This is a genomic window from Paenibacillus sp. FSL M7-0420, assembly GCF_038002345.1.
GTDB lineage: Bacteria > Bacillota > Bacilli > Paenibacillales > Paenibacillaceae > Paenibacillus_AQ.
On record NZ_JBBOCJ010000001.1, the window covers coordinates 2,248,802 to 2,479,487 of the forward strand.

The following is a 230,686-nucleotide window of genomic DNA, read 5'->3' on the forward strand; positions in this document are numbered from 1 at the left end:
GGAGAGATTGTGCTGGTGACGCTTGGACGGCTCACTAACCTGTCGCTGGCCCTGGATCTGGACCCGGAGCTGACCTCAAAGCTGAAGAAGGTGGTGGTGATGGGAGGCACGGTCTTTAAGCCGGGCAACGTCACGCCGGTGGCCGAAGCCAATCTGTGGGGCGACCCGGAAGCGGCAGACCGCGTGTTCACTTCTGGGCTGCCTGTAATGATGATCGGGCTGGATGTCACCCTGCAGACGCGGATTACATCTGAGCATGTGGAGCTGCTGAAGCTGCATGGACGGGAAGAGAATAAGGCGGTCATCGACTTCATGGAAGAGTCGCTGGCGTATTATTTTAAATTTTACCGCGAGGCGAACTATCTGATTAACAGCGCTCCGCTGCATGATCCGCTGGCCCTGATGGCTGCCTTGCAGCCGGATCTGGTAACCTGCCGCCGGATGAAGGTCCGTGTGGAGCATCAGGGGGCGTTCACCTCCGGTATGGTCGTAGCCGACTTGCGGGCACAACCCAAAGAAGGCGAGTTCATCGAAGTGGCTGTAGAGGTGGATGCTGAGCGGGCGGTTGGTGTCTTTTTGAGCGTGTTCATATAGGTGTTAAGGGAACCCCGGACGGGTGAATCTGCAATGGTTACAATACCTTCATTTGCTATATTTATCTAGTTTGCTAGAATAGTAGGGGATGTAAGGTTGAGAGATTCACAATCTATTTAAGAGGATGGGGAACCTACTTATATGAAGCATTTGGCCAAAATAGTATTATGCGCAGCGATCTCACTCGGCAGCCTCTCGGCACTTCCGGCAAGCGCGGTCCATGCGGCACCTGCGGGTGTCAGTATCATGCTGGACGGATATCCGCTGCCGTTCCCGGTGGAGCCGGTGATGATGAACGGAACGACCATGGTGCCCTTCCGCGCCATCTCTGAAGCCTTGGGAATTCAGGTGGAATGGAATCAGAAGGCCCGCAAAATCACGGCCACCCGGAAGGACGCAGCTGGCACCGCTCCAACCGTAGTGGTCCTGACCCTCGGCAGCAAAAATGCCGTCGTGAACGGGACGGTAGTGAAGCTTGCGGCAGCGCCGCAGGATATCCGCGGAACGACGATGCTGCCGCTCAAATTCTTCAGCCAGCAGTTCGGGGCGGCTGCCTCCTGGGATCAGGCGTCCAAGACCGTATCCATTACCTCCCCGAAACGGGACATGTACACCTTGGGCTTCTACGCACAGAAGGCCTACAGTGAGGTCTCGCTTATTCCAAGCTTCGATGCGGTTGCTTTTGGCTGGGCGCGGATTGACAAGGACGGCCAGTTCACCACCACCGGCAAGGATTTCTGGTGGCCGGAGGCGGCAGGCGAGGTTACGCCGGAATCGATTGTGCAGAATGCGGCGGCGGGAGGGACCTCTCCCTACCTGATGGTCTATTCCAGTGACTCGTCACTGGAGCTGAGCAAGAATTTGGAGGACCCGCAGCTCCAGCAGCAGACGATCGCCAGTATTGTTGATTTGGCCTCGCAGAAGGGCTTCAAGGGCATCGGACTGGATCTGGAAGGACTGGGACTGACGGGGGATAAGACGCTGGTGCAGAGCCAATATAACGCTTTTGTCCAAAAGCTCTCCACAGCCGCCCGCGCTGCCAGCCTCAAGCTGACCGTCATTCTGCATCCGCTGAACAGCTCCTACAAGGGGTATGATTACAAGACGCTGGGGACACTTGCAGATGATCTGGTCATTATGGCTTACGCCTATGAAGGAGAGACCGGGCCGGAGCCGATGAATAAGGTCGATGAGAGCATCCGGCTGGCGCTTGATCAGGTCAGCAAGGAGAAGCTGATTCTCGGGATATCGGTCTACAGTGAGAACGAAGCCTCCGTCAATGCCAAGATCGGCCTGGCTAAGCGGTACGGCCTGAAGGGGATTGCGATCTGGCGTCTGGGGATCATCGGCCAGCCGGTGCTGAACCGGATGGGAGAAGCTATCGAGCTGTAGCAGGATATCTATTATAATGAAGACTGCCGTATGGTGAGCCTATAACCGTGCGGCAGTTTTTTTGCACATATTAAATGTCACATTAACCTCGCGGGCTAACCTGTATAATTCTATAGTTAACTTTATTGCGAATGTACGCACATTGAAGGAGGACTATAGATTATGAGTACGAAATATAAAGCGCTGGAACTGGATAAGCCGATGACTTACGAGCTGGAAGGGCTGGAAGTCGGCGTGACCTCGAACTGCAATTTCCGCTGTGATTACTGCTGCGCTTATAATAGAAATGACGGCCAGACCCTTGACGGCAAGGAGGTTATCCGCATTCTGGAGGAGCTGCCTAATCTTAAGCGGGTGCGTCTGTCCGGCGGAGAGGTTACACTGAAGTTTCAGGATTGTGTGGAGATTGTGGCATACTGCTCTTCGCGCGGCATTCAGACCCAGCTGAACTCGAACGGCAGCCTGCTGAATGAGCAGCGGATCGGGCAGCTGGTGGACGCAGGTCTGACGACGATTCATATTTCTTTTAATTTCACCACGGCTGAAGGCTTCTCGCGTTATTATAATATTCATCCGAGTGTCTATCACAAGATCAGAGAGAACATCACCATGTTCGCCAAGACCAATGTCAATGTGGTGCTGGAGACCCTGCTGTTCAATGAAACACAGGATCATATGCAGGAGATCAGCGAGCATGTCTATTCGATGGGCGTAAGAACGCATGAAATCCAGAACAGTATTATCATGGGACATACCGGCTGGAAGGCGATTGCCGCCCGGGAACAGCTGAAGAATGCCGTCAATGAGCTGATTGCGCGGAAGCCGGAGGATACGACGCTCTACTTCACCTGTATGGACCGTTTCATGGAGGCGATGGGCTTCCAGGAGCAGCCGGGCGTCTATTTCCCGCATTGCATTGAAGGCATGAAGCAGCTTCATCTGCACGGCAACGGCGACATTCTGATCTCCGAGCTGTGCCACCCGGTCATTATCGGCAATATCTATAACGGAACATCACTTAAGGACTTGTACAGTAATATGCCGGCACCGCTGTCGGACTATCTGGAGAAACGGCCTTGCCCGGCGCTGGACGCCTTGTTCCCGCAAGGAGTATAGCTCCCTTACCGGACCTTGCAGCAGAGACAGTCAGTGCAGCAGAGTATAATGGCATAGTTCACATAGGGGGATGAAATACATGCTTGGTGCAGTAAGACGCGGATTAGTATCTTCCAATACGGTGCTGGAGCGGATCATGCCGCTGCTAACACCCGCAGCCATCGTAGTTGGCGTGGTCAATGAGGCGTCCCTGCTTCCGTTAACGTGGCTGGTGCCCTGGATTTTTGCGGGTATGACGCTGATCGGCAGTCTGAAATCCAATTTCCGGGATCTGCTTGCCGTGCTGGTCAAGCCGCAGAAGCTGATTCTTCTGCTGGTGATCCTGCATGTGGTAATGCCGCTGATCGGCTGGCTGGCCGCGATGCTGTTTTTCCCGGGCGATCCTTATACGGTTACAGGGTATGTGCTGCTGTTTGCGATTCCAACCGGGGTGGTCAGTGTAGTCTGGGTATCCATGCATGGCGGGAATATTGCGCTTACGCTGGCCCTGATTCTGATCGATACGTTGTTATCGCCGTTGATTGTACCCGCTACCCTATATGTGCTGATGGGCGCAAGCGTCCAGATGGATGCCGGTGAGATGATGCGGGGTCTGCTCTGGATGGTGGTGCTGCCCTCCGTAGCGGGAATGCTGCTGAATCAATTCAGCAAAGGCAAGATCAGCACGGTCTGCGGCCCGCCGCTGGCCCCGTTTGTCAAGGTGGGCTTGTTCACCGTGGTCTCGATCAATGGGGCCAGCATTGCCCGGTATCTGAAGCATCCGGACGGCAAGCTCGTGCTGATTATCGCGGTGACCTTCGTTACGGTTGCCCTCGGCTACGTTATTGGAGCATTCGTCTCGCGCCGCCTGCACTATGATCATGAGAGCTCTGTGGCCGTACAGTTCAATTCCGGTATGCGTAATCTCAGTGCAGGTGCAGTGTTGGCTGTGCGCTATTTCCCGCCCGCCGTAGCGCTGCCCGTGATCTCCGGTATGCTGTTCCAGCAGATTCTGGCTGCCTGCTCCGGCATGTTCATCCGCAGCAGGGTGAGACGGCGGCAGCAGACTGAGCTGCTGGCCGACCGGCTGGCAGCCCCAGCTTCATCTGACATTCGCAGCACGCTTACTAAATAGAACCTGTCTGTGTATCTGTGTATATGAACCCGCTTTTTCTGTTGATGCCGTAGTCTGCGGCGGCAGGGAAGAGCGGGTTTTGCAGTGTTTGGAATGAAATGTATATTTCATACTACCATTCGACAAAAAACGATAATATTTCTGAAAATTCTACATGGAATATTCATTATTTTCGAGGAAAATCCGATAATTATTGTAATAAAGTTAGCATTTTGGCTGATTAGAAGCGAGTGGATAAGAAAAGGGCGGAAGGAAGTAGAAAATCATGAAGATTCGTATGAAGCTATCGGTTATGATGATTGTCGTCACACTTATTTCTACAGCATTAATGGGGATTTTTACGTATACCAAATCCACAGGCACCATCATGAATCTGACCGAATCTTCCATGGAACAGGTGGGCACCAATAAAGCGCAGACCATTGCCGCCATGATTGATAAAGAGAAGCGGAGTATACAGCTGGTTGCCGGGGACAGCGAGATTGTGCAGCTGTTGACGCAGGCTGGTAATAACGGATGGAGCGGCGGGAATCCCCTGCAGAATCAAGTGAATGTGAAGCTTCAGAGGCTGGTGAAGGATGCAGGCAACCTGGAGCATATGTTCGTGGTTGATCTGAAGGGAACGGCGGTGGCGGATAGCGATACCAAGCTGGTCGGCGCCAACTTCAGCGATAGAAATTATACGAAGAATGTTTTGAAGACCGGGATGCCTGTAATCAGCGAGACGCTGAAGTCCAAGTCAACAGGGGCATATATTGTGGCTTTTGTCCATCCGGTGACAAGCGGGGAGAAGATGATCGGGTTCGTCGCTTCGGCAGTCCGGGCGGACAGTCTGGTGACCTATCTGGCCGATGCCAAGGTGGCGGGTGCACCTTCCTCTTATGCCTACCTGGTGGATGAAACGGGGAATACGCTGTACCACCCCGACGAGAAGAAGATAGGTTCACTGGTGGAGAACGAATCCATCAAAGCCGTGGTCGAGCAGGTGAAGGCGGGGCAGACGGTACCGGACGGGAATGTCGAATACACTTTCAACGGGGCCAAGAAAAAAGCGGCCTTCACCGTGCTCCCCGAGACGAAGTGGACTCTGGTGCTGACCGGAGATGTGGACGAGGTGCTGCAGCCGGTGAGCGAAATGACGAACTTCATTCTGCTGCTGGGCCTGGGAAGCCTGCTGCTCACACTGCTGATCGGGACTACGGTGGCAACCCGGATCTCCTCGCCAATCATCAAGCTCACGGAGCTGGTGAACCGCACGGCAGAGCTGGACCTCAAGTATGATCATCAATATGAATATTTGACTAAAAATAAAGACGAGACAGGAACCATTGCCAAGGCTATGTTCCGTACCCGCGCGGCGCTGCGTGAGATGGCGGGCAGTCTGATTGCGATCTCCTCCAAGGTGCTGGACAATGCCGAGACGCTGGAGAAGCTGTCGAACGAGGTTAGAGAGAATGCGCATGATAATTCAGCCACGACAGAGGAGCTGTCCGCTGGGATGGAGGAGACGGCGGCTTCTACCGAGGAGATGACGGCGGCTATTCACGAGACCCTGAGCAATGTCAGAATGATCAGTGCTAAGGTAAAAGAAGGCGCGGATGTATCAGGCCTGATTACGCAGCGGGCCCTGGAGCTTCAGCATGATGCAGTGACATCCACAGAGAATGCGAAGCAGATCTACAGCTCGGTCCGCAGTGAGATGCAGCAGGCTATTGAGCAATCAGGAGCGATCCACGAGATCAATATATTGGCCGATACGATCCTCTCCATTACAAGCCAGACCAACCTTCTGGCGCTGAATGCGGCGATTGAAGCCGCGCGGGCCGGCGAGGCGGGCCGGGGCTTCGCCGTAGTGGCCGGGGAGATCCGCAAGCTCGCGGAGAAGTCCTCCGAGACGGCGTCAGGCATTCAAGAGGTGGTCAAAAATGTCTATGCCTCCGTGGAGCAGATGACCCGGCATTCCGAGGCCGTACTGAGCTTCATCGACCGCAATGTGCTGGGCGATTATGAGCGCCTGACCGAGGTCAGCCAGCAGTATAATGAGGATGCTTCCACGATTAACGGGCTGATGAACCAGTTCGAGGAAGCGGCCGATCATCTGAACGAGACCGTCTCCAGCATCGCCATCGCCGTCAATGAAGTAGCAGCTACCGTGAACGAGGGGGCCATCGGGGTGCAGGATATCGCCGAGAAGACGGCGGACATTGTGGAGAAGACCTTCCATGAAGCCACAATGGCTGACGAGAATACGCAGAGCGCTAAGGAAATGCAGCAGCTGGTTGAGAAATTCAAAATCTGAGCGGGTTTCAGCAGATCTTTACCTGGGCTTCATCTGTTTTTAAGCTTGAGGGGGTATAGTACTCACATACCCCCCTTTAATATAACTTTTGACCCCGCCGGACGCTGGCGGGGTCCTTTTTTTTGTGTATTGATATTTGCGCTGAAGCCGGGGTTTCCGGTATGCTATATGTAAGTATAATACTGGAAGGAGGACACTTCATGAGCAGATTAATGCTCAGCTCTGCGCAGAGTCTACGGACCCACACACAGCGGTTAATGTGCAGAGCGGACAGCTATACTCCGCTGTAATAATGTAATGCTTCACCTGTGAACGTCAGTCCGATAGACTCTGCTGCCTTGATAAGTTGAAATAACTTAAGAGGAGCGGAGCGAGCAATGAAATATGTAAATGCAGATCTGGTATTACCGCAGCAGCTGCTGCAGGAGGTTCAGAAATATATGCAGGGCGGGATGCTCTATATCCCGAAGCCCGAGGGACAGCGCAAGCGGTGGGGGGAGAATTCAGGCGGCAGATCCTATCTGAGCGCCCGAAACGAGTCCATTCGTGAGCATTATGCCAGCGGATTGAGCGTAACCGAGCTGGCGGAGCAATTCTGCCTGTCGGCCGACAGCATCAAGAAGATTGTATATGGAAGCAAGCAGAGAGGGTAGAGGGCTAAAGGCGCGTAACGTAGCCATTTCTGCTTGTGAGATTCAGCTCGAGCTGGCTCCGATTGCACTATGTACACTAGATTCCTCCAAAACCTCCCGAAAAATAGCATCTGCTGCACTCTGTACAGTAGAATTTTGCGTTGGCGGCCTTTTGGAGCATATTTGCAGAAATCTAGTGTATGAAATACAGCAGAATGAGTTACTGGGCCGGTTAAAGTGAAATCTATTGTATGAAATACAATCGCAGCGTTCTTACAGAAGCGTCCGCAAACAAGCGTTCACTCACCAGTCTTCATTCACAAGCGCCCGCGCCTGGCACTCAAGCTGATCCTCAACCTAATCCACCCTAAATAGAGGCTGTTCCAAGAAGTCGCGTCTTGACTCTTGGAGCAGCCTCTTTGTTTTGTGCAAAAGTCAGGTTATACCTGTCTATTATCTATGTCCGCCGCCACCGCCAACCCTATAATGAATGCAGACATCCATATGAGGGAGGCAGGAAGATGAAACTAGAAACAGCAGCAAGGGATATAGTACTGCGGGCGCTCAAGGCGTACGAATTAGATTGGACGAAGATTGAATATATTGGACAATCCGATAGCGTCACCTTCAAGATAGAGACGGAAACAGCGGGCAAGCTGCTGCTGCGGATTCATGGCGAACGGTGCAGCCGGGCAGAAATTCTGTCGGAGCTGGAATGGCTCAGGCATCTCAGCGGGGCAGCGGAGCTGGTTGTCCCTGTGGGGCTGCCCGATTCAAGCGGCAGTTATATCCTGGAGACTTGCGGTGAAGCTGGCGGTGGAGAGCAGCTTAACTATGTTACCCTGATGCGCTGGGTGGAAGGGGAGCATGCAGAGTCTAGTCTGCCGGATGAGCAGCTATACGCTGTAGGCGTTATGCTGGCCGGGATGCATGAAGCGGGCGAACAGTTTGTACCCTCAGCAGAGTTCACCCGTCCGGCTTGGGGAGCGGACAGCTTCCGCAAGGAATGGGACAAGCTGGAGAAGTATCATACGGCTATGGTGTCACAAGCTTCATGGGCGCTCTATCAGGCGGCTGCTATAAGAATCCTTGGTGAACTCGATGCTATGACGCCGGACCCCGGCAGCTATGGCCTGATCCACGGTGATTTGCACGGCGGGAATGTGGTGTTTGCTGAGGGCCAGCCCCGGGCGATTGATTTCGGCCTCTGCGGCTACGGCTTCTACCTCCATGATCTGGCCGCTGCTCTGCTGGAGCTCTCCACGGAGCAGCGCAGGAGCCTGATTCGAGGCTATAGCAGCGTCCGTGTGCTGGAGCCGGATTATGAACGGAAGCTGGAATGCTTCTTTGTCAAAATCATGATCGGGAACTACAGCCACCACATCTCAAATCCGGACGAACTCCCCGGCTTGCGGGAAGAGCAGCCGTATGCTTTAGCCTATCTTAAAGAGTACTTGGCAGGCTCCCGTTTTTTGTTCAAGAGAATTGAACCTGCCCAAGTAGGATGAATTGTGCAAGATGAACTGTGCAATCTGTAAATATGTCCACTGAACCTAGCCTGAGGACATTTATTGCCCTCCCCTGCGGCGGTAACATAAAGACATCAAAGAGCAGTCAGCTTTGAATCACCGATTAAAGGGGAGTATACAGATGAAGCGATCCATGCAAAAGGGAGCATCACTATTACTGATGGTCATGTCGCTGGCATTGGTTGTAACCGCTTGCGGCGGCAACAATGCGAAGAATAACGGCGTGAACGGCGGAGAGGCCACACAGGGCGCGGACGGGGGCAGCGGCAACGGCAAGAAGACAGAGCTGCTGTTCTGGTCTCCCTTCTCCGGCTCGGACGGACCGTTCATGAAGAAAATCGTCGATAAATACAACAGCTCCCAGGATCAATACAAAGTGAAATTCGTCATTCAGCCCAACGGCGAGTATTACAAGCAGCTGGATGTGGCGCTCAGCACGGGGAAGGAGCGGCCGGACCTGATGATTATGCATGTCGATCAGGTGCCGACCTACCAGAGCAAGGATCAGCTGCAGCCTGTGGATGAGCTGGCAGCGGGAGCGGGCATTAATCCGGCTGATTTTGCCGAAGCCCCGGTGAAGTACGCCACCATCGACAGCAAGCTGTACACGATTCCGCTCGATATTCACCCGGTCGTGATGTATTACAACAAGGATCTGTTCGAGCAGGCGGGCATCACTGCACCTCCAGCGAACCGTGCCGAGTTCGACGACGCTGTACAGAAGCTGACGGACAAAGGCAAAGGGGTCTACGGCTATGTCGTGCCTACCCTCTGGCCGCAGCAGTTCATCTTCCCGTCACTCGTCTGGCAGAACGGCGGAGAGCTCTGGAACGGCAAGGATGTAGCCTATAATTCTCCTGAAGCGGTAGAGATGGTACAGTGGCTGCGTGATATGGTAGACAAGGGCATCTCCCCGGCCAATGTGCAGCAGGACGGTGAGAATACCCTGTTCCTGCAAGGCAAGAACGCGATCCAGTTCAACGGGCCGTGGATGAAATCCCAGTTCGATGAAGCCGGGCTGAATTACGGCGTAGCCGTTATGCCGCAGATCGGCAAGGCGAAGCAGGCGATATACGGAGGCTCACACGGCTTCGTGGTTCCGAAGGCAGTGACCGACAGCAGCGCGCTGGCCGGCATCGGCGACTTCCTGAAATATGTCTCCGGCAATTCCCTGGACTGGGCGGAATCGGGCCAGGCGGTAGCCTCCAAGACGGTGATGGACAGTGCGGAATTCCAGGCGATGGAATTCCAGAGCACCGTATCCAAGAGCTTCCCGTCCGTACAATTTGCACCGAATGTCCTGAACTGGGGTACCATCATTGAACCGGTATGGGGAGAGCTGAGCAATGCGATTCTCGGCAAAAAATCACCACAGCAGGCGATGGATGATGCGGTAGCCAAATCCCGTCAGGCGATGAAGTAGCCTCAGGTGAAGCGGAGCATTTCGGCAGAACGGGGCGGGGGGCGGTGATACGCTCCCCGCTTTACCCTGTACGAAGAAATGGAGGAATCCTTTTGAATAGCACATGGACTTCACGGTTAACCTCATTCCTGTTCATCCTGCCCTATCTTGCAGCCTTCGGCCTGTTTCTGCTCTTTCCGATTCTGTACGGCTTGGTGATCAGTCTGCAGGACTTTGAATTGCTGTCAGCCGAACATCCCTTTGTTGGACTGCGCAATTATATTACAATTCTTACGCCGGGAACGTATGAGAACAGCCTCTTCTTCAGCGGCCTGTGGACCACCCTCCACTTCGTCCTGTATTCTGTTCCTCTGCTGATCGTTGCGGGCTTAGGGATGGCGCTGCTGGTGAATGCGCTCCCGCAGAAGCTGCGCGGGCTGTTCCGTACCTTCTATTTCCTGCCTTACGCGATGTCAGCTTCCGTGATGGCTGTCATCTGGCTGATGATGTTCGATACGAATGCCGGATTCATCAACAGTCTGCTGCAGAAGCTGGGGCTGAGCGGGATTCCATGGCTGACTGCTACACCGTGGGTCTGGATTGCGCTGGTCCTCACGACGCTCTGGTGGACGATCGGCTTCAATATGATTATTTTTGTGAATGCGCTCAATGAGGTGCCTGAGGATTACTATGAGGCGGCTTCGATTGATGGAGCAGGGGCCTGGAACCGGTTCGTGTCCATTACGCTGCCGTCGATCCGGCCGGTGATGCTGTTCGTGCTGATTACCTCGACCATCGCGTCCTTCAATGTGTATGCCCAGCCGTTCCTGCTGACGCGCGGCGGGCCGGGAGATACGACCAGGGTGCTGCTGATTAATGTACTGGACCAGGCATTCGCGCGCAAGGATATCGGCTCCGCTTCGGCGATGGCGATCATGATGGCGCTGCTGATTATGATCATATCGATCGTGCAGTTCCGTCTTACGAACCGGAAGGAGAAGGTCTAAATGGGAAAAATCAAAAGAACGGGCCTGCTGCTGCTGGCCATCCTGATCGCCCTGTTCGTGCTGCTGCCGCTGGTGTGGATGCTGTCCACGGCCTTCAAGAATGACTTCGAAGCCCTCTCCGGGCGGATGAACTTCCTGCCGCAGAAGCCTACGCTTGATAATTTCATCCAGGGGCTGAGCGGCGAGCTGATGAATACGCCGATTCTGCGCTGGATTATCAACTCCCTGTCGGTTGGGATCACGGGGACGGCGATCGTGCTGCTGATTGATTCCATGGCGGCCTTCGCCCTGGCCCGGCTGCCGGATCTGCCGCTGCGCCGTACGCTGCTGGCAATGTTCATCGCCTCGCTGATGATTCCCGGCGTGCTGACGTTCCTGCCGATGTATATTGAGTTCAATACCCTGGGGCTGATCAACACCTACCAGGCGCTGATTCTGCCCGCTACCGCCGGTGCGTTCGGGGTGTTCCTGCTGTACCAGTTCTTTGTCTCCTTCCCCAAAGAGATTGAAGAGGCGGCCCGCATCGACGGGGTGAACAAATGGAACCTGTACGCCCGGATTCTGCTGCCGTCGGCGGTGTCCATCATGATGACGCTGGGCATTTTCACCTTCATGGGGATCTATAATGACTTTGTGTGGCCGCTCTATGCGACTACCTCGCCGGAGATGCGGACGATCACCGCAGGAATTGCGATAATGGCTACCGGAAGCTATACCCAGAGCTACGGCAAATTAATGGCTATGACCACCATTGCCGCGCTCCCGGTGCTGATTATCTTCATTATCGGCCAGAAGTCGTTCGTGAAGGCGATTACCAGCTCGGGTGTGAAATAGCAGGTGAGGGGAGGATGCAGATGGAAAAGAGTTCAGCGGGACCCCGGAAGGCGTGGGTAGGAGGTGAGAGATCACGTAAACGAATCTACTCCCTTGCGGCAGTACTGTTACTTATTCTGGCGGGAGGTGCTTATCTGTTGCTGCAGCAGAATCAGGACGGAGGGCAACAGGTCTACAAGGGCCACGGCGGGACGTTCAAGAATACGCTGGCCGAGATCGATACGCCTGATCCGAGTGTCATCTACAAGGATGGGTATTATTACATGACCTTCACCCATAACGGAACGGATATTATGGTGATGAAGTCACGAACGCTGGACTTCCGGCAGGCAGAGCGGAAGGTAGTCTGGTACCCGCCGGCGGAGACCGCATATTCGGCGAATCTCTGGGCTCCCGAGCTGCAATATATCCGGGGCCAGTGGTACATCTATTTCGCCGCAGACGACGGACATAACGAGAATCACCGGATGTATGTGCTCCAGGGCGACAGCGGTGATCCGCTGGGCGGCTATACGTTCAAGGGGCAGGTAACCGACAGCACCAACAAGTGGGCCATCGACGGGCTGGCTATGGAGGTGGACGACGCGCTGTATTTCGTCTGGTCCGGCTGGGAAGGGGATATGAACGCTGCGCAGAACACCTATATCGCCCCGATGAGTGATCCGCTGACGATCAGCGGGCCGAGAGTACTACTCAGTGAGCCGCTGCTTGCGTGGGAGCAGGCTGGAGGCCCGCCGTATATTAATGAGGGCCAGTCCATACTTTATCATGACGGCCGTGTCTTCATCGTCTATTCCGGGGCGGGCAGTTGGACGCCGTATTACAGTCTGGGGCTGCTGGCCCTGAAGCCGGGCTCAGACCCGCTGGAGGCGGCAAGCTGGACCAAGGCGGAGCTGCCGCTGCTGACCATGGATGAAGCCGCCGGAGTATACGGACCGGGGCATAATTCCTTCACCGTATCGCCGGACGGGAGCGAGCAGTGGATCATCTATCATGCTACGGCAGGGGCGGAGGACGGCTGGAACAACCGCAAGGCGCGGGCACAGCGCGTTAGCTGGGACAAGGACGGCCTGCCGGTCTTCGGCAAGCCGAAGCCTTTGAGCGCGGCGCTTCATGTGCCTGCGGGAATGGGCTTATTCCTGGCGGAGCACGCTGTGCAGAACGGGCACCGGCTGGAATTCCCCTCTCTGCCGTCCGCAGTGGACAGCGATACCCCGCTGCTGGTGCATTATGTGAATCCGGGTGAAGCACCGGTGGAGGCGGCGGTGTCGGTGAATGGCGGGCAGCCGATGCCCCTTCAGCTTCCGCCATCCGCCGAAGGACAGACCGGCTACACCTATCTGCTACTGCCCTTTGCAGCAGGGGAGAATACGGTATCGCTGGAGCTGGCTGCGGGAACCTCTGCTAAGCTGAGCGCAATCGAAATTCCGCGTTATGAGGCGGAAGCCCAAGCGTTGATGGGGGAAGCGGCAGCGGAGGATCATCCGTATGCCTCAGGCGGAGGCGCTGTAAGCATGGGTACCCGCGGGGCGTCGCTGCGCTTCGGCAACCTTCGTGTGCCGTGCGGCGGAACCTACACCGCCACAGTGGCGGTCATGAATGCTTCCCCGGACGCGAAGCTGGAGGTATCCGTGAACGGCGGCCGGAAGGCCGGATATCCCCTCAAGACACAGGGGCGTAACGAGGCCGCCTTTCTGGAACTGGAGCTGACATTGCAGAGCGGCGCGAATGAAATCATTCTTTTTGACAGTCAGGGCAGCTTCGGTATAGATTATATGGATATATGGCAGAAGAGTGAATGAAATGCTAGATTCATAGCTTGCAAGTTAGACGGGGGCTTGATCAGATGAGAGATTCGGAAGGCTGGCGATTCGCAGAGCGTCATAAATTGGTTGCGCTCTCATTATGGCTGCCGGTGCTGCTTCTGGCTCTGGTGCTGAGCGGCTGCGGCGCAGGGCAGAAGGAGGAGCCGGTGCCGCCTGCCGCTCCGCCGGTAACGCTGGAGTACTGGACGCCGTTCAGCGGAGGGGACAATATATTCATGACGGAGTTGGTGGAGCAGTTCAATGCCGAGCATCAGGAGATCCGGGTGGATCAGATCAACTCCCGGCTGGATGATTATTATTCCCGGCTGCGTACAGCCATTCTGTCCGGCAATGCGCCGGATCTGGCGATTATCCATGCCACCAACCTGCCGCAGTTCGTGCAGAACGGCTATATCGAATCTCTGGACGGGCTTGCTGCAGATGCCGGGCTGGACTGGGAGCAGTTCAATGCCAGAATCGCCGGATCTACCGTCTACGCCGGTGCCCATTATGCCGTCCCGCTGGATACGCATACCCTGGTGCTCTATTACAACAAGAAGTATCTGCGGGAGGCGGGATTGCTGGATGCCGCGGACAAACCGCTGATCGGGCGGGGGGAGCAGGGGTTCACCGCTTTCCTGCAGAAGCTGAAGGATGCCGCTCCGCCCGGAGTTGCGCCGCTGGCCCTGCCCAGCACACGGATTGATTCGGTGTGGCTGTGGTGGAGCCTGTACAATCAGATGCAGGGCGGCGGTGCCTTTTACAATTCCGAGGGGACGCAGGCGGTCTTCAACAATAAGCATTCTCTTCAGGCGCTGGAGTTCGTGAACAGCCTGTATCAGCAGAAGCTGATTCCGCCGCATATCAACGATGCCTTCAAGCTGTTCTATGACGGTGAGGCGGCTACCCTGATTACGGGGGTGTGGGGCACCGGTGCATTCGAGAAGGATGAGCAGCTGGAGCTGGGCGTCGTGCCGGTTCCGGTTATCTACGATCATCCGGGGGTCTGGGGGGATTCGCATACGCTGGCTGTTCCGGCAAAAAGCGGGCTGAGCGCGGAGAAACGCAGAGCGGCGATGATCTTCGCCCGCTGGGCGGTGGAGCATGGGGTGATGTGGGCGGAAGCCGGGCATGTGCCAAGCTCTCTCAAGGTCGTCCAGAGCGAAGCTTATACGGCGCTGAAATTCCGCAGCGACTATGCCGCCGCCGCGAGCTCCGTAGCCTATTGGCCGAGAAATGTGAAGCAGTGGAGTATTAATGAAGAGATTATCCGCCAGTTCGAGAAGATGATCTACAAGGAACAGACTCCGCAGCAGGCGCTTGCGCGGGCGGTGGACAGCATTAACCTTCAGCTAAAGAAATAACGCTGCGGGTGCAAAGGGGGAATAGCGGGTGAGATCCGTTCACAGCTGGTTCAGGAATCTGGCGCTTGCGCGCAAGCTCATTCTGATTAATGTGGTGTTCATTGTGCTTCCGTTGGGACTGATGGGCTATTTCGCCTTCGCCCGCTTCACCGCAACGACGGAGCGTAAGGTGGGCGATTATCAGCTTCAGACGCTGAAGCAGCTTACGCTGAATATCGATACCTATATGAATGAGCTGAACCGGCTGACGGTGATGCCCTATCAGTATCCCAAGGTGACCGATTATCTTGCAACAAAGCGTGCCCCGGGCGAACCCCTTACGCTGGATGAGATCAGCGGACTCAACAGCTTCGTCACCCAGGTGTTTCTGAACGGCCGGGTCGATATTCTGGGCGTCTCCCTGTATGGTACGGGCGGAGCTTCCTATGTGGTCATGCCGGAGAGCCAGTATGTCACGACCTACAAGCTGGATGAGAATGTGAGCTGGCTGAATAAGTTCAAGGGGCATTACGGGAAGCCGGTCTATGTGGCGACGCATGACTTAAGCGCAAGCAGCGGTACTGTCTATGAGGCCTTCTCCATTGTCCGGGAGCTGCGCAGCTTCGATGACGGCGTGACGATTGGATACATTGTCATTGATGTGGACCCGAAGTTCATCAGCGAGATTCTGTCGAAAGTTAAGCTGGATGCCAAGGAACTGCTGTATATTACGGATGAATCCGGCAACCGGGTCACCGGCAAGGATTATGGATACCCGCAGACGGTGTCTGCCGTAGCTCCGGGGCGAACCGGTGAGGGGGTCAGCCATGTGAAGTCGGAGGGGGAAGGGCTGCTGGTCGCCCATGTGACCTCTGAGGTTACAGGCTGGACGACGGTAGGCGTTGTTCCGGTGGCCAGTCTAATGAAGGAGACCGAGATTCTGCGTACGTATATTATTCTTACGGGCATTATCTGCGTAGGACTGGCCCTGCTGCTCTATGTGTTCATCGCCTACCGGATCACGCAGCCGCTGCGCAAGCTGAGCCGGCTCATGCGCAGTGTGGAGCGCGGAGACCTCAGCATGGCTTTTCCGGTGAGCGGCAGGGATGAAGTGGGTATGCTCGGCCATTCGTTCAACGGCATGCTTGCCAAGCTCAGCGAACTCGGTTACCTGCTCTATGAGACGGAGATCCGGGAGAAGGATGCGCAGATTGCCGCGCTGCAGAGCAAGATCAATCCGCATTTTCTGTACAATACTCTCGGGTCTATCAGCATGTATGCCGAGCTGGAGGGCAGCCCGGAGATCATCGCCATGTCCAACAATCTCAGCAAGCTGCTGCGTTACAGTCTGAGCGGGCGCAAGGAGCAGGTGACGCTGCAGGATGAGCTGGACCATGTAGGCGGCTATATGACAATCCAGCAGATGCGCTACGAGGAACGGATTCAGTTCAGCATGGCGGTTGAACCGTCTCTGCTGGGCTGTGAGGTCATTCCGCTGATGATTCAGCCGCTGGTCGAGAATGCCATTAACCATGCGCTGGATAAGGGCGTTGGCCGCGGCCGGATCTCGCTGAGTGCAGAACGCCGCGGGCAGGTGCTGAGAATCGCCGTCGAAGATGACGGGATCGGCATGAATGCAGAGGCGCTTGAGGCACTCCGGCTGCACCTGCAGGATACGCAGGAGCTTGGCGGGCGCTCCGGCAACGGGCTGCTGAATGTCCACCGCCGGATTGTGCTGCATTATGGCGAGGCCTATGGCCTATCCCTGGAGAGTATGCCCTATCAGGGCTTCAAGGCAGTGCTTAAGCTGCCGGTGCTGAGCCGGGAAGGCAGAGGAAGGGAGGGTGACGGGGTTGCCTAGAATACTGATTGTTGACGATGAATCGGTCTTCCGTAAAGGCCTGCGCAAGATGATCGCCGCCGTGGGTGGGGGCTGGGAGGTAGTTGGTGAAGCCATCGACGGCTACGATGCCCTCGACAAGCTGGCCGAGCTGACCCCTGAGGTGCTGCTCACCGATATCCGTATGCCGCGGATGGACGGCATCCAGCTTCAACAAGTGGCCGGGGAGCGCTTCAAGGATCTGATGACCGTTGTGGTCAGCGGCTATGATGAATTCGCTTATGTGCAGCAGTCCATGCGGGAGGGGGCGAAGGACTATCTGATGAAGCCGGTCGAACGCGAGGAGCTGGGCCGCGTACTGGAGCGGCTGGGCCGGGAGCTGGCTGAACGCCAGGCGCTGCCTGCGCGCAAGGAGGAACCGTGGCAGGTCCAGCCGGTGCTGAAGCGGCATGTGGCCGGCCACCTGATTGAGAGTCTGCTGAAGGGCCGGACGCAAGGCAGCGACCTCCAGCTGCTGCGCGAGCTGGGCTTTGCCTTCGGGCACCGCTATTTCATCTGCATGGTGATCAAGCTGGATAAGCATTCGGTGGAGAAGGAGCGTTATCTGCGGGGCGACCCGTCCCTGTTCCTCCTGTATATCCAGCAGGTGGTTCAGGAGATGATTGACCGCCATGCTACAGGACTAAGCTTTGTGCTGTCGGATACCGAGGTGGTGGCGCTGCTGAATACAGCAGATCCGCAGCACCCCCTGTCCGCGCCGGGCACCCTGGGGGATATGATCCGCAGGCAGATCCGTTCGCTGTCCAATCTGACCGTGACGATTGGGGTCAGCAATCCCGCCGAAGGCCTGCCGGGAATCCCGAAGGCCTACAATGAGGCCGGAATTGCCCTCTTGTACCGGTTGATTGAGGGCGGCGACAAGCTGCTGGAGTATGCCAGCATGACGCAGCGTCCGCATTCCGGCGGCCCGCTGAAATGGTCCTGGGAGCTGCTGGAGAAGTCGATTACCGCCGGCAGAGTGGCGGGGATCGGCCCGATTGTCGAACATATGATTGAAGAGCTGTGCAGCACGGCGGAATCACCGGAGAGCATCCATCAGCAGCTCTGCAAGCTGCTGCTGTACTACTACGAATTGTCCGAGGAGCTTGAGGTGACCGAAGCGTGGCTGGGGTCGAAGGATATCCGCAAGGTGCTGTTCGATGTCTGCAGCCTCTCCTCGCGGCAGGAGCTGGCTGAGAGCTGCCGGGAGCTGCTGCTCACCCTGACCCGCTGCATTGCGGAGTCCAGGGCCGCGAAGGATATCGATCCGGTCGCTGCCGCCCAGCGTTACATTTCGCAGCATTACGATCGTCCGCTGAGCCTCAAGGAGGTAGCGGATGAAGTGTATCTGAATCCGGCGTATTTCAGCAATCTGTTCAAGCAGAAGACCGGCATCACCTTTATTGGGTTCCTTACGCGTATCCGCCTGGAAGAGGCCTGCAAAAAGCTGGCCTTCACGGATGACAAGATCAGCAGAATCGCGGAGGATACCGGCTTCGGCAATGTACGGCACTTCAACCGCGTGTTCAAGAACAGCAGCGGTTTATCGCCCAAAGAATACAGGGACAGCACCCGCATGGTGCAGGCGGCTTCTATGGGTGGCCGGAAGTGGCCAGCTGACGGACGTAGAGCAGGAGATTAAGAGCCTGCCGGCCTGCGACTGCACAGCGGAGCTGCCGATTGCGCTGATCCGCGCGATTGTGGAGTTAATGAAAATGGTGCATAAATTGCAACAATGTGTGTAAACCTGGGGCCTGGCTGACAGAAATCCTGCACAATTTACAACAATGTGCGCTCAGCAGGAGCTAATTTGAGGGGAATCCTGCAATAAATGCAACAATCCGCGTTATCTGGGAGCCGGACTGACGGGAATCCTGCAATTAATACAACAATCAGCTATCGGCATCCGTAATCCGAAACTGGCGAGGGAGCATGCATGACCACACTCGCCTGTCCGGTGAGAAGCCGGGCCTGGAGCCAGTGTGTTAACCCGGGGCTGTCTCATCCAGAATCACAACGCAATCGAACGAACCGCCTCCTCCGTTGTAACCAGCTGCTCGCTTCCCAGCTCCATATCCTTCAGCCGCAGCTTACCCTCCGCCGCCTCGCTCTCACCGACCATAATGACATACCGGATGCCTTTGGCGCTGGCTGTTGCCAGCGTTTTTTTGAGCTTGCGCGTGCCCGTGTCCACCGTGGTCCGGATACCTGCAGACCGCAGGCTAGCTGCGGCAACCAGAGCCTGAGGCAAATACCCGCCAATGGGAATGATCAGCACGCCGGAACGCTCCGCCGCTGCCTGCTCCCGGCGCTCACCCAGCAGGGCCATGATCGATTCCATCCCGAAGGATATGCCGACGGTTGGATACTCTATATCGTCGCGCCCCACGAGCTTGCCGATGATCGCGTCATATCGCCCTCCGCCGCCGAGACTTGAGGGATAGCCGCCGGAAGCATCGAAGATTTCATAGACTGTCCCCGTGTAGAACGACAGCCCGCGTGACAGAAATGGATCGAAGACGCACATGTCCGCAAGTCCAACCGCATCAATCAGCTGCTGCAAGGCCTGCACTTCGAGCGTCCCCGGCAGCCCTTCAAGCTTATAGCGCTCCACCAGTTCCTCGAATCCCGGGTTCGTCAGCTCCAGGAGCTCCGAGATCAGTGTAACCGTCTGAGCGGTTAGCTGCTTGTCCGTCAGCTCGGCCAGCACCCCGCCGCTGCCGATCTTAGCCAGCTTGTCGAGGGTCAGCATGACCGAGAGCTGTTCCTCCGGCGGAACAAAGGCCGCCCCCAGAATCTCGCCCAGGAAGCGGCGGTTGTTCCACTTCAGCACCACCGGAATATCCAGTCGGCGGAAGGCTTCCGCTGCCAGCTGCATCAGCTCCGCTTCTGCCTGCGGTCCGGCAATGCCGGCGACATCGGCGTCACATTGCAGGAATTCGCGCAGGCGGCCTTTTTTGACCGGACCATCGCGGAACACCTTGCCGATCTCATACCGCCGGTAGGGGAATTCAATTCCCGGATTTAAGGCAATCACCTTGGCAAAAGGGATCGTCAGATCGTAACGCAGCCCCAGCCTGCGCCCGCCCTGATCGGCCAGCTGGTACATCTCGCGCAGAATCTCATCGCCCCCGGCGTATTTGGAGGTCAGCAGCTCCAGCTCATTCAGCAGGGTCGTATCCATTGGCTCGAAGCCGTACAGCTCAAACAGCTCCTGAAGCGTAGTCCGCACCTTCTGGCGGATGGCCTGCTCCCGGCCGAAATAATCATAAGTTCCTTTAATATTCTGCATGATTAGCGCTCCTTTGTAAGTGAATTCGGTGAAAATAAAAAACGCGCCGGACCCCATGGTCCCGCGCGCTTATCTATGGCGCAGGGAGGTCAAACGCGAAATGCGTTAGCCCTCCCTGAATGAATTCAGGAGTGTGCTAACGCTGCTTGTGATGATGAAGTTGATTCGTTATGATGGACAAGCGGTTCATATGAATCAATTCCCTTCCGGCTGGATTACAGCACATTATAGCGGATCAGGAGCAACCGCGCAAGACCTGCATTATTTTCCATAAAGGAGAAATCATAATGATTCATACAGAGCTGATTACAGCAGCAGAGAACTTCGCGAAGGAGCAACTCGGCCAGGATACCACCGGCCATGACTGGTTCCATACTAACCGGGTGCGGAATACTGCGGCGCTGATCGCAAGAATGGAAGGGGCGAGTGTGGTCATCTGCACGGTCGCTGCCCTGCTGCATGATGTAGCAGACGAGAAGCTGAATCCCTCCAAGGAGGCGGGACTGCTCAAAGTACAAACTTGGCTCACCGCACATCTGCCGGATGAAGCTGCGTGCAGGCATATTATGGAGATCATCGGGACAATGTCGTTCAGCGGCGGCGGGGGGGAGCCCATGTCAACGCTGGAAGGGCAGGTGGTCCAGGATGCGGACCGTCTGGATGCGCTGGGGGCCATCGGCATTACGCGGACCATGGTCTTTTCGGGAGCCAAGGGCCGTCCGGTCTATGATCCGGAGATTCCACCGCGTGACGAATCGCTGCAGAAGGAATACCGGGACTATTCCAAGGGCACGGCGGTCAATCATTTTTATGAGAAGCTGCTGAAGCTGAAGGACCTGATGAACACCCCGTATGGCAAGCAGCTCGCGGAGGAGCGGCATCAGTTTATGCTGATTTTTCTGGAGCAATTCGATAAGGAATGGAATCAGGGGGCAGAGTAGGTGTTATAATGGAATAATGCGCAAGATGGATGGAACGCGGGAGACCCCGCCTGAACCGGAACAATCAGCATAGAAGAGGTTGAGTATATAATGAGTGAAGAACAAGTGAAGTTTAGTGATTATGGTCTGGATGAAGAGATTATCCGCGCGCTGGAGGTTCTGAAGTATGTGGACCCCACCGAGGTGCAGCGGAAGGTGATTCCTGTGGCGCTGAAGGCGCAGGATCTGATCGTCAAGTCGCAGACCGGCAGCGGTAAGACCGCAGCCTTCGCCATCCCGCTCTGCGAGCTGGCCGATTGGGCGGAGAACAAACCCCAGGCGCTGGTGCTGACCCCCACCCGGGAGCTGGCCCAGCAGGTGAGAGAGGATATTACGAACATCGGGCGCTTCAAGCGGATCAAGGCGGTAGCGCTGTTCGGCAAGCAGTCTTTTGCCCCGCAGAAGCTGGAGCTGACCCAGAAGACGCATGTGGTCGTAGGCACGCCGGGCCGTGTATTTGACCATATTGAGCGCGGAACGCTGAATCTCAGCCGGATACAATATCTGGTGATCGACGAAGCGGACGAAATGCTCAGCATGGGCTTCATCGAGCAGATCGAGAAGATCATTAAGCAGCTGCCTAAGGAACGTGTAACGATGCTGTTCTCAGCGACGCTGCCTGAGGTCATTAAGAATCTGTGCCGCAAGTATATGACGGAGCCGGTGGATATCGAGATTGAAGCCAGCGGAATTACTACGGCGTCGATTGAACATGCCCTGATTGAAGTCGTACAAGCTGCCAAGTTCGGGCTGCTCAGTGACCTGCTGACGGTGGAGAACCCGGATAGCTGCATTATTTTCTGCCGGACCCAGGAGCAGGTGAATGCCCTCTTCCGCGGGATGGCCGACCTCGAATATCCGGTGGACAAGATTCACGGCGGCATGGAGCAGGACGAGCGGTTTGAGGTGATGAATGCTTTTAAGCGGGGCCAGTTCCGTTATCTGATTGCCACCGATGTTGCTGCCAGAGGGATTGATATCGAGAACATTACCCATGTCATCAACTACGATATCCCGCTCGAAAAAGAGAGCTACGTCCACCGCACCGGCCGCACCGCCCGCGCAGGCAAAAGCGGCAAAGCCATCACCTTCGTGACGCCGAATGAACACAAATGGGTCAGGGAAATCGAGAGCTACATCGGCTTCAGCCTGCCGGAGATGAAGGCTCCTTCGGACGATGCCGTGGCCTATGCCAAACCTGCCTTCGATCTGAAGCTGGGCAAGCAGCAGGTCCGCAAAGCCGGCAAAACCGAGGTCATGAACCAGGACATCATGAAGCTGTACTTTAACGGCGGGAAGAAAAAGAAGCTTCGAGCGGTCGATTTCGTCGGCACCATTGCCAAGCTTGAGGGCATTTCGGCTGAGGACATCGGGATCATCACGATTCAGGATAACGTGACCTACGTCGATATTCTGAACGGTAAGGGCTCGCTTGTACTGCAGGCGATGAAAGAGACTACCGTGAAGGGCAAGCTGCTGAAGTGCCATATCGCGAAGAAATAAACTACAATAACAGGAACTCTTTTTAAAGGATGGGCTTCTAATGAAGAAAGCAGACAAGTCAGCCTCCTAAATTCAGTTTACACAACCATTTAGGAGGCATAGCCAATGATTTTTAATCCGATTGATATGGAGAACTGGAAAAGACAAGAGATCTTTAATCATTATCTGAACCAGGGTACGACCTTCAGCATGACGGCAGAAATTGAGATTAGCGGTTTATACCGGAAGATAAAGCAACAAGAATATAAGCTGTATCCTGCCCTTCTATTCTTAATGACCCGTGTGGTCAACTCCAATACAGCGTTCAGAATGGGGTACAATAGTGCGGGGGAACTAGGGTATTGGGACAAGGTAGACCCGCTGTATACGATTGCTGACAGTGTCTCGGAATCCTTCTCTGCAATTTGGACGGCTGGCACGGGTGATTTCAGAGCGTTCCATGATTCTTATCTGTCTGATGTTGAGAATTATAAGGATTCCGGGAGATTGTTCCCCAAGACGCCGATTCCTGAGCATACCTTTTCTGTATCTATGATTCCGTGGACGTCCTTTACCGGATTTAACCTGAATATCAGCAATAATGGGAATTACCTTCTGCCCATTATTACCGCAGGGAAATTTATGACTAAAGGCGATTCCATATACCTGCCGCTGTCGTTGCAAGTCCATCATGCGGTCTGTGACGGTTATCATGCAGGATGGTTCATGAACGAGGTTCAGGCCATAGCAGATCGTGCTGAGGAATGGATTAATTATGCACCACATTTTGATTCAAAATAAAGAAACCTTCCGGTATACGGCTTAAGCCGTATACCGGAAGGTTTTTCTGGGTCCAATAGTCTTGTCCGCTCCGCATCAATAGAAGCCCCTAAGCATTATACTGCGCCTGATACAGGCGGCTGTAAGTGCCTCCGGCGTTCACCAGCTCCTCGTGGCGGCCTTCCTCGGAGATGCCGTCCTCGCTTACAACAACGATCCGGTCGGCGTTCTTGATCGTCGTCAGGCGGTGGGCAATGACCAGCGTGGTGCGGCCCACCGACAGGTCGGCCAGTGACTGCTGGATCGCTGCTTCTGTCTCGGTGTCGAGCGCAGAGGTCGCTTCATCCAGGATCAGAATCGGCGGATTCTTCAGGAACATCCGGGCGATGGCCAGGCGCTGCTTCTGTCCGCCGGACAGCTTGACGCCGCGTTCGCCGATCACAGTGTCCATGCCATCCGGCAGGCTGTTAATCAGCTCCTCCAGGCGGGCCTGACGGGCAGCCTGCCAAATTTCCGGCAGTCCTGCATCAAGCTTGCCGTAGGCAATATTCTCACGGATCGTGCCGGAGAAGAGGAACACATCCTGCTGCACGATTCCGATCTGCTTGCGCAGCGAGCTGAGCTTCAACTCACGGATGTCGATCCCGTCGATGGAGATCGAGCCGCCGGTCACATCGTAGAACCGGGGGAGCAGGCTGCAGATGGTTGTTTTACCTGCACCGGAGGGTCCCACGAAGGCGATAGTTTCACCGGCGTTAACCTCCAGGCTAATATCCTCCAGCACCTTCCGGTCCGCTTCGTAGCCGAAGCTGACATGGCTGAAAGAGATATCTCCGCGAAGCGGGCCTGCCTCTACGGCATCCGGTTTGTCGGCAATGTCCGGTTCAGTGTCGATGACCTCCAGATAACGCTTGAATCCGGCAATCCCCTTCGGGTAGCTCTCGATAACGGCATTGATCTTCTCAATCGGCCGGAAGAAGACGTTAGACAGCAGAATGAAAGCGACGAATTCCCCGATTTCCAGCTCTCCCTGAATGAAGAACCACGCCCCGCAGACCATCACGACAATGGTGATCAGACGGGTCATCATATAGCTGACCGAGGAGCTTTTGGCCATCAGCTTGTACGCCATCAGCTTGGTCTCGCGGAACTTCTGGTTGTCCACCGCGAACAGCTCTTTCTCGAATTCTTCATTGGCAAAAGACTGGACCACACGGATGCCGCCGACATTATCCTCAATCCGGGCATTGAAGTTCCCTACGTTGCCGAATAGACGGTGATAGGTTTCAGTCATGCTGCGTCCGAAATGGATAATGACCCAGGCCATAATCGGCACGATGATGAACGTAATCACAGCCAGCTGGAGATTGATATCGGCCATCAGCACAAATGCGCCGACCAGCGTCATGACCGCAATGAACACATCCTCCGGCCCGTGATGCGCGACTTCCCCGATATCGTTCAGGTCATTGGTTATTCTGCCGAGCAGGTGACCTGTTTTGTTGTTGTCGAAGAACCGGAAGCTGAGCTTCTGGATATGATCGAACATTTTTTTACGCATATTGGTTTCAATATTAATGCCCAGCATATGCCCCCAATAGGTAACGACATAGTTCATTGCTGTATTGAGCGCATAAATCCCGAGCAGGGCAACGCAGGCAATCAGAATCAGCGGCCAATCCTGACCCGGCAGCAGATCATCAATGAATTTATTGACAGCCACCGGAAAAGCAAGCTCCAGCAGACCGGCACCCACCGCACAGGTGAAATCAAGGATAAACAGCTTCTTGTAAGGACGGTAATAGGAGAAAAAACGACGCAGCATCTCTTGTTCACTCTTTTCTGTAATATGTTATGTATCTGGTTATTGAGATTGATTCTCAACTGAACCTTATGTTTAGGATACTAAAGCGGGTTACACGTTTTGTCAACGGTGAGAACATTTAAATTAGAAATATACTGCGGAATTCATTGCCGTTTAACCCATACCGAAAGGCGGTTTCATACATATTTTAACAGCATCCAGGCATAAAGGAGGAGTTAACATGAGCGAAAATATTGGGGGATACGGCGGAGCTTTCACTTCGACTGGAGCGATTCTGGTTCTGTTCATCCTGCTCGTAATTATCTCTAAATCCCTCTGGGTGTAATTCGGGTTCACCTGCTCTGCTGCCGCTGGTCACTTGACCGGCGGTTGTCTTCTGTCCAGGAGGCTGCTCCATCAAGCGATATGGTATAATGAAATAATGCGCCTTGGTTGAAGGGCGTAATACATATAGCGGCTGTATTCCCTGACAAGCTCCGGGCTTGACGGGTGCTTTGCTGCGACCTGGAGGTACAACATGAAGCTCGGCCGTGAAAATCACAAGAGGACAAGCCCGGCCTTGTCCTCATCTGCTGCGGATATCCGCAGGAGATGGATGCTCGTCACCGGAATCATCTGTGTGGCCGCTGCCCTGCGCGCTCCGTTCACTTCCGTCGGACCTCTGCTGGAGATGATCCGGGATGACCTGGGGTTATCTAATACTCTGGCGGGAGCGATTACGACTTTGCCTTTACTGGCGTTTGCCCTGCTGTCACCGTTTGCACCCCGGCTTGCCCGCAAGCTGGGACTGCCCAATATCCTGGTGCTGGCCATGCTTACCCTGTCCATGGGAATTCTGGTCCGTTCGGCTTCCGGCACGTTAACCTTCTTCGCAGGTACGGCGATGATCGGTCTGTCGATTGCCGTCTGTAATGTGCTGCTGCCGGGACTGATCAAGGGTAAATTTCCGCACCGCATCGGTCTGATGACCGGAATCTATACCGTGTCCATGAACATATGTGCAGCGGCGGCTTCGGGGCTGAGTGTTCCCTTGGCCACCCGTGCGGGGCTGGGGTGGAGAGGGACGCTGGCGCTCTGGTTCATGATTGCTGCACTGGCTACGATCTTCTGGATTCCGCAGCTGAAGAGTCTGGGCGCGGGACAGGCAGACACTGCCTCCTCTTCAGCGGCACGGGTCTGGCGCTCCCCGCTAGCCTGGCAGGTTACGCTGTTCATGGGGCTGCAATCCCTGCTCTATTATGTGCTGATCGCCTGGTTCTCGGTGATCCTAGGTGAGCGGGGGATGTCTGCCGGCCATGCCGGCTGGATTCTCTCGCTGATGCAGCTGGCCCAACTGCCGTTCACCTTCTTCGTGCCGCTCTGGGTGGGAAGGATGAAGAACCAGCGGCTGCCGGTGGTGATCACTTCGGTTCTGTTTATCGCTGGCATCCTTGGCGTCTGGCTGGGCAGTACCGCACTGATGGCATTATGGGCTATCTGCATAGGGATTGCCGGAGGCTTCGCCTTCGGTCTGGCGATGATGTTCTTCAGCCTGCGCACCCGGACCACACAGGAGGCCAGCGAGCTGTCAGGGATGGCCCAGTCTGCAGGATATTTGCTGGCGGCGGCGGGACCTGCACTGTTTGGCCTGCTGCATGATGCTGCGGGGAGCTGGAATGTACCGCTTGCGCTGCTTGTCTTAGCAAGCGTACTGCTGTTCGCAGCCGGTATGGGGGCCGGACGCGACAGATATGTGGGAGACCGGTTATAAACGATGGGCCCGTCAGCTTGGCGGGGTCAAACGATAAGTTTGTATAAGATTTTCGCTGAGAAAGTGCATTGTAAGCTGATCACGGCATGCTACTATTGTGTTTAAGATCATCTGAGAATGATTATCAATGAAATTAGACACAGGAGTGAAGAGAGACATGAACAATTGGGGCCGGAAAATCATTTGGACCGCTGTACTTATCCTGGCAATGTCCGCTATCGCGGCGTGCGGAAATAAGAATAAGGCTGCGGACAGCAAGGATGTGCAGACAGGCAATGCGGTTGCTGCCACCGCAGCTCCTGCGGAGACTGGCGGAGCGGCAGCTTCAGAAGGGGCGACACGGACGGTTACCGGAGAATTCGGGGAGGTGGAGATTCCGGCGAACCCTAAGCGGATCGCGGGAATCTATGTTGAGGATTACCTGAAGGCGCTCGGCGTTACCCCGGTGGTGCAGTGGTATCATCCCAGCTGGGGCAAGCAGGATTATCTGAATTTGGCTGTGCCGGAATACGATATTACCGGAAGCATGGAAGCCCTGCTTGAGAAAAATCCGGATCTGATCATCGCCGACGGCGGGGCGGATGAGGCAAGATACGAGCAATATTCCAAGGTTGCACCTACCTACCGCCTGCCGGAGAGCGTATTGCAGGATTCAAGGCTAATCCTTACAGCGGTCGCAGACGCGCTCGGTATTCCAGAGAAGGGGAAGGCTGTGCTGGCCGGATATGACCAGAAGGTAGCAGACGGCAAAGCTGCGTTGCAGCAGGCCTTGGGACAAGAGAAGGTGGCTGTGATCCGGCTTAATGTGGCAGACAAAACCGTTGCTCTTTTTGGAGTCAACAATCGCTATACCGGTGTGCTCTATAATCAATTCGGTCTGACACCTGTTCCTATGGCCGCTGAGATGACGGAATTCCAGTCGATCATCTCCGAGGAAGTGATCCCGGAGCTTGGGGCGGACCATATCATTATCTTCCCTGACAACGGCGGATGGGACAGTGAAGCCAATCAAGAAGCCATCAAGATGCTGGATGGACCCCTCTGGAAGAACCTGCCTGCGGTCAAGAACGGCAATATCTACCGGATGGAGCGTTCCCACTGGCAATCCGGGGGGATTACCGCCAACCAGATGAAGCTGGATGATCTGCTTAAGGCAATGGTGAAGTAATTCAGCGTTAAGAGGCCGTGAGTCTATGAGTGAGAAGAAGGTCTATCCGCAAGGTTGATAGATCTTCTTTTTTGTTTTACACTGGAGTCTATGATAATGATTCTCAGTCAGGAGGGGCGGCAGAATGACCGAACAGTTGCAGGAACACACCAGGAGAAGGCTGCTCCACAGCCTGATAAATATAGAAGCGGTTACACGCTCCCCGTCCGGGAAGGATCAGACCGAAGTCTATCAGGAGCATACTCTAATCATTGTGTCCGAAGGGCAGGGGTGGCTGAAGGCAGAGGACAGAAGGTACTTTTTGGACAAAGGGGCCGGGTTCCTGATCGAAGCCGGATCACTGAACCGGATTCAGGCCGGCGAGCAGGGGATCAGCTGGTACCGGATGGAGTTCGCGCTGATTCCCGCAGGGCATGTTAAGCTTGGCACCGGAGATAAGGGGCAGGAGGAACATGCAGAATATTTGCTCTGCCCGGGATATCTGGACTGCCGGCCGTTCTCACAGTGTGCTCTGCTGCTGGATTCCATCTATTATAGCTTCCGGCGCCCGGAGGATATTGAATGGTTCACGGCTCAGACCCGGTTCCAGGAGCTGCTGCTGTTGATTATGCGGGCGAATACTCCGGTACTGAAGGCTAAGGATGACCGTGAGGCCGTGGAAGCCTCGATCCGCTATATGGAAGAGCATTGCAGTGAACCGTTATCTGTCGATCAGCTGGCTGAGATTGCAGGGATCGGGCGTGCGCGTTATACGCAGATGTTCAAAGAAATTACCGGCCGGATGCCCTTGGAGCACCTGAACGGGCTGCGTATTGAACGGGCACAGCAGCAGCTTCTGCTGACCCGGGACCGGCTGCACGAGGTTGCCCTGGCTGCAGGCTACAGCAATGAGTATTATTTCAACCGGCGCTTCAAAAGAACAGTAGGGGTGACTCCCGGACAATACAGAAGCCTCCATCAGGAGGGCGTCCGGGTATTTGCCCCTTTTCTGGAGGATTATCTGCTGGCGCTCGGCATTACTCCGGTCGTGCAGTATTGCCATGCCAAGTGGGGCAAGCAGGAATACCTCGGGCTGGATCAGGTTCCGGCGTTCGATATCTCCAGCGGAGACTGGCAAGGACTCATCCGTTACAGTCCTGAGCTGATTATGCTGGATGACGGCTTCCAGCGCTGGCAGCTTGGAGAGTGCCGCCAGGTGGCTCCATTATTCCGGCTCCCGTTCCATCAGGAAGACTGGAGGGCCACGCTCCGCAGCGCAGGTGCAGTCTTCGGGAGAACGGGTCGGGTGCAGGAGGTCATCAGCGAATATGAACAACAAGCCCGTCAGGCCAGGCGGCTGCTCAGCCGCAGCGTCCAGGGGCAGACAGTGGCATTGCTGCGGATTTCTGCCCATGGCGTTGCCCTGTATGGCAGTGAGAATCTGGGGTACTCAGCCCATGTTCTGCATGAAGATCTGGGGATGCAGCGGCATCCTGCTGTCCAGCGTCTTACCCGGGGACAGAAGCGTGTCAATCTGACCAATGAAGAGCTGTCAGGGGTGACCGCAGATCATTTGTTCATCACGTTTGACCTTCAGGAAGGGGAGAGCCGGGAGCTGCTGGAGACACAGCTCTGGAGAAGTCTGCCTGCTGTACGCAACCGCTGTGTGTACGAGGTGGATTTCATGGCCTGGATGAATTACGGTGTCCTGTCGCATCAGCGGAAGATCGCGGATGTGCTGAAGGTATTGGCTTGAAGAAGACCTCTGTGCAGTAAAATAAAAAATGCTTGCAATTCCGCTCCAAAGAGAGTATATTCTTAATTACGGTGATTGAATCACTGCAATACATAATATGCGGTCATGGCGGAATTGGCAGACGCGCTGGCTTCAGGTGCCAGTGATAGCAATATCGTGGAGGTTCGAGTCCTCTTGACCGCATCATAGCTTACAATACAGGTTCTTGCTTGGCATTTATGCCGGCAGGGACCTGTTTTTGTTTGTCTATTTTTTAAGATCCTTTTTAGGTTGAACTTGAAAATAGAAAGACAGGGAAAAGTGGCGGAGGGGAATTTTGGAACTGTAGGAGCGATAGCGTCCGCCTTTGTCTGCGGATTTCCACCGCGAACAGCGGTATACAATCAAGAAATCTGCAGACAACAGCGGCCGGAGGGCCAAACATTCTCTGGAGTCACGGCAATCCCATACTAGTAAAACTACAAGTTTAATCTATATAGTTCTTTTCCCACTGTAATCATTCCAATAAAAATCCTATACATATCATAAAAATGTGAGTTAGATGCCGGAACCCTGAGGCTGTATCATAACTAGTAAGCAATTCGTTTATTTAAAATTCATGATGCGAGGAGAACGGTGATATGCAGGATACCATTGTGCGGATCTTGAGTGAAATTAAGAACAATCCAGAGCTGTTACTCACGGCCACTGAAGCCACCGATATTGTGAATGAGGTAGGTCTGGATTCCCTGCAGATGATTAATTTCATTCTCCGGATTGAAGACGAATTTGAAATTGAGTTTGATTTTGATCATTTTGCCTATGAGGATTTCCAGTCGATCGGGGATTTCATGGGGTTCATCACAGCCACGCAAACTGCTTCTTAAGGGGGCTTCATTATGAAGCCAACCGTGGTTCTGGGCACCTTTGATTCCGAGGCGTGGTGGCGGAGTCCGAATAGATCTATGCTTCCTTCTATGAGCAGCAGCCAAGCTGTGACGATGGGTATGGATGAATTGTTGTTTCCGTTATGCAAGGAGCAGGACATTCTGTTCACCCGGCAGCCCATGGACGAGCAGCTTAGAAGCTATTTATCGCAGCTCGGCTATACCTTCACCCATGTTCATTGCAGAAATCCCGTTCATGCGGATGACTACAGGCTGCATGTATTTGATCTTCTAATGGCTGATGCAAGCTACTACCAGCAGCTCCTTCCTACAGAGGCTCTGATCTCTCCCTATTCTATACTGTCCGATACCAGTGAGTTAGTGCGCAGGTTCAATTTCGGTAATCAGTTTCCCTCCTTAGATACAGTTCGAGCAGTGAATTCAAAGATTTATTCTCATGAACTAAGACAACGATTGGGCACTCGCAATAGTTCCTCTATAGCTGACAGTTCGGAGGAACTGCTGACCCTGGGCTCGGAGCTGCTACAGACCGGACAAGTGCTGGTGAAGGACCCCCTGGGTGTCTCAGGCCGGGGCAATATGTTGATTTCGAGCGAGCGAATGCTGAAGAGAATTGCGGCCTATCTGCAAGAGCAAGAGAATCGAGGCAAACAAACACAGTTCATTATCGAACCCCTGCTTGATAAAACGGAGGATTTCTCCTGTCAGCTGTTCATTACAGCGCAGGGGGAAGTGCAATACCTCTCTGTTCAAAAGATGGTAAACGACGCCTTCTCTTATTCAGGCTCCTATCCTGCCGATGCCGGGTTTATCGAGGCGCTCTGGAACAACCATTATTTCAGCATCATGGAAGAAGCCTGCAAGGATTTATTTAAGACAGGCTATCACGGAGATGTATGTATAGATTCCATGCTGCTGGCAAGCGGTGAGCTGGTGCCCATCGTTGAGATTAACGCCAGAAAGTCCATGGGGCTGATTAATCATCATGTCAATCAATATGTCCGGCAGTATTCCATGTTCAGCTTTTTGACCTTTATCTCGGCAGGCTGCTCTACGGAAGTGACCATGCTGCAGATTCTCGAGGCTCTAGGTTCCAACAAATTGTTGTTTACGCAAGAAAACAGGCAAGGAATTATACCGCTGGGTGCAAGCACGCTTATAGGCTCAGGACATACAGCATTCGCTGAGGCGGAGTCTGAATGGCGGAAGGGGAAGCTTTATGTAGCTGCTCCCTATACCTCAGATGTGAGTGAAGCATTAACTCTAGTTCAGCGGGTGAAGGATGTCTTGAAGTCTCTGTCGATGAAGATTTATAACTAACCAGTCTTTATTGTACAACGAGGGAGCTGACAAATGATTACCATTTTATGCTCATCTGTCGCATTGGGGGTATATACGCCCGCGGTCCTGTTACGTGAAGAGCTAAGCGGGTACTATGAGGCCGATCTTGAAGTGCTGGAAAGCCTGTATTCGCCCGGGACAAGACTGAAATTAACCGAAAACAAAAAGGTTTTCTCTAAGAGGTTTGAAGTAGCCAAGCTGGGTCACAGAATGATCAGGGATATTACACCGAATCTGGACCCGGATCGGGTAACCCGGATTTTAGGCAAGTGGGCTGAAGAGAACCGGAGGGTGTTTATGGTTTTCTCGGGGTTCTGGATGCCCATTCTAGAAGAGTACGCGAAGAGTTACCGCAAGGATGTCCATGTGGAGCTGATTCATATGGATGCGGTCATATCCCCTTCGTGGAAGCTGTATTCCAACAATATCCGGAATGATCTATTTACGGTGAATGATGTCTGGTTTTTTGACGGGGCGGCTGAGCGGGTGAATTATACTATTTCCATGGGTCTTGCTGCCCCTAAGGATTATAAGGAACGTGACAACCGGCTCGTTATCCATGGCGGCGGCTGGGGAATGGGGACCTACAAGGAAACGGCAGCAGAGCTGAATCACTTCCTGGACTTGAACATCGTCATTCATGAGCTGGCGGATGATCAGGCTTATGGAGCCGGCCACCGTTACTACATGGTGAAGCCGGGCTGGTCGCCCTGGATGAAGAACGAAGAGAATGAATATACCCTGCCGCCGTTCGGTGAAGTGATCCGTCAGTGCTTCAACGAGGATACGGGGGTGAAGCATAGCTTCTATCAGCTGATCTGTAACTCGAAGGCTATTATCAGCAAGCCGGGGGGAGGAACCCTGCTGGATTCGCTGGAATCCTTCACCCCGGTTATTTTCCTGGAGCCGCTGGGTGAGCATGAAGCCTGCAACGCTGAGCTATGGGAGCGGCTGGGTTTTGGCATAAGGTATGAGCAATGGATGAGTATGGGTTGTCCGCTTGAGATTTTGGAGGCATGCAGTGAGAACTTAAGAAGCTATAAGGCTCAGGTGTTAAATTATGGGAGGTGCTTTCATGAGACAGCCGCAAACATCCGTAGTGCTGGACCGGGATTCCTTTGAACGGTTAAAGAAAACCATTAAGCATATGTCGGTCACGCACAAACAGGTTCACCTTAACCCTACGTATTCTACGAATCTTCCGGTCGAGGTCGGGCTTAAATTAACCAATGGCTGCAATCTGCGCTGCAAGCATTGCTTTGAATGGAACGCTGAGGGGTATCACCGGGATTTGGGCAGAGCCGAGCAGAGAGAAGAGCTGGATTTCGCTGTGATTGAGAAAGTATTCCGGCAGACCAAAGAAACGAACGCCAATATGTTCCTGTGGGGAGGAGAGCCTCTGTACTACAGCCGCTTCAATGAACTGGCCGATCTGCTGGAGCAGGACCCCCGATGGACAGTGTTATGCACCAACGGAATTCAAATCATCGAGAAGCTGGATTCTATCCTCAAAATGTCTAATAGTCTGGTCTGTCTGATCAGTCTGGAAGGCTTCGAAGCGGAGAATGATGCGATCCGGGGAAAAGGCACCTTCAAGAAGGTGATGGCAGGTATTGATAAGCTGCTGGAGCTGGAGAAGGAGGGCATCTACCAGGGGAAAATCTCTATCCATCTGACCATCAGTGATGTCATGATTGATAAGCTGTATGATTTTGTGGAGTTTTTTGAGAATAAGGGAATTGACTCGGTATATATTACCTTCCCGTGGTATTTGCCGGATGAGGTCTCGAGTAATATGGACCGCTATTTCAACGAGCATTTCAAGTGGCTGGCGGACGATCTGGAGGAAGGGCACCGCAACAGCTGGCATTCGTTCAAATATCGAATCTCACCCGATAGGATTGATTCGCTGCTTGCACAGATGGAGAGGATTAACCAGCGAACCTGGAATTTAAGAACACGTTATCAGCCCGCGCTCGAACTGGATGAAGTACGGGACTTTGTATTGGGTTCAGAGAAGCCTGCCCAGAACAAAACGCAATGCCTGTCGATCCGCACCAGACTGGATGTGCTGGCTGACGGCGAAGTCAGCGCCTGCAAATTATTTCCGGAGTTCTCCTTGGGGAATCTGGCGGACCAGGATCTCAAAGACATATGGGATGGCGACAATTTTGAAAGGGTCCGGGAAACCCTGCGATGCGGCCTGATGCCGGTATGCTCCAAATGCATTCTGCTGTATCTTCACGGAAAATAAGCATGAAGGCTACAACGAAGAATTACGCGGTGAGCCGCAAGCTGACGGATTGGGCGGTTCCCTTTGGCCCCTATGATTGTTTGTTGAATGCGGTTACATTGTGGCTGTCTGTTCATCATGCCGATCCGAAGCCGCTGTACAGGTATAATTTCTCCATTAATTATTATGCAGGCTATGACTGGTTCGACAGTACGGTGCCGGTGAATGAGCTGTTTAGCTTCATCCGGCGTGCTTATGGGGTTGAAGGGAAGCCTTGCCGTTTAGACTCGTTGGATCGCGGAGAGATGTATCTGCTGCCGGTGGACGCCTATTATGTGCCCTACATGAAGGAATTTTACGGGAAGGGCCATATGCTGCATTATGTGCTGGCTGAAGCGGCAGACGATCAGAGCTTGAGAATTACAGATCCTTATTTTGCAACAAGCCTATTGGCAGAACGGACTTGCGTGGAGCAGGCCTGGCGCACCTTCAGTGAACCGGTTATGGAAATCAGCCCGCCTCTCAGCCTGAATCCTGACCTGAACGCTATCCGGCCTTACTTAACTACACAGCCCTATGAAGAGTTACTCACCAGTACCTTTGCCCAAATTGCGGAACGGATCATGGATGTTGGAGCTTATAGGGAGTCGGAGAATTTAATGGATAACCCTGTGTTCAAACAACGGTTTGGCTGCATCCGTACGATTGCTCTATCGCGGTTCAGGCATTTCGGTACCTGCAGTACCATGGATGTTGCTCCCCTCGGCTCAGCCTGGAGGAAGCTTGAAGTGAGCTTTATGAAGATGACTATAAGCGTGGACAGAGGGGTAACGGCTACCGTGAAGCAGCTGAAGCAGCTTGCGGAGGATGAGCTGGCTTATTTACATTCCTATGCAACAGGAGGCCGATGATGCCGGACGAAACCAGATATGAGCAAATCCAGCGGATGTTTTGGGAGAAGAGGGTCGAGGCTGTCCAATTGCTTAGACGGGCGCTGAAAGAGCAGGTGGAGCAGATTGAGATTCATAAGGATGAGACCCGGATCAGGCTTACAGATGGCAGACGGTTTCATTGGGATCTCGGGCACTTGAACAGTCTAGGTTTTCTCATGCGGGATGGATTTGTGGAGCGCGAGGAGAGCCGGTTGTTGTCCATACTGATCCGTGAAGGATTTGAAGTGTTTGATATCGGGGCGAATTATGGATGGTATTCCACGTTATTCGCACAAGCGGTGGGGCAGAAGGGTAGAGTTCATAGCTTTGAGCCGGTAAGCCCCACCTTCTCTGAACTGGCAAGAAACATCCAATTAAATAACCTGCAGAACGTCGTTCTTAATCAGCTTGCGCTGTCTGACTATAACGGGGAAGCGGAGATCTATCTGCCTGTAGTAAGCGGGTCGGAGGATGCTGCGTTAATTATTGACCCGGCCTTGCAGCATGAAACCTACCGTTGCCGGGTGCAGACGCTGGATACGTACATTCAGCAGCAGCATATCAGCCATATTGACCTGATCAAAATCGATATTGAAGGCGGCGAATTAAAAGCATTACAGGGATTGGAGCAGTATTTGCAGCAGCATCATGAGAAGCCCATGCTCATGCTGGAAGCGACGGAGGTTTTGGCTTTGCGGTTCGGTAATTCGATAAGTGATGTATTCCGGTTTTTGAAGCAGTATCAGTATCAGCTCTTTCAACTGTCCGCAGAGGAGCTTGTTGAGCTGGATAGCGCTGCGGAAGTGCAGGCACAGAATATATTTGGTCTGCAGCCGGAGCATATCCGGAGGTACAGCCCGTTCATCAGATTGATAACCATTGCAAAGTAGGGATGCCGGTATGGTCATTCATGTGGATCAATTGAGCAAGTCCTTTGACTACTACAAAAAAGAAACGGGAATCCGAAACTCGGTCAAGAATTTGTTCCACCGGGAGAAATTAACCAAGGCTGCCGTGAACAAGGTCTCGTTTGATATTAACGAAGGCGAGATGGTTGCGTTTCTGGGTCCGAACGGAGCAGGCAAAACCACCACTCTGAAAATGCTCTCCGGTATTCTTTATCCGACTGATGGCAGTGCGGAGGTGCTGGGCTACACGCCCTGGGAGAGAAAAAATGACTTCAAGAAGCAATTTTCCATTGTCATGGGCCAAAAAAACCAGCTGTGGCTGGATCTGCCGGCAAGCGATTCCCTGTACTTAAACAAATGCATTTATGAAATCAGCGATCAGAAGTATAAGGATACCCTTGACGAGTTAGTGACGCTGATGGATGTAGGGCACCTGCTGCATGTACAGGTCCGAAGACTGTCCCTGGGTGAACGGATGAAGATGGAGCTGATCGCAGCTTTGCTGCACCGGCCCCGGATTATTTTTCTGGATGAGCCGACGATTGGCCTGGATCTGGTGTCACAGAAGAACATCCGCGAGTTCCTCAAGGCGTACAATCATGAATTCCGCACGACCCTGCTGCTTACGAGCCACTATATGAAGGATATTGAAGACCTGTGTAAGCGGACCATCGTGATCAATCAGGGCAAGCTGGTGTATGACGGGGAGATCCGCAAAATCAACGAGGTCATGAATGAGAAAAAACGAATGAAGCTGACCTTCTCGGCCATCGTCGAGCGGAAGGATCTGGCCGTTATGGGTTCGATTAAAGAATATAACGGACATGATGTCATTCTCGAAGTGGAGCGTGCGAAGTTCAAGGAGTATTCCAGAATGGCCATGGATCACTTTCCCGTCATTGATCTGAATCTGGAGGATATTCCCCTGGAAGAAGCCATTGCACGTTTATATGAACAGCCGGAGCCGCGCAGATGAACAATAAATTTGCAGTCAGCTTTTCGCTGGGAATCCAGAACTCCATGGAATACCGCTTTAACTTTTTTATGGGTTTCGCCAGTCTCTTCTTCCCTATCTTCATCCAGCTCTTCCTGTGGAAGGCGGTATACAGCCATGCCTCCAATATGAACTTATATGGCTATACCTACCAGCAGATGATCGTCTACACCATCGTAGCTGCCCTGATCTCGCGGCTGGTGGCTACGGGTCTGGAATATGACATTAACCATGATATCAAGAGCGGGGGGCTCAATAAATATCTGGTGCGGCCGGTCGGTTATTTTCCTTATAAAATATGTGTCTACCTTGGCGGGAAGGTCCTCTCGTTTGCCATTACGTTAATCATGCTGCTGGGCGTGGTGCTGTTCATGGTGTATTACTTCAAGGCACCAATCAGCGTATCGCGCATACTGGTTTTTGGTATCGTGCTTATACTGGCGGTTGTGCTTAATTTCATGATCTCCTTCTCGGTCAGTGCGATTGCGTTCTGGTTAAACGATGTCTCTTATTTTTTTCATGTTACAGCGTTATTGATTCAGATCTTTAGCGGCGGGATTTTCCCGCTTGATATTTTTGGGGCGACATGGCTGGCTGTCTTCGATTACCTGCCGTTCAAGTATACGATCTACATGCCGGTGAATGTAATCAATGGCAAGCTGACCCTGCTTCAGGCGCTGCATGTGATAGAGCTTCAACTATTATGGATTGGACTCCTTCTGTTGCTTACGCGCTATATCTGGAAAGTGGCGATCAAGAAATATATTGCCGTAGGGGGTTAAGGGGACCCGATGCTTAGATCACTCCGGAAGTACGGTTTCATATACACCTTGTTCATCAAAAATTCCCTGATGTCCCAAATGGAGTATCGGGTGAATTTCCTGATGGGTCTGCTGGTGGAGACCTCTTACCTGTTCGCCAAATTCCTGTATGTGATTATTGTTTATGAGGCCGGCTTAACGCTGGATGGCGTGCCCATTGATGCGATATTGCTGTTTATTGGTACCTACACCTTGATGACGGGGCTGTATTGGGGACTGTTTGCCATCAACTTCGTGCAGATCCCGGAGCATGTAAGAACGGGGTCACTCGATCTTTTGTTAACGAAGCCGATATCCCTGCAATTTATGATGACGTTACGGAATGTGGACTTTGGCCTGGCGATTCCGAATGTGCTGGGCGGCGTGACCATGATTGTGGTGGGCTGGAGAAGACTGGGGCTTCCGGCCGATGCTGCTTCAATAGGCGGGTTCATCTTCTTCCTTGTGCTGGGGCTGTTCGTGACCTACACCCTGTTCCTGATCCCGCAATTATTATCGTTCTGGTTCATTCAGATTGCTGCTGTCAATGACATCTCCAACGGCCTGTTCGAGCTGAATAACATGCCAATGATGATTTACTCCAAATGGATACAGCGTATAGGGGTATTTGTTATCCCTGTTCTATTGATTACTAACTTTTCACCCTTATTCGTGCTGGACCGGTTACATCCGGGCCTCTTCCTCTGGGCCATTCTGTCTCCCATCCTGCTGCTGGGAATCACGAGATGGATCTGGTCCACAGCGATTCGTAATTACAACAGCTCAGGCGGCTAGATATCCGGAATCACAGGAGGTAAGGATATGAATACTCAGAAGCAGTATAAGATTGGAATTTTGGGCTGCTCCACGATAGCGCCGTTCTCGATTATTAACCCGGTCAGGGAGCTTGATCAATTTGTAACGTATGGTGTGGCTTCGCGTGATGTGGACCGGTCTGCAGCCTATGCGCTGAAGCATCAGATTCCGCATGTTTTTGAGAGCTACGATAAGCTGCTGGCATCGCCGGACATTGATGTGGTCTATATACCATTATCCAATTTCCTGCATAAGGAATGGACGCTGAAGGCGATTGAGGCGGGCAAGCATGTCTTGATTGAAAAACCGATAGCCTTACATGCCGATGAGGTGCTGTTCATCAATGAACGGGCCAGGCAGCAGGGTGTGCATGTCCTTGAAGCGCTAATGGTCCAGCATCATTCGTGGCAGCAGGATATAACAGATATGATTAGAGCTGAAACCTACGGCAAACTGAAAAAAATCAAAACCCGCATCTCCTTTGAAATTCTGCAAAGCAACTATAGCGCGGATAATTACCGGTTCAAGCCGGAGTACGGCGGCGGCTGTTTCATCGACGAATGCTCGTACTGGCTGCAGTTTATCCAAAAGGTTATCGGCCTAACGCCGCAGACACTGGACGGATTCTCGACATTCTCAGGCATTAATCAATGCGACTGGACCTTTCATGCGGCGCTGCAATATGAGGGGGGCGTCGAGGCAGAGTTCCTGGGTTCGTTTGAAATGCCGAACAATGCCACCCACTGGCTGGAGTTTGAGCGGGCCAAGGTAAGGATCAGCGGCTTTTTTAAGCCTTGCTATGGGGATTATAAGATCATTATTCAGGTTGAACATACGGAAGAGGGAACAACAGACAAGCTTGTATACTCTCCGCAAAATTACTATGTGAACCAGCTCAGGTTCTTGGCTGAGGTTCTTGGGGGCACCAGAGAGAACATTCCCTTATCTGAATCCTATGAACGGGTGGCAACCATGAACACCATCTATGAGATTGCCAGGAAGAAGCATGCCGGGCAGCCTCCCCTGGAAGATAGAGCGGACGGGGAGGCTGTGAATGTTGGATAACCGAGAACAGGAGCTGCGTAAGCTGCTCGCTCAATTGCCCGGCGGTTCTCCCCGTCTGAAGAATGCAGGTATGGACGCGGATTTGCGAGGTTATGGCATGGATTCTTTGCTGTTTATTCATTTTGCGGTGGTCCTGGAAGAGCATTTCTCAATAGAGGTGAGCCCGGAATTTCTCGATATAGATAAACTATACAGTCTTCAGAAGTGGAGAGAATATATTGATTCACAGGATCTCGTATGTTAGTAGCCCTGGAGATGGACTATTACAGCGAGGGCTACCGGACCATGCACTCCAATTGTGTGGATTTGCCTATGGCGGGTGCCGCAGGCTTTCATCAGTATGAGAATTATTTCTACTATACCTTTTTGTATGCAGTCATGATGAATTGGGGAGAGGCAGCGGGCGGGGACTGGGTGGCCTCCAGGTGCACTATTCTTAACAAGCTGGGACTAACCCTTAAGGTAACTGAGGTCTCGGATGCTGCTGAGCTTCTGCCGGCGATTCGCATGAACATTGATCAGCAGTGCCCGGTCGTGATGATTGCCAACTACAACTACCTGTTTTTTTTGAGCCAATACGGGACGGTCATTGATGATCATGCCTTTCTAATCACGGAATATGATTCTGCCAGAAGGCTGTTTGTGATCCGGGAGAATCAGCTGAACAAGGAGGTCACCTTGAATGTGATGAAGGGGGAGCCTTTCTTCAAGCTGCAGCTGACCGAGGAATTGATAGCGGATATCTGGAGTAAATCCAATGCTTCTTTTAAGGAAATCAGGAATTATTGTTATAACAAGCTGTTCAGCGTAGCGAAAATAGGCGAACCGGAGGTTCACAGCTATCTGGAGCTGGTTGAGGATTTCGCACAGTGCTGCTATGAGAACTGTTCTAATCATTTGATCGAAGCGGTGGATCGTTTCAATGACAATGTCTCTCTTATGGAGGGGCTTAATGACGCAAGTGCCATTGCGGTTGAATTTGAAACCATGCGCAGGAGCTTTCATGGCTCGGCGATCATTATGTTCGATATCTTTGAGAAGGCGCTGCCCTGGTTATCCTCTCATGAAGAATGGCGGCAGATCTTCGGCGGGTTCCGGGATCGATATATCAAATTCAGATACCAGCTCATCTCTGGCTGGCATGCGGATACGCTGAGACGGAAGCTGATGCCGCCGGGTAGAGTGCTTCAGCTTAAAGAGGAGATTAGACAACTGGATACGGAGCTGTTCTCTCTGCTGGGCAAGCTGCTCGCCTATCACCATAAGGAGCAAGAGGCGCACCATGCCGCACAGGCTTGGACGAATTATGCGGCTTGTGCTGCGGTGTCGGCGGATAGTGAGTACAGCCTTGACCCGGCGACCGTCTGTCAAGCCAGCCAGGCGGTGAACGGCAAATGGGAGAATTGGGTCACGGATTCCTGGCATTCGGACACCGCCCAGCCCGTCCATTGGCTGCTGCTGGATCTGCTTAAGCCCAGAGAGATTAGGAAAGTTGTGATCAGGCATTCGCCTGCCCCCGGTTATATCACGATGGATTATGAGCTTCAGGGAAGCAACGACACAGAGCAGTGGGAGCAGATAGCGGCTGTACGGAATAATGAGTCTGTCTTAACCGTGCATGAGGCTGACGGCTGTTCGTTCAGATATATCAGACTATATATTACTTATCCGGCCCAGAATGATTTTCAGGCGCGGATCTTTGAGCTTGAAGTGTGGGGGCTGCCTGTATAACCCAACCCTCAAGAATCTGATATGTTTCAAAAAAAAGTAGGATATCCTTCCATTTGGCCTGCTGGATATAATGGAAATGTGAAAAATAAAATGCCATATTGATTGGAGAATCAAGCATGAACAACAAGAAGAAATGGACGATTTATGTGATTCATCATTCCCATACGGATATTGGCTACACCGAGCGGCAAGAGAAGATTGAGCAATATCACGTGGACTTTATCAGGCAGGCCATTGCGATCTGTGAGGCGGCTCAGACGGAGGACCGTAAGGAATGGGCGGGCTTTAAATGGACCTGCGAAACCTTCTGGGCCGTGGAGAAATTCTTGGAGGAAGCCACGGAAGAGGAGAAGGAACAATTTGCAGCCGCGCTCAGACGCGGGGATATTGAGCTATCGGGCACCTACTTGAATATGACGGAACTGATTAATTTCGAGCTGCTGGGCAGTATGCTTGCACGGGCTGGGCAATTCGCCCGGCCGCTGGGGCTTCAAGTGAAGTCGGCCATGACTGCGGATGTTAACGGATACAGCTGGGGCTATGCACAGGCTTTGGCAGACGCAGGAGTCGAGAATTTGCTGTCCAGTATCCACACGCATCATGGAATGTTTGCCATCGGGCGCAAGCAATTCCCCTTTTATTGGGAGACGCCCAAAGGCAACCGCCTGCTGGTGTGGAGCGGTGAGCATTACATGATGGGGAATGATCTGGGGATCAATCCGGATGGGGCATTATCTTATACCATCAAAGACGAAGACCCGGTATGGGGGATCTCTAAAGATCACTGGAAGCTGGCCGAGACCCGCATTGCCCGCTATCTGGATCAGCTGGAGAAGGAGCAGTATCCCTACGATTTCGTATTGGTGAACGTCATGGGGCTGCTGCGGGATAACTCGGCGCCGAATCCCGGAATCATGACCTTCATCAAGGAATGGAATCAGAAGCACGGGGACCGTGTTGAGCTTGAAATGACAACGCTTAACCGGTACTTCGACCTGTTGCGGCAGCAGGAGGCCGAGATTCCTGTCTATAGCGGTGACTGGCCGGACTGGTGGTCCGATGGTGTGGCTTCAACCGCGATGCACACCCAGATCTTCAGGAATGCCCAGCGAACCCTTGACGTCGTCAAGCGGCTGGACCCGGAGCGCAAGCTGGCGGCGTCAAGCGATATTGCCCAGGCAGAGCAGCAATTAATGATGTATGCCGAGCATACCTGGGGATATCATTCCTCCATCTCGGAGCCCTGGCACATCATGGTGCAGGAGCTTGCCGTCCGCAAAGAGGCGTATGCCGCCAATGCCAGCAGACTCGTTCATGCCTCGCTGGATACGGTACTGAAGGCGCGGGGCGATGTGCTGCTGCGGGCAGACCGGGCATTCACCTATAAAGTAATCAATTCCTTCGATTACCCCGTAGAGGATCTGGCTCATTTCTATCTGGAGGAGCAGTGGGAAGCGGATTATTTCCGGCAGGGGCTTGAGGTGGTCGATGAGCAGAGCGGAGAAGTGGTCCACCATCAGCAGGAGAAGGTAAGCAGGGGATACCAGATTGCGGTCATGGTCAAGCTGGGCGCGAAGGAAGAGAAGCGGTTCAGTATCCGGGAAGCTTCGAAGACCGTCCCGGTGACGACGAGCAGCACCCGCTTGCGGGGAGCCGACCGGATTCATGATATCCGCGATATCTTCCCTCCTGTGCAGGAGGAGACTCCGCGGCTGTTCATCACGGAAAACCACATAGAATCGCCTTACGTACGAATTGCGTGGAGAGCCGGAGAAGGCATCGTCTCCTGGATGGATACACAAACAGGCCAGGAATTCATTGATCCCCGTCAGGCTCACGGAGCCTTCACTCCGGTGTATGAAGTGACCCCCGGCGGCGGTGACGACCAGATGACCGTTCGGAGAATCATGGGCAGGAACCGCAAAGGCATGAATGTGGAGCGTTCGGAGGGTGTCCTCTCAGGCGTGAAGGAAATAACGAACGGTCCGGTGTACGGCATCATTGAATTGAAATATCAGGTTCAAGGGATGAGCCACTATTCGTTATTCCTGAAGGTGTTCAAGGACCGGAAGCGAGTCGATGTCTCCGTCCGCATCCACAAGGATAGCGTGTGGGACCCGGAGAATGTGTACGTCGCCCTCCCCTTTAGTGCAGGCGGCAGCAGTGAGCTGTGGTTCGAGAAGGCCGGGGCTGTCCTAAGGCCGGGAGTAGATCAGATCCCGGGCACCTGTACAGATTTCTATTGTATTCAGGAAGGGCTTGCGGTGATATCCCCTCAAGGCGGGCTGTCCATTGCCACCCCGGATACGCCGCTGATGCAGACCGGACCTCTGGAATACGGCCCAAGACTCGTGCAGGGCCAGCAGGAAGAGGGCGCTCACAAGTCGTTATATGCCTGGGTACTGACCAATTACTGGGAGACGAACTTCAAGGCCACCCTCGGGGGCTTCTACGAATTTCGCTATATGCTGCAATGGGGAAGCGAAGCGGGTACGGCAGAGCAAGCTATTCAGTTGTGCCACAGCGCCAATGCAGGCACGGTTGCATTCAGAACCACATAAATTCCGGCGGACATTAGAAGGGCTGAATCTTTTATAGAGAAGCCCTTTTTTTGTCTAATTTATAGGCTTCAAGCTATGTAAGAAGCACTAAAAGAAATTAACAAAAAGCAAAAGAAGCGAAGGGGAAATTTGGAACTGTAGGAGCGGTAGCGACCGCCTTTGTCACCGGATTTCCACCGCGAAGAGCGGAATAAATCAAGAAATCTGGGGACAACAGCGGCCGGAAGTCCAAATGTTCACCGCAGTGACGATGAAGCTTCAAGTTCATATCTTAAGGGCGTTTTATTTATAGATTGAACTTGAAAATATACGGACAGGGAAAAGTGACGGAGGAGAATTTGGCACCACACTCTATATAGAAATGAGCCTTGTGTAAAAAGGGGAGGCGTGCGCTGTGTACCGTATTCTGATTGTGGACGACGAACGCATTGAGAGAGAGGGCATTCAGCAATTAATACAGGAACACTATCCGGAAGTGGAGACCATCCTGGCGGCGAATGGCGAGATTGCGCTGGAGATCATCGGGAAGCACAGGATTGATATTCTGATTACGGATATCAAGATGCCCTTTATGGATGGGCTGGAGTTGTCGGAGAAGGTTAGCAGCCTGGGTCTGGATATTGAAATGATCATCTTCAGCGCTTACCATGAGTTTGAATATGCGAGAAGAGCCTTGCGGACCAACATATCGAATTATTTGCTCAAGCCGGTTCATATCCCGGAGTTTCTCAGTGTGGTGAATGAGGCGGTTCAGGCCTGCGAAGACAAAGCGGCAGAGAAATTGCGGAACGAACAACTGGTGGAGGGATATAACCGGGGACTTCTGTATGAGAAGGAAAAAATGCTGCTGGACTCCCTAAACGGAGTGAAAATAAATACGGAGGCATGGATGTCCCCCGAACTGCTGGAATATGTCCAACACAAGCATTGGCTGCATATGATTCTGGTGGATTGCCGCCGGAAGTTTTTTGATATTCACAACGATGAATTCATTAGGCTGTTACACGATAACCTCAGCTACGCCTTCGATTATGTCAACTTGAGCGAGCACCAGAGTATGCTGTTCGTCAAGCACCCCTGTCCTCTCCCCAAAGAGACGCTGCGGCTGCTTGGAGATCAGCTTATCCGCGCCGCCGCCGGGAGCCTGGAGCTGAATGTGGGTCTGGTGATCGGCAGAGCGGTGAATCAGCCGCAGCAGTTATATGATGCCTATACCGAGATGGAGCAGATGCTGGAATTCAAGTTTTTCATGGATGAGTATACCCTTCTATTTGCCGATGAACCCTTTGAGCAAGCGGGCTTTGACGAGATCGAATTGAATCCGATTCTGGATAAGGTCTACCAGTGTCTGGAGTATAACGATTTTACCGGTACGAAATACAGTATAGAGCTGCTGTTCACCTACCTGAGAACCAAGGGGCAATTCTCGTCTCTGTACACCAAGTTCATCTGTTCGGAAATTATGAAAAAGGTGGTGACGAGAGAGAAAAACCATGAGCCTGCGGAAATGAATCATTACTTGGACCAAATTCATAAGACCGTATCTCTTCAGGATCTGAAGGATCATATGTTTGCGATCCTGTCCCTCATGGAAACCGGCAGCGGAGCCAGCCCAAAGAGGTCCGCCAATCTCAAGCTGATCCGGACCATTACAGATTTAATCGACAAGGAGTACGATCAGGATCTCTCTTTGGAGGGCATTGCGGAGAGGGTCTATTTGACACCCAGTTACCTCAGTTATTTGTTCAAGAAGGAGACAGGTCAAAGTCTCATCCGGTACATCACGCAGGTGAGAATGGACAAAGCCGTCGAGCTGCTGAATACAACGAATATGAAGATTGTTGATATTTATAAGAAGCTGGGCTACAGAAGCTCTACCTATTTTATCCAGACGTTTCGTAATTACCATGGAGTCACTCCGGCCAGGTTCAGGGAAGGCTCTCCTTAGGGTTCACTCCGTCAGCTTCATCAATCATTAGCGGTTGCCGGAAAAGCTCCAACTATTTCTGTTTGTAACGGATACGGGGAATAGTTGGAGTATGTACATTATTGTAGTATCAGATGTAATTCTGTGAATACGGGCAAATCTCTGTGGTTTCATATAACGAAGCTGCACCGGCCGTTTGAGGTTGCTCCTAACGGACCTGAGAGACCCTATTCCCGGGAAAAGGCCACCTTTTACGGGTTAGCGGACTGAGGAGCCTTTATCGTCTCTCGATGAGAGGTCTAGGAGTAGAAATTCCATGAATAAGACCCATGGGGTCCGTTACTTTCAACAAGTGGTGCCTTCATCCGGAATAAGCGCGCCTCAGTCCGTTACGCTGGGTTAAATGCCCTTAAGGAACAACTTCCGTCTTCATCTGGGAATGGTGGAGGAGCTGGCCGCCTGGGAATGGCAGAAAAAGTCACCTGAAGGGGTTGGCTCCACTCCTGTGTCCTTCAGGCAGCATAGCGCCTCGTCCATCAGTTTAAATCTGACGCGCTACCAGGGTGCATTAACGAAACGTGATGATGCCCCCGCCTATCCCTCGCCGAACATCCGCGCAATGCCCCGGAAGGTATAGGCGAGAACATGCTCTGCCGTGCGGACGGTCAAGGCGGGGGAGGAAGGCCTCCGCAGGCGGTCCAGCAGAGCAGGCCCGAACAGGTCATGGCTTCGGGAGATTTGCCCGCCCAGCATGATGAAGTCCGGCCGGTAGCCGTCTACGTAAGGCTGGAGCAGCTCCCCGAGCCGGGCTCCGAATTCGGTGAATACCCCGCGCGCGGCAGCATTCCCCTCTCTGGCTTCATGGGCAAGCTCCTTCACATCCATGTCTGCTCCCGGAAGCCCCGCCTCCCCAATCCCGGCTTCACGGGCCAGCTTCAGGATGCCTCTTCTGGAGAACCAATCATCCGCCCTGCCGTCAAGATAAGGCTGGTCATACAGCCAGCCGTCCGGCGGGATGCCCGGTCCGGATTCCATGATCCGGGAGCTGTCGATGAAGGCGGAACCGAGGCCGGTTCCTAGCGTCAAGGCCATGAACCGCTCACGCGGGAATTCGGCGCTGACTCCCAGCGCAAACAGGCGTGCGTCATTCTCGAAGCGGATATCCATGTCCGGCAGCGGGCCGGCCTCACCGGAGGTGCCAGTGTGCCAGCGTGCGCGTAAGGCTTGGCCCAGATTCAGCCCGTAGATCGCCTCGAATTTGGCAAGCCCCCGGATCAGGCAGATCCCCTGCCTGTAATCGAACGGGCCGGGAAAAGCCATCCCGATATGATAGCGGCACTCCGTTACAGTGTCCCGGCGTTGGTGCTGATACAGGTCGTACTGGGCCTGAAAGATAGATCTGAAATGGTCAAGGATCGTTTCCCGGTCCCGGTCAGCCAGGGCGGGGAATTCCATGTCACTGCCTTGCAGCGGAAGGCCGTCCTCCAGCACGCAGGTCTTAATAAAAGTTCCGCCCACATCCAGCGCGAGTACGATATTACGGCTCAAGGAGACTCACATCCCATGCTGCGGAGACACCGGCCTTGATTAGCTTGCAGGGGCCGGAACCGGTATTGACGATGGTGTATTCCCCTAGTACAGCCGGGAGAATATACGATTCCGCATAATGCAGCTCCACATACACCGCCTCGTCCTCAGCAGACACAATCCGCACGCCCTCTCCTTCAACGAGGTTATACATGGTCATTTCGCCGCGTGTATCGTCTTTCCAGGTATCCTTCAGGTGAACACGGTGGACATAGAACAGCAGATCATCGCGCTGTCCCAGCACATACTCTTCATTCTCCCCTTGCTGCTGCAGAAGCACCGGCGAAGGCATAAGCTGATCTTCAACCCGGGCGGTCTTCTGAGTGAAGTCAATATTGTCGAAGGCGAAGTCGATGTTGATCGGCCGGGGTTTGCCGTCCAGATCCTTGCGCAGAAAATCATAGATTTTGAAGGTGAACCACCAGGTGGTCGAGGAAATCTCCAGCACCAGATTATCTTTGCCTGCGGAATGAACGGTTCCGGGCGGGATCAGGAACAGCTCGCCCTTCCGGGACGCATAACGGTTGACATAATCAGTCAGCGGCAGCGGGATGCCTGTCTCCTGAGCCTTCTGAACCTCATGGCGGAACTGCTCAGGTGTGCAGTCTTCAGTCAGTCCCAGATAGACCCTGGAATCCCCCTGCTGCTCCATGATGTAATAGGATTCCTGCTGGGCCATGAATTCATTGAACCGGCTGCGGATATAGTCCTGGGTAGGGTGGACCTGGCAGGACAGATTGTCTCCGTCCATCGTGTCCAGATAGTTGAAGCGGATCGGGAAATAATCTCCGAATAAGCCGGTCAGACGTTCCCCCAGAATCGCTGGATGCTCCTGCTGCATGACCAGCAGAAAAGGAATTTCCATCTCTTTGCCTTCATACCCTACAAGAATGGAATTCTCGGGGGCAATCGGCTCGAAGCTCCAGGCGCAGTTCACCCAATCCTCCGGCAGATCGGCCAGCTGTTTGAGGAATTGCCCGCCCCACACCCCCGGTGCATAAAAAGGCTTCACCCGCAGCGGTGACCCGGCAATATCCGAGATCATCCGGCGCAGGGACGGCACGGCAGTCATGACTGGCTGCTTGGGCTGATTCAGGTCGATGTAGTAGTCCATTTGATCCAGGATGTGTTTGCGGTAGGTTTCGAGAATAGGCCATTCCACGAACAGGGCGATTTTATATTTCTCCACCGCATCCCGGTTCCAGTTAAGGCCGAAACTCAGCAGCTCCTGCCGGTGGCCGGCCTGCTGGTATTCACGCGAGACATCCAGATAGCAGGCAAGATCGAACCGTCCCTCTCCAAGCCAGTAAGCTCCCGGGCCAAAAACTATACAGAATGCAGCCGAATCCGCGCCCTGCTCTGCCTCATCCAGCCTGCGGGCAGCGTCTGCCCTGGCCCCGGCCCGGAAATAATCCTCTATGCTACCATCAGTGAAATAGCCGAAGGCGCGGTTATCCGTAATATTGGCGGCAAAAAACTCCCGCAGCTCTTCGCCTGACTTGAGATAGCTGCCCGAGCCTATGAGGGACACGGAATGACCCGCTTGCTCAAGCGCTTCCACTGCCCGCTGCAGAACGGCTTGAAACGGGGCGCCGTGGGTTCCGTCAAAAGCAACATACAGCGTGCCGCTTCCCTTCACACTGGCGAGCTGAAGCAGGGAAGCGGTAATCGCAGAATAGCCTTCCCGGAGCACTGCGGGAGGAGCAGCCAAGGGTATGCCGTTCTGAGGAACAGAAATGGGGCTGCGTACAAGGTTGACCGGTCGTTTAACAAACATGGGGAAACTCACTCCTTCTAAGGGTCTACCACCATTGTAAGGAGTCCGTGCGGGATTATCTTTGAATACGGTGTCTGATTTTTTGTACAATCCGGACATTTGGTGATGATTAGCTCAGGTTCTGTCTTCCGTCTGCAAACTGCGACCTGCGGAACCGGGCGGGGGAGACACCAAGCTGCTTGGTGAATACGCGGGTGAAATAGTGCACAGACTCGAAGCCGCAGCGCTCGGCGATGTCTTTGATGGGCAAGTCGGTGTGCAGCAGCCAATCCTTGGCTTGTTGGATTCTTCGTTCCTGAATATAATGGACGAAAGTCTGGCCCAGGCAGGCCTGGAAAATCCTCGACAGATGACGCGGAGAGATATCCAGTTCCAGGGCCACTTGGGCCATGTGCAGCGGGGAGGACAAATTGTCGCGGATATAGCGCCTCGCCCGCTCCAAATGGCGGTGCTCCCCGCTGTCCTCCTTGATCGCCCCGGCCTGCAGATGGGGTTCGGGGGAGAACGCCTGCGGGAAGGAATGCAGCAGGGCAAGCGCCAGATGGTTCATCGGCAGCCGGGACACCGCCGCTTCGCTCTCTGCAAGGCTGAAGAGAGTCCGCCAGATTCGGGCAGAGAGTGCGGCGGCCTCATGCGGGGCTATGGCCTGCCCTCCGGCGGCGAGATCCTGAAACGGCTTGCGGCCGGCCGCAGAGCTTAGAGCTTCGTCGATTTCAAAGGCAATGAAGAACAGGACCAGCCCCTGCTCACTGCGGATCTGGTGCCAGATGCCCGGACGCGAGCAGAACAGGGTTCCCGGCTCCAGGGGGAAGAGCGCATCGTCATCCTGGTAAGAGCCGGTGCCTTGCTGGACATAACAGACTTCAAAAAAAGAATGGCGGTGCAGGGAATTATTATAATGATTCGGCATGAAGCCCCAGTAATGAATATGAAATGAGGTTTGTCCGTCACTGACATTTGAGATATGCTGATTCAAAAGTGCATTGGCTTTACGGTACGCAAGGCGCATGGCGGGACCTCCTCATGGTGTAGGCTTCAATGAATGGATAACGTTTGCTTATGATTCTATCAGACATCAGGAGGGAACTCTATGTTTACCATATTGATCGTGGATGATGAGAAAATTGAACGGGACGGCATCCGGGGGCTGATCGCTGACATGAACTACGAGCTGCATGTTATCGAAGCGGAGAACGGGGAGAAGGCGCTGGAGTCTCTTCGTCTGAACCCGGTGGACATCCTGCTCACAGATATCAAGATGCCCTTCATGGGCGGACTGGAGCTGGCGGAGCAGGCCAGCCTGGCGCAGCCCTCTCTGGAAATTATTATCTACAGTGCTTACGGGGAATTTGACTATGCCCGCCGGGCGCTCTATACCAATGCTTCCAGTTATCTGCTGAAGCCGATTGATATCGAGGAGTTCGCCGGGGTGATGTCAGGCGTGATACAGAAATGCGCAGATAAGGCCACCCAGCAGCGCCGCACTGCCGAGATGATGCAGGGGTATCACAAGGGCCTGGAGTATGAGAGGGAGAAGTGGCTGACCGATGTGCTGAACGGGGTTCAGGTGATCGCGGATGATGCTGCTCTGCCGTTCGGAGGGCAGCCGGCCGCTCTGCTGCTGATTGATTTCAAGGAGCGTTTCTTTGACCGCAGCTACGAGGCATTTGAGCAAGCGGCAGAGCAGCTTGCAGCCGGTGAATATGAGCTGCTGAACCTGAATGAATATCAAAGTGTGCTTATGGTCCCTTGCCCAGGCAGCGGCGGACAGAAGAGGATCAGGGAGATGGGGGAAGCGCTGGCGGATCGGATCGCGGAACGCTTTTACCGGCATTGCTGCATCGTATACAGCCCCGTGATCTCCGATTGGCAGGGGATTTCAGCGTGTTATGAGCAGATGGAGCAGACGCTGGACTACAAATTCTTTTTTGAGGATACGGTGGTGCTGTTTGCCGGAGATGATCTGGCAGGCCGTGTCCCGGAGCTTGTCAGCACCGAGACGCTGATGGCCGATATCAACCAATTCATTCACCATGGGGAATATGCAGGCGCTGCCAAAAGCATTGAGCTTCTGTTCAGCCACTTGAGCCGGAACGGCGGATCTTCTGCAATCTATGTCAAGTATCTCTGTTCGGACCTGGTGCGGAATGCGTTTGAACAATCGTCACGCAGGCAGAAGGCGGATTTCCAGCGAACGGTAGAGCGTATCTTCAAAAGCGATTCGATTCTCGGGGTGAAGCAAGTGCTGCTGCAGGCGCTCTCGGAAATAGAACCGGACAACAGCCCTCCCGATGAGAGCAAACGTCATATTGTCCAGCAGGTCATCCGGATTGTGGAGAAGGATTTCAGGGAGGATATCAGTCTGGAGGTTATCGCCGGACGCGTATCGCTCAATCCCAGCTACCTGAGCCATTTGTTCAAGAAAGAAACCGGGCAGAGCCTGATCAAATTCATCACTCAGCAGCGTCTGGAACGGGCACGGCATCTACTGGACAGCACCAATATGAAAATCGTCGATATCGCTGAACATGCCGGCTACTGGAGCTCCTCCTACTTCTGCCAGACCTTTAAAAAATATTACGGCATCAGTCCGCAGAAATATCGTGAAATACTGAACGGATAATAGTACGACTTCTTGGAGAGCACCTGCGGGTGCTTTTTACTTCCAAATTAATTGACGCGTATCCAAAGAATTTGGGATTTCGCTCCCTTCCACGCTAATCTACAATTTAACTGTAAGCATGAAAGCGTTTTATAACAAAGTTTGGGAGGGGCATCTATGAGATTGAAGAAAATTCGTGTTATGGCAGTGCTGCTGTCCATGGTGATGATGCTGGGAGTGCTGGCAGCCTGCGGCAGCAGTTCTAAGGAGGAGAAGGTTGCTGCGCCCGCCGGCAGTGAATCCACGAATGCCGGAGGCAATGAACCATCCGCCGCCGCCAAGGAGGATGATGGACCCTTCAGCAAATATGAAGAACCCGTTACCGTGTCTCTGGGGAGACAGGGGGTATCGGGGAACAACCTGCCGGCAGGAGATACGCTGGAGAATAACAAGTATCTGAAATATGTTGAGGACCGCCTGAATGTAAAGGTGAAATACGATTTCTCGGTGGAAGACCAGGATGCGTATAACCAGAAGGTTACCCTGGCGATCTCAAGCAATTCCCTGCCTGACATTCTGGTGGTGGATGAACAGCAGTTCAAGAGAATGGCCAAAGCGGGTATGCTGGCCGATCTGACCGAAGTATTCGATCAATATGCCTCGCCGCTGATTAAGGATTATTACAACTCCTACACGGGAGACCGGGTGCTGAATACCGGAAGAATCGACGGCAAGCTGATGGCGCTGCCCAATACCAACATCGACGGCAATTATCAGCTCCTGTGGATACGCCAGGACTGGTTGAACAAGCTGAAGCTTGAGACCCCCCGTACCATGGATGAAGTGAAGACTGTGATTAAGGCGTTCAAGGAGCAGGACCCTGACGGTAACGGGAAAGCGGATACCGTTGGTCTGCTGGGCGACAAAAGTGTGGTCGCAGACGGCGGCTTCTTCACCTTCGATCCGATCTTTAATGCCAATCATGCCTATCCGAAGAACTGGTTCAAGGATGAGGGAGGAAACATCTTCTACGGCTCCACGACTCCAGAGACCAAGCAGGCGCTCTCTGAGCTGAGAGCGATGTACGCGGACGGATTGATTGACAAAGAGTTCTTGACCCGGAAATACGAGGATAATGCCGGGCTGGTGTCAAGCGGCCGGGCCGGTATCCTGTTTGCCCCCTGGTTCGGAGGCTGGGCGTTGTCTGATGCGGTGAAGGCCAACCCGGAAGCGGATTGGGTGCCGCTGGCTGTGCCGCTGGACGGAGACGGCAAACGGAATATCGTACCATCCACGCCGTCGGGAACCTTCATGGTGGTGAACAAGAAGGCGGAGCATCCCGAAGCCGCCTTGAAAATGCTCAGCGTGGAGTATGAAGGCATCCGCCTGATTGACCCGGCAGCACAGGAGCTGTACAAGGATCTGGGTGTAGGCTGGCTCAATTATCCGATTAATGTACAGCTGGATTATCAGGATTCCCTGGCACGCGATGTGCCGATCTATGAGAAGGCGATTAAGGACAAGAAGCTGGACGATCTGCCGGCCCGCATCCTGCCGAGAGTCAAGGCGGTCTTGAAGAATAATGAAAATCCGAAAAAGGATATTCCCGCCTATGCCGATTCACTGGCCTTCTATACTGCCGCCTCCATCACCGGAGCAAAAGAAATTGTGAAGGTGGAGCCTGTGTTCTACGGCAAGACAGAAGCGATGCTTAAAAAGGGAGCCAATCTGGAAAAACTCGAAAACGAGACCTTTTTGAAAATCATTACCGGCACTTCTCCCCTTGAAGAATTCGACAAGTTCGTGGAGACCTGGAAGAGCATCGGAGGGGAAGAAATCACCAAAGAGGTTGCTGAGGCAGTTGAGTCACCATGAGAAGCAGAGCTTCCATCTGGAATTACCACCTGATGCTGCTCCCCGGCATATTGCTGCTTATAGCATTCAGTGTAGTTCCGATGTTCGGAATTGTGATTGCCTTTCAGGACTTTCAGCCTACGCTGGGCATCTTCCACTCTGAATGGGTGGGCTGGGAGAATTTCGAGTATATGTTCAGCCTGCCGGACAGCAGGCTGATTCTCGGCAACACCCTGAGCATTGCACTGATGAAGATCATTGCCGGACTGACCGTTCCCTTTGTATTTGCACTGCTGTTCCATGAAGTGGCGAATATTAAATTCAAGCGCACCATCCAAACGATTGTGTACCTGCCCCATTTCATGTCCTGGGTCATTCTCTCAGGAGTGCTGATTAACCTGCTTAGTCTGGACGGCATTATCAATCAGATGATCCAGTGGTTCGGCGGCGATCCGGTTATGTTCCTCCAGAGCAATCACTGGTTCCGCTTTGTGATCGTATCGAGTGATGTATGGAAGGAATTCGGCTTCAATACGATCATCTATATCGCTGCCCTGACTTCCATCAACACCAATCTGTACGAAGCTGCCGCCATTGATGGAGCGAACCGGTTCCAGCGGTTAACCAATATTACGATTCCGGGCCTGATGACCACGGTGATTCTGCTGGCGACCTTAAGCCTCGGCAATGTGCTGAATGCGGGCTTCGAGCAGATTCTCAACCTGTATAATCCGATTGTCTATGAGTCGGGGGATATCATTGATACTTATGTATACCGTTCAGGATTGCTTGAAATCCAGTATGGACTGGCAACAGCGGTAGGCCTGCTCAAATCGGTCGTAAGCTTTGTGCTGATTGCCGCTTCCTATGGTCTGGCTGCCCGGTTTGCCAACTACCGTATTTTCTGACAGAGGTGATTTGCTGTGATCCGAGGAACCAGCCGGACTGTTGATATTGTGATTTATTCTATTCTAACCGTGATTGCTTTTCTCTCCTTGGCCCCCGTACTGAATACCCTGGCTATTTCGTTCAGCGGCAAGGTGGCGGCCATGTCGGGGCAGGTCTTCTTCTGGCCGGTTGATTTCAATCTGGAGGCCTATAAGTCGGTCATCAGTGACCGGAGCTTCTTCACTTCCTTTGGCGTATCTGTACAAAGGGTACTGCTCGGAGGAGCCATCAATCTGCTGGTTACGGTGCTGATGGCCTATCCTTTATCGAAATCGAACAAACATTTTCCGGGCAGAAATATCTATATGTGGTTCGTGATCTTCTGCATGCTGTTCAACGGCGGGCTGATCCCGTGGTATATGACGATCAATACGTACGGGCTGCTCGATTCCATCTGGGCGCTTGTGCTGCCTACCGCCGTTCCGGTATTTAATGTGATTCTGCTGATGAACTTCTTCAAGGGCGTTCCGAAGGAGCTGGAGGAGGCTGCCGGGATGGATGGGGCGGGGGCGTGGAGAACGCTGGTGACGATTTATATCCCCATCTCCCTGCCCTCACTGGCGACAGTCACCCTGTTCTCGGTCGTCGGCCACTGGAATGCGTTTTTTGACGGGATGATCCTGATGAACCACAAGGAGAATTGGCCGCTGCAAACGTATATCCAGCAATTGATTATCAGCGTGAATTCGATCATGAACACTACCGACCCGGAAGAGATCAAGCGTCTGTCGAATATGTCGAGCCAGCTGCTCAATGCGGCCAAGGTGATGGTCTCGATGATCCCGATCATGCTGATTTATCCGTTTCTGCAGCGGTATTTCGTCAGCGGAATCGTGCTCGGCGCCGTCAAAGAGTAAGCGTAAACTGCATGGAAGCGGGTGTCCCGTAAGCCGGAAACGGCTGGGGACACCCCTTTGCTATTTGGGGGCAGAACTCATGCGGCGGACCGCTGCTTTTACCGATTGTTATTTGCCGGGGGCAATGCTACGTTATAAGGACAAGAGGCTTAAGACAGGAGGGGTAGATCTGGAGCGCCCAGGCCGGTTCATCAGGAATTTAAGAATTAAGCATAAGCTGTTTGTCTCTTATTTGCTCGTTATCATTATTCCGCTCAGTGTGCTTGGCTGGTATTCGTATGATCAATCCAGGAGTCTGCTCGTTCAGCAGGCCCGGCTGACCTTAACCGACAATGTGTCGGAGATCGCCGCCAATCTGGATTATAAGTTCGGCAAGCTCAATGCCGCGCTGGACTCGTTCACCTTCAACTCCAGTGTAGTGTCCGTCTTCAACAATGATTACTCGGACAATTATTACTATATGTACAATGATCTGAACACCATCGTGGAGCCGCTGTTCAATACGCTTCTGTTCCTGAACGAAGAGATCCGCCAGCTGACGGTGTATACAGGGAACAACATCACGGAGCGGAAGAATACGATTCTGCCGATTAGCAGCGTATCCGGGAAGCCATGGTATGAAGCGGCGATGGCCAGCGGCCAGACGCATTGGATCAAGGAGGGAACGGCCTTATCCGCGGTGCGGAGAATGGTGGGCGGCTCGGGAACGCAATATGACAACCTGATCTACTTAGGCTTTGACAGCAAGGATATGTTTGCGGGTCTGACCAATGTGGTCTCCGGTGAGTACGGCGTTCTGGTCGAGAATGGGGCGGGGGAGCCTGTGTATGACTATCACAACAGGCTGCCGTCCTTCGAATCAGCTAAGGAAGCGGAAGAGCACGCGAGCGATTTCATCGTGATCTCCCAGACGCTTGGCGTGACGGGGTGGAAGCTTGTCTTTTATATGCCCAAGAACTCGATCGGTGTTGATGCCAAGACGATTCTCCGCGCCACCATGCTCACGGTCGGGATTTGCCTGCTGATTCTGGTGCCTGCGGTCTGGCTGTTGTCGAATGCATTCGTGAGAAGAATCTACCGTCTGAACCGCACGATGAAAAGGGTGACCCGAGGGGACCTGCATGTGGATATTGTGGTCGATTCCAATGACGAGATCGGCGAGCTGACCTCACGGTTCAAGGATATGCTGCAAAGTCTGAATGAGCTGTTCAATGAAGTCTACCGCAGCAAGGTTGTGCAGAAGGACGCGGAGCTGAAGGCGCTTCAGGCCCAGATCAATCCGCATTTTCTCTATAACTCTCTGTCGCTGATCAACTGGAAGGCTATAAGCATTAAAGCGTATGACATCAGTAAAATCACCACAACCCTCTCGAAATTCTACCGGACAACCCTGAACAGGGGGCAGGATGTCATCAGCGTCCAGGATGAACTGGAGAATACGAAATCTTATATTGATCTGCAGCTGATTATGCATGACCACAGCTTCGATGTAGTGTACGAGGTGGACCCGGAGGTGCTGGGCTATCACATGATCAAGCTGATTATGCAGCCTATTGTAGAGAATGCGATTGAGCACGGCGTGGACAACAAGCGGGAGGGGCGCGGCAGGATCAGCCTGCGGGCGGGCTTCGAGGAAGATACGATTGTATTCAGCATTGAAGACAACGGTCCGGGAATGACCCAGGAGACGATGGATACGGTATTAAGCAGGCAATCCAAATCGTATGGACTGTTCAACGCCCAGGAGAGAATCCGGATTTATTTTGGCGAGGCGTACGGGATCACGATCCACAGCGAAATCGGCCAGGGTACAACAGTGGCGGTGAGAATCCCCAAGCGGACCACGTGAAGGATGCTAGGGCAAAATCTCAAAGACTGTAACCTTTTACCCGGCTTGGACGAATAAATAGCAGACGGCTGGCAGGAGAGGAGGCGTGTGAGACGAACGGGAGCGAAAGTGAGCGAGGAGAAGGTTTTGTGGCAGCAGACCAGATGACGGCGGATGAGGCGGCGGCTTCTCAGCCGGATGAAGAGGCGGTGCTAATCAGGTTCAGGGAAGGGAGCCGGGAGGCGTTTGAATGGCTGGTCCGGCAATACCGGGAGCCTGCTGTGCGGTTTGCGTACCACTTGACCGGGGATTATCATACCGCTGAGGATCTGGCGCAGGACTGCTTCGCCTATCTGCTGGTGTACCCGGAGAAATATGATTACCGGGCATCCTTTAAAACCTATCTGTTTACCATTCTCCGCAACAAGAGCATAGACTCGGTCCGTAAGCGTGCAAGGCAGCAGAGCTTGCCCTATACGGCGGAGAGCAGCAGCGTACATAACCCGGATGAGGGGAATCCTGAACGGCTGGCCATCATCCGGGAAGAGGATGTGGAATGGCGCAGAAGATTGCATCAGATGAAGAAGGACTACGGGCAGGCGGTCTATCTGGTGGATGTGGGACAGATGTCTTATGAACAGGCGGCCGCAGTGATGGGCCGGAATCAAGTGAGCTTCAAGGTGCTGCTGCACCGGGCGCGCAAGAAGCTGAGGCAGATCTACGAGAAGGAGGAGTGGGATTGTGAAGTCAACGGAACAGGAGCAGCTATTTCTGGATGAGGTCTACCGCAAGGCCCGGCTGCTGGAATACGACAAGCGTGAAGCGCAGAAAGTGCTGTATAACCGCAGGGTGCTGGCCAGACGCAAGATTCTGACAGTCTCAGGCATCACAATCGTTACAGCAGTATTCGCCCTGATGATTTGGATCGGCAAGGTGGATCGGGGGCTATGTGTTGCGCTGTCGCTCCTTCTGATTACAGCAGGTCTGATGATCGAGAAGCTTGAGTTGATGTGGAGTCTGGAGAACGACGGTTGAACGGGAGTTGCAGGAAAGGGAGAGAGATGAAATGGAGCTAATCATTAACCATTTAACTAAGACCTATGGGAGCAAGCAGGCACTGCAGGATATCAGCTTCCGGGTGGGTGAAGGGATTCACGGCCTGCTGGGGCCGAACGGGGCAGGCAAAACTACGCTGATGCGTCTGCTCGCCACCCTGCTGACGCCAAGCTCAGGAACGGTAGAGATAGGCGGGGTTCCCTTAAGGGATAAAGCCCGGGTGCGCGAGCTGGTTGGCTATCTGCCGCAGGAGTTCGCCTTCTATCCCGGAATGAGTGTCTATGAGGCCATGGATTATCTTGCGCTGTTATCCGGGATAGCCGGCCGCTCCGAGCGGAAGCGGAGAATAGACGATCTGCTGGAGCAAGTGAACCTTACGGAGCAGCGCCGGACCAAGGTCAAGGCGCTGTCCGGCGGGATGAAGCGGCGGCTGGGCGTAGCCCAGGCCATGGTGCATGAGCCGAAGCTGCTGATTGTCGATGAGCCGACAGCGGGGCTGGACCCCGAGGAGCGAATCAGGTTCCGGCGGCTGCTGGGACGGTTCGCCGAGGGCAGGATTGTCCTGCTGTCGACACATGTCGTTGAAGATGTGGAGTCCACCTGTGAGCAGATGACTGTACTGCAGAAGGGGAGTCTGCGGTATCACGGCAGAATAGGTGATCTTACCGCCGCTGCGGCCGGCCGTGTCTGGATTGCTGAGCTGGACCGGGCGCAGTGGGAGCGGGACCGCGACCGCTTCCCGGTACTGTCTGCCGTGCCGGAAGGCGCAGGCATGCGGGTCCGGGTGCTCGCTGAGGAGCAGCCCTACGCAGGGGCACAGCAAGCCGCGCCATCGATTGAAGATGCGTACCTCCACCTGATGCGCAGGGAGGAATCCTACGTATGATGGCATTGATCGGCAAGGAGATGCGCATGACGCTGCGCAGTCTGGTATTCTATCTGTTTGTAATTGCCAGCGTATTCTTCTATTTCACTTCTTATGCTACGGAGGAGACCTGGGGAGAGCTCAGTCCCCCGGTAATAAGTACGCCGCAGAATATGGGGACTGCGGAACAGCCATATTACGGCTGGGCCACTCCGGGGGATGCCCGCAGCTTGGCTGAACAGATGAAGATTCATATGCAGTGGGATCTGAATGATGGAGCCGGTGAGAAGCTGAGGCTGGGATTCCCGATGGAGGTGGAACTGGATGCCGGAGAGAAGGCCGCCTTAACTGCTGCCATCTCGCAACTGGATAAGATCCTGAAGGACCCCGGCCAATATACTGTGGATGAGGTGTACCAGATCGCTGAGGCATTGAACAGTAAATTGGGCGGAAGCAGTATGTATCAGCAAGGGTTGAGTAACTACGGTTATGCTACAACGTCTGTGGACGAAGCAATGAAGGCACAGGAAGCGCAGCTTGCGGAGTATAATGTGAAGGTAGACGCAGGGGAGCTGCTGCCCGGAGCCGCTCGCTATTTCAGTGATTATCTGTCGTTGCCGGCAGGGATCTTCCCGGTCTTTCTGTCCGCCTTCCTGCTGCTGCGGGACCGCTCCAGCCGGATGAATGAATTGATCTACAGCCGCAGGGTCTCCCCGTGGGTGTATGTCGGGTCAAAGTTTATCGCCCAAGGGATTATGCTCTCTGTGGTCTACCTCATTCTGGCTGTCATCGGGGGCTGGCAGACGGTGGATACGCTTGGGCTTACAGGTCAGACGGGACAGGCTATATCAGTCTTTCTCAGCTATACGGCCTGGTGGCTGCTGCCCACCTTGTGGATCTCGGTCGCCTTCGGGATGTTCGGCTCCATGCTGTTCCGCCGGGGCATTGTGCCGATCGCCCTGCAGATCGTCTGGTGGTTCGTATCCGTATTGCCGCTTATGGGCTCCTATGGGCTGAACCGGCTGTTCATCCGCTTCAATTCACCTAATGATTATAATCTGTACCAAGGCTGGGCAGGTGAGATTGCCCTTAACCGCAGCTTTTACTTGCTGCTGGCCGTTCTTCTGACCGCCGGGGCAGCCTGGCTCTGGGAGCGGAACCGCAGCCGTCTGGATTCGGCACAGCCACTTGGCAGGAAGAAGACGAAGCGGACTCCGGCGGTGCCTGCATCGGGGGCGTTGAGATGAGCCGTCAGATCCTCGCTCCGCTCGCCCGTTACAATCTTAAGCTGACAGTGCATTATTCCTGGTTGTTGTCAGCGGCACTTTTGGCAGCCGTACCGATATTCATAGACCCTGTGTTCATGGACAGGCTACAGGTTGCGAAGCTGGGAGAACTGCTCCTCAGCCTGCTGGGACTGATCGTCTACCCTCATCTGGGTCTGTTGGAGGATGGCGGCATCCAGGAGGTGCTCTATGCCAAGCGGGTGCGTCATCTTCCGTTGTTTCTGTTCCGCTGGCTGCTTACTGCTCTATATATCTTCCTTGCAGTTGCTGCTTTGATCGCCTGGATACATGTAAGCGGCGCAGATTTTGAACTATGGCCGATGGTGGGAGGGACGGCAATCTCCGCCATTGTGATCGGGTCAGCCGGTCTGACGGCCACTCTTCTGGCCGGTAATCTCTCAGCCGGATATATTGCCGGATTCTCCTGGTATCTGCTGGATTTCACCACCAAGGGCAAACTGACCGGGCCCTTTTACCTGTTCGGCCTGCTTGAGGAGCCATGGGATAACGGCAAGTGGCTGCTTGCCGGTCTTTCGCTGACGCTGGTACTTTTCTGTGCCTTCTGGCTGCCGCGCAGGAGACTGGACTAACCTATAACCACCGCCTTGACGTCATGAAAGTGACCAGGGCGGTTTTTTTTGTACTTCTGTATCTTCATTAGCGGGACTTTAGGTCTGGAGCATAAATTCCGAAAAAAAGGTATAATGTTACTAAATTATGTCCCCCATTTTCTCAGAGGAGGCTCTAGCTTTGTCCGACACACTATTTAAGCACTTGTACATGCGGTCCTCAATAGGATATGCGGCAGTATCCATTACGGATGGAACTATGCTCATGGCCAACCCTGCGCTTTGCGGGATGTTTGGATACACCGAGACCGAACTCAAGGAGCTGCGTTACCAGGATATCGTCTTTCCGGATGAAGGGTCTACCCTGGATCACGGGCAGATTGTGAACTATTTAATAAGCAGCCCGGATATGGCTGTAGATACCGAAAAGCGGTTCGTACATAAGAATGGCGAGATGCTCTGGGTTGCCCTGCATCTTTTTCTGATCATTGATGAACAGACCGGCCCTCCCTCCCATCTGGTTGCGGAGATGACTGATATTACCGCGCGCAAGATGGCGGAGAAGAAGATAGAGGAGGACCACCAGCTCTTCGAGCTGATTACGGAGCACACCCCGGATATGATTTCATTCGCCGATCCCGATGGAACGCTGCGCTACGTCTCCCCGTCAGTCGAAACGCTGCTCGGTTATACGGCAAGCGAAATGATCGGCCGCAACAAAACGGATTATTACCATGAAGCAGATGCGCTGGAAATGACCGAACCGGGGAAGCTCTACTCCGACAGTGACACCTTTATACGCCGGGTCAGGCATAAGGACGGCCATTATCTTTGGACCCAGAGCTCCTTCCAGGTGGTGCGGAATCGTGAAGGCGAAGTGCGGCAGATCCTGACGATTGCCCATGACATCACCGAGCGGAAGAAGGTTGAAGATATGCTGGCTGCCGCGCAGGAGCTGGGGCAAATGGGCTCCTGGGAGTGGAATTCCGTACATGAGCAGCTGATCGTCTCCAGCCAGCTGATGGCCATCTTTGAATTAGGCGGGAACTGCGGAAATCATACCGTGATTCATTATGCTCAATTGCTTGACTGTGTAGTGCCGGAGGACCTGGACAGATTGCGCGAAGAGCTGCGTTATACGCTGAAGTCCGGGGCTAAGGGCGAGGCGATTTTCAGAGTGAAGGGCAGCGAGGAACGTAAGTCTATCTATGCACACTGGGAGGTGATCCTGGATGCCTCCGGCAAGGTTCAGCTGATCCGCGGGATGGTGCAGGATGTGACCGAGCGCGAGCGGATGGAGGAGCAGCTGCGTGAGAGCGAGAACCGGTACAAGTCGCTTTTCGAATATAACCCGTCTGCCATCAGTGCCATGGATCTGCAGGGGTACATACAGTCAATGAACGCCAGTCTGGAGCAGCTGACAGGATACAGCAGGGAGACCCTGATGCATTCAAGTTACTGCGAGATTATTGAAGAGGATGAGCTGGAGCATGTGAATATGCGGTTTCTGGCGGCAGCCGGAGGCATGGCTCAGACCTTCGACACCCGGGTGATCCGTCACGACGGGGAGAGGGTGGAGGTAGGGATGATTTATGTCCCTATGCTCATTGATTCTGAAGTGGTCGGCGTATTCGCCATTACCAGTGATATTACAGAGCCTAAGCGGTATCTGGAGCAGATTGAGAAGCTTAGCTATGAGCATGCGCTAATCCTGAACTCTGTATCTGAGGGGATATTTGGCATGAATCTGGAGGGGGAGACGGTATTTATCAATCCCGCTGCGTCTGTCATGCTCGGATATAACCCTGGGGAGCTGGCTGGCAATATCAAGCTGCATACGATAGCGCAGACCTGGATGGACGGCGAGCTGTATCCCGGAGGACACCGGACGCTGGCGGAGCTGCTGAAGACCAACCTCTCTTATGAGCAGGAGCAGGAAGGGATCTTCTGGCGTCAGGACGGCTCCAGCTTCCTGGTCAAATACCGGATGACGGCATTATATGATAACGGAGAGCACAAGGGGGCGGTGGTTGTTTTCCGGGATATCACCGAGGAGAAGGCCGTGGAGCGTGCCAAGGAATCTGCGGAGAAGGCTGACCGGGCCAAGTCGGAGTTCCTGGCGATTATGAGCCACGAGCTGCGTACGCCGATGAATGGAATTATCGGGATGGCCGATCTCCTGTCGGGAACAGAGCTTACGGAGGAACAGCAGTATTACACCCAGATTATCAATAAAAGCGGTGCCGCGCTGGTACATATTCTCAACGAGGTGCTGGATTTCAGCAAGATTGAATCCGGCATGATGACGCTGGATCTGCAGCCGGTGGATATCCGGCAGGTCGTTCAGAACGTCTGTGAGCTGTTCTATCCGCGTATCCAGGAGAAAGGGCTGGTTCTGCGCAGCCATATTGAGCCCGATATTCCGGCTGTTGTCATCACCGACGAAACCAGGCTGAGGCAGGTGCTGGTGAATCTCGTCGGCAATGCGGTCAAGTTCACGGAAGAAGGCGAGGTCGGCGTCTCAGTGAAGCTGGAGGCTGCCGGGGAGCCGGGCTCGCTGATTCTGAGGTTCTCGGTAACCGATACCGGTATAGGCATTCCGCAGGGCAGCCAGAACCTGTTATTCCAGTCCTTTTCCCAGCTGGACCCTTCGATCAACCGCAAGTACGGCGGGACGGGACTGGGTCTGGCGATCAGCAAGAAGCTGGTGGAGCTGCTGGATGGCGCGATCGGTGTGAACAGCGTCGAAGGAGAAGGCTCGGAGTTCTACTTCACCATCGGTGTGATGTATTCGGTGGAGGAGCCGGGCCAGGCGCAGCTGGCAGGAGCTGCTGCCACTCAGGAGTATAAGGGCGGAATCTTCAATCTGGATTATCCCGAGGGTCAATACGGGCCGTTGTCTATTCTTGTTGCGGAGGACCATCCGGTGAATCAGCAGATCCTGCAGACTTTTCTCAAAAAGCGCGGCTACACCTCTGACCTGGCAGTGAACGGCGAGCAGGCGGTAGAAGCTGTACGGTCCCGGCATTATGATCTGGTGTTCATGGATATTCAGATGCCGGGCATGGACGGGATTGAAGCCACCCGGCAGATCCGCGAGGCGATGGGGCTGTCTCCGGTGATTATTGCCGCCACTGCCTTTGCCCGCAAGGAAGATGAAGAGATGTGCCTCCGGGCAGGGATGCAGGACTTTATTCCCAAGCCGATCCGTGGAGATGAGCTGGACAGAGTGCTGAGGGAATGGTCCGGCAGCATCCGCAGATAGTCTAGTAATATAAAAGGCCGGATAGCTGGCAGGCAAAGCAAGCGCTATTCACGTTGACAGCTTTCCCTTGTCTGCATTACTATTATATAAATCGTAAGAATTACGAATATATAACGGTAAGCGAAAGGGTCAATAGAGTGAAAACGATGAAGCGCGGAGATTTCCTGCTGATTCTCATTGTATTGCTGGCTGCCGGTTCCATCTACGGCTACAAGTGGTTCTCTAACCACAATCATCCGTATAAGCAAGGGGAGCTGGAGGCCGTAATCACCGTGAACGGCAAAGCCTACAAGACTGTACAGCTGACCAAGGAAGAGCAGATTATTGATATCCGCACCAGATATGGTCATAACACGCTGAAGGTATTCGATTATGGTATTCAGATGACCTATTCGGATGCTCCCCTGACCATTGCGCTGGACATGGGATTCATCTCCCGGCCGAAGCAGCAGATTATCTGTATTCCGGCTCGTCTCCTGGTGGAAATCTCGAACCCGGAGTCTTCGCTGGAGGATGACGACGCGCTGGATGCGGTCATCTAGTCAAGGCTGCAGCTCTGTCCATGCCGCTGCGGCATCGGCGTTCGTGTACACATAAGGTGTGGACGGTGCTGCCACTGCGGTTATGCTCTGCGGAGCGATCTGCAGAGTCTCTACGCCCTCATGGGACGTCACATGAAGCTTGCCCCGAACCTCAATCCAGGTATCGGCGGGCAGGCTTATTTGTGTACCCGGCTCTAGGAGAATGCCAAAAGGAGTGGCATCTGCCGTACAGCACTGGACCAGGAAGCGGCTGACTGCGTAGCCGGATTGGCCGGACCCTTGCGGCTCACGGTACAGGAAGCCTGATACAGAGATCTCCTTACCCTCGAATTGCGATTTGTACAGGTTAAGGGCGCCCAGCGTTTCCGAGAAAATCTCAGGGAACACAGGGATGACGGGCTGCCTGTAGAGCTGGCCGGCCAGCTCTGCAAATTCAGCCTCATAAGGGTTGGCCGGTGTGAAGCTAGCCCTGGTGCCGGGCTCAACGGCAGTGTAAGACAGGGCAAGGCCCTTCTTGGCCGCTGCGGCACTGCCGAGTGCCCGGTCGGGCAGCAGGAACCCGAGCAACAACGGGAGCAGGAACAGGCTGTACAGCGCGGAGCTGCCCAGGAATGAACGGGGCAGGCGGTGCTCGCAATCGCACAGGGCAGAGCTTCTGCCAAGCACAGCTTGGAGCCCGAGGCTGAGCGCCATCAGGGAGAGCGGAACCGGGCATAATCTGATCCAGCGGGCCAGCTTAGGAGCAACATAATAATGGAGGGCATCCAGCTGGACCAGATGTCCGATATAGAGGGCGAAGGCGAGCAGAATAACCGCCCTGAGTATATAGTGAAACCGGATGCTTCCAGAGCTATTCATGCAGATCCTCCTCCAGATATTCGGAATTTCAGGGCAGCTACAGCCAGAATGAAGCGAGCACGGAGCCGGTGAAGACGGCCGCGGCAATGAGGAAGAACAGGTACAGGGCGAATCGGGTTTTGAACAGCGCGAGCAGCATCAGGGCGTTCTTGAAATCGAGCATCGGTCCCAGCACCATGAAGGCGAGCAGCGCCCCGGCCGGGAAGGTATGCAGGAAGGTGGACGCAACGAAGGCGTCGGAGGTAGAGCAGAGCGAGAGTGCGAAGGCCAGTCCCATCATGAACACGTAGGAGCCGAGCGGACGGTCACCAATGGCGGACAGGCTGCTCTGATTCATGAAGGTCTGGATTCCCGCAGTCAGCAGACAGCCGATGATCAGGAATTTGCCCATCTCAAAAAATTCATCCGACGTATGCACCAGGACCGCCGCCGCCCGTCCCCCGCGTAGTGTGCCATGCTGCTCTTCGCTTCCCTCCCGGCGGATGGACAGGCGCAGCGGCGATCTGCGGACGGTCCCGTAGATGATCAGGCCAATGCATGCCGCTACGGCAAAAGCCAGTCCCATCCGGGTGTAGGCCAGCTCCGGATGGGAGCGGAAGGCTGTCAGGGTTGCTCCGTAGACGACCGGATTGAGGATCGGACCGGACAGAATGAAGACGATGGCAACGTAGAGCGGCATCCCTTTGTGCATGAGGCGGCGGACCAGCGGAATCATCCCGCATTCACAGACGGGGAAGAGTATCCCGAGCAGGCAGCCGAAGAGAATTGCCGGAAGCGCGCGGCGCGGAATCCAGCGTGAGATCAGCTCGTCCGGCACGAAGACGCGGAGCAGGGAAGAGAGCAGCGCGCCCAGCAGGACAAACGGCAAAGCCTCCAGCAGAATGCCGAGGAATGCGGTTTTGAACGTGTCAACATAGCCGTTGTCCAGCAGGCTTAGATGCCCGGGCAGCCACAGACTGCCCGCTGTGAGCAGAAAAGCGGCGGAAAAGAGCAGCGGCAATATTTTAAACGGCGTAAGGGTTGTCAAGGGTTCATCGGCTCCTTCCCGCACAGGGTTCTTAGCTGAATAACGACGCCCAGCTGCGGCTGATTGCCTTCTCGTCCAGATTCAGACCGATGCAGACGATATAAGGCTGGCCCGGGTAGCTTGATACCTCCCAGGAAATACGGTTACCCGCCAGCTGCACCAATTGCACGGACTCCCGGCCTGCCAGCCGTACATGGCCCTTGGCCCGGAGCAGACTGTAGCCCCATTGCCGCAAAAATTGCTCCAGCTCCTCCTGACGGAGGCTCCCGGTCCATGCCGGGGGAACGGTTAACGTCACTGCTGCCACTTGGGCGAAAGAGCCGTCCGTTTCGGATTCAGGCTCATGTACTGCCGCCATGCTGCCGCCGCTCCTACTGCCCGTGTTCATCCGCTGGAGGGTGGCGCCGCTGATATTGCCGGGACCGCGCCGGGGAGCAGAGCCCTTAAATCCGCGTACAGCGATGCCTGTCAGCAGCGGGGCGAGATTAATCTGGCTGTAGTGGGTGAATACAATCTCGGATTCCGAATTTTGCTTGTAGACCATCTTCTCAATCTTCCACAGAGTCTCCGGTTCTACCAGATCGCTTTTGTTGACGATGATGAGATCAGCGGTGGTGATCTGCTTGCGCAGGGTGCGGACGAGCTGCTTGTCGGACGAGAAGCGGCTGCTGTACTCCAGTGCATTCTCGGCATCCAGCAGTGTAATGGCGTGGTGCAGCTGCAGCCGGTCTGCCAGCGCCGGTGCCAGCAGCGACTTCGCGATCTCGTCCGGGTCAGCTACCCCTGTAAGCTCGATGTAGATGATATCCGGGCGGCGCATAAGCAGGGCGGTCAGGCTGCGCGGCAGCTCCTCCTTGCGGCTGCAGCAGATACAGCCGTCCAGCAGCTTTTCCACACTTGTGCCGGTACTCTCCTGCAGGATATAGCCGTCCACATCCTTTGCGCCCAGCTCATTCATGATAACCCCCGGGTTCAGCCCTCTCCGTTGGCTCTCCTTCAGCAGACTCAGCAGCAGGGTTGTCTTTCCGCTCCCCAGAAATCCGCTCAGTATAATCACAGGTATCTTCATGGCTCACTCTCCCGCTCCAATAGTACCGTCCCCATAAGAAGGCGGCCAAGCCGCTTCCGCTTGTAATTCCATCTATACGTCAAGCTTATTCAGGAAAGAACACTAATCTAAGAGAGTCCAAATGTTCCTGGACAGCTGTTGACAGCGGAGGGCGGGAGCGTGTAGAATGTGTAAATCGTAATAATTACGATTAAATAGAAGGGAGCTTGATTGAAATGAGAGTAATCGTTACCTTAGCCTGTACAGAGACGGGCGACCGCAACTACACCACTACGAAGAATAAGAGAACGACACCGGAACGCCTGGAGATGAGAAAATATTGCCCGCGCCTGAAGCGCATCACGCTGCACCGGGAGACCCGCTAAGCTGCGGAGTGTTTCTAGCATGAAAATATAAAGTACAAGGAGAATACAATGGACAAAATTCCTGTAACAGTGCTAAGCGGATATCTTGGCTCCGGCAAGACTACACTGCTCAATCATATTTTGCATAACCGTGAGGGCCTGAAGGTCGCTGTTATCGTCAATGATATGAGTGAAGTGAATGTGGATGCGAATCTGGTGAAATCCGGCAGCAGCCTCTCCCGCACCGAGGAGAAGCTGGTGGAGATGTCCAATGGCTGCATCTGCTGCACCCTGCGCGATGACCTGCTGCGCGAAGTGAATCATCTCGCCTCGGAGGGGCGCTTCGATTACATTCTGATCGAATCCTCCGGGATCAGCGAGCCGGTCCCGGTGGCTCAGACCTTCACTTACCCGAACCCGGAGCTGGATATCGACCTGACAGAGCTGGCCCGGCTGGACACGATGGTTACGGTGGTCGATGCCAACCGCTTCTGGCATGATTTCGCCTCGGGCGACAGTCTGCTGGACCGCAATATGATGGCGGGCGAAGGCGACTTCCGGGATATCGTCGATCTGCTGATTGATCAGATCGAGACCTGTGATGTGCTGCTGCTCAACAAGTGTGATCTCGTGGAGGAGGCAGAGCTGAACAAGCTGGAGGCCGTTCTGCGCAGTCTTCAGCCGCGCGCGAAGATCATCCGTACGGTGAACGCACAAGTGGAGCTATCCGAGATTCTGAATACGGGATTATTCGATTTCGAACAGACCAGCCAGTCGTCCGGCTGGATCGCAGAGCTTGCCAAAGAGGAACACACACCGGAGACTGAGGAATACGGCATCACCTCCTTCGTCTACCGCCGGAGAGTACCGTTCCACCCGCAGCGGCTGAGCTTCTTCTTCAGTAACTGGCCCTCTGAGGTTGTCCGGGCAAAAGGGTTAGTCTGGCTGGCAGCCAGCGGTGATCTGGCAGCGACCATCAGCCAGGCAGGGCCGTCGATCCAGTTCGGTCCCGCCGGTTATTGGCTGGCTACCCTGCCGGAGCAGCAGCAGCAGGAAGTGCTGGCTGCGGAACCGGATGTGCTGGCGAAGTGGGACGGGCAGTGGGGAGACCGGCTGAATGAGATCGTCTTCATCGGAGTTCAGATGAACCGTGAGGATATCGAAGCCCGCCTGGACCGCTGCCTGCTGACCGCAGAGGAGATGAAGCAGGACTGGACGGCATTCAACAACCCGCTTCCTTGGCCTGTCGAGGAGCTGCTTGCTGCCGGACAGGAATAGCTGCTTCTGTAAATGATAGTCTGCAAAGCCGGAATCCTTTGTGCGGATTCCGGCTTTGTGCTGAATAGGGATTACGCGCAACGAAGGCGCGTGGGCAAAGGCGAATGTATGCGAAAAACTCGGATCGAATAAGGTTAATCAGTGCGATTACGATTAATTTATGGTTTTGGGTTTACAAATAGTAATGATTACGATAATATCAATGAAGTTGAAACATAATCGTAAAAATTACGAATAATAATTAATACTTCATTTGTTTAATCCGTGGAACAGGGTTGGGCCGAATTACAAGTGTCTAACAATAGACGCAGCAGTAACTACGCCAGCAGCCGTAGGACCAAGCACGGAATCAGGTACGGGAGCGTGATGGCAGCGCCACGGCGTGCTGGAAAGAGAGGGGGAGGAACGATGATTTTGTCATCCATCAGGGATGTGGTATTCGGTTACGGGGATGAGCCGGTCATTGACCGCTTGTCGCTGGATCTGGAGGCCGGACAGTTCATTGGGATTACCGGACCGAACGGGGCAGCGAAGACCACGCTGCTGAAGCTGATGCTGGGCCTGCTGAAGCCTTGGAGCGGAACGGTTACGCTGAACCGGGAAATTACCGGAGGGGGCAGGCTTACAATCGGGTATGTGCCGCAGCAGGTAGCCTCCTTCAATGCCGGATTTCCGAGCAAGGTGATTGAGCTGGTCCGTTCCGGCTGCTATTCGGGGCTGGGATTGTTCCGCCGCTTCACTAAGGAACAGGAGGCGCTCGTCGAGAGCAGCCTGCGGCAGGTGGAGATGTGGGAGTACCGTAACCGGAGAATCGGCGAGCTGTCAGGCGGACAGAAGCAGCGGATCTGCATCGCCCGCGCGCTGGCCCAGCAGCCGCAGGTGCTGGTACTGGATGAGCCGGTAACCGGGATGGATGCTGCCAGCCGCACCGGATTCTATGAGCTGATGCGGCATTATGTCAGCCGCCACGGCCGGACCGTCATTATGGTTACACACGGCCTGGAAGAGACAAGTTCCTATCTGGATACCGTGATTACGCTGGAACGCAAGGAGCAGGAGGGCTGGACATGCTTGGTTACGAATTCATGCAACGCGCATTTTGGGCAGGAGGCCTGATCGGGCTGATTGGACCCTTGCTGGGAGTCTACCTGATGCTGCGCAGGCAGGTACTGATGGCCGATACGCTGTCGCATGTCTCCCTTGCCGGAGTAGCACTGGGTTCCGTACTGGGATGGAATCCTGCTCTGAGCGGATTCGCTGTAGCTGTAGCAGGAGGGCTGATTATTGAACAGCTGCGCCGCTCTTACCGTACATACAGCGAGCTTCCGGTTGCTATTATTATGACCTCCGGTCTGGCGCTGGCCGTCGTGCTGATGAGCCTGAAGCAGAATCTGACCAAGAGCTTCAGCTCCTATCTGTTCGGCTCCATCGTTGCCGTAAGTGATACTCAGCTTAAGCTGATCGCCGTGGTGGCCGCAGCCGGTCTTCTCTACTTCATCATTCTGCGCCGCCCATTGTACAGCCTGACCTTCGACGAAGAGACGGCCGCTATCAGCGGTGTCCGTACCGGGTGGTTGTCCTTCTCGTTCGCCGTCCTAACCGGCATGACCGTTGCCGCAGCTATGCCGGTGGTGGGTGTGCTGCTCGTATCCGCTCTGATTGTGCTGCCCGCTTCTATAGCGCTGCGGATTGCATCGGGCTTCACGGCAGCCATAATGATCTCCGTCGGCGTGGGATTGACCGGTGTGTTCAGCGGGCTTACAGCTTCCTACTATATTAACACGCCTCCAGGAGGCACGATTGCACTCATTCTGCTGGTATTTCTGCTAGCTGCCATTACCGTACAGAAGCTGATCCGGTTGCAAAGCCGCCGGAGCCTGTATTCCTCCAAAGCCAATGAAGAAAAGGGGTCTCACAACATATGTTAAAATTCAAGACCAATGCAAAATCCACTTCGGCTGCACAGTCCACATTCAGAATCCGTAATCTTGCCGCCTTGTCCCTGACTGCCATGCTGGTGATCTCCGGCTGCGGCAACAACACTGCGACGAAAGCTGCGTCTACCAGTAGTCCGGCGGCTTCACCATCGGCTGCAGTTGAAGCCTCACCAGTACCGGCAGCAGATAAATTGAACATTAAGGTTAGCTTTTATCCGATGTATGAATTTACGAAAAGCATTACCGGTGACCTCGCCAATGTGGAGGTGCTGGTCCCGCCCGGAGTCGAGCCGCATGACTGGGAGCCAACGGCGAAGGATATGGCCGATATTACAGATGCAGATGTGCTTGTCTATAATGGCGCAGGCATGGAAGGCTGGGCGCAGCAGATTGTGGACGGTGCTGCCGGAAGTGATCTGATTACGATAGAGGCGAGTAAAGGACTCCAGATTATCGAAGGAACAGAGCATGAACATGAGCACGAGCATGAGCACAGCCATGAAGAGGGAGCTGCGGGAGAAGCTGACCACGACCATGATCATGAGCACCATCATGATGAATCCGCAACAGAAGGAAGCGGCCATGACCATTCCCATAATGATTCCTCTGCCGGTGAAGCAGACCATGACCATGACCACGACCATGGCGGTCTCGATCCGCATGTCTGGCTGGACCCAGTGATGGCTATCAAGGAGGTCCGCACCATTGAAGCAGCACTCTCCGCAGCTTTTCCAGGGAATGCAGCCGCCTTCCACGCTAACAGCGATGCTTACATCGCCAAGCTGGAGAAGCTGGATCAGGATTTCAGAGCCGGGCTTCAAAATACAAAGCGTAAGGACTTTATTACCCAGCATGCCGCCTTTGGTTATCTGGCACAGCAATATGGCTTGACTCAGGTGCCGATTGCCGGGTTGTCGCCCGAGCAGGAGCCGTCTGCTGCACAGATGGCCAAGATCGTGGAGTTCGCCAAGGCGAATAAGGTGACTACGATCTTTTTCGAGACCTTGGTCTCCTCCAGTGTCGCCGATACTATTGCCCAGGAAATAGGAGCCAAGACCGCCGTGCTGAACCCAATCGAAGGATTATCAGAGGAAGACGCTGCCCGTAATCTCGATTATCTGAGTCTGATGCGGCAGAATCTTGAAGCGCTAATTCAGGCGTTGAACGAATAAGAACGAAGGAGCTGATCTATAGTGGCTAAGAAGTCAAAGGTTGTAAAGGAACAGAAGCGGCAGGAGCTGGTGGCGAAGTACGCTGACAAACGCAGAGAGCTGAAGGCGGCGGGCGATGTGATGGCACTGCAGAAGCTGCCCCGGGATTCCTCAGCCACCCGTCAAAAAAACAGATGCAGCGTGTCCGGCAGACCGCGCGGCTATCTGAGTACATTCAAGATATCCCGGATCGTCTTCCGGGAGCTGGCACATAAAGGGCAAATTCCGGGCGTTACCAAGTCCAGCTGGTAGGCTGTTAACTTCATAGATGCTATAACGTTAAGACGGCTGATCTCTCTGGTCTACAGGAGCCAGCCGTTTTGCTGTGTTCATAGACTTTGCCGGATCTGGCAGAGTGGACTATGATAGAGAAGAGGGAACAGCTATATAGATATATAATCTGAACAGGAAAGAAGGAGCTGCATGACCGGGTATTGGAGTAAGAGATTTGCGCAGGAGGGAATGATCTGGGGCAGTGAGCCAAGCCCGTCGGCAGAATGGGCGAAGCGGAAATTCCAGGAGGCAGGAGTATCCACTGTACTCGTTCCGGGTGCCGGGTATGGGCGGAATACCAAGGTATTCTCTGCTGATTTTAATGTATACGGGATAGAATTAAGTGAACCGGCGCTTGAGCTGGCCGCAGCATGGGACCCGGGAACTAGCTTTATTGCAGGCTCGGCACTGGAGCCGCAGCTGGGGCAGCCTGTAGATGCCGTCTACTGCTACGATGTTCTGCATTTATTCCTCGCCGGGGAACGCCGCAGGCTGATTGAGGCCAGTCTCAGTCAGGTCAGGACGGGAGGACTGCTCTATTTCACCAGCTTCTCCGATGAAGACCCCCATAACGGCTGCGGACGAGAGCTGGAGCCGGGCACTTTTGAATATAAAGAGAATAAATATGCCCACTTCTTCAGCGATGCCGATTTGCGGGAGCATTTTGCCGGGACGGAGATTGTGGAGACGGGTTCATTTACCGAGTCTTTGCAGAGCCCGCAGAGCGGGACTCATGAATACATACTAAGAACGATCCTTGCGATCAAACGGTAGCTGCCTTCTGTGAAAGAAACGCCAACATGGCCCCTCCCTGCGGCGAGAAGGACCTTACTGTGAACCTGATGCGTGCGTGTTCCCGCTTCTTCCTGCGGCTTCCTATTAATGAAGGTTAATGCAGCTCGCAGTCGGCGAACAGGATATGCCGCGGAATGCGGAAGAAATTCTCGGCCTTCTCCTGCAGGGCCAGGGTAGGCAGATGGCAGTGGTGCAGCCACTTGCGGAAGGTGCCGGGATGGACGCCGATCCAGATGCTGACATCGGTTACCGAGAAATCATATACCATGCAGAGTCCGGTCAGAATCGCGTTGTGCTGCGGTGAATGGGCGAGCGTTCTTTTCATGAAACGGGATGGGGTCGGCTGGCACACAATCGGACTTTGCCGCAGAAGAGCTTCATTGAACAGGATATGGGGCGGATAGCCTAAATGGCGGCAGACCTTGTCCAGATTGGTTCTGGAGGGAATGCGTCCTTCATATACCCATGCGCTTACGCTGCGTGAGGAGACGGAGAGCTCTTCTGCGAGCCGGGAGAGCTTCATGTCCTTGGCCATCAGGATGGCCAGCAGAACGCGGTTGCGGATCTGGCTGCGTTTGGGGCGGCGAAATCTTTTGACCCGTACGCCTTGTCCAAGATATTTGCGGTTGATCAGAGACCAGGCCTGAATTTTATGTGTTTCTTGCTGATTTTTAGCCATAATACCTCCGGGTGTACTGATTTAATGAAGTGACGGATCATCTAGTTTAGCTGTTATGACTTTACCATTTCATCACGGCATTCGTCCAGAGTGCAAAGCTCCTGTTTTGGCCATGAACCAAGATTGTTTCAGTAATGCTGCAGTTTATGATATATTTTGAGTAATCAATTTCACATTAATCAGGCTGGGAGCGGGATAGATGATCAAGCATATTGTTTTCTTCAAATTAAAGGACCGGTCCCCGGACAAGGTCGCAGAGACTGTTGCAGTCCTCCGTAATATGGAAGGAAGAATTCCGCAGCTGCTGTCCATTGAAGTCGGGGCCGATCTGATTCACTCGGAGCGTTCGTTCGATATCGCCCTGGTCACGGTTGTGGCCTCGATGGAGGATCTGCAGGCGTATCAGGTGCATCCGGCCCACAAGGAAGTCATTGCCCATATCAACGAGGTCAAGGAGTTGTCGGTAGCGGTCGATTACGAGATCTGAGACTGTACGTACTTGCAAGGCTGGAACCCATTAAGCACGGAAAGCGGTGAGCGGAATGCGTGAGCTTGAGTATCCGATGGAAGCATTGACGTATCTGATTGTTTTTATGGCGGCGTGTGTCGTGATGGTGTTCTGGCTGAAGCGCCGGGGCAGGCGGGGGAAATAACGGCAGTTCATGTTAAGGAAGATCACTAAATACCGCAGGGTGGAGGGTCAGCTGTGTATTATGTCAACCGGAAGCAAATAGAAGTTATTCTTGAACAGATCCCTGATCTTAAGCGAGGTCTAGCACATGCTGCTTCTGCCTGGGACGGCAGTACGCTCTTGGGTCTGGTGCAGGAACGGTGCTTACATCTGGCCGTTGAAGTCGTGACGGATGTAGGCAGCTGTCTGATTGACGGGTTCATTATGCGTGATGCCGGAAGCTACGAGGATATTATATCTATTATCCATGAGGAAAAGGTGCTGGGAGACAGCGGGATCTATGAGGATCTGACCTCGCTGGTCGCCTTGCGCAAGCCGCTGGTTCAGGATTATTTCGTGTGGGAACGCAAAGAGCTGCACCCCATGACCCGGACGCTGCCGGATATTCTGGAGAAGTTCGCCTGCGAGGTGCGCAGGTATCTGGATCAGGAGCTGGGCAGCGGGGTCACGGGCTAGCTGAGCCGGGGCTGTGTGCATACAGACAGAAAGGAGGTCCTTTATGGCGAAGAAAAGTCAGGAGAGCGGTTCAACCCGGCGGATGATTATGACGCTACTGAAGATGAGAGGTCCGCTGACGATCAGCGCTCTTGCTGAGGAATTGGGAATTACCGAGATGGGAGTCCGCCGCCATGTGCTTCAGCTGGAGCAGGAGTCGCTTGTAAGGACCAAGGTTGTGCGCCAGGCCATGGGACGTCCGATGCATGTATATTCGCTTACCGAGCGGGCGGAGGATCATTTTCCCAAAAGCTATCACAATCTGGCGCTGGAGCTGCTGCGGGAGCTGGACCTCGGAAGCGGAGTGGATGCGGTCAATATGCTGTTCGAAGGCCGCAAGCGGCGGATGCTTGCCCAGTACAGCAAGGTGATGCAGAGCCGTGAGCTGGAGGAGCGGGTTGCGGAGCTGACAACCATTCAGAATGCCGGGGGCTACATGGCGGAGTGGGGCAGGGAAGAGGACGGCTCTTACACACTGCGGGAGTATAATTGTCCCATCCGTCAGGTGGCTACCCAGTACCGCAAGGCTTGCCAGTGCGAGCAGCATTTGTTCGAGGAGCTGCTGGAGGCGAAGGTGACGCGCAGTGAGTGTATGGCGGAAGGCGGCCAATGCTGCCGGTATGCAATCACGCCGATTCCCAAGCAGAAAACTTCCGAAATCAAGGGCTGAACAGTCACAGGACATCCTCTCTATGCTTATGATATAGCAGAAATAGGCGATCGCCCGGGTGGCCGGGCAGAGGCACAATAGAATCCAAAGGAGAGATTGATGATGAAAAAAGATAACAAAAACTTGCTCTGGGGCGTACTTGCCGGCAGTATTGTAGGATCGGTGACAGCGCTGCTGTTCGCCCCTAAACCGGGTAAGGAGCTGCGTAAGGATATTGCCGAAGGCACAACGGATGCGGTGGATAAGGTTCAGGTTATTGCCGGCCAGGCCAGCGAGAAAACTACAGAGATCTACGGTAAGGCCAAAGAAGCAGTAGTCTCCGTAGTAAGCGAAGTTAAGGATTGGAGCAAATCCGTCAAGGATGCGGTGGAAGAAGCAGATGTAGCTACTGTTAGCGGCATTGCGGAGCAGGCTGTGGAAGTTACCGATGCAGTGGAAGCTGTACGCGACGAGGTGGCTGCATATGAGGCTGCTGAGGAAGCGGCAGTGGTGGAGGCTGAGATTGAAGCTGTGACCGGTACAGATGCAGCTGTAGCGGAAGCTATCGAGGACGGCAAGACCGCAGGAAAGCTGTCCTAAGCTTGAGGTAAAAGGTATGGAGCCGTTTTCCGCTGCACAGGCGGGAGGCGGCTTTTGCGTGTGGTTAGGGCTCCGCTTATCTTCCCTACTTGAACTGAACCGGCAAATGGGGTAATATCTGCAATTGGGGCTGAAATCCTGGTACACATTATTCCAGCCTTACATAAGCTACACAAAACGAGTTAAAGGATGCGGTGTGTTCGTGCAGCAGGCAATAGCAATATTAGACTCAGGCGTAGGAGGATTGACCGTAGTCAAGGAAGTGATGCGACAGCTCCCCCGGGAGAAAATCATCTATTTCGGCGATACGGCAAGAGCCCCGTACGGACCCCGTTCCACTGAGGAAGTGAAATTGTTCACTGAACAAATCGTGGACTATTTAATTCAATTTAATCCTAAAATGATCGTCATTGCTTGCAACACAGCAACAGCAGCAGCGCTTGATTATATCTCCGCCAAGGTAGCCATTCCTGTGATCGGAGTCATTCACCCCGGTGCCCGCGCCGCCATCAGCGCATCCAAGACCGGACAGGTCGGCGTGATCGGGACCATCGGCACGATTACAAGCGGTGCCTATACGGCGGCGCTGAAGCAGCTGTCTCCCTTTGTTCAGGTGGTCAGCCAAGCCTGCCCGGCGCTTGTGCCCTACGTGGAGCAGGGGTTATTCCGCTCGGAGGAGAGCCATCTGGCAGTGGCCAAATCACTGAACGGGATCAAGTATGAGCCGATCGATACGCTGATTCTCGGCTGCACCCATTATCCGTTCCTGGTCGAGCCGATCAGCAAGGTGATGGGACCCGGCGTCAAGCTGATCAGCTCGGCGGATGAGACGGCCCGGGAGATCAGCACCATCCTCTACGATAAAGGCCAGCTGGCGCGCGGGGATGAGAGTCCGATTCACCAGTTCTTCTGCAGTGGAGATGCGGAGATCTTCCAGCGGATCGCCCGGGACTGGCTGGGCGAGCAGATCAGCCGGACGCCAGTAGTCTGGCAAGTATCTACTATGTAGGCTTGGGAGCATTACAGCGGCGAACTGAATAGGGACAAACCCTTTGCGGGAATGTCCGGAGGATGAGACCGGGAGGGCTTCCCGGTCTTTTGCTGCCGGATTCTTCGTGGACAGCTCTGCACAGATCAGATCCGGGTTCCGGGTTGCTACATTTCCACATGACGCGCTGCTGCTGCTCATATACTAGGCATGAGGGCCGGGTCCCGCATGTCATCACGGAGGATGTTAGGGACGCCGGCACAAGAGGGCCGGGAGGATGAGACCTATGCAGCAATACATTGCCCGCAGGGGAGATACCGTAAGCCGTATCGCCGCAAGACACGGATTGACACCGGAGCATGTCATACAGGGGAATCCATGGGCTGGCAGCCAGCCGTATTTATATCCGGGGCAGGTGCTGTTCCTGCCGTCTGCCCCGCGCAAGCGGTATGCGGTGCAGGCAGGGGACGATGCGCAGAGCATCGCGTCCTTGTTCGGGGTTGGCATAGATGAGCTGGAGATGCTGAATCCCGGGGTAAGCTCGGGACGTATCTGCCTGCCGGGCAAGGTGCTGGTGATTCCGGCGGCCACCCGGGGGACAGAGGTTTATCTGCACGGGGAATACGGGCCGGCTGAGGTGGAGGCGGATGCTGCAAGACTTGCAGACCGCTATTCTTGTGTCAGCAGCGAAGTAATAGGCCACAGTGTGCTCGGCAAGCCGCTCCGTCTGCTGCGGATCGGCAGCGGCCCGCGCCACCTGCATGTGAATGCCGCGCTGCATGCCAACGAGTGGCTGACGTCCCCGTGTCTGATGCGCTTCCTTGAAGAATATGCGGCTGCCTATGCGTCAGGTGCGGACTGGCACGGGCGTGAGCCAGCGGACTGGCACCGGGACTGGACGCTCTGGGCTGTGCCGATGGCGAATCCCGACGGCGTCGAGCTGGTGCAGGAAGGGGCGATGGCGGACCATCCCCATTATGCGGAGCTGATGAGGTGGAACTGCGGCAGGCGCAGCTTCCGGCACTGGAAGGCGAATATCCGCGGTGTCGATCTTGGAGACCAGTTCCCCGCACACTGGGAGGAGGAACGCGACAGGAGGCAGGTGCCCGGCCCGGCGCCGCGCGATTACAGCGGTCCTGCGCCGCTCAGTGAGCCGGAGGCGGCGGCACTGGCGGCGCTGGCCGAGCGGGTTCCGGGCGATGCCGCCGTATCCCTGCACAGCCAGGGGGCTGAGATCTACTGGAACTACCGGGGCTATGAGCCGCCGGAGAGTAAGGAATGGTCGGCCCGGCTGGCAGCGGCCAGCGGCTACCGGGCGGTGGAGCTGACCGGCAGCGATGCCGGCTACAAGGACTGGTTCATCGAGCGCTTCCGCAAGCCGGGCTTCACCGTAGAGCTGGGAGTGGGGAAGAATCCGTTGCCTGTGGCTGATTTTGAGGATATGGCCCTGGACACAGGCCTGATTCTCAGTGCTATTCTGTCAAATTTGAAATAAAAATGAAACAATGTCTGCAAATTTGCGTAAGATAACAGCAAAGGGTACGGCCGCAATCCTGACCAAATGATGCTTTGCGGCTGTATCCTTTTTTGTGCGTGGGATAAAGGATAAATCCCTCAAAATCCCTCAAAAGTCGGCTGGGAGAGTACATGAAGTGTATAAATCCCTTTAAATTCCTCAAAAGTCGGCTTGGAGAGTAAATGAAGTGTATAAATCCCATTAAATACCTCAAAAGTTGGCTGGGAGAGTAAATGAAGTGTATAAATCCCTTTAAATTCCTCAAAAGTCGGTGGGAGGGTAAATGAAGTGTATAAATCCCTTTAAATTCCTCAAAAGTCGGCTTGGAGAGTAAATGAAGTGTATAAATCCCATTAAATTCCTCAAAAGTCGGCTGGGAGAGTAAATGAAGTGTATAAATCCCATTAAATCCCTCAAAAGTCGGCTGGCAGAGTAAATGAAGTGTATAAATCCCATTAAACTCCTCAAAAGTCGGCTGAGAGAGTAAATAAAGTGTATAAATGCCATTAAACTCCTCAAAAGTCGGCTTGGAGAGTAAATGAAGTGTATAAATCCCATTAAATTCCTCAAAAGTCGGCTTAGTGAGCAAATAAGATGCAGAGGTGAACCTGATCCTGCTGCTTCACCTGCCCCAGCCTAACCCTAACCCCAGCCAACCAGCATCCCCCGCCCCCGAGCCACCCGCCATCCCCCAAGGGTCAAAATAATACACATCAACCCGTATGAAAGCTATACCGTACTCCTCCGGGTCTCTTGCTAAAATTAGCGTATAGATGAGCGGCGGACGGCTTCACGGAAAGAGGACTATCCGCCGGGAAAGTGAGAGCCAAATGGAGAACGATACGTATATGCTGAAAAGTAAACCCATCCCGCTGAACGCCTCCTACGACGTAATTGTAGTCGGAGGCGGGCCCGCGGGCTGCACCGCCGCAGCGGCGGCGGCCAGGGAAGGGGCGCGGACACTGCTGGTCGAAGCGACCGGGAGCCTTGGCGGAATGGGAACCTCCGGCCTGGTACCGGCCTGGTGCCCATTCTCGGACAAAGAGAAGATGGTCTACCGTGGTCTCGCGGCCAAGGTGTTCAATACCTTAAAGGCTCAAATGCCGCATGTGCCGGAGGATGCGATGGACTGGGTGCCGATCGAACCGGAGAAGCTCAAGCGGGTCTATGACGATCTCGTAACGGAGTCGGGTGCCCACATCCTGTTCCTGACCGCGCTTGCGGATGTGGACAGGGACGATCACGGCAACATCACCACACTCCTCCTTCTCAATAAAAGCGGCCTGCAGGCCTTCCGGGCAGCCGTATATATCGATTGCACAGGAGATGGCGATGTTGCTGCATGGGCAGGTGCCGAGTACCAAATGGGAGACGAAGAGACCGGCGATCTTCAACCCGCCACCCATTGCTTCATCCTTGGCAACGTGGATGATTATGCTTATGTGAACGGGCCGAAGCTCCATGCGGAGAACCCGCACAGCCCGATCCATGAGGTGGTCCGCTCAGGAGAATATCCGGGCATTCCGGATACGCATCTGTGCAACAATATGGTTGCTCCGCGTGCCGTAGGCTTCAATGCCGGACATCTCTGGGGAATTGACAACACGAATGCCTTCTCCGTATCCGGGGCGCTGGTAGAGGGACGCAAGATGGCGGCCGCCTACCGGGACATGCTTGCCGCTGTTCACCCCGCAGCCTTCGGCAATGCGGTAGTGATGAGCACTGGTACACTGATCGGCACGCGGGAATCCCGGCGGATTACCGGCGATTATATCCTGACGGCGGAGGATTACATCTCCCGCAGAAGCTTCGATGATGAGATCTGCCGCAACAGCTACTTCATTGATGTGCATGGCACACAGAAGGAGCAGCAGAGCGGCGCCGGATCCAGTCAAGCTATCACGCTGTACGGGCCGGGTGAATCGCACGGCATTCCGTACCGCTGCCTTACGCCGCGCGGACTGCGCAACGTTCTGGTCGCCGGTCGGTCCATCTCCTGTGACCGCAGGGTGCTCGGCAGCGTGCGAGTGATGCCGGTCTGCCTGGCGATGGGCGAAGCTGCCGGACTTGCTGCGGCACTGGCTGCCGCTCATACCGGCGGAGATGTTCATGCCGTGGATGTCCCCCGCCTTCGCGCCCGTCTCCGGGAAGAAGGCGGCTATCTGCCGGACAACCAAGCTGAAACTGTAGGGGAGAGAATGCAATGAGTCAATCTGCCGTTACCCGCAAGACCGTTAAGCCAACTGCCCGAACCTACTGGACGCGCAAGAGACGGGAGCAGCTCGCCGGATGGCTGTTCATTGCGCCGGAGGTCATCGGGATGCTCGTCATCGCCGTGTTCCCGCTGCTGTTCAGCCTGTTCCTCAGTCTGACGGAGTGGAACCTGGTCGGCGGCTTGTCGGCGATTAACTTTGTCGGTCTGGATAACTTTATTGAACTGTTCAGGGACAACCGCTTCCTGCTGGCCCTGAAGAATAATGTGTTGTTTACGGTCGGCACGGTGCCGGTCACGATGCTGCTGGGGGTGGTGCTCTCGGCGCTGATCCATAAGAAGCTGTACGCGAAGACGTTCTTCAAGGTTGCCTTCTTTGTACCTTATATCTGTTCCACGGTAGCCATCGCCGCAGTCTGGCAAGCGCTCTACCATCCGTCCAAGGGGCCGGTCAATCAGATCCTGATGCAGCTTGGAGTATCCGAACCGCCGCGCTGGCTGGTCGATACCAGCTTCTCGCTGATTGCCATTATGATTATCTACGTCTGGCAGCTGCTGGGCTATCAGATGATTATTTTCCTGGCGGGGATGACGAATATTCCCGAGGAGCTGTATGAGGCGGCGACGATTGACGGGGCCAGCGGGATCGGACAATTCCGGCGGATTACGCTGCCGCTGCTGGGGCCGACCACCTTTTTCCTGGCGATAACGAGCACGATCTCTTCCTTCAAAATCTTCGATATGATCAAGTTCCTGACCGGCGGCGGGCCTAACTATTCCAGTACCGTTATCGTGTACCAGATCTACGAAGAAGGATTCGAGCGTTTCAAAATGGGCTATGCCTCGGCGATGTCCTGGGTGCTGTTCCTGATTATTATGCTGGTGACCTCCATTACCTGGATAACCCAGAACCGCAAGGTCCATTACTAGTCCAAGGCGAAAGGAACGAAAGGCAATGACAATGAAAAAACTTAAGCCCGGCAATCTGATCTTCACGGTCCTGTTCGCCCTGTGCTCGGTATTCTTCCTGATGCCGCTGGTCTGGATGCTGTCGGCGGCCTCGAAGACGGAGAAGGAGGTCTGGACCTTCCCGATTCAGTGGATTCCCACCGACTGGAATCTGATCGCTAACTTCAAGGCGGTATGGATGGGTGATGTGGCATTCGGATTATTCTATATGAACTCGCTCAAAATCGCCCTGATCTCCACCCTGGCGACAATCGTAATCTCGGCCATGGCCGGGTATGCGCTCGCCAAGCTGGATTTCAAAGGCCGGGCGCTGATCTTCACCCTGATGCTGGCGTTCATGATGATCCCGGAGCAGGCAACACTCGTTCCGCGCTATATTATGATTAAGGAGCTGGGTCTCTATGACTCCCATGCCGCGCTGATCCTGATGGGGATGTTCTCCAGCTACTTCACCTTCCTGCTGCGCCAGTTCATGATCGGGATTCATAATGATATGCTGGAAGCGGCGGAGCTGGACGGCGCCGGGTTCTTACGGATTTTCTGGAGCGTGGTGCTGCCGCTGAGCCGCCCGATTCTGGCAACAGTGGGGATTATCAAGTTCATCTGGACCTGGAATGATTACCAGGGGCCGCTGATTATGCTGAATTCGACCAAGCTGTATACGATTCCGCTCGGGATGCAATTTTTCAAGGAGGAATTCGGTACACAGATCTCCGTCATGATGATGGCCTCCGTCGCCGCGATTCTGCCGCTGCTGGTGCTGTTCCTGATCCTCCAGAAGCAGGTCATTAACGGGATTGCTATCGGAGGCGTGAAAGGGTAAAGGTCAAAAAAGTGTACGCGCACACCGCATAGCTGTACACGGTGTGCGCAAAGCTTAGATTGTATAATGAGCCTGCAGACAACAAATCAAGGGGGAATTGCTTTGAAAAAACTACCATTAATGCTTGCCAGTATGCTCCTCATGCTCTCCGTCACCGCTTGCGGCGGGAATGGGGGCAACACCTCAGCAGCAACCGATGCACCAGCCTCGGCTGATCCGTCTGCCGGAACCGCCGGCACAGCCCAGCCCGCAGGCAAAGCCAAGATCAAATTCTACACCTTCAAGGCCGATAAGCCGGAAGAGCCGATCTACCAGGCCGTGCAGGCTTACAATGAAGCTCAGGATAAAGTGGAAGTGGAGTATGAATCTCTGGTCCAGAACAGCGACAGCACAGATTTCATGAAGAAGCTGGATATTCTGGTCGCAGGCGGCGAAGTGGTCGATGTGTTCATGACCGGGAACGAGGATGAGCTGCTGGAGCGCGCTTCGCGGGGAGTTGTGGAACCGCTTAACTCCTTTTTTGAACAGGAGAGTATTAAAGCCGAGGATGAATATTCCAAGCTGCTGAAGCTGGACGACAAGGTCTACGGCATTCTGCCCAGCTCCACGCAGTGGCTGACGGTCTTCAATAAGGATCATCTGGAAGCCGCCGGGCTGACCCTGCCTGAGATGGGCTGGACCTGGGATGATTTCCGTGACTATGCCAAGAAGCTGACGACACCCGAGCACTTCGGAACCTACTTCCACACCTGGGGCGAATATCCGAACATTATCGCATACACCGAGAAGCCGCATCCGCAGCTTAGCGCAGACTTGAAGCCGATTTTTGACGATCCGTCCTTCGAATACTTCTTCAACCTCCGCCGCACGATGGAGAAGGAAGATAAGAGCGCTGAGCCGTATGCCGATGTGCTGGCCTCGAACTACCATGTGCTGCAGCAGTTTTTTGCCGGAAATGCCAGTATGCTGGCCGTGCCAAGCTATGCTGTCCGGGCGGCGCTGAACCTGGAGAAATTCCCGCATGAGTTCCAGAGCATGTACGCTCCGCTGCCGCGTTCGGTGGACAGTAAGGAACTGGGCATGACGAATATCTCCGGCGGCGGCCTGGCCATGGGCGCGAAATCAGCGAATAAGGAAGCCTCGTATGACTTCATCCGCTGGATGTCCAAGGAAGCCTACAAGTTCACCAAGGAGATTCCTTCGTTCAAGGGCGTGGACGGGGCGGAGCTGATTAACGGCTTTTTCGGGGAAAATACAGATCTGATCGATACCGCCTCCCTCTCCAAGACGCTGTTCGATCCAAATATTAAAATGCCGGACACCTTCAGTGTACCCTATGGCAGCGAGCTGAAAGCGATTGTGGAGAACGGCTTCGCCAGCTTCATCCTGGATAACCGCAGCTTCGATGAGGTCAAGAGTGAGATGACAGCGGAAGTCGAGAAGGTAGTTTCTGCCAATCAGAAATAACGGATGAAGTGCAAAGGCAGCAGGGATTTTGGATTATAATAGGGACGTTGAAGCTTTCATTACAGTGCGGGGTGGAATTCTTATGAAATGGTTAAGCCGTTTTTCCTTCCATCGCAGACTGCAATACACGTTCCTGATCCTGATCCTGCTGCCTTTTGTTGTCGTTACGTTCTGGTCGTATACCTCTGTGCGGGAGAATGTGAGTGAGAAGATCGCCCGTTCGAATGAGGAGACCCTGAAGGTCATCGGCAGTCAAATGGAAAAAACGGTGGACAGCATCTCGTTTGTCTCGGTGTATTTCTCTGAGGCTTATGATCCGGCCGTGCTGGAGAGTCTGCGTTATCTCAAAAATACGGGAAGCTTCGGAAATTACGGAGTGTATACCCATTACAACAAGCTCAAGACTACGGCCAATATCCTGTCGGTGCAGTCGCTCGATGCTGATCTTCAGATCATGCTGGTCAACCGGGAGAACCGGATACTGATCGGCAACCAGAATATTCCGGTGTTCTCGGTGCTGCCTGAGAAGCTTCTTAAGGAGAGCAGCAGGCTGGATGAGCGGGAAAAAGTGTCGCTGCAATGGTTCCCCTACGGCGGCACCCCCGCTGCACCGGATTATTATTATGCGGTACGGTTCATTTCCGATCCGCTGAACCAGGACAAGCTGGCCACGCTGTACGTGGGCATTCCGAGCCACTACTTCCGCAGCCTGCTCGATACGGGCAATGCGGTAAGCAGGCTTGCGCTTGTTGACCAGAAGGGGAGAAGTATTGCAGTCACCGGAGAAGCCGCTCCTGCGGATGAAGGCCCGCTGCTGGCCAGTGAGGTCCGTATTCCCAAGGTCGGCTGGCTGCTTACCAGCAAGACGCCCCGCAGCTCCATCGACAGTCATATCAACCGGGAGTTTCTGGTCTCCATCTCGCTGATCGGACTGTTCTTCCTGGCGTTCCTGGTCCTGTCCATGCTGTGGGCCGGATATATGAACAAGCCGATCAGCCTGCTGCGGGCCAGCGTCAAGCAGTATGTCGGCGGCAACCGCGCGGTGCGGATACCCGTCAGGGGCAAGGATGAGGTGGCGGTGCTGTCGGCGGCTTTCAATCAGATGCTGGAGGATATGAACGGGCTGCTGCAGCAGGTCGAGAGTGAACAGGAGGAGAAAAGGCGGCTGGAGCTTCAGGCGCTGGCGGCGCAGATCCGGCCTCATTTTCTGCTGAATACGCTCAATTCCATCAAGGTGGATCTGCTGCTCAGCGGTGACCCGGCGCATGGCGCCATGATCGATGCACTTATGAAGCTGCTGCGTGTGTATGTGCATGTGGATAAGCCGCTGGAGCTGGCGGAGGAGTGCAGGGTGCTGGGCAGCTATGTGCAGGTGATGCAGATCCGCAACCGTCTGGATATCGTCTGGGAATGCGAGGTGGGCGAGGAAGAAGGTGCGGTGATGCTGCCCCGGCTTCTGCTTCAGCCCATTGTCGAGAATGCCATCAGCCACGGCTTCTCCACCCGTCCGGACCATCCGGCGATCCGGCTCGAAGCAGCGTTCGAGTCCGATCTGCTGCGGATCAGCATCAGCGATAACGGCCGCGGGATGCCGGAGGATAAGCTCCAGCGCCTGAACCGGCGTCTGCAAGGAAGTGAAGACACTGCGCTCTGGCCGGAAAAAGGGGTCGGGCTGGTCAACACAGCACGCCGTCTGCAGGTATTGTACGGATATCGCGCACGGCTGAGCGCGCAGGCAAGAGAAGACGAGGAAGGCATGACGTTCACCCTATATATCCCCGTGACCCGGGAGAAGGAGGCGGTTCCCCTTGATGACCCTGATGCTGATTGACGATGATGTCCCGATGCTGGAATACGTGGAATATCTGCTCGGGTCCTTGGGGCTGGACCTGCAGCTGGTGGCTTCGGCGTATAGCAGCGAGGATGCGCTGGAGCAGTTCCATACCGCACTGCCCGATATTGTGATTGTGGACATCGGCCTGCCGGGGATGGACGGGCTGGAGCTGGCGGATGCCTTCCGGATCACGAAGCCGGAGGTCCGCCTGATTTTCCTGACCTGCTATGAGGATTTCCACTACTCGAAGCGTGCGATCCAGCTGGAGGCGGATGATTATCTGATTAAGGATGAGCTGTCGCCCGAGCAGCTTAAGAGCAGTCTCGCCAAAGCGATGAGCCGCTTCAAGAGCCGCGAGGAACTGCTGGAGCGCTACTCCTTCCGCCAGGCGATTGAGCGCAATAAGGAAGTACTGAAGCAGAGCTTCCTGAAGCAGCTGTTGTCGGGTGCGGCGGGCCAGGAGAACACCCTGGAGTTCGGTGAACGGCTGGGCATCTCCTGGAAGCACCCCTTTCTGCGTCATGGATTCCTTCATATGGATGCCGCATCTGTCACCGAGCGTTACCGCTACAAGGATATTCCGCTGATCCATTCAGCCGTGAACAATATTGCGCTGGAGCTGTCTGCGGCAGAGGCTTCCATTACACCGATTATGAGCAGGGACGCCGATATTTATCTGGTCTGGAATGTGGCGGACCCCGGCGTTACAGAGAACAAGCTGGCTGAATTCATGCAGGCGGTACAGGATAAGGTGGAGCAGTATCTGAAGATTAGCCTGCGGGGGTTCTATTCGGAGTCCTGTGCACCGGTCCGCAGCTTCGATGTGTTATACAAGACTCTCACCGATTGCCGGGAAAATAACTTCTACCAGTCCGTGAAGCCTGTGTCTCTGCTTGAGAAGCACGCGGATTTCGGGGGGGCGTTGGAACGGCGCGGGGAAAAGGAACGCGGGATGCTGTCGTTGGCGCTTGCAGACCAGCATGCCGCCTGGATTGATCTGGCCGTGAATCAGTGGACGCAGCTGGCAGCGGCGGAGCGGCTGCTGCCCCGGCTGGTGAAGGAGACCTGCGGGAATCTTGTGCGCCAGCTGGCCTTCGAAGCCGGCGGGCTGGCTGAGGAGGACTTCTTCACGCAACTCGAGCAGACGGTTCATATCGAGGAAGCGGCCAGCCTGACCAAGCGGGAGCTGAGGCATCTGTGGCGGCAGTTTGCACTAGCCCCCGCAGCCGCTGAGGAGAAGGATGTCCGGCTTCAGGCGGTGGATGAGTTTCTGGAGGAGCATGTGGACCGGATGGTCACCTCTACCGACATGGCGGAGCATCTGCATCTGAACGCCAGCTACTTCTCCCGCTATTTCAAGAAGCTGTCCGGCGTGAACTTCACCGATTACGTCAACCAGTACAAGATGAATATGGCCATCACGATGCTGGCCCGCCCGCACGAGACCGTGGAGAATGTCGCCTACACGCTCGGCTTCTCCGACCGGGCCTACTTCTCCAAGGTGTTCAAGAAATACAGCGGCCGGAATCCCAGCGAATTCAAGGCAGGTCCGGTGGAAGAGCAGGGTAGAGAGCCATCCACGGATGACCCGAAGCCATAAAGGTCAAAACTGTCCACTGCAACAGGCAATCAGTCTGCACGCTGTTGCAGCCTCCGCCTTCTTATAATGGTGAGGAGTACTAAGTATAGCTTCAAGGAGGAAGAACGATGAACAGAACTGTATTTACCTTGCCAGCGGAGGAGATTGAGGTATCCCGTGAGGTGGATGTGCTGGTTGCAGGCGGCGGGCCTGCCGGTGTGGCAGCGGCGATAGCTGCGGCCCGCAGCGGGGCGCGGACGCTGCTGATTGAGCAGCGCGGCTTCCTGGGCGGCATGGGCACCGTTGCCCTGGTGCCAGCCTTCTGTCCTTACAGCGACGGGGAGAAGGCCGTCGTGCGCGGTATTGGCTTAGAGCTGCTTGACCGGATGAAGGCCGGATGTGAGCCGGAGTTCCGCGAGCGATTCGGGGCGGAGCTGGATTGGGTGCCCATCGACCCGGAGGTGCTGAAGCGTGTATACGACGAGGCTGCCACCGAGAGCGGAGCGGAAGTTCTGCTCCATACCGTGGCGAGCCAGACGGTGATGGATGAGACCGGCCGAAGCATTGAGGGCGTGGTGATCGTCAACAAGTCAGGCCGGAGTCTGGTCCGCGCCCGGACCGTTATTGATACGACCGGAGACGCCGATCTGGCCGCCCTGGCGGGAGCGCCGTTCCATAAGGGCGGAGAGTCCGGCGAGCTTCAAGCCGCGACGATGTGCTACCTGCTGGCGAATGTGGACCGGCAGCGTTTTGAAGAATACCGGAATGAAAGCGGTGACACGGATCAGATCCATCAGGCCGTCCAGCAGGCGCAGGTTGACGGGAAGCTGCCGCAGGGCCGGGACTCTGTTTCAGGCCTGGCTTGGATTGCCGATTATCTGGTCGGTGTGAATTTCGGCCATGTGTTCGGCATTGACGGCTCCCGTGCAGAGGATCTGACCCGGGGCGCCATAGAGGGACGCCAGCTGGTTCACCGCCAGCTGGAATTCTTCAGGGCGTATGTACCCGGATTTGAACAGGCCCATCTGGTGTCCACCGGGGAGCAGATCGGTATCCGCGAGACGCGGCGGATTGTGGGCGATTACGTGCTGACCCAGGAGGATTTCATGAATATGGCTTCCTTCCCGGATGATATTGCCCGCAACAGCTACTTCATCGATATTCATATGGCCCGCAGCAGCGGGGCGATGCATATTCACCATCTTCCGCCCGGGAAGTCGCATGGTGTCCCTTACCGCTGCATGCTGCCGGTGGGACTGGACAATGTATGGGTGGCGGGGCGCGCCGCCTCCTCGGACCGTGTCGTGCAAGGATCACTGCGGGTGATGCCGAACTGCTTCGCCATGGGGCAGGCGGCGGGTATGGCGGCGGCGATGGCGGCCGAAGCGGAGGGACAGAGCCGGAAGGTGGATCTCGCCAAGCTTCAGAACGGGCTGGTGCAGCAGGGAGCCTGGCTGGGTGAGGCCTTGGCTGCTTTATAACTAATCTGCGGGAGCGTGATCAGAATGACAAGGTATCGTATGAAGCATAGATCAAGACAAGGCAGGCCGGGCAGGCTGACCTTGCTCGGTGTCGTCGGCTTTCTGCTGTTCAGTCTTATCTCAGGAATATCGGGTCCGGTTGCAGAGGCGGCAGGCACCACGTATTACGTCGATGCTGCCCAGGGCAGTGACAATAGCTCCGGCACCAGTGAAGCGGCAGCCTGGAAGACGCTGGGCAAAGTCAACAGCGTGACCTTCAGCCCGGGGGACCGGATTTTGCTCAAGGCAGGCAGTATATGGAAGGACCAGTATCTGGATCTCAAGGGCTCAGGCGCAGAGGGGAATCCGATTACGGTAGACCGCTACGGGAGCGGAGCCAAGCCGCTGATTGATTTCGGCAACACAGCCGTGGGCGGGGAGGGCTTCGGCGTCCGGCTACGTAATGTCTCCTACTGGGAGATCAACAATCTGGAGATTACAAGCGGACAGCAGCCTACAGATATGCGCAGAAACGGCGTGCTGGTCGTAGGTGAAGGAGCAGGGGCTGGGAACTTCCGGCATATGTATATCCGCAATCTCGACATCCACGATATCTTCGGCACAGACCGCCGCACAGGCGGCATCAACTTTCATGCCCGGGGAGCCAATACAGCACTTGAGAGCACCTGGGAAGATATTTTGATCGAGAATAATACGGTCATTAACGTGGCGGACACGGGGATACAGACGATGACGGATGCTTTTTTCAACAATGCTTGGACACATAAGTTCGACGCCTTCCGGGGTGTGGTCATCCGGGGCAATGTGGTGGAGAAGATCCACCGGGACGGCATCCTGGTCAGAGCCAGCGCCTCGCCGCTGATCGAATACAACAAGACCAGATCCATCGGGGAAGCCTGCGAGGTGAATACATCCATCGTCAATTATCTTGAGGATATCACTGTCGTTGCGGCGCAGTGGGCCTATTACACCAAAGGTGCTATTTTTCAATATAATGAAGCTTCCGATACCCGGATGCTGGGTGGAGACGGCCAGCCCTGGGACTTCGACATCGAGGTGCACGACAGCATCTACCAGTACAATTTCAGCTATGACAATGAGGGCGGCACCCTGCTGGTGATGAACAACACGAACAATAATATTTTCCGCTATAATATCAGCCAGAACGATAAGGACGCTAACGGGGTGTTCCATCTGGTGAACGGCGGCGGCAATCTCTATGTCTACAACAACATTATCTACCGTTCGGGAACGCAGAATAAGGCGCTGACCCATGCGAGCAACACAGGAATGGCCTATTACACTAACAACATCTTTTATAATGCAGCCAGCGGACAATATACGAACAGCCCCAGAATGACGTATGATCACAACAGCTTCTACGGGCTGAATTCAAGTGTTCCGAACGATCCCAATAAAATCACAGGCAACCCCGGATTCGTAAGTCCCGGCACGGCCACAGGACGCGATTCGGCAGACGGCTATAAGCTGGCGCTCTCCTCTCCGCTGCTGGGTGCCGGGGCGGTGGTTGCAGGCAACGGAGGACAGGACTTCTTCGGGAATCCGCTGTATAACGGAGTGCCGGATATCGGTGTATTTGAGTTCCAGGGTACGATTACACCGCCGGTTACGCTGTTTCAGGATGATTTCGAGGATGGTAATTCCAGCGGCTGGACAACCTCGGGCGGGTCATGGAGTGTGACGGATGACGGGACGAAAGCTTTGACGCAGACATCAATGTCAGGGGAAGCACTGGCCTATACAGGCGATGCCACTTGGAGAAACTACACGTATTCGGCCAAAATAAAGCTGCTGAACGCCTTCGGCAACGCCGGGCTGCTGTTCCGTTATGCAGACGCTTCCAATTATTATATGTTCCGGCTGAATGATTCAGGCGACAAGGCGGAGCTGTTCAAAAAAACCGCCGGCACGCTCACGATGGTGAGCAGCGCAAGCTTTGCGGTTACGCCCGGCCAGTGGACGGAGCTGAAGGTCACTGTCAGCGGCAGTACGGTTACCGCCTACGCCGGCGGTGTCCAGCTGCTTCAGTGGACGGATACGGCGGCACAGCCGGCCGGAGGGAAGATCGGTCTGCGGATGCATTCCAGCACCGCACAGATCGACGATGTTAAGGTGACGGAGTGAACGTTGGTCCGCTTCGGGAGGATTCGATAAAATTCTACTTAAAAGCGAAACGAATCCTGCGCGTTCGCGTAAGATAACAGCAAAGGGCACAGCCGCAATCCTTTTACAGGTGCTTAGCGGCGGTGCCCTTTGCTGCTTACACAGATTACACAGGGAGGCATAACTCATGAAATTCAGAAAACTGTTGTCGCTCAAACAATGGTCTCATATATTCCGCAGCTCCTGGCATTATATCGTTTCGCCTAATGTGGCTATGGCCGACAAGCTGTTGTTCACTATTCCGGCGCTGCTGTACTGGGTGCTGCCCGACTTCATGCCGTTTATACCGATTGACGATATAGGCGTAACGATGCTGCTGATGGGCTGGTTCGTTACACGGATGGACCGTAAATACGCGGCGCTGCACAGCGGAAGATGACATTTTAGCGACGATTGCACCTTTAAGTGTGGATGTCCATCTCCTAATGGTTGCTTTATCCTCCCATATTCCTTAAAATGAATTATTGAGTATTTAAAATATAGAGGCTTGGGAGATGGAATCGAATGAACGTCAAAATTACCCGCAACGCGGCTAAAGTGATAAAGAAAACCATGGAACTTGAAGGCAACAGCGAGCTTAAGCTTCGTGTAGCGATTACACATGCCCATGGCGACCATGCCCACTACGGACTGGATCTGGACACGCCTAAGGAGAACGATGTAGTGGTTTCCACCGATAAGGATATCGATGTCATTCTTGATCCGAACCAGCCGCTGCTGGACGGGGTGAAGATTGATTATCTCTACTTGCCGGAAGAAGGCTTTGTGATTACTAATCCGTCTAAAGGAAATCATGGCGATCACTAGTTGATCCGCCCGTATTTTACGGACATAAAGAAGGGTTGCTTCATGGCTAACGATATAAGATTATGTGACGAGTGCAATCATATTAAAATGAAAAGCATCGTGCCCAAGCTGCTAAAGATGGCACCGGATGCCGAGATCAAGACAGGCTGCATCTCCTACTGCGGACCGTGCGGCAAACGCCCGTTTGTCTACATCAACGGCCGCTACATCAGCGGACCGACGGAAGACGAGGTGCTGGCCAAAGCGGAAGCCTTCGTTAAACGGCCGGTGGAGAAGAAGTAATTCAGATCTGCTGCGCCAGCAGCATCGTACAGCCCCTGCGTTATTTGCGGGGGTTGTTTTGGTGTGCGCGGGTGTGTGCGAAAAACCGAAAACAATGGGCGGGTGAGAGGGTGCGTGGGGCGGATGTATGCCGAAAACAACATACAATGTGCATCTGCTTGGGTGGACGGAGCAAATGTATGTGGAAAACAATATACAATGTGCAGCTTCGGGGGTGAGCGGAGCAAATGTATGTGGAAAACAATATACAATGTGCATCTACGAGGGTGAGCGGGGCAATGTATGCCAAAAACAACATACAATTTGCATCTACAAGGTGAGCGGTGGGAATTGCAACTCTATATTACTACCTTTATATTGCATTCGTTGCCCAAAAGTGGGACACTAATTTTAGGTACAAATTAACGCGGCAAAGAATGCCCCGCTCCCTTTCATTCAGAAGGAGGCGGGGTTTTATGCGTTCTGAGATTAAATTCGATGCTAAGTGGGGGGACTGAAATGGGCTTTGCTGGAGAGCATGATCAATGGTTAAGCAATCATCTCAAACGAAGAAAGGGGGAGCGGCTAGATGCGCTTAAGCGGGGGCATGGCTACGGGAACCGCTTATTCGTCGAAAGTGTTTGGTGGCCACTTGCTGGACATTTTCACGGACTGCATCCGGAATACGAAGTAAAGGACTGGCGCGGCAGATCCTATTTTGTCGATTTACTATGGAAGGTTGGATCTTCGCGAATTGCGTTTGAGATTATGGATTTTGGGTCGCATGGCACGGACCGTAGCAAATACCGGATGGACCTGAATCGGGGTCTCTTCCTGCAATCACAAGATTGCGTGGTGCTCTACATCTCTCTAGACGAGATGAAAGATAATCCATCTTTCATTCTCTCCGCACTGAGGAACCTTTTGTTTCCTTATTTGTCGGCTGAAACTACAAATCGAAGTACCGAGAGAGCGTATTCCAGAATTGAACGAGATTTAATGCGATTAGCTATCCGTTACAATCGTGTTCTTCGTCCGGGGAATGCTGCGAGAGAGCTTGAACTGCAAACCGCGACAGTCATTAAGTACAGTCGCATGTTGGTGGATAAAGGTAAATTTCGCCCTGTAGCTCGAGGAGTATCGCAACGGATTACTCACTATGAGTATTTAGGTTCGCTGCAAAGCCCAGATTTGGTTTAAGGTCTGATTCCACCCGCAAATGTATGCCGAAAACAACATACAATGTGCAACTGCGGGGGTAAGCGGGGCAAATGTATGTGGAAAACAACATACAAAGTGCAATGCGAGGGTGAGCGGGGCAAATGTATGCGGAAAACAACATACAATGTGTAGGTATGAGGGTGAGCGGAGCAACTGTGTTCGAAATTGATGCAGCATCAGCAGCTTATTGAGAACAAAAAGCCTTAAGTCCATAGCACAGAGTGCTTCTTGGGACTTAAGGCGCTTTAGTGATTAAGGCTTATTAGGGATAGTTACTTAACTGCAAAACTGCTTACCCCTCGCCGCTCGTCCTATTTCCGTGGAGGCAGCGGCCCCAGGTATTGATAGTATTGGCATTCGATCCGGCCGTTGTAGAGCTTGCGGCGCTTGTCCGCCTTGCGTCCGTAGTATTGCTCGAACTCCTTGTACGGGCTGATGGCGAAGAAGGACCAGGTGGGCAGATAGAGCATCATCTCGCCGAACTGGCGGGTCAGCTTCTCCACTTCCTTGTCATTACTGATCCGCTCGCCGTAAGGCGGGTTGGTGATGATGCAGCCGTATTCGCCTTCCGGCCGGGCCTTCGCAGCGGCCATATGCTTGAACGTAATCTCACCGGAGAGTCCGGCGCTCTTCGCCGCCGCTTCGGCGATCTCAATTGCTGCCGGATCGATATCCGTTCCGGTCAGCTGCAGCGGGTAATCGTCACGCACCGCATCGAAGGCTTCCTCGCGGGCTTCTTCCCACAGACGCTGCGGAATCTCCGGCCAGTGCTCGGACGGGAAGGAGCGGCGCAGGCCTGGCGCGATATTCCAGGCGATCATCGCTGCTTCGATCAGAATCGTGCCTGATCCGCAGCAAGGATCATAGAGCGGACGATGGCCGTTCCAGCGGCTGAGCTGGATCAGAGCCGCAGCCATCGTCTCCTTCAGCGGCGCTTCCGTAGCCTGGCGGCGGTAGCCTCGCTTGTGCAGGGCCGGGCCGGTGGTATCCAGGGTGATCAGCGCGATATCATTCAGCAGGATCACTTCTACCACGTACCGGGGTCCGTTCTCCGGGAACCATTCGGTGTGGTACGACAGCTTCAGCTTCTCGACAATGGCCTTCTTCACAATCCCTTGACAGGCAGGTACGCTGGTCAGCTGAGATTTATGCGAACGTCCCTCTACCGGGAATTCGCCGTTCTCGGGAATCCAGTCCTCCCAATTTATCGCCTTCACTCCTTCGAACAGCTCATCGAAGGTCCGGGCCGGGAACTGGCCCATCTTAACCAGTACACGGTCCGAGGTACGCAGCCACAGATTACAGCGGCAGATGTCGATGTAATCCCCGCTGAACAGGACCCGTCCGTTCTCGACCGTGGTCTCATAACCCAGCTCGTTTAATTCGCGTGCTACTACAGCCTCCAGCCCCATGGGGGCGGTGGCGATCAATTGTAATTTGCCCAAGTGCGCTCAACTCCGTTTAACTTGTGGATAAATACGTGTAGCCAGTACAATAAGAGTAACTGGTTTGTTAGCTGAACCTGCAGAACGTTCAGCTTACAGTATAGGGTAAGGAAGAGTTCTGCACAATGCCTGTCCGCAGGCACACACACCCATTCAAGAGGAGAATACATATGCAGAATCAGGAAGAGTACAGCGAACAGCTATATACAGAAGACGAATTATTGCTCCAAGTCAAAGCAGCCATCGCAGCCAAAGGCATGCCGGAGGTGTCCATTGCCCCGGGCTACGGCAGACTGCTGACGATGCTGGTGACCCTCTCCCGCTCGGCAAACCTGCTGGAGATCGGGGCGCTTGGCGGCTACAGCGGAATCTGTCTGTGCCGGGGACTCACGCAGGAAGGCCGTCTCACCTCTTTGGAGCTTAAGGCTGAATATGCAGAGCTGGCACAGAGCCATCTGCAGCAGGCGGGCTTCGGAGACCGGGTGGAATACCGGACGGGCCCTGCACTGGACAGCCTGAAGCTGCTCGAAGCACAGGGAAACAGGTATGATTTCTTCTTCATCGATGCCGATAAGGAGAACTATCCGAATTATCTGGAATATGCGATCCGGCTTGCTTCACCGGGGGCGATTATTGCTGGGGATAATATTTTCCTGCGCGGCCGTACGCTTAATACCGAGAAAAACGGACCGGCCGTCCAGGCTATGCGCCGCTTCAATGAGATGATCGCAGGCGATCCCCGCCTGACCAGCACACTGCTGCCTGCCTATGACGGCCTGGCGCTGGCGATGGTGAAATAGCCTGGACCGCACCGGCCATACCGTTCATGCCACTCATACCGCTCGTACCGCACACACCAGTTATACCGCCCATAAGAGAAGCAGCCTGTTAACGGAATAGTCGGGGTTCAGTCTTCTTGTACAGCTTGATCCGCACCCAGACCGTATTGATCAGCAGGAATGCACCGGAGACAATGAACAGGCCTTCAATCCCGATATAACCGGACAGGAATCCGCCGATCACCGCACCGAGCATATTGCCGAGCGCGAGCGTACTGCTGTTGAAGCCAAACGCCCGGCTCTCCTTGCCGTCAGGCGTATAGGAGCGGATCAGGGCGTTGACGCTAGGCAGCAGGCCGCCCATGAAGACGCCCATCAGGAAGCGGACGAGAATCAGCTGCCAGACACTGGTCACGAACGCCTGCGGGATCAGGAACAGAGCGGCGCCGATCAGCGCAAAGGTCAGTATCCGGTGCGCCCCTACCTTGTCGCTGAGCTTGCCGAGCAGCGGCGAAGCGAGCATATTCGAGATACCGGTGACTGCGCTGACCATACCTGCCCAGAAGGCAAGGTCCACGGTGGTGCCGTGCAGCTTTTCTACATAGAGCGGCAGCAGCGACATGGGGCTGACCATGGCGAACTGCAGCAGGAAGGTCACGCCGAACAGGGCGGGAAGCTGCGGCACCTTCGCCAGTTCCTTTAAGCCTTCCAGCACGGATACCTGAGGCACCTGTGCTGCTTCTGCCCGGTCGAATTTCTCTTTGACGAGGAATAACGCCAGCAATGAAGCAACGAACAGCAGCGCGCCGACCACATAGAAGATCGGGCGGAACCCGATCCAGTCGGCCAGTAAGCCGCCCATCAGCGGCCCCAGAATCGTTCCGGCTACCGCGCCGGATTGCATCAGGCCCATCGCGAAGCCCATCTTCGGTTTCGGTGTGGTGCCTGAGACCAGCGCGACAGAGGCGGGGTTGAAGCCGGAGATGGTTCCGTTCAGCAGCCGGAGCAGCAGCAGCTGCATCGGGGACTGGGCGAAGCCCATCAGCACAATAACAATCGCCATGCCGAAGCTGGAGCGCAGGAGCATAATTTTGCGTCCGTATTTGTCGGCAAGCTTGCCCCAGAGCGGCTGGAAGATGAACGAGGTCAAGAAGTTGGCGGCAAAAATAAGCCCGGCCCACATCCCGATCGCGCGGTCGCCGGTCACCCCCAGATCTTTGGCGAGATAAAGCGACAGAAACGGGGTAATCATAGTCATGCCTGCATTCACCAGAAACTGGCCGAACCAAAGCACCATGAGGTTGACTTTCCAGGTCTCCCAATTCTTCAAAGTGCTTTCACTTCCTTTCAGGGGATTCATTGATACAGAGTTCACGAAAAATTGACATTATATCAGTATATCATAGATTTTCAGCCGGACAATGCAACACATGTCATAGTAATGTCATGGGATTGTCATTCCCTTTCGGGTGAGGCGGTTGTTAGCCGCTTACAAAAGGGGCATAATAATGATATGTGTTTTTTCACAGTATTCTATCAAATCTAATGGAGATCTTATCATGACCTACAACGACACTTTTATCCGTGCCTGCAGACAGCAGAACACGGAGTACACCCCCGTATGGTACATGCGGCAGGCCGGCCGGTATGATCCCGACTACCGTACGATCAAGGAGAAATATTCGCTGCTTGAGATCTGCAAGCAGCCTGAGCTTGCGGCTGAGGTAACTCTGATGCCTGTGCGCAAGCTGGGCGTGGACGCAGCGATTCTGTATTCCGACATCATGAATCCGGTGGCCTCCCTCGGTGTGGATTTTGACATTGTGAAGAACATCGGGCCGGTTATCGAGAATCCGATCCGCTCTGCAAGCGATGTGGAGCGGCTGAAGCCGATCGATGTGGAGGGCGATCTGGGCCATATTCTGGAGACCATCGCCATTCTGGACAAGGAGCTGGACGTTCCGCTGATTACCTTCGCCGGAGCTCCGTTCACCATCGCCAGTTATCTCATCGAAGGCAGACCGTCCAAGACGTATCACCGCACCAAGGAGCTGATGTTCAGCCAGCCTCAGGTATGGGAGAAGCTGATGGAGAAGCTGGGCGATATGGTTATTACCTATCTGCGCGCCCATGTCGCCAGCGGCGGGAAGGCGTTCCAGCTGTTCGACAGCTGGGTCGGGGCGCTGGCTCCGCGTGATTTCGAGCGGTATGTGCTGCCGACGATCACCCGGATTTTTGCCGAATTGTCCGATCTGGAGGTTCCAAAAATCTACTTCCCGGGTGTCAGCTCAGGGGAGCTGCTCCCCAGCTTGACCAAGCTGCAGGCCGATGTGATCGGACTGGACTGGCGGGTAAGCATCACCGAAGGACGGCGCAGACTGGGCGGAGGCTATGCGGTTCAAGGCAATCTGGATCCATACCTGCTGACCGCGCCGATGGAGTTGCTCAAAGCCCGGGCCAAGGAACTGATTGATGAAGGCATCATGCAGCCGGGGTATATTTTTAACCTGGGACATGGATTATTCCCTGAAGCTTCACTCGATACGCTCAAGGAATTAACGGATTATGTGCATGAGTATTCAGCAGCGGCAATGAAACAGGCGGCACCGCCGCTGGCATAGTTGAAGAAATAGCATCTGATGGCAGCAGCCTTTGCTGCTCTCTTTGCTGTATAGGACGTTAATTATTGTAAAAGGGGATGGAATCCGTGGCCAACAAAATTGGAGTACTCGTGATGTCGTACGGCACGCCTGAGAGTCTTGAGGATGTAGAGGCTTATTATACGCATATCCGCCGGGGGAACGCTCCTTCAGCTGAGCAGCTCAAAGAGCTGACTGACCGCTATAAGGCGATTGTCGGCGGGGTTTTTCCGCTTAGAGAGAATACGGACCGTCAGGTGGAAGCCTTGCAGGCCAAGCTGAACAGCGGGCAGATCCAGTATGTCTGCTACCAGGGTCTCAAGCATGCCAGACCGTTCATCGAGGATGGTGTCGAGGCTATGGTCCGGGACGGTATTACCCAGGCGATTGGCATCGTGCTGGCTCCGCATTACTCTGTGATGAGTGTAGGAACCTATATCAAGCGCGCCAAGGAAAAAGCCGAAGCCTGCGGTATTCATATGGAGTTCGTAGAGAGCTACCATATGCATCCCGAGCTGATCGATGTGCTTAGCCGGAGAGTGACTGCCAAGCTGGACGAGTTCGAAGAGACCGGCGCGTCGCGCGAGGAAGTGCGCGTGCTGTTCAGTGCACATAGTCTTCCTGAACGTATTCTGGCTATGGGCGATCCGTACCGTGACCAGCTGCTGGAGACCTCTCAGGCGATTGCCGCTCAGGCGGGGGTGGAATCCTGGCAGTTCACCTGGCAGAGTGCGGGCCGGACTGCGGAGCCTTGGCTGGGCCCGGATATTCTCGATACGCTGCGTGAGCTGGCCGAGAGTCAGGTGAAATACGTGCTGTCAGCCCCGATCGGCTTCGTCTCCGACCATTTGGAGGTGCTGTACGATCTGGATATTGAAGCACAGCAGCTTGCCTCCGAGCTGGATATGCGTCTCTTGCGGATTGACTCGCTGAACAGTGATCCGGCCTATATGTCGGTGCTCAGCGATGTGGTGCGGACGAAGGCGAACCAGTTGAAGGTGAATCTGCCATGACGGCATCACCCCGCAAGGTAGTTATTATCGGCGGAGGCCTCAGCGGGCTCAGCGCCGCGTTCTATATCCGCAAGTTCTACCGTGAGGCGGCAGTACAGCCGGAGATTACCTTAATTGAGAAGGACAAGGTCCTTGGCGGCAAAATCGAGACACTGCACCGTGACGGCTTCGTGATTGAGAAGGGCCCGGATTCCTTCCTGGCCCGTAAGACGGCGATGGTCGATCTGGCCAGGGAGCTGGAGCTGGACCACGAGCTGGTAAGCACGAATCCGAATGCCAAGAAGACCTACATCCTGCAGCGGGGCAAGCTTCATCCGATGCCTGCCGGTCTTGTGCTAGGGATTCCGACAGAGCTGAAGCCCTTCCTGAAGAGCGGTCTGGTCTCCTTCGGCGGCAAAATGCGGGCGATGATGGATTTCGTACTCCCGCCCCGCCGCAGTACTGAGGATGAGTCGCTAGGCGATCTGATTGAGCGCCGTCTGGGTACAGAGGTGCTGGAGAATATGACGGAGCCGCTGCTGGCAGGGATCTATGCCGGGGATATGCGCAAGATCAGCCTTCAGGCGACCTTTCCGCAGTTCGGTGAGGTCGAGCGCCAGTACGGCAGCCTGATCCGGGGAATGACGACCGGCAGGAAGCCGGTGGAGACCCATACCGGGACGAAGAAAAGTGCTTTTCTCACCTTCCGGCAAGGATTGCAGAGTCTTGTGCATGCGCTCATCCATGAGCTGCAGGATGTCCGGCAAATCACGGGGACAGGAGCGAAGTCCATCCGGGTGCTGGGAGGCGCCGGTTCTTCCGGCGCTGCCCGTTACGAGGTGGAGCTTGAGACAGGTGAGTTGCTGGAAGCAGACGACATCTATGTTACGGTGCAGAACTTCGCAGCCGCAGAGCTGCTGCGTCCCCATGTGGATGTATCGGCGCTGGATGCAGTGAACTATGTATCAGTAGCTAATGTGGTTCTGGCGTTCACCCGGCAAGATATCGTTACCGAATACGACGGATCAGGCTTCCTTGTTCCGCGTAAGGAAGGGCGGAACATCACAGCCTGCACCTGGACCTCTACGAAATGGCTGCATACCAGCCCTGACGATAAGGTGCTGCTGCGCTGCTACGTGGGACGCTCGGGGGATGAACAGAATGTGGAGCTGCCGGATGACGCCCTGGCAGAGCTGGTCCGCAAGGACCTGCGGGAGATTATGGGGATCACCGCAGCGCCGCTGTTCACAGAGATCACCCGTCTGAGGTCATCCATGCCGCAGTATCCGGTCGGCCATCCCGGCCGGATTGCCGGCCTGCGCAGCGAGCTGGCGCAGAAGCTGCCCGGCGTCTATGCCTTCGGCGCAGGCTATGACGGCATCGGGATGCCGGACTGCATCAAGCAGGCGAAGCTTACGGCAGAGACTGCCGCAGCCAGCCTCACGAAGCTGCCGGAGCCGGCGGGAGCTACAGTCTAAAAGGAACGGTGGAGCGGAGCAGTGGCGCTCCACCTTTTTTTAGAAAGATAAGAATTTATATGTGTTGGGGCCCCCGCAAAGTAACTGAGTCATCATCGAAGCTAAAGCCTCACTTTGTGGGGTGATTTAATAACAGCCTCCGTTCCCGGCTTGGAGCGGCAGCTGATAGATATGCTATAATAGAAACACTTTAAGGGTAAAGGAGATTACTTGGACTCATGTATCCGCCGAGATCAGGCAATAGACAAGGCAAGAGACAACATAGCAGGCGGCGGCGCAGAAGGGTCTGGGCGTGGGTCAATGTGGCGTTGCTGCTGATGATTACCGCTGCGCTCGCTTATTCATTCATGGACGGCAAGGACCCGCAGGGCTCTGCTGCTCCGCCAGCGGCGCTCGTTACCACCCCTTCGCCGGAAGCTGCTGCAACGGCGGCAGCCCCTACGGAAGCCGTCCCTGCAGAAGAAGACCCCGGGGCAGAGGCTACAGCCACTGCTAAGCCTGCTCCGGAGGAGACACCGGAGGCTTCTTCAGAACCTACGGCTACGGCGGCAACCATTACGGCAGCTCCTACCCCTAGACCAGCGGATCAGGCAACCCCTACGGATGCGCCGCAGGCAACAACAGGAAGTAGCAGCGGACTGGTCGCAGGCTTACCGGAGAACACCACCGGCAAGACGGTGAAGCTGAGCTTTGCCGGAGATATCATCTTCAGCGGGAAGGCAGGTGCGCTGCTGGAGCAGAAGGGCTACGATTATTCCTACAGCGCGCTGGATGGAATGTTCAAGAAGGATGACCTTACGGTAGTCAATCTGGAAACGCCGATTACTACACGCGGGGTTGGGGCCAAGAACAAGCAGTTTGTGTTCAAGGGCCCGCCGAAGGCACTGGACGCGCTCAAAGCCGCCGGTGTGGATGCCGTCAATCTGGCTAACAACCACACGCTTGATCAGGGGGAGGAAGGTCTGCTGGACACCCTGAAGCATCTGGGTGAGCGCGGAATCCCTCATGTGGGGGCAGGACGGAATAGCCAGGAGGCCTATTCGGCGCAGTATTTTGAACGTAATGGAATTAAGATTGCCCTGCTGGGCTTCACGCGGGTGATGCCGGTGATTGAATGGAAGGCGGAAGCGGGCAAGCCCGGCCTTGCCTCGGTGTATGACAGTGCGGAAGGTCTCAAGGCGATTGCCGCAGCCAAGCAAAAGGCCGATGTTGTCGTTGTCGTCGTCCATTGGGGACGGGAGCGGATGGAGCAGTATGACAAGACCCAGCAGGCGCTTGGGCATAGCTTCATTGATGCCGGAGCGGATCTGGTGATGGGCGGCCATCCGCATGTGCTGCAGGGAATTGAGCCGTACAAAGGCAAATGGATTGCCTACAGCACAGGCAACTTTATTTTCACACGCGGCTCCATCCCGGCTACTTGGGAGACGGCGGTATTCCAGGCGGAATGCAGCAAGCAGGGGCAATGTGCGCTTAAGCTGAAGCCGATGGATGCCGAGCTGGCGCAGCCGGTGCCGATGAATGATGCCGACGGGCAGCTGCTGCTGCACAGAATACAGTCTATTTCTTCCGGCCTGATCAAGGTTCGCAATGACGGCACTGTGATCCAAGCGGTGAAATAGCCGGAGGTGCGTATAATGATGAACAATATGTGTGTAGCCCACCGCGGATTTTCCGGTAAGGCCCCCGAGAATACACTGGCCGCCGTGCGGATGGCGATTGCGCTGCCTTTTGTACGCTGGATAGAGATTGATGTGCAGCTGACGAAGGACGGGGTTCCCGTGGTCATCCATGATTATTCCCTGGACCGTACGACCAACGGACACGGCAAGGTGAAGAATATGGAGTACGAGCCGATGCGGCGGCTGGATGCGGGGAGCTGGAAAGGGCGTGCTTTTCGCGGAGAGCGGGTGCCTTCTCTGGAAGAGGTGCTTGCTCTGGCATCAGGCCGGCTGCGGCTGAATATTGAACTGAAGACGGTGGGGGATATGTATCCCGGTCTTGCGCAGGCAGTCATTGATCTGGTGAATGCCAAGGGAATGCGCGAGGAAGTGGTGCTGACCTCGTTCGATGCCGGTGTATTGCGGCGGATCAAGGAGCTGGACGCGCGGTTCCATACAGGGCTGATCTATGACTCCAGATCCGGTAATCCTGCGGGTAAGCTTGATGAGCTGGGCTGCTCTTTCTTATCCATCAGCTATGACCGGCTTAGCCCGGTTCTGGCCAAATCCCTGATTGAACGCGGGGTGCAGGTGATGGCCTGGACCTTGAATAAGGGCAAGGAAATGCGCCGCCTGTCGGAGATTCATTCCGATATTATGATCTGTACGAACCGTCCGGATATCTGGGGCGAACTCTTTTTGAAGGCCTAATAAGGATTGCAGCATTGCAGTATGAATTCCAATTCATAGAGGAAGAGAGCTGACGGAACAATGAGCAGTGCGATCAATAATGTATACTGTGTAGGACGCAACTATCAATTACATGCGGAGGAGCTGGGCAACAAGGTGCCTGCCGAGCCGCTGATCTTCCTGAAGCCGTCTCATGCTGCTGTGGCCCTGGATAAAGCGATTATCCATCTGCCCAAGGACGCCGGACTGATTCATTACGAGGGGGAGCTGGTGCTGCGTATTGCGCGTGATTACGTGCCGGGGATGAGCATGCAAGAGCTGGTGGATGTGATGGCGCTGGGCCTCGACTTCACGCTCCGTGATGTGCATAATGATCTGCAGAAGAAGGGCCTGCCCTGGACGGCCGCCAAGGGCTTCAAGAATGCGGCTCCGCTGACCCCTTACATGGCATTGCCTGAGGAAGAGGAACTGGAGGCCACCGACTTCACCGTCCGCAAGAACGGAATTGAAGTTCAGCGCGGGAACGTGAAGAACATGATTTTCTCCCTGCAAAAAATCGTTGAATTCATTGCCGCCCGCTACGGGCTGGGCAAAGACGATATTATCTTCACCGGAACCCCCGCCGGAGTAGGTCCGGCAGTGGCGGGCGATTCGTTCGAGCTGTTCTGGGGCGAGCGCCTCATGGGCACCTGCCTGATCGGTTAAGGCGATGCTCTCAGGACTTGAAGTGCTGCAATGGCTGATCGGGGCCTGCGGTGCGCTGCTGGTTGCCGGGGCTGCCTACTGGAAGCAGTCGCTTAGCTTCTCAGGGATGGTGGCGGCAGTCGTCATGGGGACGATCTATTTCGGTGCGGGGAATCTGTTCTGGTTCGGTATCCTGCTCGTGTTCTTCATTTCCTCAACCCTGCTGTCGAAGCTGCATCATGAGAATAAGGCCGAGCTGGAGGCCACGTATGACAAAACCGGACGCCGCGACGCGGGTCAGGTCTTCGCCAACGGCGGACTCGGGATGCTGGCCGTTCTGCTGAACGCGGTCTATCCGCTGGAGCTCTGGGGCTTCCTGTTCATCGGGGTGATGGCTACCGTAACCTCGGATACATGGGCGACAGAGATCGGCACGCTGGCCCGGAAGCCTCCCCGGTCGGTCCTGACCGGGAAGGTGCTGCAGGCAGGTACCTCCGGCGGCGTATCCCTGCCCGGGACGCTGGCTGCGGCGGCGGGAGGGGCACTCATCGGCGCGGCCTCCTGGGTGCTGCGGGCGGCCTCCGGCATGACGCCCCATGCCTTCTGGCTGCTGGTGCTGGCCGGACTGCTGGGCGGGCTCGCGGGAGCTTTTGCCGACTCCGTTCTGGGGGCAACCGTGCAACGGATGAACCGCTGCACGGTCTGCGGCCGCGAGGTCGAGGCCTCTATGCACTGCGGGAAGCCTACGGAATACGCCAGGGGCTGGCGCTGGATGGACAATGATACTGTAAATGCTGTAAGTTCTATAATAGGCGGTGCTGTAGCGCTGCTGGTCAGTTATATCAGTTACATAGGATAAGGGCGGATCTGAGGGTTAAGCCGGCCGTTGCGTTATCCGGTAACATACAGGATTCTATGGGTTGGGAGGTGAACCGTTGAGCAGTGCATCCGTAGACAAACATGCAGCTATTCTGGATGCCGCTTATGAGCTTTTCGGTTCAGGCGGCTTTTATGAGACCAAGATGTCGGAAGTGGCCGAACGTGCAGGCATTGCCAAGGGTACGGTCTATTTATATTTTAAAAGCAAAGAGGAGCTCTTCATGGCGGTTACCCGCCGCGATTGTGAAGGCTTCCTTGAGCAGCTTGAGGGCAAGCTGAGGACCCGCTCCGCATTGACAGACAAGCTCTCCGTGATTGCAGAGCATCATCTGTTCTATTACTATGAGCGCAAGCAGCATACGAAGCTGTTCTTCCGTGCGCCTAACAATAACCCTGAGCTGGTGGCGTATATGGCACAGTTCATGGAAGCCTATATGCAGGCTGTGGTGAAGGTGCTGCTGGAAGGCGGGGCTACCGAGCCGGAGCTGATGGCGCAGTCGTACATCGGGATTCTGGACCGTCTGAAGATGGATATCCTGTTCGACCCTGAGTTTGCCGAGGCAGATGCGGATAAGCGGGCGAAGTTTGCGGCCAGGCTCTTTATCACTGGGGCACTGGGCAGCCTGGATTCGGCAATGGGCGACTTCCCTGCTGAAGCTGAATCTTAAGAGAGTACAGCCAATTCCGGTTTCAAAATATAAGGCAAGCGAGGACAACTGATGAATATTATGACAGTGGAACATCTCTCCAAGAGCTACGGGGAGAAAACCCTGTTCCGTGATGCCTCCTTTGGCATGGACGACAGGGATAAGATAGGCGTAATTGGCGTCAATGGCACGGGAAAATCAACCTTTCTGAAGATTATCGCCGGGCTCGATACAGCAGATGAGGGGCAGATTAGCATCGGCAATAATGTGCGGGTGCAGTTCCTGGCCCAGAATCCGCCTTATGAGCCTGGAAATACGGTCTTGCAGCAGGTATTTGCCGGAGAGGACCCGGAGCTTGCGACGATGCGGGAATACATGGAGGTGATGTCTCTCCTGGAGCAGAATCCGGGAGACTCAGGGCTGGAGAGCAGGCTTGTCCGGATTGGACAGGCCATCGACGCCGCCGGCACCTGGCAGCTGGAGAGTGAGGCGAAGACGGTCCTCACGAAGCTGGGGATTACCCGCTTCGATGCGCGGATGGAGAGCCTGTCGGGTGGACAGCGCAAGCGCGTAGCGCTGGCGGCGGCACTGATTACACCGTCGGAGCTGCTGATTCTGGATGAGCCTACCAACCATATTGATACGGATTCCGTAGCCTGGCTGGAGCAGTATCTGCAGAAGCGGCGCGGGGCGCTGCTGATGGTAACGCATGACCGTTATTTCCTGGAACGGGTAGCCAGTGTAATGCTTGAGCTGGACGGCGGGAATCTGTACCGGTATGAAGCGAACTATTCGCGGTTCCTGGAGCTGAAGGCAGACCGTGAAGAACGGGAGGCATCGGCCGAGCAGAAGCGCAAGAATCTGCTGCGCACCGAGCTGGCCTGGATTCGCCGCGGGGCTAAGGCCCGCTCCACGAAGCAGAAGGCGCGGATCGACCGCTTCGAGAAGCTCAAGGAGAGCACGGGAGGCGCATCGGCGTCATCTATGGATATCTCTGTAGCCTCCACCAGACTGGGCCGCAAAATCATTGAGATTCAGAATCTCACCAAATCGCTGGATGGCCGGACCTTAATCAAGGATCTGAATTATATTGCTGTGCCGCAGGACCGCGTGGGGATTGTCGGCAAGAACGGCAGCGGCAAGTCCACGCTGCTTAACCTGATTGCCGGTAAGCTTACCCCGGACAGCGGTGAGGTGCAGCTCGGGACAACCGTGAAGCTGGGCTATTTCACCCAGGAGCATCAGGACATGGATCTCAGCCTGCGGGCGATCGAGTATGTGAAGGAAGAAGCCGAGATCATCAAGACCGCAGACGGCAGTGTCATCACCGCCGGGCAAATGCTGGAGCGCTTCCTGTTCCCGCCCGCGATGCAGTGGACGCCAATCTCCAAGCTGTCCGGCGGCGAGAAAAGACGTCTCTACCTGCTGCGTGTCCTCATGGGAGCGCCGAACGTGCTGCTGCTCGATGAGCCGACGAATGATCTGGACATCGGTACACTCGCTGTGCTGGAGGACTACCTCGATGAATTCCCTGGCGTCGTCTTCACGGTATCGCATGACCGTTACTTCCTGGACCGCACCGTGGATAAGCTGATTGCCTTCGAGGATGGGGGCATCCGCCTGCATGTCGGCGACTATAGCGAATATGAAGAGTGGCTGGCGAAGAACGTCCCTTCGGGCAGCGGGAACTCCGGCAAGGCAGAAGGCGGCTCCGGCCGCAGCGCCAGCGGGACGGGTGCTGCCGCTGCTGAGCAGGGCGGGAATGCACAGGCCGGGTCAGCGCCGCGCGAGAAGCTGAAATTCACCTTCAAGGAGCAGCGTGAGTATGAGGGGATCGATGAGGCTATTGAACAGGCGGAGCAGCATCTGACGGATATCTCGGCACAGATGGAAGCGGCCTTCGCTGACTCCGGCAGACTCCAGGAGCTGGTGGAGAAGCAGCGGCAGGGCGAGGCAGAGCTGGAGCGCCTGATGGAGCGCTGGACGTATCTGAGTGAGCTGGCGGAGAAGATCGCGGGTAAGTAGGTAAGCAGCAACGCTTAGAAAGGGGCCGGTGACCCAGTGACTGTGACTCATACGATAGAAGAAGCCGTGCAGCTGCGCTCCTCTGGCCAAGCTGAAGAAGCGAGGAACATGCTGTTACAGCTACTCTCAGAGGGCGACAGTACTGCTGAGCTGCATTATCAGCTGGCATGGACGCATGATGTGTTGGGCTTGGAGCGTGAGGCGGTAGCTTATTACGAGCAGAGTCTTGCCTTAGGTCTTCCAGATGCGGAGCAGAAGGCAGGCGCGATGCTGGGTCTGGGCAGTACGTACCGGACGCTCGGGCAGTATGCGGAGTCCCGTGCGCTCCTGGAGCAGGGTGTGCTTGAATTCCCGCAACGGGCGGAATTCAAGGCTTTTCTGGCCATGACGCTGCATAATCTCGGTGCACACACCGAAGCCATGGAGCTGCTGCTTACCTTACTTGCGGATACATCCGCCGATCCCGGTATCCGGGATTACCGTAAGGCCATCAAGTACTATGCGGACAAGCTGGAGCAGGTATGGCCTTAACCGGGGGATGCAACATCTCACTTGTCATCTCAGCTCTAATCCTCAAAGTCAGAGGGTTATGCGAAAATCCTGCCCAAAATGCAACATCTCACTCGTTATCTCAGCTCTAATCCGCAAATGTTGCACAAAATGCAGGATAAATCCTCCCTGGAGCCGGTGGGCGGGGGAATTGTTGCAATTTATGCAGGAATCCCTGCAAATGTCCAATTATGGGCGGGCCAGGTTGCAATAGTTGCAACATTTCGGCCTGGTCAAGATTAATATAGTCTACTAAAAAGGCAGCACCAGCTATTTACATGAGCTGGTGCTGCCTTTTTGTACTTGTTTACTAATATCCGCGTCGTGTTGCTATAGAAAGTGACCCGCCGTGGCGAGCAGCCCGATCAGTTCGCCCCTACATAAGCCGCCAGCAGCTTAGCCGTATTCAGCACAGCCTGCTTGTGGGTACGCTCCATGGAGTGCGAGGCGTGTACGCCCGGTCCGATCAGTGCGGCCCGGATGTTATTTCCGCCGCGCAGCGCAGCAGAGGCGTCGGAGCCGTATTGCGGATAGATATCGACCGCGAAAGGAATAGCCAGACCGTTCGCCAGCTCGATCATGCGGCTGGTCATGGCATAGTCATACGGGCCGGAGGAATCCTTGGCGCAGATGGAGACATCCGTCTCCTTGCAGCTGAGGTCATCGCCCATCGCACCCATGTCCACAGCGATCATCTCATTGATCTCCCCTGGAATCCAGGCAGCGCCGTGACCTACCTCTTCATAGTTGGAGATGAGCAGGGACAGGTTATGCAGCGGCTTCCAGCCTTCGCGCCGGATGCTCTCCAGCAGCCCGAATAAGGCGGCTACGCTGGCTTTGTCGTCCAGATGACGGGATTTGATATATCCGCTGGTGGTAAGCACCGCCCTTGCATCGAACGAAATGAAGTCACCTACCGAAATCCCCAGCTTCAGCACATCATCCTTGGTGGAGACCAGCTCATCAATCCGGATCTCCATATTCTCTTCCGCACGCTTGAAATCACGGGCATCGGCATACACATGCACAGATGGATGACTGGTCAGGATCGTACCGGTATAAGTTAGGCCGCTGCGGGTATGGATGATGCAATATTCATTCTCAATGCTGTTCATGCTGAATCCGCCTACAGAGGTTAAACGGAGGGTACCGTTAGACTTAATAGAGCGGACCATGGCACCGAGCGTATCCACATGGGCGCTGATGCCGATCGTGCGCGAAGGATCAAGTCCGGGTACGGTGAGCATCGCGCCGCCTTTTTCATTCCAGGTGAGCGGAATATTGAGCGCCGCCGCTTCTTCAGCCACGAGTGCCATCACCTGGGCGGTGAAGCCGCTGGGGCTTGGGGTGTCGAGCAGTTTTTTGAGCAGATTCAGAATATATTCTTCATTGGGCTGGATGTTAAGCAAGGACAGTTCCTCCTATTCGTCTATGGGTTACAGCTGGGATGATCCTTCTGGAGTAAAGGGAGCACTCTCAGCAGGGATAGGTTCCATGTTGATACTGTTAGCGTCACGCAGCTTGGCAAGCTCGGCATTCAGGCTCTTGATCTGCTTCTGCAGCTTATACTGGCGGAAAATCCCGTACGAACCGACCACAACACCGCCGATCAGCGCACAGCCAAGAATAACGAGGATAAGCGGAATGCTGACAAAGTCGAAGCCGAAATTCACCGGAACCGTATCCACATTCATTACTGCGAATACTGCAGTCAGCAGAGCGAAAAATAAACCTAATATAAGTGACCATTGAAATTTCATATAGCTTCCTCCTCAGGATGATCTGACAATACAAATCCCCTGCCATCAAAGGGCAAGGGATTACTGTAATACTAAGCCTTCTGTCTTACTTGGTCAACTGCTCCATCTGTTCGATCACGCTCTCAAATACGCTCATGGCTTCGCGGATCGGTTCAGGAGACGACATATCAACCCCGGCTTTGCTCAGGATGTTAATGGAATAATCACTGCCGCCGCTCTTCAGGAAGCCGAGGTAACGGTCAACCGCCGGTTTGCCTTCCTCCAGAATCTGTTTGGCGAAGCTCGTCGCCGCCGAGAAGCCGGTAGCATATTTATAGACGTAGAAGCTGTTATAGAAATGCGGAATCCGTGCCCACTCCATCTCAATATCCTGATCAATCACCATATCCTTGCCGTAATACTTGACATTCAGGTCATAGTAGATGGCCGAGAGATCCTGCGGTGTGAGCGACTCGCCTTCTTCAGCACGCTGGTGAATGATTTTTTCGAATTCAGCAAACATCGTCTGCCGGAATACCGTCGTGCGGAACTGGTCGGCATAATAGGTGAGCAGGTACATTTTTTCCTTCGGATCTGTGGATTTGTTCAGCAGGTAATCCATCAGCAGCGCCTCATTGGTAGTAGAAGCAACCTCCGCCAGGAAAATAGTGTACTGCGCGTCCCGGTACTTCAGCGCCGTGTCCGAATAGTAGGAGTGCAGGGCGTGACCCATCTCATGTGCCAGTGTGAACATGCTGTTCAGATTGTCATTATGATTCAGCAGCACGTAAGGGTGGGTGCCGTAAGCCCCCCAGCTGTATGCGCCGGAGCGTTTGTTCTCATTCTCGTAGACATCGATCCAGCCTTTGTCATAGCCTTCCTGCAGAACACTAAGGTAGTCCTCGCCAAGCGGCTTCAGGCCTTCCTTGGTAATCTTCTTGGCTTCGTCAAAAGTAATATCCAGCTTATATTCGTCCACAAGCGGAGCGAACAAGTCATACATATGTAGCTCATCTACCCCAAGCAGCTTCTGGCGCAGCTTCATATAACGGTGCATCAGCGGCAGACTCTCGTGAATCGTATCGATCAGATTCGTGTAGACTTCCTTCGGAATATTGTCGCCGTACAAGGACATTTCCAGCACGGAAGGGTATTTGCGCACACGGGAGTAAAAGACATTCTTATTCACATTCGCGCTCAGCGTGGCGGCAATCGTGTTCTTTTGCTTGCCGTAGGTTTCATAGACCGCTTTGAAGGCGTTCTTGCGCACCTCACGGTCCGGGCTTTCGAGGAATTGAATATAGCTTCCGTGGGTCAGCTCAACTTCCTTGCCTTCTTCGTTCTTAATCTTCGGGAACTTCAGATCCGCATTATTCAGCATGCTGAATACGGTTTGCGGGGCCTGGGCGATCGTGCTGACCTGAGCCAGCAGCGCTTCTTCCGCCTTGGACAGGACATGGGCCTTCTCACGCTTCATTTCAGTCAAGGTGAAGGTGTAGTCGGAGAGCGAAGGGTCGGCGATGAACTGGTCCAGTGTCGCGTCAGGCAGGGCCAGAATCTCAGGTGTGACAAAAGAAAGAGCTTCACCCGCTTCAACGCCAAGCTTCTTGGCCTTGGAGGAGAGAGCTTGGTACTTCGGAGCCGCTGTATCCTCGTCCTGGCGCATATGCGCATAGACATAGAGGCGTTCAGTCAGCAGGGACAGCTTATCGTCCAGCTCGAAGCACTTCTTCAGGGCATCCGGAGAATCCAGCTTCCCCTGGAAGGAGGCAGCGCTTGTAATCAGCGCCTTCACTTCCTTATATTCGGCATCCCATTGCTCCTCTGAAGCAAACATATCTTCAAGCTTCCAGCGGTTCTCGGCGGGTACTTCACTTCTCTTAGGTAATTGTTCCATAGAAATCCTCCTCGGTAGATGGGATGCGGCTGGGCTGCTCTCCGCCTGCGGGAGCGCTGAGGACAGATTTCCCTGCAGCAGGCTGAGCGCAAGCAGGAGCGGGAATGATTTGGCGGTAACGGACATGACGGCAGCCTCCTGATTCTCAAAGTCTGCTTAGTATGCCCTGCCAATTCATGTTTATTAAATCTTGCTTACAGATGAAGTTATGTGAGCAGGCTATAAATAATGAAGACAAAAGCCAGCGCAATCATAATGACTGCGGTCAATGCCATCCCGCGCTTCAAGCGCGGGGGCATTTTGTCCTTGCTCATAATCAGTACGGCACCCAGGCACAGGACGACAATGACATAAATGACAAGACTCTCATTATCCATACCGGACTAGACCTGTTTGAAGGCTGCGATGATATTCTTGTACTCTTCTTCATTATCCTTGTAGGATTCTTTATTGAAGCGGTTGTTCACCCACTGCATCATAGCCGGACGGCTCATGAAGGTATGCGTTTCTTCTCCCCATTGGTCAGAGATTTCACGAAGGATAATATAACGTCCCTGAACCTCCACCGTCATCATGTTCCATTTGTCTGTTTTGTATATTTCATGTTTTTTGATCATTATCATTACCACCCTGGCGATTTTTGGCTTTTGGGTCAATGATAACGCACCGGAGAAGGGAAAAGCAAATTAAATCATGAAATCAGGGAAAAGATGGATTGCTTTACAAGTATAGAAAGAGTATAATGTAAGCATACGCCATATATGGCGGTATTTTTAGGAGGTTGTTCATTTGAAAGGTACAGTAAAATGGTTTAACGCAGAAAAGGGTTATGGTTTCCTTCAAGTTGAAGGCGGCGAAGATGTATTCGTTCACTTCTCAGCGATTCAAGGCGACGGATTCAAGACTTTGGACGAAGGCCAAGCGGTAGAATTCGATGTTACGGACGGTAACCGTGGTCCACAGGCAGCGAACGTAGTTAAATTATAAAATACGGCCAAGGCAGAGCTTCTGTCAGCCGCAATATATATATTTGATCTAGCACGCACTGGCATAAGTAGCATCAGGCAGCTTGAGCAGCACAGTTCCTCCGGGAGCTGTGTTTTTTTATTGGTTTGGTTAGGAAATTATGATTTACGTCCGCTGTGGATATATCCTTCCCCGCCCATAATCAGTCAGAGCGGGGTCTTGCTCTTACGCCGCAGCGGACGGTCTGTGCCGCCCCCGAGGTCCATCAGATGCTTGGACAGGAAGCCGATGAAGGCCAGAACCGAGAAGCCGGTAGCGACCAGATAGAATACAATCCGGCCGGCATCCTGATAGATCAGTCCGCCGAAGGTGCCGCTGAGCAGACCTGCGCCGCTGGACCATACGACGGTGAAGAGCGCCATTCCGGTTGCCCGCAGATGATCAGGGATGATCCGGGTGATGTAGCGGACCGCAGTTACATAATAAATGCCGAACGAAATGCTGTGCATGGCCTGAATGGCAACCACGGTACCCGGCTCCTGGGCCAGCGACATGAACAGAAAGCGCAGCGTGAACATCAGGCTGGCAAAAGCAAGCAGCGGCAGCTCCTTGAACTTGTCGCCATATCTGCTGAGCAGGAAGAAGATGGGGATCTCACTGAGCGCTGAAGCCAGCAGCGCCCAGCCGACAACTTCATCACCTGCATTCATGCCCTTGAGGCTGATCGTCAGGAAGGCCTCGTTCATCCGGTAGCCGATGGCCAGCAGGAATACAGAGCCGAAGAACCACAGCACTTCCTTTTGCAGGAGAATCTCGCGGAGTCCGGCTCCCTTCAGCGGTTTGTCCGCAGACTCCTTGTCTACAGAGAGCGGAGCCGCTTCGGGTCGCTTCACATCCTTCAGCCCAATCGTAATCAGCAGCGCGGTTACAACAATCACAATACAAATCGCTACGCTGTACTGAGGTCCCAGCGTTCTGAGTACATAGCCGATTGTAAGGGCGAAGAAGGAGTATCCGAGCGAGCCGAATACACGGATGGCAATGAAATTCCGCCCGTGGCGCTGGGCAATTTTGATCGCCATAGTATCTGCAAGTGGAAAAACCGGGTAATAGAAGAAATAGAAAAAGGATAAGATAAGCATGACACTTGAGAAATCGGTGGCTCTGGCCAGAATAATGGCGGTAATCAGCTGGCCTCCAAGCAGGAGGGCCATAATCTTACGGACGGTACCCAGCCGGTCGCTCATCATACTCCAGAACAGATTAGAGAGAATTGAGATTAGCGGTCCTACTGAGTAGAGCAGACCCATTTGCGGACTGCTGAAGCCCAGGTGGGCATAAAATAACGGGAAATAAGAAACAACCAGCACACTGGTGCCGTACAGCGTAAACATAAAGGATCGCAGCCAGTTTTGATCACTGTATTGGCCGCCGCTCCGCCTCGCATTCATGATTGTGCACTCCTTCGGGGTATAGAAAAGTATAGTATAGCATAAAGCGGAGAGGCCGGGGGATTCGTATAATATCGATTTTCTGAATCTTTCAAGAGTTTGCGAAAGTGATTTTGTTGTTTGTACAAATCCGCTCTGCATATTATAATAATCATGATTTGGATAAGGAGACAACAATGTGGAGGCACTGTCATTGAATGAATTTGAGCAAGGCCGTAACCGTAGTCCGCGCGGTCCTATTGGACTCATGAAGAGAGTCTATAAGTACGTGCTGCCGGAAGTGCGATCATGTCTCGATTCCTGGCGCAAGGATGCAGAAGGAATTCCCGATCCCGAGCTCCGCAAGCAAGCGCTTGCCAGCATTGAAACGAAGCAGTTTCATTGCGAAGGCGGCGGAATCTATGCCGCCGGCAATTTGTCGATGAGACATATACTGATTCCGCTAATTGTTGCTTATCAGACGATCAGTGATTATTTGGACAACCTGTGTGACCGCAGTACTTCGCTTGACCCGGCCGATTTCCGGTTGCTGCATAAGTCCATGCTGGATGCGGTTACCCCCGGCGCGGAGCCTGTGAATTACTACGCGCTGCGCACGGAACAGAATGACGGCGGATACCTGCACAGACTGGTCCGCAAATGCCAGGAGATGACCTCCCGGCTACCCGGCTACGGTGCCGCTGCTGAAGAGGTCTACAATCTGGCTGTACTGTACACCGATCTTCAGGTCTATAAGCACATTCACCCGGAGCTTAGAGAAGCTGCCCTCAAGGAATGGTGGGAGAAGGAGGGGTACCGCGCGCCTCATCTCCAGTGGAATGAATTTGCGGCCGCAACCGGTTCAACTCTGGGTGTATTCATGCTTTTTCTGGCATCCTGTGATCCTAAGCTAAGCACAGTGGCATCATCATCCATTCGTGCTGCTTATTTTCCGCATGTGTGCGGTCTGCATATCATGCTGGATTATCTGATTGACCAGGATGAAGACCGGGCCGGCGGTGATCTCAATTTCTGCAATTATTATGAGAATACGGATATGATGCTGAACCGGATCGCTTCCATTGTGGAGTGGGCCCGCAAGGATGTCTGGGGTCTTCCTGATAACTCCATGCACCGTATGATCATCGAAGGACTGCTGGCCCTGTATTTATCCGATCCCAAGGTTAGTGAGCAACGCGAGGTCCGTTCGGTATCCCGGAGGCTGATGAAGAATAGTCCGCTGACCAGACTCTTCTTCTTCGTCAACAGCCGCTGGATACGCAAACACATGTATTAGATGCTGCCGGATCTTCTCCGGGTAAGGGGAGAAACTGGCACAAATTTAAGGAGGAACTAACAGAATGTCTAACGTAAAAAAAATCGCAGTATTAACCAGCGGTGGAGACTCCCAGGGGATGAACGCCGCAGTGCGTGCGGTTGTCCGCAGCGCGATCTACTTCGGAATTGAAGTATTCGGCATTCAGCGCGGGTACCAGGGCCTGCTGAACCGCGACATTTTCCCGATGGATCTGCGCAGTGTCGGAGATATCATCCAGCGCGGAGGTACGGTTCTGCAGTCTGCACGCTGTCTGGAGTTCATGAAGCCGGAAGGCCAGCAGAAAGGTGCTGACATTCTGAATGAGCTCGGCATCGACGGTCTGGTTGTTATCGGCGGAGACGGCTCTTACCATGGCGCTAACAAGCTCAGCAAGCTTGGAATCAAGACGATGGCTCTGCCGGGTACCATTGATAATGATATATCGTTCACAGACTACACTATCGGATTCGATACTGCCGTTGGCGTGGTAGTGGATGCGATCAATAAATTGCGCGACACCATGTCATCCCATGAGCGTTCCTCCATCGTAGAGGTTATGGGGCGTCACTGCGGAGATATCGCTCTGCATGCAGGCCTTGCTTCCGGGGCGGAGACGATTCTGGTGCCGGAAATGCCTTATGACCTGAATGAGGTAGCTGACCGGATGAAGGATAATTTCGCACGCGGCAAACGTCACAGTATCGTCATTGTAGCTGAAGGCGTCGGCAAGGGTGAGGATGTTGCTCAGGCACTCAAAGACCGCCATGCTTCCCTGGATGCCCGTGTTACAGTACTGGGACACATTCAGCGCGGAGGTACGCCAACACCAGGAGACCGTAACCTCGCCAGCCGTCTGGCTGATTTCGCGGTTCGTAAGCTGATCGAAGGCGAATCGGACAAGGCATGCGGAATCATTAAAGGGGAATTGACCCTGACCGATATCGATAAGGTAGTGAATACGAAGAAGGATTTCAATATCGAGCTGTATGAGCTGGCTTCCCGTTTGTCCCAGTAAAAGCAGCAGAATTTATAGGATCATCAACTCTCAGCGGAGCAGCAAGCCTTCCATCACCGGAAGGGGCTGCTCTTTTTTGAGTTGACAGTATACCCCCACCCGTATAATATCATACCCATAGGGGTATACAATTAGGAGGGAATAAGAATGAGCAGAACTATAGTCATTATCGGCGGAGTTGCCGGAGGGGCATCCGCTGCGGCACGCCTAAGAAGACTGAACGAAGAAGACAACATTATCATGCTTGAGCGGGGAGAGCATGTTTCTTTTGCCAATTGCGGGCTGCCTTATTATATTGGGGAGAGTATTGATTCCCGGGACAAGCTGTTTCTGCAGACACCGGCTGGAATCCGGGCACGCTTCAATATTGATGTGAGAATCTTTACCGAGGCGACAGAGATTGACCGTGAACGTAAGCAGGTACACTGCCGCAATGTTACAACAGGCGAGACACTGCAGATTCCATATGATATCGTAGTACTCTCACCGGGAGCGAAGCCGATCGTTCCCCCGATTCCGGGCATTTCAGAGGCTGAGAACCTGTTCACCTTAAGGAATATTCCTGATACAGACCGTATCAAGGCCTATGTGGACAGCCGTCAGCCAAGACATGCCACTGTAATCGGTGCAGGGTTCATCGGTCTTGAGATGGCTGAGAATCTGCGGGAGCGGGGGCTTGATGTTACTGTGATTGACCGGGGTCCGCAGATTCTGAACCCGCTTGATCTGGAGATGGTTCGTCCGCTGGAAGAGCATATGCGTTTGCACGGGGTGGAACTGCGGATGAATGAGGGTGTAGAGGCTATTGAACAGCAAGGGAGCCTGCTCCGTCACTCCTCCGGCGGGGAGCTTAGAACGGATATGGTTATCTTGGCGATTGGGGTCAGTCCTGAGAATGACCTGGCAAGGAGCTGCGGGCTGGAGCTGGGCATCCGGGGATCGGTTAAGGTCAACGCCTCATTGCAGACCAGTGATCCGGCCATCTATGCCGTAGGGGATGTCATTGAAGTGAAGGACCGTGTTCAGGGGTTCGATACCATGGTATCCCTTGCCTGGGGTGCCAACCGTCAGGGGCGTCTGGCCGCTGATCATATCAATGGGCGGCAAGCCTCGTATACGGGAGCATTAGGTACTGCGATTATCAAAATCTTCGATATGACTGCTGCGCTGACCGGGAACAATGAGAAGACGCTTAAGTCGCTTGGGGTACCTTATGAAGCTGTGCATATCCATCCGAATTCCCACGCCGGTTACTACCCCGGTGCTGCACCGGTAGCGCTTAAGCTGCTGTTCAACCCGCAGACAGGAGAGATTTATGGAGCACAAGCGGCCGGAAGTGCCGGAGTGGACAAAAGAATAGATATCATTGCCACCGCGATCCGCAGCAAGCTTAAGGCAGATGAGCTGGCCGATCTGGAGCTGGCGTATGCGCCGCCGTATTCCTCGGCCAAAGATCCGGTCAATATGGCGGGCTATGTTGCCTCCAATCTGATGGAGGGACTCGTCCGTAATCTGCAATGGCATGAAGTGGACGAATTCTCGCGCAGCGGCGGCCTCATCATTGATGTCAGAGACGAAGCGGAGCGTTTAGCCGGTTTTATTCCGGGTTCCATCAACATTCCGCTGGCTGAGCTGAGAGACCGGCTCACAGAGATTCCCGGGGATCGGGAGATCGCCGTGTCCTGCCAGGTAGGGCTTCGCGGCTACATTGCTGCCCGCATGTTAATCCAATACGGATATGCAGTACGAAACGTTGACGGAGGGTACAAAACATACGCAGCGATGGCAAGGGAGAATAACGCTGAGATTTCCTGGAAGAGAGAGACACCGGCTTTAAACGTGAATGCTCCGTCTCATGCCAGTATAGTCGATAGCCACGAACAGCTCAGCCGTAAGCCGCAGCTCCTGCTGGATGCTTGCGGATTACAGTGCCCCGGCCCTATACTCAAGGTATATGAGACTATAAGCTCAATGGAGGAAGGCCAGCGGGTTGAGATTACTGCAACGGATTTCGGTTTTGCCGCTGATATCAGGCAGTGGTGCAGCAAGACAAGGAACACACTGGAATCAGTGGAAGTATCAGGGGGCAAGGTTCAGGCGTTGGTACGGAAGGGAGTAGACCCGGCAGACAGAACCGTAGTTCCGGCGGAACAGTCAGCGGTCTCTGAAGGTACAACGATGATTGTTTTCAGCGGTGATCTGGACAAAACCATTGCTTCCTTCATTATTGCAACAGGTGCCGCAGCGATGGGCAAACAGGTAACGATGTTCTTTACCTTCTGGGGGCTTAATGTTCTGCGCCGGGGGCAGTCTCCGCAGGTGAAGAAGAATGCTCTAGACCGGATGTTCGGCATGATGATGCCGAAGGGGACGCGGAAGCTACCCTTATCCCGCATGAACATGGGCGGGCTTGGCGCGAAGCTGATCCGCTATACTATGGGCCGCAAGAATGTGGAATCCCTGGAGAATCTGATGCAAGGCGCACTGAATGCCGGGGTTAAGCTGATGGCCTGCACGATGAGCATGGACATCATGGGCATCAAGCAGGAGGAATTAATTGAAGGTGTAGACTTCGGCGGTGTTGCCAGCTATCTTGGAGCTGCCGAGGATTCCGGCGTGAACTTATTCATCTAGAGGGGGCTAAATGACAGTGGAGTATGATAAAGCTATTACCAACCGGTTGAAGCGGATCGAAGGTCAGGTAAGGGGAGTACTCGGAATGCTGGAGGAAGGCAAGGATTGCCGTGAGATTGTAACTCAGCTGACAGCGATCCGAACAGCCGTAGACCGCTCTATTGGTGCCGTGATCGGAGACAATCTGGAGCACTGCATTCAGGAAGAGCTTGCGAAGGGGAACTCCCCTGAGCAAGTGATTAAGGAAGCAGTAGAGCTGCTTGTCAAAAGCCGGTAAGCGAATAACAGCCACAGACGAGGGAGCGCAACACTCCCTGCCTGTGGCTGTTGTCAATTATGCCTTCTCGGGGGCGAATCTTCTCTGCACCCTGACGAGGCGGGTCAGGAGCAGAATTGCGCCGATTCCAAGGCCGGTAATGAGTCCGATCCAGTAGCCGTATGCCCCAAGCTCGGTATAAGTGGCAAGCACGTATCCGACGGGCAGGCCGATCACCCAATAGGCAATAAAGCAGATGACGAACGCAGGGTTAACATCCTTGTATCCCCGCAGCACGCCTTGAGTCGGGGTTGCGATGGCATCGGAGATCTGGAAGAAGATCGCGTAGATCAGGAAATGCTGGATCAGCGAGATCACCTCATGGTCATCCGAATACAGTCCGGCGACATGATTCCCGGCGAAGAGCAGCACCAGCGCTGTGAGCAGGGAGAGGACAGCCGCCGTAGCAATGCCCATAATGCCATACTGGCGCGCATCCTTCAGCCGGCCGGAGCCGCTCTCGAAGCCGACGAGAATCGTCAGACTCATGCAGATGCTCAGCGGAATCATATAGAGGGTGGAGGCGAAGTTAATGGCGGCCTGATGGGCAGCGATTGTAATGGTATCGAAGCGGCTCATCAGCAGGGTTACAGCCGAGAACACCGCCGTCTCGAAGAAGATCGAAAAGCCGATAGGCACACCAATCTTCAGCAGCTCCTTGAGACTTACCAGGGACACCGCGTGAAATTTACGGAAAATCTGCAGATTGCGGAAAGGCTCAGCCCGGTAGACAAAGATTAGGGCAATCAGAAAAATGACCCAATACGTGATCGCAGAGGCTACGCCTGCGCCTACTCCGCCAAGGCGGGGGAAGCCGAAGTTGCCGAAGATCAGCAGATAGTTAAGTCCCACATTGACCGGCAGGGCAATCAGGGTGATGAACATGGAGACACGGGTCTGACCCAGGGCATCAATACAGCTGCGGACAACGGTATAGCCGAACAGCGGGATAATGCCGAAGGAGATGGCACCGAGGAAGCGGAAGGCAATATCTCGTACCGCAGGCTCCAGATTCATGAAATTCAGGATCGGTGTGAGCGCGAGGCTGCCAAGAATCAGCACGAGCACGGATACGATCAGGGAGAGCCAAATGCCCTGCATCACCTGGTTAGCCACATCCTTACCCCGCTTACTGCCGAGGAGATGAGACACAATGGGTGTAATCCCCATAAGAATACCGCTAAGGCCTGTCTGGATCGGAATCCACAGGCTTGTGCCGATGGCTACGCCGGCCAGATCATTCGTGCCGAATTTGCCGGACATATTGGTGTCGAAGAAGGTAATGGCCGACAATGCAATCTGAGTAATCAGAATCGGAAGCAATATATGCAGGAATTGCCCGGCCTTTTGTTTAATGGAAGTTGTCTGTTTCATAATCATCAATGCCCCGTTATCTTTATTTTAAATACTTATATTCCCAGTGAAAATATTCCCAGTAAAAAGCCCGGCAGCTGCCGGGCTCTCTAATATCATGCGGCTATGGATACATCTGGATAATTGCAGAAAGCTTATTGGTCGTACTTCACATCGGCCGTATAGCGGTTGTTGGCATTCCAGAGCAGGAATTCGTCAATATTCTGATCCTTCAAGGCGCGGATCTGATCTTCAACCTGCTTCTTGCCGTATTTGACATAATGCCCGCTGCCCAGCCAGCTGGCGGTGAAATCCTGAATCCATGGGCGGATTACCGGTTTGAAGCTGCCTAGCGGATTCAGCTTCTTGTGTGTATCGACCATTGAGCCCTTAATGGTAGCATAAGGGTCTTTGTCCGGGTCCTTCACATCGAACCAGCCGGTGGAATAATGGCTCGGATAGACCATCGGGCTGATGACATCGACATTCTTGGAGATCTTCACGAAATCCTGGCCGATACCTTCTGCAGCAGGTACCGAGGCGGCATAGCCGAAGATATCCACAGAGATCCGAACTCCCAGCGGTGCCAGCTCAGCTTTGGCATACTTAACAAAGTCAGCGATAATTTCCACGCGCGGTCTGTCGCTCTTCGTGTATTTCAGAGTGTCCGCACGCTTCTCGAAGCCTTCAGGGAAGCGCACATAGTCAAACTGGATTTCCTTGAACCCGAGCTTAACGGCCTCCTTGGCAATATCTACGTTATACTTCCATACATTTTCATTATAAGGATTGACGAAGCTGTCTCCGCCTTTGTTGGCCCAGACCGAGCCGTCTTTGTTCACGAACGATAATTCCTTGTTCTTTTTGGCGAGCACAGAATCCTTGAATACTACGATCCGCGCAATCGGGTAGACATCATGCTCCTTCAGGCGGGTCATCAGCTTGTTGATATCACCTATGAACGGCTGTGGATGTCCCATTTGCTGAAGCTCAGCATTGTCCGTCTTGTAGGTGATGTATCCGGCATCATCCTTAATATCGATAACCATGGAGTTGAGCTCAGTCTTGTCCAGCAGGGCAAGCAGGGTCTCCATCCGTGCACCCCCGGCGCTGTAGGCAGTCACGTATATCCCTTTAACCTTGGGAGCATCCGGCTGCGGATCGGCAAGAAGTGCTGTCTCCGGCGATGCGCTTGGTGAAGGTGAAGGAGAGGCAGTACCGCCCCCGTTCGGTGATGCTGCTGCGTCCGGATTAGTGGTGTGTTCTGCGACGATGGGGGGATTCATGGCGCTCTGCAGTACTGCTGCCACATCGGCTTCATGTCCTTGATTGGGGACACCTACGCCTCCCAGGGCCATCATCAGTAAAGCCCAGGTGATATTCATTTCTTATTCGCTCCCTTTATGTACATTCCTTATAAAGTATAAGGTAACGGATGCACCCAAAAAGAACAGACTTGTAACAATACCCGTAATTTTTTGAGGTCATATTTCCGCTCTTGTTGTTTATAAACGGGATGTACAGATTTTGAACCGCTGATTATAAAAGTAAATGCCGCCCCGGACTGGCACGAAGGCCAATGACCAGGACGGCAACTATTACAACTTGCTCTTTAGGGCAGCTTGCTTAATGAAGATACGCAGAATTCTGATGCTCGCAAATGCTGTAATGGATGATATCCATGGCATCTGCCGGTTCCAGAATACTCAGACCGTCACGCAGTACGATTACAGAATTGAGTTCGTCCTGCTTCAGGAACGGTATCATATCCGGATACCACCTCATGACGATTGCTGACAGTTTTACCGTTTCCATTTCCACAAAAATCACCCTTTCCTTTTTCGAATCGAACTGAATCAGAATTCAGGGTCCACCCGGAAAAACGAAGTGCCTGGAAAAAAGAGGGTAAATCACAATCTTCATGAAATTGTTAAGGTCCTGCGTAGCTATAATATAACATAATTTGAACGGATAAGCATTTTCTTATGAATTACCGTTTGCGGAAAGAGCCCATTACACCGACAGTCTCAACAATATTTACAAAAGCCTGCGGGTCGCTTGTTTTAATAATACGTTTCAGTTCTGCAAGCTCATACCGTGTGGTCACTGTCATTAGCATGTCCCGTTCTACATGAGAATAAGCACCTTCTGTCTTAAATTTTGTAACGCCGCGCTGAAGGCCCAGCAATTGCTGCAGCAGCTCGTCAGTCCGGTTGGTGATGATGTACACGGTAACTTTGATGTGGCTGATATGAATCAGGTCGACCACCTTGCCGGTGACGTAAATGGAGACCATCGAGGCAAGCGCCAGATTCCAGTTGTCGTCAAAATAAGCCGCAGCAAGAATGACGAGACCATTGAGGCCGACCAGCACACTGCCTACCGGGAAATCCCGGTACCGTGTTATAATGGAGCCCAGAATATCGAAGCCGCCCGAGGAGCCGCCTACCCGGAAGGACACACCAGCCCCGACACCTACGAGCACCCCTCCGAACACAGAGGCAAGCAGCATATCCGACGATACATGAAAGACTGGTACCACTGTCATCATCCAGGTTGTTGCCCCTACAGAGACAATGCTCAGAATGATAAATCTCCGGCCGAGCTGGAACCAACCGGCAGCTAGCAGCGGGATATTGAAGAGTAAATAGAGTAAGCTGATGTTAAAAGGAGTGAAATAACCAGCCAGCATGGCGAGGCCGGATACGCCTCCGCTGAGCAGTCTGTGGGGGATCAGGAACAGATTAAAGCCGCTTGCGATCATCGCTGAACCGAAGAGAACGGCAAGAAAGCTCCCGAATAATCTTAGTTTAACCAAGCAAATTCACCTCTGAGTGTAGTGTGAGTGTCATGTAAGTAATGAAAGTAAGGAATACACTGGTATTCCTGATTGGGTTTGTGATATAATGTATAGGATATTCTTGAGTAGGACGTTACAATGGTATTTTTGCATTGCTTAGAATGCGAAGCTACAATTGTCAGGTGTATGTAGTGGCCTGATCATAGGACAGTTGTTTGTCCCAATACGCGCTAAACCATGCAGAAAATCCGGCATGATTGGACAGCCTATAAATGTGTTTACCGCTACTTAAGAATACAGACAAGCATGTGGAATGTCCACTGTATAGAAGGAGCATGAATAATTTGAAAACATTCGCAGAATTCGGCTTGGAGCCAAAAGTACTTCAAGCAATCACAGAGCTAGGATTTGAGGAAGCAACACCAATCCAGGAGCAGGCTATCCCGCTTGCTATGGCCGGATCGGATCTTATCGGACAGGCACAGACGGGTACAGGTAAGACCGCAGCCTTCGGGATTCCCCTCATCTCCAAGATCGCAAGAGAAGAAGAGAAGATTCTGGCACTGGTAATGACGCCAACACGTGAGCTGGCCATCCAGGTCGCTGAAGAAATCGGTAAGTTGACCCGCTTCAAAGGACTTCGTTCACTGGCAATCTACGGCGGGCAGGATATCGGCCGTCAGATCCGCGGACTGAAGAGAAAACCACAGATTATTATTGGTACACCAGGACGCCTCCTGGACCATATCAACCGCAAGACCATCCGCCTGGATGATGTTCAGACGATCGTACTGGATGAAGCCGATGAAATGCTAGATATGGGCTTCATGGAGGATATCCAGACCATCCTCAAGCTCGTTCCTGAAGAACGTCAGACCATGCTCTTCTCGGCTACTATGCCTCCTAACATTCAACGCCTTGCCCAGCAGTTCCTGAAGAACCCGCAGCATGTATCCGTAATTCCTAAACAGATTAGCGCACCGCTGATCGACCAGGCTTATGTTGAAGTGCCTGAACGCCAGAAATTCGAAGCGCTTAGCCGCTTGATTGACATGGAATCGCCAGATCTGGCCATTGTATTCGGCCGCACGAAGCGCCGGGTAGACGAGCTTGCAGAAGGCTTGCAGAAGCGCGGATATTCCGCTGACGGCCTGCATGGCGACTTGTCGCAGAACCAGCGCGATGCTGTAATGCGCAAATTCCGCGACGGCAGCATTGATGTACTGGTAGCTACAGACGTTGCTGCACGCGGTCTGGACGTATCCGGCGTAACGCACGTAATCAACTTTGACCTTCCGCAGGACCCGGAGAGCTATGTACACCGTATCGGCCGTACAGGCCGCGCCGGCAAAGAAGGTACTGCATGGTCCTTCGTGACTCCGCGCGAAATGGATCACCTGCACCTGATAGAGCGCGTGACCCGTCACCGCATTACCCGCAAACCGCTTCCAACAATGGCTGAGGCTATTGAAGGCAAACAACGCATTACAGCAGAACGTCTGCTGGCAATGGTTGAGGTTGGCGAACTGAACGAATACAAAGGAATTGCCATTCAATTGCTGGAGCAATATGATTCTGTTCAGCTGCTGTCCGCAGCTATGAAGCTTCTGACCGGCGATAACAAGGATGCGCAAATTGAGCTGACTCCTGAAGATCCGATCCGTGCCAAGCGCCGTGGCGGCAAGAACGATATCCGCAGCGGTCGTAAGCCTAACGGCGGCTATGGCGGCAACCGTTCCGGTTCCGGTTCTAGCTCCGGTGGCGGCTATCGCGGCAACCGGGACAATGCAAGCGGCGGCGGCTATCGCGGAAATCGTGACAACGCCAGCAGCGGCGGAAGCACCCGTGGCGGCTACAGCAGCGGCTATGGCGGCAACAGCGGAAGCGGCAGCAGCTACGGCGGCGGCTACAAAGGCAACCGTGATGGAGCGAGCCGTAACACAGACGGAAGACCGTCTTCGCGTCCGAGCAGCACAAGCACCCGCCCGGCCAAGCAGGATTTTGACGCTTAAGCTATAACAGAACACCTTGAAGAAGACGAGCAACCGTTACCGGTTCCCGTCTTCTTTTTTACTGTGGATTCACTTAGATGAAGGTACGGCTGATGATGACCAGCAGGATGAAGAGCACGAGAATTGTTCCGGTGGAAGTCCAGGGATTGCAGCAGCCAGGTGCAGACATGAGGTCAACCTCCTTTGAAAATGGGGGATTTGTTGTGGTTACAATGTAATATATGGACGTATTGCAGAGCTTGCTTAGACACTTACCTAGAACTTGTAAACTTGGGCGCTGGAAAAGTCCTGTACAAACAGGTATAGTTAAGATACGCAGTATGCACAAGATAGACAGGAGGAAGGGAATTGGAGTTTAAAGGAGCAATGGGCGGTATATACCGCATCACGGAATGGATCTCACGCATCGCCTTCAGCAATATTTTATGGGCATTGTGTTCGATACCGTTCCTGTTCGCAGGAATTATGAAGATCCTCATGCTGGGTTCAGGAGCAGGCGGACCGAATGAGCAGATTATGCTGAACTGGGTACTTGGCGTATTCGCGCCATTCACTGTATTTCCGGCTACGTCGGCGTTATTTACAGTGGTGCGCAAATGGGTAATGGGCAATACCGATGTAAGTACATTCCGCACTTTTTTTCAGGGATACAAAGAGAATTATCTGAAAAGCATGCTGGGAGGGCTTATCTACACCCTGCTGTTTGTCGTGATGTACGTTGATGTGACCGTATACATGACGCAAATGCCGAATTTCAAGATCGTTGGTATCCTGATGCTGGTGCTGATGATTATTTTGTTCGTATCGATGTTTAACTTCTTCTCCATCGTGGTTCACTACCAGATGACGTTCAAGGAAGTGGTAACCAATTCGATTCTGCTCACGATCGCCCGGCCGATCCGTGTGTTCTCGACGTTGATTGGTTCAGGCGTTCTTCTCTATATAGGTCTGCGGTATCCGGTGCTCTATGTGCTGTGTATTCCTACGCTGATTGCTATGCTCGCCTTCTTTAATTTCTTCGCTACATACAATAAGCTGCAACTACAGGTGGAGAAGAAGAAGCTGGCTGAAGAACAGGCCGCGCTGGAAGCAGCTGAGAATGAAGGTCTGCCGACCGATGAGGACGAAGACGAGGATGAAGACGACAGAGATAAGGACACCGTTAAGGATTTTAAGAGGACTTAACATTCCTGCGATCATCCGGGCAGTAATGTCAACGGAAAATGATCCCGGCGTTAAATAAAGCGCATACAGGTTTACTTTTTCGTCAAAACGCAATATAATGATTATAAATCCTGCGATGTACGTTATGGTTGCTCGTTGTTTTGAACCAATGATAATGTCTTGGGAGATCTACATGAAGCGCGGCTGAACAGCCCTGTCTATATGACCTGGGGAATTCAAAAACGACTTCTGCGGTCACCCACCTGCTCTAGCAGGTTCAGAAGACACTGCAGCCGGACGGCATAGGCGGGTTTTCTAATGGAATTGACAAGGCATCCTGTTACCTGCTCACCAGCGGGTAGAGGGTGCCTTTTTCAAGGTTAAAGTGAGCAATGCCCTTTTGTTCCGCGGACAAGAGTGTTACACTTAGGGTAGTGAACTTGGGATTTGAAGAGGGGGAAGAATTTTGTCGTTGAAAAGAACCTTGGTCGGTTTATTTCGCAGTCATGACGGAACAAGCGACCGTGCCAAAGATCCGGCATTGAAAACGCGTTATTACAATCTTTCAAGAGACAAGGCGTGGGATGAAGTATCCGCAACGCTGAAGAAAATTCCTGGTTATAAGGTCTTGCATGAAGTACAATCTGTAGGGGAGATTACCCTGGAGAAAAGAACGGCGTTAGGCCGCTCGCTGGATATTACCGTATCTGTGTTAAGCACCACGCCCGTACGCTGTGCCGTAGATATATATTCAGCATCCAGAGGGTCGCTTGGCGATCTGGGTGCCAATTACCGTGTCATTCAGCGTTTGTACCAGTCTCTGGATAAGAAGCTGGGCAAATATAAGGTGGATTAAGGACAGCATTCGGGCTTGTATTGCCGGGATTGTATGCGGTTTCCGCGAGTGGGACAGCCCGTTCCGGGCACGGATATCCTTATTGATCATCATACGCAAAAAGCGGAGAAGGATGACCTTCTGCCGCTTTTTTTCAAAAATGTACATTTATAGGCTTGGATGCTGTATAACATATCAGTGCTGTCCGTTCAAGCCTAGAGCAGAGCTTTAACTGCGGAAATCGCCGCTTCGTAGTCCGGGTGCTCAGCCATTTCACCGAGATACTCGACATAAGCCAAAGTGTCGTTCTTGTCTACAACGAAGATGGAGCGCATGTCGAGGCGGAATTCCTTGATCAGGACGCCATAGGCTTGTCCGAAGGAAGTCTCTTTGTGGTCGGACAGGGTGATTACACTGTCGATGCCTGCGGCGCCGCACCAGCGGGCCTGGGCGAAAGGAAGATCTGTGCTGATGGTGAGGATGACCACATCATCGCCAAGACCGGCAGCTTCACTGTTGAAGCGGCGGGTCTGCGCATCGCACACACCGGTATCCAGGGAAGGTACAACGCTGATCAGCTTGATTTTGCCAGCGTAATCTGTAAGTGTAACATTTTCCAGAAGATTCTTGCTTACCGTGAATTGCGGCGCGGAATCTCCAGCTTGCAGCTGCGGGCCTACCAGAGTAATGGGGTTGCCCTTAAAAGTGGCTACGCCTGTTCTTTCTTGCGTCATGTCCTTGTTTCCTCCTTGAATTGCATTATTGGCATGTACCTGCCAGAATAAATTATAATCTTTTTAGAAGCTGGATGTCGAGCTGGACAACATACATAAAAGGATGGGTGTTATGATTTTTATAAGGTATGAGAAGTGGAGAAGCTATCTCCGGTATTATCCTGTAACCTGTGCGCTGATTCTGGCCAATGTGGTTATGTTTATCGTGCTGTCCCTGAATGGCGGCTCCACCAACCTGTATACACTTGTGGAGTACGGGGCTACGGTCAATGTGGGTGCTGAAACGGATGAGCTGTGGCGCTGCGTAACGGCGATGTTCCTTCACAACGGCTTCGCCCATTTGTTCTTCAACAGCTTCTCGCTGCTTGTGTTCGCCCCGCCGCTGGAGCGGCTGATGGGCTGGTGGCGTTATGCACTGCTGTATCTGGGCGGCGGCTTCATTGCTAATCTGCTGTGGGTTCTTATAAGCAGCCGCGGGAATGTGGAGATTGGAATTGTCTCTGTAGGGGCCTCGGGGGCGATCTACGCCGTCTATGGCGCATTCCTCTATATTGCAGTGTTCCAAAGGGCAATGATGGATGAGGGCTCGCGCAAGACGCTTTACGGACTTCTGGTGATGGGGATTATCATGTCCTTTGCCGCTCCAAATATCAATTATATGGCTCATATCGGCGGACTGATCGCCGGATTCTTCATCTATGGGCTAATCATCCGTGTATTCAAACGAAAACGGCGATAAGGAAGGGTGTAATCGTGGAGCTTAGACAGCTGCAGTATTTTCTGAAGGTTGCCCAGAAAGAACATGTCACCAGAGCGGCGGAGGAGCTGCATGTCGCACAATCTGCGGTAAGCCGCCAGATTCATCAGCTGGAGCAGGAGCTGGGAGTGGATCTGTTCATGCAGAAGGGAAGGAATTTGCAGCTTACGCCTGTAGGACAGCTCTTTTGCAAAAGAGTGGAGTCGGTGCTGAATGAACTCGACCGGTCGGTGGCGGAGGTGCATGAATTCCTTGACCCGGAGCGCGGCGAGATCCGCATCGGCTTCCCGCACAGCCTCGGGACCCATCTGATTCCTTCCATTGTGGCGGAGTTCCGCCGTCATTATCCCCATGTGAAATTCCGCTTCAAGCAGGGAGCCTATCCATCCTTAATCAAGGATGTTATCTCTGGGGAGGTGGATCTGGCATTCATCTCGCCGTTCCCGGAGAATGTAGGGCATGTGGCCGGAGATATCGTGATGACCGAGGAGCTGTTCGCCATTCTGCCGCAGAATCATCCGCTTGCAAGCAGGGAAGTGATCCGGCTGGAGCAGCTGCGGGACGAGAAGTTCGTATTGTTCAGCCAAGGCTACTCGCTGCGGCCGATTGTGTGGCAGGCCTGCCTTGCGGCAGGGTTCAAGCCGCAAATTGCTTTTGAAGGCGGGGAGACCGATACGATCCGCGGTCTGGTAGCCGCCGGGATGGGGGTAAGCTTGCTGCCGGAGATGGCGCTCTACCAGACCAACCCGATGCAGCCTGCACAGGTCCGGGTGGTGGAGCCTACGATTACCAGAACCGTCGGGCTGATTCACCGGGCGGAAGGCAAGCTGCCGCTGGTCGCTCAGTCCTTCCGTAACTTCCTGCTTACCTATTTCAAAGACAGACACACAGACAATACCCCGGTCGGCTCATAGCCTACCGGGGTATTGTCTGTGTAGTGATATAGATCTTAATCGCGGTTACCGAGGAACATCAGGATCAGGCGGATCAGCTCGATCAGGGATACCAGTGCTGCTGCCACATAGGTAAGTGCTGCGGCATTCAGGACCTTGGCTACGCCGCGCTCTTCATCATTACGGATGAAGCCCTGCTGTACCATGATCTGACGCGCGCGGCTGCTGGCGTTGAATTCAACGGGCAGCGTGACGAGCTGGAAGGCTACTGCGGCAGAGAAGAAGATAATGCCGAGCCCGATAAGGTTGAACGAGCTGAAGATGAAGCCTGCCAGCAGCATGAAGGGAGCGACCCCGGAGGCGAAGTTCACGACCGGGAACATCCGGTGGCGGAGCGCCAGCATCGGATAATGCTCCTTGTGCTGAATTGCATGGCCGATCTCGTGACAAGCGACGGAGACTGCTGCGATGGAGCTTTCATAATATACAGGCTCTGAAAGCCGCACAACGCGGTTAATCGGGTCGTAGTGGTCTGTAAGGGTTCCCTGAACCGGTTCAATGGGAACATCGTAGAGTCCGTTGGCATCCAGCATGCGCCGGGCAGCTTCATAACCTGTCAAGCCGTTCATGTTCGGCACCTTGGCCCATTTCTTGAAATTGCCCTTGACCCTGAACTGGGCCCATAGAGAAAAGATAAAAGCGACAGCTAACAATACATACATTAGTGGCATCATATGTGCTCATTCCTCCATTATAAATTACAAGCTGTTACATTGGCGGCCCCTGCGTCAGCAGAAGCCGGATCGCTTCCATACAGGCGACGCCCTGAGGAATCAGTGCTGCCAGTGCCCGGTTGGCCTGGCCCGGCTTCAAACCGCTTATCACGGGCTCCAGGGCCTTCACTTCCCGTTCCAGCTGCTGCATCTGAAGCTCAAGCTGGACCAGCTTGCCGGAGACCTCAGCCTCAGGTGTGGCTGCATTCCACTTGCCCATCAGGGATTTGATTTCTTCCAATGTATATTTCTCTTGCTTAAGCTGATTAATACGTTGCAGAACGACTAAGGTTTCATGACTGTAGAGCCGGTAATTCTTCATGCTCCTGGATTCCGGTGTTATCAGTCCAAGCTTCGTATAATAATCAATGGTACGTTCACTGATGCCGGCCGCCTTGGCCAGCTCTCCGATCCGGTAAAGGGTCATATCTCCAAGTTATCTCACCTCGCTATTTCCTGCGTAAAATAATCATATCAAATTGGAAACCGTACAGTCAAACGTGACGCTTACTTTAAAGTATATGCTGACTTTTCATAAAGATGCTGGGGAGGCAATCAAAGCGAAAATACCCCTTAGAGGATAAGAAGTCATGTTAAACATGACATAACGTGTTACATAATTGAGCGCCCAGGTCATCTGTAAATCATCAGGATCGCGGTGGGCGGAGAGTGCGAAGTGGTGTGATCAAAGGATAATAAAAGGCATGTTTACTAATAGACATTAATAAAAATACAGTATGCAAACTAGGGGAAAGCTCTGTTGACTGTATGCGTTTGCATAATTGGTACGTAAGGAAGCACGCTAGTCCTGGCGGGTTACCGGTAATCATGCTCGGGAGTGGTCCTTGAGTGAAGAATGGTACAGCTTCCAGAATTAAATTAGAGCATTCAAAAAAATAGTCTTGTCAATTTACCTGACTTCTGATTATAATGACATTAAGAGTTTCACGCTTTGTTAGAAAATATAACATTGGGGAGTGGGGTACACTATGAAAAAAAAGATGTTGATGATGTTCCTGGGTATGATTACACTAATGATCTATCCGGTCAGCGCCTTCGCGGCTGAGGGTCCGGCAGCACCGGATCTGCAGATTGGACTCGACACTGCATTTACGTTCCTGGCATTTATCCTTGTGTTCTTCATGCAATCAGGATTTGCATTACTTGAGGCGGGTTCGGTCCGGATGAAGAATGCCGGTCACGTGGCCGGTAAGACGGTACTGACACTGGCGATTGCCAGTTTGTGCTTCTGGGCACTGGGCTTTGGCCTTGGCTTCGGTAACGGCAACAGCTTCTTCGGAACTACAGGCTTCTTCTACGGCGGTGATTCTACGGCCTCTGCATTTGAATCCCTGGCCTTCTCCGATGTTACACTAAATACGAAATTCCTGTTCCAAATGGCATTTGCCGCAGTCTCCCTGGCGATTGTATCCGGCGGTATGGCTGAACGTGCTAAGCTTAGCGTATATATTATCTTCGGAATTCTCTTCTCGGTTGTAATTTATCCGGTTGTCGCTCACTGGGTATGGGGCGGCGGCTGGCTGGCAGAGCTGAGCATGCAGGATTATGCAGGTTCTACAGTAGTCCATCTTACAGGTGCAACGGCGGCTGTAGTGGCGACCATTCTCCTCAAGCCCCGTCTTGGCAAATTCAACAAAGAAGGCAAGCCGGTTATTATTCCGGGTCATAACCAGGTCTTCACTGTACTTGGGGTTATCATTCTCTGGTTCGGCTGGTTCGGCTTTAACCCAGGCAGCGCCTTGTCTCCTATGGGCGGATTCTTCGGACACGTAGCGCTGACTACGAACATTGCAGCGGCGGCAGGCGGTCTGGCAGCACTGGCAGCTTCCTGGCTGTACTTCGGTAAATCCGATATTCCGGCCATGCTTAACGGCGTACTGGCAGCTCTGGTTGCCATTACCGGTGCCTGTGCCTTCGTAGAGCCTTGGGCAGCCATCATTATCGGTCTCATTGCCGGTGCCTTCACCTTCATGACCTCGCAGTGGCTGGAGCGTGCAGGATTGGATGATCCGATCTATGCTTTCTCTGTACATGGTATCGCCGGTATGTGGGGTGCGTTGTCTACAGGCCTCTTCGCAGCACCTGATCTGATTGAACAAGGCGCACTAGTAGGTAAAGCAGGTCTGTTCTACGGCGGCGGCTTCCATCAGCTCGGTGTGCAGGCACTGGGTGTAGTCGGAACCTTCGTGTTCGTAGCTGTGATGTCCTTCGTCATCCTGTATGTAATGAAAATGGTTATGGGTATCCGTGTAACGGAAGAAGAAGAATTGATGGGTCTGGATATCAGTGAGCATGGTACGTACGGTTATCCTGAGCAAATGAAGCTGATTAGTGAATCAGAATCCAAAACCCTCAAACACTAATATTTATACTCAGGCAGGGAGGCGGACCGAGTGGCTTCGATGGAGGCAGCAGATTGGAACGAAGAAGAAAGTTACTTGTCCATCGTAACAGCCGGTTCGCCAGAGGAGCTTAAGGCGAGGCGTACCGCATGTCAGCAAGTGCTGCTGGAGCAACTGAGTGTGATTCCCGTTCAGGAATGGATGCACCGGGTCAATGCGATGCATGACCAGCTTGCCGGGACGGCGGTACGCATATGTGAGGCGCAGATGAAGGAGGCGGGCTACGGCCTGCCTCCCTGCGCCTATTCCTTTATTGTATTCGGCAGTGCGGGCCGGCAGGAGGCTACGCTGTGGAGCGATCAGGATAACGGCTTAATTGTAGAGGAAGCGCTGGAGGGTGAGCGGAAAAGGTATTTCGAAGCTTTTGGCAGCATGCTGTCGGATATGCTTGAGGCGATTGGCTATGAGAAATGCGAGGGCAGGGTCATGTGCTCTGAGCCGCTCTGGCGGAAGTCACTGGCAGACTGGAAGCGCCAGCTGGCTGACTGGATGGAGCAACTCGAATGGGAGCCTGTCCGGTACCTGATTATAGCTTCGGATATGCGTCATGTAGCGGGAAGTGAGGCGCTGTCTGCGCAGTGGCGGGAAGCCCTGCATGCCGGATTCACAGATAACAGCAAATTGACGATGGCGGTGCTGCGCAATACGGTGCGTCATAAAGCAACGCTGAATCTGCTGGGGCAGGTGCTCACGGAACGGTTCGGTGATAATGCCGGCGGCTTCGATGTCAAATACGGCCTCTACATTCCGCTTGTCAATATTGTCAGGCATTTGTCGCTGCTGCACGGAATCGAAGCAACTTCGACACTGAAGCGGCTGGATGAGCTGGCTAAGCTGGAGCAGTATCAGCATCTGGAAGAGATCAGGCGGGCTTGTCTGACGGCGCTCAGGATGCGGGTGAACACGCCGTTTACGGTGACGGACGGCCTGCTCGTGAGCAGTGATTATTATGCGGAGAATGATCTGAAGAATAAGCAGCTCCGGGCGGAGCTGCGGGAAAGCCTGCTGCTGATCCGGCGCCTGCATAAGGCGCTGCAGCGGCAGCTCCGGTCAGCGGAAAGGAGACAGCTATGAAGGAGCCGAGCAAGGGCGGAGGATTCTGGAATAATCTGCGGCAAGGCGGAATGCCCTCCGCCATCGCTTCCATGAGAGGCGGAGAATCGGCGCAGCAGACAGCCCAGCAAATGGCCTTTATCCGTTCTCTGATGCGCGAGAAACGGCGTCCCGAGGTGCTGCATACTCCGCTGTCTGAACTGGAGACGGTGATATTCGATCTGGAGACTACGGGCTTCTCCCACCAGGGCGGGGATGAGATTATGTCCATCGGGGCGATCCGGGTGGTCGGGGAAGAGATCAAGGCAGAGGAATGCTTCTATACACTGGTGAACTGCGGGGCAACGATTCCGGACAATATTACGAGACTGACCGGAATCTCAGCAGAGATGACCTCCTCTGCTCCGCCGCTGATGGACGGCCTGCATAACTTCATGTCCTTCGTCGGCCAGCGGGTGCTGGTGGCGCACGGAAGTGCCCATGACAAGGCGTTCCTGAATGCCGCCCTATGGAAGACCTCCAAGGTGCAGTTAACCCACCGGGTGCTGGATACGATGATGCTGGCCCGCTGGCTGGAGCCGCACCGCAGCAACTACACGCTGGATGAGCTGCTGGCGGTTCATGAGATTCCCATTGAGGGCCGCCATCATGCACTGGAGGATGCCAAGATGACGGCGAAGCTGTGGGTAGCTTACATCCGCCAGATCTTACAAAAGAATCAGGTAGATACGTTAGGCGACTTGTACGCCTATCTAAGCAGGACATGAGGGTTATTGTGTAAGACTGGCCGGATTGCAGTGCAAAGCGGGGACTAATTAAGGTATATCAGGAAGGCGGCGGGTCAGGCGCTACGTTGCGTATCGGCCTTAGGCCAATACACATGCCGCCCGCTGCGGCAGCGCCAGCAGCTGCCCGCAGGTCTCCTGCGGCAGCCGGGCAGCAGAAGCTTCCCCAGCCTCTGCTGTACGGATGAGTCCGGTCTGAACAGCCGGGGGCTTCCCTGGACCGCTGTCAGCTTTACCCCTCTCTCTTCATGGGATTTCGTCTTTGACGGAATCCTCTTTTTTTATGATTACGTTTGAAACTGGAGCAAGTGGGGGTACAATAGAGGAAAATCCTCCATGTAAAGGATCTGAACTCTATGAAAGCAGTCCATAAACGGAATGTAACGATTCTGGCCTTGATTGTTTTTCTGGCCGTTCTTGCCATAGAACATAAAGTGAAATCGGAGCCTAAGGCGGTTGCGGTCCTGCAGCAGACGGCGGAACCGGAGACTGGTGCATCTGCCGGACTCAAGGCGCCTCCTTTTACAGTGCAGGAAGGGGATAAGCAGTATGGCGTCGATGGGGCAAGGGAGAAGCCGGTGATTCTTAACTTCTGGGCCTCCTGGTGCGATCCTTGCCGGCAGGAGGCTCCTGAGCTGAATAAGCTGGCTATGAAATACAGCAAGGTGCTGGATGTATACGGAATTAACGTGACCAGCCAGGATTACAAGCCCAATGCGGAACGCTTCGTCAAGAAGTACATGCTGACCTTTCCGGTGATGTATGATCTCAAGGGCCAGATCTTCGACAAGTATAACGGGGCGGTGTTCCCGACCAATGTATTAATTGATAAGAACGGGTTCATCAGCGAGATTATTCTGGGGGTCCTGAGCGCAGAGGAATTGGAGAAAAAAATTATTGCGCTGACCGGCTCTTAGCACCGGCGATCAGCCGCGTAGTGAAAAGCCCTCCTGCGCGGATTAAGTTCCGCAGCGGAGGGCTTTTTGGAGTGCATAGAGTGAAGCCAAGGAGGTCAGTGATTGACCAGACCTCTCGGTTCATTGCTGGTCTGGATGTCCTGCTCCAGTGAGATCTGTCCCAGAAGGGCATATCGCATGGAATCGACCAGGGCCTCCCAGCTCGCTTCGATCACGTTGCTGGATACACCTACCGTGTTCCAGGTGTCGCTATAATCCTTGGATTCAATCAGCACGCGCACCTTCGCGGCAGTCTGGTCCTGTTCATCCAGCACACGGACCTTGTAGTCCGAGAGGTGCATATCCTTGAGCTGCGGGAAGTAGGTCTGCAGCGCCTTGCGCAGTGCGTTATCCAGCGCGTTGACCGGTCCGTTGCCTTCGGCGGCGGTGTACAGGCTCTCGCCGCCGACCTTCAGCTTGACGAAGGCCTCGGAGACGACAGGGCGGCCGGCGGTCTTCTCAACCAGCATCTTGAACGACTCGAAGGTGAACAGCTCATTCATCTCACCGGTCGCTTCCCGGAGCAGCAATTCAAGCGAAGCGTCCGCGCCTTCGAACTGATACCCCTGGTGTTCAAGATTCTTGATCTTGTCAATCACCTTGCGCGCCTGCTCGCTGCTTGGATCAAGGCTGAGGCCCATCTCCTGCGCCTTGGACAGCACATTGCTCTGTCCGGCAAGCTCGGAGACCAGCACACGCTGCTTATTGCCGACCAGCTCAGGGGCGATATGCTCGTACGTCCGCGAATCACGCAAAATGGCAGATACGTGGATGCCGCCCTTGTGGGCGAAGGCGGCTGTGCCGACATAAGGCTGATTCACTGGCATATTCACATTGGCAACCTCGCTGATGAACCGGGCCGTGTTGGTTAACTGCGGCAGGGAATCGCCAGGGATGCAGTGATAGCCCATCTTAAGCTGAAGTGTGGGAATGATGGAACACAGATTGGCATTGCCGCAGCGCTCGCCATAGCCGTTAATGGTCCCCTGAACCTGCCGGGCACCGGCGCCGATTGCGCTCAGGGTGTTGGCAACCGCAAGCTCACAATCGTTATGTGTATGAATACCGAGTGATGCTTCCGGGAGCAGCACACCTATGCTTGTCACAATATCATGAATCTCATGCGGCAGGGTGCCGCCGTTCGTATCGCACATCACCAGCCAGTCTGCTCCGGCCTCGCGGGCACGGGTGAGAACAGCGGCGGCGTATTCGGGGTTGTTCTTGAAGCCGTCGAAGAAATGCTCAGCATCGAAGATGACCTCAAGTCCCTTGTGCTTCAGATAAGAGATGGAGTCGCCGATCATGGCCAGGTTTTCTTCCAGGGTCGTTTGCAGGGCAGTGTGAACATGGAAATCCCACGATTTGCCCACCAGGGTAGCCGCCGGAACGCCAGCGTTAATCATCCGCTGCAGCCCTTCGTCCTGCTCGGTTACAGTGTTTTTGCGCCGGGTGCTGCCGAATGCGGTAATCTTGGCATTCAGATGAAGCTCCTGGACTCTTTTGAAAAATTCGATATCCTTGTTGTTGCTTCCCGGATTGCCGCCTTCGATATAATGGACACCCAGATCGTCGAGTTTCCTGGCAATCTTCAGCTTGTCATCCGCCGACAGACTGATCCCCTCGCCTTGTGTTCCGTCGCGCAGGGTAGTATCGAAGATGGAGATAGACTTAGACATGAGTGTCCTCCTAAAAGTGTTATTAGCCTTCGCAAAGGAAATTAATTTTTATATTATAGCATTTTTACGCGGGAAAGTAACAAAGAACTTTTCTCCCCGCTGTCACGAAGCGCCTCTCCGGCAAGTTGACCTCCCGCCGGGGTAGAGGTATGCTGACAATAACAATGGAACCCCGAAGATAAGAAGGTGGATGCCATGCAGAGTGTGGATCAATATTATCCGGCAAGCGGCAGGGTTATTCTGCATGTGGACATGAATGCCTTTTACTGCTCTGTGCATGAGGCGGAAGATCCGGAGCAATATAAAGGCAAGGCGACTGCGGTGGCGGGCAGCGTGGAGGCTAGAAGGGGAATTATTGTCACCTGCTCCTACGCCGCGCGCAGGCTGGGCATCTCCACGGGCATGCAGGTGCAGAAGGCGCTGCGGATTTGTCCTTCCTTAATGCTTATTAAGCCGGATTTCCATCTATACCGCAAGTACTCCAATGCATTCATGCAGATTGCCTACAGCTATACTCCGCTGCTCGAGGCCGTCTCCATAGACGAATGCTATCTCGATATCACCGGCTCCCGCCAATTCGGAACGCCGCCGGAGATTGCCGAGGCGCTGCAGCGGCGGATTATGGAGGAGCTGGGTCTGCCTTGCTCCATCGGAATTGCCCCCAACAAGCTGCTGGCGAAGATCGCTTCCGATCTGAAGAAGCCCAGCGGCATCTCAGTGCTGCGGCTGCGCGATGTGCCGTCCGTGCTGTGGGATAAGCCGTGCAATGAGATGTTCGGCATTGGCGGCAAGACGGCCGAGAAGCTGCGCAAGCTGGGCATCTACAGCATCGGACAGCTGGCGGCGGCGGATGAGGCGATGCTGGTCGGCCATTTCGGCGTCATGGGCGCCTGGCTGAAGCGGGCGGGGAACGGGATTGATCACGGGATCGTGAATCCTGAGCGGGAGCAGAGCAAATCCATCGGTCATACCACCACGCTGCCGCATGATGTGGTAGGGCTGGCTGAGGCGCGCCCGATTCTGCTGAACCTGAGCGATCAGGTTGCGCGGAGGCTGAGGAAGCAGGGGCTGGTTGCAGCGGGGGTACAGCTGACGATCCGCACGCCGGATATGAAGACGATCACCCGCTCCCGCCAGCTTGAAGCTCCCACCGAGAGCGCCGAGGACATTTATAAGGTGGCATGCGACCAGTTCGCGCGCCACTGGAAGGGCGACAAGCCGGTGCGGCTGCTGGGGGTAACGCTCCAGGGGCTGATGCCCAAAGAGGAATCGGCCATTCAGCTGGATCTGTTCGACTACGAACGGCAGCCAAAGAAGGAGTCGCTTAATAAGGCGATGGATATGCTGCGCAACAAGTTCGGCGAGAATGCGGTGCTGACCGCAGGCATGCTGAGCGACAGCCACTCGGCACGGCTGCGTAACCATAAGGAGCGGGGAACCTCGCTGCAGAAGGACAATCTGGGCGGCGCAGACAAGGATATAGACTTAAGTTAAGGCCCGGCATCAGCCGCTCGCAGCCTCGCAGAGAATGAGGCAATAATGTCAACACATTGAAAATTCATTGAAATTGTATCCTATTTATATTAATATGAGAAAAATAACAGGCTGCGACTGCAGGCTGTATAGTTAAGCGGGAGGCAGAGAAAAAATGGCTAAGTACACTTGGGTCGAGAAGGACACATGCATCGCTTGTGGTGCTTGTGGCGCGACGGCCCCTGATATTTTTGATTATGATGACGAAGGTTTGGCAGAAGTGATCTATGAGAACGACTGCAACCACGGGAATGTTGTGATTCCGGACGACTTGTTCGATGACCTGCAGGATTCAGCTGACGGATGCCCTACAGATTCCATTAAGATTGCAGATGCGCCTTTCAACAAAGAGGGCTAAGCTTCTGCCGTCTCCATAAAAGACATCTCCGGACCGCGATAAATGCGGCTTGAGGTGTCTTTTTTTGCGTCCACTGCCGATATACAATAGAAGGTACATACGAATACATAACCATACCACCAATAGTGGAGGCCAACATGAAGAATGCTCAGCATCTAAAAGCCTATGTACAGATGCATCCGGATAATAAGATGGCATGGTACTTGCTTGGTAAGGAATACTATAAGAACGGGCAGTATGGAAAAGCGAATTACTGCTATAATCAGGCCGGGGAAGTGTATGAGGCTTTTGAACGCAGCAAGGTGCCGGCGGATATGCTGCAGCAGTACGAGGAAGGGCTGCTGGAATCGGCCCGGGAACGGCAGACTGCGAGGCTCAGGAAGCGCCGGGTGCTGCTGGCCCTAATGCTGCTGCTGCTCATGCTTATTCCGGCTGCCGTCGCACCGGGAATTCTGCCGGACAGCAAGGGTGCAGCTGCGCCGGTCGCGAATATCTCAGCCGTGCTGCCGGAGACAGCCGATGAGGCGCAGGTAAGTCCGCAAGAACCGGCAAGTCTGGATTTCACGGCGGTAGCGGCGGATGCTGCTGCGGGGGGCGGGGGCCTGGCAGCCATCCTGAAGTCGGCGAAGACGCCTTCCGCCGCCGCGCTGCTCGGTATGAAGCGCTCGGGCAAATGGCTGCTGTGGAAGAAAGGGCTGCCGCTGGAGGCTACTCTTGCCAAGAGCGGAGAAGGGCGTATAGTCTATCAGTCCTATAATCCGGCAGCGTGCGCATGCCAGCCGCCGGATTCGGCGGAGCTTAAGCAGCAGGGGCTGGACTGGCAGAAGCAGCAGGAGGAGCTGGCTGTGCTCTGGAGTGCGCTGCGTGCGTACAAGACCAGCAAGGGGGCTTATCCCGAAGCGGTACAGGAATTAGTGAAGCCGTTCCCGGCAAACGTGCTGGGCGGCATCACCCCGCTGATGAAGGAAGCCTTCGCTCCTCTGCGCAGAGCCGCACGAGGAGAGGCGCCGCTGTTCTCAGCAGCACCGCAGCCGTCCGGCGGCCAAGATGCAGGTATTCCGGGGCAAGAGCAGACGGGCGGCGGAGGTCCGGCGGCGGGGCCGGGGGAGAAGCTTTTTTTCAAAGAACCGCTTGCTATTATTGTAGATAAGCAAAACCACCGTCTGGCGGTCACCAGCGGCAATGTGATTCTACGGAATTATGCCGTAGGACTCGGCGGAGATAAGACCCCTGAAGGGGAGTTCTTCATTAAGGATAAGGTTGTGAACCCGAACGGGCGCGATAACGGGGAGTTCGGCAGCCGCGGCATGCAGCTCTCGGACAGTAATTATGCGATTCACGGGACGAATGAGCCGGATAGCATCGGCAAGGATGAGTCGCTGGGGTGTATCCGGATGAGCCGGAAGGATGTGGAGGAGCTGTTCGCCATGGTGCCGATGGGCACGAAGGTTCAAATCAGTCAAGGGGTTCTGCCTGAGGAGCTGGTCGTACCGGAGGAACGTTTCCCTTCGGATTCGCCCCGTAATCAGACCAACCCCCATAAAGTATACCATTGGCTGAACTAATTCCCGACAAAGACAAATAAAACGGCGATCAGCGCAATCAGCAGTACCAGGCTGGCGCTGATCCACAGAATGGCTTTGCGGTTGACTTCTTCTTTTTTCTGCTGGAGTGTGGGAGGTTTGCGTTTCGTTGACATTTGGTCACCCTTCTTTCTCTCTTAGTCTGTGATAACCCTTACATGTGAGGATTGGTGGTGGTGCATGGAACTTGTACCCGCTCCTCTATTCTAGTCTGGATGAAAAGACAAGTCTAGCTGCAATCTCTTACGGTAGGGACTGGATGGCCGAAGTCTTGGTCTATACAGAGGAATATCGGCTGGAGTATCATAAGGAAGGTTTTATGCTGGAGCGTGAAGAACACAAAAGCAGGAGTGATGCTGCCATGGCAAGCAGGTCCAAAAGCAAAATTCCGGTACTGCTCTACCGCTACACAGGTCCGCCGAGGAATATAGGGTTCACCTTTTCCCGGTATGATTTGAACATGGACGCGGGCGGGAATGCACCGGGAGAGATGCTGTTTATTTATGAAGGCGATTTCGAATATCTTAAGCCTGCGGTCAGCAGGGTCTTCCCTCTATCCGATCCGTTCACCGGGGAAGAGATGACATCGCTGGACCCGTGCTGGGAGAACCCGATTCCGAAGAGCCAGTGGGAGTCTATCTTGTCTGAACTGGAGCAGCAGCCGGTTACAGACTCTGAACTGCAGGATTTCCTGAACCAGTTCATAAGCTGGGCAAGGAATCATCTGAAGACTGCGGACGGAATTGAAATTACGGGGAATCTGTGAGAATTGGCGGCGGCGTGAAGGAAGTGCGGCAGGGCAGGGACAATCGCTGCGGCAAAAAACTTTTCTTTTCCCCCGGAAACGGATAAAATTAAGAAGAAACCTATAGATACGGGAGTCGTTATGTCAATTGTGGTTCCCTTGAAGGAGCGAGAACGGTGCTGTATCGACATTTTGGTAAACCAATTTTCTTTAAAATGGACCCGGAGACGGCGCATCATCTCGTCATCGGCGGACTGAATAAAGCAGATCTGGTTCCCGGCGGGAGCGCGGCCATGCGCCTCATGTATGGGGTTCCTGAGACCGCTGACCTTGCAGTGGATCTGTTCGGGGTACATTTCCCGACCCCTGTGGGCTTAGCGGCAGGACTGGATAAGAATGCAGAAGCGGTAGGAGGGTTCTCTTCGATCGGCTTCGGATTTATGGAGGTAGGCACGGTAACTCCGGTAGGCCAGCCCGGCAATGACAGTCCCCGGCTGTTCCGGCTGCTGCCTGACAAGGCGCTCATTAACCGGATGGGCTTCAATAATGAAGGCGCGGAGGCCATGGCTGAACGCCTCAAGAAGCTGAAGAAGCGCAGAATTCCGGTGGCGGTCAATATCGGACGCAACAAGGCTACCCCGAATGAATTAGCACATGAGGATTACCGCAAGTGTATCCGTACGCTGTATCCGTACGGTGATTTTTTTGTGGTCAATATCAGCTCGCCGAATACCCCGGATCTCCGGAGTCTTCAGCATGGCAGCGAGCTCTCGAACCTGCTTAGCGAGGTTAAGGAAGAGATGGAGCTGCAGCGGGCGAAGACGGGCGCCGCGAAGGGGCTGCTGGTCAAGATTGCTCCCGATGTCAGTGACGCTGAGCTGGAATATATGGTACATACCATCACGGAAGCCGGAATGGACGGTATCATTGCTACCAATACGACCCTCTCCCGTGAAGGGCTGCAGAGCGACAAAGCCGGTGAGACGGGCGGGCTGAGCGGCCAGCCGCTGCGCGAACGTTCTACAGAGATTATCCGCAGAATCTATAGCCAGACGGGCGGCAAGCTGCCGATTATCGGGTCGGGCGGGATTTTTACAGCCCAGGATGCTTACGATAAGATACGGGCAGGCGCCAGTCTGGTCGAAATTTATACAGCACTCATCTATGAAGGGCCGGAGGTTAACCGTAGAGTGCATGCCGGACTACGGCAGCTGCTGCGGCGGGACGGCTTCGAGAGGCTCCTTGATGCGGTAGGCGCTGATCATCACTGAAGGATGAATGGACAGGAGGACAAGGCGATGGACGTCAGGGACTGGGGAACTTTTCTGCTTCCTTATGAACAAACGGTGGAGGAATTGAAGGTTAAATTCAAGACGATGCGCTCTGAACTCAAGAAAAGGGAAGAATACACTCCGATTGAATTCGTTACCGGCCGTGTGAAACGGCTGTCTAGCATACTTGAGAAGGCCAAACGGTTAAACGTAAAAATGGAGGATCTGGAAACGGGCATCGAGGATATCGCCGGCATTCGCATTATGTGCCAGTTCGTCGAGGATATCCGCAGAGTGGCGGAATACATCCGCGCCCGCAAGGATCTTGAAGTCCTCTATGAGAAGGACTACATTACCAATTATAAGGAAAGCGGCTACCGCAGCTTCCATATGATCATCCGCTATCCGGTACAGACTGCGCTGGGTCAAAAGATTGTACTGGCTGAAATTCAAATCCGTACACTGGCGATGAACTTCTGGGCAACCATTGAGCATTCGCTGAATTATAAATACCGGGAGAGCCTGCCCGATGAAATGCGGGTGCGCCTGAAGACGGCAGCAGAAGCGGCTTCCATTCTGGACAGCGAGATGTCGAGCATCCGGGAAGAGATTCTGGAGGCCCAGAAGACCTTCGAGGAGAACTCGAACATGACGACCCAACTGCTGAAGGCTATTCATCAGCTGTATTTCTATCATCTTGTGAATGAAGCGATTGAGAGCCAGGAACGGTTCAATGCGATCTGGCAGGCTCAGGATATGGATGCGATGAAGGAACTGCTGGACCATGTGCGCGAGCTGCTCTCGAATGCCAAGAAGGGCAGCGAGCCGGATGGCTTATGAGCCGCTGTATCTGGCCTACCTCATCTACTTCAACCGGGACAGGGATTATTTCGAATGTCATGAGGTGCTTGAGGAATTATGGCTGGAAAAGCAGCGTAATCCGTTATACAAGGCTCTGCTGCAGGTGGCAGTGGGGCTGTACCATTTCCGTAATGCCAATGTGCGCGGCGGCCTGATTCTGCTGAAGCAGTCACATGAAGTACTGGGCAGATATCCGGCGGTGACGCTAGGTATTGATCTGGCGAAGCTGGTCCGGGAAGCGGGAGCGTATGTTGCCCGTCTGGAAGCTTACGAAGATCAGCCCTTTGATTATTATGATCTCACCATCCGCATCGTAGATCCCGTGCTGGAGGAAGAGGTCAGGCTGGCGGCTGAGTCCATTCAGCCTGTGGTGCCCCAGCGGCGCGGGCCACAGCGGCCGGACAGACCGAGGAACAGGCCGGATGGCGCTTGACCATAGCAAGTTAGAACAGGAGCACCCGCAGGGGTGTTCCTGATTATTTGAGCGGGAGGAAGGCATCATGACGGCACAACTGCCCGGAGCTTTCGCAGAGCGTATGAAAGAGCTGCTGGGACCGGAATATGAGCAATTTACAGATACCTATCAGCAGTCACCCTATGGGGGAATCCGTGCCAATACACTGAAAATAACGGTGGACGGGCTGCGGGAGCGTTCCCCCTTCACCCTGGAGCCGATTCCCTGGTGCCCTTCGGGCTTCTATACCGGAGAGGGGGCCAGACCCGGCAAACACCCTTATTATCATGCCGGGCTGTACTATATTCAGGAGCCGAGTGCCATGGCCCCGGTTGAACTGCTGAACGTTCAGCCGGGGGACCGGGTGCTCGATCTGTGCGCAGCCCCGGGCGGTAAATCTACCCAGATTGCCGCCAAGCTGCAAGGCGAAGGCCTGCTGGTCAGCAATGACCTGCATCCTGAACGGACGAAGGCACTCGCCAAGAATCTGGAGCTGTACGGGGTACGGAACGGCATTGTACTTAACGAAAGCCCTGAGCGGATTGCGGGAGCGTTCCCCGGGTTCTTCGACCGGATTCTAATTGATGCTCCCTGTTCGGGAGAGGGCATGTTCCGCAAGGACGAGGATATGGTCAAGCAATGGGAGCCGGGGACACCGGACAAATACGCGGAGATGCAGCGGGAGATTCTGCGGGCCGCAGCTTCAGCGCTGAAGCCCGGCGGTACTATGGTGTATTCTACCTGCACGTTCGCTCTGGAGGAGAACGAGGAGATGATTGCCGGATTCCTGTCCGGGCATCCGCAGTTCTCGCTGGTTCCCGTAGGCGGAACCGGCCCGTTCGCTGCCGGACTCGGCCCATTGCCGGGTGCGGCGCGGCTGTGGCCGCATAAGGTCAAGGGGGAAGGGCATTTCATGGCGGTACTGCGCCATGACGGAAGTGGCGGACCTGCGAGAGAGGCAATTGAGAACGGGGCAGCAGAGAATGGAGCTGCGGTGACAGATACTTTAGAGAACGCAAAAGCACGAAATGATAAGAGAGAGAGAAGTCTGTCTGCCGCGCCCCGGAGCAAAGCTGCGAAAACAGACTTTCACAGTAAGGCAGTTCCCGGCAGGGCAGATCACGGCCGGGGCGGCAAGGGAGGACGCGGATCTGGACACGGCTCCGGCTCTGGTAGAGCCGGAACGGGTCCAGGTCCGCAGTCACAGCGAACTGGCGGGGAAGCGATAGCGCTCGCGGTCTATGCGGACTTTATTCAAGAGCTGCTGGGGACACAGCCGCCCGGACATGCCATATGGTTCGGCGATCATCTATATATCTCCCCGTTGCCGCGTGAAGCGCTGGACGGTCTGAAGACGGTTCGGCCGGGCTGGTATGTGGGGCAGATCAAGAGCGGCAGATTCGTTCCCGGTCATCCGCTCGCTACAGCACTGCGTCCTGAGGAATGCAGCCGCTTCGTATCGCTATCCAGCATCAGCGGGGAAGCGGTATCCTACCTGAAGGGGGAGACCCTGTCGATTCCCGCAGAGCGCTTGTCGATTAAGGAAGGACATGCATACAAAGGCTATACCCTCGTCTGCATCGACGGCTTCAGCGCAGGCTGGGGCAAATGGCAGGACGGATTGCTGAAGAACGAATATCCCGCAGGCTGGAGGTGGACTTAGAGTATGGCTACAGGAGGAACTGCGAACAAGAAGCAGCGGCTTGACAAGGTGCTGTCCCACATGGGGATCGGCTCGCGCAGCGATATCCGCAAGCAGGCCAAGCAGGGCCTGATCACAGTAAATGGAGCTGTCGTCAAAGACAGCGGGTTCCATGTAGACCCGCAGCATGACCGCATAGAGGTGGGCGGAGAGCCGGTCCTCTACCGGGAATTCATCTATCTGATGATGAATAAACCGCCGGGCGTATTGTCCGCCACTGAGGATAAACGGGACCGCACGGTTCTGGATCTGCTGAAGCAGGAGCATGCGCTGTTCGAGCCGTTCCCGGTCGGGCGGCTGGATAAGGATACCGTGGGTCTGCTGCTGCTCACGAATGACGGGAAGCTGGCACATGAGCTGCTGTCCCCGCGCAAGCATGTCCCCAAAACCTACGAGGCCACCGTCGAGGGTGAGGTCGATGCGGCGGATGTGGCTGCTTTTGCCGAGGGTGTTACGCTTGAGGATGGTTATGTGACCCTGCCCGCGCAGCTTAGCATTCTGAGCAGAGAACGGGGCAGCCGCGTGCTGTCGTATATCTCACTCACCATTACGGAAGGCAAATTCCATCAGGTGAAGCGGATGTTCGTAGCTGTCGGGAAGAAGGTAGTGTTCCTGAAGCGGGTGTCGATGGGCGAACTGAAGCTCGACGAGACGCTGCCCGAGGGAGCCTGCCGGGAGCTCACGGCCCGTGAGCTGGAGCTGCTGCGCGGCGGCGGGGCTGCGGAATAAAGGTATACTATACAGAGATAGGATGATGGGGTATGAAATACAAACTGATTGCACTGGATGTAGACGGAACACTGCTGAATGATGATCATCAGCTCAGTGAAGAGAACAAAGCGGCGGTTGCCGAGGTCACGCGTCAGGGCGGGCAGATTGTACTCTGCACAGGGCGCAGTCCGCAGAATTCGATTCCTTTTATGGAGGAGATGGGCTTGTCGGGGTATGTGCTGGGCCATAACGGAGCGGCTACAGTGAGTGTCAAGGACCGTAAAGTGCTGCACCAGTATGGACTGGACGCCAGAGGGCTGGACCCGTATATCGCCTATTGCCGCGAGCGTGATATCCATTTTGATGTGAATACTGCGTTTGAGATGTATGTGGACAATGTGGAGAACCTGACGAAGGAAGCCCACTTTATGTATGAGCATTTCCGCATTATGCCTGCATCCCTTCCAGCCTGGGAGGAGTTCCGCGAACCGATTGTGAAATTCACTGTGTTCACGCAGTCCGATATTCTGGATGAAGCGCAGCGGGAATGGGCTACTTGGGGAGAACAGTACAATATTCTGCGCAGCGGAGAGTTCTTCGTTGATCTCATGCACCCGGAATCCTCCAAAGGCAATGCCCTGAAGAATCTGGCAGCCGAGCTTGGCATCCCGCAAGAGCAGGTGCTGTCGATCGGCAACTATTATAATGATATCTCCATGCTGACGTATGCCGGTCTGGGTGTGGCGATGGATAACTCTCCGGTAGAGGTCAAAGCAGCCGCAGATGTGATCACCGGTACCAATAATGAGAACGGTGTGCGCGATGCGCTGGTGAAATATTGTTTGTCTTGATGATGCGAATAACGGAAAAAGCAGCCTGCCCCCATAAAGGGGGCGGGCTGCTTGAGGTCCGTGTGCTGTGCTGCTTACAGCGGAATTAGACGAACAACGAACGGGAAATAATTACGAGCAATATGAAGAGTACCAAGATCGCACCGGTCGAAGTGAAGCCTACACCTGCACCCATGTTTGATTCCTCCCTTGATTCATGTCTGTTCCCACTTGCCGCCTTAAGTCCGGCGGACCGCCATGGGATAATGACATCATATGCTTATGAAGGCTTCATGAACTGGTCAACTGCCTAAACCTCGTCAAGATGGGCTTTTAGAATCCGCAGACCCTTGGGCAAATGATTCTTGAGCTGGCCGGAGCTGGCTTTGCCCCAGCCTACGGGCAAGCCGTCTACGGTTACCAGCGTCCAGCCATGCAGGCTTGGCGGAACCGGCAGACTCTCGCCGCGCAGCCAGGCCTGGATCTCCGTGCCGTCCGCAGGCATATCATAGCTGCGCGCCGCCTGATCCGGCCGGAGTGCCATAGCCAGAGCGTGGGCAGGCTCGATCCGGTTTTTCTTAAGATGGGCAATATGCAGTCCGGCACGCGGCACCTTGAGCCCGTCCAGTATCCCGGTGTGCAGCCGCTCATTGAATGCCTCAGGCAGCAGATACAGGGATTCGCCGAAGAGAAGCGGGATGCCGCGATCGGCGAATCCGGGCAGCTCTGCCGCCGCCCAGCTCATGAATTGTTGATAGGACTCTCTGAGCGTGGCACTTGTCTTCGGACCATTATTGCCGCGTTCGCCGCGTTTGCCCCGGCTCTTGCGCGGAGCAGAATCCGCCGGGTCTGCTGAAGCCGCCTTGTGCAGCAGGGCCACGAAATGCCCTTCGCCCCGCTCCAGATGCGGCCACAGCCGCTTCGTAACGATCAGCTCCATATCGGGATAGGTCTGCACGAAGCGCTCCATCGTCTCCTCATTCTCCTGGCGGTTGAAGGTACAGGTCGAATAGACCATATGGCCGCCAGGCTTCAGCATCAGATACGCATCCTGCAGAATATCCCACTGTCTGGCTACACAGATCTCCACATGCTTCGGGGACCATTCGTCTATCGCCGCAGGGTCTTTGCGGAACATTCCTTCACCGGAGCAAGGCGCGTCCAGCATAATGCGGTCGAACACCTCAGGGAATCTTTTGGAGAGATCACCAGGGGCTGCGGAGGTAACCAGCGTGTTGCTTATACCGAGCCGCTCGACGTTTTCGGCCAGGATTTTGGCCCGCTCCGGGTGAATTTCATTGGAGATGAGCAGCCCTTCCCCTTGCATCAGTGCGGCGATATGGGTGGTTTTGCCGCCGGGAGCGGCCGCGAGGTCGAGAACGATCTCTCCGGGAAGCGGCTTCAGCAGCTCGGCTGCGGACATTGCGGAGGGCTCCTGAATATAATATAGTCCGGCGGTATGATACGGATGTCTCCCCGGGCGAGCGGGGTCTTCGTAATAGAAGCCTGACGGACACCATGTTACCTGTGACAGGCCGAATTGCGGGATTGCCTGCTCCGCTGCGGTGCGGCCGGAAGGTGTACTGCTTTTTAAAGTATTAAACCGCAGACCCTGGGTCCGCGCAGCCAGATAGCTCTTCAGAAAAGCGTCCGCCGAATCCCCCAGCATCTCTCTAATATTGGCGGTGTAAGCGGCAGGCAGTCGTTCTTCATTCATAAATCACTCTCCTCTAGTCCAAGTTCAAGATAAGTAAAGCTGTCATCTTAGTTGCTGTTTCTGGTGGATACCGATAAAATTAAGATATGGAACCTTAGCGTACCTATACCTGCAGCAGTACCCGAAATTGTAATTGTACATATACACAACTATATCATAATTGCCGGGCTTCACCGTAAATAGGGCAATTGTAAAGGGAGATGTACCTATATGAACTTGCTGCAAGCGCTATTCTTCCCGCCGGAGCAGCCCGGTGGTGTATCTTCTATGATTCCTTATCTCCAGGAACGCTTCCGGTCCAGCCGCTGGGAGATGGATTTGTTCTGGCTGCCCAAGCGCATCCGGGGCAAGGGACGCGAAGACATCGTCTTCGAGACCTTCGACTGGACAGTGTACGGCGAAAGTCCGGTTGTGCAAAAATACATTCAGACCTACCGGGATTACATTTGGTGGACCAAGCTGCGCATGAGCAAAAAATATGATCTGATCCATGCCCATCATCCGATTGCCGGGCTGGCGATGAAGAGAATTTATCCTGATGTTCCCTTGATTCAGACGCTGCACTCCAGCTATGAGCGTGAATTGATTCTGAACGGGCTGATCCGCGAGGGGGGGCTTGAGCATCAGTTCCTGGTCGCGATTTACCGGGAGCTGGAGCAGGTGAGTGACCGGCTGATGACGGTTTCGCGTGCTTTTGCCGATTATGTAACTCCTTATATTGACCAGCCTGACAGCATTGGAGTCATTCCCAACGGATTCGATGAGAAGCGGTTCAAGCCTGTCCCGCATGAGAATGACATTCCGCAGCTGGTCACGGTTACCCGTCTCGTACCGGCCAAAGGCATCGATATTCTGTTCAAGGCCTGTGCCGAGCTGAAGAAGCGGGGGCATGAATATGTGCTGCATATCATCGGGGACGGACCGAGCCGGGCGGAGCTGGAGCAGCTTGCGCAGAAGCTGGGCATCTATAATGAGACTATTTTTTACGGCTATACGCTGCATCCTGAGGAATTCATGCCGTTCTTCGATATCTTCGTATTGCCTTCGCGGGCGGAGGCGTTCGGTTCGGTGTTTGCCGAGGCTGCGCTGAGCTGTCTGGCGCTGGTCGGGACGAATGTGGGCGGTATTCCCGAGCAGATTGAGGACGGGGTGAACGGGCTGCTGGTGAATCCGGATGATGAGCTGGGACTGGCGGATGCCCTGGAAAAAGTAATCACGGACCCCGGCTACCGCTATGAGCTGTCGCGTTCGGCCTGGGATAAAGCAAAGAGCCTCTACTCCCTGACCCGTGTAGCCAATGAGCTGAAGAAAACCTATCTGCAGTTCCAGCCGGGAATGAAGGGGTGAGGCTATGATTCCTTTTCGTTTCCTGCATGCTGCGGATCTGCATCTGGACAGCCGGTTCGCCGGTCTGTCCCATCTCCCGCAGGATATCCGCTCCTATCTCCGGGAGTCCACCTTCGCCGCCCTCGGGCGGCTTGTTGGCGTAGCCATCCTGCAAAAGGTAGATTTCGTAGTCATTAGCGGCGACGTCTACGATGTCTCAGATGCTTCGCTTCAGGGGCAGCTCCGGTTCCGGGAGGCCCTGGAGGAACTTGGACGCCACGGGATTCAGGCGTTCCTGATCCACGGTAACCATGATCCGCTGGACGGCCCGCGCCTTAGTTCGGCACCGCCTGCCCATGTTACGGTATTCGGCGGCAGTGAGCCAGAGCACGTGACCGCCCGCCGCAGGGAAGACGGACGGGAGGTAGCTGTGGTTAGCGGCATCTCCTACCTGACCTCCAAAGTGACAGAGAATACAGCTCTGCGCTTCAGCCGCCAGCCGGGCAGCAGCCTGTTCCATATCGCCCTGCTGCATGGCAATGTGGACGGGGATCTCCAGCATGAGACGTACTCCCCGTGCACCCGGAAGGATCTGATCGGCAGGGGCTATGACTATTGGGCGCTCGGGCATATTCATAAGCGGAGTATTCTGCATGAGCATCCGCCTATCGTCTATCCGGGCAATATTCAAGGGAGAAGCATTAAGGAGACCGGGCCAAAGGGCTGTTATACAGTTGATGTCAATGCAGAGGGGGGAGTCCGGCTGGATTTCCATGAACTGGACAGTGTGCGCTGGCAGGTCCGCGAGCTCTCTATTGATGGGCTCACTGACGAGGCCGAGTGGACCTTCGCTGTAGAGAATGCAGTGGAGGATATCCGCAGCGAGACCCCGCAGATGATGTCTGTGGTCAGGTTCCGCCTGACGGGGCGGGGCGATATACATAAGGTGCTGGCGGAGAAGGGGGCGGCGGATGACCTGCTCACCGAGCTGCAGCGGCGGGAAGCTGTGCGTGCGGTGCGCAAGGAATATGCAGGCTTGGTCTGGACGGAAGGCTTCTCCATCGAAACGGGACTTGCGGTTGACCGTGAGCACTTGCTTCTGGAGGACAGCTTCCTGGGTGAAATGCTGCGGCTTGCCGAACACAGTGGCGGGAATGCCGCAGAATTGGACGAGCTGGTCGCTACTGCGCTGAGACCGATGATGGAGAATCAGGAGCTGCGCAGGCTGCTATTATCCGTAGGCCCCGAGGAGAAACAGGAATGGCTTAGAGGTGCAGCGGAGCTGGGCATCACATTACTTAGCGGACTGGAAGAGTCTGGCGGGGCGCAGCTGAATGCTGCGGAAGAAGGCAAGGACCGGTCTGCTGAGGGCAGTGAAGCATTCATGGAAGGATCTGGACTGTTGGCGGGAGGGAAGACGAAGGATACTGACGGATGGGTGATGAATAGGGCCGCTGCTGCGGATGCAGGAGACGGCGATGGACAGCAAGGCCGGGAGGTAGAGGAATGAAGATCGATTCATTGCGGATAGGCGGCTACGGAAGGCTGGTTCAGCGGGAGATCGGACTGAATGAAGGGGTCACGGTTCTGTTCGGACGCAACGAGGCTGGTAAAAGCACGACCCTGCAGTTCATCCGTGCCATGCTGTACGGCATCCCCGGCCGGGGAAATCCGGCTGAACGGTACGAGCCGCTGCAAGGGGGGACGCACGGCGGGGTGCTGGAAGCAAGGGATGAGTCTGGCGCATTATGGACTATCCGCCGGTATGCATCCGGCGGCGCGGGGCCGGGCAGAGCAGAGAAGCTGCATATTGCACTCAGCCATCCGGATGGCCGCACGGAGGAGCTGAATCAGGCGGAGCTGGAGCGGCGTCTGCTTGGCGGCATCTCCCGGAGTATGTTCCGCCAGCTGTTCGCTGTCTCGCTTGACGAGCTGCAGGAGCTGGGTGCCTTGCAGTCCGGGGAAATGAGCAGCTACCTGTTCCATGCCGGGATGGGCGGCGGCGGGGAGATTATGCGGGCAGAGAAGCGTCTGGTTCAGGAGGCCGAGAAGCTCTACAAGCCGCGCGGCAAGGTCCAGGAGGCGGCCAGGATTCTGCAGTCTATCGGGAAGCTGGAGCAGGAGGTAGCGGAGAGCCGCTCTTATCTGCCGAGATATAACGGGAACACTCTGGCTCTGGAAGCTGCGGAGCAGCAGCTGGAGCAGATGAAGCTGGACCGCGAGCTTGCCGGAACATGGCTGATGAAGCTGCGCAAGGCACAGGACATCCGGGAGCTGTGGCTGAAATGGAGCGAAGGCCGGCTGGAGCTGGAGGAGCTTCCTGTGATTGCATCGTTCCCGGATAACGGGGCGGAACGCTGGAGGTCACTTACAGCCGATCTGCGCAGCTTGCAGGGCGCAGCGTTCCGGCTGGAACGGCTGACGGCGGAGCTTACCGCAGAGCTTGCGGCGAATCCGCCCGATCCTCTGCTTGCGGAGCAGGGGCCTGCGCTCGAAGCGCTGGACCGCAGCCGCAGCAGCTATGAGGACAAGCGGGCGGAGCAGCAGCGGCTTGACGCGGAGCTGACGGCTCTGCAGGAGCAGCTGAAACGCCTGCTGCGCAGCATTGGCGCAGGCTGGGACACCGCAGCGCTTGCGAGCTTCACCCCGGCCGCCGCGGACCGGGAGGCCGCGCGGCGTTACGCCGCCTCCTTTGCCGGGTATGACCGGCAAATGGAGACCCGGGGCGCGGAGCTGCTGAGCCTCCGCGCCCGCAAGGCCGCCGCCGCCGCTGCGCTGCAGGCGGCTGAGCGCCTGCTGGCGCAGGAGCACGCCAGCGGCGCAGCGGACTTCGCGGGCCTAGCTGCGCGCAGCCCGCGTGAACTGGTGCAGCTCTGGGACGAGCTGCAGCAGGCCGCCGAGCGCTGGCGCGAAGCGCAGCTCGGCCCGGAGGGCGGCGCGGCAGCTCCGCGCCGCCAGGGCCCCGCCGGGGGCAGCCGCCCCGGCGTGAACGGGCGCCGTGCGGCACGCTACCGGCGCTTCCTGCAGGCGGGCGCAGCGCTTACGCTGCTGCTGCCGCCTGCGCTGTGGCTGACCGGCGCACCGCCGGTCAGCGTATGGTCCGCGCTCGGCCTGCTGGCCGCAGCGGACCTGTGGCTCTGGGCCGCCCTGCGCGCAGCGGGGGCGGCGGTTTCCCCGCCGGAGCCGGGCGGCGGGGCGGCAGGCAAGGCCGCAGCGGAGATGCTGCGGCTGCGCGGGCAGCTGCTCTCCGCTGCGGAGCGGGAGAGCAGCAAGGCGTCCAGCCCTGACGCAGGCGGGCTGGAGGCCGGGATGCGCGAGCTGCGCCGGCTGATGGAGGCCTGGGGCACCTGGCGCCAGCGCGTAGACCGGCAGGCGGCTGAGGCCGAGGCCTGCCGGACGGAGCTTGAGCGGCTGAGCGGACAGGAGCAGGTGCTGACCGGCGAGCTGGAGGAAGCGGAGGCCCGCTTCACAGAGCTGGCGGCGGGCTACGAAGAATGGCTGCGTCAGCGGAGACTCCCCGAAGGGCTGTCCCCGGACGGCCTGCCGGATATTTTCGCCCTGGCAGAGCAGGGCCATGAGCTGCTGCGCCAGGAGGCCAAATGGTCTGCGCGGCTTAGCGGCCTGGCGGCGGAATGTGCGCTCTATGAACAGGAAGGGCTGAAGCTGTTTGCAGCTGCCGGGACCGGACGGCCAGAGACTATTTCCTTTATTGCTGATCAGCAATCGCTACCGGCTTCTCCGCTTACTGATCAACACCAACTACCCGCAACCAACCCTGCTGCCCAACACACAGCCGCAACTCCAGCGGCTCCCCGCCACCCCACACCAGCCGCCCTATTAACCTGGCTGGAGCTGCGGAAGCGGGAGTGGGATCAGCTGAAGGCGGAGCTGCTGCGCAGAGAGAGTGTGGAGGCGCGGCTGGCTGAAGTCCGGGAGGAGCTGGCAGCGAATCACAGGGAGCAGGCGGAATTGAACCTGCGCTGCTCGAAGCTGCTGGAGGAAGGCGGTGCTGAGGACGGCGAGCAGTTCCTGCGCCGTTCATCGGCGTGGCTGAGGCGGATAGAGGTTACGCGGTCCGTGCGTCAAGCGGAACTGGCGATGTTCAGCGGATGGGATGACGAAGGCCGGGCAGAGCTGCTGAGTCTGCTCACGCATCTGGACGCCGGGCGGCTTGCGCAAGAGCGTCAGGCCGCGGAAGAAGCGGCGGCCGAGCTTGAAGAGGAACGCAGCGCACTGCTTGAGCAGCGCGGCAAGCTGCTGCAGGAACGGGAAGCATTGACGAAGCGCGGCAAGGAAGATACTGCGCTCCAGCAGCTGGAGGAACAGCGGGCGGCACTGCGTAATCTGGCCGGGCAATATGCGGTAACGGCGCTGGCGGCCGAGCTGATGGGCCGGACACGCCGGATCTATGAGCAGGAGAAGCAGCCGCAGGTGCTGCAGCTGGCCTCCGTGTATTTCGCGAAGCTCACGCACGGGGAATACCGCCGGATCGTGATGACGCTGGGGCATAAAGAGCTGAAGGCTGAACATAAGGATGCCGGACTGCTGGACAGCGGGCTGCTCAGCCGGGGAACTGCGGAGCAGCTGTATCTGGCAATCCGGCTGGCCCTGGCAGAAACGATGAGCAGCAAGGTGAATCTGCCGCTGTTCTTCGATGATCTGTTCGTGAACTTCGATGAACACCGGCTTCACGCAGCCCTGGCTCTGCTTGGCGAGCTGTCGGCTTCCCGGCAGATCGTCATGATGACCTGCCACCGCCATGTCGCTGAAGCCGTGGCGGGCATCATTCCTGCCGCAGCCATTATTTCCGTGTAGGCCGGATCGCAGGCTTGATGCTGACAATGGTGATTCCCTGCTTCTTGCCGCCCGCTCCTCCTGCGGGCGGCTTGCCCTGCCCCGGCGGCGGAGACATAGGGGAGCGCACCAGCATGACCACCCATATCAGACACAGCGCGCCGAAGATCGGGTAGAAGATGCCCAGCAGCGAGCTGAAGCCGAATTGGCTGAACACATAGCAGATCAGCATCAGCAGCGGGGCGACAAGCGCAGGGGCGACCGGGAGCCGCTGCTGGAGCTGTACGCTTACCCCATAGATACCGGCGACGAAGGTGCTGAAGATTTCCATGAAGATCAGCAGCAAGAAGACCATCTGCACCACCGGACCCAGCCGGATGGCGATGCTTCCCATCGGAATCTCGAACTGCAGGATACCCGGCATCTGCGAGCTCATGGCAAAATGGGCCGCCAGCAGCATGAACCCGATGCCCGCTCCGCCCAGAATCCCGCCGCGCACCAGCGCACGTTCGTCATCCGTATGACGGGCCAGCGGAACCAGCACTGCCTGGGCCATGCCAAGGTTGAACGAAGTATAGAGCAGCGGAGAGATCCAGGCATTGATGCCGCTGTGATCCGTGGGCAGGAAGAGGAAGCGGTCGGCTCCCGGAACGCCCAGCGTATTACAGACAAGGATTAGCGACAAAGTAAGCATCAGGGGCACCACCAGGCTGTTGATCTGCAGAATTCCGGAAATGCCGCGCTTCAGCAGCAAGTAAGATCCGAGGATCGTCAGAAGCAGCCCCGCCTGATAGGGGAGGCTGAGATGCTCCTTGAAGATCGCCCCGGCGCCTGCCAGCATGATGCTGTTCACCCCGATCAGAATAATCATGGTGAACAGGCTGATGATGGTCCCGGCCTTGGCGCCGAACAGGTGGCGGTTGAAATCCTCATACGAGTCCGCAGAGATTTTCCGGGCGATGATCATCATTTTGGTGCCCAGCCAGATAAAGAGAGCGGCAGAGAATAGAATCGTCAGCAGCGCCCAGTGGCCGTATCTGGTGAAAAAACGGAGGATTTCCTGGCCGGTAGCGAATCCGGCGCCGACAATGGTGCCAATATAAGTAAAAGCGATCTGTAATGTGCGGACATGTGACTTCATGCTTAGCCTCCTTATGAATGCTGCGAAGTTTACAATCGCGGGGCCTGCAAGGATATAGCCTTGTGTAGTCCGCATAGTACAGGTTATGATGAGGAACAGAGGGACATGACTTCCGCCTGGACGAACAGGTGCGATTTCGGTGGAACGTCTGCAACAAATAAATTCTTATATTTTTATTAAGGGTAATGGAGGTTTACAATGATGGAAGTATTGAAACAGCGGATATTGGAGGAAGGCGTAGTCGTCTCGGATCAGGTGCTGAAGCTGGACGGACTGCTTAACCACCAGGTCGATCCGATGCTGACGATGGAAATGGGACGGGAATTTGCCCGCAGATTTGCTGAGGCTGGAGTTACTCGCGTAGTGACTGTGGAATCCTCGGGGATTGCCGTGGCATTTGCCACCGCTTATGAGATGAAGGTACCGCTGGTGTTTGCCCGGCGCAAAAAAACGCTGCTGGCTGATCCCGATGCTCTGTGCGAACGGGTTCCATCTTTTACCAAAGGGATTGTTACGGACATTATGCTGTCCCGCCAGTTCATCTCGGAGGATGACAAAATCCTCTTCATCGATGATATTATCGCCAACGGCGACGCGGCGCGCGGCTTGATCAAGATTATCCAGCGTTCCGGCGCTGAACTGGTGGGTCTTGGCGTAGTGGTCGAAAAAAGCTTCCAGGCAGGCGCCCGTACGATCCGGGAACAGGGAATCCGTCTGGAGTCTCTTGTTGATATCACCTCTCTTAATGACGGGACCATTGTTTTTGGATAAGGCTGAAGTGACAATAACCGGAACATAGCCTATTTTTCAAACATCTGCTTTTCACCCTATAAGTTTTCCTTTATAATAAAAATTAGACATGAGAGAGGAGGCGTCACAATGGGGAATGAACCGGTGACAGAGCAATTTTTTATTGATAAACTAACCGAGGCTAAGGATCACTTCGAACGTGCGCTGGATTGCAAACACACGGAGTTCGACGATTTGTATCCCTATATGATCGAACATCCTCAGTTTTTCTGGTACAAACGTTATGTTGCTTGGTCGGAGCTGTTGACAATCACAAGTTTGTGTGAAGAGCTGTCATATAGCTGGAGACAGACATTCACAGAGCATCAGGTTGAATATCTGGAACAACGTGTGATGTCCGCTAAAGTTCTTGACTTCTGGTTTGAGAAGAATGAAGCGCTGATATAGGAACTTCGTAAGATATACAGATTGCTTTGAACGTAACTAGACCCGGATGATTCTCATTTGGGTCTTTTTCATGACCGGATACAGGGTGAAATTGGACAAGCTAAGCACAGAGAGGGGAGCAAGAATACTATGATCAGCGATGAACAATTGGATGCTTACCGGATCTCCGGGGAAAAGATACGCGTGGTGCGGGACGGGCTGGAGAGTAATGATGTGAGGGGGATCGTGCTGGCCTGGGATGAGTCCCAGGTAATGATCCGCCGACCTAATAAGCGGGTGGTTAAGCTGGACCGGGGCTATCTGTATCAGCCGTTCAGTGAGCCAAGACCAAAGACCGATACTGCGGAGTAAGCGGATTAGGAGGGAACCATGAGCCATCTTCATAAAATATCAATTGTCACAGGAGGCGCAAACGGAATTGGACGCTGCATCACCCAGGAATTACTGAAGGCTGGAGCAGTGGTTGCCTGCATCGACACAGATCTTGCCGCCGGACGCTGGCTGGAGGCCAAGTATGGAAGAGAGCGGCTGTTCTTTTATCAGGGAGACATTGCGGAGCAGTCCGTGCTGGACGATTTCACCGCACAGGTAATCAGCCGCTACGGACAGGTGGATTACCTGATTAACAATGCCTGTATCAGCCGTAAAGGGCTGCAATCAGAATGCAGCTATGAGGATTTTGAGTATGTGCAGCGGATCGGAGTGACAGCGCCTTATTATCTGACGCTGCGGCTTAAGCCGCATTTTACCCAAGGAGCCTCTATTGTGAATATCTCCTCCAGCCGGGAGCGGATGTCACAGCCGGATACCGAGAGCTATACTGCAGCCAAAGGCGGGATCGGTGCATTGACTCATGCCCTTAGTGTAAGTCTTAGCGGTAAAGTGCGGGTTAATGCAATCAGCCCGGGTTGGATTGATACCACCGCTTATCACGGTACAGAGGAATCGGCGGAGCCGATTCATACAGAGCCGGATCGGCTGCAGCATCCTGCGGGACGGGTAGGAACTCCGGCGGATATCGCAGGCATGGTGCTGTTCCTGTGCAGTGAGTCTGCGGGATTCATAACGGGCGAGAATATGACAATCGATGGCGGGATGGGCAAGCAGATGATTTACCACGGAGACGAGGGCTGGACCTACCACCCTGGAGGGCAATCATGAAGCTGCCTGTAATTAAAAATGCTGGGGAACTGGCCGCGCTGGTGCGGGAGATCGGTTATCTGCCCTTGTTCCGCTGTGAGATCGCAGGCTTCTCTCTGGAGGAATGCACACCTGCGGGCTACTGGTTCGTGAAGGATGTCATCGGGCCGTGGGAATGGCGCGAGGAGATTGCGGCCGGGGGCGAGATCGCTTATGCGAAGCTTTTTAACAAGAAGGCCGGGTTCATCAGCAGAGAATGGTACCCGGACTTCGCCAATTACCGCCGGGACGGTTATGATTTCGATGCCAGATATGATGACGGACTGGCCTCCATGGCCAGCAAACGAATCATGGATGTGCTGCTGGAGCATGAGGCGGGGCTGCTGTCCACTGATCTTAAAGGGCTGTCCGGCTTCGCGGCCAAAGGTGCGAAAGGCTTCGACACAGCCATGACGCTGCTCCAGATGCAGACCTACATTACAGCCAGCAAATTCGAGTATAAGCAGGACAAGCATGGCCGTCCCTACGGCTGGGGAATCGGACGTTATGCCGTGAGCGAGCATGTATTCGGAGCAGACTGGGTGACATCGCAGTACAGTGTTCAGCCTGGGGCATCCAGGGAGCGGATCGTGGAGCATACGGCCAGGCTGTTCCCGGAGGCAGGGGCGAAGCAGATGGAGAAGGTTCTAAAGTAAGGTTAGGCGTCACAAAAACCGAACACAATTGCTCACACGAAGGCACCTGAGCCAAATGTATGCGAAAAACCAATTACAATTGCTCGCGTGGAGCTACCTGCTCCAAATGTAATCGGAAAACCGATTACAATTGCTCGCGCGAAGGTACCTGCTCCAAATGTAATCGAAAAACCGATTACAATCGCTCGCGTGGATCTACGTGGGCCAAATGTAATCGAAAAACCAATTACAATTGCTCGCGTGGAGCTACCTGGTCCAAATGTAATCGAAAAACCGATTACAATTGCTCGCGTGGGGCTACCTGGTCCAAATGTAATCGAAAAACCGATTACAATTGCTCGTGCGAAGGTACCTGGTCCAAATGTAATCGAAAAACCGATTATAATTGCTCGCGCGAAGGTACCTGGTTCAAATGTAATCGAAAAACCGATTACAATTGCTCGTGCGAAGGTACCTGGTCCAAATGTATGCGAAAAACCAATTACAATTGCTCGCGTGGAGCTACCTGCTCCAAATGTAATCGAAAAACCGATTACAATTGCTCGCGCGAAGGTACCTGGTCCAAATGTAATCGAAAAACCGATTACAATTGCTCGCGCGAAGGTACCTGGTCCAAATGTAATCGAAAAACCGATTACAATTGCTCGCGCGAAGCTACCTGGTCCAAATGTAATCGAAAAACCGATTACAATTGCTCGCGCGAAGGTACCTGCTCCAAATGTAATCGAAAAACCAATTACAATTGCTCGTGCGAAGGTACCTGGTCCAAATGTAATCGAAAAACCGATTACAATTGCTCGCGTGGAGCTACCTGCTCCAATTGTAATCGAAAAACCGATTACAATTGCTCGTGCGAAGATACCTGCTCCAAATGTAATCGAAAAACCAATTACAATTGCTCGCGTGGAGCTACCTGCTCCAAATGTAATCGAAAAACCGATTACAATTGCTCGCGTGGAGCTACCTGTGCCACATGTATGCCGCCTGTACTCCAGACGACAAAGTCTAATCAAACCACTCTCCGTCAACGTATCATATATTGATCTGCACCCGCACCAAGAGCCTCGTCCAGAATAGGACGAGGCTCTTATGTCAGCAGTACAATCCATTACAAGATGCGGCTTAGATGGACATCGCCAACTGTTCGGCTTGTTCTTCCCGGGGAAGGACAGAGGCCAGCTCGGCACCCAGTCCGAGGTAGGCACGCATGCGCTGCATCATTTCATTACGGAAGCCGGGCCATAGAATATGGATCTCGCCAACATAGCCCCGGCAGTTATACTCGGCTGTAACTCCGCGCTGATCCTGGCGGACGGTATTGATCTTCAGCTGATGGGAGGTAAGCTCGCGGGTAACCTCCTGCAGCATCAGGGATGTCTTCTTGGTAGCACTGGATACCAGCTCCATGTAGAGCTGGGGAGTCTTGAACAGACCGCTCTTGCCGATGGCGCGGCAGTCCCGTTCAAATACTTTATGAATAAACGTCAGCAGCAGATAGCTTCGGACCAGGGACAATTCATCTTTGGTTATATTCTCAGGGATTGTTGGTGTAGTTAGGGGGTGTCTCTTGGTAATCGCCATTATAAATCACCTCATTTATAGTATGCGAACCTTTGTTCTCATTATACACCGAATCCGCAAATAAAAGCAATATTTTACTTGCAATTTATGGATCGTAATTTACAATAAAATAAACTTGACTTCATAATTCCAGCATGGTAAGATTTATCTTGTGACTGCGCAAGCAAGTCAACTGAATATGCGGTCATGGCGGAATTGGCAGACGCGCTGGCTTCAGGTGCCAGTGGTAGCAATATCGTGGAGGTTCGAGTCCTCTTGACCGCATCACTATAAACTTTTAAGATCTTGATTCGTCTTCATAGACGTTGTCAAGATCTTTTTTTGCATGCCATTATCATCTTTATAATTCAGAATGACATATTGCCGATGATCATTATTTAATGATAAACATTAAATAATTATTGAAAAACATAAAAAAATCTGTTATATTCTAATCAACCTAATGAGGGAGTTCGATTAGATGAGTATTTTGAGAATCCAGAAGACAAGCAAAGTATTGTCCGTATGCCTGCAGTTGCTTTGTAACATGTTACTTCTAGCCACTCTGGCCATGATTGCTGCAATGGTCTGGCTTGCTGTGCTGTCAGGAGATGGAATTCCGACTGCACTACACAATATGACTCATATTTTTGTCAATAAAGATCATGGTGATTATGCCAAATCCGACCTGATTATTAAATTCAGCGGGGATGTAGCAAGGCTGTGTTTAATCATTTTTGTACTATTTTTAGTGAGGATGATATTTAAGGATATAAGCAGAGACTATACACCGTTTGTTGCCAAGCATACGAAGCGCTTGAAACTGATTTCCTTGTTGATGGCAGGCATGGCCTTTATTCCTGGACTCGTTGAAGTAGTACTGATACAAATAATTGATCCTGTGACGTTTGTGTATGCGTCGTTTGAGCTGTTTTTTGTTTTAGTTGCCATTGTATTTTTTTGTCTAGCTCAAATATTTGAATATGGCAGAATGCTGCAACAGCAATCTGACGAAACCTTGTGAGGATGTATGTGCGATGGCTATTATTTTGAGGCTAGACCGTGTAATGGCGGACCGTAAGATATCCCTGAACGAACTCGCGGATAAGGTGGGCATATCAAATGTGAATCTCTCAAACATTAAAACGGGTAAGATTAGCGCCATTCGCTTCTCTACACTTGATGCGATTTGTAATGTGCTCGATTGCCAGCCAGGTGATATTTTAGAGTTTCGGAGGGAAGAATAGTATATGACTGTTTCAATGATGGTGTCATCCCTTATACAATTAATCCTATTTAGCTTTATACCTCTGGTTTGTTGGTTAATATTCGCAAGAAAGAAGCAGTCTTTTTGGAGCTGGATCGGCTTAAAAGCTCCTGAAATAAAAAAGAAAAATCTATTTTTCATCCTGTTTTTCTCAGGGCTCCTTTTGTTCTTGTCGCTTGGATGGGTAATCATGTTGTTTTTTACCAATGGATCCGACGTTGCTGCATCACAATTTGATGGCGTAGGCGTTGCAGGTATAGCGGCTGCTTTATTCTATGCTTTTGTACAAACTGGTTTGTCTGAAGAGATAGTATTCCGGGGGTTTATCGGAAAAAGGTTGATTTCTGCGGTTGGATTTACGGCAGGGAACTCGGTTCAGGCGGCATTGTTCGGCTGTTTGCACGGAGCTATGTTTTTTTCACATGCCGGATGTTTAAATGCCTTAATCATCACACTATTCACTGCTGTAATTGGCTGGTTTATGGGTGACATAAACGAGAAACTAGCAGGAGGATCGATTGTTCCAAGCTGGATTATGCATGGATTGGCCAATTTATTTACGGCGATGATGATGATGTTTAACTTGTTTTAGTAGTATAAGCTGTAATTCCGCTTGAATATAAATTCTCCGCTAACTGGATGAATTCTTCTGGGGGTATATCCTTATCTCTTTGGAGCCAAAGATGAAATAAAGAAAGGGTCGTCGTCAGATAGAACTCAATGAAGTACGGCGTTAAGGAGTGGTTTTGCGGAAGGCTTAGGAATTGCTCCATGGGAATTTCTTTTTTCAAGCGTGCTAAGAAATGCGGGCTTCCATAATCACCCAGAAGGGCATGGAGCGCCAGGAGATGTTCTTTTTTGTCCAGACAAGACAGCGCATCCTGAACCGAATGCACCGACAGCTCTTTACCGGCTAATTCTGCTTTGATGTCATGGAGCAAGTTATTTTCCACAGCATCCAGCAATTCGTAAATGTCAGTAAAGTATTGATAAAAGGTACTGCGGTTATACCCTGACCGGTTGGCGATTTCCTGAATGGAAATTTTCTCAACCGGCTTTTGGCTGTATAGCTCACAAAAAACTTCTATAAACCTTTGTCTTGTTTTCTCCGTGATTTGGGGCTGCTTCTTCATGTGTCCCTCCTGCTGGCGTATAAGATATCATCCGACAGATTTTAAAAAACTGATGATTGATCAAGGAATCCTAAAGCTTTATGATCACATCATACAACATGTTGTTGGATGATTACACGGAAATATGAATCAGCGGGGTGGTAAAATGTCAGCAGTAAAGCAAGACAGAATTCTAATTTTCGGCGCAGGTGTCATCGGAAGCATCTATGCAATGAAGTTTATGGAAGCCGGGTTTGACGTTAGCCTGTTTGCACGTTCGGACAGATTCAGAGCCTTACAAGAAAAAGGTCTGCAATATAATGACAAAGGTACAGTCAGAACGATTCCGGTGAAGGTCATGGATACGCTCGAAAATGACGATATATACGATTTTATTTTCGTTACCGTCCGTTATGACCGGGCCGAGTCAGCGTTGCTCGCGCTTAAGGATAATCAAAGCCCGAATATTGTTACGATGACCAATAGCTCCATTGGATTTTCTTCGTGGCGGAGGATTGTCGGGGATCGGCTCCTGCCGGCTTTTCCCGGCTTCGGCGGACAGATCAAAGATGGGGTCCTGTACGCCCGGTTCATGCCCAAGCTTCTAGTGGCTACCACCTTTGGAGAAATGAACGGCGCAGTGACGCAGCGCATCGTAAAGCTCTCACAAGTATTTCAAGCCGCCAAGCTTCCCTACGCTATAAAAAAGGATATGCAGGCGTATCTCATCACACATTCTGTATCAGACATTGCGCTGCTAGGCGGTTTGTATTCCGGGCATCGGATGACTGCCCCTGTAACACCCGGAACCAGACAGACGGCACGCCAAATAACAGTTACTTTAAAAGCGTATCTAAAGGCAATCCGCAAAGCAGGTGTTGCTGTTGATCCGCCTTTCTTTAAAATAGTCCCTAAACTCCCAAGCCTCATGCTTGATCTTCTCTTCATTGCATGGCTGCGCACGAACATGGTTAAGGATATGCTGCTGCCGGATTATGCGAATGCTGCGAATCAGGAGGTTGTGCAGCTAGAGAATGATCTAACGAAATTTTTAACTATGCAGAACGGCTGATACCGGATAATTGTAATCTGAGCAATTAAAACCTGCAAAAAAGGGTTAAATGTATTACATCGCTGCAGTCTGTACTACTAATTCTGCCTCAATCTTAACCAAGGAGTGAGCAATGATGAGCTGGGATGTATTTATCATGAAAGAGAAGTACGATTTTGAAGCGCCGGAGGAAGAACAGCCCCCAATGCCTCCCTTGGGACAACGTGATGAAATCATTGAGAAGCTGACCCGCCGTATACCGAACCTGGATTACCGGGATAAGGCTTGGGGCTTCCTTGAGGGCGAGGGGTATTCGATCGAGTTCAACACAGGTGATGAGGAGCTTGTGAATTCCATCATGCTGCATGTCCGGGGCGGGGGAACGGTGATGGAGACGATCCGGCTGGTCTGTGAGACACTGGAGGCTTATGCGCTTGATACATCGGATTCCGGCTATATCGATTTTGAGCAGCCTGAGCAAGCGGAGCAATCCTGGGAGCAATTTCAGCGGTATCGTGACCAGGTGTTGAAGAATGATAACTAAAGAGGTATAGGGAAATCAACAGAGGCACAGGATGGTAATCACCTGCAGCCTCTGTTTTTTTTGCTGTGTACAGCCCTCTCAAAATCCTCTGAAATAACGTGCAGAAGGGTATTGACGCCTGAAGATTGATCATGTTAATATTTTCACGTAACAAACTAACATGTCAGTATATATGAATAGCATGTTAGCATGTTAACTCATTTATCCTACTTCAGGAGGTTATTTTGTGGATGTGGCTAATGTTGTAATCGGTTTCATTATGGTCTTATCGTTTTTTGGATTGGTGTGGTATTGCGTCAAGGGGTATAACCTCATGGTTGGCTTCTTCGTCATGTCGGTGCTGTGGACCTCGATTGCCCTGATCGGAAATAGCATTCATCCTACCTCCGTGATGGAGGGCAAGACTTTCATTGATGTCCTTACCAACGTATTCCAGACAGGGCCGGAGAATTACGGGAAGGCGATCCTGGTTAATATTTTCTTCGGCGCCTTCTTCGGAAGAGTCCTGATCGACACCGGGATTGCCGCTACTCTGATTCGTAAGGTTGTAGAGCTTGGGGGAGACAAACCCAGAATCACCATGTCTCTGCTGTGTATCGTTACCGCTGTAATCTTCACATCCATGACCGGTATCGGCCCGGTAATCTCCATTGCGGTCATCGTGCTGCCGATCATGCTGTCGCTCGGGATTCCTTCACCGATTGCCCTGTTCTCTTTCATGGGCTCAATCATGGCGGGGATCTTCGGGAACATTGTGAACTTTAAGCAATATCAGGCGATATTTGCCACAGCCAATGAGAGTTATGCCAGCTACGACTACAATACATATTTCAAATTTGGCATGATTGCGATGGCTGTATCCTTGATCGTGGTTCTGGTGGTATCTAATGTGATGATGAACCGGAAGCTCTCCCGGGCCTGGGCGGCCACACCGGATAGCGGAGCTACTGTAGATGCACCTGCTATCTCCTGGATCTCGATCATTCTGCCAGTAGTAGGTGTGGTGGTGCTCAAGGTTCCGATCATTTTTGGATTTATCTTCGCCGCCTTGTTCGCACTGTTGACCTGCGGCAAGCTGAAGGGCGGTTTTGCAAGCGTTTGCAGAATGCTGTCGAAGCAGTTCGCGGACGGAGCCATAGATGTAGCGCCGATGATCGGGTTCCTGCTCACGCTGTCCATGTTCAACAATGCGGCCACCTATGCTTCCCCTTATTTCAAAACCCTGCTGGACGGCGCGATGCCCCAGACCGCGCTGCTCTTATGTATTGTATTTGCAATCCTGACACCGCTAGGCTTCTTCCGCGGCCCGATGAACCTTGTCGGTTCGGGTTCGGCCATCCTGGCCGTCGTGGTGGCAACCGCAGCCTGGCCGGTACAATTCCTCTATCCGCTGTTCGCCATTACTACAGTAGCACCGCAGCATTTGGACGTTACACAGTCCTGGGTTGCCTGGGGCTTCGGCTATACGAAGGTTCCGGCCAAGGAATATATGAAGATGTCGATTCCTACCGGCTGGATCATCGGGATTATTCTCTGCGCGGTTGTGTTCTTCATGTACGGCAATCTGGTGTAGCACTATATTAATGAAGAGAAACGGAGAAATCATATGAGTACAATGGTTAGAATGGGGATCGATGTAGGGGGAACACATACCAAGGCAGTTGCGATTGACAACGCCACACATGAGATTATCGGGAAATCATCCGTGAAGACGACGCATGATCATGCCACAGGCGTAGCCGCAGGCGTGGTGAAATGCTTCATGAATTGCCTGGAGGAGAATAATATCCGTCCGGAGGATGTAGTGTTCGTGGCCCACAGTACCACGCAGGCAACGAATGCGCTGATCGAGGGCGATATTGCCCAGGTGGGCATCATTGGCCTGGCGAAGGGCGGTCTGGAAGGCTGGCTCGCCAAGCGTCAGACCCGGCTTCAGAATATTGACCTGGGCAACGGCAAGGAGATCAAGATCTACAATAGCTTTCTTAATGTTAAAAAAATGTCTGAAGCTTCCGTGCTGACGGTCATCGATGAATTGAAGCAGCAGGGGGCGCAGGTGATTGTGCCTTCGATGGCTTTTGGCGTAGATAACGGGCGGCCCGAGGAACTGGTCTATATAGAAGCAGAGAAAAAAGGCATGCCGACCACCATGGCCTCCGACATCACCAAATTATACGGGCTGACCCGCAGAACGCGGACGGCGGCGATTAATGCAAGCATTCTGCCGAAGATGCTGGATACCGCCAATTCCACAGAGAAGTCTGTGCGGGAGGCCGGGGTCCATGTTCCGCTGATGATTATGAGAGGCGACGGCGGCGTCATGGAGATCAGTGAGATGAAGAAACGGCCTGTGCTGACGATGCTGTCGGGACCGGCGGCTTCAGTCATGGGCTCACTGATGTATCTGAGAGCGTCGAACGGGGTGTACTTCGAGGTCGGCGGCACGACTACCAATATCGGTGTGATCAAAAACGGCCGCCCGGCCATCGACTATTCCATCGTCGGCGGTCATCCGACCTATGTCAATTCCCTGGATGTACGGGTGCTTGGCGTGGCCGGCGGGTCCATGATCCGGGCGAACAAGAGCGGAGTGGTCGATGTCGGACCAAGATCGGCGCATATCGGCGGACTGGATTATTCGGTATTCACCGATCCGGATCAGATCAAGGGAGCACAGGTCGAATTCTTTTCTCCGAAGCCGGGTGATCCTGCTGATTATGTGGCCATCCGGCTGGAGAACGGGGAGCGGGTGACGATCACGAACTCCTGCGCGGCGAATGTGCTGGGACTGGTGAAGCCGGAGCATTTCTCCTACGGGAATGTGGAAGCGGCCAGAAGGGCGATACAGGCACTGGCGGATTATTGCGGAACGACGGTAGAGGATATCGCCAAGCAGATTATGGAGAAGGCCTATGCCAAGATCGAGCCGATCATTCTGGCGCTGGCTGAGAAATACAAGCTGGAGAAGGATCAGATCTCTCTCGTCGGCGTGGGCGGCGGAGCGGCTTCGCTGATTGTCTATTTTTCGGAGAAAATGGGCCTGAAATACAGCATCCCCGAGAATGCCGAGGTGATCTCTTCGATAGGTGTAGCCCTGTCGATGGTCCGGGATGTGGTGGAGCGGATTATTCCGTCCCCGTCCAAGGAAGTGATTGCCGCCCTGAAGATGGAAGCCTTGAACAAGGCCATCCAGAGCGGAGCGACACCGGAGAGCATCGAGATTCATATCGATATTGACCCGCAGACTTCCAAGGTGACAGCGATCGCTACCGGTTCCACGGAAGTGAAGACGACCGAGCTGCTGAAGGAATGTGACGAAACGGAGCTGCGGGAGCTGGCTGCCCAGGATATGCGCATCCCTGTAGAGCGGACGGAGCTGCTGCAGAAGACTAGATATGTCAGTATTTTCGGCGAGAAAATGGATAAAGCCGGTGAAGCCGGGGCAGTCCGTATCCTGGATACCAAAGGCTTCATCAAAGTGCAGAGAGGCCGGGCTATGGCGTTGAAGACAACAGCCGGGGACTATCTGAGCGCAGTGAAGCAGTTGTGGGAGGCAATGGCTGTGTATCAGACGGAGCTGATTACAAGACCTGACTTTTACTTGTGTATCGGCGCACGTGTGATGGACTTTACAGCCTCTGACTTCGAACAGCTAGAGCTGCTGATGGACATCGAGGTATCCACGTTCGAGCCGGACACGGAGGTTATTGTCGTGGCGGCCAATATCAAGCAGAGTTAAGAGCCGCGCGGAAGAGCGTGTAGACAGGAGGACGTATGCAAGTACAGACGAAGCTGGGAGAGCTGCTGTATCCATTGCTGGAGGTTGACGATGAGGCTTGGGGAATGTATGCCTTCAGGAGAGACATCCTGAACCGGCGTATTCCGCCGGAGACGAAGCGGGAAATGCTGAAGCAGGCCAGAGCCTGCGGCATAGAATATGCACAGCGGATGATACTTGAATATGGAACCCGAGATGTCCGGGTGCTTGCCGGGCGGATGAACCTGAAGCTGGAATTCAAGGATGCGCTCATGACCGGCAAGCGTGTGCTGTTCGCCTCCTATACCCCTCCGGACCGGATCGAAATCATGGAAAAACCCTTGCGCAGAGCGGCGGAGCAGGTGCGGGAGGCGGGGGCTGGTCTAGTTGAACTTTTTTCCCAAGCTGGTATAATGAATACTATCCTTGGCCACGAAATTTATCATTTTGTAGAAGACCGGTTTGCACAGGAAATATACACCCGGACCGAGCGCATTCTGCTATGGAAGCTGCTGGGCCTGAAGAATTATTCTACAATACGCACCTTAAGTGAGGTTGGAGCCATGGCTTTTACACAGGAGCTGAACAGACTGCGGTACTCGCCGTTTATTCTGGATGTTCTGTTGTATTATGCCTACGACTCAGCCAGTGCGGAGACAATAACCCGTGATGTACTAGGAGTGAGTTCAGGGAAGGTGTAGGGAAGCCGTTGAAGATTATGAATAACAGTAATTCACTGAATGATGTAACTTATAATAGAATAAAAGAAGACATCATGAATATGACGCTCGAGCCGGGAATGGATGTCAGTGTGCAGAAGCTGTCTGAACGCTATGGCGTCAGCCGGACGCCGGTGCGGGAAGCTGTCGTCCGCCTTCAACAGTCAGGACTGGTGGAAATATATCCTCAGCGCAAAACGGTAGTCTCGAAGATCGATCTGCAACGGGTACGTGAGGAGTGGTTCATCCGCACCTCGCTGGAATCTGCGGTGATCGATGAGTTCATCCGCAAGTGCAGCGAGCTGGTAGCAGATACGATGCAGGAATTGATTAATAAGCAGAAGAAATACATGGACAAGAAATATTTCAGAGAGTTCTATATTAAGGACAACCGGTTCCATCAGCTGATCTTCCAGACGGCCGGAGAAGAATTGTCCTGGTTCACCATCGAAGAGGTAGCTTCCCATTATAACCGTATCCGTCTGCTCTACGGGAAGATGGAGGGGGTCCAGCCATCCGATATCGATAAGCATGTGAAGATGGTGGCGGCTACCCGCAAGCGGGATGTGGAAGGAATGCGCAAGGTCGTGATGGAGCATTCCAATACGCTGCTGGACCGGGTCCAGAGCATGTCGAAGCAATACCCGCAATTCTTCTAAATGTACACAAGATTAAAGAGGCGTATCCGAAAGTTCCGCTCTATGGAGAGGACTTCCGGGATACGCCTTTTTGTTAAAATATAAGAAATCCTATTGCTGCTTGAGCCGCCGGTAATATAGCCAGGTTCTGCCCGCGAACGAGCCGAAGAGCAGAATGGAAAGGAACATAATTGAAATGTTCCACGCCTGGGAAGCGGTGAATTCATCCCGCAGCATGCCATCTATGAAGGCCGACACATTCAGGCTGTAGAGCAGGATCATGGGCAGGAACAGCAGGGTATAGCTGATGGCGATTTTACGTGCGTGCTTCAGGCGGTGTAACGGATCGCTATAGAGCTCCGGGTATTCGGCATGCTCCGGGTTCTCCCGGCTCCACAGGGTCCATTTCTGCAGAGAGAAGGGAGAACTGTAGAGCCTGGTCCAGCCGGCATCCTGATGCAGCTCGAAATACCCTTCACCCGCAACGACCTGATAGTCAGCGTGATATTTCATACGGCGCGGACGGCCCTTGCTGAAATGGAACAACGTTCCTCCGAAGCATACTTTATAGAGATTCCAGCCGTGCAGCTCCTGCTCCTCCAGCCATTGCTCCAGCCGGTCAGGGGCATACATCCAGCCTAACTTCATCCGCGCCATCGTAGTGCCGGCGGGCTTCTGCGGTCTGGAGGGCTGCTTCAGCTCCTGATGATCCAATAGAAATACCTTACTGGCAGCCCGGAGCTTCACCATGGAGTAGATTGCAAGAACAAGCAGGGCCAGGGCTCCCGCTGCTGCGGTCCAGGTAACAGCCCACATCGGACTTGGCTGAATGCGGACTGGAGTGTCCTGATTGAAGGTGAGCCCTAGTACAAGCAGTGGAATAAGTGCTATGAGCAGCAAATACACCAGGATTCCCATGAAAAGATAGGAGATGATGCGGTTACGCCTCAGGACATCCTTACGTGAAGGATAGGCGCTAATCTGTGACGGGGACCGGTCATTCTCGTACAGGCTCCACTTTCCTTGCTGTAGCCTCCTGCTCCATCCCTCTGCGGACAGATAAGGAGACATGGATGAATGCTTGGATGAATGATAAGCCAGCTGATAAGTTAGCAAGGCGGGCTCAGCCTGCCGGAAGGTAAAGCGCCGCAGCAGTAAGCTCCATTCCTCCAGACGCCATCCCCTGCCGGCCATATCGGCCAACCAGGCTTCTGTCCCCGGCAGATCGTAGCTCCAAAAGGGCCGAAATACAGTTCTCATTGAAATTCCTCCTCACTGGTGACGGCGTTGCGGTGAAGTTCCTTTAATCTGCCGATTTCTGCGCGCATGACTTCCTTCCCCAGCTCAGACACCTCGTACACCGTCTTTCTCTCTTCATCGGCAAATACGGTAATTAGCCCATCCTTATTCATCTTGGTCAAGGTTCCATACACCGTACCGGAGCCCAGCCGCAGCCGTCCTTCCGACAGATCATCCACATGCTTGATGATTCCGTATCCATGGCGCGGCTTGGTTAAGGACAACAGAATATAGAAGGCCGTTTCGGTCATGGGGACGTACTTTTTTAGAACCTTTTGTGCTGCGGACACCGCGTTCACCTGCTTCGTCAATTCGTTGTGCCAAGTCATAGCTATAAGAGGATATGTCATGCTGTGACTATGTCATATCATGACTATATCACGTTGCGACATATTGTTCAACGATAAGTGAGCGAGCTGAGGCAGCAGAGTTACATTGGCGTAAGAAGCAGGGGCTGACACATTGGCTGCCAGAGCTCAGGTACAAGCTGGGGCTGTGAACAGTAGACCGTCTGTAGATACTGGCTGAGCGGGGCCAGCTTGTCCTCAACGAGCACCTCCTTGATGTCGGACGGCTTGACGGGTATAGCTTGTCCGGTGGAGGACATGAATTCGGCTAGGGGAAGCAGCATTGCGCAGCTCTTGCGGTATGACATGCGGTGCGGGAACCTGGGGGAGCTGCCGGAATCGTATTTGGACAGCCTGATGCGGGTGTAGTGACCCGCCAGGACGCTGCGGGCATCGAGCTTCAGCACAGCGAAGACCTCGCCCGGCTCTCTGCGCGAATACATTGCAGCCATTGCGAGGCAATCCCGCCAGGTCGGCCACAGGAACACATGGCGGTCCAGGCAGCGGCGGAATTCCTCCGCCGTTGTCCCCGGAGCCATCGCCTCAGGCGTAATACGCAGATGGGCATTCAGAATCGCGGCTTGCCCGGCGTAGCTTACCCGGTGCGCGGCAGCCCGCCGCTCTCCGGCTGCATGAGCGGGACTCAGCACGGCAGAGGAATAGATGGTGTCAAAGGCAGCCATGGCAGGCAGATTCACTGCCCGGGTGAAATGATAGAAGGAGGTGCGGAGCGGGCTTTTGGTCATGGCGTCAATCAGGGAGGGGTTCATGGGAGCTTCTGCCCTTTGAAGGAGCTGAAGGGCATACTCTTCACCTTGCGGTTCAGCAGGACCGCATTGATCTCGCCTCCGGCCAGGATGATAAATGAGCTGATATACAGCCAGATAAGCAGCACTGTTACGCCTCCGAGACTGCCGTAGGTTTTGGAGAAATCACTGAATTGATTGACATATACCGAGAACAGGATCGAGGTCGTAATCCAGCCGATGGTGGTGAACAACGCCCCAGGCATAACCTCCCGCAGCGCCAGTCTCCGGCTGGGAGCGATCCAGTACAGCAGGGTGAAGACGATGAACATCACGAGCAGCGGAACCAGGTATTGCAGCAGATCCCACAGCTTCTGGAATCCATAGGGAAGGTCAACCAGCAGGAAGACTTGCGTCTTGAGCCAGCTGCCAAGGACCAATAGCAGAATGCTGAGCAGTACGACGAACCCGATCGTCAAGGTAGCGAGCAGGGCGATCCCCCGGATTTTCCAGAACACTCTGCTCTCGTCAATCTCGTAGGCACGGTTCAGCCCCTTGATGATCGCATTGATTCCTTTGGAGGCGGCCCACAGGGTAGCCAGCATCCCGAAGGACAACAGTGTCTGGCTGCGTCCGGCGGATACATCCTGCAGAATCTCTTCTATGATAGAGATGGCTTCGGCGGGCATGATCTGCTCCAGCTGCTCTATATTTTTCTCCAGAGAGATATTCGCATACCCGATCAGGGTCATGATGAAGATCAGAAAAGGAAACAGGGACAGGATTAAATAATAGGTCAGCTGCGCAGCGATGCCCTGGACATCATCGTCGTTGATTTTCACCCATAGCTGCTTGATGAACTTGAAAGTGCCTCTTCTACTGCCTGAAGTGCTGTTCATAAGACCCTCCTTCATGTATTCCCGGATAGACTGACGTGGCAGCCAAATCGTTCCATATATATGTATACCCGTTAAAATATCCTTTAGTCCGTTAAGCTTAGTTTTATTGTACCATACGGGGATTCGATGGATTATACCCGCCTTTCAATGATATGACCGCTTGCGCAGAGTCAGATCATGACAAGGGCAAGGTTGCAGAATGAATGAGTGGACGCTGTAATCCCAGCGGCAGCAAGGCTTCGCACAGTGGTACTAAGATGACTATAGACGGCAATTCGCGGACTCCTCTATATTGGGGGCAGAGCAAGCAGCTGCTGCCTTACCCTGCTGTGCCGGAGCGGATAATCTCCGGCCGGCGGTGAAATGAATACGCTTTCCAGAGGAGGCCGAAGATTTGACAACGAAAAAAATGGAAGCTGTGGACCCGACGAGATCGGTGCGGATGAGAGCGGTATGGATCTGGGCGTTATGTATCCTTCTATGTATTCCGCTGCTGGCAGGCGGGGGCCGTGTGAACGCAGAGTCTGTTAATAAGAGTGGTCCCGCCGGACCTGCGCCGCGGACTGCGAAGCAAATGGCGGCACTCATGGGCAGAGGGACGAACCTGGGCAACACTTTTGAAGGGAACTGGAACAGCCAGAGCTTCGGGGAGGTGAAGGCGGCGGTGGATGCTTACATCGCGGCGGGCTTCACCACCATCCGCATTCCGGTCAACTGGGGCGGACGGGGCAGCAAATATGCATCGACTGCTGATGCGGCCGGGAATTTCTCTCCGAGCGCACCGAATGTGGCGACGGTGAAGCAACTGGTGGACTATGTGCTGAAGGATGTGAATGTCCAGCGTGCTTGTGCAGGTAAGCCCCCGGTCATCCTGATCGTCAACATTCATCATGAGGAATGGGCAATGAATGCGGTGCAGGGGGAACCGGCGTTTGAAGTGAATATGCAGCGGCTGGAGACGATCTGGTCGGGAATCGCTGCCTTATTCAAGGATGCGCCCGACACGCTGGTGTTCGAGCTGTTCAATGAGCCGCATCTGAGTATGAATACGGGAGCCGCCGCCAAGGCAAGCGTCATCGAGCTTAACAAAAGAGCCTACGCCGCCATCCGCAGCTACACCTGGAATGGCACCCAGCCTCATACCAGCCGGGTGGTGATCTTCGGCGGGTACAATTACAACAGCGGCTGGGGCCTGTACGATACGTACCGCAATCCGCAGGATCTGCCGGGCGAAGGCACAGACTCCTATGTAATGGGCACCTACCATTCGTATTTTCAGAATCTGGCCGACCATCTGAAGCGTGTGGATGATGTGAAGCGGGAATTCGCAGATGTGCATGATATCCCTGTCTATCTGGGTGAATTCGGGTACGAGCACCGGGGAGTGATTACGGATACGCTGCTGGATAACTACCGCCAGATTGCGAATAAGGCGATATCGGCGCAGTTTGCCGTGTCGGTATGGGATGATAATGGCTGGTATCAGGTCTACAACCGGGCGACCGGGCAATTCAATGCACTTAAGGATCAGGTCTTAGACATAGATAACTGATCTGAAGGGTGCCGGAAATGGGGAAGGAAGATGGGAAATCCATTAGCGGCCTCCCGGCCGTCAATGTCTGCTGTCCACCGGAAGCAGAGACTGAAGCGTCTGGTCCGCAACCGCTGGCTATATATCATGCTGCTGCCCGGACTGCTGTACTTTATTATTTTCAAATATGTACCGATGTACGGGGTACTGCTGGCCTTCAAGAACTACCAGCCGTTCCTGGGATTCATGGATAGCGAATGGGTGGGGATGAAGCATTTCGACCGGTTCTTCGGCGACCCGCTGTTCTGGAAGCTGCTGAAGAATACGTTCGTGCTGGCGGCCTACAATATTCTGTTCTTTTTTCCGCTGCCGATTGTTCTGGCCCTGATGCTGAATGAGTTAAGGTCGCAGACGTACAAGAAGACGATTCAGACTCTGGTGTACATCCCGCATTTCATGTCATGGGTCGTCATTGTCTCGATCGCCTACCTGTTCTTCACGACCGAAGGGGGGCTGGTTAATGAAGCCATTGCATCTGTCGGCGGCGAGAAAATCCAGTTCCTGCTCAGTCCCTCCTGGTTCCGTACGTTCATTACCGGCGAAGTGATGTGGAAGGAAACGGGCTGGGGAACGATTATCTTCCTCGCGGCGCTGGCCGGCGTAGACACACAGCTCTATGAAGCTGCCAAAATCGACGGGGCCGGGCGGGCACGCCAGCTATGGCATATTACGCTTCCCGCCATCCGTTCCACTATCGTCATTCTGCTGATCCTGCGGCTGGGCAATTTCCTCGATACGGGGTTTGAGCAAATCTTCCTGATGCTGAATCCGCTGAACCGGGAGGTCGGAGAAGTCTTCGATACCTATGTCTACACCACCGGGATCTCTCAGGGAGAGTACAGCTACAGTACCGCTGTCGGATTGTTCAAGTCCGTGGTCGGGCTGGTGCTGGTGTTCGGCTCGAACTTCCTGGCGAAGCGGTTCGGTGAGGAAGGCATTCTCTAAGGATTTTACAGTGAAAGGAGGTATGTTCTGTGTTAAAAGAAACATCCTGGCCCAGCCGTCTATTCGACCTGTTCAATATTGTCGTGCTGGCCGTTATTGCCATCATTACGATTGTCCCGTTCATCTATGTCGTGGCCGGCTCGTTCGCGACCCAGCGGGAGCTGCTGGAAAAAGGGTTTATTCTTTTCCCTACCGAATTCTCACTGGACGCGTACACCTATATCTTCTCCACCAGTACACTGATGCGGAGCCTGGGCGTGACCATCTTCATCACTGTGACCGGGACGCTGATCAATATTGTATTAACCTGCCTGATGGCCTATCCGCTATCCCGCCGGGATATGGATTTCCGCTCGCCGATTCAGCTGCTGGTGATCTTCACCATGCTGTTCAGCGGCGGGATGATTCCGACTTTCCTGGTCGTCAAGGAGCTGGGGATGATCGATACGTACTGGTCGCTCCTGCTTCCCGGGGCGATCAGCGCCTTCAACCTGATTATCGTGCGCAGCTTCTTCCAGCAGCTTCCGCCGGATCTGGAGGAGTCAGCCAAAATCGACGGCGCCAGCGACCCCGGCATCCTGCTGCGGATTGTCATTCCGCTGTCGCTGCCGGTGCTGGCCACGTTCTCGCTGTTCTACGCGGTCGGCCACTGGAACACCTATTTCAGCTCGATTCTCTACATTAATGATTCCACGATGTGGCCGATTCAGGTGCTGCTGCGCCAGATCGTCATGCTGTCCCAAGGCGGCAGCCTGGGCGACACCTCTTCGCTGGAGAGTAACTTCGTCCCGCCGGACCAGGCGGTGAAGATGGCCGTGATCGTCGTATCCACCATTCCGATTCTGATTGTCTACCCGTTCCTGCAGAAGCATTTCGCCAAGGGAGCTTTGCTGGGATCGGTGAAGGGCTGAGGAAGACAGCGGATACGGGGGATTATGGCGGATTACAGGGGAGTTAGCGTGCCTGATATATTGCCAACCGATGCGGGTCTGCTAAGTAATCAGGGCTGTAGGGCGAAATGTTGCAAATTATGCAGCTTGGGTGGACAGATAGCACGCTTGCGGGGAGGATTGTTGCATAAATTGCAAGAATAATTCCGTGGGCCCGCCTGAACAAGTTGAGATGCTGCCTTTTGTGCAACAATATTGAAATTGGGCCGCTAGAATCGGAGAAATGTTGCAATAGGTGCAGGATTACTTGGAAAGTTACTGGATCTCGGCCACTCGTACGCCTGCGCGGCCGAAAGTCCAACATTCTCTCGAGTCACGCCCTCGCCTTTTATCAGACTCCAAAGTTCGACGCACTCACACCACCACATAGAAGGAGAACAACAACCATGACAACAACCAAAGGGGCAAAATGCTTCAACAGACTGGCAGGGGCTGCGCTATCCGCAGTGCTGGTGCTGGGCGCATTAGCCGGATGCGGCAGCGACAACAAGGCGGCAGAGAACGCGAAAGGGACGGACGGGGCCGCAGCGCCTGCGGGACCGTACAAAATGTCCATGATGCTGACCAGCTACAACCCGGAGCCGATGGACCCGGAAGGCGAAATTTACAAGAAGCTCGAAGAACGGACCAACACCGATCTCAAAATCACCTGGGTCCCGTCCACGACCTATTCCGATAAGCTCAGCGCAACCATTGCCTCTGGTGAGATGCCAAGCGCCGTACTGGTGCTGGACCAGAAGCTCCCCTATATCGTCAATTCGGTCCGCTCGGGCATGTTCTGGGAGCTGGGGCCTTATCTGAAGGATTATCCGAACCTTAGCCGGATGAATGAGGTGGCGCTGAACGCAATTTCTATCGATGGTAAGGTGTACGGCATCTACCGGGCCCGCGATCTGGCCCGCGACGGCCTGATGCTGCGCAAGGACTGGCTGGAGAACCTGGGGCTGCAGGAGCCGAAGACGGTGGATGACTTTTACAAGGTGCTCCAGGCATTTGTGAAGAATGACCCGGACAAGAACGGCAAGGCAGATACCATCGGTCTGGCCGAGCAGCAGGTGGCGGCGGGCTGGCGGGCAATGCTGACCTGGATGGGCGGTCCGGCGGACTGGGAGATCAAGGACGGCAAGGCGAGCCCGGCGCATCTGAATCCGGCTTTTCTGGAGACAATGAAGTTCTACAAGAAGCTGTATGATGAGAAGCTGATCAACCTCGATTTCGCAGTGGTCAAGGACGGCAAGCAGATGATCAACGCAGGCAAGGCCGGGGCATGGATTGCTAACCTGAATGATGCCAACGGGATTGAAGAAAGTGTGCAAAAGGTGACACCAACCGGTTCTATCACGATGGTTAACGCGCTGGAAGGTCCAGAAGGGCTGCGCAGTCCCGGCGGCTCCGGCTCCTACGGCCTCTTCATGATCCCCAAGACGTCTGTGAAGACGGAGGAGGAGCTGAAGGCGGTGCTGAACTTTTTTGACAAGGTGTCGGATGAAGATATGCAGAATATGCTGGTGAACGGTCTGGAGGGCCGACAATTCACGCTGGAGAACGGAAATTACGTCAAAACAGCTGATCCCAAGCTGCTGGCGGAATACGGTATGGGCGACTCCTCGCAGCTGGCTGTTCTGAGAGATAAAGTGGTGACCTACGGCAAGCCGCTGGTGCATCTGCGCGATGAGATGTGGAAGAAGAATGCGGAGATCGCTGCGGTGAATCCGGTGCAGCCTTTTATTTCCGACACGTACAGCGAACGGGGCTCTGAGCTTAGCAAAATCATCGACGATGCCCGGGTCCGCTTCATTATGGGCGATCTGGACGAGAACGGGTGGAACCAGGCGGTAGCGAAGTGGGAGCAGGACGGCGGTGCCAAAGTCATTGAGGAATATACGGCGGCTTACAATAACGCCAACGCCAAATAGGCAGGAATGGAATTCCCCATATGCTAGAATGAAACCAACAACGTAGATTGCGGGGGGAGTTAGTGATGCGGATACGGATATCCAGCTATTTATTGAAATTAATCCTGTTTACCCTGGTGATCGGCGCCTTCCCGGTGCTGATCCTGGGATGGTATTCCTATCACTACTCCTCCCAGTCGGTGCTTCAGCAGGTAGAGGAACGCAACTCCCAGGTGCTGCGGCAGAGCCAGCTGCGGGTGGAGCAGACGCTGAAGATGATCGATTTCTCCACCACACAGCTGCTGGGGCTGCCCACGGTAACGAAGGCGATTGCCACGAAGCTGGATATTAAGGACATGGACATGATTCATGAACTGTACAAAAATCTCTCCTCGATCCAGACCTTCGAGCTCGGCATTAAAGATGTGTATCTGTTCAGTCTGGAACAGGATTGGCTGATTACCAACTCCGGCATGGACGCTTACAGCCAACCGGGGCTGAAGGAGAAGCTGCGCCCGTTCGCCGGGATGCCCGGCGGATCGATGTGGCTCAGCGGCAATTCTGCCAGTATCCAGGGAGCGGACGGGATGGTTGAACTGAATCATGCGGTCATGAATATCAAAAAATGGCCGATTAACGCCAGCCGCCCCCGCGGATTAATCGCGGTAGTGCTGTCGTCCCAGCAGCTGACTGACCTGATCGGCAACGAGCCGGGGCCGGGCAGTGTGTTCATTCTGGATGAGGACGGCCGGGCCATCACCCACTCCAATCCTTCGCTGCTCGGCAGGGACCTGTCGGCCGAAGGGTATATTACTGCGATTCGTGAGCGGGAGGATACGGCCGGGGTGTTCAGCGGAATTGCCGGGGAGCGTAAGGCTTCGATCTCCTTCCGCAAGTCTGCCTATAACGGCTGGACTTATGTGTCGGTTATCCCGACAGAAGCGGTCACCCGTCAGGCCACCGCAATCGGGAGGACCTCTATTCTGATCAGTCTGAGTGTTCTGGCTGCCACGATGCTGGCGGCGCTGGTCGGCTCCCGCCGGATGTACAGTCCGGTGCGGCATATTTACCGTTCCCTGCTGCCCGACAATAAGGACCCGCGTCCCAAAAAGGATGAGTTCATCGCCATCTCTGACCGCATTCAGGGCATTTTGTCCGACCAGTCCAAGCTCCAGTTGGAGCTGGCGGGCCAGCAGCAGCAATTAGCGGAGTTCCTGCTCCGCAAGCTGATGCTGGGGGAAGCACGATTCCAGGGTCTCCCCGAACGCCTCCAGGATTACGGCTATGGACACACGGGGAAGTGGACGCTGATGCGGGTTCTGCTGGTGCAGGTAGACCGGCTGGACCACAGCAGATTCACCGAAGAAGACCGGGATCTGCTGCTGTTCGCGATCAGCAATATCGCCCAGGAGGTTATTCCCGAGGGGGACCGGCTGCCGCCGATTGTCATCCGCGAGTCGGTGGTGCTGCTGACCGGCACCAGCTCGCAGTCCGAGGAGGCCTTCAAGGAGGCGGTGTATGCCAGGGCGGCAGAAGTGCAGGCATCGGTCAAAAGCTATCTGCAATTGCAGACGAGCATCGGCATCAGCCGTTCCTGCCAGGCCTGGACCGAGGTGGGGCGTGGCTATGAGGAAGGTGAGAATGCGCTGAAGTACCGGGCCCGGCTCGGGGAAGAGGTCATTCTGTTCATAGAGGATGTGCAGCCTGCCAGCCGCAAGGAGATCGTCTACCCTAAGCAGCTCGAAGATGAGCTGTCCGAAGCGATCAAGTCGCATGACCGGGAGCAGGCCGGGGTGCTGCTGTCGCGGATGATGAACGCGCTGGCCGGCGAGGAGGCGGACCACCAGGAATACCAGATGTCACTGGTCCGCCTGCTGATGGACCTGATCCGGCTGCTCCAGGATGCCGGCATCTCCCATCATCTGCTGAACGCCGGGGAGAACTCGCTGTTCGAGGAGCTGCTTGCCATGCACAGTCCCGGCGATATTGAATCCTGGTTCGGGAAGGCGATTGTGTATCCGGCCATAGAGCTGCTGAAGCAGCGGCAGGAGAACCAGTTTACCAGCATCTCCGAAGAGGTGAAGCAGCTGATTGCCGAAGCGTTCGATACGGACCTGACGCTGGAGAAATGCTCGGCCCGGCTGAACTATCATCCACAGTATATCGGCCGGGTGTTCCGCCAGGAGACGGGGAGCAGCTTCACGGACTATCTGGCGCAATACCGGCTTACGGTAGCCAAAAGATGGCTGAAGGATACTGATCTGACAATCACCGAAATTGCCATGAAGCTGAAATACAATAACCCGGCCAACTTCATCCGCTACTTCCGCAAGATGGAGGGGATGACACCGGGCCAGTACCGGGCGGGCCTGACCGAATAAAGGGACGGCCGCTGGTAGTGGAAGCAGAACAGGAAAGGTGTGCAATCCAATTGAATTCAATTACTGCAAGCCAAGGTAAGTCTTACGGTGCGTTCCGAAACGGGGGCAGACAGTATGTCATTACAACGCCCCGCACACCGGCAAAATGGTTTAATTATCTGTTCAACGACACGTATTACACGGAGGTATCGCAGACCGGCCAGGGGGACAGTGTGGCCTTCCGGCCCCGCCACCGTACGATAACAAGGGGATTCCGCTATTTCTATCTGAAGGATCAGGTCACGGGCGATGTCTGGTCACCGCTCTATCAACCGCTGAAGACCGAGCCTGAATGCTATGAATGCATTCATAGTCTGGGAACGACCGAGATCCTCTCGGAAGCGCAGGGAATCAGGTCGTCCGTGCATGTGTTTGTCCCGCGTACAGGCCAGCAGGAAATTTGGACGGTTACGCTGCGCAACATCGGCGCAGAGCCTAGGGAGTTGTCGTTGTTCAGTGCGTTTGCACTGGAGAACGGTGGCGTGATGGGCAGCCGGTGCCACTTCGATGAAGCCTCGCAGACAGTCTCCAGCTATTCCTTCCCGTATCACGTGACTTATGAGCAGAAGGCCGGATGCGATGATCATACGAATCGTGTTTATGTCTATCCGGATGCTCCTGCGGCTTCCTATGATTGCAGCCAGCGGGCCTTCTTCGGCGGCGATGAGCTGAATGAGCTGCCCGAAGCGGTACGCAGGGGAGTGTGCTCGGGCCGGGTGGCCGAGGCGGAGCATCCGCTGGGCGCTTTCCAGCATACGATGCTCCTCCAGCCGGGGGAGCAGGCTGAGCGGCGTTTCGTGCTGGGCTGTGCTCATTCGCTGGAGGACATCCGCCACAGCCAGGCGGAGCTTGCGGATCAGGGGTTTGCGTCCCTGCTTCAGGAGACGGAAGCATACTGGGAGCAGATGTGCGGCAGCTTCCAGGTGGAGACACCGGATGCGGATGTGAATGCTTTTATGAATAGCTGGCTGCAAAAACAGATCATCATGCAGACCCGCACCAACCGCATGTCCAATTACTGCCCGGTCCGCAACCAGCTGCAGGATGCGCTGGGGTATGCCCTGGTTGATCCGCAAGGCGCAGCGGAGTATATGATCTCTGTGCTGGAGGGCCAGGAGACTAGCGGTTTCATTCAGCAGTGGATCATGACCGATGGCTCGCCGCCCAAGAATCTGTGCCTGCTGAAGCACACAGACGGGCCGGTGTGGCTGGTGATCTGTTTCACCGCGCTGTTGAACCAGTATGGGGACCCGGAGCTGTTGCACCGCAGGGTCAGCTTCAAAGACTCCGGTGATAGCGCTACCATCTATGAGCACTTGCTGCTGGCTGTAGATTACATGGCAGGTGCAACTGGTGCCCACGGGCTGTGCCTGATGGGTGACGGGGACTGGAATGACCCGATCAACGGGCCGGGCCGGCTGGGGCGCGGCGAATCCGCCTGGAATACGATGGCGCTGGTCTACGCGATCCGGGCGTTGATTCCTTTCAGTGAGCGGCTTGCGGATACAGCGGCTGTGCAGCGTCTGAATGATGCAGCCGCGCAGCTGTCGGCAGCGGTGAACCGCACCTGCTGGGACGGTGCGTGGTATGTGGCCGGATTCGACGATGAAGGCCGGGCATTCGGCACCGCCCGGGATGAAGAGGGCAGGCTCTTCCTGAACACCCAGACCTGGGCGGTCATGAGCGGTATTGCTGAAGGGGAGCGGCTGGAGCAGTGCCTGGCGGCCATCGACAGCCTGAATACACCGTTCGGCCCCCGGCTGCTCGAGCCGCCATTCAGCGGCTGGAATCCGCGCTGGGGCCGGATTAGTCTGAAGCTGGCCGGGACGACCGAGAATGGCTCTGTCTACTGCCATGCCTCGATATTCAAGGCGTTCGCCGACTGCATCGCCGGGCGGGGGCAGGAAGCCTGGGAGACACTCCGCCGGACGCTGCCGACGAACCCGGATAATCCGCCGGAGCGGAATGGGCAGGTACCGATTTACGTGCCGAATTATTATTTCGGCCTCGCGGACTCCCCGAACTACGGCAAATCCAGCCATCATGTGCCCACCGGAACCGTAGGCTGGATGCTCTGGACCACGCTCGAATATGCCCTGGGTATTCGCGCTACGATGAGCGGACTGGTCATCGATCCCTGTATCTCTGCGGAATGGCCGGAGTACCGGGTGGAGCGCCGGTTCCGGGATTCGGTCTACCTGGTTCATGTGCTGAACCCTAACCGGATTGGCTGCGGGATGGTGAAGGTTACGGTGAACGGAAAGGAATGGACGGAGCCTGTGCTTCCTTATGAGGCGGGGCAGGTGTATGAGGTGACGGCTGAGTTGAAGCGATGATGGAGAAGCAGCCGAAAGTCCAAATGTTCACCGGAGTGCCGATTACGCTTTAAGAATACTAGAGATCGGAGTGGATAACATATGCTGTTCCCCAAAGATACATTAACCCGTGAAATCAAAGACCTGTCCGGCATCTGGTGCTTTAAGCCGGACCCGGACAACCGGGGCAGGGAAGAGAATTGGCAGGCGCAGCCGCTCCGGGACACGATCCTGATGCCGGTGCCCGCCAGCTATAACGATATCACCCAGGATGCTGCGCTGCGCGATCATATCGGCGACGTCTGGTATGAGCAGACGTTCATCGTGCCGCGCTCCTGGTCCGGGGAGCGGATCATGCTCTGGGTCGGCAGTGCCTGCCATCATGCCGTGGTATGGGTGAATGGGGTGGAGGTGGCCGCTCATAAGGGCGGCTTCCTGCCTTTTGAAGCGGAGATTACGGAGAAGGTCCTGCCCGGACAGGAGAACCGGGTGACGATAGTGGTCAACAATGTGCTGGACTGGCAGACCCTGCCGCCGGGGCGTATCCGCACCTTTGAGGATGAGAAGCATCCTGAAGGCTACCGGGTGCAGGAGTATTTTCATGATTTTTTCAACTATGCGGGCTTGCACCGGCCTGTGAAGCTGTATCGGACCGCCACAGCGTACATCAGTGACATCACTGTCATTCCAGATGTGCAGGGGCAGACGGGAATCATCAGCTATTCGGTTGAAGTCTCTGCGGCCGAAGGCGGGGGCCGGGTGCGGCTGTTGGATGAAGAGGGAGTGGAGGTGGCCGCCGGGACAGGCTGCTCAGGCACCTTACGGGTGGAGAACGCCAAATTATGGAGGCCGCTGAAGGCTTACCTCTATACCTTGCATGTGGAGCTTGTTGACGCAGACGGGCAGGTCACCGACCACTATCCGCTCCAGACCGGCATCCGTACAGTGAAGGTGGAAGGGACACGGTTCCTGATCAACGGCGAGCCGTTCTACTTCAAGGGGTTCGGGAAGCATGAAGACAGCGATATCCGCGGCAAGGGACTGGACCATGCAGTCAACGTGAAGGATTTCAACCTGCTGCGCTGGATCAACGCCAACTCCTTCCGCACCTCGCACTATCCATATGCCGAAGAGCTGCTGGAGCTGGCGGACCGTGAGGGGATTGTGGTTATTGGAGAAGTGCCTGCCGTCGGCTTCACGTTCTTCAATTATAAGGACAAGGTGTATACCCCGGATCAGGCGAACGACGAGACGCTGGCCCATCACCAGGAGGTGCTTTGCGATCTCATTGCCCGGGACAAGAATCATCCGTCAGTGGTGATGTGGAGTCTGGCCAATGAAGCAGCCACATTCCAGGACGAGGCGGTGCCGTATTTCCGCCAGTTAGCCGATACCGCCCGCAGGCTAAACCCGCAGCGCCCGATCACCATTGTGCAGTGGCCGCTGCCGGATAAGTGCAAGGTGGCGCAGTTTTTTGACGTCATCTGTGTGAACCGCTATTACTCCTGGTATCAGGACCCGGGTGCGCTTGAGCTGGTAGAGCATCAGGTGGAGTGGGAGCTGACGAACTGGTACCGCCGCTTCGGCAAGCCGGTCATCATGACGGAATATGGAGCGGACGCCATCGCCGGTTTCCATCAGGACCCGCCTGTCATGTTCACCGAGGAGTATCAGCAGGAGCTGCTGACCCGGTATCACAATGTGTTCGACCGGCTGGATTTTGTGATCGGGGAGCATGTGTGGGCCTTTGCCGATTTTGCCACCAAGCAGGGAATTACCCGCATTAACGGGAACAAGAAGGGCGTGTTCACCCGCCAGCGCCAGCCCAAAGCCGCCGCCCGGATGCTCTGCAGCCGCTGGGGGGAGATGGGGGAGTACCCGGGGAAGGGATAGGGCAGTTCAATGCCAAGGGGTGGGCGCTGGGTGAGACAGATCCTAGAACTCTAAGGGAGCAAAATACATTGCGGAAAGCTAAGGAGTTAATGGGCTAAGTGAAGCGTGCGTTTGGATGGAAATAGTTTGATTTTGGGCACTTGCTGACGAACGAACGTCCCTTGCAGGAACAGTAGTTGGACAAATGGACACTTAAATTAGCGCATATTGCTCAATGCAGCGAAAAGTAATAGCAGTCGTTGCTCTTTTTCCACTTGCTTCGGCGGACTCCTGGAAATACGAGGAATTAAGATACATTTATCCAATTGTTTGTTGCGGTGGAGTTTATTACCTGTTCTGCCTTCCCCTAGATCGTTCCGTGATCTAATTGGTTAAATAAGGGGATTTATTCACTTGTATTATACTGGAAAACTCTTAGAATAGTAGTAAAGATAACTACCCAAGGCTGTTAAGGTCTGCCGGTTAAGGGACTTCATCAAACCTACTATAAGGAGATTGCCCATGAAGCTGCTGCTGGAGGATTACGAGGGAATCAGGCGCTGGATGTACCGCAATGCCCGTCCGCTGGACCTGGCGAGATGGAGATTTCACTTTGAGGGCGGCGGGGCTGAGCTGGTACTGGAAGCGCTGTCTGCCTATCAGAATGAGGATGGGGGCTTCGGCCATGCCCTGGAAGCGGACGCGTGGAATCCGCATTCCACGCCCATTCAGACCGCTACAGCGGTGGAGAGGCTGCTGGAGCTGGAATTTGCAGATAACGGGCATCCGCTGGTGGAGGGAATTCTGAAATACCTGGACAGCGGTGCGGATATGGATGGCCGAACGTGGAGGAATGTCGTAGCTTCCAATAATGATTATCCTCATGCCCCCTGGTGGCATACAAGCTCGGACAGTACTTCCCGCAGTATGTATAATCCGACAGCTATTCTGGCCGGATTCATTCTGAAGGCTGCTCCGAAGGATAGCGGGCTGTATGCCACCGGACTAGGGATTGCCCGTGAGCTGACGGAGCTTTTCCTGCGTGATCCAGCTATTGAGATGCACCCGCTGAAATGCGTGGATACGCTGCTGCATTGCATCACCTGGGCCGGGCTGCAGGAGCACTTCCCCTATGTGGAGCTGCACAAATCCTTCAAAGAACAGAGCGCACGGCTGATCAGCCGCGATGAGGGGAATTGGAACGGGTATGGCTGCAGGCCGTCAGCGTTCATCCATTCGCCGCATAGTCCCGGATACGCTGAACTCGGCGGGCTGCTGCACCAGGAGCTGGATTATCTGCTGGAGACCCGAAATGCCGCAGGCGTCTGGGAGCTGACCTGGAGCTGGGAAGGATATGAACGCGAGTTTGCTGTCAGTGAGAACTGGTGGAAGGCGCATATCGTGATTGAGAATTTGCGGCTGCTGCGGGAATTCGGACGAATGGCGGAGCTGCCGGGGATTGACTAGGAATTGAATTTACCTTGAAAAAATAATGCAGCGCATGTTAAGCCACAGCTCTCCGGATGGAGGGGCTGTGGCTTGAGTTCGTACCGGATGCTTGCAAAGGCAGCAGACAGAAGCCGTTACTGTGCTCTATCCGTTTGAACAAATTCCTGCTCGTAAATGGCCTGCACGTCCTTAAGGATACGGCTGCTATGCTCTGTGAATTTCAGCGGTCGTACCTGATTCTTGATCAGGAAGACACCGGACTTGCCGCTGTGTTCGCCCAGAGCCGCCTGATACAGCAGGCCTGCCCCGTGGGTAGGCTCGGGAAAGAACAAGCGCGTAATGGGCTTTAACCACAGCGGGATACCGGATTTTTTGCCGCTGCGAAGGGTGTTGTTGCCGCCGGGATCGGCGCTCCGGATCAGGATGCCTTCAGCTGCAAGCGCCGGGGCTACCGCCTCTGTCCACAAGGACATGGCGCGCTTGGTGTCGGCATACGGGCCGGTCAGCATCTGAAATTTCGCCGGATGCTCCAGTGAAGCCGGGTCGAAGCTGCGCTTCATCATAAAAGCATTAGAGGACGTATTCACGACCGTGCGGAGCGTGCCTTGCAGCAGGAGCGGCTTCAGCTCCATCGTAATGATGTACGGAACCACCGTCTGCAGCTCATAATGCAGCTCACGCCCTTGCTTGGACAAGAGTAACTCGGGGAAGCTGCCCCCGGCATTATTGAACAGGAGGTCAAGGTGCGCTTCGTGGCGGTTAATATCCTGCAAGGCACTCCGTAATTGGCCAAAATCGCTTAAATCAGCCTTATAGATTCTTAGCTGCCCGCTGCTGAGCGCCTTATGGATGAGCGGGTCATCTTCAGCAAAAGCTGAGCGGATCAGTGCGAGCACCTCCCAGCCTTCGTCCAGCATCCGGCGGGTCAAGGCCAGTCCGATGCCATGATTTGCTCCAGTGATCAGCGCTGTGCGGGGGGTATGCGTTATGTTCATTATAATTGCTCCTTCGGATTTGATTAGGTGAATGGTGTCCATTCTATAACTTGGAGCTGAGTCCAAGTCAAGTGCCGGAATTAACCGTTGACTTGGAGCTGACTCCAGGTTATACAATGGTACGAAGGAACTTTTAGAGCAAGTAGAGAGGAATGGTTCTATGAGTTTGGCGGAAGCGGATCTTGCGCAGGGATATTCGATTAAGGAAACGGCGGAGCGGACCGGAATGCCGGAGGATACGATACGGTACTACGAGAAGATAGGACTGCTGCCCCGGGCGAAGCGCAAGGGGAACAGCCACCGCATTTATAGCGATGCGGATCTGGAGATGATGCAGATGATCTCCTGTCTCAAAAAAACAGGGATGTCACTCGACGATATGCGGCCCTATCTGAATCTGTCACTCGACACGGACTTGTCCGGCTATCCCGAGCTGCATGAGATGATCCGTAATCACAGAAGCAAGATCCTGGAGCAGATCGCTTCACTGCAGCAGATTGTAGACTTTATTGATGTCAAAATAGAGCAGGGAACGCTGGGCCCGCAGACCTGCGAGCTGACCGGAGACCGCAAGCAGATGCCAAGAGGACGTAAAGCCAAAGCTAAAGCTAAAGCGTGAGGGTTAATGCGAAGCAGGAGGGGATTCAGGTGCTGAAGGCTATGCTTGACGCTGACAGGCGCGGAGCCGGAGGAATGGCATAGATGCCGACAGGGCCGCCCGTGTCGTATTCACATCCCATTGTTAATAATTGCGTTAAGACTCTGTACATATTTAACCTTCGTGAGCCAAACAATGAGAACAATTGTTGAATCACGAAGGAGGTGTTCCATCATGAAAATAAACAACCACAGAGTGAAGTGTGTTCTTCTATATCCCTTGGCCGCAGCTGTGATTATGTCGGCGGCGCTGATCCCGTCAGGTCCGCATGCAGTGTCTGCTGCATCGCCAGACAAGGCAGTTTCAGCACCCGCACCTGTGGATAGCAGAGGGAGCAGCGCATCGGGCAACCGGACAGCCGGGAATCAGCAGCAGGCGCCCAGCCGTGTGGCGGTCATTATCGATGATTTCGGCAACAGCATGCGCGGGACAGAGGAAATGTTCAAGCTGCCCGTCAAAATCACCGTCGCAGTCATGCCATTCCTGCGCTCCAGTGAGCAGGATGCCCGGCGCGCCCATGAGCTGGGCTTCGATGTGCTGGTCCATCTGCCGATGGAGCCGCGTCAGGGCAAAGCGGAATGGCTGGGACCGGGGGCCGTGCTTACAAGCATGAGTGATGCCGAAGTCCGGGGGCGGGTGGAGGCTGCACTTGATAATGTGCCTTACGCGATCGGCATCAACAATCATATGGGCTCCAAGGTGACCGGAGATGAACGGGTCATGGGTATTGTGCTGGAGGTCTGCAAGGAGCGCGGTCTATTCTTCGTAGACAGCCATACCAATTACCGTTCAGTCGCGGGACGGATGGCCCGGGAGCTGGGAATGCCGCCGGTGGAGAATCATATTTTCCTGGATGATGTGCATTCGGCAAGCCATGTGGCGAAGCAGATGAAGCTGGTGCAGGAGCGGGCCTTGAGCCACAAGTTCTGCGTTACCATCGGTCATGTCGGCATCCAGGGCAAAGAGACCGCCGCGGGCATCCGCAGCGGTATTGCCGGAATGAAGGACAAGGTGCAATTCGTCGGCATCTCCGATCTGGTCCGCGAGGAGTGGAAGTGGAATTCCCGGCTTACACTTCCATAAGATAGGCTGCGATCCCGTTCGCAATGGCTTCGGCGATCTCTTCCTGGCCCTTCGGTGTACAGAGCTTCTCGCGGTCAGCCGGGCTGCTGACAAATCCCGCCTCAACGATTACCGTTGTGGCGGTTATTTTGTTGAGCAGGTAAAAGGGCTTGCCCCGGACAGGATCATTCTTCATCCTGTAGAGCTGGTTGAGCTGATCCTGAATGGTCCGCGCCAGCAGGAAGCTGCGCCCTTCCTGGCGGTACAGGACGAGCGGACCATGCTTGGACGGCGATTTCGCCCAGTTAATATGGATGCTGACGACTACATTAGCCGGAAGCGTCTCTGCCAGCTCCTTGCGCTGGGCCAGATCGCGCAAATGCCGGGATCTGCTTCTCAGCCACAGATTCTCATCGCTGGGTGCATAATCGCCGGTCCGGTTCAGGATGGTATCGAAGCCGTCCGCACGCAGCAGGAGAAAGAGGCGGCGTGAGATGGCGAGGGTGATGTCCTTCTCCAGAATGTTGCCGTAGGAGGTTCCGCCGTCAATCCCCCCATGGCCGGCATCGATCAGAATGATCCGCTGGTCATGGCCGAGCATATGCTGGCGCTGGCCGGGCTGCTCTGCCTGCGGATCAGTACGGGGGGCAGCCGCATGGATCTCTGCGGGGTCGCCTGTTGTAAGCAGGAGCAGAATGCTTGCTGCGGCAATAATCCGCTGCAGCTGCCGCCGGGATCTCAGCCGGGGCTGCTCTTTTGAACGGTGGGACTGTGTAGCGCTATAGGGCTCCAAAGCTTCCGATTGTCTCATGTGAATAACCTCCCTGCCGGAATAATCAACAGCTACTTGTACTTAATGACGGTTTATACAGGTGTAGTCTTGTTAGATTGTGCCTTAACAGCCCAACCTATACGAAGCTTCGGATTCCGGTTTAGAGATCAGAGGATTGGAGCACACTATAGACATAAGGTCAAGCGGCGGGAACCCGCCAAGCACTCACCTGGGAGGTGTATGAGATGGCATCCGGCGGAGATGATCTGGTGAAGTATATTACGGAGAAGGTAGTCGTCTACATTGAGAACCCGCGCGCTGTCCATGCCCGGCGGAAGGCAGAGAAGCAGCCGTGGGCGGAAAAGTGGTTCGGCACGCTGCCGCTCGCCTGGTCCGTCTGGCGCAGCAAATGGAGCCGGGGCGGGGATGGTAAGGAGTAGCGACTTAGCAGTGAGCGGGCGCTGAGTGGAATTCAGGTGTATAAATGCACCTGAATCTGGAGAAAACGGCCGTTTAGAGAAATTCAGGTGTATAAATGCACCTGAATCTGGAGAAAGCGGGCGTTGAGTGGAATTCAGGTGTATAAATGCACCTGAATCCCGAGAAAGCGGGCGTTGAGAGGAATTCAGGTGTATAAATGCACCTGAATCTGGAGAAAGCAGGCGGTGAGTGGAATTCAAGTGTATAAATGCACCTGAATCTGGAGAAAGCAGGCGTTGAGAGGAATTCAGGTGTATAAATGCACCTGAATCTGGAGAAAGCGGGCGTTGAGAGGAATTCAGGTGTATAAATGCACCTGAATCTGGAAAAACAGGCGTTGAGAGAAATTCAGATGTAGAAGCAAACAGCCTTCCCGAGAGGTACCGTACAGACGGCACCCGGGGAAGGCTGTTTCAGTATGCAGCGGGAATTCTGCCAGTGCCAGTCTACCGGTTTGAACCGGGCAGAACAGCCGAGCCCAGCGCGGCTCCCCCGGGCAGTGGCACCGGCAGCTCGTGGAAGGTGCCTGCCTTCTGAAGGGCGCTAAGCGGGAGATAGCGGATGCCACCGGGACCGGCGGCGGCATAGACTACGGCGGCTTCAGTGCTGCCTTGGTCCCGGGAAGCGCCTGGCTTCAGCCAGCTCTGGCTGCCTGTAATCATGAATGGCGCGCCCAGGGTATCGTTGTGCCCCGGGGACTGGAAGGCGAGACTGCCCCGCTCCTGAAGCAGAGCGCTCAGGCTTGCTCCGTTCAACGTCTTCAGCTCGGGTGCGGTCAGCCACAGCAGATCGGCATACGGGTCATCCTCTCCGCCGCTCCGCAGAGCGGGCTGGGGAGTGCGCGCCTGGCCCGGGCCGGAGGACAGCATAGCTGAGGCTTCCGGTGCAGCATTCAGAATAGGCTCAGCCTGGCTCTGACTCCAGGGCAGCGTCTCCAGAACGGTAGCATTCAGATACAACGTTCTGTTCTCCGTAGTGATTTTCCAGACAGGCAGCATTGGAGCATAGAGCGCCGTAACCCCGATGGCTCCTGAAGAATTAGAGGGTATCAGTCCTTGCTGCACCAGATACTGGCGCAGTTCAGTCATACTATAAGGGAGACCATCGGTTCCGGCTCCGTATTCGCTAAGCAGATAGCCGCCCTGATCCGCAGCGGAGATAATGAGATAGCCGATCCGCTGACCGCTGTGCATCACATTGACCAGCCAGCTCCGCGTTCCCGGACCAAGAGGGTAGACCTCCGTTCCGGCATCCTTCCATTCCTTAAAAGGAGCATCCGCCGAGAGCTGGCTAATCGTCTGGCGGGTGAAGGCCTGCAGTGTTTCCGGCGCTGGAATCGGCTTCATCTCAAGTCCCGGAAGAAGAACCTCCTGCGTGACGGCCTGCGTCACGCTCAGCCGGCTGGCTTGTGACGCTAGCGCCTGGGGAGAGGAGGCGCTGGCAGCCAACAGAGTCAGTCCAAGAATCAGACAGAGGAGCAGGCGGCCACGCCGCCGGAAGCCCTTCTGCCTCGCAGTGATATTCATAGGTTCAGTCACCTTTCCTGTTTAGAGGGAATTTACGCTTCTTACTGTTCATTGTAGGGGACAAGCCCTGAAAAGGCTGTTGCTTGCTGTCGCGGCAGGCGGCGGGAGTTTCGCTGTTTTTTTGCCTGCTTTTAGCGGACAAGGTCGCATTCTATGTGCTGCGCAGATGAAATAATCCGTACGTAACGGCAGAAACTGCAATCTGCGGCTCGTATTGCCATGAGGTCTCCTGGCGGCGGCGGTTGTACTGCTCCTGGATAGCCAGGCGCTTTTCCTCATCCTGCTCCTTTAGCAACTCCTCGTAATAGATATCCACGATGCTAAGCTCCAGCTCCAGCCGCTCACGCGCTTCTTCCGCCCAGGTGTAATCCAGCAGCGCCAGCTTCGAGGTCAGATATCCCTCCAGCCGGTCGGCCCCGTCCGTAATCCCCAGCTCGAACGGCTGGACATGAATGTTCTCCGGCAGCCGGGGCGTCAGCTCCTTGCCGGCCAGCCGGGCCTCGAAGTCCGGGACAATCAGCCCGGAGGTTAACGACACCGCGATGAAATGCAGCTCCTCCCGCTTCAGGTCACAGGTCATCTCGACCTTGTAGCAGACTGCCAGCCATGGCTCGTAGGCGGCCGAGAACAGCGTAGTCCGCTGCCTGAGGCCAGGGTCCTCGAACAGCTGGAGGCACCGGCCTTCGTCACGCGCCGCAGACCAGATCTGCCGCAGGCGCTTGCTGCCGTAGGTCACATCCTCGCGGCGGATCATCCCCGGCCCAAGGCGCGGCAGTGCCGGAACGATGCCGAAGTACCGCGCAAGGATGCTGTCCTCCGGCGCAGCCGAGACCCCGGGCGGCAGCACTGCGCCCGGCACTTCAGTCTGCGCTCCGCCCGTCGCCGCGCCAAGCTCCGCCCCTGCTTCGGCATCCGCCGCCCCGGGCAGACCCGGCGGCGCTCCCGCCCCTGCCGGGCGGCTGGCCCCGCCGCGCGGGCGGGCCGCAGGTGCAGCGGCCTGCGCGGCCAGTTCATCGTACTTCTGCGGGTCGAAGACGAAGCTGAAGGAGAGGGTCTCGGGATCTACGCCGGTGCGCTCCACGAAGCCCCAATAATAAGGGCGGTCCGTCAGCATCCGGTCCGCGCGCGGGGAGAGCTTCACCGTCACATGCAGCGGAGAGGATTCAAGAATGGTGCATTCGGTCGCTTCGAGATAATCCATGACCTGCTTGCGCACCTCAATAGGGGTCAACATCAGTTAGGCACCCCGCTATCATCCAGCTTGGTGTGGGTCAGCTCGCTGAGCGAATCGCCGATCGTATCCAGCCCGGTGCGCAGCTCCTCGTCGCTGCCCGCTTCGAGAACGATTTTGTACAGGCTTTTCTCAAGCGAGCCCTTCTGCTCGAAGCGCTCCAGAATGACATCCAGCCCGCCGATGACCATCTCGAACATGTTGATTTTCTCATGCAGCAGGTGGAGGATATGCTCTTCAATGGTCCCTTCGGTGGAGAGGTTATAGATGACCACATCATTCTCCTGACCGAGCCGGTGGACCCGGCCGATCCGCTGCTCGACCCGCATAGGATTCCAGGGCAGATCGAAATTGATCATATGGTGGCAGAACTGCAGGTTGATCCCCTCGCCACCGGCTTCGGTGGCAATCATCACCTGGGCGCGTCCGCGGAAGAGGTCCATCATCCAGTCCTTTTTGCCGCGGTTCATTCCGCCCGAGTACGTCACACATTGCAGTCCATGCTCACGGAAATACTGGAGCAGATACTCCTGCGTGGCGCGGTACTCTGTGAAGACGATCACCTTCTCGTTCATTTCACGGATTAACTCCATCGTCTTCTCCGCCTTGGTATTCGTCTTGACCGTACGGATCGTTTGGAGCAGCCCCATCATCCGCTCGCGCTTCGGCGAATCGGCCGGCAGCTTCTTGATCAGATTCACCAGCGTTACGAACACCGCATCCCGGCTGCTGCACACCTCACGTTGAAGCGTGACCAGGGAGAGCATACTGCTGAGATTGCCGCCCGCCTCCTGATACTGTTCTTTGACAAAAGCGGTCACGCCGTCATACAGCGCCTTCTCCTCTGCGGAGAGAGTGAGGGGGATATTGCGCACCTTGCGCTTGGTGAAATTCACCGGGCCTTCGCCCCGGCGGTTGCGGATCATAACCTTGGACAACTCGCCCCGAAGCTGGACCTCGTTCTTGGGCTGGCGCTTATCCACCACGAAATTGGTAGCAAAATCGCCCTGATTCCCCAGCTGGCCCGGCTTCAGCAGGGTGATCAGATTGAACAGCTCGCCGAGATCATTCTGCACGGGGGTGGCGGTGAGCAGCAGGCAGTACTTTTTGCGGAGCTGCTGTACGAAGAGGTAATTGGTCGATTTCTTGTTCTTCAGCTTATGGGCTTCGTCAATAATCAGCATGTCGTATTCCTGGCTCAGCAGCATTTCCTTATGCGGGTCACGCTTGGCCGTATCCATCGAGGCGACGACAATGTCATTGCCCCAGGAATAGGCTTTCTTTTGCGCTACGGCAGAGATTCCGAACTTGGTATTCAGCTCCCGCACCCATTGCAGGACAAGCGAGGCCGGCACTAGAATCAGAACCTTTCTCACCAGCCCGCGCACCAGATACTCCTTCAGCACCAGCCCGGCTTCGATGGTCTTGCCAAGTCCGACTTCATCGGCCAGAATCGCCCGTCCAGACATCTCGAACAGCACCTTGTGCGCCGTATCCAGCTGATGGGGAAGCGGAGACAGCCCGGACAGATGCTTCATACACTGCAGCTCATCGAAGCTGGTAACCAGGCCCGACTGCTCTCCCTGCACGGCAAGGCGGGATAAGCGCCAGTCGCCCCAAGGCCCCCCTTTATCCAGTCTAGATTCCAGATCATGCAGCCAGTTGCGCTCAAAAGATAGAGGAACAGGCAGCAGCGGCGCAGAAGTTACCTTCTCTTGGGGCAAGGAATTGCGGAATAATTGCGTCATGTTGCAGCCTCCTCCGTCGCAGTTTTCATATCGAAATGCGTAGCAGTAGTATGCTCGTTTCAGAGAGATTTCATAACCAGAGGGGGATGGAATTCACAGAGGAACGCTGTAATCCGCCTTGAAAGCTTTCAGTTCCGGTGCCTGCAAAAAAGCGAGAAAGAGGGAGGAAATGAGCCTTTCTTTTCCTAATTTTCCGTTATTCCTGCCTGGGGCTGCTTTTTCAAAAAAGACCGCTATCCACAACATGTGGTATAGTTTAAAAGTTAACGCACACCATATATTGTTACAAAAGCATGAAATTTAGCTGGTATGCGGATTTTTTCGGCTGTTTGTTATTGACAAGAGGAGCTTCCGCAGGACAAGCAGGCTGTGGCTGCCCAGCCGCCGGAAGCATGACCTATTAATCCCCGGGAGGTTTTGCTATTGAGTACAGTGGAACACAACAAGCGTCTAGAGGGTCTGAGCGAGAAAATATTCCTGGACCGGTATGCCTGGAAGGACGCAGACAGCAATAATGCCAAGGTTGGCGATGTAGTACTTGTCCTGACCAAGGACGATCCGAAGTTCCCGACCAAGGAGGTTGGCGAGATTGTAGAGCGTACAGGCCGGATGGTAACGGTAAAAACCCGCAGCGGCGAGCTGGTGCAGTCGGATGTGGAGAAGCTGACGCTGAACATCGAGAAGACGCCGGAGGAGATGTGGGACCGTCTCGCGGGAGCGATGGCCTCTGTAGAGAAGACTCCTGAGCTTCAGGAGGAGTGGACAGGCAAATTCCGCTCGATTCTGGATGACTGGAAGCTGGTGCCGGGCGGCCGGATTGCGGCGGGTGCCGGAGCGAGCGAGGAGCTTACACTGTTCAACTGCTATGTTATTCCATCGCCAAAAGACAGCCGGGGCGGCATCATGGAGACACTCTCCGAGATGACCGAGATTATGGCCCGCGGCGGCGGGGTTGGGATCAATCTGTCTTCGCTGCGCCCGCGCCGCGCTATCGTCAGAGGGGTGAACGGTTCCTCCAGCGGCTCCGTGTCCTGGGGCGGCCTGTTCAGCTATACAACCGGACTGATTGAACAAGGCGGCAGCCGCCGCGGCGCGCTGATGCTGATGATCAACGACTGGCACCCGGATGTGCTGGACTTCATTACCGTGAAGCAGACCATGGGGCAGGTGACGAACGCCAACCTGTCGGTATGCGTGAGTAATAGCTTCATGAAGGCGGTCAAGGAGGATCTGGACTGGGAGCTGGTCTTCCCGGATACCACCGACCCGGATTACGACACCCTCTGGGACGGCGATCTCGATAAATGGAAGGCAGATAACCGCCACGTCATTCCTTACCGTACCGTCAGAGCACGCGATATCTGGCATACGATTATCGAATCAGCATGGAAGTCCGCAGAGCCGGGCGTTGTTTTCATGGAATATTATAATCAGATGTCGAATAGCTGGTATTTCAATCCGATTATTTGTACGAATCCGTGCTTCCACCCGGACACCCGGATTGCAACCGAATACGGTCTCTTAACCATTGAAGAGTTATATAAGAAGGTCGGAACGGAATCCTTCCTGGTGGGAACCGATTTGAGACTCGTGGAGCAGGCCAAAGTGGTTGGCGGAAGAAGCTATGAAGTCCCAGGTCTACAGATGAGACGGGCTACAGTGTTCCCAACCGGCACCAGAGAAACCTTGAAGATCTCGCTGCAAAATGGGGTGGAGCTGTCCGTAACGCCTGAACACCGCTTATTTACTGACTCTGGCTGGAAAGAGGCCCGGAACCTGAGTGCTGAAGATAGTGTATATTTGCAGTCTGGTGAGGGCGGGTTCGCGGCTGAGGATGAACTTGGTGAGGATTGGGTCATTGAACAACTTGAGGAACTCGAAGTCAAGGCAGTTAGAGCCGCCGACAAAGAGGTTCCGGCTGCGGTGTATACCGCTTCACGCCAGACTGTTGTAGCATTCCTGCAAGGATTATTCTCCGCAGACGGAACAGTATATGACCGAGATGAGATGCATCCTACTGTCCGCTTGACCTCAGCTTCAAAGAAACTTCTTCAAGGCGTTCAGTTGCTGCTGCTTAATTTCGGAATTAACAGCTCCATCTATAACGACAAACACAGCGGATTCTATGAGCTGATCTTAAGCGGCAACAACATTCTTGAATTCAAGAATAAGATCGGTTTTAAGCTGATCTCCAGAAAACAAGAGGCGCTGGAGCTCATTGCCAGACCTTCCCGCAAAAATGAAAAGTTTATCTCCAAGGTCGTTAGTGTCAAAGCAGGCGAGGTTGTGACGGTATACGATATTACCGAGCCTGTAACGCACTCACTGATCGCTGGTGGTGTTGTTGCCCATAACTGTGGAGAACAGGGCCTGCCCGGCTGGGGCGTGTGCAACCTGTCCGCCGTCAATCTCTCCAAGTTCTACGATGAAGAGAAGCATGATGTGGACTGGGCAGATCTGGCGAGAACAACCCGGTATTCTGTGCGTTTCCTTGACAATGTTATCGACAAGACACCGTATCATTTCCCGGAAAATGAAGCCAACCAGAAGCTCGAACGCCGCGTAGGCCTCGGCACTATGGGACTGGCTGAGCTGATGATCAAGCTGAACATCCGCTACGGCAGCCCGGAATCGCTGGAGTTCCTGGACAAGCTCTACGGCTTCATGGCCCGCGAGGCCTATCTGGCTTCTGCGGAGATTGCAGGCGAGAAGGGGGCGTTCCAGGCCTTCGACACGGATAAATATTTGCAGAGCGGCTTCATGCGGAATATTACCGAGGTCTACCCTGAGGTCGGCGAATCCATCCGCAAGCACGGAATGCGTAACGTAACTGTGATTACCCAGGCCCCTACCGGCAGCACGGGAACTATGGTCGGCACCTCCACAGGAATCGAACCGTATTTCGCTTTCAAATATTTCCGCCAGAGCCGTCTCGGCTATGACGAGCAATTCGTACCTATTGCCCAGGAATGGCTGGAAGCCCATCCGGGAGAGGAACTGCCGGACTACTTCGTCACCTCGATGGACCTGTCCGCTAAGGATCATATCCGCGCTCAGGCCGCGATCCAGCGCTGGGTGGACAGCTCGATCTCGAAGACAGCGAACTGCCCGTCCGACTTCACAGTGGAAGAGACCGCCGAGCTGTACGAAATGGCCTTCGATCTGGGCTGCAAAGGCGTAACGATCTACCGTGACGGCAGCCGTGATGTGCAGGTACTGGAGACCAAGAAGAAGGAAGATAAGAAGGATGCTGCGGCAGAAGTTGAAGTTAAGGAAACCGAGGAGAAAGAAAATGCATCAGCAGCTCCGGCAACTGTAGCAGTAGCTCCCGGCCCGCAGGCAGCAGCAAGCGGAGTAGATAAGCAATACAAGAAGCGCCCGCAAGTGCTGCGCGGCGCGACCTATAAGATCAACACGCCGTTCGGTATGGCGTATATCACGATTAACGATCTAGACGGCATACCTGCTGAGATCTTCCTGAATGTCGGCAAGGCCGGCTCTGACGTCTTTGCCATGGCCGAAGCCCTCGGCCGCGTCTGCTCGCTGTTCCTGCGCTACGGTGACCACGGCGAGAAGGTCGGCCTGCTGATCAAGCATCTCAAGGGCATCGGCGGCTCCGGCGCCATCGGCTTTGGTGCGAACCGCGTTGAGTCCATCGCCGACGCGGTGGCGAAGGCCCTGGAGACCCATGTGCTGAATAACGCCCATGACGATCATATTCCTGCGCCAATCGCAGCAACACTGGAGCTTGATTTCAACGAGGCGCTGAACGCCGAGCTGAAATCCACGGTTCCTGCGGCGGCTACCAACGATAGCCACGGCGGTCATGACGCACATAGCCACGCCACCGCTTCGCGGGATCTTTGCCCTTCCTGCGGCAGCGCCTCGCTGATTAATATTGAGGGCTGTAAGACTTGCGGGAATTGTGGGTATAGCCGGTGCGGGTGAGGGTGGACTTGAGTTCCATAATTAATTAGAAGTGTGATGTGCCACTAAAAACGGGATATCGCCACAAAAAACGGGACGGAATGCCACCAAAAACGAGATATCCACAGGGGAAACCCTTAAATATGTAAACAAATGTTAAAATTAAGTCCTATTTTAGCCTAAAATCGGCTATTTCAGACCAATCTTAAGCAAAACATCATTCTTGCGCAGTTTTTACACATGCAATTCTATTCTTAAGAAATCCGTATTTTCCTTATGCAATAACAAACATTGTGAGGAGGAATTTCAATGCGTGATCGTAATAAGGATGGGCAATATCGTCAGAAGCGTGCAGATACAAAGGTTGGGAATATTGAAGCTAAGTATGGGGTTGATTTTGGGGTCCGAAGTGATATGGAGCTTGGGACCTTAAGAAAACGTCTTGGCGACAAATCTCTAACTCAAATTCTTAAAGATCAAAACAAGTAACAGCATAGGGGGAGCGACTGTTGGCTCCCCCTTCTTTAATAAAAAAGACAGCAAGAAACGCATAGGTTTTCATAACAACCAACGAGGGAGGTCATAATGTATGCCGTCAGATAATAAATCAACTAAACTGCTCCACGTTCAAAATGGAGCAATTCGCAAACTGTTATATACCCATGTAACTGATGAAGACTTAAAAAATCGATACCGCGCAGTGATCGGAAGAGAAACAAAGAAGGATATTAAAGAAGCGCTCCAACGTGTTGAAAAAGCTAAACTGATTGAAATTATTAATAAGAGTCCTGAAATCACTGAAGAACACATTGAATTATGTTTTGAAGAAAATCGTTATAGTAATAGGCCTAACTTTCGTCTTTTTCATCTCCAGTCCTTAGACCCGCAAACCACTTCAGCATCATTTATACAAGCCCACAAAGAAGATAAAGCCATCAAGAAATTAAACCAACGCCTTAGAGATGTCCCCTATTCGAATGACAATGTAACCTCATTATTTGCTGTTGATCAGACACTTATTGATTCTCAAACCTTGGAGATTGCGTTCAAATATAACGAAAAATATAATTTCATTGATCCTGAGACTGAACAGAATGAATTCATTTACGAGTTAAAGTACGGATTTATGTGGATCAATTTTGACCAACGGTATGTAAATATTAATCTTCCCAGTGATCTGTTAGTTGGGACCCTTTCTAGTGTGGCTGAAGAAGCTTTTGCATGCTTATTAATCCCCGTGAATATTACAAAGTCTGTTGTTGAACGTGTATTTCCTAAAGACTCCATGAAAAGAACGACTTTCAGTACCACTTCCTCTGATGCTTCGGGAAAAATTAAAAAAATTACGTTAGCAGATAAGGAATTAGGAAATAAAATAAGTCAAAATCCAGAGTACGAGGGATATGACTCGCCAAGTTCTGTTTACCAAGAGGCCATTGATGAGGATGGAGAGTTGTTTTCTACCTTGGGAGTAAACTGTGAAAAGGGAAAAATTTATTTGACGCGACAATTGAAGGCGACGGATATGAGACGATGGGGGCTGTGGCGAATTGGCCAGATCATGAACCACATGAATACCATCCATGCTAATGGTGACATTGAAGAAAAATTTGATTCATTTGGTATAGCTGATGACAGTGAAGTGAAAACATTCGCATATGGTCATGACGAAAAGAAAACCATTGTGGAATTGATGAAAGCTATAGTTATCTGCGAAAAGAAAGGTATCGAAAGCTATAAGTTACTGAATGAAAAACCAGAAAAACTAGTAGCAGCACTAAAGAAACATATGAACTTACGGTTTAGACCATATTGTGAGGGCTGCCAGGAACATGCGGATCTGGTATGCCCATCCTGCGGTAAATTTGAGATTATGGTATTGAGCAGAAAGGGACAAGTCACAACCGTAAAGTGTGGATTCTGCTCAGAAAACTTAGAACTGAATCAACTAACATGCCTGATGAGCCATAAAGTAAGGGTTAACTCCTGGTATGACGGTGTGTTGATGTATCCTAATAAAGCACTGACATCTTTGATGCAGCGTATGATTAAAAAATACTTCCCTGAGGTTGATTTCATGGCTGAAGAGGAGCAGTTCCATCTCTCTAATAACGTTGTACACTATTCTGCTAATAAAGCCTCCAGAGTCATGTACCGCGTGGAGGATATCCCTGAGTTTGAAAAAGTATGGGGGCGTAGAATTTCAAAACAGCGTAGAGAAGAATTACAAGAAGTTATGGAGCTCCTGAAGGAAAAGTGCTCAAAGCAAAGCTCAGATGGTTGTAAGGCTTGTCAAAAAGAACATAGCGTTCGCTGTGTGATGAAACCTTTTGTTACCTTTACAAATCATCAGCTACATCCCCATCATGGTCAAGAATATGGTGATATTAGCTTCAACATGAAGATGTTAAATATGGACGATGCAGTTTTTGTAGGCATTGCTAAGAGTTATGAGAAGAAAGAAATTACAAGTGCAAGTGATAAAGGGCGGGAGATGCTTGAGCAGTTTTATGGCAAGTGTACAGATACAATGACACATGTTATTGGCATTGTGGTTGCGGGTGAGCTTGAACAAGGATTTACTGCTAAGCTACAGGATTTAGCTAGAAGGTATAATAAAAAAGTTGTTATGTGGAATTATAATGAACTGTTAATGGCAGTTGATTATGCCATTCACAAATATGGACTAAGTATTGAAAATATTATAGTTGATTTGAAAGCAGACGGATCGAAACGAAGAGGTCGTCCAAGGAACGCTAGTTAATGCAATTTCAATAAAAGCAATCTTATCTGAATTTTATTGGTCAGATAAGATTGCTCAAATCACTACTATTTATTTTCAATTTCTAAAGCGATTTGAAGTAAAATAAATGAAATAGATAACATCGGAACTGCTATTTTTTTCATTTCCGTTTTGGGTTACATAATTGTAAATGTCAAGGTTTGAGGAAAATATATCAATTAGGAAAAGAATGGCTAAAATTGAAGTTAAATAACCTAATATTAGCCAAAGTAAATATAATAACTTCTTGCTTATAATTTATTGGATTTCGTTAATCTAAATGCCATTCTGCTCAAAGTAAAAAACAAGGCTACAAATGAAAGGCTTGAAACGATTGTGGGATCTTCAGAAACAAAAACAGCGACTAATAATGCGAGTGCAATAGCAACTAAGATAATTATTTTTGCCCACTGGGGCTGATTCATCAAAGAAGAAACGGCGTCTAAGACTTTACTGCCTAAGTCTGGGGCGCCTATTTCCATTAAACTAATGTTTACCGTTAGCGCAACCTTGAACATACTTTGTTACTTTCCTCCAACATGAAACACACCAATTATAGTTTCACCATCTACGTCATAAAGTGGAATATCGCGACCACCTGGTGATCTACTGTTCTGTATCGCATTGGCTTCTCCGGGCGTTTTGGGTTGTTCACCGTCCAAGTCTTTTTTCATCACATATCCCTCAATGCCATCCTCACATATAGCACTGATTAATTCAGGTCCCGTTTCTGGGGAGGTAGCATATGCGTCAGAACCGTATGTCTGTCCATTTTCATTTAGAGAATAGGTTTTCGGACTAACGCTACTTTGAGTAGTTGCACTTTTTGCATATACATTCTGGTATGCTACTGCACCACTCACTCCGACAGAAACGAAAACCACAGCATCAATCAAATTTCAAGCCTCTAGAGTAGCTCATTTTCTTTGTTCACTCCCTAAAAGCTTCTCGCTCAAAATTCACTACATTTTACCACATAACCTTAAAACGTAAATACTAATGAGTTTGTTGCGTTTAACTGCCCGTTAGGCTTAATGATCGCAGCCGTTCATAACTTATCTTATGTATTGAAAAAACAGACTCTCTCATCGAGGTCTGTTGGGATGGGTAAATTGGACAGGATTGTTCCGACTCCCATCAAAAAAGGAACTTCCCAAGTCCAAATACTAACATATATTTACAAAAGTTGTACCTAGTGTCAGTTACGCTGGTACTGGGCCAAAACGCGGATCTAAGCATGGAGAATCGTCACTTTAATTGTCGCCCCACTCTAAGAGTTGCCACCCTTTCCAATGGTACGACTTATTCTTCCGTTTGCCCTGCAAGGAGTATTTGATCTTTCTTATACCGTCCGAGGCTTGAGTGACTGTACCATCAAGCAAATGTTCGTGCTCACGCAGCCAGTGCTTAAGATTGCTGCAACGATAGGTCTTGCCGTCTGGAGACACGATAACCCACTCCTTGGCATGCATGTGGGTCTCAACCCTTTCGAGGGGCGAATGAACACCTACAACATAAGTAGCTACCTCTTTTATCAAGGAAGAATCAATCTTTGAATTTTCTAACAAATAGGCTATGTTAAGCCTTGGATTGTAGATGCCTAATTTTTTTATATTTTGGAACTCCAAATGAATTGAGCGAAGACCCAAAATATAGTAGACTAACAATTGCAAAGTATGCGTACTTGTTGGAGAATTCTTAGACACCTTTAAATCCCACAAAGTATCTTCTGTCAGATAATCCCCGTCGCCGCACGTAATCGTCGGTGTATAAGCTAATTCAAAAGTGAAACCTTCCTTAATAATTGGTCCTGAATGTTCCCAGAAAGAAAGGCTCCTATTCACCATTGTACGAATGTTAGACACAGTATTTTCATCTGGATTAATGTCTTCTACTGGCTTATACCTGAATGTGCCCACTCTAGCGCACACGTCATAACCTACGAGTTTACAGGTATAAATTATGGATTGATCATCCAAGCCCTTTATGTGCTTTATGAATTCTTTTGCTTTATTTTCTTGTTTCATGTATTGAGAACCAATCAGCGAAATCTTAAATGCCTCTTCCGCAGAGGTTCCAGTCATGAAGCGAATCAGATAATCTACCGCTATCCCGACTAAACTAGCATATATATTCTCCTCTGAGTACAACTCGATCCCGTCATCGAAAACTGTTTTAGTAAAATCGTTTGGGCTTAAAAAGCCTCCATAAGGCTGTTTGAATTTCTCTACTCTTTGTGTGACGGATGCCATGAGACTCACTCCTTAGTACATTTTAAGCTACCCCTTATTATTGTAAGATAACATTTACACATATTGTAAGTGTCAGCCCGTTAACTCAATTCTGTTTCATCATTTTTATAGTGTAAACCAAGTGCAGTGTTATTCATTATATAGAGGGCGGAACGTGTTATGATGCACTATTTAAAGTTAGAGGTCGATCCTTAGCGACAAGCCCCTGCTGATATGCAGGGGCTTGTCTACTGTCAAACTAAAATCCTAATTTTTTGTAAACCACTTCGGCAAGGGCAGCTTGGGACATTTCATGAAACGTTGAAAATTTCGTCGTAGAACGAACATAACTCTCTAAGTCCTCCTGGGGAAGGGCCGCAAAGTCTTCTTTTGATTTAACGCCAACGCCATCTAGAAAATCAGAGATATTTTCAGACGGGGTGTGTTTTCGAATAAAGGAATCTGGGAAGAGCTCATCAAAGGACATTTGTTTTTGAGCACCAAGTTCCTGAGCGCCTTTACTTATTCGATTCAATCTGTTGTTCAATTCTTTAAAGCCAGTTACTTTTACCATCAAGATCACACCTTTACAAGGATTTTTGTATGATAAACCTTATGTGTAGAAACTATGGTTATTTTCGGAAAGAAGAGTATGAATATATGATTAAGAACCACTTTTTGAGATGGGGGATATGTGATTCGGGAGGTGATTAACTTGACAGTAAATGGTCAAAAAAATAATTAATTTCCGTTTACCTGGAGTTAAAAATTCTCCTTCAGATGTACCCGCATCTGAAGGAGGAGAAATTTAGGTTATGATGCTTACTTTATTCTCTTGATTAATTTATCAACTTGCTTGTTCACTTCACGTGAAATTTCGCGTTCAAACTTTTTTAGATCATTTTTGGTTTGTGACTTTGAACCGCCGACTCTAATTTTGAATGTTTTACTCATAGATTCCTCCTTGATTTGGTATTTAATATTATTTGGATTGCGAGAGGACGCTGGCAGCTAAAGACTTGGTCAATTTACTTGTTTGTTTGCTTTGCAGAGCTTTCGAAGCAACAGTAGACATCTTGGAACTAGAAGTTTTTTGAGAACTAGATTTAGCCATAATACAGACCTCCTTTTCTATATATTGTGCTTTCGAAATAAGATTAACCCAATATATTGTGTTTGTAAACATATTTTTCTATTAACAGGTTATCCACAGGATATTAGCGGAAAGTACACATGTTCCCATGGATTTATCACCAAAAAGGAACAGATTGAATGTGGGAATATCAAATGTTATGGCGAACGTATGATCTGTTTTTGGAAGATGAAGATGGGTATTCTTAACTCTCTCCATGAAGTATCATGGATGAAAATGCTTTGCTAACGGAGAAGAAGAAGGGCATACGAAAATAGTGGACTATAAGAAGTGGAGTGTACGATATGAACAGATGATTCACCACAAAAGCTGCTAGCTACAAAGTGTAAAGTTAGTGGGTGCCCCTGTAGAAAACTGGTTGGAGTCGAATTCAAATGTTTAAATTGTTTTTCATTACAACACATTGGATGAAAACCCTGTTAGGAGATAACTCTAAGTAAGGTGTAGCAATCGGTGTATGGGCTTAACAGAGTTGATTGAGACGTTCAATGACTAATAAGAAAAATATATTGATAAGCAATGGCCGCTCTGCTTCATAAAATGGGTAGTTTGAGAATGGTGAATTGTTGAAACCCAAATTATACAAACCATTTCAAATTCGGGTGAATACAAAGAGAGCCGCCTTCAGCGACTCCCCCATATTTCACTTCCAAAGTATACTGTACCGAAGAATCCAGAAACAATTAATAGTACCGATAAAATACTCACCACATTGCGTATGAATCCATTTTCAATCCTTCGAATAAGGAGAAAACAAATAAGGCCGATTACTGCAACTGCAACCCCACCTAAAATGATTGGTCCTGTGGTTTTCCATAAATCTATGTTCCCAAATAAATTGATCTTCATTGAATCCCTCCTGGTGCCTATGTTCGACAAAAAGGGGGTTTATTCCTGCTATAAGGTTTTATGATTTGAACATGAGGCAACCACCACATTGAAGATATAATCCCTGTTGCTGTAACTAATAATTGACCTGTTAACCCAAAGTTTGTTTCAATTCCGAAAACACAACGAAAAATTAAAGTTAATTATGCTTAAGCTCACTTAAATCGCGTTTTTTCATCATTGTAATTGCTTGTAACAAGCCCCCAGTAATTTTCCCACCAGCGAGTCGGTTGCATATGAATTTAGGAGAAAAATGATTTAAAAAGTGATCTTCCTTACGGTATGTCTCGTTTACGGTGTATGCAAAAATTCTTGTCGTATCCAGAGCACGAAAACTATCAATGGAAAGGATCGAGGAATTAACATTACCCATTGGAAAAAGAAGCCGATCAAAAGATTTGGTCTTCGTCCAGTGTTGTTTAATACGTTTTTTAATATCATCTGTGGTACCAATATATAACTGGCAGTATTCATCGAGCACCATCAAATAATAACCCGATTTTTGGTCATACAAGTTGAGATCAAACACTTCGATAAACGAGTTATTTGTGCTAAGAAAATTTCTTATTTCGTTATTAAATTCATCGCGGCTTAATAAAGAGAAATATTCCATATTCAAATCGTAATTTTTCAGACTTTCCTCTAGCTGTTTCGTACACCATTCATCTGAATAAAGCTTTCCTTCCTCATCAGCATAAATATCTGCGGAAGAATGACCCAATGAATTTTTGTTGTTAACCACTGCGTACTTCTCTCGGGTTAGCTTTAATCCTCGTTTTCCTTCAAGTACCTTTAAAGCAAAATGATAAGGCATAAATCCTCCTATTTCTACTAATAATTCGAGGCCTGTACTTGTCCATTCTTGTTCCAAACAAGCCTGATCATGTTAAATTTTTATTAAAGGTAGATTTAATTTTATGGATAGCTCTTCAGCTGTAGTTACTGAAAAATCACTGGTTTTTTCAGTTTCTAGTAGAAAGACAGCAATTGGATTTGTATCAGCGTTATTAAATAGTACGATTTCATTATATGTATCACTTTCTATAACGTCCTCCATACTACCTTTTTGATTCTTTATTGAATTCATTTCAATTTCTTCAATATGCATGGTTTTGCACGCATCATAATCATTGTACTGAAAATATTTATTTGGTCCTAGCGGTGTAGAAGTAAGCGAAAAAAATTCAGCTTCGATGTATGAGGAAGTGAAAGGAAGGTGATTTGCATAGCAATCAGAGTTACTAATGAGCATTACATTCTCTACAGAAGGCTGATAAACAAATCCAAATTTCGATTTTTGATAGGTCCCTTGAAATTCGTCAGTAATTAAACTTGTAGAAATAATAGGATAGCTCTTAGCATTTTTAAGAGCATTTTCAGCATTAGTGCGTATTGCATGTACCAAAAATTTAAACTTATGCCCTCGTTGATACACATTAGGGTTAGTTAGTTGATTCTCCCATACCCTCAATGTAATTTTTGCTAGTGGGTTTTCAACATAATATTGGAAATCAACGTATGCATTATATCGGCTAATTAATATATCGTCATCCAAATCTAACTGTCTAATTAACCTCCTATTGGTATCGTACGTGGAAGACAAACCTTCCTTTATAGAGGATAATATATCCAATCTACCTTTTTTGAAATCAGCAAACTGCTCTTTTTTTATTTGAAGATATTCGTTAATTTTTTTTATTGATTCCAAATCATCATTAGTGAAGTTCTTGAATGTACCATCTAAAATTAAATTCATATTGCGTTCTGTCTGTTCTAATCTTCTTTCCAAACGTTGATCATCAAATTTGATTGAATTTATAATATTAGCTAAAGTTTCATAACATTCAGAATCAAAATTATTTGAACATGCTATTTTGTCAAACTTTCTGCGTCTCGCGTACAATAAACTATGAATTATTGTCCGCTGAAACATATTATCATCATACATTTTCTTACCGCCCTTAATAAAAATTTGGAAAGTTAACCGCAGATTAAAAGCTGATAATACAATCAATTTATTAAAGAAACATTCCAAATTCGCCTATGATTGCTCAACGAATCTCTGTTTACTTCATCAGATTGATAGTGGATTTTGAGTATTTTCTAACGAGGTATCAAGAACAATCCCTCTCGGTGAAAACAGTTATACTTTAAATTGTGATTTCAAAAAGTTATGCCAGTCATTATGTAAGTCCATTTTTATATCATAATTATATGTGATCATATTGATCTATTCCTTGTACACTAGTATCTTAATTATCAATTTATTAGAAAACTCCAGGATAATAATAACATACCTTTTGAAGTGAAAAGGAAGTAATTTGCCTTGTTATTCTCGTGTGGGTCCCAATTCGGATATTTATTATAGAAAATCATGATGGATTTATTTAATGCATAGCATAATAATTTCATGAATACCCTACATTAAAGTGTGATTTAATAAGCGAAAGTTGAGAGGAGCTCAGAATAACATGACTGATGAAGAACATTTAAAGAAAATGCTTGTTGAAGATGATAAACTTTCATTTTTTTATTTTCATGGTAAGGGAATATTGATTGATAATTCTCCAATTTCTGTATTGTGGGGAGTGAGTGTAGATATTTCAGGTAACAAGAAATTTGCAGCTATGACAGATGGAATTTATCATGTGGAGTATAAATCTGGAGCTCTCATGAGAAAAATGGAACTTAAAGGAGAATCGAGTACAGGGGAATGGAAAATTAGATCTTCTGATATTGTTATTAAGTCACAAGAAGATTCTACAGAATTGAATAGAACTATTCTCAAATGTACATTTAGTCAATTATTTATGGAAAAAGATTATGATCATATTGATTCTTTAAAGGCCTATGTCACAAACTTCGATTTTATGGGGCTGGAAGTAAGTACATATGGTTTTAAAAAAAAACGAGATAAGTTTTCTTTAAACCTAGAGAAAAAAACATGTCAATTCAAGTATGTTGAAAATTATAGCAAAATAAAACAATTCTTAAAATCAGAAAAAATTTCATCTGGTATATTATCTACGGTATCAATTTATTCTGAGACTCAAGAAACCTTTGAGACACTTTCTAAAGAACTTACTGATTTAACATTATTCTTGAGTTCGCTGACACTCAATACAAACTATGCACATTTGACTGAATACTACTCAAGTGATTCTCTAGTGAAAATTGAAGTTTCTAATTCAATAATTTCTAAAATTCACAACAATGTAATCATTGATAATCATCATATAACAGCAGGACTCTTAAAAGCATTTGAAAAATCATATCAAAAATTTAAAGATATTAAAGCTGTTTTGGATTTGAACAGATATATTCATCTAATGACTGAGCTTCAAAATCAAAAATTTATCGAATTAAAAATGGCGAACTTAATTTTAGTATTTGAAAACCTTTTATCCAAATATTTGGTTTTACAAGGTATGGAGATAAATGAAGTTGAAGACTTAAACATACAGCAAAAACTCGGAAGGGTTAATAAGGAACTTAAGTTCATACCTAAGAATTTATTAGGAGATGAATTTAGAGCTGGAGTTAGAAATCCATTATTCCATACAGGTAGTATCCCTTTTAAATCGATAGAGGAGAAAATTGAGATATTCAATGAATATTATGATTTGCTAATTAGGATATATTTGAAGATAATTAGCGTAGAAGGATGTTATATTTCAAGAAAAAATTATTTACCTGAATTAATCTAAAAGGATGTGAGGGATGCGGCTACAATTGTAGTCGCATTTTTAGTTTGATCATTGTCATAATTGTTATAGTGTGCCGTTTTTAAAAGCTCATCGTTCTATAATACTATTTCAAGCAACTGAACATAAAAGTGTTCTCATGAAGCATCAGAGTGACATGATAAATTTATGTATATTAATTATTAAATATATTCTTAAAGTTATACTTGTAGTAATACTTGAAGTTATTCTTGAAGTTTTTCTTGATGGGTGTTATCATAAAATCAACAAATACAGGAGGCGATAATATGACAGAACAACAGCAGAAGATTAATGTCATTCGGCAATTGCTTCAGGACAAAGAAACAGAAAAAGAAGAATTAAAAAAACAAAGTGATCTTATAATGATGCAGATAAAGCAGGTCGACAATGCAATAGAGGCATTCGAACTTGAGCTTGCGAAATTAACGGGTAAAGCAATTCCAATTAAAGAAGTTCCACTTAAAGGGGCCGAGATTGGAGTAGCAGCGCTTGAAGCTCTTCGCATTATGGGTGGAGAGGCGCATTATACGGAGGTCAAAGCTGAGATTGAAAAGACGCATTCAATCAGTGGCATCGACGACAAAAGTAAGGGGGATTCGGTTTGGAACCAACTTAACAAGAATTCTTTTGTTGAAAAGTTAGGACGAGGGTTGTTTCGAATTAAAGAGAGGCCTGAAAGCTAGAATAGAATAAATAATGTGTATAGTTTTTCTTTAACAAAGAAGATTAAAATTCGTGGGATGAGGTACGGTGGGATCTCCATGTATAGTTAATCAGTATTAGAATAATATTAATGATTTTTGCCTTTCTACGTTTGTTTAATTTGAAGATTTCGATCCCACCAATAACCATCGCATGTTTTTAATGTCGGCGGCTATTATCAATACAATTGAAATGATATAATTAGAAAAACTTTTGTTTATTTGGAGGATTTATCAAGTGGATGAATATTATTTATTCTTAGACGAGAGTGTGACTCATAACGGGGCTTTCCTTGATCAAGTTTTTTGTGTTGCGGGTGTTGTACTAAAGAAAGAGGACTATGAAAATAGTCTAATTCCGTTAATGAATGATTTGAAGAATAGTATATGGAGTGACTTACCTAATCCTACTGATTTGGTTTTGCACGAAAAAGAAGTGAGAGAGGCACAATTTAATCGAAAACCGAGAGCAGATATTAAACCTCATTTTAGAAGGTTTCGAAATTCTCAATCATTGACCCCACTATTTAGTGGATTGAAGAATATTCTTGATACGGTCCCATGTCATGTTCTTGGGGCTGCAATTCATTTTAATACTCTGAACAGCTACTTTAATTGTGATATACAAACGACAAGCTATTTAACTGCAATGCAGATTGTACTTGAAAACTATTGTCAATTTTTGAAAACTAAAAATGGTGTAGGGCATGTATTTGTTGAATCTAGAGAGGCTCAAGACACTGAAGTGAGGATGCATTTCCATCATATTAAAGCCATGGGAAGCCTCTTTGTCAGTCCTCATGCGATGCAAAAATTATTAAGAGATATTTCCTTTCCACCGAAAACAGAAAATAATGTTGGGCTACAAGTTGCCGATTTTATTCCTAATCCATTCGCTAGAAATACTTTGGGAATAAAGCAAAATAAGCATAATTTATATCAAAATTTGAGGGGATTAAGGTATGATGGAAGTATCGGGAAATTTGATCGTTTCGGGATTAAGGTCATGCCTTAGTTAAATCCAAGATTTAAGCTGATTTTTGAATTACTTTATTGACATACTACCTTTTTGGACTTATAATAACTTCAAAAGGGATTGGGGAACTTTGCTTAAGGCACATGATTAATTTCATGGAGATTATAACTTACGGCTTTCTTTGAGAAAAGTGAGTTTTTAATCCGAAGTTCACACGCAAACTCTTTTTATTTTTTTGTTTTTGTTTGTATAATTCTCTTCATGTTTACATATTACTATACAAAGGATTGGGGAGCGTTGCTTAATTGCACATGATTAATTTCATGCTGTCGCTCACATGCAATCCTTGTTAACGGTCCCCGTAAGGGGACCGTTTCTTTATGCTCATTTTCGTGAGGTGGAAAAGGAAAGTTAGGCATTGATCCTTCCTGGTATTCGTAACAAAATTCGATATTTGTTAAGTTAAACGAACTTTATTGTGCTGAGGCGGCTGGTACGGCTATTTCGAACGTGGCGCGTAGCTTTGCCAGGTCCACAACGAGTTTTTTGATGTGACGGATTGTCTCGAAATCATCTTCTTCGATTTCGAGCACTTCTATTCCGTTAACTTCCGCGCGAATATTATCCTCTGCGTCCTTTAATATTTTGAGGATTCTTGGACTAAGCGTGTCGGAAGGCTCATTGCCAAACGCTGCAATTCGGTACATGCCTCTACCGACTTTCTCCATTTTTCCGCCGTGATTAAGGGCTTGTATGGAACCTGCAAAAACTCCATCTGTGATTGTGATCTTGGAATCAACATGTTTTCTCATTTCAGCCCAGGCATATGCTTTCGACGGATCGCTGCTTAAAAGTTCGAGGATCAGAGCCTTAGTTTGTCCGCTTGGAGTTTTTGTTTTCAATTAAATTCCTCCGTTATAATTTGGCGTAAACCTTGTTCTTATTAAGAGAATACAGCATTGATTGGTTTTTGTCAATAAGTTTCATAAACTTTGCGTATTATATATTTATTTGTTTACTTCCGTAGATGAATGCAAGTTTTGTTCCTCTTCTTTTCCTACAATAACTTATGCAGCATGCTTTTATATCAATTACGCTGATTGTAGACTCTATAAAGAGTAACCTGAATTTTAATGTTTCTTTTAATTCCTCTACATTTTCCACATTTGGAGATATTGAACTACCTATATGGTTATCCTCAATTTTATCGCTATCATTACAAATGGTACTCTTCAGGATAAATATCCGTCGTATCTGAAATTTTAACTGTATCTAGATTTCAGCATCGATAGGTTATTAATTTAAAAAATAGTGTTTCTCCATAAATGTTGATATATACCATATTGAAAATTGAGATTATAATATTATGGTTACACAACAAATCTGCGTTATAAAATAAATAGCTTAATTTACATAAGGAGAATCAAGTTTGAGAAAAAGAGAATTGCTAAAAATAATTCAAAATGAAGAAAATTTGACAACTGAATTTAAAGAAAATATTTCAGGCTTGAAATCCGATGACATCGTTGCTTTTGCTAATTCACAGAAAGGGGGCTTCATAATAATTGGCATTAAAGATGATGCTTCAGCTACTGGAAGGCAGAAGGGAACAATAATTGGATGTCAAATTAGTGATTCGAATAGGCTAACTATATTAAGCAAAGCCCAAAATTGTCGACCTGCGGTAAATATTGAGATCAGCTCTGCAAACATTGAAGGTAAGGATGTATACGTAGTTGTGATTCCAAGCGGTGAATATAAGCCCTATTGCACAGAAAGCGGGACTTATAAAATTCGTGATGACGGTAAGAAGCGGGCGTTGTTTCCTAATGAATTACTAACATTATTTATGGAAAGCGAACGGGATAAATTTATTACAAATTTTAAAGATGTCACGAATAATTTAGAACATCAGCTTACGTTAACTAGAGAGGCGATTATTAATGAAACAGACAAGATGCTAGATACATTAAAAGATTTTGAATTTTCCGTCCAAAATACGTTAGATACTATTGAAAGTGCTGCTGACAGTGCTGAGTCAAATTCAAGTAATGTAGAGTATACCGTTGATAAAATGGAAGATACCGTAAATGATATTTGGGAAATACTTAAACATTCACTGTATTTGTTGCCTATAATAAGTACAAAAAATACTGAGCCAGAAAATATAGATCAACAGGAACAAATTGCGAAGGAAATGACAAAACATTTCTTGAAAAAATATGATGGAGAAAGTACTGATCCGACTGACAAAGAGATAAAAAATCATATTTTCTTTTTAAGAATTTTATTTCCCCGATTAAGCAATAAGCAAATTGTTGACCTTTGGAATCGTGAAAAAGTTGAGATTGTTTCAACTTAGAATGATTTATAATAAATACACTTGTCTACTTGTAAATAAATTTTGGTGAGATAATGACGAAACGGAGTTCAAGATGAACGCGGAGATAAAAGAACTTGCTACGGTCGATATCAAAGCAGCCATGCGAAAAGAATATATAGAGAATGAACTGTTTCTCTCCAAGCAGTTTATTAAACATACAACCCCGCGATATATTAAAGAGATTACGTTTTATACAATGGCTCGTAACCATGTAATTCATACCTTCCTTAGCCTAACTGAGAGTGAACAAACAATACAGGCTTTACGAGAAACAAAGTCGCCAAGTCAAGAGTATGTAGAACTTATGAATAAACATCGAGCTACGCATTATCCCTTAGCCATCAAGGTAAAAGCAGAGAAATCCATATATAACGACTACACTCATGTGGATTATAAACGGAAAGCGCATTTTCTGGACCAAGCTTTACCTACACCTAGTCGCAGGGAAAGCGTCTTTAATAAATTGGGTGGAGTTCTAGAATTGCTTATTTCCTGGGGGTGGGTAGCTTTTTGGATAATTGTAATCTTGATTTCTATATTTTCAGATAGCGATGATTCCTCATTAACTGGTTTAGACAAGTCAAGTAATAACAAGGACACTTTTCATAGTGGAGGCATATTAAACGGTAATACTAATTCTAAGACTGTAGAAGATACACCTCAAATCATAGATGCTTCAAATGAAGCGGGATATGGCAATCCTGGCGATAGTAGTCATGATGCACCGAGCTCCAAGAATTCAAACGCGCCCACGAAACAATCATCAGAGAATAGCGAGACTTCATCAAAAAAATCCGATACACAATCCGACAACACGAATCAGAATGTCAAAACACAAACACAAAAAGTTCAAGTAGGTCCAATAAGAAATCATTTAATTTCAGCATCATATTTCCTCCCTGAATCAAATGGAAATGGTATATTCGAAATTTATGACGGTTATACAATTGAACTAATGGAAAATGAGAAGGTTGTTATTGATTTTGAAATAACTTCAGATATTGACCCTGTTTTTAAGCTTAACGGTGAAGTGGTGGAATCACATCCAACAACAAATGAAGATGTCGAGTGGATATCATTTTATCAGACAAAACAAGTAACAAAAGTCGAGGTGAACATCAACGAAGAAATACATAATTTTTATTTCGTTCCTATGGAGTAGGGGCATTACTCTAAAGTTGAACGGGATTTTGGGGGAGAACAAGATGTTAAAAAAATTTTATTGATTGTTGTCCTTTCGATTACACTGACTGGTTGTAAGTCTAACAAACCTGAAGAAATTTCAAACTCAGCAGCACCGATAGTCCCCTCTGGAGCAATCGCCATAGTAACACCTGTACCTACGCCTATACCACAAGAAAATGCTCTAAAGGGTTATTTATTTACAGAAGAGACAGGCTTGCTTTTTATTAGTTGGACCGAACAGCAGCAAGAGTTAAATGGTACGATGCAGCGGACATCAAAAAGTAAAGAGAAAATCGAAACGGAATCTTATCCCTTTACAGGGGGAGTTAGTGACAAAAACATCAGTCTTAATTTTCAAGGTGGGATTTTCAGCGGTCTAAACGGGATAACGATAACGGGCACTTTTGACAAGGGTTCGTTAACTCTGTACTTCCCAAATCAAAAAGATGGAAGTTTGTTGCCTGCTTCGTTCACTGTTGCAACTGTTGATGACTATAATCAGGCAGTGAGTATCCTACGAAACGAAATAGAGCAGAGTAAAGCCTTGGCGGCAAAGCAGAAGGAAGCTGAAGAGCAAGAACTTGCTAATAAAAAACAACAAAGTGCTGTGGAACATGCGAATCAACGCTTATCCGAAGCCATTCAACTATTAATTAAAAATATGGAATCCAATAAGAATATTGCTAAGGAATTTGAGGCCGTATTTCAGAGTTATGAACAGCACTGGGGAGAAATGAAGAAGCATAAGCAGGATCTCCTCAACGCAGCTAAAGTGAGACCGTTTAATTTTGATCAGCTTTATATTGTTCAGGACAAGCTCTACATCCTTGGAAATGATGAATATCAAATCCAGAATGATGCTTATCAAATTGGAAATGTTGAATATGACTTTAGTAATTATTTGGATGCTTTGAAGAGCCAAGGAGAGGGAATTAGGTTGGGTTGGGAGCAGCTTCAAACAGCAGCAGCCCAAAATAGCTCAGGGACTCCGCTACCTAAATACACAGAGGTTGAGGTGAATGGGTATATGGAGAATTTAGAACAAGAACTGACTGAGGTAGAATCCACTTTACTGGAAAAAAAGAAATCAGCTAGTGTGTATGATGAAAAAGCAAAAAACTTGCTACAAGAGATGACGGACTATGTTGATGGTTTAGTGGCTGTGGAGGATGAATAGCTGGGATAAATTGGAGGGTGAAGCGTGCTTACGATTGAAGAGTATATGGCTCGTAGGAAGAAAGAAGATCAGATAAACGAATTCAGTTTAAAGGATCGAACCGCTAACATGAAAATATGTGTCGATTATGTATTTGAGTATTTTAATCAGTACCTCGACATCACGAAAATGGATGAACAAACCATATTAAATGATGAGCGTCTGGACAAGTACAGAAAGAGTATATCTTTATATGAAATTGAGGTTCAAGATTGGTTAGTACAAATTTATGATGATCATAACAAGCAAATCGATCGTTCGATAGGACGCTCACTGAAAAAAGATGATTTATTTTTTCTATATAATACCGATAATGAATTTAGGAGTTCCTCCTATGAAATTTATGCGCTTGTTATTAAAAAAATCCTTTTTTAAAGGATCAGACTGAAATGCTATATAGATTCATTAAGGACTTCTATCAGATTCAAAGCCAACCCAGGGGTCAGAGTTTCAGATAAAGATTTCTGATGAAGTGGATTTCTGGATAGAAGAGACGTGGAAAAAGTACAAGGTTAACCTGTATGCTTTCTGTTCTCATTGGGTTGAACACTTTTTTGATCATGATGAGTATTGGCCGCGATCGCATAAAATAGAAAGTAATGAACAATGGATTAAGTATAATTATGATTTTAAGCAGAAGAACAATTTGTTTAATTTAAACACGCTTTATCCGCGTATTTCAGGGAAACCTTTTATAAAAGGGAAGAAGCAGTATTTAGAAAACTTGATGATGTATTTTTGGCTTCACAGTATTGTGAATGATGATGAAAATTATTGGGATGAATATTTGGGATGAATATATGGACAAGTACTCTAGAACCGAAAATAAAAAAGCGAACTCATAAAAAGTTCGCTTTTTTTATTTTCATATGACCGGGATATAGTATCTATTTTCGAGTGGTAGCTTTTGTAATACTATTCATGAGTGTACTATCCCTTATAATTTGGTATTATTATCTATAGAAAATAATTACGCTTAGTTTCAATAAGCATTAAGGGTAATGTGATACACATGATTCAATGGATCAAGATATATTTTCGGAAACGAAAATTAAAATGCTTCAACAATTGTCCTCCGAAATGATTCTTCTTCCAAATTCTGAGCCGAACTTTATTCATCATCAAGAAAAATTAATGTTGCAACGATATCTTATTTCAGATGAGCAAATAGCTACGTTCCTAAATCCTCACGTGCATGGGTTTTACTCTGAGGAATCCCCTTATAAAATTAATTCCGTTCTTGAAACGTATTTTGAGACTGCCAAAATTGAGTTTGCTACATTCCCAATGTATATCCAACTAGTAGGCATCTTTCAGAATCAAAAATTAAGATATTGGACTTCCTACGCTAATTTCGAAAAAGCTATTCAAAAGCAGAATCAATTAATCGAGGCTCATACTCAAAAAGCTGAAATGTTTCTGCTCGAAATCGATAAAATTCGTCAGGATTATTTTACACATTCAATACTTGCTCGTTTGGTCAATCATTATAAAGATACTTACCAATTTTTTCGTTCTGGAGAGCAAAACGGGATTTCGTCATGCATTAAACAAGAATACATATACTATGATCTATAAATGAGCAAAAACGGATACAGAAAATAGCAAAATAGAACTAAGCGATTTTGAATCGCTCGCAGACGGCCTGAAATGAAATGCCCTTTTGGGCAGATTCATAGACAGATCGGAGGCGGTCTCGCTGGACTTGCTTGCGTACGGAGCGTAGGCCATCGCCAAAAGGGCAAGGGTCTCCCAGCCCGACTGTGCAGTACAGATGAGTCCAAGTCAAGAGTATCCACAATCGAATAAAAGCTTTAGCTGAGCCAACCTGATACGTGTCGAAGCCTAAATTGTTTTTGGATTGCCGAAAGAAAATCTCAATAGGCCAGCGTTTGGCATAGTAGGATGCAATGGTTTCTGTTTCCAATGAAAGATCGGTACAACAAAACGCGCGCAATACCTTCGGCTGCCCAAAAGCCTGCTTCGGCCAGCAAAGTAAAACCACGGCGTTGTGGATTCCATTCAATGCCCCTTCGTAGCGATACATCCAGTACGACGAACCGTTCACGGTGACGAGGCGAACGTCTTCTTTGCGGATGTGCTGGGCGAAGTCTTGGATGGAGACCCGGATGCCTTGAGGGTAGAGAATCCGATTGGTTTTCAATGCACCGATGACATGATAGCCTGCCGCTGCGTACGCATCCATGACACGGGGACAGGTAAACCATGAATCGACCAGACAATAGCCGCCATGAGGCGGGAGAGGCAAGGTCTGAGCCAGGTCGCAGACCCGGTCGATTTTGGAATAGACGGAGCCGTCCGGGTGAGTGATTGACTTGTCGTAGAGGTCAATCGAATGAATCAAGGACAGGTCGGAACACCCTAAAACGGTAGCCTGCACCTGATGTCCCCAGACAACCTTGCCCAGCAGATGAGAGTGATGAAAACCGGCTTGCTCGATGGGAGAACGGGCCTGTGACGAAGGCTTTGTTTTCTGAGCAATCGTATCGTCGTGAATGACAAACAGCGGCTCCCCCGTGCGTTGGGAAGTCTCTAGGATCTGGCGGAGGGATTCCGTTTTGACTTTGTGTTGTAGCACTTCGTCGTCCCATACTCCTTGGTCGAGAAAATGGCCGAGTGTGGTCCGATGGCAGTCGCTGTATTCCGCCAAATCGGTCACGAAATCCTTTAGCGGTTGCTGCCGTCATGTAAGTTTCCAGATGGGCTAAAACAGGCTTGGAATAATACAAGGGCAGCCGATGCTGCAACAAATAGTTGCGGATCGCAGTAGGTTCAGGTACGATGGCGGTATGAGACATTGTGATTTCCCCTTTGTTAAAAGTTGGTTGTGGTGACTACTTTTTAACACAAGGAAAGCACTTTGTCTCTATTCTTTTTGATTTTACAGTTTACTGGAAGTGAATTTGCTCATTTATAGATTTAAACAAATGTGCTTATCAATTTTCTATAGATGATTACTATTGTATAAGCCACCAAATAAGAAACGAGACTCCAACCAATGTTCCATCCGTTTCCATAATCGACTATCCCTACTGAAAAAGCCCCGTACTCCATTATTGTGGTCAATAGGCTAAAGAAGACTAAAAAAGTTAGCGTTGAATATTTTTTTGAATCGATACTATTTATCATAAAACCGATTATATTCATTAACATCGCAATGCTAGATACAATGGGTACATAAGTGATAAAAAGCGAAGGTTTTCTTTTTAGATAATGGATGCTAATAATCCAAGGTAATATGAATGCAATCAAAATATAAAAGTAAATATATATAATCGTAAGTCCCCCTCTATCAAATTCTTGAACCGAAAAGATCCCCTTTTCATAGTTATTTCCTTATGTGCTGCACCCATTCGTGCTAGGGGGTGCATATTGCGAATTTATACCGGGGATAATCAAAGGGAAGAAATAAAAATGAAGCGGTAGCTAATAAGGAAATCCTCCTTTGTACACAGGCTCCCCTGAGGCTTGCATGTGTATTCACCGCAAATTGCCTTTACTTTCTCCTTGGGTGACTATATAATTGCAATAATTGTATACGGAGTTAACCGGAGGAGCCTGCCAACAGCGGGCTCTTTTTGTGTTTTTTACCTGGAATAAATTTACTGATGTGGAGGACTTGAAATGGAAATGAACAATGAGAGCATCATGGTGTGTGTGCATTATGGTCCGCACGGGCAAAGATTAATACAGCGGGGAGGGCAATTGGCCAGATTGCTCAATGCCCCGCTGATGGTACTCACTGTAGATGCATCCGGAGACAATGAATATAACCGGGAGAAGCAACAGTACCTGTCTGGCTGGGAGCATCAGACCAAGGAGGCTGGCGGACAATTTGTGTTCCGCAAATGTAATGGCAAAAAAACGGTTGATGTGATTGTGGAGACTGCAAAGGATAACAAAATTACACAAATTGTACTCGGACAGTCAAGCCAAACGCTGTGGCAGGAGATTACACGGGGAAGCTTTATCAATGATCTGCTGGAGCGGGTGGGTCCGATCGATCTTCATATCGTTGCGGTACAGCGGTATCCGGAGCTGCTTGAGCAGTCCCATGAGCAAGGGTTCACTGCTTATCTGGTCAAAGAGGGCGACCGCTATATCCTTATGGATGAACCGGATGGGGATGAAGCCATGAAGGGGGTTTTCTTTCGTGAGCTCGATACAGATTTCAATACCGGCCTGTTCAAAATCGTCAGCAACGGTGAAGCGCAATATTTAAGAATTGTACAAAACGAATGGGTGAAGCCCCGTTAAGAGGATTATACCAATACTTGAAAGGGGGATTAAGCCTTGCTGCATATGATTATCCTGCTTCCGTTTTTGCTGGCTGCGCTAATGCTGCTATTGAAGCCATACACCCGATTTCACCTGGGCTGGATCGCGCTGCCCCTTCCCACAGCTCTCTTTATTTTTTTCCTGACGAGAATTCCAGCCATCCGGGCGGGAGAGCCTATTGTGAACAGTATCACCTGGATGCCGTCCTTTGGGGTGAATATCTCGCTGGTACTGGATGGGCTCAGCTTGCTCTTTGTCCTGCTGATTACCGGGATGGGGGCCCTGGTGGTGCTCTATTCGATTTATTATCTCGATAAGCTCATGGAGGGAATCCGCCAGTTCTATATATACCTGCTCCTGTTTATGGGAGCCATGTTAGGCGTTGTACTGTCAGATAATCTGATGGTGCTGTACGGATTCTGGGAACTCACGAGCATATCTTCGTTCCTGCTTATAGCCTTCTGGCACCGCCGGGAAAGATCCTCCTATGGAGCAATGAAGTCCATGCTGATTACCGTGTTCGGAGGTTTGGCGATGCTTGCCGGATTCAATCTGCTGTATGTAATGACCGGCACTTATAGTATACGTGAGATTGTTGCACAGGCCGGGACCTTAACTGAAAGTGGAATGTTTATCCCGTCCATGCTGCTTATTCTCCTGGGAGCTTTTACGAAATCCGCCCAATTTCCGTTCCATATCTGGCTGCCTGATGCCATGGAAGCGCCGACTCCGGTCAGTGCATATCTTCACTCGGCTACTATGGTTAAGGCGGGGATCTATCTGGTAGCGCGGCTCACCCCGCTGTATGCCGGACAATCCGAGTGGTTCTGGCTGGTTTCAGTCACAGGACTGGTAACTCTGATCTATGGGTCGTTCAAAGCGATCCGGCAAACCGATCTCAAGGCCTTACTCGCATACTCCACGATCAGTCAACTCGGCTTGATCATGTCTTTGCTTGGACTCGGGTCGGCGGCGGCCTTCTTTACCGGTACGGGGGATGCGGTTTTCTATACGATGGCTACTACAGCGGCACTCTTTCATCTCATTAACCATGCTGTATTTAAAGGCAGCCTGTTTATGGTTGTGGGCATCATTGACCATGAGACGGGTACCCGTGATCTGCGCAAGCTTGGAGGGCTTATGTCTCTCATGCCGGTCACCTTCTCTATCGCATTGATCGGGACATTCTCTATGGCCGGATTGCCACCATTTAGCGGATTCCTCAGTAAAGAAATGTTCTTCACTTCTGTACTCAATATCCGGGAGTTTGACATCCTGAGCTCCGGATACTGGACACAGCTCTTTCCGGTGATTGCCTGGATTGCCAGTGTATTTACCTTTGTATACAGCATGATCTTTGTCTTCAAGACCTTCCGCGGCAAGCTGAGGGAAGACAAGCTGGATAAGGTTCCTCATGAAGCGCCACTGGGTCTCTTACTGTCACCGGTGATTCTTATTTCACTGGCTGTAGTGTTTGCTTTCTTCCCTGACCTGGTCTCTGCTACGCTAATTGAACCGGCAATGTCTTCCATTCATACGGGGCTGCTCGCACCGGAAGAAGCCTTTGAGGTTTCTATTCATTTCTGGCATGGCTGGACACCAGAAATCTTCATGACGCTCGGTGTTATAGCAGCAGGTACGCTGTTGTTTAGAATCTATACAAGGTTACGTGTTCTAGACCGTGAAGCTGGCGGAACCAATGCACTGAGCCGTATGTATGACTTCTCGTTAAGACTGCTCGAGAATGGTTCAAGACGCTTAACTGATACCTATATGACTGGTTCGGGCCGTCATTACCTGCTCTATATTTTCAGCTTTTTCATCATTTCCCTGCTCACAGTTCTGCTGCGGCAGCCGGGCATTAGCTTTGGCATGGATAAGTATGCCTCATTGTCTTTTTATGAAATGGCTGTTGTAGCAGCCATGCTGCTGGCTGCCTTTGCAGTTCCATTTGCCAAGTCACGTGTCAACGCGATTCTTTTCACTGGTGGTGTGGGGTATATGGTGACGCTGCTTTTCGTTCTTTTCCGGGCACCGGATCTTGCACTCACACAGATGATTATAGAGACCGTATCGGTCATTCTGTTCCTTCTTTGTTTCCGGTATTTACCGAAGCTGAAGAAGCAGAAGGAGCCTCTGCGCTTTAAGCTGCCCAATCTGGTTATTGCGGCTGGAGCTGGCATCACGATGACGTTGATTGCTCTGGCGGCCATGGGTACCAGTCCTTTTCAACCGATCTCCGAGTTTTTCTTGAAGGAAAGCTACAACCGGGCTGGCGGCAAGAATGTGGTCAACGTCATCCTGGTAGATTTCCGCGGGTTTGATACTTTGTTTGAAATCATGGTGCTTGGCATCGCCTCACTGGCTATTTATGGTCTGATTCATCTGAGAATGGAGACGGAATTGCCGCCGCTGGAGCCTGCAAAGAAAGAACTATTGCCGCTGCGCAGCAATGATGTGATTCTACAGACGATCTCTAAGGGGATTGTCCTTGTCATTCTGATATTCTCCCTGTATCTGTTCTTTGCCGGGCATAATCATCCGGGGGGAGGCTTTATCGGGGCTTTGATGGCTTCTGCTGCACTTATGCTCATTGCAATCGCATTTGGCATGGATCAGGTACGTAAGGTGCTCTCTGTGAATTACCGGCTGCTTACAGCTTCCGGGCTCATGCTGGCTATTCTGACAGCGTCAGGTTCATTCCTGTTTGATGCTCCTTTTCTGGCTCAAAACCAAAATTAGCGGTTGAAAATTGAAACGGAGAAAAACCGTGGATAGAAATGGAAAAACATCTGCAAATCCTGTATTGTTGTAAGTCCTACCCCACAACATGAAAAGGAAATGACAGATGCCACTCCAGTATATCAACGAAATGCTCGGATTACCAGAACTACAACTTCATCGAGTTCTCTCTATCAATGGTTCAGAAGTGCATTTGGAAGCCTCGCCGGCGGCGTATAAACAGCCTTGCCCTATCTGCAATTCTGAACAATCTGTGAGGCGAAATGGCCGCAATAGGTCGCGTCAGATTCGTCATATCAGCGTTTTTGGTAAGAAGTGCTTTTTGCACATTCCCTCGCAGCGCTTGGCTTGTTCACGGTGTAATATTGGGTTTGTTTGGACGTATGCATGGGTAGGTCCGAAGGAACAATACAGCCGTATGTTTCGCTCACAGACGGTAAATCAGGCACTCGGCTCCACGGCAGCGCATAGCGCGAGAATACAAGAAGCGCCCGCCAGCACGGTTCAGCGCATGCACCAAGAGGCCCTGCCCGCAGAGAACGAGCGTTTGCTCAAGCAGGCTTGGTGTCAAGCCAAAGACACACCCGAGCTCGTGCTCGGCATCGACGACTTTGCGATCAAAAAGGGACATACGTATAACACTGGTATTCACGATCTTCGAGGGGAAACCATGCTAGACCTGCTTTCGGGGCGAAAGCTAGGCGCACTACGTGCGTATGCCGAGCAGCATCCGGAATTTTTAAACCTAAATCCCAAGGCTGTCGTCATGGATCTGGCTCAAACGTATCACACCTGGATCAGCGAGTGTTTTCCGAGGGCCCTTCGAATTGCAGATCGCTTTCATGTTCACGGTTATGTGATTGAAAGTGTCCAAGCGGTCCGGAAATCCATTCAGTCCACCCTTTCTCCCCGGGCCAAAGGGATCTTAAAAAGTCATCACCGACTGCTCAATCCGCCAGCAGATTCGTTACCAGACCAGAGCCGTATTCAGTTAGAGCAGCTACTGGCATTCTCCCCACTCCTCCGCGAGGTATGGGAATGGAAAGAATCCTTCTCCCGTTGGTATGACTACTCGCCAAGTTTTAATGTGGCTCAGTTGGGTTTCACCCGTTGGTGTCAGCAAGGCGAACGTATCGCGCATGAAGCTGTACAATGCGCTTTGAAAACGATGCGGAACTGGGAAGAGGAAATTGTGAACTACCATCACTGCCGCTGGACGAACGCGACCGTCGAAGGACGACATAATCGCATTAAATCCTACCAACGAAGACACTATTTCACGCGCAATCGCCGATGCTATAAAGCCGGCATTTTAATCGAGTGTAATCGGCAACGCTTATTAGGATGATAATATCAACCGCTAATTTTTAGATTGAGCCCCTTTTCTAAGTCATACGTTCGGCCACTTCCAGCTGCCTGTACTTGGGGATACGGAGCTGGCGACAGCCGTCCTGTTTGACCTTGGCGTATTCCTGGCCGTTGTCGGTGTGACGATGACCATCATTTTATCGATCGGAGGGGAGAAGAAATGGAACTCGTAATGGCAGTAGCGGTCGGAATTCTTTTCATGATCGGTGTCTACCTGATTCTGTCCAAAAGCCTGCTGCGCATTGTGCTGGGAACCTCCTTGCTGACGCATGGAGTTCATCTGCTGCTGCTCACGATGGCCGGGCTCAAAAGGGGCGCAGCCCCTATACTAGGCAAGGCGGATACCTATGTTGATCCGCTGCCGCAGGCGCTGATTCTAACCTCCATTGTCATCAGCTTCGGGGTCACAGCCTTCTTTTTCGTACTCGCATACCGGTCATATCAGACGCGGGGTACTGATGAAATGGACAGCATTAAGGAGGTCAACGAATGAGCAATCTATTGGTGCTCCCGATTCTCATTCCGCTGGCTACGGCTGTCATCCTGATTTTTCTCAAAGAGAAGATCCGGCTTCAGCGCGTGATTAGTGCGCTCAGCGGTCTGCTTAACATTCTGATTGCGGTGCTGCTGGTTACACGTGTCCATTTTGAGGGCATACAGACCCTGCAAATGGGGGGCTGGGCTCCTCCGTATGGCATTGTATTTGTAGGTGATATGTTTGCTGTATTGCTGGTAACGATGGCTTCGGTTGTCAGCTTTGCGGTTCTGTGCTACTCCTTCAGCAGTATTGGAGAGCAGAGGGAGCGGTTCTATTACTATACGTTCTTTCAGTTTTTGCTGGTCGGGGTATACGGCTCGTTTCTTACCGGAGATATTTTCAACCTGTTTGTCTTTTTTGAGGTCATGCTGATTTCTTCTTATGCGCTCATCTCACTCGGAGGGACCAAGCTTCAACTAAGAGAAACGTCGAAATATTTGCTTATCAATATCGTATCCTCGACACTGTTTGTTGCGGCGGTAGCTTATCTCTATGCAGCAGTAGGGACACTCAACATGGCACACCTGTCCCAGCGTATCGCTGAAGCGGGACAGGGCGGCGTGCTTAATGTAATTGCTGTTTTGTTCTTGATTGTATTTTCCTTAAAGGCAGGGCTGTTCCTGTTCTTCTGGCTGCCAGGGTCATACAGTGCGCCTCCGGCGGCTGTCCGGGCATTGTTCGGTGCCCTGCTGACCAAAGTAGGACTCTATGCAATCATCCGTACCTTCACGTTGTTGTTCGTGAACGATCCCGGCTTCACTCATGACTGGATCGCCTGGATGGCTGCGGCTACCATGATCCTGGGCAGCCTGGGGGCAGTGGCTTATAGGGATATCCCGCGGATTCTGAATTATAACATCATTATCAGCGTTGGATTTGTAGCCTTTGGGCTCGCTGCAGGGACTGCAGATTCAATGAATGGGGCAGTCTTTTATCTGCTGCATGATATGCTGGCCAAGGGACTTATGTTTATTCTGGGCGGGATGATTATATCCGCAGCCGGAACTGACCGGCTAGGCAGTATGGGCGGGATGATCCGAAAGTATCCGCTCCTCGGCTGGATGTTTTTCATTCTGGCGCTCGCCCTGGTGGGGATTCCGCCGCTTAGCGGTTTTGCCGGCAAAATTATGATCCTGCGTGGAGCGTTGTCCGAGGGGATGCTGACGCTGTCTCTCATAGGTCTGGGGTCAAGCTTTATGGTGCTGTTCTCCCTGATCAAGGTATTCAGGCTGGCATTCTGGGGAAATGAACCCAAGGAAGAGCAGCCTAAGATAAGCATGAAGGCCGCTTCGGCTGTGGCTGCCGGACTGCTGCTGCTTGTAATTGCTATGGGGATCGGTGCGGAGTCTGTGTATACTTATGTATCGCAGGCTGGCGAGGTTCTGGCTTCACCTGCCCTATATATCGAAGCCATAATGAAGGAGTAGTGAATATGGCCTTACAATTCCTGTTTAATCTGTTGATTGCCTTTCTGTGGATGGCGATAAATAATAATGGCTCTGGCTCAAGCTTTATAGTAGGTTATCTGCTTGGCATCGGACTTTTACTGTTATTTAGGAAATCCAGGTCCCAGTCCCGGCCATTCTATCTCATACGTATATGGGCTGTACTGAAGCTTCTGCTGATCTTTGCCCGTGAACTTACGGTCTCGAATTTCGTGGTCATTGGCCACATCATCCGTCCAAAACTGGCTATACGTCCCGGTATCTTTGCTTATGAGACTGCTTTGGCCACGCCCTGGGAGGTCACACTGCTCTCGTGCCTGATTTGTCTGACACCGGGAACCCTGACTCTTGATGTGTCGGAGGATCGCAAGATGCTGTACATTCATGCTATTGATATTAAAGATGCAGAACTGATGGTCACGCAGATAAGAGGCACTTTCGAACGAGCGATTAGGGAGGTGACCCGTTAATGATCCCAGTTATGCTAAAAGTGGCCATGATCATTCTGGCTCTGGCGATGCTGGCCTGCCTGTTCCGTCTCCTGAAAGGGCCAACCCGCTCCGACAGGGTTGCCGCACTCGATACGATCGGCATTCATGTACTCGCTATGATAACCGTCGTCAGTATGCTGCTGGATACTCAGGATTTTATAGAAGTCATCCTGGTAATCGGGATTCTGACGTTTATTGGCACTACGGCTCTGGCCAGATATATTGAACGGGGAGCCGTTATAGAGGATGGAGGGAACCCCAATGACAGGTGAACTGATTAGCTCTATGCTTGTGGTAATGGGTGCAGTCTTCTGCGGCTTAAGTGCCTTCGGCTTAGTCCGTCTGCCCGATGTCTATCTGCGTTCACATGCTGCTACCAAAAGTGCAACCTTCGGGGTACTGTGTTTGCTGACAGGAGGTTTCCTGTACTTTTGGTTCAAAGACGGAACGGTTAATGTCAAGCTTTTGCTGGCGATTGTATTTGTATTCATCACTTCACCGGTAGCAGGTCACTTAAATGGCCGGGCTGCTTACCGTTCCGGAGTGCCTTTATGGAAGGGAAGCGTTCAGGATGACCTGAAGGTGCCGGGGGAAGAAAGCAAGGAAACGTCTAAATAATAGTTTGAAGTGAATGGAACGTGTGGGGATCAGCCGGATACCAAACAGGGTGTCTTTCCTTATACTGTAGAATCGCCGGCATGTTAGAATAGATCAATTACGGCCCTGCTTAGATCATTGTTTTGAGGCAAGGGGTCTATTAGAATTTGGGGGTAAGCAACGATGTGGATGTAAAGGAGACGGTAATATGCTTAGATTGGTCAATGTGGAGAATGGCACGGTAAAAGGCTTGCCCGCAGCCGATCCCCGGATTACGAGCTTCAAGGGAATACCTTTCGCAGCTCCGCCTGTAGGCGAGAACCGCTGGCGGGCACCGCAGCCTGCCGAAGACTGGGAGGGTGTTCTTCAGGCCCACGAGTTCGCACCGGTCTCCATGCAGGTCAGACAGGAGCTGGATGATAACAATATCTATACCCGTGAATGGGCGGTGGAGCCGGATATCGCGATGAGCGAGGATTGCCTGTACCTGAACGTATGGACCCCGGCCAAGCAGGCGGACGAGAAGCTACCCGTCTATGTATGGTATTTCGGCGGCGGGCTCCAGGTGGGCCATCCGGCGGAGATGGAATTCGACGGGGAACGGATTGCCCGCAGAGGGATTGTGGTGGTGACGATTAACTACCGGCTGAATATCTTCGGCTTCCTATGTCATCCCGAGATTACGGTGGAATCGCCGGAGGCGCCCGCCAACTTCGGCAACCTTGACCAGCAGGCCGCTACCCGCTGGGTGAAGCGCAATATTGCCGCCTTTGGCGGTGACCCGGACAACATCACCATCGGCGGGCAGTCTGCGGGCGGCGGCAGTGTCATGAGCCAGCTCACCTCTCCGCAGAACGAAGGATTGTTTCAGCGGGCGATTGTTGAAAGCGGTATCTTCACCGACCTGTATCCGGGAACCCTGCTGCCGCCGCTACGGGGGACGTTGCAGGAAGCGGAGCAGGACGGCATCGAGTTCTTTAACTATCTGGGTGTATCCTCCCTCGCGGAAGCGCGGAAGCTGGATGCGGTCTATCTGCGGGACAAGGCAGTAGCGCTTGGCGGGTTCTGGGGCACCGTTGCGGACCAGAAGTTCCAGGTGGGCAACCCGTTCGATCTGTTCGTGCAGAACAGACGCTTGAAGGTGCCAATTATGCTAGGCCATACCTCCTCCGAGTTCTTCAGCACTCCGAATGTGCAGTCCTACGGGGAGCTCAAGCAGCTTGCGGCGGACATGTTCGGGGAGGATGCGGAGACCTTCCTGAAGCTTAGCGGCGCTAGGCCGGATGCTGTTCAGGAAGCGGCGGAGCGGGCAGCGGTAAGCGGGGTCGAATACGCCATCCGGATCGCCGGGCAGGCGAATGCGGATACCGGAAGCGAAACCCCGCTCTATTACTATAACTTCGATGCGGAGATTCCGGGATGGGATAACCCGGGCACCTTCCACTCGGTGGATCTGTGGTTCTTCTTCGAGACGCTGGCCAAGTGCTGGCGGCCGTTTGTCGGCAAGCATTATGATCTGGCCCGCCAGATGTGCAATTATACCGCTCACTTCATCCGTACCGGCGACCCGAACGGACAAGATTCCACAGGCGAAGCATTGCCACGCTGGGAGCCGTACACCCCGGAAGCACCTTACGGGATGCTGTTCGCAGACAAGGCGGAGTTCTCCAGAGAACAACCGGGCGAGATCATGAATTTT

The 230,686-nt window shown here is 52.7% G+C and carries 209 protein-coding genes, 2 tRNA genes, 1 other RNA gene and 2 pseudogenes (2 of these 214 cut by a window edge); 162 read left to right on the top strand and 52 right to left on the bottom strand.

The annotated features are described in order from the left end of the window. From MKX51_RS09385 to MKX51_RS09450, 14 genes are all read left to right on the top strand, one after another. Positions 1–594, top strand: the 3' portion of a protein-coding gene (locus tag MKX51_RS09385) for a nucleoside hydrolase (RefSeq protein WP_340992157.1). It extends 363 nt beyond the left edge of the window; the window shows 594 of its 957 coding nt (coding positions 364–957); its start codon lies off the left edge, out of view; its stop codon occupies positions 592–594. A 141-nt stretch (positions 595–735) separates the two neighbouring features. Further along, entirely contained in the window at positions 736–1,986 is a 1,251-nt protein-coding gene (locus tag MKX51_RS09390) for a stalk domain-containing protein (protein WP_340992158.1), read from the top strand. A 162-nt stretch (positions 1,987–2,148) separates the two neighbouring features. Further along, entirely contained in the window at positions 2,149–3,102 is a 954-nt protein-coding gene (locus MKX51_RS09395) for a radical SAM protein (RefSeq protein WP_340992159.1), read from the top strand. A 79-nt stretch (positions 3,103–3,181) separates the two neighbouring features. Further along, positions 3,182–4,216, top strand: a complete 1,035-nt coding sequence (locus tag MKX51_RS09400; RefSeq protein ID WP_340992160.1) for a bile acid:sodium symporter family protein — start codon at positions 3,182–3,184, stop codon at positions 4,214–4,216. Between the two features lie 265 nt (positions 4,217–4,481). Then, positions 4,482–6,515, top strand: coding sequence for a methyl-accepting chemotaxis protein (locus MKX51_RS09405; RefSeq protein ID WP_340992161.1), 2,034 nt, complete (start codon positions 4,482–4,484; stop codon positions 6,513–6,515). A 377-nt stretch (positions 6,516–6,892) separates the two neighbouring features. Then, on the top strand, positions 6,893–7,168 hold the full coding sequence (locus MKX51_RS09410) for a CD3324 family protein (protein WP_340992162.1): 276 nt from the start codon (positions 6,893–6,895) through the stop codon (positions 7,166–7,168). Positions 7,169–7,668: 500 nt separating this feature from the next. Continuing rightward, entirely contained in the window at positions 7,669–8,655 is a 987-nt protein-coding gene (locus tag MKX51_RS09415) for a phosphotransferase enzyme family protein (protein WP_340992163.1), read from the top strand. Between the two features lie 142 nt (positions 8,656–8,797). Continuing rightward, complete coding sequence (locus tag MKX51_RS09420; protein WP_340992164.1) at positions 8,798–10,099, top strand: extracellular solute-binding protein; 1,302 nt, start codon at positions 8,798–8,800, stop codon at positions 10,097–10,099. A 92-nt stretch (positions 10,100–10,191) separates the two neighbouring features. Further along, positions 10,192–11,085, top strand: coding sequence for a carbohydrate ABC transporter permease (locus MKX51_RS09425; RefSeq protein ID WP_340992165.1), 894 nt, complete (start codon positions 10,192–10,194; stop codon positions 11,083–11,085). Beyond that, complete coding sequence (locus MKX51_RS09430) at positions 11,086–11,919, top strand: carbohydrate ABC transporter permease (protein WP_340992166.1); 834 nt, start codon at positions 11,086–11,088, stop codon at positions 11,917–11,919. A 20-nt stretch (positions 11,920–11,939) separates the two neighbouring features. Then, the gene (locus MKX51_RS09435; protein ID WP_340992167.1) at positions 11,940–13,721 is read left to right on the top strand and encodes a family 43 glycosylhydrolase; all 1,782 of its coding nucleotides are present in this window, start codon (positions 11,940–11,942) and stop codon (positions 13,719–13,721) included. A 44-nt stretch (positions 13,722–13,765) separates the two neighbouring features. Beyond that, positions 13,766–15,088 (top strand): ABC transporter substrate-binding protein, encoded by a 1,323-nt coding sequence (locus tag MKX51_RS09440; protein WP_340992168.1) that lies wholly within the window; start codon positions 13,766–13,768, stop codon positions 15,086–15,088. A gap of 28 nt (positions 15,089–15,116) precedes the next feature. After that, entirely contained in the window at positions 15,117–16,928 is a 1,812-nt protein-coding gene (locus MKX51_RS09445) for a sensor histidine kinase (protein ID WP_340992169.1), read from the top strand. Then, on the top strand, positions 16,921–18,588 hold the full coding sequence (locus MKX51_RS09450) for a response regulator (RefSeq protein WP_340992170.1): 1,668 nt from the start codon (positions 16,921–16,923) through the stop codon (positions 18,586–18,588). The genes MKX51_RS09445 and MKX51_RS09450 overlap by 8 nt, the downstream gene beginning before the upstream one ends. A gap of 369 nt (positions 18,589–18,957) precedes the next feature. On the opposite strand, the gene MKX51_RS09455 is transcribed toward MKX51_RS09450, so the two are convergent. Continuing rightward, positions 18,958–20,238 carry a histidine--tRNA ligase gene (locus MKX51_RS09455; protein WP_340992171.1) on the bottom strand — a complete coding sequence of 427 codons (1,281 nt, stop codon included), beginning with the start codon at positions 20,236–20,238 and terminating at the stop codon, positions 18,958–18,960. A gap of 287 nt (positions 20,239–20,525) precedes the next feature. On the opposite strand from MKX51_RS09455, the gene MKX51_RS09460 reads away from it, so the two are divergent. The 3 genes from MKX51_RS09460 to catA all read left to right on the top strand — a co-directional run bounded on the left by MKX51_RS09460 (position 20,526) and on the right by catA (position 23,501). Further along, complete coding sequence (locus tag MKX51_RS09460) at positions 20,526–21,179, top strand: HD domain-containing protein (RefSeq protein WP_340992172.1); 654 nt, start codon at positions 20,526–20,528, stop codon at positions 21,177–21,179. Between the two features lie 90 nt (positions 21,180–21,269). Continuing rightward, positions 21,270–22,721, top strand: a complete 1,452-nt coding sequence (locus MKX51_RS09465; protein WP_340992173.1) for a DEAD/DEAH box helicase — start codon at positions 21,270–21,272, stop codon at positions 22,719–22,721. A gap of 105 nt (positions 22,722–22,826) precedes the next feature. Continuing rightward, positions 22,827–23,501 (top strand): type A chloramphenicol O-acetyltransferase, encoded by a 675-nt coding sequence (catA, locus tag MKX51_RS09470; RefSeq protein ID WP_340992174.1) that lies wholly within the window; start codon positions 22,827–22,829, stop codon positions 23,499–23,501. 88 nt (positions 23,502–23,589) lie between these two features. Here the strand turns inward: catA and MKX51_RS09475 are convergent, their stop codons facing one another. Continuing rightward, entirely contained in the window at positions 23,590–25,305 is a 1,716-nt protein-coding gene (locus tag MKX51_RS09475; RefSeq protein ID WP_340942035.1) for an ABC transporter ATP-binding protein, read from the bottom strand. A 220-nt stretch (positions 25,306–25,525) separates the two neighbouring features. Between MKX51_RS09475 and MKX51_RS09480 the strand changes: the two genes are divergently transcribed. From MKX51_RS09480 to MKX51_RS09570, 19 genes are all read left to right on the top strand, one after another. Then, positions 25,526–25,630, top strand: a complete 105-nt coding sequence (locus MKX51_RS09480; protein WP_340942033.1) for a YjcZ family sporulation protein — start codon at positions 25,526–25,528, stop codon at positions 25,628–25,630. Between the two features lie 192 nt (positions 25,631–25,822). Next, positions 25,823–27,055, top strand: coding sequence for a CynX/NimT family MFS transporter (locus MKX51_RS09485; RefSeq protein WP_340992175.1), 1,233 nt, complete (start codon positions 25,823–25,825; stop codon positions 27,053–27,055). Positions 27,056–27,212: 157 nt separating this feature from the next. Further along, complete coding sequence (locus MKX51_RS09490; RefSeq protein WP_340992176.1) at positions 27,213–28,223, top strand: ABC transporter substrate-binding protein; 1,011 nt, start codon at positions 27,213–27,215, stop codon at positions 28,221–28,223. 124 nt (positions 28,224–28,347) lie between these two features. Then, the gene (locus MKX51_RS09495) at positions 28,348–29,958 is read left to right on the top strand and encodes a helix-turn-helix domain-containing protein (RefSeq protein WP_340992177.1); all 1,611 of its coding nucleotides are present in this window, start codon (positions 28,348–28,350) and stop codon (positions 29,956–29,958) included. 99 nt (positions 29,959–30,057) lie between these two features. Beyond that, positions 30,058–30,141: transfer RNA gene (locus MKX51_RS09500), tRNA-Leu, on the top strand. 437 nt (positions 30,142–30,578) lie between these two features. Beyond that, entirely contained in the window at positions 30,579–30,824 is a 246-nt protein-coding gene (locus MKX51_RS09505) for an acyl carrier protein (RefSeq protein WP_076078321.1), read from the top strand. 12 nt (positions 30,825–30,836) lie between these two features. Continuing rightward, on the top strand, positions 30,837–32,165 hold the full coding sequence (locus tag MKX51_RS09510; protein ID WP_340992178.1) for a hypothetical protein: 1,329 nt from the start codon (positions 30,837–30,839) through the stop codon (positions 32,163–32,165). Positions 32,166–32,198: 33 nt separating this feature from the next. After that, positions 32,199–33,308, top strand: coding sequence for a hypothetical protein (locus MKX51_RS09515; protein WP_340992179.1), 1,110 nt, complete (start codon positions 32,199–32,201; stop codon positions 33,306–33,308). After that, on the top strand, positions 33,262–34,440 hold the full coding sequence (locus tag MKX51_RS09520) for a radical SAM protein (protein WP_340992180.1): 1,179 nt from the start codon (positions 33,262–33,264) through the stop codon (positions 34,438–34,440). Before MKX51_RS09515 ends, MKX51_RS09520 begins: the two co-directional genes overlap by 47 nt. Before the next feature lie 2 nt (positions 34,441–34,442). After that, positions 34,443–35,330 (top strand): hypothetical protein, encoded by an 888-nt coding sequence (locus MKX51_RS09525; RefSeq protein ID WP_340992181.1) that lies wholly within the window; start codon positions 34,443–34,445, stop codon positions 35,328–35,330. Beyond that, positions 35,330–36,241, top strand: coding sequence for an FkbM family methyltransferase (locus tag MKX51_RS09530; RefSeq protein ID WP_340992182.1), 912 nt, complete (start codon positions 35,330–35,332; stop codon positions 36,239–36,241). Before MKX51_RS09525 ends, MKX51_RS09530 begins: the two co-directional genes overlap by 1 nt. A gap of 10 nt (positions 36,242–36,251) precedes the next feature. Continuing rightward, positions 36,252–37,235: an ABC transporter ATP-binding protein gene (locus MKX51_RS09535; RefSeq protein ID WP_340992183.1), complete on the top strand. Its 984-nt coding sequence runs from the start codon at positions 36,252–36,254 to the stop codon at positions 37,233–37,235. Continuing rightward, entirely contained in the window at positions 37,232–38,035 is an 804-nt protein-coding gene (locus MKX51_RS09540) for an ABC transporter permease (RefSeq protein WP_340992184.1), read from the top strand. Before MKX51_RS09535 ends, MKX51_RS09540 begins: the two co-directional genes overlap by 4 nt. A gap of 9 nt (positions 38,036–38,044) precedes the next feature. Then, positions 38,045–38,848 (top strand): ABC transporter permease, encoded by an 804-nt coding sequence (locus tag MKX51_RS09545; RefSeq protein WP_340992185.1) that lies wholly within the window; start codon positions 38,045–38,047, stop codon positions 38,846–38,848. Positions 38,849–38,875: 27 nt separating this feature from the next. Next, positions 38,876–39,934: a Gfo/Idh/MocA family protein gene (locus tag MKX51_RS09550; protein WP_340992186.1), complete on the top strand. Its 1,059-nt coding sequence runs from the start codon at positions 38,876–38,878 to the stop codon at positions 39,932–39,934. Continuing rightward, complete coding sequence (locus tag MKX51_RS09555; protein ID WP_340942014.1) at positions 39,924–40,178, top strand: acyl carrier protein; 255 nt, start codon at positions 39,924–39,926, stop codon at positions 40,176–40,178. Before MKX51_RS09550 ends, MKX51_RS09555 begins: the two co-directional genes overlap by 11 nt. Further along, positions 40,172–41,665 carry a discoidin domain-containing protein gene (locus MKX51_RS09560; RefSeq protein ID WP_340992187.1) on the top strand — a complete coding sequence of 498 codons (1,494 nt, stop codon included), beginning with the start codon at positions 40,172–40,174 and terminating at the stop codon, positions 41,663–41,665. The genes MKX51_RS09555 and MKX51_RS09560 overlap by 7 nt, the downstream gene beginning before the upstream one ends. A gap of 116 nt (positions 41,666–41,781) precedes the next feature. Continuing rightward, the gene (locus tag MKX51_RS09565) at positions 41,782–44,226 is read left to right on the top strand and encodes a glycoside hydrolase family 38 N-terminal domain-containing protein (protein WP_340992188.1); all 2,445 of its coding nucleotides are present in this window, start codon (positions 41,782–41,784) and stop codon (positions 44,224–44,226) included. Positions 44,227–44,620: 394 nt separating this feature from the next. Further along, positions 44,621–46,174 carry a response regulator transcription factor gene (locus MKX51_RS09570; RefSeq protein ID WP_340992189.1) on the top strand — a complete coding sequence of 518 codons (1,554 nt, stop codon included), beginning with the start codon at positions 44,621–44,623 and terminating at the stop codon, positions 46,172–46,174. Positions 46,175–46,747: 573 nt separating this feature from the next. Here MKX51_RS09570 and MKX51_RS09575 read toward each other — a convergent pair. From MKX51_RS09575 to MKX51_RS09585, 3 genes are all read right to left on the bottom strand, one after another. Further along, positions 46,748–47,701, bottom strand: a complete 954-nt coding sequence (locus MKX51_RS09575) for an ROK family protein (RefSeq protein WP_340992190.1) — start codon at positions 47,699–47,701, stop codon at positions 46,748–46,750. Beyond that, positions 47,691–49,517, bottom strand: coding sequence for a class I mannose-6-phosphate isomerase (locus tag MKX51_RS09580; protein ID WP_340992191.1), 1,827 nt, complete (start codon positions 49,515–49,517; stop codon positions 47,691–47,693). The genes MKX51_RS09575 and MKX51_RS09580 overlap by 11 nt, the downstream gene beginning before the upstream one ends. A gap of 109 nt (positions 49,518–49,626) precedes the next feature. Then, entirely contained in the window at positions 49,627–50,526 is a 900-nt protein-coding gene (locus MKX51_RS09585; protein WP_340992192.1) for an AraC family transcriptional regulator, read from the bottom strand. An 81-nt stretch (positions 50,527–50,607) separates the two neighbouring features. Here MKX51_RS09585 and MKX51_RS09590 point away from each other — a divergent pair, with 81 nt between their 5' ends. The 12 genes from MKX51_RS09590 to MKX51_RS09645 all read left to right on the top strand — a co-directional run bounded on the left by MKX51_RS09590 (position 50,608) and on the right by MKX51_RS09645 (position 65,189). Beyond that, a complete protein-coding gene (locus MKX51_RS09590; protein ID WP_340992193.1) occupies positions 50,608–52,140 on the top strand; it encodes a response regulator transcription factor in 1,533 nt (510 codons plus the stop codon). A 156-nt stretch (positions 52,141–52,296) separates the two neighbouring features. Then, complete coding sequence (locus tag MKX51_RS09595; protein WP_340992194.1) at positions 52,297–53,994, top strand: extracellular solute-binding protein; 1,698 nt, start codon at positions 52,297–52,299, stop codon at positions 53,992–53,994. Next, a complete protein-coding gene (locus tag MKX51_RS09600; protein ID WP_340941995.1) occupies positions 53,991–54,881 on the top strand; it encodes an ABC transporter permease in 891 nt (296 codons plus the stop codon). Before MKX51_RS09595 ends, MKX51_RS09600 begins: the two co-directional genes overlap by 4 nt. A gap of 15 nt (positions 54,882–54,896) precedes the next feature. Beyond that, the gene (locus tag MKX51_RS09605; protein ID WP_340992195.1) at positions 54,897–55,778 is read left to right on the top strand and encodes a carbohydrate ABC transporter permease; all 882 of its coding nucleotides are present in this window, start codon (positions 54,897–54,899) and stop codon (positions 55,776–55,778) included. Between the two features lie 79 nt (positions 55,779–55,857). Continuing rightward, entirely contained in the window at positions 55,858–57,627 is a 1,770-nt protein-coding gene (locus MKX51_RS09610) for a sensor histidine kinase (RefSeq protein ID WP_340992196.1), read from the top strand. 128 nt (positions 57,628–57,755) lie between these two features. Further along, a complete protein-coding gene (locus MKX51_RS09615; protein WP_340992197.1) occupies positions 57,756–58,385 on the top strand; it encodes an RNA polymerase sigma factor in 630 nt (209 codons plus the stop codon). Further along, on the top strand, positions 58,348–58,641 hold the full coding sequence (locus tag MKX51_RS09620) for a hypothetical protein (RefSeq protein ID WP_340992198.1): 294 nt from the start codon (positions 58,348–58,350) through the stop codon (positions 58,639–58,641). Before MKX51_RS09615 ends, MKX51_RS09620 begins: the two co-directional genes overlap by 38 nt. A gap of 31 nt (positions 58,642–58,672) precedes the next feature. Beyond that, complete coding sequence (locus MKX51_RS09625) at positions 58,673–59,548, top strand: ABC transporter ATP-binding protein (protein ID WP_340992199.1); 876 nt, start codon at positions 58,673–58,675, stop codon at positions 59,546–59,548. Beyond that, the gene (locus tag MKX51_RS09630) at positions 59,545–60,774 is read left to right on the top strand and encodes an ABC transporter permease (protein ID WP_340992200.1); all 1,230 of its coding nucleotides are present in this window, start codon (positions 59,545–59,547) and stop codon (positions 60,772–60,774) included. The genes MKX51_RS09625 and MKX51_RS09630 overlap by 4 nt, the downstream gene beginning before the upstream one ends. Then, positions 60,771–61,403: a hypothetical protein gene (locus MKX51_RS09635; RefSeq protein ID WP_340992201.1), complete on the top strand. Its 633-nt coding sequence runs from the start codon at positions 60,771–60,773 to the stop codon at positions 61,401–61,403. The genes MKX51_RS09630 and MKX51_RS09635 overlap by 4 nt, the downstream gene beginning before the upstream one ends. A gap of 160 nt (positions 61,404–61,563) precedes the next feature. After that, positions 61,564–64,647, top strand: a complete 3,084-nt coding sequence (locus MKX51_RS09640; RefSeq protein WP_340992202.1) for a PAS domain S-box protein — start codon at positions 61,564–61,566, stop codon at positions 64,645–64,647. A 146-nt stretch (positions 64,648–64,793) separates the two neighbouring features. After that, positions 64,794–65,189, top strand: coding sequence for a NusG domain II-containing protein (locus tag MKX51_RS09645; RefSeq protein WP_340944619.1), 396 nt, complete (start codon positions 64,794–64,796; stop codon positions 65,187–65,189). Here MKX51_RS09645 and MKX51_RS09650 read toward each other — a convergent pair whose 3' ends face one another. From MKX51_RS09650 to MKX51_RS09660, 3 genes are read right to left on the bottom strand one after another with little or no spacing between them, the layout of a single operon-like run. Beyond that, the gene (locus MKX51_RS09650; RefSeq protein WP_340992203.1) at positions 65,190–66,047 is read right to left on the bottom strand and encodes a TIGR03943 family putative permease subunit; all 858 of its coding nucleotides are present in this window, start codon (positions 66,045–66,047) and stop codon (positions 65,190–65,192) included. It lies immediately after the preceding gene. A 37-nt stretch (positions 66,048–66,084) separates the two neighbouring features. Continuing rightward, positions 66,085–67,074: a permease gene (locus MKX51_RS09655; protein ID WP_340941984.1), complete on the bottom strand. Its 990-nt coding sequence runs from the start codon at positions 67,072–67,074 to the stop codon at positions 66,085–66,087. 31 nt (positions 67,075–67,105) lie between these two features. Further along, positions 67,106–68,143 (bottom strand): CobW family GTP-binding protein, encoded by a 1,038-nt coding sequence (locus MKX51_RS09660; protein WP_340992204.1) that lies wholly within the window; start codon positions 68,141–68,143, stop codon positions 67,106–67,108. 215 nt (positions 68,144–68,358) lie between these two features. Between MKX51_RS09660 and rpmG the strand changes: the two genes are divergently transcribed. The 7 genes from rpmG to MKX51_RS09695 all read left to right on the top strand — a co-directional run bounded on the left by rpmG (position 68,359) and on the right by MKX51_RS09695 (position 73,960). Beyond that, positions 68,359–68,508 carry a 50S ribosomal protein L33 gene (rpmG, locus tag MKX51_RS09665; RefSeq protein WP_036702285.1) on the top strand — a complete coding sequence of 50 codons (150 nt, stop codon included), beginning with the start codon at positions 68,359–68,361 and terminating at the stop codon, positions 68,506–68,508. A gap of 48 nt (positions 68,509–68,556) precedes the next feature. Next, positions 68,557–69,765 (top strand): GTP-binding protein, encoded by a 1,209-nt coding sequence (locus tag MKX51_RS09670; protein WP_340992205.1) that lies wholly within the window; start codon positions 68,557–68,559, stop codon positions 69,763–69,765. A 408-nt stretch (positions 69,766–70,173) separates the two neighbouring features. Continuing rightward, positions 70,174–70,881: a metal ABC transporter ATP-binding protein gene (locus MKX51_RS09675; RefSeq protein ID WP_076078376.1), complete on the top strand. Its 708-nt coding sequence runs from the start codon at positions 70,174–70,176 to the stop codon at positions 70,879–70,881. Further along, complete coding sequence (locus MKX51_RS09680; protein ID WP_445321994.1) at positions 70,833–71,693, top strand: metal ABC transporter permease; 861 nt, start codon at positions 70,833–70,835, stop codon at positions 71,691–71,693. Before MKX51_RS09675 ends, MKX51_RS09680 begins: the two co-directional genes overlap by 49 nt. Then, positions 71,687–72,874, top strand: a complete 1,188-nt coding sequence (locus MKX51_RS09685; RefSeq protein WP_340992206.1) for a metal ABC transporter substrate-binding protein — start codon at positions 71,687–71,689, stop codon at positions 72,872–72,874. Before MKX51_RS09680 ends, MKX51_RS09685 begins: the two co-directional genes overlap by 7 nt. A 21-nt stretch (positions 72,875–72,895) precedes the next feature. Further along, positions 72,896–73,165: a 30S ribosomal protein S14 gene (gene rpsN, locus MKX51_RS09690; protein ID WP_076078385.1), complete on the top strand. Its 270-nt coding sequence runs from the start codon at positions 72,896–72,898 to the stop codon at positions 73,163–73,165. Positions 73,166–73,336: 171 nt separating this feature from the next. Continuing rightward, positions 73,337–73,960 carry a class I SAM-dependent methyltransferase gene (locus tag MKX51_RS09695; RefSeq protein ID WP_340992207.1) on the top strand — a complete coding sequence of 208 codons (624 nt, stop codon included), beginning with the start codon at positions 73,337–73,339 and terminating at the stop codon, positions 73,958–73,960. Positions 73,961–74,075: 115 nt separating this feature from the next. On the opposite strand, the gene MKX51_RS09700 is transcribed toward MKX51_RS09695, so the two are convergent. After that, positions 74,076–74,660, bottom strand: a complete 585-nt coding sequence (locus tag MKX51_RS09700; protein WP_036702276.1) for a helix-turn-helix domain-containing protein — start codon at positions 74,658–74,660, stop codon at positions 74,076–74,078. A gap of 199 nt (positions 74,661–74,859) precedes the next feature. On the opposite strand from MKX51_RS09700, the gene MKX51_RS09705 reads away from it, so the two are divergent. The 18 genes from MKX51_RS09705 to MKX51_RS09790 all read left to right on the top strand — a co-directional run bounded on the left by MKX51_RS09705 (position 74,860) and on the right by MKX51_RS09790 (position 94,416). After that, a complete protein-coding gene (locus MKX51_RS09705; RefSeq protein WP_036702274.1) occupies positions 74,860–75,147 on the top strand; it encodes a Dabb family protein in 288 nt (95 codons plus the stop codon). Positions 75,148–75,366: 219 nt separating this feature from the next. Further along, complete coding sequence (locus tag MKX51_RS09710) at positions 75,367–75,807, top strand: DUF86 domain-containing protein (protein WP_340992208.1); 441 nt, start codon at positions 75,367–75,369, stop codon at positions 75,805–75,807. Between the two features lie 43 nt (positions 75,808–75,850). Beyond that, a complete protein-coding gene (locus MKX51_RS09715) occupies positions 75,851–76,516 on the top strand; it encodes a helix-turn-helix transcriptional regulator (RefSeq protein ID WP_340941969.1) in 666 nt (221 codons plus the stop codon). Between the two features lie 99 nt (positions 76,517–76,615). After that, positions 76,616–77,095: a YtxH domain-containing protein gene (locus MKX51_RS09720; RefSeq protein ID WP_340941967.1), complete on the top strand. Its 480-nt coding sequence runs from the start codon at positions 76,616–76,618 to the stop codon at positions 77,093–77,095. A 202-nt stretch (positions 77,096–77,297) separates the two neighbouring features. Continuing rightward, positions 77,298–78,104 carry a glutamate racemase gene (racE, locus tag MKX51_RS09725; RefSeq protein WP_340941965.1) on the top strand — a complete coding sequence of 269 codons (807 nt, stop codon included), beginning with the start codon at positions 77,298–77,300 and terminating at the stop codon, positions 78,102–78,104. 265 nt (positions 78,105–78,369) lie between these two features. Continuing rightward, on the top strand, positions 78,370–79,578 hold the full coding sequence (locus MKX51_RS09730; RefSeq protein ID WP_340941964.1) for a M14 family metallopeptidase: 1,209 nt from the start codon (positions 78,370–78,372) through the stop codon (positions 79,576–79,578). 869 nt (positions 79,579–80,447) lie between these two features. Then, entirely contained in the window at positions 80,448–81,806 is a 1,359-nt protein-coding gene (locus MKX51_RS09735) for an FAD-dependent oxidoreductase (protein ID WP_340992209.1), read from the top strand. After that, complete coding sequence (locus tag MKX51_RS09740; RefSeq protein ID WP_340992210.1) at positions 81,803–82,741, top strand: carbohydrate ABC transporter permease; 939 nt, start codon at positions 81,803–81,805, stop codon at positions 82,739–82,741. Before MKX51_RS09735 ends, MKX51_RS09740 begins: the two co-directional genes overlap by 4 nt. A 25-nt stretch (positions 82,742–82,766) precedes the next feature. Then, the gene (locus MKX51_RS09745) at positions 82,767–83,603 is read left to right on the top strand and encodes a carbohydrate ABC transporter permease (protein ID WP_036702263.1); all 837 of its coding nucleotides are present in this window, start codon (positions 82,767–82,769) and stop codon (positions 83,601–83,603) included. 102 nt (positions 83,604–83,705) lie between these two features. Then, positions 83,706–85,070: an ABC transporter substrate-binding protein gene (locus MKX51_RS09750; RefSeq protein ID WP_340992211.1), complete on the top strand. Its 1,365-nt coding sequence runs from the start codon at positions 83,706–83,708 to the stop codon at positions 85,068–85,070. Positions 85,071–85,152: 82 nt separating this feature from the next. Beyond that, positions 85,153–86,901 (top strand): sensor histidine kinase, encoded by a 1,749-nt coding sequence (locus MKX51_RS09755; RefSeq protein ID WP_340992212.1) that lies wholly within the window; start codon positions 85,153–85,155, stop codon positions 86,899–86,901. Next, complete coding sequence (locus MKX51_RS09760) at positions 86,882–88,504, top strand: response regulator transcription factor (protein WP_340995577.1); 1,623 nt, start codon at positions 86,882–86,884, stop codon at positions 88,502–88,504. Before MKX51_RS09755 ends, MKX51_RS09760 begins: the two co-directional genes overlap by 20 nt. A gap of 107 nt (positions 88,505–88,611) precedes the next feature. Next, the gene (locus tag MKX51_RS09765; RefSeq protein WP_340941953.1) at positions 88,612–89,964 is read left to right on the top strand and encodes an FAD-dependent oxidoreductase; all 1,353 of its coding nucleotides are present in this window, start codon (positions 88,612–88,614) and stop codon (positions 89,962–89,964) included. 24 nt (positions 89,965–89,988) lie between these two features. After that, complete coding sequence (locus MKX51_RS09770) at positions 89,989–92,109, top strand: family 16 glycoside hydrolase (protein WP_340992213.1); 2,121 nt, start codon at positions 89,989–89,991, stop codon at positions 92,107–92,109. Between the two features lie 166 nt (positions 92,110–92,275). Then, positions 92,276–92,527, top strand: coding sequence for a hypothetical protein (locus tag MKX51_RS09775; RefSeq protein WP_340941951.1), 252 nt, complete (start codon positions 92,276–92,278; stop codon positions 92,525–92,527). A gap of 125 nt (positions 92,528–92,652) precedes the next feature. After that, positions 92,653–92,955, top strand: coding sequence for a HesB/IscA family protein (locus MKX51_RS09780; protein ID WP_036702251.1), 303 nt, complete (start codon positions 92,653–92,655; stop codon positions 92,953–92,955). 42 nt (positions 92,956–92,997) lie between these two features. Then, the gene (locus MKX51_RS09785) at positions 92,998–93,237 is read left to right on the top strand and encodes a DUF1450 domain-containing protein (protein ID WP_036725257.1); all 240 of its coding nucleotides are present in this window, start codon (positions 92,998–93,000) and stop codon (positions 93,235–93,237) included. Positions 93,238–93,735: 498 nt separating this feature from the next. Beyond that, on the top strand, positions 93,736–94,416 hold the full coding sequence (locus MKX51_RS09790) for a hypothetical protein (protein WP_340992214.1): 681 nt from the start codon (positions 93,736–93,738) through the stop codon (positions 94,414–94,416). 332 nt (positions 94,417–94,748) lie between these two features. Here the strand turns inward: MKX51_RS09790 and MKX51_RS09795 are convergent, their stop codons facing one another. Next, the gene (locus tag MKX51_RS09795; RefSeq protein WP_209874315.1) at positions 94,749–95,882 is read right to left on the bottom strand and encodes a THUMP domain-containing class I SAM-dependent RNA methyltransferase; all 1,134 of its coding nucleotides are present in this window, start codon (positions 95,880–95,882) and stop codon (positions 94,749–94,751) included. A gap of 170 nt (positions 95,883–96,052) precedes the next feature. Between MKX51_RS09795 and MKX51_RS09800 the strand changes: the two genes are divergently transcribed. Further along, the gene (locus MKX51_RS09800) at positions 96,053–96,682 is read left to right on the top strand and encodes an O-methyltransferase (RefSeq protein ID WP_036725254.1); all 630 of its coding nucleotides are present in this window, start codon (positions 96,053–96,055) and stop codon (positions 96,680–96,682) included. 88 nt (positions 96,683–96,770) lie between these two features. On the opposite strand, the gene MKX51_RS09805 is transcribed toward MKX51_RS09800, so the two are convergent. Then, on the bottom strand, positions 96,771–97,991 hold the full coding sequence (locus tag MKX51_RS09805) for an MFS transporter (RefSeq protein WP_036725253.1): 1,221 nt from the start codon (positions 97,989–97,991) through the stop codon (positions 96,771–96,773). 229 nt (positions 97,992–98,220) lie between these two features. On the opposite strand from MKX51_RS09805, the gene hemE reads away from it, so the two are divergent. From hemE to MKX51_RS09855, 10 genes are all read left to right on the top strand, one after another. Next, complete coding sequence (gene hemE, locus MKX51_RS09810) at positions 98,221–99,282, top strand: uroporphyrinogen decarboxylase (RefSeq protein ID WP_340992215.1); 1,062 nt, start codon at positions 98,221–98,223, stop codon at positions 99,280–99,282. A gap of 86 nt (positions 99,283–99,368) precedes the next feature. Beyond that, on the top strand, positions 99,369–100,313 hold the full coding sequence (gene hemH / locus MKX51_RS09815) for a ferrochelatase (RefSeq protein WP_209874306.1): 945 nt from the start codon (positions 99,369–99,371) through the stop codon (positions 100,311–100,313). Beyond that, positions 100,310–101,770 carry a protoporphyrinogen oxidase gene (hemG, locus tag MKX51_RS09820; protein ID WP_340992216.1) on the top strand — a complete coding sequence of 487 codons (1,461 nt, stop codon included), beginning with the start codon at positions 100,310–100,312 and terminating at the stop codon, positions 101,768–101,770. The genes hemH and hemG overlap by 4 nt, the downstream gene beginning before the upstream one ends. 218 nt (positions 101,771–101,988) lie before the next feature. After that, complete coding sequence (locus MKX51_RS09825; protein ID WP_340992217.1) at positions 101,989–103,392, top strand: CapA family protein; 1,404 nt, start codon at positions 101,989–101,991, stop codon at positions 103,390–103,392. 18 nt (positions 103,393–103,410) lie between these two features. Next, positions 103,411–104,142 carry a glycerophosphodiester phosphodiesterase gene (locus MKX51_RS09830; protein WP_340995578.1) on the top strand — a complete coding sequence of 244 codons (732 nt, stop codon included), beginning with the start codon at positions 103,411–103,413 and terminating at the stop codon, positions 104,140–104,142. A 60-nt stretch (positions 104,143–104,202) separates the two neighbouring features. Beyond that, complete coding sequence (locus MKX51_RS09835) at positions 104,203–104,826, top strand: fumarylacetoacetate hydrolase family protein (protein WP_340992218.1); 624 nt, start codon at positions 104,203–104,205, stop codon at positions 104,824–104,826. 25 nt (positions 104,827–104,851) lie between these two features. Next, entirely contained in the window at positions 104,852–105,664 is an 813-nt protein-coding gene (locus MKX51_RS09840; protein WP_340944612.1) for a DUF92 domain-containing protein, read from the top strand. 76 nt (positions 105,665–105,740) lie between these two features. Further along, positions 105,741–106,352, top strand: a complete 612-nt coding sequence (locus MKX51_RS09845; protein ID WP_340941940.1) for a TetR/AcrR family transcriptional regulator — start codon at positions 105,741–105,743, stop codon at positions 106,350–106,352. 51 nt (positions 106,353–106,403) lie between these two features. After that, the gene (locus MKX51_RS09850; protein ID WP_340992219.1) at positions 106,404–108,356 is read left to right on the top strand and encodes an ABC-F family ATP-binding cassette domain-containing protein; all 1,953 of its coding nucleotides are present in this window, start codon (positions 106,404–106,406) and stop codon (positions 108,354–108,356) included. A gap of 36 nt (positions 108,357–108,392) precedes the next feature. Further along, positions 108,393–108,887, top strand: a complete 495-nt coding sequence (locus MKX51_RS09855) for a tetratricopeptide repeat protein (protein WP_340992220.1) — start codon at positions 108,393–108,395, stop codon at positions 108,885–108,887. Between the two features lie 383 nt (positions 108,888–109,270). Here the strand turns inward: MKX51_RS09855 and MKX51_RS09860 are convergent, their stop codons facing one another. From MKX51_RS09860 to MKX51_RS09880, 5 genes are all read right to left on the bottom strand, one after another. After that, entirely contained in the window at positions 109,271–110,314 is a 1,044-nt protein-coding gene (locus tag MKX51_RS09860; protein ID WP_340992221.1) for a M42 family metallopeptidase, read from the bottom strand. 27 nt (positions 110,315–110,341) lie between these two features. Further along, positions 110,342–110,665 (bottom strand): LapA family protein, encoded by a 324-nt coding sequence (locus tag MKX51_RS09865; RefSeq protein ID WP_340941935.1) that lies wholly within the window; start codon positions 110,663–110,665, stop codon positions 110,342–110,344. A gap of 85 nt (positions 110,666–110,750) precedes the next feature. Further along, positions 110,751–112,541 carry an oligoendopeptidase F gene (gene pepF / locus MKX51_RS09870; RefSeq protein WP_340941933.1) on the bottom strand — a complete coding sequence of 597 codons (1,791 nt, stop codon included), beginning with the start codon at positions 112,539–112,541 and terminating at the stop codon, positions 110,751–110,753. A 206-nt stretch (positions 112,542–112,747) separates the two neighbouring features. Beyond that, positions 112,748–112,918: a hypothetical protein gene (locus tag MKX51_RS09875; protein WP_209874284.1), complete on the bottom strand. Its 171-nt coding sequence runs from the start codon at positions 112,916–112,918 to the stop codon at positions 112,748–112,750. A gap of 6 nt (positions 112,919–112,924) precedes the next feature. Further along, positions 112,925–113,158, bottom strand: coding sequence for a hypothetical protein (locus MKX51_RS09880; RefSeq protein ID WP_036702226.1), 234 nt, complete (start codon positions 113,156–113,158; stop codon positions 112,925–112,927). Between the two features lie 172 nt (positions 113,159–113,330). Here MKX51_RS09880 and MKX51_RS09885 point away from each other — a divergent pair, with 172 nt between their 5' ends. After that, positions 113,331–113,528, top strand: a complete 198-nt coding sequence (locus MKX51_RS09885) for a cold shock domain-containing protein (RefSeq protein WP_036725228.1) — start codon at positions 113,331–113,333, stop codon at positions 113,526–113,528. Between the two features lie 185 nt (positions 113,529–113,713). Here the strand turns inward: MKX51_RS09885 and MKX51_RS09890 are convergent, their stop codons facing one another. Next, entirely contained in the window at positions 113,714–114,958 is a 1,245-nt protein-coding gene (locus MKX51_RS09890) for an MFS transporter (protein ID WP_340992222.1), read from the bottom strand. Between the two features lie 193 nt (positions 114,959–115,151). Here MKX51_RS09890 and MKX51_RS09895 point away from each other — a divergent pair, with 193 nt between their 5' ends. From MKX51_RS09895 to MKX51_RS09910, 4 genes are all read left to right on the top strand, one after another. Next, on the top strand, positions 115,152–116,234 hold the full coding sequence (locus MKX51_RS09895) for a tetraprenyl-beta-curcumene synthase family protein (RefSeq protein ID WP_340992223.1): 1,083 nt from the start codon (positions 115,152–115,154) through the stop codon (positions 116,232–116,234). Positions 116,235–116,298: 64 nt separating this feature from the next. Beyond that, positions 116,299–117,270, top strand: a complete 972-nt coding sequence (gene pfkA, locus MKX51_RS09900) for a 6-phosphofructokinase (protein WP_036725223.1) — start codon at positions 116,299–116,301, stop codon at positions 117,268–117,270. Positions 117,271–117,417: 147 nt separating this feature from the next. Next, a complete protein-coding gene (locus MKX51_RS09905; RefSeq protein WP_340992224.1) occupies positions 117,418–119,904 on the top strand; it encodes a CoA-disulfide reductase in 2,487 nt (828 codons plus the stop codon). 10 nt (positions 119,905–119,914) lie between these two features. Beyond that, on the top strand, positions 119,915–120,181 hold the full coding sequence (locus MKX51_RS09910) for a metal-sensitive transcriptional regulator (RefSeq protein WP_445321995.1): 267 nt from the start codon (positions 119,915–119,917) through the stop codon (positions 120,179–120,181). Positions 120,182–120,238: 57 nt separating this feature from the next. Here MKX51_RS09910 and MKX51_RS09915 read toward each other — a convergent pair whose 3' ends face one another. From MKX51_RS09915 to MKX51_RS09930, 4 genes are all read right to left on the bottom strand, one after another. Continuing rightward, positions 120,239–121,594: an MATE family efflux transporter gene (locus tag MKX51_RS09915; RefSeq protein WP_340992226.1), complete on the bottom strand. Its 1,356-nt coding sequence runs from the start codon at positions 121,592–121,594 to the stop codon at positions 120,239–120,241. 134 nt (positions 121,595–121,728) lie between these two features. Then, positions 121,729–122,958, bottom strand: coding sequence for a putative glycoside hydrolase (locus tag MKX51_RS09920; RefSeq protein WP_340992227.1), 1,230 nt, complete (start codon positions 122,956–122,958; stop codon positions 121,729–121,731). A gap of 241 nt (positions 122,959–123,199) precedes the next feature. After that, positions 123,200–123,388, bottom strand: a complete 189-nt coding sequence (locus MKX51_RS09925) for a hypothetical protein (RefSeq protein WP_171718441.1) — start codon at positions 123,386–123,388, stop codon at positions 123,200–123,202. Between the two features lie 175 nt (positions 123,389–123,563). After that, positions 123,564–124,391 (bottom strand): YitT family protein, encoded by an 828-nt coding sequence (locus MKX51_RS09930; RefSeq protein WP_340992228.1) that lies wholly within the window; start codon positions 124,389–124,391, stop codon positions 123,564–123,566. Positions 124,392–124,717: 326 nt separating this feature from the next. Between MKX51_RS09930 and MKX51_RS09935 the strand changes: the two genes are divergently transcribed. Continuing rightward, entirely contained in the window at positions 124,718–126,385 is a 1,668-nt protein-coding gene (locus tag MKX51_RS09935; protein ID WP_036725212.1) for a DEAD/DEAH box helicase, read from the top strand. Between the two features lie 73 nt (positions 126,386–126,458). Here MKX51_RS09935 and MKX51_RS09940 read toward each other — a convergent pair whose 3' ends face one another. Beyond that, positions 126,459–126,554 (bottom strand): hypothetical protein, encoded by a 96-nt coding sequence (locus MKX51_RS09940; RefSeq protein ID WP_036702210.1) that lies wholly within the window; start codon positions 126,552–126,554, stop codon positions 126,459–126,461. 179 nt (positions 126,555–126,733) lie between these two features. Between MKX51_RS09940 and MKX51_RS09945 the strand changes: the two genes are divergently transcribed. From MKX51_RS09945 to MKX51_RS09955, 3 genes are all read left to right on the top strand, one after another. Next, complete coding sequence (locus MKX51_RS09945; RefSeq protein ID WP_340992229.1) at positions 126,734–127,570, top strand: YesL family protein; 837 nt, start codon at positions 126,734–126,736, stop codon at positions 127,568–127,570. A 104-nt stretch (positions 127,571–127,674) separates the two neighbouring features. Then, a non-coding RNA gene (gene ssrS / locus MKX51_RS09950) (6S RNA) lies at positions 127,675–127,866 on the top strand. A gap of 149 nt (positions 127,867–128,015) precedes the next feature. Continuing rightward, positions 128,016–128,405: a DUF1499 domain-containing protein gene (locus MKX51_RS09955; RefSeq protein WP_036725209.1), complete on the top strand. Its 390-nt coding sequence runs from the start codon at positions 128,016–128,018 to the stop codon at positions 128,403–128,405. A 194-nt stretch (positions 128,406–128,599) separates the two neighbouring features. Here MKX51_RS09955 and tpx read toward each other — a convergent pair whose 3' ends face one another. Continuing rightward, positions 128,600–129,118: a thiol peroxidase gene (tpx, locus tag MKX51_RS09960; RefSeq protein WP_340992230.1), complete on the bottom strand. Its 519-nt coding sequence runs from the start codon at positions 129,116–129,118 to the stop codon at positions 128,600–128,602. A 112-nt stretch (positions 129,119–129,230) separates the two neighbouring features. Between tpx and MKX51_RS09965 the strand changes: the two genes are divergently transcribed. Continuing rightward, positions 129,231–129,857 carry a rhomboid family intramembrane serine protease gene (locus MKX51_RS09965; RefSeq protein ID WP_036725206.1) on the top strand — a complete coding sequence of 209 codons (627 nt, stop codon included), beginning with the start codon at positions 129,231–129,233 and terminating at the stop codon, positions 129,855–129,857. A 14-nt stretch (positions 129,858–129,871) separates the two neighbouring features. Then, positions 129,872–130,789 (top strand): LysR family transcriptional regulator, encoded by a 918-nt coding sequence (locus tag MKX51_RS09970; RefSeq protein WP_340941920.1) that lies wholly within the window; start codon positions 129,872–129,874, stop codon positions 130,787–130,789. 35 nt (positions 130,790–130,824) lie between these two features. On the opposite strand, the gene MKX51_RS09975 is transcribed toward MKX51_RS09970, so the two are convergent. Further along, the gene (locus MKX51_RS09975) at positions 130,825–131,502 is read right to left on the bottom strand and encodes a zinc metallopeptidase (RefSeq protein ID WP_445321996.1); all 678 of its coding nucleotides are present in this window, start codon (positions 131,500–131,502) and stop codon (positions 130,825–130,827) included. A 34-nt stretch (positions 131,503–131,536) separates the two neighbouring features. Beyond that, on the bottom strand, positions 131,537–131,968 hold the full coding sequence (locus MKX51_RS09980) for a MerR family transcriptional regulator (RefSeq protein WP_036725200.1): 432 nt from the start codon (positions 131,966–131,968) through the stop codon (positions 131,537–131,539). A gap of 562 nt (positions 131,969–132,530) precedes the next feature. On the opposite strand from MKX51_RS09980, the gene MKX51_RS09985 reads away from it, so the two are divergent. The 4 genes from MKX51_RS09985 to MKX51_RS10000 all read left to right on the top strand — a co-directional run bounded on the left by MKX51_RS09985 (position 132,531) and on the right by MKX51_RS10000 (position 136,719). Continuing rightward, complete coding sequence (locus tag MKX51_RS09985) at positions 132,531–133,925, top strand: ammonium transporter (RefSeq protein ID WP_036725199.1); 1,395 nt, start codon at positions 132,531–132,533, stop codon at positions 133,923–133,925. Between the two features lie 39 nt (positions 133,926–133,964). Next, on the top strand, positions 133,965–135,038 hold the full coding sequence (locus MKX51_RS09990; RefSeq protein WP_340944609.1) for a DUF294 nucleotidyltransferase-like domain-containing protein: 1,074 nt from the start codon (positions 133,965–133,967) through the stop codon (positions 135,036–135,038). Continuing rightward, positions 135,035–135,784: an exonuclease domain-containing protein gene (locus MKX51_RS09995; protein ID WP_036725197.1), complete on the top strand. Its 750-nt coding sequence runs from the start codon at positions 135,035–135,037 to the stop codon at positions 135,782–135,784. Before MKX51_RS09990 ends, MKX51_RS09995 begins: the two co-directional genes overlap by 4 nt. Positions 135,785–136,158: 374 nt before the next feature. Next, positions 136,159–136,719, top strand: coding sequence for a TlpA family protein disulfide reductase (locus tag MKX51_RS10000; protein ID WP_340992231.1), 561 nt, complete (start codon positions 136,159–136,161; stop codon positions 136,717–136,719). Between the two features lie 95 nt (positions 136,720–136,814). Here the strand turns inward: MKX51_RS10000 and cimA are convergent, their stop codons facing one another. Beyond that, positions 136,815–138,434, bottom strand: coding sequence for a citramalate synthase (gene cimA / locus MKX51_RS10005; protein ID WP_340941917.1), 1,620 nt, complete (start codon positions 138,432–138,434; stop codon positions 136,815–136,817). Positions 138,435–138,629: 195 nt separating this feature from the next. Between cimA and MKX51_RS10010 the strand changes: the two genes are divergently transcribed. The 3 genes from MKX51_RS10010 to MKX51_RS10020 all read left to right on the top strand — a co-directional run bounded on the left by MKX51_RS10010 (position 138,630) and on the right by MKX51_RS10020 (position 141,890). Then, positions 138,630–139,928: a DNA polymerase IV gene (locus MKX51_RS10010; protein WP_340941915.1), complete on the top strand. Its 1,299-nt coding sequence runs from the start codon at positions 138,630–138,632 to the stop codon at positions 139,926–139,928. A 154-nt stretch (positions 139,929–140,082) separates the two neighbouring features. Continuing rightward, complete coding sequence (locus tag MKX51_RS10015) at positions 140,083–140,325, top strand: ferredoxin (protein ID WP_340992232.1); 243 nt, start codon at positions 140,083–140,085, stop codon at positions 140,323–140,325. Positions 140,326–140,462: 137 nt separating this feature from the next. Then, entirely contained in the window at positions 140,463–141,890 is a 1,428-nt protein-coding gene (locus tag MKX51_RS10020) for a L,D-transpeptidase family protein (protein ID WP_340992233.1), read from the top strand. Here the strand turns inward: MKX51_RS10020 and MKX51_RS10025 are convergent. Next, entirely contained in the window at positions 141,887–142,024 is a 138-nt protein-coding gene (locus tag MKX51_RS10025) for a hypothetical protein (RefSeq protein ID WP_200869536.1), read from the bottom strand. The two genes, MKX51_RS10020 and MKX51_RS10025, sit on opposite strands and share 4 nt — an antisense overlap. Positions 142,025–142,167: 143 nt before the next feature. Between MKX51_RS10025 and MKX51_RS10030 the strand changes: the two genes are divergently transcribed. From MKX51_RS10030 to MKX51_RS10060, 7 genes are all read left to right on the top strand, one after another. Further along, complete coding sequence (locus MKX51_RS10030; RefSeq protein WP_340992234.1) at positions 142,168–142,674, top strand: hypothetical protein; 507 nt, start codon at positions 142,168–142,170, stop codon at positions 142,672–142,674. Positions 142,675–142,829: 155 nt separating this feature from the next. Further along, positions 142,830–143,924 (top strand): quinone-dependent dihydroorotate dehydrogenase, encoded by a 1,095-nt coding sequence (locus MKX51_RS10035; RefSeq protein ID WP_076078446.1) that lies wholly within the window; start codon positions 142,830–142,832, stop codon positions 143,922–143,924. A gap of 27 nt (positions 143,925–143,951) precedes the next feature. Next, positions 143,952–144,764 (top strand): GTP pyrophosphokinase, encoded by an 813-nt coding sequence (locus MKX51_RS10040; protein WP_036725183.1) that lies wholly within the window; start codon positions 143,952–143,954, stop codon positions 144,762–144,764. Then, entirely contained in the window at positions 144,754–145,218 is a 465-nt protein-coding gene (locus tag MKX51_RS10045; RefSeq protein WP_340992235.1) for a DUF309 domain-containing protein, read from the top strand. Before MKX51_RS10040 ends, MKX51_RS10045 begins: the two co-directional genes overlap by 11 nt. A 67-nt stretch (positions 145,219–145,285) precedes the next feature. Continuing rightward, a complete protein-coding gene (locus tag MKX51_RS10050; protein ID WP_340992236.1) occupies positions 145,286–146,902 on the top strand; it encodes an RsmB/NOP family class I SAM-dependent RNA methyltransferase in 1,617 nt (538 codons plus the stop codon). Positions 146,903–146,905: 3 nt separating this feature from the next. Further along, positions 146,906–147,670, top strand: a complete 765-nt coding sequence (locus MKX51_RS10055) for a pseudouridine synthase (protein ID WP_340992237.1) — start codon at positions 146,906–146,908, stop codon at positions 147,668–147,670. Between the two features lie 32 nt (positions 147,671–147,702). Next, on the top strand, positions 147,703–148,503 hold the full coding sequence (locus MKX51_RS10060; RefSeq protein ID WP_340992238.1) for a Cof-type HAD-IIB family hydrolase: 801 nt from the start codon (positions 147,703–147,705) through the stop codon (positions 148,501–148,503). An 85-nt stretch (positions 148,504–148,588) separates the two neighbouring features. On the opposite strand, the gene MKX51_RS10065 is transcribed toward MKX51_RS10060, so the two are convergent. Further along, a complete protein-coding gene (locus MKX51_RS10065; protein ID WP_143803672.1) occupies positions 148,589–148,678 on the bottom strand; it encodes a sporulation protein YjcZ in 90 nt (29 codons plus the stop codon). Between the two features lie 114 nt (positions 148,679–148,792). Further along, complete coding sequence (locus MKX51_RS10070) at positions 148,793–150,199, bottom strand: RsmB/NOP family class I SAM-dependent RNA methyltransferase (protein ID WP_340992239.1); 1,407 nt, start codon at positions 150,197–150,199, stop codon at positions 148,793–148,795. Between the two features lie 210 nt (positions 150,200–150,409). On the opposite strand from MKX51_RS10070, the gene MKX51_RS10075 reads away from it, so the two are divergent. The 3 genes from MKX51_RS10075 to MKX51_RS10085 are packed head-to-tail and all read left to right on the top strand — an operon-like array spanning position 150,410 to position 156,340. After that, positions 150,410–151,546: a glycosyltransferase family 4 protein gene (locus MKX51_RS10075; protein ID WP_076078456.1), complete on the top strand. Its 1,137-nt coding sequence runs from the start codon at positions 150,410–150,412 to the stop codon at positions 151,544–151,546. Between the two features lie 4 nt (positions 151,547–151,550). Then, positions 151,551–153,035, top strand: coding sequence for a metallophosphoesterase family protein (locus tag MKX51_RS10080; protein WP_340992240.1), 1,485 nt, complete (start codon positions 151,551–151,553; stop codon positions 153,033–153,035). After that, a complete protein-coding gene (locus tag MKX51_RS10085) occupies positions 153,032–156,340 on the top strand; it encodes an AAA family ATPase (RefSeq protein WP_340992241.1) in 3,309 nt (1,102 codons plus the stop codon). Before MKX51_RS10080 ends, MKX51_RS10085 begins: the two co-directional genes overlap by 4 nt. Here the strand turns inward: MKX51_RS10085 and MKX51_RS10090 are convergent. Then, positions 156,327–157,460, bottom strand: coding sequence for a YkvI family membrane protein (locus tag MKX51_RS10090; protein WP_340941898.1), 1,134 nt, complete (start codon positions 157,458–157,460; stop codon positions 156,327–156,329). The genes MKX51_RS10085 and MKX51_RS10090 overlap by 14 nt on opposite strands. Before the next feature lie 201 nt (positions 157,461–157,661). On the opposite strand from MKX51_RS10090, the gene MKX51_RS10095 reads away from it, so the two are divergent. From MKX51_RS10095 to MKX51_RS10120, 6 genes are all read left to right on the top strand, one after another. Continuing rightward, the gene (locus MKX51_RS10095; protein ID WP_340941897.1) at positions 157,662–158,231 is read left to right on the top strand and encodes a xanthine phosphoribosyltransferase; all 570 of its coding nucleotides are present in this window, start codon (positions 157,662–157,664) and stop codon (positions 158,229–158,231) included. A 108-nt stretch (positions 158,232–158,339) separates the two neighbouring features. After that, positions 158,340–158,657: a hypothetical protein gene (locus tag MKX51_RS10100; protein WP_036725087.1), complete on the top strand. Its 318-nt coding sequence runs from the start codon at positions 158,340–158,342 to the stop codon at positions 158,655–158,657. 129 nt (positions 158,658–158,786) lie between these two features. Further along, positions 158,787–159,008, top strand: coding sequence for a hypothetical protein (locus MKX51_RS10105; protein ID WP_340941894.1), 222 nt, complete (start codon positions 158,787–158,789; stop codon positions 159,006–159,008). 18 nt (positions 159,009–159,026) lie between these two features. Beyond that, complete coding sequence (locus MKX51_RS10110; RefSeq protein WP_340992242.1) at positions 159,027–159,818, top strand: SDR family oxidoreductase; 792 nt, start codon at positions 159,027–159,029, stop codon at positions 159,816–159,818. Further along, positions 159,815–160,492, top strand: a complete 678-nt coding sequence (locus MKX51_RS10115) for an AlkZ-related protein (protein ID WP_340992243.1) — start codon at positions 159,815–159,817, stop codon at positions 160,490–160,492. The genes MKX51_RS10110 and MKX51_RS10115 overlap by 4 nt, the downstream gene beginning before the upstream one ends. An 87-nt stretch (positions 160,493–160,579) precedes the next feature. After that, entirely contained in the window at positions 160,580–161,569 is a 990-nt protein-coding gene (locus MKX51_RS10120; protein WP_340992244.1) for a hypothetical protein, read from the top strand. Between the two features lie 45 nt (positions 161,570–161,614). Here MKX51_RS10120 and MKX51_RS10125 read toward each other — a convergent pair whose 3' ends face one another. After that, complete coding sequence (locus MKX51_RS10125) at positions 161,615–162,073, bottom strand: hypothetical protein (RefSeq protein WP_340992245.1); 459 nt, start codon at positions 162,071–162,073, stop codon at positions 161,615–161,617. A gap of 180 nt (positions 162,074–162,253) precedes the next feature. Here MKX51_RS10125 and MKX51_RS10130 point away from each other — a divergent pair. The 4 genes from MKX51_RS10130 (at position 162,254) to MKX51_RS10145 (ending at position 163,911) form a co-directional block, all read left to right on the top strand. Continuing rightward, positions 162,254–162,337, top strand: a tRNA-Leu gene (locus MKX51_RS10130). 196 nt (positions 162,338–162,533) lie between these two features. After that, positions 162,534–163,076 (top strand): hypothetical protein, encoded by a 543-nt coding sequence (locus MKX51_RS10135; protein ID WP_340941886.1) that lies wholly within the window; start codon positions 162,534–162,536, stop codon positions 163,074–163,076. 13 nt (positions 163,077–163,089) lie between these two features. After that, the gene (locus MKX51_RS10140) at positions 163,090–163,299 is read left to right on the top strand and encodes a helix-turn-helix domain-containing protein (RefSeq protein WP_340941884.1); all 210 of its coding nucleotides are present in this window, start codon (positions 163,090–163,092) and stop codon (positions 163,297–163,299) included. Between the two features lie 3 nt (positions 163,300–163,302). Further along, complete coding sequence (locus MKX51_RS10145; protein WP_340992246.1) at positions 163,303–163,911, top strand: CPBP family intramembrane glutamic endopeptidase; 609 nt, start codon at positions 163,303–163,305, stop codon at positions 163,909–163,911. On the opposite strand, the gene MKX51_RS10150 is transcribed toward MKX51_RS10145, so the two are convergent. Further along, positions 163,898–164,452 (bottom strand): TetR/AcrR family transcriptional regulator, encoded by a 555-nt coding sequence (locus tag MKX51_RS10150; protein ID WP_340992247.1) that lies wholly within the window; start codon positions 164,450–164,452, stop codon positions 163,898–163,900. The genes MKX51_RS10145 and MKX51_RS10150 overlap by 14 nt on opposite strands. 145 nt (positions 164,453–164,597) lie before the next feature. Here MKX51_RS10150 and MKX51_RS10155 point away from each other — a divergent pair, with 145 nt between their 5' ends. The 6 genes from MKX51_RS10155 to MKX51_RS10180 all read left to right on the top strand — a co-directional run bounded on the left by MKX51_RS10155 (position 164,598) and on the right by MKX51_RS10180 (position 171,161). Continuing rightward, positions 164,598–165,503 (top strand): ketopantoate reductase family protein, encoded by a 906-nt coding sequence (locus MKX51_RS10155; protein WP_340992248.1) that lies wholly within the window; start codon positions 164,598–164,600, stop codon positions 165,501–165,503. 112 nt (positions 165,504–165,615) lie between these two features. Beyond that, positions 165,616–166,026 (top strand): hypothetical protein, encoded by a 411-nt coding sequence (locus tag MKX51_RS10160; RefSeq protein ID WP_340826803.1) that lies wholly within the window; start codon positions 165,616–165,618, stop codon positions 166,024–166,026. A 226-nt stretch (positions 166,027–166,252) separates the two neighbouring features. After that, a complete protein-coding gene (locus MKX51_RS10165) occupies positions 166,253–167,599 on the top strand; it encodes a citrate transporter (RefSeq protein WP_083684870.1) in 1,347 nt (448 codons plus the stop codon). 33 nt (positions 167,600–167,632) lie between these two features. Continuing rightward, complete coding sequence (locus MKX51_RS10170; protein WP_340992249.1) at positions 167,633–169,765, top strand: hydantoinase/oxoprolinase family protein; 2,133 nt, start codon at positions 167,633–167,635, stop codon at positions 169,763–169,765. 35 nt (positions 169,766–169,800) lie between these two features. Then, complete coding sequence (locus MKX51_RS10175) at positions 169,801–170,484, top strand: hypothetical protein (RefSeq protein WP_340992250.1); 684 nt, start codon at positions 169,801–169,803, stop codon at positions 170,482–170,484. A gap of 17 nt (positions 170,485–170,501) precedes the next feature. Next, entirely contained in the window at positions 170,502–171,161 is a 660-nt protein-coding gene (locus MKX51_RS10180; RefSeq protein WP_076157574.1) for a GntR family transcriptional regulator, read from the top strand. A gap of 90 nt (positions 171,162–171,251) precedes the next feature. Here MKX51_RS10180 and MKX51_RS10185 read toward each other — a convergent pair whose 3' ends face one another. The 4 genes from MKX51_RS10185 to MKX51_RS10200 all read right to left on the bottom strand — a co-directional run bounded on the left by MKX51_RS10185 (position 171,252) and on the right by MKX51_RS10200 (position 174,431). Then, on the bottom strand, positions 171,252–172,400 hold the full coding sequence (locus MKX51_RS10185; RefSeq protein WP_340992251.1) for a DUF2812 domain-containing protein: 1,149 nt from the start codon (positions 172,398–172,400) through the stop codon (positions 171,252–171,254). Further along, entirely contained in the window at positions 172,397–172,690 is a 294-nt protein-coding gene (locus MKX51_RS10190; RefSeq protein ID WP_235191871.1) for a PadR family transcriptional regulator, read from the bottom strand. The genes MKX51_RS10185 and MKX51_RS10190 overlap by 4 nt, the downstream gene beginning before the upstream one ends. 179 nt (positions 172,691–172,869) lie before the next feature. Further along, the gene (locus MKX51_RS10195) at positions 172,870–173,556 is read right to left on the bottom strand and encodes a DUF7002 family protein (RefSeq protein WP_340992252.1); all 687 of its coding nucleotides are present in this window, start codon (positions 173,554–173,556) and stop codon (positions 172,870–172,872) included. Further along, positions 173,553–174,431, bottom strand: coding sequence for a YihY/virulence factor BrkB family protein (locus tag MKX51_RS10200; protein ID WP_340941867.1), 879 nt, complete (start codon positions 174,429–174,431; stop codon positions 173,553–173,555). The genes MKX51_RS10195 and MKX51_RS10200 overlap by 4 nt, the downstream gene beginning before the upstream one ends. A 203-nt stretch (positions 174,432–174,634) precedes the next feature. Between MKX51_RS10200 and MKX51_RS10205 the strand changes: the two genes are divergently transcribed. The 9 genes from MKX51_RS10205 (at position 174,635) to MKX51_RS10245 (ending at position 187,886) form a co-directional block, all read left to right on the top strand. Beyond that, on the top strand, positions 174,635–174,793 hold the full coding sequence (locus tag MKX51_RS10205) for a hypothetical protein (RefSeq protein ID WP_340992253.1): 159 nt from the start codon (positions 174,635–174,637) through the stop codon (positions 174,791–174,793). A gap of 32 nt (positions 174,794–174,825) precedes the next feature. Then, positions 174,826–175,983, top strand: a complete 1,158-nt coding sequence (locus MKX51_RS10210) for a glycoside hydrolase family 5 protein (protein WP_340992254.1) — start codon at positions 174,826–174,828, stop codon at positions 175,981–175,983. A 63-nt stretch (positions 175,984–176,046) separates the two neighbouring features. Further along, positions 176,047–176,967 carry an ABC transporter permease gene (locus tag MKX51_RS10215; RefSeq protein ID WP_340995581.1) on the top strand — a complete coding sequence of 307 codons (921 nt, stop codon included), beginning with the start codon at positions 176,047–176,049 and terminating at the stop codon, positions 176,965–176,967. Positions 176,968–176,996: 29 nt separating this feature from the next. Next, positions 176,997–177,878, top strand: coding sequence for a carbohydrate ABC transporter permease (locus tag MKX51_RS10220; RefSeq protein WP_340992255.1), 882 nt, complete (start codon positions 176,997–176,999; stop codon positions 177,876–177,878). 425 nt (positions 177,879–178,303) lie between these two features. Next, complete coding sequence (locus MKX51_RS10225) at positions 178,304–179,833, top strand: extracellular solute-binding protein (RefSeq protein WP_340992256.1); 1,530 nt, start codon at positions 178,304–178,306, stop codon at positions 179,831–179,833. Positions 179,834–179,898: 65 nt separating this feature from the next. Next, positions 179,899–182,193 carry an AraC family transcriptional regulator gene (locus tag MKX51_RS10230; RefSeq protein WP_340992257.1) on the top strand — a complete coding sequence of 765 codons (2,295 nt, stop codon included), beginning with the start codon at positions 179,899–179,901 and terminating at the stop codon, positions 182,191–182,193. 50 nt (positions 182,194–182,243) lie between these two features. Then, entirely contained in the window at positions 182,244–184,568 is a 2,325-nt protein-coding gene (locus MKX51_RS10235) for a 3-O-beta-D-glucopyranosyl-beta-D-glucuronide phosphorylase (protein WP_340992258.1), read from the top strand. Between the two features lie 81 nt (positions 184,569–184,649). Next, positions 184,650–186,440: a beta-glucuronidase gene (gene uidA, locus MKX51_RS10240; protein ID WP_340992259.1), complete on the top strand. Its 1,791-nt coding sequence runs from the start codon at positions 184,650–184,652 to the stop codon at positions 186,438–186,440. 501 nt (positions 186,441–186,941) lie between these two features. Beyond that, positions 186,942–187,886, top strand: a complete 945-nt coding sequence (locus MKX51_RS10245; protein WP_340992260.1) for a hypothetical protein — start codon at positions 186,942–186,944, stop codon at positions 187,884–187,886. Positions 187,887–188,002: 116 nt separating this feature from the next. Here the strand turns inward: MKX51_RS10245 and MKX51_RS10250 are convergent, their stop codons facing one another. Further along, positions 188,003–188,863: an SDR family NAD(P)-dependent oxidoreductase gene (locus MKX51_RS10250; protein WP_340992261.1), complete on the bottom strand. Its 861-nt coding sequence runs from the start codon at positions 188,861–188,863 to the stop codon at positions 188,003–188,005. A 160-nt stretch (positions 188,864–189,023) separates the two neighbouring features. Here MKX51_RS10250 and MKX51_RS10255 point away from each other — a divergent pair, with 160 nt between their 5' ends. Both MKX51_RS10255 and MKX51_RS10260 read left to right on the top strand, forming a co-directional pair. Then, positions 189,024–189,482, top strand: coding sequence for a MerR family transcriptional regulator (locus MKX51_RS10255; protein WP_340941862.1), 459 nt, complete (start codon positions 189,024–189,026; stop codon positions 189,480–189,482). Positions 189,483–189,695: 213 nt separating this feature from the next. After that, positions 189,696–190,604: a divergent polysaccharide deacetylase family protein gene (locus tag MKX51_RS10260; RefSeq protein ID WP_340941859.1), complete on the top strand. Its 909-nt coding sequence runs from the start codon at positions 189,696–189,698 to the stop codon at positions 190,602–190,604. Here MKX51_RS10260 and MKX51_RS10265 read toward each other — a convergent pair. After that, complete coding sequence (locus MKX51_RS10265; protein ID WP_340992262.1) at positions 190,591–191,394, bottom strand: N-acetylmuramoyl-L-alanine amidase family protein; 804 nt, start codon at positions 191,392–191,394, stop codon at positions 190,591–190,593. The genes MKX51_RS10260 and MKX51_RS10265 overlap by 14 nt on opposite strands. Before the next feature lie 206 nt (positions 191,395–191,600). Between MKX51_RS10265 and MKX51_RS10270 the strand changes: the two genes are divergently transcribed. Next, a complete protein-coding gene (locus tag MKX51_RS10270) occupies positions 191,601–191,795 on the top strand; it encodes a YqzE family protein (protein ID WP_340941857.1) in 195 nt (64 codons plus the stop codon). A 486-nt stretch (positions 191,796–192,281) separates the two neighbouring features. Here the strand turns inward: MKX51_RS10270 and MKX51_RS10275 are convergent, their stop codons facing one another. From MKX51_RS10275 to MKX51_RS10285, 3 genes are all read right to left on the bottom strand, one after another. After that, entirely contained in the window at positions 192,282–193,361 is a 1,080-nt protein-coding gene (locus tag MKX51_RS10275; RefSeq protein WP_340992263.1) for a hypothetical protein, read from the bottom strand. A gap of 151 nt (positions 193,362–193,512) precedes the next feature. Then, positions 193,513–194,595: a YqhG family protein gene (locus MKX51_RS10280; protein WP_445321997.1), complete on the bottom strand. Its 1,083-nt coding sequence runs from the start codon at positions 194,593–194,595 to the stop codon at positions 193,513–193,515. Beyond that, on the bottom strand, positions 194,595–196,340 hold the full coding sequence (locus MKX51_RS10285) for a DEAD/DEAH box helicase (RefSeq protein ID WP_340992264.1): 1,746 nt from the start codon (positions 196,338–196,340) through the stop codon (positions 194,595–194,597). Before MKX51_RS10285 ends, MKX51_RS10280 begins: the two co-directional genes overlap by 1 nt. Positions 196,341–196,763: 423 nt before the next feature. On the opposite strand from MKX51_RS10285, the gene MKX51_RS10290 reads away from it, so the two are divergent. From MKX51_RS10290 to MKX51_RS10300, 3 genes are all read left to right on the top strand, one after another. After that, positions 196,764–200,288: an LAGLIDADG family homing endonuclease gene (locus MKX51_RS10290; RefSeq protein ID WP_340992265.1), complete on the top strand. Its 3,525-nt coding sequence runs from the start codon at positions 196,764–196,766 to the stop codon at positions 200,286–200,288. A 288-nt stretch (positions 200,289–200,576) separates the two neighbouring features. Continuing rightward, positions 200,577–200,756, top strand: coding sequence for a hypothetical protein (locus MKX51_RS10295; protein WP_094869427.1), 180 nt, complete (start codon positions 200,577–200,579; stop codon positions 200,754–200,756). A gap of 100 nt (positions 200,757–200,856) precedes the next feature. Beyond that, the gene (locus MKX51_RS10300; protein WP_340992266.1) at positions 200,857–203,031 is read left to right on the top strand and encodes a hypothetical protein; all 2,175 of its coding nucleotides are present in this window, start codon (positions 200,857–200,859) and stop codon (positions 203,029–203,031) included. Between the two features lie 269 nt (positions 203,032–203,300). On the opposite strand, the gene MKX51_RS10305 is transcribed toward MKX51_RS10300, so the two are convergent. From MKX51_RS10305 to MKX51_RS10345, 9 genes are all read right to left on the bottom strand, one after another. After that, positions 203,301–203,567 carry a hypothetical protein gene (locus tag MKX51_RS10305; protein WP_340992267.1) on the bottom strand — a complete coding sequence of 89 codons (267 nt, stop codon included), beginning with the start codon at positions 203,565–203,567 and terminating at the stop codon, positions 203,301–203,303. Positions 203,568–203,573: 6 nt separating this feature from the next. Further along, on the bottom strand, positions 203,574–203,945 hold the full coding sequence (locus MKX51_RS10310) for a hypothetical protein (protein WP_209990856.1): 372 nt from the start codon (positions 203,943–203,945) through the stop codon (positions 203,574–203,576). A gap of 357 nt (positions 203,946–204,302) precedes the next feature. Next, positions 204,303–205,301: a hypothetical protein gene (locus MKX51_RS10315; protein WP_340992268.1), complete on the bottom strand. Its 999-nt coding sequence runs from the start codon at positions 205,299–205,301 to the stop codon at positions 204,303–204,305. Positions 205,302–205,539: 238 nt separating this feature from the next. Then, positions 205,540–205,854, bottom strand: a complete 315-nt coding sequence (locus MKX51_RS10320; protein ID WP_209990854.1) for a hypothetical protein — start codon at positions 205,852–205,854, stop codon at positions 205,540–205,542. 248 nt (positions 205,855–206,102) lie between these two features. After that, positions 206,103–206,234: a hypothetical protein gene (locus tag MKX51_RS10325; RefSeq protein WP_340992269.1), complete on the bottom strand. Its 132-nt coding sequence runs from the start codon at positions 206,232–206,234 to the stop codon at positions 206,103–206,105. Positions 206,235–206,262: 28 nt separating this feature from the next. Beyond that, positions 206,263–206,394, bottom strand: a complete 132-nt coding sequence (locus tag MKX51_RS10330) for a hypothetical protein (RefSeq protein ID WP_340755098.1) — start codon at positions 206,392–206,394, stop codon at positions 206,263–206,265. Positions 206,395–207,057: 663 nt separating this feature from the next. Then, positions 207,058–207,282 (bottom strand): hypothetical protein, encoded by a 225-nt coding sequence (locus MKX51_RS10335; RefSeq protein WP_209990852.1) that lies wholly within the window; start codon positions 207,280–207,282, stop codon positions 207,058–207,060. Positions 207,283–207,460: 178 nt separating this feature from the next. Beyond that, on the bottom strand, positions 207,461–208,192 hold the full coding sequence (locus MKX51_RS10340) for a hypothetical protein (RefSeq protein WP_340992270.1): 732 nt from the start codon (positions 208,190–208,192) through the stop codon (positions 207,461–207,463). 15 nt (positions 208,193–208,207) lie between these two features. Continuing rightward, positions 208,208–209,269 carry a hypothetical protein gene (locus MKX51_RS10345; protein WP_340992271.1) on the bottom strand — a complete coding sequence of 354 codons (1,062 nt, stop codon included), beginning with the start codon at positions 209,267–209,269 and terminating at the stop codon, positions 208,208–208,210. Positions 209,270–209,792: 523 nt separating this feature from the next. On the opposite strand from MKX51_RS10345, the gene MKX51_RS10350 reads away from it, so the two are divergent. From MKX51_RS10350 to MKX51_RS10360, 3 genes are all read left to right on the top strand, one after another. Continuing rightward, positions 209,793–211,028 carry a hypothetical protein gene (locus tag MKX51_RS10350; RefSeq protein ID WP_340992272.1) on the top strand — a complete coding sequence of 412 codons (1,236 nt, stop codon included), beginning with the start codon at positions 209,793–209,795 and terminating at the stop codon, positions 211,026–211,028. A 284-nt stretch (positions 211,029–211,312) separates the two neighbouring features. Continuing rightward, entirely contained in the window at positions 211,313–211,729 is a 417-nt protein-coding gene (locus tag MKX51_RS10355; protein WP_209992495.1) for a hypothetical protein, read from the top strand. A gap of 256 nt (positions 211,730–211,985) precedes the next feature. Beyond that, positions 211,986–212,762 (top strand): DUF3800 domain-containing protein, encoded by a 777-nt coding sequence (locus MKX51_RS10360; protein ID WP_209992494.1) that lies wholly within the window; start codon positions 211,986–211,988, stop codon positions 212,760–212,762. Between the two features lie 434 nt (positions 212,763–213,196). On the opposite strand, the gene MKX51_RS10365 is transcribed toward MKX51_RS10360, so the two are convergent. Continuing rightward, positions 213,197–213,625 carry a hypothetical protein gene (locus tag MKX51_RS10365; RefSeq protein WP_209992493.1) on the bottom strand — a complete coding sequence of 143 codons (429 nt, stop codon included), beginning with the start codon at positions 213,623–213,625 and terminating at the stop codon, positions 213,197–213,199. 527 nt (positions 213,626–214,152) lie between these two features. Between MKX51_RS10365 and MKX51_RS10370 the strand changes: the two genes are divergently transcribed. The 6 genes from MKX51_RS10370 (at position 214,153) to MKX51_RS10395 (ending at position 219,085) form a co-directional block, all read left to right on the top strand. Then, positions 214,153–215,085, top strand: a complete 933-nt coding sequence (locus MKX51_RS10370) for an AlbA family DNA-binding domain-containing protein (RefSeq protein WP_209992492.1) — start codon at positions 214,153–214,155, stop codon at positions 215,083–215,085. Between the two features lie 73 nt (positions 215,086–215,158). Continuing rightward, positions 215,159–216,268: a hypothetical protein gene (locus MKX51_RS10375; RefSeq protein WP_340992273.1), complete on the top strand. Its 1,110-nt coding sequence runs from the start codon at positions 215,159–215,161 to the stop codon at positions 216,266–216,268. Between the two features lie 60 nt (positions 216,269–216,328). After that, positions 216,329–217,468 (top strand): hypothetical protein, encoded by a 1,140-nt coding sequence (locus MKX51_RS10380; protein WP_340992274.1) that lies wholly within the window; start codon positions 216,329–216,331, stop codon positions 217,466–217,468. A gap of 24 nt (positions 217,469–217,492) precedes the next feature. Beyond that, positions 217,493–217,882 carry a hypothetical protein gene (locus tag MKX51_RS10385; protein WP_340992275.1) on the top strand — a complete coding sequence of 130 codons (390 nt, stop codon included), beginning with the start codon at positions 217,493–217,495 and terminating at the stop codon, positions 217,880–217,882. 97 nt (positions 217,883–217,979) lie between these two features. Next, complete coding sequence (locus tag MKX51_RS10390; RefSeq protein ID WP_340992276.1) at positions 217,980–218,303, top strand: hypothetical protein; 324 nt, start codon at positions 217,980–217,982, stop codon at positions 218,301–218,303. A gap of 260 nt (positions 218,304–218,563) precedes the next feature. Next, on the top strand, positions 218,564–219,085 hold the full coding sequence (locus MKX51_RS10395; protein WP_340992277.1) for a hypothetical protein: 522 nt from the start codon (positions 218,564–218,566) through the stop codon (positions 219,083–219,085). Between the two features lie 37 nt (positions 219,086–219,122). Here MKX51_RS10395 and MKX51_RS10400 read toward each other — a convergent pair. Continuing rightward, positions 219,123–220,326, bottom strand: a pseudogene (locus MKX51_RS10400) (IS701 family transposase). An 826-nt stretch (positions 220,327–221,152) separates the two neighbouring features. Here MKX51_RS10400 and MKX51_RS10405 point away from each other — a divergent pair. The 10 genes and pseudogenes from MKX51_RS10405 to MKX51_RS10450 all read left to right on the top strand — a co-directional run. Beyond that, complete coding sequence (locus tag MKX51_RS10405; RefSeq protein ID WP_340992278.1) at positions 221,153–221,785, top strand: universal stress protein; 633 nt, start codon at positions 221,153–221,155, stop codon at positions 221,783–221,785. Between the two features lie 45 nt (positions 221,786–221,830). Next, complete coding sequence (locus tag MKX51_RS10410; protein WP_340995583.1) at positions 221,831–224,548, top strand: Na+/H+ antiporter subunit A; 2,718 nt, start codon at positions 221,831–221,833, stop codon at positions 224,546–224,548. 106 nt (positions 224,549–224,654) lie between these two features. Continuing rightward, positions 224,655–225,896 carry an ISL3 family transposase gene (locus tag MKX51_RS10415; RefSeq protein ID WP_445321998.1) on the top strand — a complete coding sequence of 414 codons (1,242 nt, stop codon included), beginning with the start codon at positions 224,655–224,657 and terminating at the stop codon, positions 225,894–225,896. Between the two features lie 28 nt (positions 225,897–225,924). Next, positions 225,925–226,089 (top strand): annotated as a pseudogene (locus tag MKX51_RS10420) (MnhB domain-containing protein); the annotation flags it as partial. Then, on the top strand, positions 226,077–226,409 hold the full coding sequence (locus MKX51_RS10425; RefSeq protein WP_076073499.1) for a Na(+)/H(+) antiporter subunit C: 333 nt from the start codon (positions 226,077–226,079) through the stop codon (positions 226,407–226,409). The pseudogene MKX51_RS10420 and the gene MKX51_RS10425, both read left to right, overlap by 13 nt. Beyond that, positions 226,406–227,881, top strand: a complete 1,476-nt coding sequence (locus MKX51_RS10430) for a Na+/H+ antiporter subunit D (RefSeq protein ID WP_340992279.1) — start codon at positions 226,406–226,408, stop codon at positions 227,879–227,881. Before MKX51_RS10425 ends, MKX51_RS10430 begins: the two co-directional genes overlap by 4 nt. A 5-nt stretch (positions 227,882–227,886) precedes the next feature. Beyond that, complete coding sequence (locus MKX51_RS10435; protein WP_340992280.1) at positions 227,887–228,369, top strand: Na+/H+ antiporter subunit E; 483 nt, start codon at positions 227,887–227,889, stop codon at positions 228,367–228,369. Further along, the gene (locus MKX51_RS10440; protein ID WP_340992281.1) at positions 228,369–228,662 is read left to right on the top strand and encodes a Na(+)/H(+) antiporter subunit F1; all 294 of its coding nucleotides are present in this window, start codon (positions 228,369–228,371) and stop codon (positions 228,660–228,662) included. The genes MKX51_RS10435 and MKX51_RS10440 overlap by 1 nt, the downstream gene beginning before the upstream one ends. Next, positions 228,652–229,008 (top strand): monovalent cation/H(+) antiporter subunit G, encoded by a 357-nt coding sequence (gene mnhG / locus MKX51_RS10445; protein ID WP_340992282.1) that lies wholly within the window; start codon positions 228,652–228,654, stop codon positions 229,006–229,008. The genes MKX51_RS10440 and mnhG overlap by 11 nt, the downstream gene beginning before the upstream one ends. A gap of 187 nt (positions 229,009–229,195) precedes the next feature. Further along, positions 229,196–230,686 carry the 5' portion of a carboxylesterase/lipase family protein gene (locus MKX51_RS10450; RefSeq protein WP_340992283.1) on the top strand. It continues 42 nt past the right edge of the window, so only the first 1,491 of its 1,533 coding nucleotides appear in the window; the start codon lies at positions 229,196–229,198; the stop codon falls past the right edge of the window.

Bases quoted from the DNA above. Each gene is read 5' to 3' on its own strand.
- MKX51_RS09390 (WP_340992158.1), top strand. From the start codon at position 736: ATGAAGCATTTGGCCAAAATAGTATTATGCGCAGCGATCTCACTCGGC.
- MKX51_RS09395 (WP_340992159.1), top strand. From the start codon at position 2,149: ATGAGTACGAAATATAAAGCGCTGGAACTGGATAAGCCGATGACTTAC.
- MKX51_RS09400 (WP_340992160.1), top strand. From the start codon at position 3,182: ATGCTTGGTGCAGTAAGACGCGGATTAGTATCTTCCAATACGGTGCTG.
- MKX51_RS09405 (WP_340992161.1), top strand. From the start codon at position 4,482: ATGAAGATTCGTATGAAGCTATCGGTTATGATGATTGTCGTCACACTT.
- MKX51_RS09410 (WP_340992162.1), top strand. From the start codon at position 6,893: ATGAAATATGTAAATGCAGATCTGGTATTACCGCAGCAGCTGCTGCAG.
- MKX51_RS09415 (WP_340992163.1), top strand. From the start codon at position 7,669: ATGAAACTAGAAACAGCAGCAAGGGATATAGTACTGCGGGCGCTCAAG.
- MKX51_RS09420 (WP_340992164.1), top strand. From the start codon at position 8,798: ATGAAGCGATCCATGCAAAAGGGAGCATCACTATTACTGATGGTCATG.
- MKX51_RS09430 (WP_340992166.1), top strand. From the start codon at position 11,086: ATGGGAAAAATCAAAAGAACGGGCCTGCTGCTGCTGGCCATCCTGATC.
- MKX51_RS09435 (WP_340992167.1), top strand. From the start codon at position 11,940: ATGGAAAAGAGTTCAGCGGGACCCCGGAAGGCGTGGGTAGGAGGTGAG.
- MKX51_RS09440 (WP_340992168.1), top strand. From the start codon at position 13,766: ATGAGAGATTCGGAAGGCTGGCGATTCGCAGAGCGTCATAAATTGGTT.
- MKX51_RS09455 (WP_340992171.1), bottom strand. From the start codon at position 20,238: ATGCAGAATATTAAAGGAACTTATGATTATTTCGGCCGGGAGCAGGCC.
- MKX51_RS09460 (WP_340992172.1), top strand. From the start codon at position 20,526: ATGATTCATACAGAGCTGATTACAGCAGCAGAGAACTTCGCGAAGGAG.
- MKX51_RS09465 (WP_340992173.1), top strand. From the start codon at position 21,270: ATGAGTGAAGAACAAGTGAAGTTTAGTGATTATGGTCTGGATGAAGAG.
- catA (WP_340992174.1), top strand. From the start codon at position 22,827: ATGATTTTTAATCCGATTGATATGGAGAACTGGAAAAGACAAGAGATC.
- MKX51_RS09475 (WP_340942035.1), bottom strand. From the start codon at position 25,305: ATGCTGCGTCGTTTTTTCTCCTATTACCGTCCTTACAAGAAGCTGTTT.
- MKX51_RS09480 (WP_340942033.1), top strand. From the start codon at position 25,526: ATGAGCGAAAATATTGGGGGATACGGCGGAGCTTTCACTTCGACTGGA.
- MKX51_RS09485 (WP_340992175.1), top strand. From the start codon at position 25,823: ATGAAGCTCGGCCGTGAAAATCACAAGAGGACAAGCCCGGCCTTGTCC.
- MKX51_RS09490 (WP_340992176.1), top strand. From the start codon at position 27,213: ATGAACAATTGGGGCCGGAAAATCATTTGGACCGCTGTACTTATCCTG.
- MKX51_RS09495 (WP_340992177.1), top strand. From the start codon at position 28,348: ATGACCGAACAGTTGCAGGAACACACCAGGAGAAGGCTGCTCCACAGC.
- MKX51_RS09505 (WP_076078321.1), top strand. From the start codon at position 30,579: ATGCAGGATACCATTGTGCGGATCTTGAGTGAAATTAAGAACAATCCA.
- MKX51_RS09510 (WP_340992178.1), top strand. From the start codon at position 30,837: ATGAAGCCAACCGTGGTTCTGGGCACCTTTGATTCCGAGGCGTGGTGG.
- MKX51_RS09515 (WP_340992179.1), top strand. From the start codon at position 32,199: ATGATTACCATTTTATGCTCATCTGTCGCATTGGGGGTATATACGCCC.
- MKX51_RS09520 (WP_340992180.1), top strand. From the start codon at position 33,262: ATGAGACAGCCGCAAACATCCGTAGTGCTGGACCGGGATTCCTTTGAA.
- MKX51_RS09525 (WP_340992181.1), top strand. From the start codon at position 34,443: ATGAAGGCTACAACGAAGAATTACGCGGTGAGCCGCAAGCTGACGGAT.
- MKX51_RS09530 (WP_340992182.1), top strand. From the start codon at position 35,330: ATGCCGGACGAAACCAGATATGAGCAAATCCAGCGGATGTTTTGGGAG.
- MKX51_RS09535 (WP_340992183.1), top strand. From the start codon at position 36,252: ATGGTCATTCATGTGGATCAATTGAGCAAGTCCTTTGACTACTACAAA.
- MKX51_RS09540 (WP_340992184.1), top strand. From the start codon at position 37,232: ATGAACAATAAATTTGCAGTCAGCTTTTCGCTGGGAATCCAGAACTCC.
- MKX51_RS09545 (WP_340992185.1), top strand. From the start codon at position 38,045: ATGCTTAGATCACTCCGGAAGTACGGTTTCATATACACCTTGTTCATC.
- MKX51_RS09550 (WP_340992186.1), top strand. From the start codon at position 38,876: ATGAATACTCAGAAGCAGTATAAGATTGGAATTTTGGGCTGCTCCACG.
- MKX51_RS09555 (WP_340942014.1), top strand. From the start codon at position 39,924: ATGTTGGATAACCGAGAACAGGAGCTGCGTAAGCTGCTCGCTCAATTG.
- MKX51_RS09560 (WP_340992187.1), top strand. From the start codon at position 40,172: ATGTTAGTAGCCCTGGAGATGGACTATTACAGCGAGGGCTACCGGACC.
- MKX51_RS09565 (WP_340992188.1), top strand. From the start codon at position 41,782: ATGAACAACAAGAAGAAATGGACGATTTATGTGATTCATCATTCCCAT.
- MKX51_RS09580 (WP_340992191.1), bottom strand. From the start codon at position 49,517: ATGTTTGTTAAACGACCGGTCAACCTTGTACGCAGCCCCATTTCTGTT.
- MKX51_RS09585 (WP_340992192.1), bottom strand. From the start codon at position 50,526: ATGCGCCTTGCGTACCGTAAAGCCAATGCACTTTTGAATCAGCATATC.
- MKX51_RS09590 (WP_340992193.1), top strand. From the start codon at position 50,608: ATGTTTACCATATTGATCGTGGATGATGAGAAAATTGAACGGGACGGC.
- MKX51_RS09595 (WP_340992194.1), top strand. From the start codon at position 52,297: ATGAGATTGAAGAAAATTCGTGTTATGGCAGTGCTGCTGTCCATGGTG.
- MKX51_RS09600 (WP_340941995.1), top strand. From the start codon at position 53,991: ATGAGAAGCAGAGCTTCCATCTGGAATTACCACCTGATGCTGCTCCCC.
- MKX51_RS09610 (WP_340992196.1), top strand. From the start codon at position 55,858: ATGCGGCGGACCGCTGCTTTTACCGATTGTTATTTGCCGGGGGCAATG.
- MKX51_RS09625 (WP_340992199.1), top strand. From the start codon at position 58,673: ATGGAGCTAATCATTAACCATTTAACTAAGACCTATGGGAGCAAGCAG.
- MKX51_RS09630 (WP_340992200.1), top strand. From the start codon at position 59,545: ATGATGGCATTGATCGGCAAGGAGATGCGCATGACGCTGCGCAGTCTG.
- MKX51_RS09635 (WP_340992201.1), top strand. From the start codon at position 60,771: ATGAGCCGTCAGATCCTCGCTCCGCTCGCCCGTTACAATCTTAAGCTG.
- MKX51_RS09645 (WP_340944619.1), top strand. From the start codon at position 64,794: ATGAAGCGCGGAGATTTCCTGCTGATTCTCATTGTATTGCTGGCTGCC.
- MKX51_RS09650 (WP_340992203.1), bottom strand. From the start codon at position 66,047: ATGAATAGCTCTGGAAGCATCCGGTTTCACTATATACTCAGGGCGGTT.
- MKX51_RS09660 (WP_340992204.1), bottom strand. From the start codon at position 68,143: ATGAAGATACCTGTGATTATACTGAGCGGATTTCTGGGGAGCGGAAAG.
- rpmG (WP_036702285.1), top strand. From the start codon at position 68,359: ATGAGAGTAATCGTTACCTTAGCCTGTACAGAGACGGGCGACCGCAAC.
- MKX51_RS09670 (WP_340992205.1), top strand. From the start codon at position 68,557: ATGGACAAAATTCCTGTAACAGTGCTAAGCGGATATCTTGGCTCCGGC.
- MKX51_RS09675 (WP_076078376.1), top strand. From the start codon at position 70,174: ATGATTTTGTCATCCATCAGGGATGTGGTATTCGGTTACGGGGATGAG.
- MKX51_RS09680 (WP_445321994.1), top strand. From the start codon at position 70,833: ATGCTTGGTTACGAATTCATGCAACGCGCATTTTGGGCAGGAGGCCTG.
- MKX51_RS09685 (WP_340992206.1), top strand. From the start codon at position 71,687: ATGTTAAAATTCAAGACCAATGCAAAATCCACTTCGGCTGCACAGTCC.
- MKX51_RS09695 (WP_340992207.1), top strand. From the start codon at position 73,337: ATGACCGGGTATTGGAGTAAGAGATTTGCGCAGGAGGGAATGATCTGG.
- MKX51_RS09700 (WP_036702276.1), bottom strand. From the start codon at position 74,660: ATGGCTAAAAATCAGCAAGAAACACATAAAATTCAGGCCTGGTCTCTG.
- MKX51_RS09705 (WP_036702274.1), top strand. From the start codon at position 74,860: ATGATCAAGCATATTGTTTTCTTCAAATTAAAGGACCGGTCCCCGGAC.
- MKX51_RS09715 (WP_340941969.1), top strand. From the start codon at position 75,851: ATGGCGAAGAAAAGTCAGGAGAGCGGTTCAACCCGGCGGATGATTATG.
- MKX51_RS09720 (WP_340941967.1), top strand. From the start codon at position 76,616: ATGATGAAAAAAGATAACAAAAACTTGCTCTGGGGCGTACTTGCCGGC.
- MKX51_RS09730 (WP_340941964.1), top strand. From the start codon at position 78,370: ATGCAGCAATACATTGCCCGCAGGGGAGATACCGTAAGCCGTATCGCC.
- MKX51_RS09735 (WP_340992209.1), top strand. From the start codon at position 80,448: ATGCTGAAAAGTAAACCCATCCCGCTGAACGCCTCCTACGACGTAATT.
- MKX51_RS09740 (WP_340992210.1), top strand. From the start codon at position 81,803: ATGAGTCAATCTGCCGTTACCCGCAAGACCGTTAAGCCAACTGCCCGA.
- MKX51_RS09745 (WP_036702263.1), top strand. From the start codon at position 82,767: ATGACAATGAAAAAACTTAAGCCCGGCAATCTGATCTTCACGGTCCTG.
- MKX51_RS09755 (WP_340992212.1), top strand. From the start codon at position 85,153: ATGAAATGGTTAAGCCGTTTTTCCTTCCATCGCAGACTGCAATACACG.
- MKX51_RS09760 (WP_340995577.1), top strand. From the start codon at position 86,882: ATGACCCTGATGCTGATTGACGATGATGTCCCGATGCTGGAATACGTG.
- MKX51_RS09765 (WP_340941953.1), top strand. From the start codon at position 88,612: ATGAACAGAACTGTATTTACCTTGCCAGCGGAGGAGATTGAGGTATCC.
- MKX51_RS09770 (WP_340992213.1), top strand. From the start codon at position 89,989: ATGACAAGGTATCGTATGAAGCATAGATCAAGACAAGGCAGGCCGGGC.
- MKX51_RS09775 (WP_340941951.1), top strand. From the start codon at position 92,276: ATGAAATTCAGAAAACTGTTGTCGCTCAAACAATGGTCTCATATATTC.
- MKX51_RS09780 (WP_036702251.1), top strand. From the start codon at position 92,653: ATGAACGTCAAAATTACCCGCAACGCGGCTAAAGTGATAAAGAAAACC.
- MKX51_RS09785 (WP_036725257.1), top strand. From the start codon at position 92,998: ATGGCTAACGATATAAGATTATGTGACGAGTGCAATCATATTAAAATG.
- MKX51_RS09790 (WP_340992214.1), top strand. From the start codon at position 93,736: ATGGGCTTTGCTGGAGAGCATGATCAATGGTTAAGCAATCATCTCAAA.
- MKX51_RS09800 (WP_036725254.1), top strand. From the start codon at position 96,053: ATGCAGAATCAGGAAGAGTACAGCGAACAGCTATATACAGAAGACGAA.
- hemE (WP_340992215.1), top strand. From the start codon at position 98,221: ATGACCTACAACGACACTTTTATCCGTGCCTGCAGACAGCAGAACACG.
- hemG (WP_340992216.1), top strand. From the start codon at position 100,310: ATGACGGCATCACCCCGCAAGGTAGTTATTATCGGCGGAGGCCTCAGC.
- MKX51_RS09825 (WP_340992217.1), top strand. From the start codon at position 101,989: ATGTATCCGCCGAGATCAGGCAATAGACAAGGCAAGAGACAACATAGC.
- MKX51_RS09830 (WP_340995578.1), top strand. From the start codon at position 103,411: ATGAACAATATGTGTGTAGCCCACCGCGGATTTTCCGGTAAGGCCCCC.
- MKX51_RS09835 (WP_340992218.1), top strand. From the start codon at position 104,203: ATGAGCAGTGCGATCAATAATGTATACTGTGTAGGACGCAACTATCAA.
- MKX51_RS09850 (WP_340992219.1), top strand. From the start codon at position 106,404: ATGAATATTATGACAGTGGAACATCTCTCCAAGAGCTACGGGGAGAAA.
- MKX51_RS09865 (WP_340941935.1), bottom strand. From the start codon at position 110,665: ATGAAATTTCAATGGTCACTTATATTAGGTTTATTTTTCGCTCTGCTG.
- pepF (WP_340941933.1), bottom strand. From the start codon at position 112,541: ATGGAACAATTACCTAAGAGAAGTGAAGTACCCGCCGAGAACCGCTGG.
- MKX51_RS09875 (WP_209874284.1), bottom strand. From the start codon at position 112,918: ATGGATAATGAGAGTCTTGTCATTTATGTCATTGTCGTCCTGTGCCTG.
- MKX51_RS09880 (WP_036702226.1), bottom strand. From the start codon at position 113,158: ATGATCAAAAAACATGAAATATACAAAACAGACAAATGGAACATGATG.
- MKX51_RS09890 (WP_340992222.1), bottom strand. From the start codon at position 114,958: ATGAATGCGAGGCGGAGCGGCGGCCAATACAGTGATCAAAACTGGCTG.
- pfkA (WP_036725223.1), top strand. From the start codon at position 116,299: ATGTCTAACGTAAAAAAAATCGCAGTATTAACCAGCGGTGGAGACTCC.
- MKX51_RS09905 (WP_340992224.1), top strand. From the start codon at position 117,418: ATGAGCAGAACTATAGTCATTATCGGCGGAGTTGCCGGAGGGGCATCC.
- MKX51_RS09910 (WP_445321995.1), top strand. From the start codon at position 119,915: ATGACAGTGGAGTATGATAAAGCTATTACCAACCGGTTGAAGCGGATC.
- MKX51_RS09915 (WP_340992226.1), bottom strand. From the start codon at position 121,594: ATGAAACAGACAACTTCCATTAAACAAAAGGCCGGGCAATTCCTGCAT.
- MKX51_RS09920 (WP_340992227.1), bottom strand. From the start codon at position 122,958: ATGAATATCACCTGGGCTTTACTGATGATGGCCCTGGGAGGCGTAGGT.
- MKX51_RS09925 (WP_171718441.1), bottom strand. From the start codon at position 123,388: ATGGAAACGGTAAAACTGTCAGCAATCGTCATGAGGTGGTATCCGGAT.
- MKX51_RS09940 (WP_036702210.1), bottom strand. From the start codon at position 126,554: ATGTCTGCACCTGGCTGCTGCAATCCCTGGACTTCCACCGGAACAATT.
- tpx (WP_340992230.1), bottom strand. From the start codon at position 129,118: ATGACGCAAGAAAGAACAGGCGTAGCCACTTTTAAGGGCAACCCCATT.
- MKX51_RS09965 (WP_036725206.1), top strand. From the start codon at position 129,231: ATGATTTTTATAAGGTATGAGAAGTGGAGAAGCTATCTCCGGTATTAT.
- MKX51_RS09975 (WP_445321996.1), bottom strand. From the start codon at position 131,502: ATGATGCCACTAATGTATGTATTGTTAGCTGTCGCTTTTATCTTTTCT.
- MKX51_RS09980 (WP_036725200.1), bottom strand. From the start codon at position 131,968: ATGACCCTTTACCGGATCGGAGAGCTGGCCAAGGCGGCCGGCATCAGT.
- MKX51_RS09985 (WP_036725199.1), top strand. From the start codon at position 132,531: ATGAAAAAAAAGATGTTGATGATGTTCCTGGGTATGATTACACTAATG.
- MKX51_RS09990 (WP_340944609.1), top strand. From the start codon at position 133,965: ATGGAGGCAGCAGATTGGAACGAAGAAGAAAGTTACTTGTCCATCGTA.
- MKX51_RS09995 (WP_036725197.1), top strand. From the start codon at position 135,035: ATGAAGGAGCCGAGCAAGGGCGGAGGATTCTGGAATAATCTGCGGCAA.
- MKX51_RS10000 (WP_340992231.1), top strand. From the start codon at position 136,159: ATGAAAGCAGTCCATAAACGGAATGTAACGATTCTGGCCTTGATTGTT.
- cimA (WP_340941917.1), bottom strand. From the start codon at position 138,434: ATGTCTAAGTCTATCTCCATCTTCGATACTACCCTGCGCGACGGAACA.
- MKX51_RS10010 (WP_340941915.1), top strand. From the start codon at position 138,630: ATGCAGAGTGTGGATCAATATTATCCGGCAAGCGGCAGGGTTATTCTG.
- MKX51_RS10015 (WP_340992232.1), top strand. From the start codon at position 140,083: ATGGCTAAGTACACTTGGGTCGAGAAGGACACATGCATCGCTTGTGGT.
- MKX51_RS10020 (WP_340992233.1), top strand. From the start codon at position 140,463: ATGAAGAATGCTCAGCATCTAAAAGCCTATGTACAGATGCATCCGGAT.
- MKX51_RS10025 (WP_200869536.1), bottom strand. From the start codon at position 142,024: ATGTCAACGAAACGCAAACCTCCCACACTCCAGCAGAAAAAAGAAGAA.
- MKX51_RS10030 (WP_340992234.1), top strand. From the start codon at position 142,168: ATGGCCGAAGTCTTGGTCTATACAGAGGAATATCGGCTGGAGTATCAT.
- MKX51_RS10040 (WP_036725183.1), top strand. From the start codon at position 143,952: ATGGACGTCAGGGACTGGGGAACTTTTCTGCTTCCTTATGAACAAACG.
- MKX51_RS10045 (WP_340992235.1), top strand. From the start codon at position 144,754: ATGGCTTATGAGCCGCTGTATCTGGCCTACCTCATCTACTTCAACCGG.
- MKX51_RS10050 (WP_340992236.1), top strand. From the start codon at position 145,286: ATGACGGCACAACTGCCCGGAGCTTTCGCAGAGCGTATGAAAGAGCTG.
- MKX51_RS10055 (WP_340992237.1), top strand. From the start codon at position 146,906: ATGGCTACAGGAGGAACTGCGAACAAGAAGCAGCGGCTTGACAAGGTG.
- MKX51_RS10060 (WP_340992238.1), top strand. From the start codon at position 147,703: ATGAAATACAAACTGATTGCACTGGATGTAGACGGAACACTGCTGAAT.
- MKX51_RS10065 (WP_143803672.1), bottom strand. From the start codon at position 148,678: ATGGGTGCAGGTGTAGGCTTCACTTCGACCGGTGCGATCTTGGTACTC.
- MKX51_RS10070 (WP_340992239.1), bottom strand. From the start codon at position 150,199: ATGAATGAAGAACGACTGCCTGCCGCTTACACCGCCAATATTAGAGAG.
- MKX51_RS10075 (WP_076078456.1), top strand. From the start codon at position 150,410: ATGAACTTGCTGCAAGCGCTATTCTTCCCGCCGGAGCAGCCCGGTGGT.
- MKX51_RS10080 (WP_340992240.1), top strand. From the start codon at position 151,551: ATGATTCCTTTTCGTTTCCTGCATGCTGCGGATCTGCATCTGGACAGC.
- MKX51_RS10085 (WP_340992241.1), top strand. From the start codon at position 153,032: ATGAAGATCGATTCATTGCGGATAGGCGGCTACGGAAGGCTGGTTCAG.
- MKX51_RS10090 (WP_340941898.1), bottom strand. From the start codon at position 157,460: ATGAAGTCACATGTCCGCACATTACAGATCGCTTTTACTTATATTGGC.
- MKX51_RS10095 (WP_340941897.1), top strand. From the start codon at position 157,662: ATGGAAGTATTGAAACAGCGGATATTGGAGGAAGGCGTAGTCGTCTCG.
- MKX51_RS10100 (WP_036725087.1), top strand. From the start codon at position 158,340: ATGGGGAATGAACCGGTGACAGAGCAATTTTTTATTGATAAACTAACC.
- MKX51_RS10105 (WP_340941894.1), top strand. From the start codon at position 158,787: ATGATCAGCGATGAACAATTGGATGCTTACCGGATCTCCGGGGAAAAG.
- MKX51_RS10110 (WP_340992242.1), top strand. From the start codon at position 159,027: ATGAGCCATCTTCATAAAATATCAATTGTCACAGGAGGCGCAAACGGA.
- MKX51_RS10115 (WP_340992243.1), top strand. From the start codon at position 159,815: ATGAAGCTGCCTGTAATTAAAAATGCTGGGGAACTGGCCGCGCTGGTG.
- MKX51_RS10125 (WP_340992245.1), bottom strand. From the start codon at position 162,073: ATGGCGATTACCAAGAGACACCCCCTAACTACACCAACAATCCCTGAG.
- MKX51_RS10135 (WP_340941886.1), top strand. From the start codon at position 162,534: ATGAGTATTTTGAGAATCCAGAAGACAAGCAAAGTATTGTCCGTATGC.
- MKX51_RS10140 (WP_340941884.1), top strand. From the start codon at position 163,090: ATGGCTATTATTTTGAGGCTAGACCGTGTAATGGCGGACCGTAAGATA.
- MKX51_RS10145 (WP_340992246.1), top strand. From the start codon at position 163,303: ATGACTGTTTCAATGATGGTGTCATCCCTTATACAATTAATCCTATTT.
- MKX51_RS10150 (WP_340992247.1), bottom strand. From the start codon at position 164,452: ATGAAGAAGCAGCCCCAAATCACGGAGAAAACAAGACAAAGGTTTATA.
- MKX51_RS10155 (WP_340992248.1), top strand. From the start codon at position 164,598: ATGTCAGCAGTAAAGCAAGACAGAATTCTAATTTTCGGCGCAGGTGTC.
- MKX51_RS10160 (WP_340826803.1), top strand. From the start codon at position 165,616: ATGATGAGCTGGGATGTATTTATCATGAAAGAGAAGTACGATTTTGAA.
- MKX51_RS10170 (WP_340992249.1), top strand. From the start codon at position 167,633: ATGAGTACAATGGTTAGAATGGGGATCGATGTAGGGGGAACACATACC.
- MKX51_RS10175 (WP_340992250.1), top strand. From the start codon at position 169,801: ATGCAAGTACAGACGAAGCTGGGAGAGCTGCTGTATCCATTGCTGGAG.
- MKX51_RS10180 (WP_076157574.1), top strand. From the start codon at position 170,502: ATGAATAACAGTAATTCACTGAATGATGTAACTTATAATAGAATAAAA.
- MKX51_RS10185 (WP_340992251.1), bottom strand. From the start codon at position 172,400: ATGAGAACTGTATTTCGGCCCTTTTGGAGCTACGATCTGCCGGGGACA.
- MKX51_RS10190 (WP_235191871.1), bottom strand. From the start codon at position 172,690: ATGACCGAAACGGCCTTCTATATTCTGTTGTCCTTAACCAAGCCGCGC.
- MKX51_RS10195 (WP_340992252.1), bottom strand. From the start codon at position 173,556: ATGAACCCCTCCCTGATTGACGCCATGACCAAAAGCCCGCTCCGCACC.
- MKX51_RS10200 (WP_340941867.1), bottom strand. From the start codon at position 174,431: ATGAACAGCACTTCAGGCAGTAGAAGAGGCACTTTCAAGTTCATCAAG.
- MKX51_RS10205 (WP_340992253.1), top strand. From the start codon at position 174,635: ATGAGTGGACGCTGTAATCCCAGCGGCAGCAAGGCTTCGCACAGTGGT.
- MKX51_RS10215 (WP_340995581.1), top strand. From the start codon at position 176,047: ATGTCTGCTGTCCACCGGAAGCAGAGACTGAAGCGTCTGGTCCGCAAC.
- MKX51_RS10225 (WP_340992256.1), top strand. From the start codon at position 178,304: ATGACAACAACCAAAGGGGCAAAATGCTTCAACAGACTGGCAGGGGCT.
- MKX51_RS10230 (WP_340992257.1), top strand. From the start codon at position 179,899: ATGCGGATACGGATATCCAGCTATTTATTGAAATTAATCCTGTTTACC.
- uidA (WP_340992259.1), top strand. From the start codon at position 184,650: ATGCTGTTCCCCAAAGATACATTAACCCGTGAAATCAAAGACCTGTCC.
- MKX51_RS10245 (WP_340992260.1), top strand. From the start codon at position 186,942: ATGAAGCTGCTGCTGGAGGATTACGAGGGAATCAGGCGCTGGATGTAC.
- MKX51_RS10250 (WP_340992261.1), bottom strand. From the start codon at position 188,863: ATGAACATAACGCATACCCCCCGCACAGCGCTGATCACTGGAGCAAAT.
- MKX51_RS10255 (WP_340941862.1), top strand. From the start codon at position 189,024: ATGAGTTTGGCGGAAGCGGATCTTGCGCAGGGATATTCGATTAAGGAA.
- MKX51_RS10260 (WP_340941859.1), top strand. From the start codon at position 189,696: ATGAAAATAAACAACCACAGAGTGAAGTGTGTTCTTCTATATCCCTTG.
- MKX51_RS10265 (WP_340992262.1), bottom strand. From the start codon at position 191,394: ATGAGACAATCGGAAGCTTTGGAGCCCTATAGCGCTACACAGTCCCAC.
- MKX51_RS10270 (WP_340941857.1), top strand. From the start codon at position 191,601: ATGGCATCCGGCGGAGATGATCTGGTGAAGTATATTACGGAGAAGGTA.
- MKX51_RS10275 (WP_340992263.1), bottom strand. From the start codon at position 193,361: ATGAATATCACTGCGAGGCAGAAGGGCTTCCGGCGGCGTGGCCGCCTG.
- MKX51_RS10280 (WP_445321997.1), bottom strand. From the start codon at position 194,595: ATGTTGACCCCTATTGAGGTGCGCAAGCAGGTCATGGATTATCTCGAA.
- MKX51_RS10285 (WP_340992264.1), bottom strand. From the start codon at position 196,340: ATGACGCAATTATTCCGCAATTCCTTGCCCCAAGAGAAGGTAACTTCT.
- MKX51_RS10295 (WP_094869427.1), top strand. From the start codon at position 200,577: ATGCGTGATCGTAATAAGGATGGGCAATATCGTCAGAAGCGTGCAGAT.
- MKX51_RS10300 (WP_340992266.1), top strand. From the start codon at position 200,857: ATGCCGTCAGATAATAAATCAACTAAACTGCTCCACGTTCAAAATGGA.
- MKX51_RS10305 (WP_340992267.1), bottom strand. From the start codon at position 203,567: ATGTTCAAGGTTGCGCTAACGGTAAACATTAGTTTAATGGAAATAGGC.
- MKX51_RS10315 (WP_340992268.1), bottom strand. From the start codon at position 205,301: ATGGCATCCGTCACACAAAGAGTAGAGAAATTCAAACAGCCTTATGGA.
- MKX51_RS10320 (WP_209990854.1), bottom strand. From the start codon at position 205,854: ATGGTAAAAGTAACTGGCTTTAAAGAATTGAACAACAGATTGAATCGA.
- MKX51_RS10325 (WP_340992269.1), bottom strand. From the start codon at position 206,234: ATGAGTAAAACATTCAAAATTAGAGTCGGCGGTTCAAAGTCACAAACC.
- MKX51_RS10330 (WP_340755098.1), bottom strand. From the start codon at position 206,394: ATGGCTAAATCTAGTTCTCAAAAAACTTCTAGTTCCAAGATGTCTACT.
- MKX51_RS10335 (WP_209990852.1), bottom strand. From the start codon at position 207,282: ATGAAGATCAATTTATTTGGGAACATAGATTTATGGAAAACCACAGGA.
- MKX51_RS10345 (WP_340992271.1), bottom strand. From the start codon at position 209,269: ATGTATGATGATAATATGTTTCAGCGGACAATAATTCATAGTTTATTG.
- MKX51_RS10350 (WP_340992272.1), top strand. From the start codon at position 209,793: ATGACTGATGAAGAACATTTAAAGAAAATGCTTGTTGAAGATGATAAA.
- MKX51_RS10355 (WP_209992495.1), top strand. From the start codon at position 211,313: ATGACAGAACAACAGCAGAAGATTAATGTCATTCGGCAATTGCTTCAG.
- MKX51_RS10375 (WP_340992273.1), top strand. From the start codon at position 215,159: ATGAACGCGGAGATAAAAGAACTTGCTACGGTCGATATCAAAGCAGCC.
- MKX51_RS10395 (WP_340992277.1), top strand. From the start codon at position 218,564: ATGCTTCAACAATTGTCCTCCGAAATGATTCTTCTTCCAAATTCTGAG.
- MKX51_RS10405 (WP_340992278.1), top strand. From the start codon at position 221,153: ATGGAAATGAACAATGAGAGCATCATGGTGTGTGTGCATTATGGTCCG.
- MKX51_RS10410 (WP_340995583.1), top strand. From the start codon at position 221,831: ATGATTATCCTGCTTCCGTTTTTGCTGGCTGCGCTAATGCTGCTATTG.
- MKX51_RS10415 (WP_445321998.1), top strand. From the start codon at position 224,655: ATGCCACTCCAGTATATCAACGAAATGCTCGGATTACCAGAACTACAA.
- MKX51_RS10425 (WP_076073499.1), top strand. From the start codon at position 226,077: ATGGAACTCGTAATGGCAGTAGCGGTCGGAATTCTTTTCATGATCGGT.
- MKX51_RS10430 (WP_340992279.1), top strand. From the start codon at position 226,406: ATGAGCAATCTATTGGTGCTCCCGATTCTCATTCCGCTGGCTACGGCT.
- MKX51_RS10435 (WP_340992280.1), top strand. From the start codon at position 227,887: ATGGCCTTACAATTCCTGTTTAATCTGTTGATTGCCTTTCTGTGGATG.
- MKX51_RS10440 (WP_340992281.1), top strand. From the start codon at position 228,369: ATGATCCCAGTTATGCTAAAAGTGGCCATGATCATTCTGGCTCTGGCG.
- mnhG (WP_340992282.1), top strand. From the start codon at position 228,652: ATGACAGGTGAACTGATTAGCTCTATGCTTGTGGTAATGGGTGCAGTC.